This is a genomic window from Mucilaginibacter aquatilis (assembly GCF_009755275.1).
GTDB classification, from domain to species: domain Bacteria; phylum Bacteroidota; class Bacteroidia; order Sphingobacteriales; family Sphingobacteriaceae; genus Mucilaginibacter; species Mucilaginibacter aquatilis.
This window is the reverse complement of the sequence record NZ_WQLA01000002.1, coordinates 288,357-519,042: the sequence shown is the minus strand read 5'-3', so window position 1 is coordinate 519,042 and position 230,686 is coordinate 288,357. Positions and strand designations below refer to the sequence as shown.

196 protein-coding genes, 2 tRNA genes and 1 pseudogene (2 of these 199 only partly in view) are annotated in these 230,686 nt (G+C 41.5%); 94 read left to right on the top strand and 105 right to left on the bottom strand.

Annotated elements, in window-relative coordinates; genetic code table 11:
• The 8 genes from GO816_RS06745 to GO816_RS06710 form a co-directional block, all read left to right on the top strand.
• Positions 1-387 carry the 3' portion of a rhomboid family intramembrane serine protease gene (locus tag GO816_RS06745; RefSeq protein WP_157540588.1) on the top strand. The gene continues 300 nt to the left of window position 1, outside the view, so 387 of the gene's 687 nt are visible here — the last part of the coding sequence; the start codon falls outside the window, past its left edge; the stop codon is at positions 385-387.
• 42 nt (positions 388-429) lie between these two features.
• On the top strand, positions 430-1,290 hold the full coding sequence (locus GO816_RS06740; protein WP_157540587.1) for a rhomboid family protein: 861 nt from the start codon (positions 430-432) through the stop codon (positions 1,288-1,290).
• Positions 1,280-2,401 carry an endonuclease/exonuclease/phosphatase family protein gene (locus GO816_RS06735; protein WP_157540586.1) on the top strand — a complete coding sequence of 374 codons (1,122 nt, stop codon included), beginning with the start codon at positions 1,280-1,282 and terminating at the stop codon, positions 2,399-2,401. The genes GO816_RS06740 and GO816_RS06735 overlap by 11 nt, the downstream gene beginning before the upstream one ends.
• 82 nt (positions 2,402-2,483) lie before the next feature.
• Positions 2,484-3,944, top strand: coding sequence for a cysteine--tRNA ligase (gene cysS, locus GO816_RS06730; RefSeq protein WP_157540585.1), 1,461 nt, complete (start codon positions 2,484-2,486; stop codon positions 3,942-3,944).
• A gap of 209 nt (positions 3,945-4,153) precedes the next feature.
• Complete coding sequence (locus GO816_RS06725) at positions 4,154-5,023, top strand: DUF4440 domain-containing protein (protein ID WP_157540584.1); 870 nt, start codon at positions 4,154-4,156, stop codon at positions 5,021-5,023.
• Between the two features lie 133 nt (positions 5,024-5,156).
• Positions 5,157-5,930, top strand: coding sequence for an ABC transporter ATP-binding protein (locus GO816_RS06720; protein ID WP_157540583.1), 774 nt, complete (start codon positions 5,157-5,159; stop codon positions 5,928-5,930).
• 15 nt (positions 5,931-5,945) lie between these two features.
• Positions 5,946-7,652 (top strand): hypothetical protein, encoded by a 1,707-nt coding sequence (locus GO816_RS06715; RefSeq protein WP_157540582.1) that lies wholly within the window; start codon positions 5,946-5,948, stop codon positions 7,650-7,652.
• A gap of 144 nt (positions 7,653-7,796) precedes the next feature.
• Positions 7,797-8,345, top strand: coding sequence for a YciE/YciF ferroxidase family protein (locus GO816_RS06710; protein ID WP_157540581.1), 549 nt, complete (start codon positions 7,797-7,799; stop codon positions 8,343-8,345).
• 89 nt (positions 8,346-8,434) lie between these two features.
• Here GO816_RS06710 and GO816_RS06705 read toward each other — a convergent pair whose 3' ends face one another.
• Entirely contained in the window at positions 8,435-9,367 is a 933-nt protein-coding gene (locus tag GO816_RS06705) for an SPFH domain-containing protein (RefSeq protein ID WP_157540580.1), read from the bottom strand.
• 78 nt (positions 9,368-9,445) lie between these two features.
• Between GO816_RS06705 and GO816_RS06700 the strand changes: the two genes are divergently transcribed.
• Complete coding sequence (locus GO816_RS06700) at positions 9,446-9,631, top strand: hypothetical protein (protein WP_157540579.1); 186 nt, start codon at positions 9,446-9,448, stop codon at positions 9,629-9,631.
• Between the two features lie 112 nt (positions 9,632-9,743).
• On the opposite strand, the gene GO816_RS06695 is transcribed toward GO816_RS06700, so the two are convergent.
• The gene (locus tag GO816_RS06695) at positions 9,744-10,292 is read right to left on the bottom strand and encodes a C40 family peptidase (protein ID WP_157540578.1); all 549 of its coding nucleotides are present in this window, start codon (positions 10,290-10,292) and stop codon (positions 9,744-9,746) included.
• A gap of 273 nt (positions 10,293-10,565) precedes the next feature.
• Here GO816_RS06695 and pdhA point away from each other — a divergent pair, with 273 nt between their 5' ends.
• From pdhA to GO816_RS06680, 3 genes are all read left to right on the top strand, one after another.
• Positions 10,566-11,561, top strand: coding sequence for a pyruvate dehydrogenase (acetyl-transferring) E1 component subunit alpha (pdhA, locus tag GO816_RS06690; RefSeq protein ID WP_157540577.1), 996 nt, complete (start codon positions 10,566-10,568; stop codon positions 11,559-11,561).
• 42 nt (positions 11,562-11,603) lie between these two features.
• Complete coding sequence (locus tag GO816_RS06685; protein ID WP_157540576.1) at positions 11,604-13,277, top strand: dihydrolipoamide acetyltransferase family protein; 1,674 nt, start codon at positions 11,604-11,606, stop codon at positions 13,275-13,277.
• A gap of 79 nt (positions 13,278-13,356) precedes the next feature.
• Positions 13,357-14,040: a hypothetical protein gene (locus GO816_RS06680; RefSeq protein ID WP_157540575.1), complete on the top strand. Its 684-nt coding sequence runs from the start codon at positions 13,357-13,359 to the stop codon at positions 14,038-14,040.
• Positions 14,041-14,048: 8 nt separating this feature from the next.
• Here GO816_RS06680 and GO816_RS06675 read toward each other — a convergent pair whose 3' ends face one another.
• The 10 genes from GO816_RS06675 to GO816_RS06630 all read right to left on the bottom strand — a co-directional run bounded on the left by GO816_RS06675 (position 14,049) and on the right by GO816_RS06630 (position 29,281).
• Entirely contained in the window at positions 14,049-14,894 is an 846-nt protein-coding gene (locus tag GO816_RS06675; protein WP_157540574.1) for a hypothetical protein, read from the bottom strand.
• 82 nt (positions 14,895-14,976) lie between these two features.
• Complete coding sequence (locus tag GO816_RS06670; protein WP_157540573.1) at positions 14,977-18,114, bottom strand: efflux RND transporter permease subunit; 3,138 nt, start codon at positions 18,112-18,114, stop codon at positions 14,977-14,979.
• Positions 18,115-18,184: 70 nt separating this feature from the next.
• Positions 18,185-19,282 carry an efflux RND transporter periplasmic adaptor subunit gene (locus GO816_RS06665; protein ID WP_157540572.1) on the bottom strand — a complete coding sequence of 366 codons (1,098 nt, stop codon included), beginning with the start codon at positions 19,280-19,282 and terminating at the stop codon, positions 18,185-18,187.
• A 53-nt stretch (positions 19,283-19,335) separates the two neighbouring features.
• Positions 19,336-20,610, bottom strand: coding sequence for a TolC family protein (locus GO816_RS06660; RefSeq protein ID WP_157540571.1), 1,275 nt, complete (start codon positions 20,608-20,610; stop codon positions 19,336-19,338).
• A 125-nt stretch (positions 20,611-20,735) separates the two neighbouring features.
• Positions 20,736-22,103: a sensor histidine kinase gene (locus tag GO816_RS06655; RefSeq protein ID WP_157540570.1), complete on the bottom strand. Its 1,368-nt coding sequence runs from the start codon at positions 22,101-22,103 to the stop codon at positions 20,736-20,738.
• 3 nt (positions 22,104-22,106) lie between these two features.
• Positions 22,107-22,790: a response regulator transcription factor gene (locus tag GO816_RS06650; RefSeq protein ID WP_157540569.1), complete on the bottom strand. Its 684-nt coding sequence runs from the start codon at positions 22,788-22,790 to the stop codon at positions 22,107-22,109.
• A 146-nt stretch (positions 22,791-22,936) separates the two neighbouring features.
• Complete coding sequence (locus GO816_RS06645) at positions 22,937-24,379, bottom strand: TolC family protein (protein WP_157540568.1); 1,443 nt, start codon at positions 24,377-24,379, stop codon at positions 22,937-22,939.
• Positions 24,380-24,390: 11 nt separating this feature from the next.
• The gene (locus tag GO816_RS06640; RefSeq protein ID WP_157540830.1) at positions 24,391-27,552 is read right to left on the bottom strand and encodes an efflux RND transporter permease subunit; all 3,162 of its coding nucleotides are present in this window, start codon (positions 27,550-27,552) and stop codon (positions 24,391-24,393) included.
• Positions 27,553-27,638: 86 nt separating this feature from the next.
• Positions 27,639-28,775 carry an efflux RND transporter periplasmic adaptor subunit gene (locus tag GO816_RS06635; protein WP_157540567.1) on the bottom strand — a complete coding sequence of 379 codons (1,137 nt, stop codon included), beginning with the start codon at positions 28,773-28,775 and terminating at the stop codon, positions 27,639-27,641.
• 107 nt (positions 28,776-28,882) lie between these two features.
• Positions 28,883-29,281 (bottom strand): hypothetical protein, encoded by a 399-nt coding sequence (locus tag GO816_RS06630; RefSeq protein ID WP_157540566.1) that lies wholly within the window; start codon positions 29,279-29,281, stop codon positions 28,883-28,885.
• Between the two features lie 392 nt (positions 29,282-29,673).
• Here GO816_RS06630 and GO816_RS06625 point away from each other — a divergent pair, with 392 nt between their 5' ends.
• From GO816_RS06625 to GO816_RS06600, 6 genes are all read left to right on the top strand, one after another.
• A complete protein-coding gene (locus GO816_RS06625) occupies positions 29,674-30,357 on the top strand; it encodes a response regulator transcription factor (RefSeq protein ID WP_157540565.1) in 684 nt (227 codons plus the stop codon).
• Positions 30,358-31,713, top strand: coding sequence for a sensor histidine kinase (locus tag GO816_RS06620; RefSeq protein ID WP_157540564.1), 1,356 nt, complete (start codon positions 30,358-30,360; stop codon positions 31,711-31,713).
• A gap of 101 nt (positions 31,714-31,814) precedes the next feature.
• Positions 31,815-32,300: a hypothetical protein gene (locus tag GO816_RS06615; protein WP_157540563.1), complete on the top strand. Its 486-nt coding sequence runs from the start codon at positions 31,815-31,817 to the stop codon at positions 32,298-32,300.
• Positions 32,301-32,516: 216 nt separating this feature from the next.
• Positions 32,517-33,815, top strand: coding sequence for an amidohydrolase (locus tag GO816_RS06610; RefSeq protein ID WP_157540562.1), 1,299 nt, complete (start codon positions 32,517-32,519; stop codon positions 33,813-33,815).
• A gap of 15 nt (positions 33,816-33,830) precedes the next feature.
• Positions 33,831-34,490 (top strand): hypothetical protein, encoded by a 660-nt coding sequence (locus tag GO816_RS06605; RefSeq protein WP_157540561.1) that lies wholly within the window; start codon positions 33,831-33,833, stop codon positions 34,488-34,490.
• Positions 34,491-34,502: 12 nt separating this feature from the next.
• Complete coding sequence (locus GO816_RS06600; protein ID WP_157540560.1) at positions 34,503-34,835, top strand: low molecular weight protein tyrosine phosphatase family protein; 333 nt, start codon at positions 34,503-34,505, stop codon at positions 34,833-34,835.
• Positions 34,836-34,865: 30 nt separating this feature from the next.
• On the opposite strand, the gene serS is transcribed toward GO816_RS06600, so the two are convergent.
• Entirely contained in the window at positions 34,866-36,137 is a 1,272-nt protein-coding gene (serS, locus tag GO816_RS06595) for a serine--tRNA ligase (protein ID WP_157540559.1), read from the bottom strand.
• A 149-nt stretch (positions 36,138-36,286) separates the two neighbouring features.
• Here serS and rsmI point away from each other — a divergent pair, with 149 nt between their 5' ends.
• Positions 36,287-36,970: a 16S rRNA (cytidine(1402)-2'-O)-methyltransferase gene (gene rsmI / locus GO816_RS06590; RefSeq protein WP_157540558.1), complete on the top strand. Its 684-nt coding sequence runs from the start codon at positions 36,287-36,289 to the stop codon at positions 36,968-36,970.
• 8 nt (positions 36,971-36,978) lie between these two features.
• On the opposite strand, the gene GO816_RS06585 is transcribed toward rsmI, so the two are convergent.
• Positions 36,979-37,503, bottom strand: coding sequence for a DUF922 domain-containing protein (locus tag GO816_RS06585; RefSeq protein ID WP_198171436.1), 525 nt, complete (start codon positions 37,501-37,503; stop codon positions 36,979-36,981).
• Positions 37,504-37,705: 202 nt separating this feature from the next.
• On the opposite strand from GO816_RS06585, the gene pdeM reads away from it, so the two are divergent.
• Positions 37,706-38,365, top strand: a complete 660-nt coding sequence (gene pdeM / locus GO816_RS06580; protein ID WP_157540556.1) for a ligase-associated DNA damage response endonuclease PdeM — start codon at positions 37,706-37,708, stop codon at positions 38,363-38,365.
• Here pdeM and GO816_RS06575 read toward each other — a convergent pair.
• Positions 38,362-39,426 carry a TlpA family protein disulfide reductase gene (locus tag GO816_RS06575; protein WP_198171435.1) on the bottom strand — a complete coding sequence of 355 codons (1,065 nt, stop codon included), beginning with the start codon at positions 39,424-39,426 and terminating at the stop codon, positions 38,362-38,364. The two genes, pdeM and GO816_RS06575, sit on opposite strands and share 4 nt — an antisense overlap.
• A 166-nt stretch (positions 39,427-39,592) precedes the next feature.
• Here GO816_RS06575 and GO816_RS06570 point away from each other — a divergent pair, with 166 nt between their 5' ends.
• From GO816_RS06570 to GO816_RS06545, 6 genes are all read left to right on the top strand, one after another.
• On the top strand, positions 39,593-40,375 hold the full coding sequence (locus GO816_RS06570; RefSeq protein ID WP_157540554.1) for a succinate dehydrogenase cytochrome b subunit: 783 nt from the start codon (positions 39,593-39,595) through the stop codon (positions 40,373-40,375).
• 88 nt (positions 40,376-40,463) lie between these two features.
• On the top strand, positions 40,464-42,398 hold the full coding sequence (locus GO816_RS06565) for a fumarate reductase/succinate dehydrogenase flavoprotein subunit (protein WP_157540553.1): 1,935 nt from the start codon (positions 40,464-40,466) through the stop codon (positions 42,396-42,398).
• A gap of 89 nt (positions 42,399-42,487) precedes the next feature.
• The gene (locus GO816_RS06560) at positions 42,488-43,282 is read left to right on the top strand and encodes a succinate dehydrogenase/fumarate reductase iron-sulfur subunit (RefSeq protein ID WP_157540552.1); all 795 of its coding nucleotides are present in this window, start codon (positions 42,488-42,490) and stop codon (positions 43,280-43,282) included.
• Positions 43,283-43,403: 121 nt separating this feature from the next.
• On the top strand, positions 43,404-43,955 hold the full coding sequence (locus GO816_RS06555) for a hypothetical protein (protein WP_157540551.1): 552 nt from the start codon (positions 43,404-43,406) through the stop codon (positions 43,953-43,955).
• Positions 43,956-43,982: 27 nt separating this feature from the next.
• Positions 43,983-44,531 (top strand): hypothetical protein, encoded by a 549-nt coding sequence (locus tag GO816_RS06550; protein ID WP_157540550.1) that lies wholly within the window; start codon positions 43,983-43,985, stop codon positions 44,529-44,531.
• A 139-nt stretch (positions 44,532-44,670) separates the two neighbouring features.
• Positions 44,671-45,081: a hypothetical protein gene (locus GO816_RS06545; RefSeq protein WP_157540549.1), complete on the top strand. Its 411-nt coding sequence runs from the start codon at positions 44,671-44,673 to the stop codon at positions 45,079-45,081.
• Here the strand turns inward: GO816_RS06545 and cdaA are convergent, their stop codons facing one another.
• From cdaA to GO816_RS06500, 9 genes are all read right to left on the bottom strand, one after another.
• Positions 45,082-45,870: a diadenylate cyclase CdaA gene (gene cdaA, locus GO816_RS06540; protein WP_157540548.1), complete on the bottom strand. Its 789-nt coding sequence runs from the start codon at positions 45,868-45,870 to the stop codon at positions 45,082-45,084. It lies immediately after the preceding gene.
• A 64-nt stretch (positions 45,871-45,934) separates the two neighbouring features.
• The gene (locus GO816_RS06535; RefSeq protein ID WP_157540547.1) at positions 45,935-46,639 is read right to left on the bottom strand and encodes a carboxypeptidase-like regulatory domain-containing protein; all 705 of its coding nucleotides are present in this window, start codon (positions 46,637-46,639) and stop codon (positions 45,935-45,937) included.
• A 118-nt stretch (positions 46,640-46,757) separates the two neighbouring features.
• Entirely contained in the window at positions 46,758-47,774 is a 1,017-nt protein-coding gene (locus GO816_RS06530; RefSeq protein ID WP_198171434.1) for an acyltransferase, read from the bottom strand.
• A gap of 97 nt (positions 47,775-47,871) precedes the next feature.
• Complete coding sequence (locus tag GO816_RS06525; protein WP_157540545.1) at positions 47,872-49,839, bottom strand: M1 family metallopeptidase; 1,968 nt, start codon at positions 49,837-49,839, stop codon at positions 47,872-47,874.
• 97 nt (positions 49,840-49,936) lie between these two features.
• A complete protein-coding gene (locus GO816_RS06520; RefSeq protein WP_157540544.1) occupies positions 49,937-50,284 on the bottom strand; it encodes a Spx/MgsR family RNA polymerase-binding regulatory protein in 348 nt (115 codons plus the stop codon).
• A 13-nt stretch (positions 50,285-50,297) separates the two neighbouring features.
• Positions 50,298-52,733 carry a TonB-dependent receptor domain-containing protein gene (locus GO816_RS06515; protein ID WP_157540543.1) on the bottom strand — a complete coding sequence of 812 codons (2,436 nt, stop codon included), beginning with the start codon at positions 52,731-52,733 and terminating at the stop codon, positions 50,298-50,300.
• 189 nt (positions 52,734-52,922) lie between these two features.
• Positions 52,923-53,483, bottom strand: coding sequence for an aminoacyl-tRNA hydrolase (pth, locus tag GO816_RS06510; protein ID WP_157540542.1), 561 nt, complete (start codon positions 53,481-53,483; stop codon positions 52,923-52,925).
• 74 nt (positions 53,484-53,557) lie between these two features.
• Positions 53,558-54,523 carry an AAA family ATPase gene (locus GO816_RS06505; protein WP_157540541.1) on the bottom strand — a complete coding sequence of 322 codons (966 nt, stop codon included), beginning with the start codon at positions 54,521-54,523 and terminating at the stop codon, positions 53,558-53,560.
• Between the two features lie 5 nt (positions 54,524-54,528).
• A complete protein-coding gene (locus GO816_RS06500; RefSeq protein WP_157540540.1) occupies positions 54,529-55,905 on the bottom strand; it encodes a peptidylprolyl isomerase in 1,377 nt (458 codons plus the stop codon).
• A 188-nt stretch (positions 55,906-56,093) separates the two neighbouring features.
• On the opposite strand from GO816_RS06500, the gene GO816_RS06495 reads away from it, so the two are divergent.
• Both GO816_RS06495 and GO816_RS06490 read left to right on the top strand, forming a co-directional pair.
• On the top strand, positions 56,094-56,702 hold the full coding sequence (locus GO816_RS06495) for a hypothetical protein (RefSeq protein WP_157540539.1): 609 nt from the start codon (positions 56,094-56,096) through the stop codon (positions 56,700-56,702).
• A 3-nt stretch (positions 56,703-56,705) separates the two neighbouring features.
• Positions 56,706-57,293, top strand: a complete 588-nt coding sequence (locus GO816_RS06490; protein WP_157540538.1) for a non-canonical purine NTP diphosphatase — start codon at positions 56,706-56,708, stop codon at positions 57,291-57,293.
• Positions 57,294-57,363: 70 nt separating this feature from the next.
• Here GO816_RS06490 and GO816_RS06485 read toward each other — a convergent pair whose 3' ends face one another.
• The 9 genes and pseudogenes from GO816_RS06485 to GO816_RS06450 all read right to left on the bottom strand — a co-directional run bounded on the left by GO816_RS06485 (position 57,364) and on the right by GO816_RS06450 (position 63,802).
• Positions 57,364-57,819, bottom strand: coding sequence for a tail fiber domain-containing protein (locus tag GO816_RS06485; protein WP_157540537.1), 456 nt, complete (start codon positions 57,817-57,819; stop codon positions 57,364-57,366).
• Positions 57,820-57,908: 89 nt separating this feature from the next.
• Positions 57,909-58,229, bottom strand: coding sequence for a hypothetical protein (locus tag GO816_RS06480; RefSeq protein WP_157540536.1), 321 nt, complete (start codon positions 58,227-58,229; stop codon positions 57,909-57,911).
• Positions 58,230-58,409: 180 nt separating this feature from the next.
• A complete protein-coding gene (locus GO816_RS06475) occupies positions 58,410-59,444 on the bottom strand; it encodes a DUF2157 domain-containing protein (protein ID WP_157540535.1) in 1,035 nt (344 codons plus the stop codon).
• A gap of 120 nt (positions 59,445-59,564) precedes the next feature.
• The gene (locus GO816_RS06470; RefSeq protein WP_157540534.1) at positions 59,565-60,497 is read right to left on the bottom strand and encodes a bifunctional riboflavin kinase/FAD synthetase; all 933 of its coding nucleotides are present in this window, start codon (positions 60,495-60,497) and stop codon (positions 59,565-59,567) included.
• On the bottom strand, positions 60,494-61,036 hold the full coding sequence (locus GO816_RS18690) for an endonuclease domain-containing protein (protein ID WP_198171449.1): 543 nt from the start codon (positions 61,034-61,036) through the stop codon (positions 60,494-60,496). Before GO816_RS18690 ends, GO816_RS06470 begins: the two co-directional genes overlap by 4 nt.
• Positions 61,010-61,705, bottom strand: a pseudogene (gene truB, locus GO816_RS06465) (tRNA pseudouridine(55) synthase TruB); the annotation flags it as partial. The pseudogene truB and the gene GO816_RS18690, both read right to left, overlap by 27 nt.
• A 141-nt stretch (positions 61,706-61,846) precedes the next feature.
• Entirely contained in the window at positions 61,847-62,641 is a 795-nt protein-coding gene (locus GO816_RS06460) for an undecaprenyl-diphosphate phosphatase (protein ID WP_157540533.1), read from the bottom strand.
• Positions 62,642-62,644: 3 nt separating this feature from the next.
• Complete coding sequence (locus tag GO816_RS06455; protein WP_157540532.1) at positions 62,645-62,917, bottom strand: DUF3098 domain-containing protein; 273 nt, start codon at positions 62,915-62,917, stop codon at positions 62,645-62,647.
• Between the two features lie 6 nt (positions 62,918-62,923).
• Entirely contained in the window at positions 62,924-63,802 is an 879-nt protein-coding gene (locus tag GO816_RS06450) for a cell division protein FtsX (RefSeq protein ID WP_157540531.1), read from the bottom strand.
• Between the two features lie 193 nt (positions 63,803-63,995).
• Between GO816_RS06450 and GO816_RS06445 the strand changes: the two genes are divergently transcribed.
• Positions 63,996-64,238 (top strand): hypothetical protein, encoded by a 243-nt coding sequence (locus tag GO816_RS06445; protein ID WP_157540530.1) that lies wholly within the window; start codon positions 63,996-63,998, stop codon positions 64,236-64,238.
• An 80-nt stretch (positions 64,239-64,318) separates the two neighbouring features.
• Here the strand turns inward: GO816_RS06445 and GO816_RS06440 are convergent, their stop codons facing one another.
• The gene (locus GO816_RS06440; protein WP_157540529.1) at positions 64,319-66,121 is read right to left on the bottom strand and encodes an ABC transporter ATP-binding protein; all 1,803 of its coding nucleotides are present in this window, start codon (positions 66,119-66,121) and stop codon (positions 64,319-64,321) included.
• Positions 66,122-66,234: 113 nt separating this feature from the next.
• Entirely contained in the window at positions 66,235-67,035 is an 801-nt protein-coding gene (truA, locus tag GO816_RS06435) for a tRNA pseudouridine(38-40) synthase TruA (protein ID WP_317163605.1), read from the bottom strand.
• An 82-nt stretch (positions 67,036-67,117) separates the two neighbouring features.
• Between truA and GO816_RS06430 the strand changes: the two genes are divergently transcribed.
• Together GO816_RS06430 and GO816_RS06425 are read left to right on the top strand one after the other, a co-directional pair.
• Positions 67,118-67,585 carry a DUF4293 family protein gene (locus GO816_RS06430; RefSeq protein ID WP_157540528.1) on the top strand — a complete coding sequence of 156 codons (468 nt, stop codon included), beginning with the start codon at positions 67,118-67,120 and terminating at the stop codon, positions 67,583-67,585.
• A gap of 164 nt (positions 67,586-67,749) precedes the next feature.
• Positions 67,750-69,564: a DEAD/DEAH box helicase gene (locus GO816_RS06425; RefSeq protein WP_157540527.1), complete on the top strand. Its 1,815-nt coding sequence runs from the start codon at positions 67,750-67,752 to the stop codon at positions 69,562-69,564.
• Between the two features lie 94 nt (positions 69,565-69,658).
• Here GO816_RS06425 and GO816_RS06420 read toward each other — a convergent pair whose 3' ends face one another.
• Genes GO816_RS06420 through GO816_RS06410 form a run of 3 tightly spaced genes read right to left on the bottom strand, consistent with a single transcriptional unit; the run spans position 69,659 to position 71,430 of the window.
• Positions 69,659-69,979 (bottom strand): hypothetical protein, encoded by a 321-nt coding sequence (locus tag GO816_RS06420; RefSeq protein WP_157540526.1) that lies wholly within the window; start codon positions 69,977-69,979, stop codon positions 69,659-69,661.
• A gap of 56 nt (positions 69,980-70,035) precedes the next feature.
• Positions 70,036-70,395 carry a hypothetical protein gene (locus GO816_RS06415; protein WP_157540525.1) on the bottom strand — a complete coding sequence of 120 codons (360 nt, stop codon included), beginning with the start codon at positions 70,393-70,395 and terminating at the stop codon, positions 70,036-70,038.
• A 27-nt stretch (positions 70,396-70,422) separates the two neighbouring features.
• Positions 70,423-71,430, bottom strand: coding sequence for an NAD(P)H-dependent glycerol-3-phosphate dehydrogenase (locus tag GO816_RS06410; protein WP_157540524.1), 1,008 nt, complete (start codon positions 71,428-71,430; stop codon positions 70,423-70,425).
• A 299-nt stretch (positions 71,431-71,729) separates the two neighbouring features.
• On the opposite strand from GO816_RS06410, the gene GO816_RS06405 reads away from it, so the two are divergent.
• Together GO816_RS06405 and GO816_RS06400 are read left to right on the top strand one after the other, a co-directional pair.
• Complete coding sequence (locus GO816_RS06405) at positions 71,730-72,353, top strand: polysaccharide deacetylase family protein (protein ID WP_157540523.1); 624 nt, start codon at positions 71,730-71,732, stop codon at positions 72,351-72,353.
• A 158-nt stretch (positions 72,354-72,511) separates the two neighbouring features.
• The gene (locus GO816_RS06400; protein WP_157540522.1) at positions 72,512-73,915 is read left to right on the top strand and encodes a pectate lyase family protein; all 1,404 of its coding nucleotides are present in this window, start codon (positions 72,512-72,514) and stop codon (positions 73,913-73,915) included.
• Positions 73,916-73,924: 9 nt separating this feature from the next.
• On the opposite strand, the gene GO816_RS06395 is transcribed toward GO816_RS06400, so the two are convergent.
• The 7 genes from GO816_RS06395 to GO816_RS06365 all read right to left on the bottom strand — a co-directional run bounded on the left by GO816_RS06395 (position 73,925) and on the right by GO816_RS06365 (position 80,956).
• Complete coding sequence (locus GO816_RS06395) at positions 73,925-74,557, bottom strand: DUF47 domain-containing protein (RefSeq protein ID WP_157540521.1); 633 nt, start codon at positions 74,555-74,557, stop codon at positions 73,925-73,927.
• A 159-nt stretch (positions 74,558-74,716) separates the two neighbouring features.
• The gene (locus tag GO816_RS06390; RefSeq protein ID WP_157540520.1) at positions 74,717-75,451 is read right to left on the bottom strand and encodes a head GIN domain-containing protein; all 735 of its coding nucleotides are present in this window, start codon (positions 75,449-75,451) and stop codon (positions 74,717-74,719) included.
• Between the two features lie 117 nt (positions 75,452-75,568).
• Positions 75,569-75,919 carry a hypothetical protein gene (locus GO816_RS06385; RefSeq protein WP_157540519.1) on the bottom strand — a complete coding sequence of 117 codons (351 nt, stop codon included), beginning with the start codon at positions 75,917-75,919 and terminating at the stop codon, positions 75,569-75,571.
• A 121-nt stretch (positions 75,920-76,040) separates the two neighbouring features.
• Positions 76,041-77,543, bottom strand: a complete 1,503-nt coding sequence (gene araA / locus GO816_RS06380) for an L-arabinose isomerase (RefSeq protein WP_157540518.1) — start codon at positions 77,541-77,543, stop codon at positions 76,041-76,043.
• A 121-nt stretch (positions 77,544-77,664) separates the two neighbouring features.
• Positions 77,665-78,363: an L-ribulose-5-phosphate 4-epimerase gene (locus tag GO816_RS06375; RefSeq protein ID WP_157540517.1), complete on the bottom strand. Its 699-nt coding sequence runs from the start codon at positions 78,361-78,363 to the stop codon at positions 77,665-77,667.
• A 123-nt stretch (positions 78,364-78,486) separates the two neighbouring features.
• Complete coding sequence (locus tag GO816_RS06370; RefSeq protein ID WP_157540516.1) at positions 78,487-80,160, bottom strand: ribulokinase; 1,674 nt, start codon at positions 80,158-80,160, stop codon at positions 78,487-78,489.
• Positions 80,161-80,248: 88 nt separating this feature from the next.
• Positions 80,249-80,956 carry an NUDIX hydrolase gene (locus GO816_RS06365; protein ID WP_157540515.1) on the bottom strand — a complete coding sequence of 236 codons (708 nt, stop codon included), beginning with the start codon at positions 80,954-80,956 and terminating at the stop codon, positions 80,249-80,251.
• A 223-nt stretch (positions 80,957-81,179) separates the two neighbouring features.
• On the opposite strand from GO816_RS06365, the gene GO816_RS06360 reads away from it, so the two are divergent.
• The 9 genes from GO816_RS06360 (at position 81,180) to GO816_RS06320 (ending at position 90,743) form a co-directional block, all read left to right on the top strand.
• The gene (locus GO816_RS06360) at positions 81,180-82,046 is read left to right on the top strand and encodes a beta-1,6-N-acetylglucosaminyltransferase (protein WP_157540514.1); all 867 of its coding nucleotides are present in this window, start codon (positions 81,180-81,182) and stop codon (positions 82,044-82,046) included.
• Positions 82,046-82,429, top strand: a complete 384-nt coding sequence (locus GO816_RS06355; protein ID WP_157540513.1) for a sugar 3,4-ketoisomerase — start codon at positions 82,046-82,048, stop codon at positions 82,427-82,429. The genes GO816_RS06360 and GO816_RS06355 overlap by 1 nt, the downstream gene beginning before the upstream one ends.
• Complete coding sequence (locus GO816_RS06350) at positions 82,426-83,514, top strand: DegT/DnrJ/EryC1/StrS family aminotransferase (protein ID WP_157540512.1); 1,089 nt, start codon at positions 82,426-82,428, stop codon at positions 83,512-83,514. Before GO816_RS06355 ends, GO816_RS06350 begins: the two co-directional genes overlap by 4 nt.
• Before the next feature lie 170 nt (positions 83,515-83,684).
• Entirely contained in the window at positions 83,685-84,416 is a 732-nt protein-coding gene (locus GO816_RS06345; protein ID WP_157540511.1) for a TolC family protein, read from the top strand.
• Positions 84,416-86,584, top strand: a complete 2,169-nt coding sequence (locus GO816_RS06340; protein ID WP_157540510.1) for an exopolysaccharide transport family protein — start codon at positions 84,416-84,418, stop codon at positions 86,582-86,584. The genes GO816_RS06345 and GO816_RS06340 overlap by 1 nt, the downstream gene beginning before the upstream one ends.
• Positions 86,585-86,595: 11 nt before the next feature.
• Positions 86,596-87,777 carry a glycosyltransferase gene (locus GO816_RS06335; RefSeq protein ID WP_157540509.1) on the top strand — a complete coding sequence of 394 codons (1,182 nt, stop codon included), beginning with the start codon at positions 86,596-86,598 and terminating at the stop codon, positions 87,775-87,777.
• The gene (locus tag GO816_RS06330; RefSeq protein ID WP_157540508.1) at positions 87,774-87,923 is read left to right on the top strand and encodes a hypothetical protein; all 150 of its coding nucleotides are present in this window, start codon (positions 87,774-87,776) and stop codon (positions 87,921-87,923) included. Before GO816_RS06335 ends, GO816_RS06330 begins: the two co-directional genes overlap by 4 nt.
• A 57-nt stretch (positions 87,924-87,980) precedes the next feature.
• The gene (locus GO816_RS06325) at positions 87,981-89,507 is read left to right on the top strand and encodes an O-antigen ligase family protein (RefSeq protein WP_157540507.1); all 1,527 of its coding nucleotides are present in this window, start codon (positions 87,981-87,983) and stop codon (positions 89,505-89,507) included.
• Between the two features lie 15 nt (positions 89,508-89,522).
• Entirely contained in the window at positions 89,523-90,743 is a 1,221-nt protein-coding gene (locus GO816_RS06320) for a glycosyltransferase (RefSeq protein ID WP_157540506.1), read from the top strand.
• Here GO816_RS06320 and GO816_RS06315 read toward each other — a convergent pair.
• From GO816_RS06315 to GO816_RS06305, 3 genes are all read right to left on the bottom strand, one after another.
• Complete coding sequence (locus GO816_RS06315; RefSeq protein WP_157540505.1) at positions 90,715-91,476, bottom strand: glycosyltransferase; 762 nt, start codon at positions 91,474-91,476, stop codon at positions 90,715-90,717. The genes GO816_RS06320 and GO816_RS06315 overlap by 29 nt on opposite strands.
• Before the next feature lie 78 nt (positions 91,477-91,554).
• On the bottom strand, positions 91,555-92,724 hold the full coding sequence (locus GO816_RS06310) for a glycosyltransferase family 2 protein (RefSeq protein ID WP_157540504.1): 1,170 nt from the start codon (positions 92,722-92,724) through the stop codon (positions 91,555-91,557).
• A 3-nt stretch (positions 92,725-92,727) separates the two neighbouring features.
• Positions 92,728-93,651, bottom strand: a complete 924-nt coding sequence (locus GO816_RS06305; RefSeq protein WP_157540503.1) for a glycosyltransferase family 2 protein — start codon at positions 93,649-93,651, stop codon at positions 92,728-92,730.
• 57 nt (positions 93,652-93,708) lie between these two features.
• On the opposite strand from GO816_RS06305, the gene GO816_RS06300 reads away from it, so the two are divergent.
• From GO816_RS06300 to GO816_RS06285, 4 genes are read left to right on the top strand one after another with little or no spacing between them, the layout of a single operon-like run.
• On the top strand, positions 93,709-94,257 hold the full coding sequence (locus tag GO816_RS06300; RefSeq protein WP_157540502.1) for a hypothetical protein: 549 nt from the start codon (positions 93,709-93,711) through the stop codon (positions 94,255-94,257).
• A complete protein-coding gene (locus tag GO816_RS06295; RefSeq protein WP_157540501.1) occupies positions 94,257-95,399 on the top strand; it encodes a fused response regulator/phosphatase in 1,143 nt (380 codons plus the stop codon). The genes GO816_RS06300 and GO816_RS06295 overlap by 1 nt, the downstream gene beginning before the upstream one ends.
• The gene (locus tag GO816_RS06290) at positions 95,392-95,730 is read left to right on the top strand and encodes an STAS domain-containing protein (RefSeq protein WP_157540500.1); all 339 of its coding nucleotides are present in this window, start codon (positions 95,392-95,394) and stop codon (positions 95,728-95,730) included. The genes GO816_RS06295 and GO816_RS06290 overlap by 8 nt, the downstream gene beginning before the upstream one ends.
• Before the next feature lie 8 nt (positions 95,731-95,738).
• Entirely contained in the window at positions 95,739-96,251 is a 513-nt protein-coding gene (locus GO816_RS06285; RefSeq protein WP_157540499.1) for an ATP-binding protein, read from the top strand.
• Here the strand turns inward: GO816_RS06285 and GO816_RS06280 are convergent.
• Both GO816_RS06280 and GO816_RS06275 read right to left on the bottom strand, forming a co-directional pair.
• Positions 96,243-97,118, bottom strand: a complete 876-nt coding sequence (locus tag GO816_RS06280; RefSeq protein WP_157540498.1) for a beta-1,6-N-acetylglucosaminyltransferase — start codon at positions 97,116-97,118, stop codon at positions 96,243-96,245. The genes GO816_RS06285 and GO816_RS06280 overlap by 9 nt on opposite strands.
• A gap of 60 nt (positions 97,119-97,178) precedes the next feature.
• Positions 97,179-98,528 carry an oligosaccharide flippase family protein gene (locus GO816_RS06275; protein WP_157540497.1) on the bottom strand — a complete coding sequence of 450 codons (1,350 nt, stop codon included), beginning with the start codon at positions 98,526-98,528 and terminating at the stop codon, positions 97,179-97,181.
• Positions 98,529-98,604: 76 nt separating this feature from the next.
• Here GO816_RS06275 and GO816_RS06270 point away from each other — a divergent pair, with 76 nt between their 5' ends.
• Complete coding sequence (locus tag GO816_RS06270) at positions 98,605-99,396, top strand: glycosyltransferase (RefSeq protein ID WP_157540496.1); 792 nt, start codon at positions 98,605-98,607, stop codon at positions 99,394-99,396.
• Positions 99,397-99,442: 46 nt separating this feature from the next.
• Positions 99,443-100,060 (top strand): acyltransferase, encoded by a 618-nt coding sequence (locus tag GO816_RS06265; protein ID WP_157540495.1) that lies wholly within the window; start codon positions 99,443-99,445, stop codon positions 100,058-100,060.
• Between the two features lie 40 nt (positions 100,061-100,100).
• Here the strand turns inward: GO816_RS06265 and GO816_RS06260 are convergent, their stop codons facing one another.
• Positions 100,101-102,473: an OstA-like protein gene (locus GO816_RS06260; protein WP_157540494.1), complete on the bottom strand. Its 2,373-nt coding sequence runs from the start codon at positions 102,471-102,473 to the stop codon at positions 100,101-100,103.
• 17 nt (positions 102,474-102,490) lie between these two features.
• Here GO816_RS06260 and tilS point away from each other — a divergent pair, with 17 nt between their 5' ends.
• From tilS to GO816_RS06205, 11 genes are all read left to right on the top strand, one after another.
• Positions 102,491-103,852: a tRNA lysidine(34) synthetase TilS gene (tilS, locus tag GO816_RS06255; protein ID WP_232336506.1), complete on the top strand. Its 1,362-nt coding sequence runs from the start codon at positions 102,491-102,493 to the stop codon at positions 103,850-103,852.
• 6 nt (positions 103,853-103,858) lie between these two features.
• Complete coding sequence (locus GO816_RS06250) at positions 103,859-104,356, top strand: hypothetical protein (RefSeq protein WP_157540493.1); 498 nt, start codon at positions 103,859-103,861, stop codon at positions 104,354-104,356.
• Positions 104,357-104,363: 7 nt separating this feature from the next.
• A complete protein-coding gene (gene crtD, locus GO816_RS06245; RefSeq protein ID WP_157540492.1) occupies positions 104,364-105,836 on the top strand; it encodes a 1-hydroxycarotenoid 3,4-desaturase CrtD in 1,473 nt (490 codons plus the stop codon).
• A gap of 91 nt (positions 105,837-105,927) precedes the next feature.
• Complete coding sequence (locus tag GO816_RS06240; protein ID WP_157540491.1) at positions 105,928-106,746, top strand: alpha/beta fold hydrolase; 819 nt, start codon at positions 105,928-105,930, stop codon at positions 106,744-106,746.
• Positions 106,743-107,366: a lysophospholipid acyltransferase family protein gene (locus GO816_RS06235; protein WP_157540490.1), complete on the top strand. Its 624-nt coding sequence runs from the start codon at positions 106,743-106,745 to the stop codon at positions 107,364-107,366. Before GO816_RS06240 ends, GO816_RS06235 begins: the two co-directional genes overlap by 4 nt.
• A 75-nt stretch (positions 107,367-107,441) precedes the next feature.
• Positions 107,442-108,062, top strand: coding sequence for a 1-acyl-sn-glycerol-3-phosphate acyltransferase (locus tag GO816_RS06230; protein ID WP_157540489.1), 621 nt, complete (start codon positions 107,442-107,444; stop codon positions 108,060-108,062).
• Between the two features lies 1 nt (position 108,063).
• Positions 108,064-109,152, top strand: a complete 1,089-nt coding sequence (locus GO816_RS06225; protein WP_317163598.1) for a glycosyltransferase — start codon at positions 108,064-108,066, stop codon at positions 109,150-109,152.
• Entirely contained in the window at positions 109,149-109,784 is a 636-nt protein-coding gene (locus GO816_RS06220; protein WP_157540488.1) for a carotenoid biosynthesis protein, read from the top strand. The genes GO816_RS06225 and GO816_RS06220 overlap by 4 nt, the downstream gene beginning before the upstream one ends.
• Before the next feature lie 76 nt (positions 109,785-109,860).
• A complete protein-coding gene (locus GO816_RS06215; protein WP_157540487.1) occupies positions 109,861-110,937 on the top strand; it encodes a ligase-associated DNA damage response exonuclease in 1,077 nt (358 codons plus the stop codon).
• A complete protein-coding gene (locus tag GO816_RS06210) occupies positions 110,934-112,556 on the top strand; it encodes an ATP-dependent DNA ligase (RefSeq protein WP_157540486.1) in 1,623 nt (540 codons plus the stop codon). The genes GO816_RS06215 and GO816_RS06210 overlap by 4 nt, the downstream gene beginning before the upstream one ends.
• Positions 112,557-112,683: 127 nt before the next feature.
• Entirely contained in the window at positions 112,684-113,499 is an 816-nt protein-coding gene (locus GO816_RS06205) for a TerC family protein (protein ID WP_157540485.1), read from the top strand.
• A gap of 124 nt (positions 113,500-113,623) precedes the next feature.
• On the opposite strand, the gene GO816_RS06200 is transcribed toward GO816_RS06205, so the two are convergent.
• Entirely contained in the window at positions 113,624-113,761 is a 138-nt protein-coding gene (locus GO816_RS06200) for a hypothetical protein (RefSeq protein WP_198171433.1), read from the bottom strand.
• Between the two features lie 73 nt (positions 113,762-113,834).
• Entirely contained in the window at positions 113,835-114,941 is a 1,107-nt protein-coding gene (locus tag GO816_RS06195) for a glycoside hydrolase family 88/105 protein (RefSeq protein WP_157540484.1), read from the bottom strand.
• 261 nt (positions 114,942-115,202) lie between these two features.
• On the opposite strand from GO816_RS06195, the gene GO816_RS06190 reads away from it, so the two are divergent.
• Positions 115,203-116,672, top strand: a complete 1,470-nt coding sequence (locus tag GO816_RS06190) for a S41 family peptidase (protein WP_157540483.1) — start codon at positions 115,203-115,205, stop codon at positions 116,670-116,672.
• Positions 116,673-117,022: 350 nt separating this feature from the next.
• Here the strand turns inward: GO816_RS06190 and GO816_RS06185 are convergent, their stop codons facing one another.
• The 4 genes from GO816_RS06185 to metG all read right to left on the bottom strand — a co-directional run bounded on the left by GO816_RS06185 (position 117,023) and on the right by metG (position 121,173).
• Positions 117,023-117,952, bottom strand: coding sequence for a glycosyltransferase family protein (locus GO816_RS06185; protein ID WP_157540482.1), 930 nt, complete (start codon positions 117,950-117,952; stop codon positions 117,023-117,025).
• A 76-nt stretch (positions 117,953-118,028) separates the two neighbouring features.
• A tRNA-Arg gene (locus tag GO816_RS06180) sits at positions 118,029-118,100 on the bottom strand.
• Between the two features lie 72 nt (positions 118,101-118,172).
• Positions 118,173-119,021: a hypothetical protein gene (locus tag GO816_RS06175; protein WP_157540481.1), complete on the bottom strand. Its 849-nt coding sequence runs from the start codon at positions 119,019-119,021 to the stop codon at positions 118,173-118,175.
• Between the two features lie 82 nt (positions 119,022-119,103).
• On the bottom strand, positions 119,104-121,173 hold the full coding sequence (metG, locus tag GO816_RS06170; RefSeq protein ID WP_157540480.1) for a methionine--tRNA ligase: 2,070 nt from the start codon (positions 121,171-121,173) through the stop codon (positions 119,104-119,106).
• 39 nt (positions 121,174-121,212) lie between these two features.
• On the opposite strand from metG, the gene GO816_RS06165 reads away from it, so the two are divergent.
• A complete protein-coding gene (locus GO816_RS06165; protein WP_157540479.1) occupies positions 121,213-122,112 on the top strand; it encodes a S66 peptidase family protein in 900 nt (299 codons plus the stop codon).
• A 75-nt stretch (positions 122,113-122,187) separates the two neighbouring features.
• On the opposite strand, the gene GO816_RS06160 is transcribed toward GO816_RS06165, so the two are convergent.
• From GO816_RS06160 to GO816_RS06150, 3 genes are all read right to left on the bottom strand, one after another.
• Positions 122,188-123,831: a RagB/SusD family nutrient uptake outer membrane protein gene (locus tag GO816_RS06160; RefSeq protein ID WP_157540478.1), complete on the bottom strand. Its 1,644-nt coding sequence runs from the start codon at positions 123,829-123,831 to the stop codon at positions 122,188-122,190.
• Between the two features lie 69 nt (positions 123,832-123,900).
• A complete protein-coding gene (locus tag GO816_RS06155; RefSeq protein WP_157540477.1) occupies positions 123,901-127,011 on the bottom strand; it encodes a SusC/RagA family TonB-linked outer membrane protein in 3,111 nt (1,036 codons plus the stop codon).
• 322 nt (positions 127,012-127,333) lie between these two features.
• Positions 127,334-127,900: a thiamine pyrophosphokinase gene (locus GO816_RS06150; protein WP_157540476.1), complete on the bottom strand. Its 567-nt coding sequence runs from the start codon at positions 127,898-127,900 to the stop codon at positions 127,334-127,336.
• Positions 127,901-127,964: 64 nt separating this feature from the next.
• On the opposite strand from GO816_RS06150, the gene GO816_RS06145 reads away from it, so the two are divergent.
• The 7 genes from GO816_RS06145 to GO816_RS06115 all read left to right on the top strand — a co-directional run bounded on the left by GO816_RS06145 (position 127,965) and on the right by GO816_RS06115 (position 133,100).
• Positions 127,965-128,816, top strand: coding sequence for a hypothetical protein (locus tag GO816_RS06145; RefSeq protein ID WP_157540475.1), 852 nt, complete (start codon positions 127,965-127,967; stop codon positions 128,814-128,816).
• A 26-nt stretch (positions 128,817-128,842) separates the two neighbouring features.
• A complete protein-coding gene (locus GO816_RS06140; RefSeq protein ID WP_157540474.1) occupies positions 128,843-129,478 on the top strand; it encodes an MBL fold metallo-hydrolase in 636 nt (211 codons plus the stop codon).
• 121 nt (positions 129,479-129,599) lie between these two features.
• On the top strand, positions 129,600-130,775 hold the full coding sequence (locus tag GO816_RS06135; protein ID WP_232336505.1) for an FtsX-like permease family protein: 1,176 nt from the start codon (positions 129,600-129,602) through the stop codon (positions 130,773-130,775).
• 9 nt (positions 130,776-130,784) lie between these two features.
• Positions 130,785-131,156 carry a hypothetical protein gene (locus tag GO816_RS06130; protein ID WP_157540472.1) on the top strand — a complete coding sequence of 124 codons (372 nt, stop codon included), beginning with the start codon at positions 130,785-130,787 and terminating at the stop codon, positions 131,154-131,156.
• Positions 131,157-131,276: 120 nt separating this feature from the next.
• Positions 131,277-131,654: a 30S ribosome-binding factor RbfA gene (rbfA, locus tag GO816_RS06125; RefSeq protein ID WP_157540471.1), complete on the top strand. Its 378-nt coding sequence runs from the start codon at positions 131,277-131,279 to the stop codon at positions 131,652-131,654.
• Positions 131,655-131,676: 22 nt separating this feature from the next.
• A complete protein-coding gene (locus GO816_RS06120; RefSeq protein WP_157540470.1) occupies positions 131,677-132,384 on the top strand; it encodes a peptidoglycan DD-metalloendopeptidase family protein in 708 nt (235 codons plus the stop codon).
• 38 nt (positions 132,385-132,422) lie between these two features.
• Positions 132,423-133,100: an energy transducer TonB family protein gene (locus GO816_RS06115; RefSeq protein WP_157540469.1), complete on the top strand. Its 678-nt coding sequence runs from the start codon at positions 132,423-132,425 to the stop codon at positions 133,098-133,100.
• 3 nt (positions 133,101-133,103) lie between these two features.
• On the opposite strand, the gene GO816_RS06110 is transcribed toward GO816_RS06115, so the two are convergent.
• From GO816_RS06110 to GO816_RS06075, 8 genes are all read right to left on the bottom strand, one after another.
• On the bottom strand, positions 133,104-135,467 hold the full coding sequence (locus GO816_RS06110) for a hypothetical protein (protein ID WP_157540468.1): 2,364 nt from the start codon (positions 135,465-135,467) through the stop codon (positions 133,104-133,106).
• A gap of 15 nt (positions 135,468-135,482) precedes the next feature.
• The gene (locus GO816_RS06105; protein ID WP_157540467.1) at positions 135,483-136,643 is read right to left on the bottom strand and encodes a DUF4249 domain-containing protein; all 1,161 of its coding nucleotides are present in this window, start codon (positions 136,641-136,643) and stop codon (positions 135,483-135,485) included.
• A gap of 28 nt (positions 136,644-136,671) precedes the next feature.
• Positions 136,672-139,452: a TonB-dependent receptor gene (locus GO816_RS06100; protein WP_157540466.1), complete on the bottom strand. Its 2,781-nt coding sequence runs from the start codon at positions 139,450-139,452 to the stop codon at positions 136,672-136,674.
• Position 139,453: 1 nt separating this feature from the next.
• On the bottom strand, positions 139,454-140,188 hold the full coding sequence (locus GO816_RS06095) for a hypothetical protein (RefSeq protein WP_157540465.1): 735 nt from the start codon (positions 140,186-140,188) through the stop codon (positions 139,454-139,456).
• A 142-nt stretch (positions 140,189-140,330) separates the two neighbouring features.
• Entirely contained in the window at positions 140,331-143,360 is a 3,030-nt protein-coding gene (infB, locus tag GO816_RS06090; RefSeq protein WP_157540464.1) for a translation initiation factor IF-2, read from the bottom strand.
• Positions 143,361-143,422: 62 nt separating this feature from the next.
• The gene (nusA, locus tag GO816_RS06085; RefSeq protein WP_157540463.1) at positions 143,423-144,658 is read right to left on the bottom strand and encodes a transcription termination factor NusA; all 1,236 of its coding nucleotides are present in this window, start codon (positions 144,656-144,658) and stop codon (positions 143,423-143,425) included.
• 1 nt (position 144,659) lies between these two features.
• On the bottom strand, positions 144,660-145,127 hold the full coding sequence (gene rimP, locus GO816_RS06080; protein WP_157540462.1) for a ribosome assembly cofactor RimP: 468 nt from the start codon (positions 145,125-145,127) through the stop codon (positions 144,660-144,662).
• Between the two features lie 196 nt (positions 145,128-145,323).
• The gene (locus GO816_RS06075) at positions 145,324-147,024 is read right to left on the bottom strand and encodes an ArnT family glycosyltransferase (protein WP_157540461.1); all 1,701 of its coding nucleotides are present in this window, start codon (positions 147,022-147,024) and stop codon (positions 145,324-145,326) included.
• A gap of 133 nt (positions 147,025-147,157) precedes the next feature.
• Between GO816_RS06075 and GO816_RS06070 the strand changes: the two genes are divergently transcribed.
• The 10 genes from GO816_RS06070 to pafA all read left to right on the top strand — a co-directional run bounded on the left by GO816_RS06070 (position 147,158) and on the right by pafA (position 160,782).
• On the top strand, positions 147,158-147,382 hold the full coding sequence (locus GO816_RS06070) for a hypothetical protein (protein ID WP_157540460.1): 225 nt from the start codon (positions 147,158-147,160) through the stop codon (positions 147,380-147,382).
• A 12-nt stretch (positions 147,383-147,394) separates the two neighbouring features.
• A complete protein-coding gene (locus GO816_RS06065; protein ID WP_157540459.1) occupies positions 147,395-147,616 on the top strand; it encodes a hypothetical protein in 222 nt (73 codons plus the stop codon).
• Positions 147,617-147,701: 85 nt separating this feature from the next.
• Positions 147,702-148,283: a DNA-3-methyladenine glycosylase I gene (locus GO816_RS06060; RefSeq protein ID WP_157540458.1), complete on the top strand. Its 582-nt coding sequence runs from the start codon at positions 147,702-147,704 to the stop codon at positions 148,281-148,283.
• Positions 148,284-148,436: 153 nt separating this feature from the next.
• Complete coding sequence (polA, locus tag GO816_RS06055) at positions 148,437-151,247, top strand: DNA polymerase I (RefSeq protein ID WP_157540457.1); 2,811 nt, start codon at positions 148,437-148,439, stop codon at positions 151,245-151,247.
• 237 nt (positions 151,248-151,484) lie between these two features.
• Positions 151,485-152,912 carry a glycogen synthase gene (locus tag GO816_RS06050; protein WP_157540456.1) on the top strand — a complete coding sequence of 476 codons (1,428 nt, stop codon included), beginning with the start codon at positions 151,485-151,487 and terminating at the stop codon, positions 152,910-152,912.
• Positions 152,909-154,171, top strand: a complete 1,263-nt coding sequence (locus GO816_RS06045) for a glucose-1-phosphate adenylyltransferase (protein ID WP_157540455.1) — start codon at positions 152,909-152,911, stop codon at positions 154,169-154,171. The genes GO816_RS06050 and GO816_RS06045 overlap by 4 nt, the downstream gene beginning before the upstream one ends.
• A gap of 125 nt (positions 154,172-154,296) precedes the next feature.
• Positions 154,297-155,232: a hydrogen peroxide-inducible genes activator gene (locus GO816_RS06040; protein ID WP_157540454.1), complete on the top strand. Its 936-nt coding sequence runs from the start codon at positions 154,297-154,299 to the stop codon at positions 155,230-155,232.
• A 108-nt stretch (positions 155,233-155,340) separates the two neighbouring features.
• On the top strand, positions 155,341-157,815 hold the full coding sequence (locus GO816_RS06035) for a TonB-dependent receptor (protein ID WP_157540453.1): 2,475 nt from the start codon (positions 155,341-155,343) through the stop codon (positions 157,813-157,815).
• 14 nt (positions 157,816-157,829) lie between these two features.
• The gene (locus GO816_RS06030) at positions 157,830-159,014 is read left to right on the top strand and encodes a PepSY-associated TM helix domain-containing protein (RefSeq protein ID WP_157540452.1); all 1,185 of its coding nucleotides are present in this window, start codon (positions 157,830-157,832) and stop codon (positions 159,012-159,014) included.
• Positions 159,015-159,126: 112 nt separating this feature from the next.
• Positions 159,127-160,782 (top strand): alkaline phosphatase PafA, encoded by a 1,656-nt coding sequence (gene pafA / locus GO816_RS06025; RefSeq protein ID WP_157540451.1) that lies wholly within the window; start codon positions 159,127-159,129, stop codon positions 160,780-160,782.
• A gap of 48 nt (positions 160,783-160,830) precedes the next feature.
• Here pafA and gldD read toward each other — a convergent pair whose 3' ends face one another.
• The 5 genes from gldD to GO816_RS06000 all read right to left on the bottom strand — a co-directional run bounded on the left by gldD (position 160,831) and on the right by GO816_RS06000 (position 164,938).
• Positions 160,831-161,448 carry a gliding motility lipoprotein GldD gene (gene gldD, locus GO816_RS06020; protein WP_157540450.1) on the bottom strand — a complete coding sequence of 206 codons (618 nt, stop codon included), beginning with the start codon at positions 161,446-161,448 and terminating at the stop codon, positions 160,831-160,833.
• A complete protein-coding gene (locus tag GO816_RS06015; protein ID WP_157540449.1) occupies positions 161,412-162,221 on the bottom strand; it encodes a shikimate dehydrogenase family protein in 810 nt (269 codons plus the stop codon). Before GO816_RS06015 ends, gldD begins: the two co-directional genes overlap by 37 nt.
• A 62-nt stretch (positions 162,222-162,283) precedes the next feature.
• Positions 162,284-163,045: a phosphosulfolactate synthase gene (locus GO816_RS06010; protein WP_157540448.1), complete on the bottom strand. Its 762-nt coding sequence runs from the start codon at positions 163,043-163,045 to the stop codon at positions 162,284-162,286.
• Positions 163,046-163,205: 160 nt separating this feature from the next.
• Positions 163,206-163,802 carry an FMN-dependent NADH-azoreductase gene (locus GO816_RS06005; protein ID WP_157540447.1) on the bottom strand — a complete coding sequence of 199 codons (597 nt, stop codon included), beginning with the start codon at positions 163,800-163,802 and terminating at the stop codon, positions 163,206-163,208.
• A 152-nt stretch (positions 163,803-163,954) separates the two neighbouring features.
• The gene (locus GO816_RS06000) at positions 163,955-164,938 is read right to left on the bottom strand and encodes a pyruvate dehydrogenase complex E1 component subunit beta (protein ID WP_157540446.1); all 984 of its coding nucleotides are present in this window, start codon (positions 164,936-164,938) and stop codon (positions 163,955-163,957) included.
• Positions 164,939-165,160: 222 nt separating this feature from the next.
• Here GO816_RS06000 and GO816_RS05995 point away from each other — a divergent pair, with 222 nt between their 5' ends.
• Positions 165,161-167,083 (top strand): DUF4153 domain-containing protein, encoded by a 1,923-nt coding sequence (locus tag GO816_RS05995; protein WP_157540445.1) that lies wholly within the window; start codon positions 165,161-165,163, stop codon positions 167,081-167,083.
• A gap of 66 nt (positions 167,084-167,149) precedes the next feature.
• Here the strand turns inward: GO816_RS05995 and GO816_RS05990 are convergent, their stop codons facing one another.
• Positions 167,150-168,790 (bottom strand): S8 family serine peptidase, encoded by a 1,641-nt coding sequence (locus GO816_RS05990; RefSeq protein ID WP_157540444.1) that lies wholly within the window; start codon positions 168,788-168,790, stop codon positions 167,150-167,152.
• Between the two features lie 381 nt (positions 168,791-169,171).
• Here GO816_RS05990 and GO816_RS05985 point away from each other — a divergent pair, with 381 nt between their 5' ends.
• Positions 169,172-170,575 carry a tetratricopeptide repeat protein gene (locus GO816_RS05985; RefSeq protein WP_157540443.1) on the top strand — a complete coding sequence of 468 codons (1,404 nt, stop codon included), beginning with the start codon at positions 169,172-169,174 and terminating at the stop codon, positions 170,573-170,575.
• A 739-nt stretch (positions 170,576-171,314) separates the two neighbouring features.
• Entirely contained in the window at positions 171,315-171,944 is a 630-nt protein-coding gene (gene pnuC / locus GO816_RS05980) for a nicotinamide riboside transporter PnuC (RefSeq protein WP_157540822.1), read from the top strand.
• Here the strand turns inward: pnuC and GO816_RS05975 are convergent.
• Complete coding sequence (locus tag GO816_RS05975; RefSeq protein WP_157540442.1) at positions 171,941-172,717, bottom strand: SDR family oxidoreductase; 777 nt, start codon at positions 172,715-172,717, stop codon at positions 171,941-171,943. The genes pnuC and GO816_RS05975 overlap by 4 nt on opposite strands.
• A 146-nt stretch (positions 172,718-172,863) precedes the next feature.
• Here GO816_RS05975 and recO point away from each other — a divergent pair, with 146 nt between their 5' ends.
• Positions 172,864-173,589, top strand: coding sequence for a DNA repair protein RecO (gene recO / locus GO816_RS05970; RefSeq protein ID WP_157540441.1), 726 nt, complete (start codon positions 172,864-172,866; stop codon positions 173,587-173,589).
• A 3-nt stretch (positions 173,590-173,592) separates the two neighbouring features.
• Here recO and GO816_RS05965 read toward each other — a convergent pair whose 3' ends face one another.
• Together GO816_RS05965 and GO816_RS05960 are read right to left on the bottom strand one after the other, a co-directional pair.
• On the bottom strand, positions 173,593-174,681 hold the full coding sequence (locus tag GO816_RS05965) for an AI-2E family transporter (protein WP_157540440.1): 1,089 nt from the start codon (positions 174,679-174,681) through the stop codon (positions 173,593-173,595).
• Between the two features lie 67 nt (positions 174,682-174,748).
• Positions 174,749-175,015 carry a hypothetical protein gene (locus GO816_RS05960; RefSeq protein WP_157540439.1) on the bottom strand — a complete coding sequence of 89 codons (267 nt, stop codon included), beginning with the start codon at positions 175,013-175,015 and terminating at the stop codon, positions 174,749-174,751.
• A 196-nt stretch (positions 175,016-175,211) separates the two neighbouring features.
• Here GO816_RS05960 and GO816_RS05955 point away from each other — a divergent pair.
• Positions 175,212-175,289, top strand: a tRNA-Val gene (locus tag GO816_RS05955).
• Between the two features lie 280 nt (positions 175,290-175,569).
• Here the strand turns inward: GO816_RS05955 and GO816_RS05950 are convergent.
• On the bottom strand, positions 175,570-175,995 hold the full coding sequence (locus tag GO816_RS05950) for a hypothetical protein (protein WP_157540438.1): 426 nt from the start codon (positions 175,993-175,995) through the stop codon (positions 175,570-175,572).
• Between the two features lie 294 nt (positions 175,996-176,289).
• Between GO816_RS05950 and GO816_RS05945 the strand changes: the two genes are divergently transcribed.
• Positions 176,290-177,207, top strand: coding sequence for an SRPBCC family protein (locus GO816_RS05945; protein ID WP_157540437.1), 918 nt, complete (start codon positions 176,290-176,292; stop codon positions 177,205-177,207).
• Between the two features lie 32 nt (positions 177,208-177,239).
• Positions 177,240-177,647, top strand: a complete 408-nt coding sequence (locus GO816_RS05940; RefSeq protein WP_157540436.1) for a luciferase domain-containing protein — start codon at positions 177,240-177,242, stop codon at positions 177,645-177,647.
• A 99-nt stretch (positions 177,648-177,746) separates the two neighbouring features.
• On the opposite strand, the gene GO816_RS05935 is transcribed toward GO816_RS05940, so the two are convergent.
• The 6 genes from GO816_RS05935 to GO816_RS05910 form a co-directional block, all read right to left on the bottom strand.
• A complete protein-coding gene (locus tag GO816_RS05935; RefSeq protein ID WP_157540435.1) occupies positions 177,747-181,772 on the bottom strand; it encodes a hybrid sensor histidine kinase/response regulator transcription factor in 4,026 nt (1,341 codons plus the stop codon).
• A 42-nt stretch (positions 181,773-181,814) separates the two neighbouring features.
• Entirely contained in the window at positions 181,815-182,891 is a 1,077-nt protein-coding gene (locus GO816_RS05930) for a cellulase family glycosylhydrolase (protein WP_157540434.1), read from the bottom strand.
• Positions 182,892-182,929: 38 nt separating this feature from the next.
• Positions 182,930-183,931, bottom strand: a complete 1,002-nt coding sequence (locus tag GO816_RS05925) for a glycoside hydrolase family 43 protein (RefSeq protein WP_232336504.1) — start codon at positions 183,929-183,931, stop codon at positions 182,930-182,932.
• A 49-nt stretch (positions 183,932-183,980) separates the two neighbouring features.
• A complete protein-coding gene (locus GO816_RS05920) occupies positions 183,981-185,069 on the bottom strand; it encodes a glycoside hydrolase family 43 protein (RefSeq protein ID WP_157540432.1) in 1,089 nt (362 codons plus the stop codon).
• Positions 185,070-185,150: 81 nt separating this feature from the next.
• The gene (locus tag GO816_RS05915; protein WP_157540431.1) at positions 185,151-186,686 is read right to left on the bottom strand and encodes a RagB/SusD family nutrient uptake outer membrane protein; all 1,536 of its coding nucleotides are present in this window, start codon (positions 186,684-186,686) and stop codon (positions 185,151-185,153) included.
• A 14-nt stretch (positions 186,687-186,700) separates the two neighbouring features.
• Complete coding sequence (locus tag GO816_RS05910; protein ID WP_157540430.1) at positions 186,701-189,868, bottom strand: SusC/RagA family TonB-linked outer membrane protein; 3,168 nt, start codon at positions 189,866-189,868, stop codon at positions 186,701-186,703.
• A gap of 459 nt (positions 189,869-190,327) precedes the next feature.
• Between GO816_RS05910 and GO816_RS05905 the strand changes: the two genes are divergently transcribed.
• Positions 190,328-191,668, top strand: coding sequence for a putative sensor domain DACNV-containing protein (locus GO816_RS05905; protein ID WP_157540429.1), 1,341 nt, complete (start codon positions 190,328-190,330; stop codon positions 191,666-191,668).
• Positions 191,669-191,789: 121 nt separating this feature from the next.
• The gene (locus GO816_RS05900) at positions 191,790-193,610 is read left to right on the top strand and encodes a glycoside hydrolase family 15 protein (RefSeq protein WP_157540428.1); all 1,821 of its coding nucleotides are present in this window, start codon (positions 191,790-191,792) and stop codon (positions 193,608-193,610) included.
• Positions 193,611-193,692: 82 nt separating this feature from the next.
• Here GO816_RS05900 and GO816_RS05895 read toward each other — a convergent pair whose 3' ends face one another.
• The 5 genes from GO816_RS05895 to GO816_RS05880 all read right to left on the bottom strand — a co-directional run bounded on the left by GO816_RS05895 (position 193,693) and on the right by GO816_RS05880 (position 199,197).
• Complete coding sequence (locus GO816_RS05895; RefSeq protein WP_157540427.1) at positions 193,693-195,090, bottom strand: M20/M25/M40 family metallo-hydrolase; 1,398 nt, start codon at positions 195,088-195,090, stop codon at positions 193,693-193,695.
• A gap of 39 nt (positions 195,091-195,129) precedes the next feature.
• Positions 195,130-197,238 carry an ATP-dependent DNA helicase RecG gene (gene recG, locus GO816_RS05890; RefSeq protein ID WP_157540426.1) on the bottom strand — a complete coding sequence of 703 codons (2,109 nt, stop codon included), beginning with the start codon at positions 197,236-197,238 and terminating at the stop codon, positions 195,130-195,132.
• Positions 197,239-197,258: 20 nt separating this feature from the next.
• Positions 197,259-197,639 (bottom strand): RidA family protein, encoded by a 381-nt coding sequence (locus GO816_RS05885; RefSeq protein WP_157540425.1) that lies wholly within the window; start codon positions 197,637-197,639, stop codon positions 197,259-197,261.
• A 1-nt stretch (position 197,640) separates the two neighbouring features.
• The gene (locus GO816_RS18955) at positions 197,641-197,784 is read right to left on the bottom strand and encodes a DUF6728 family protein (RefSeq protein ID WP_317163595.1); all 144 of its coding nucleotides are present in this window, start codon (positions 197,782-197,784) and stop codon (positions 197,641-197,643) included.
• 72 nt (positions 197,785-197,856) lie between these two features.
• Positions 197,857-199,197 (bottom strand): OmpA family protein, encoded by a 1,341-nt coding sequence (locus tag GO816_RS05880; RefSeq protein ID WP_157540424.1) that lies wholly within the window; start codon positions 199,195-199,197, stop codon positions 197,857-197,859.
• A 153-nt stretch (positions 199,198-199,350) separates the two neighbouring features.
• Here GO816_RS05880 and GO816_RS05875 point away from each other — a divergent pair, with 153 nt between their 5' ends.
• Positions 199,351-200,640, top strand: coding sequence for an aminopeptidase P family protein (locus GO816_RS05875; protein ID WP_157540423.1), 1,290 nt, complete (start codon positions 199,351-199,353; stop codon positions 200,638-200,640).
• A gap of 112 nt (positions 200,641-200,752) precedes the next feature.
• Positions 200,753-201,571 carry a glycosyltransferase family 2 protein gene (locus GO816_RS05870; protein ID WP_157540422.1) on the top strand — a complete coding sequence of 273 codons (819 nt, stop codon included), beginning with the start codon at positions 200,753-200,755 and terminating at the stop codon, positions 201,569-201,571.
• On the opposite strand, the gene GO816_RS05865 is transcribed toward GO816_RS05870, so the two are convergent.
• Positions 201,568-202,680, bottom strand: coding sequence for a glycosyltransferase family 2 protein (locus tag GO816_RS05865; RefSeq protein WP_157540421.1), 1,113 nt, complete (start codon positions 202,678-202,680; stop codon positions 201,568-201,570). The genes GO816_RS05870 and GO816_RS05865 overlap by 4 nt on opposite strands.
• Positions 202,681-202,748: 68 nt before the next feature.
• Here GO816_RS05865 and GO816_RS05860 point away from each other — a divergent pair, with 68 nt between their 5' ends.
• Both GO816_RS05860 and GO816_RS05855 read left to right on the top strand, forming a co-directional pair.
• Complete coding sequence (locus GO816_RS05860) at positions 202,749-203,486, top strand: glycosyltransferase family 2 protein (RefSeq protein ID WP_157540420.1); 738 nt, start codon at positions 202,749-202,751, stop codon at positions 203,484-203,486.
• A gap of 6 nt (positions 203,487-203,492) precedes the next feature.
• On the top strand, positions 203,493-204,581 hold the full coding sequence (locus tag GO816_RS05855) for a glycosyltransferase family 4 protein (protein ID WP_157540419.1): 1,089 nt from the start codon (positions 203,493-203,495) through the stop codon (positions 204,579-204,581).
• Here the strand turns inward: GO816_RS05855 and GO816_RS05850 are convergent.
• Positions 204,578-205,528 carry a glycosyl transferase family 90 gene (locus GO816_RS05850; RefSeq protein ID WP_157540418.1) on the bottom strand — a complete coding sequence of 317 codons (951 nt, stop codon included), beginning with the start codon at positions 205,526-205,528 and terminating at the stop codon, positions 204,578-204,580. The two genes, GO816_RS05855 and GO816_RS05850, sit on opposite strands and share 4 nt — an antisense overlap.
• 91 nt (positions 205,529-205,619) lie before the next feature.
• Between GO816_RS05850 and GO816_RS18800 the strand changes: the two genes are divergently transcribed.
• Together GO816_RS18800 and GO816_RS18795 are read left to right on the top strand one after the other, a co-directional pair.
• Positions 205,620-206,186, top strand: coding sequence for a glycosyltransferase family protein (locus GO816_RS18800; protein ID WP_232336503.1), 567 nt, complete (start codon positions 205,620-205,622; stop codon positions 206,184-206,186).
• The gene (locus tag GO816_RS18795; protein ID WP_232336502.1) at positions 206,187-206,498 is read left to right on the top strand and encodes a hypothetical protein; all 312 of its coding nucleotides are present in this window, start codon (positions 206,187-206,189) and stop codon (positions 206,496-206,498) included.
• A 49-nt stretch (positions 206,499-206,547) separates the two neighbouring features.
• Here GO816_RS18795 and hflX read toward each other — a convergent pair whose 3' ends face one another.
• The 4 genes from hflX to GO816_RS05825 all read right to left on the bottom strand — a co-directional run bounded on the left by hflX (position 206,548) and on the right by GO816_RS05825 (position 210,733).
• Positions 206,548-207,732, bottom strand: coding sequence for a GTPase HflX (gene hflX / locus GO816_RS05840; protein WP_157540417.1), 1,185 nt, complete (start codon positions 207,730-207,732; stop codon positions 206,548-206,550).
• Between the two features lie 128 nt (positions 207,733-207,860).
• Positions 207,861-208,643, bottom strand: a complete 783-nt coding sequence (gene trpC / locus GO816_RS05835; RefSeq protein ID WP_157540416.1) for an indole-3-glycerol phosphate synthase TrpC — start codon at positions 208,641-208,643, stop codon at positions 207,861-207,863.
• Between the two features lie 85 nt (positions 208,644-208,728).
• On the bottom strand, positions 208,729-209,310 hold the full coding sequence (locus tag GO816_RS05830; RefSeq protein ID WP_157540415.1) for an anthranilate synthase component II: 582 nt from the start codon (positions 209,308-209,310) through the stop codon (positions 208,729-208,731).
• A 13-nt stretch (positions 209,311-209,323) separates the two neighbouring features.
• Positions 209,324-210,733 (bottom strand): anthranilate synthase component I family protein, encoded by a 1,410-nt coding sequence (locus GO816_RS05825; RefSeq protein WP_157540414.1) that lies wholly within the window; start codon positions 210,731-210,733, stop codon positions 209,324-209,326.
• Positions 210,734-211,208: 475 nt separating this feature from the next.
• On the opposite strand from GO816_RS05825, the gene GO816_RS05820 reads away from it, so the two are divergent.
• On the top strand, positions 211,209-212,276 hold the full coding sequence (locus GO816_RS05820; protein WP_157540413.1) for a glycoside hydrolase family protein: 1,068 nt from the start codon (positions 211,209-211,211) through the stop codon (positions 212,274-212,276).
• 36 nt (positions 212,277-212,312) lie between these two features.
• On the opposite strand, the gene GO816_RS05815 is transcribed toward GO816_RS05820, so the two are convergent.
• The 10 genes from GO816_RS05815 to GO816_RS05770 all read right to left on the bottom strand — a co-directional run.
• On the bottom strand, positions 212,313-213,410 hold the full coding sequence (locus GO816_RS05815; RefSeq protein ID WP_157540412.1) for a TlpA disulfide reductase family protein: 1,098 nt from the start codon (positions 213,408-213,410) through the stop codon (positions 212,313-212,315).
• Between the two features lie 171 nt (positions 213,411-213,581).
• A complete protein-coding gene (locus tag GO816_RS05810) occupies positions 213,582-214,508 on the bottom strand; it encodes a PorP/SprF family type IX secretion system membrane protein (protein WP_157540411.1) in 927 nt (308 codons plus the stop codon).
• Between the two features lie 12 nt (positions 214,509-214,520).
• Positions 214,521-219,311 carry an MBG domain-containing protein gene (locus tag GO816_RS05805; protein WP_198171432.1) on the bottom strand — a complete coding sequence of 1,597 codons (4,791 nt, stop codon included), beginning with the start codon at positions 219,309-219,311 and terminating at the stop codon, positions 214,521-214,523.
• A gap of 586 nt (positions 219,312-219,897) precedes the next feature.
• A complete protein-coding gene (locus GO816_RS05800; protein WP_157540409.1) occupies positions 219,898-222,162 on the bottom strand; it encodes a multicopper oxidase family protein in 2,265 nt (754 codons plus the stop codon).
• 63 nt (positions 222,163-222,225) lie between these two features.
• Positions 222,226-223,080, bottom strand: coding sequence for a DUF3347 domain-containing protein (locus GO816_RS05795; protein WP_157540408.1), 855 nt, complete (start codon positions 223,078-223,080; stop codon positions 222,226-222,228).
• A gap of 92 nt (positions 223,081-223,172) precedes the next feature.
• Positions 223,173-223,403: a hypothetical protein gene (locus GO816_RS05790; protein ID WP_157540407.1), complete on the bottom strand. Its 231-nt coding sequence runs from the start codon at positions 223,401-223,403 to the stop codon at positions 223,173-223,175.
• A 288-nt stretch (positions 223,404-223,691) separates the two neighbouring features.
• On the bottom strand, positions 223,692-224,216 hold the full coding sequence (locus GO816_RS05785) for a DUF3347 domain-containing protein (protein WP_157540406.1): 525 nt from the start codon (positions 224,214-224,216) through the stop codon (positions 223,692-223,694).
• A gap of 10 nt (positions 224,217-224,226) precedes the next feature.
• Positions 224,227-226,674 carry a zinc-dependent metalloprotease gene (locus tag GO816_RS05780; protein WP_157540405.1) on the bottom strand — a complete coding sequence of 816 codons (2,448 nt, stop codon included), beginning with the start codon at positions 226,672-226,674 and terminating at the stop codon, positions 224,227-224,229.
• A 20-nt stretch (positions 226,675-226,694) separates the two neighbouring features.
• Positions 226,695-228,128, bottom strand: a complete 1,434-nt coding sequence (locus GO816_RS05775) for a RagB/SusD family nutrient uptake outer membrane protein (protein WP_157540404.1) — start codon at positions 228,126-228,128, stop codon at positions 226,695-226,697.
• Positions 228,129-228,142: 14 nt separating this feature from the next.
• Positions 228,143-230,686, bottom strand: partial view of a SusC/RagA family TonB-linked outer membrane protein gene (locus GO816_RS05770; protein ID WP_157540403.1) — the 3' portion only. The gene runs 1,062 nt beyond the window's last position; only the last 2,544 of its 3,606 coding nucleotides appear in the window; its start codon lies off the right edge, out of view — the gene reads right to left on this strand; the stop codon is at positions 228,143-228,145.

Here is a 230,686-nt window from a genome sequence, read left to right as displayed (position 1 = left end):
TTGGCCTTGCAATTTGCCGTGCAGGCATATGAGGTGCACCAAATAACCGGCTCGTTTGGTATTCCTGCCGACTATCAGCCTAAAGACATGTCTGAGCCACTCACCCTGCAGAGTATTTACGGCATAGGCATCGTTGGCGCATCAGGTTCTATATTTGGTTTAATGATGGCAATTTTTTTGCTTTACCCCAATTTAGAAGTATATTTATACCTCACGCCCATCAAGATCAAGTACTTTGTTCCGCTTTATCTTCTGCTTGAGGTATTCCAGGGATTAAGGCCAACTCCGGGCGATTCGGTTGCGCACTTTGCACATATAGGTGGTGGGTTATTCGGATTCATTTTAATTAAATTGTGGGGATATAAAAACTCAAACAATTTTTATTAACTAACGTAAGTTATGTAAGTATAAAATAACATCTCTTCGGTTATGAACTCGCTCTGGCAAGATATTCGTATAAAGTTAACCCAATCGGGCAGCCGCATAAACCTGCTCATAGGTATTAACGTACTGGTATTTTTACTCATTAATATACCAAACGTGTTTTTGCACATGATGGGTAATGACATGGTTGGCTACTATGCCAACGAATACCTTGCCCTCCCTGCATCATTAAGCAAATTAGCTACCCGTTTTTGGACACCTGTTAGCTACATGTTTATGCACGATGGCATTTTCCACATTCTATTTAACATGCTTTGGCTGTACTGGATGGGGCAGATTTTTGAAGAATATTTGGGCAATAAACGCATTGTAAACCTCTACCTTATGGGTGGTTTGGTTGGTGCTGTATTCTTTGTGCTTTCATTCAACGTATTCCCCATATTTGCCGGTACTAATGCCGTAGTGGTGGGCGCATCAGCCAGTGTTACTGCCATTGTGATAGCAACCGCTACATTACTGCCTAATTACACCATTTATATGATGTTTATTGGCCCTGTTAAATTAAAGTGGCTGGCCCTGTTTTTTGTGGTGGTTGACTTTTTGAGCATTGCCGGCCCTAACGCTGGCGGAGAAATTGCACATTTAGGCGGTGCGCTTATGGGTTTTATTTATGTTAAACAGCTTAACCGCGGCAACGATTTAAACCGCTCGGTGAACCAAATTTTCAGCCAGCGGCCTAAAGTAAAGGTAGCCTCGGTAAACAAATCATACCAGCAACAAAGCTCCTCTATACCCCGCCAGGAAGAAATAGACCGTATACTTGATAAAATTTCGGCTACCGGATATGACAGCCTGAATAAACAGGAAAAAGATGCATTGAGCCGCGCCAGCAAACATGAGGGCTAAACAGAAAAAAAGAAGGTTATTTTTTCTCGATAAGATATTTTTATGGCTAAGCATAGGCTTTGGCCTTGCACTGCTTGTTTGCTACCTTGCCCCGGTTACTGATCCACGAACGTTTTGGCCTGTTGCCTTTTTTGGTTTAGGATATTTACCCCTGCTGCTTGTAAACTTTTGTTTGTTGCTTTACTGGCTCATCAGGCGCAGCAGGTATATATTGGTGCCGCTGTTATGCATTGGGCTGGGCTGGAACATACTGCGAGACAATGTTGGCCTGCGTACAAAAAAACATCAAAATACAGGCAGTAATGCTATTAAGGTAATGACTTACAATGCCCATAACTTTAAACCGTATGGGCAACAGGTAAATGATCCGGTTACCAAGAAGCGCATGCTACAGCTCATAAGCGCCCAAAACCCTGACATTATTGGCATAGATGAGTTTTACACGCGCAGGCGGGGCGAATATGCCATTAAAGACTCCATGAAAAAGCTTATGCACTCTGATGAGTGCTATGTTGAGCCTTTTAGCTTTAACACAGATCATGAAGCCATGGGGATGGCTATATTTTCAAAGTTCCCGGTTGTAAACAAAGGCATCATCATGCTTTCTACAGAGCCTAACAGCAGCAATCAATGCATTTTTGTTGACGTAAAAAAGGGCGACAAAACTTTCAGGTATTACAACGTTCACCTGCAATCCATAAGGTTTGACCCTATTGACTATGAATACCTAAGCAGGGTTTCAAAAAAAGGAAAACCCGATGTGAGTTCATCCCGCCGGATAGGCAGCAAGCTTAAACGTGCTTTCATTAAACGTAGCGAACAAGTGGTTAAAATTAAGGCCCATGCAGCGCAATGCCCGTACCCTTATATTATAGCCGGAGATTTCAATGATACGCCTGCTTCGTACGCAGTAGCCCAAATGACCAAGGGTTTAAAAAACACCTTCCGCGAAAAAGGCGTTGGCTTTGCACGTACCTATAACGGCTCGTTCCCTAATTTTCAGATTGATTATATACTGGTAAACAGCAGCTTTGATGTAGCTGATTATTACACCTTAAGAAAGAAACTATCTGACCATTACCCGGTTTGCAGCACCCTTTTACTTAAATAAGCGCCATTTTTTTGACTTTGCAATAGCTGTACATTGCAGCAAAAAATTACAAGCCTGAACTAAAAATTGTAAGTTTGCCATCATGAAACAAAATGTATTTGTTTACAATACGTTAACCCGCACTAAAGAAGAGTTTATACCGCTTGATGCTCCGTATATTGGCATGTATGTTTGCGGCCCTACCGTTTACAGTGATGCACACTTGGGCAACGCCCGTACCTATATATCTTTTGATTTAATTTTCCGTTACCTTACTCATCTTGGCTACAAGGTTAGATATGTACGCAACATAACTGATGCCGGGCACCTTGAAGGCGACAGTGATGAGGGTGAAGATAAAATATCAAAAAAGGCAAAGCTATCACAGCTTGAACCTATGGAAATTGTACAAATGTATGCTACAGGTTTTCATGAGGTAATGCGCCAGTTTAACGTGTTACCGCCAAGTATAGAGCCAACTGCAACCGGCCATATTATTGAGCAAATAGAGTTGGTTAAAATTATGCTCGACAGGGGGTTTGCCTATGAAGTTGACGGCTCTGTGTATTTTGATGTTGAAAAGTATAACAGCACACAAGATTACGGCGTTTTAAGCGGCCGTCACCTCGAAGATTTGCTTAACAACACCCGTTCGCTTGGCGGTCAGGACGAAAAACGCGGCAAGCTGGATTTTGCATTATGGATTAAAGCTAAACCCGAACACCTGATGAAGTGGCCATCGCCATGGAGCCTGGGCTTCCCGGGCTGGCACCTGGAGTGCTCGGCTATGAGCCATAAATACTTAGGCGAGCAGTTTGACATCCATGGTGGAGGGTTAGATTTAATACCTACACACCACACCAATGAGGTTGCGCAAAACATGGCATGCTATGGTAAAAATCCGGCTAAATACTGGGTACATACCAACATGCTTACCGTTAATGGGCAAAAGATGTCAAAATCATTGGGCAACAGCTTTTTACCGCATGAATTATTCAGTGGAGACAACAACATCCTCAACAAGGGCTACAGCCCGATGACGGTGCGTTTCTTTATGCTTCAGGCCCATTACCGTAGCACGCTTGACTTTAGCAATGATGCTATGGAGGCATCTGAAAAGGGCTTTAAGCGTTTAATGAACGCCTATACTCTGCTTGATGGTTTAAAATCATCTGCCGAAACAGAAATAGAGATACAGCCCCTGCTTACCCGTTGCTACGAAGCTTTAAACGATGACTTTAACAGCCCGGTGCTAATAGCCGAACTGTTTGAAGCATCGCGTATTATTAATTCGGTACATGATAGTAAGATGAAAATTAACGAAGCTAACCTTGTTGAGCTTAAAAACTTAATGAACACTTTTGTTAACGGCATTTTAGGCTTACAAAATGAACAGGCAGGTACCGATGAACTGCCCCAGCTTATGGAGTTTATAGTAGACTTACGTAGTCAGGCGAAATCAAACCGCGACTATGCCACATCAGATCGTATACGCGATGGCTTACAGCAAATTGGTTTTCAATTAAAAGACAGTAAAGAAGGCACTACCTGGAGCAAAATTTAACTTTTAAATAATTTAAACACCTGATAAATATTATAACCATCAGTATAATTTGCAGGCGGGCACAAACAAATGGTTCACTTTTGTTTTTTGTACACAAGCGATAGCAATATACCCGCATAATAAATTTACTGATTTTAAGTTATCATTCTATACTACCGCAGCTACATCAGCGTGTTAAAGCATGCCGATTGGGTTGCCTCAATCTAACTATGAACATGATTAAAGCTTTTTTAACCGTAGCTGCTGTAAGCATAAGCACCTCAATTTTTGCCCAAACCGCTACGGTACAAACTGTAATTAAAGCCGAAGATGATTTTGCTAAGCTTACTCTTAAAAAGGGAATTAAAGACGCATTTTTAACCGTTGCCGATCAGGAAGGGATTGTATTTAAGCCCGAGGCTGTTAAAATAACCGAATTTTACAGCAAAATTGACAAGCAGCCCGGCACACTTACCTGGACACCAAAGTTTGCCCGCATAGCAACAAACGGCGATCTTGCCGTTACCGCCGGCCCTTACGTTTATCAAAATGGCAAAGCTGATGATGATAAAGTTTATGGCGATTATGTTTCTATATGGAAAATGGATGCTTCAACCAAAAAGCTTAAGTTGTTTACCAATTTGGGTATACAGCATCCGCAAACTGATAAGGTTGAGCTAACCGATATTAAAGATCCGGCATCTGCCAGCAAGGTAGCACCAAGTACAGATCCGTTCAACCCTAAAAAAATTATCATTGATAACGACCGCCAGCTTAACCAGGCGCTGCGTATATCAACCGTTGGCGCGTATAAAGAATTTTTTATGCCTGAGGGACACTATTACTTTCCGGGCTTTAACCCTATGGTTGGGTCAGACAAGGTATTACAGTTTTTTGCAAACCAAGCCATTGTTATATCAGGAGAAACTGTTGATGCCAACCGCTCAACCAGTAATGATTTAGCATACAGCTATGGCAGGGCCCGTATTCAAAAAGGCAATATTGTAAGTAATTACAACTATGTGCGCATTTGGCAGCAGGACGAAAAACACCGCTGGAACATCTTGCTGGAAATATTATCAGCAGTTGAAAACGAATAAACCAAGGTTCGATATTTGAAGACCTGCCCAAACAAGGCAGGTTTTTTTATGCCTATTATTTAAGTTACATTTTAATGCTCTGAGGCGATTTTTTATGATTTGATTGCTATATTACGGTAACTTAATTAATGCAATGAGCAATACTCCGCTAATTCAAATTCGTAATCTGTCAAAATCATACGGCTCAAAACTGGTACTTAAAAACTTGTCGCTTGATATATACCCCGGTCAGGTTATAGGCTATATTGGGCCTAACGGAGCTGGCAAATCAACAACTGTTAAAATACTCACAGGTTTAATTCCGGAGTTCGAGGGCGAAGTTTTGGTGAACGGTATAAGCATGCAAAGCAACCCTCAGGAAATTAAGAAGCTGATAGGTTACGTTCCTGAAAATGCAGAGCTTTATGAAGTACTTACGCCAATGGAGTACTTAGATTTTATTGGCAAGCTGTACAATATGGAAGATGAACAGCTGCACTCGCGGGCCAGCAGGCTGCTAACTGCATTTGGCTTGGGTAACAATAAGGATGACCGTATGGATACCTTTTCGAAGGGCATGCGCCAAAAAGTACTGCTTATTTCAGGCATTATACACAATCCTCAAATAATTATTCTGGATGAACCCCTTTCGGGTTTAGATGCCAATGCGGTGATTATGATTAAAGAGTTAATTATGCGCCTATCACAAGAAGGCAAAACAATTTTCTACTGCTCGCACGTAATGGATGTAGTTGAAAAGGTTTCAGACCGTATACTGTTAATTAACAAAGGCGAAATTATTGCCGACGGAACCTTCGAATCATTAAAGCAAAACCATGCCGATACGCTTGAAAGGGTATTTGCAAAACTAACCGGACGAGACGAGTCAGACAATGAAACAGATGCCATTATAAACGCTTTTAATTAATAAGCCGCTGTTGATATGAATAAATTGCTGCTTAAAATGGTTAGTCCGCTTATGCCCATGCTGCAACGTACAGGTGTTGATACTTATCAGCTTCACCACATACTAAGGGTAAAGCTACTGATGGACGACCGCCGGCCCAATAATACATTTGCACATACGCGTAAAGCCGCAGCTAACGGTAAAACTACAAACCCATGGGCGGTGTCATTATTTACCGTAACTATGGGCCTTTTTATAGGTGCATTTCTGGTTATGTTTGATGCACCGTTTATTGGTCACACTATATACTTCAGCATTTTTATGGTGCTTATATCGCTAACGCTCATTACTGATTTTACTACAGTGCTGTTTGACGTACGCGAACAGTTTATTATTCTGCCACGCCCTGTTAATGACCGCACCCTGGCAGTAGCGCGCATAATGCACATAAGTTTGTACGTTTTTAGGTTAGCCTTTTTGCAAGGCCTGGCCGGAATGGTGATTGTAGGTTACACTGATGGCATACTTGCCGTTCCTGTATTTTTGGTGCAGCTTGTAATGGCTACTTTTTTAAGCATTTTGTTTGTAAACATTGTTTACCTGTTGCTAATGCAGTCAGTATCGCCGCAACGGTTTAAAGACATCATCAGCTACTTTCAAATTGGCTTATCTGTTTTCATTTTTGCTGCTTACCAAATACTGCCACGTGTAATTAATGCAAGCGCTTTAGCAAAAATTGAGTTGTTAAGCCAGTGGTGGGCCTACCTGCTTCCGCCGGTTTGGATTGCAGCATTAAATGAAGTTTTGATGCATCCGGGCCGGTCAAATATATTTACCAGTTTAATGGCCATTATTGGCATTACCTTACCAATTGCTGGCTTATGGCTGGTGGCCAAAGTATTAGCTCCCGGCTTTAACAAGCGTCTTGCCGTAGTCTCAACTTCGGACGCCAATACTGATGCCAAACCCTTAATAGATAAAGCTGAAAAAAAAGGGAGGTTTGACATTGTTGACAAGTTGGCCAATATTATTGCTCGTGATCCTGTTGAAAATGCAGGCTTTAAAATAACCTGGAAATTGGCGGCCCGTATACGTGAGTTTAAAATTAAAGTATACCCGGCGTTTGGCTACGTCCCGGTGTATTTTGTGTTCTTTATACTCAACCGCCAGGGCAGCCTTAATAACCGCATGGAAGATGTGCAATCAGGCTATAGCTACATAGCACTCATTTATATGAGCACATTTGTTTTATCGGCAGTATTGCAGCACATATCCTATTCCGAAAAGTTTAAGCCGGCCTGGGTATATTATGCGCTTCCTATAGACAAGCCCGGTAAAATTCTCTCAGGAATGTATAAAGCCGTAATTAGTCTTTACTATTTGCCTTACTGTGCTGTGTTAGGTATTATTAGTATTGTGGTATGGGGGCCCGATGTAATAAACGATGTTATTTTAGCCACACTGGCCGGAATGAATTACGGTATATTTATGGCGCTGTTTATGGTAAAAGGATTACCATTTTCAAAACCTGTATTAGTTAAACAATCGGGCGGACGTGTTATAATCTCTTTACTAATAACTTTTTTCATTGGCGCCGTTGGCTTTGGGCACTACATGCTGGTAAAAATGAAGTGGAATACCGCTGTAAGCATACTTATTGTACCGGCGTTCTTGCTCTATTTACTCATGATGTATTACTATAAACGTCAGAGTTGGGAAAGCATTGAACAGGAGGAGTTTTAAAAGCTCAATTAAACAGCCGACACTTCAACGAAATATTTGAAACCACAAAAGACCTTCAATAATTTAATACTATTATTTTTTAATAAATAATTAAAACCTAACCATTTGCCGTGTGTTGAATACTTACTTAAAAGAATCTACACTATGGCAACTACGAAATCAAAAAAACAACCGGAGAATACCGAAAACGTTGAAGAGTCGGCATTAAAAGAATTATTTGTTGACGAGTTAAAAGACATTTACTGGGCTGAAAAACATTTGTCAAAAGCACTGGTAAAATTGGCTAAAGCAGCAACATCAGAAGAGTTGCGTTCAGCATTAGAAACTCACAAAGAAGAAACCGACAATCAGGTATCACGCCTTGAGCAGGTTTTTGAAATTATTGGTGAAAAAGCATCAGCTAAAAAATGTGATGCTATGGAAGGCTTAATCAAAGAATCTGAAAGCATTGTAGGTGATACTGAAGACGGTTCAATTACCCGTGATGCCGGTATTATTTCAGCAGCACAAAAATCAGAACATTACGAAATTGCATCATATGGTACATTACGTACCCTTGCCAACACACTTGGCTTTAGTGATGCAGCACAATTGTTAGAGGAAACTTTGGCCGAGGAGAAAAAAACAGATGAGATGTTAACTCAGTTGGCTGAAAACATGATTAACGCTACAGCTAAAACTGAAAAAGCATAATCAAGCAGCCCATTATAAAAAAGGCATCAATGTGCTAACTTAACAGTTGCATATTGATGCCTTTTTAGTTTATATAAGCTTTAAACAGTTTAAGCCTTCTTTACTTCATCTGTTTGCAAAGCATGCATGGCCATCATTTCTTTCATGGTTTTCTGCATGTTATCGGCCGACCCATCCAGGAAAATCACGTTTCCTTTAGAGTTTTCGCTAAAATGCTTGATAGCTTCCGTCCACATGGTAAATAAAATAACTGATGTATCCATGTTGGCTTGGTGCATTTCTTTTGCAGCTACCGACATACCCTTGGCTACCTCTTCTCTGAATAATGCCACGCCCTGTCCCCGCAATTGCGACGCCTGCCTGTCGGCTTCGGCGGCAATTTTTATGGCATTACCTTCGGCTTCTGCAGCTTTAGTTTTGGTAATTAACAAAGCCTGACCTTCATTTTCGGCGGCTGCTTTCAGGTTATTAGATGCTACAACCTGACTCATCGATTTCATAATGATATCATCAAATGTAATATCGTTAAGCTGCAGGTCTTGCAAATGATAGCCCCACCCTTCTAATATGTTGTCAATCTGTTCCTTAACATGTTCAACAATTTCGCGGCGAAGAATAAGTACGTCGCTCTGCCTTTTGGTGGCCACATAAGCACGTATCGAACCTTCAACTGTGCGCACCAAAGCTTGCATCAGGTTACGCTCGTCAACAAATTTAAAGGCAACCGCTTTTATAGCTTCTTCGCTCTGGTCAAAAACCGAATACAGTATCATGGCTTTGAAATACACATTAGCCTGATCAACAGTAACAGCCTGAAATTCTAACTCAACCGAGCGATTTTGAATTGATATGCGTGAGTATAGCACCTCAATCAATGGAATTTTCCAATTAAGGCCAGGTAGTAGAATACGGCGGTATTTTCCAAAAATGGTAACCACGCCTACAGTACCTTGTTTTATGGTAACAAAGGATGTAAATATTACGACAACTAAAATTAATACAATAATCCAAACGGCAATCATAAATTGGTGTTATAAGGAAACGAATATAGAGAAATGATTATTAATGCATTGTATTCTGTTTAACCAAATTTATTACATATGAACTTAAAGCGTACTTTCGGCGCCATACTCACGGTACTGGGTATTATTGGCCTTATTTATACCGGCATTGGTATAATTCAAAAAACATCAACAGTTACCACACTGGTTGTAACCGGCATTATTGCAGTAATATTTTTCTTTGCAGGTATTGGCCTGGTGAAGAATACGAAAGATACCGACTAACATTGGTTTATTTTTAGCAATAAGCATTAAACAAACACAAAACTGTAAAACGAAAAAAGCTCCTGCTTAAAACAGGAGCTTTTCTTATGCAACTTAGTGTTGACAATATATATTAGTTATTTTGAGGGGCATCTGCAAGTAACCGGCCGCCTTTAAAATAGTAGCGGGTCCAGTACGGATCAGCAAGATAACTGATCATTACACCTTTACTGGTTGAGGCGTGGGCAAATTTGCCGTTGCCAATATAAACACCAACGTGAGTAATTGAGCGGCTGTGTATTTTAAAGAAAACCAAATCGCCTTCCTTTAAATCAGTTTTACCAACAGGGTTAACCATGCTAAAAATGTTACGGCTGTTATTACCTATGGCAGTGTTGAACACTTTTGTATAAAGCTGGTAAGCAAACCCCGAGCAGTCAATACCGCGTTTGGTATCACCACCTAAGTGGTAAGGGGTGCCAATCCAATCATAAACAAATTGAAATAATTTCACATTTGACGTAGCAGACATTGCCACACCCATAATTTGCGAAAAGTAATCTTTTGCTAAATTCTTATCTTCATCGGTTTCTTCAACCTGCTGATTTGGAACACTTTTTGTTTGAGCGCTCGACGCTAAAACACTAAAACACAGAGCGAAAGCCAGGAACAATTTCTTCATTTAATCAACAATAATTAGGGAGTATCTGATCTATATGTTTATTAAAATGGACATCAATGTCTACTGTTGTCTACAAAGTTATATAATCCTTTTAATTATGCAAATCCTGAAAACAAATTATTTTAAAATTAATTTTTATACGGATTAAGTTAATCAGAGGTTACTATTGCGGGTCGCAAGATAAAATATTTTTAATATAGGCCTCCCAAAATCTGTTTTTTTCAAGGATATAATTAGATTTGCGAATCCTAAAACAGAAAGATTGTTTAATAAATGAGTTCAATCGAAATAACTAAAGACACCTACCTGAAGTGGTACGAGTTGATGCTGTTGATGAGACGGTTTGAAGAAAAAACCGGCCAGTTATACGGACAGCAAAAGATCAGAGGATTTTGTCACTTATACATCGGGCAGGAGGCTGTTTTAGCCGGAGCCGTTTCGGCATTACGTCATGAAGACAGCATGATTACTACTTATCGTGATCACGCACATGCCTTGGCTAAAGGCACATCACCTAAAGCTATTATGGCCGAAATGTATGGTAAAGCTACAGGCTGTTCAAAAGGCAAAGGTGGCTCTATGCACATGTTCGACAAAGAGAACCATTTTTATGGTGGTCATGGCATTGTTGGCGGTCAAATTCCATTAGGCGCCGGTATTGCTTTTGCCGAAAAATATAAAGGTACTGAGTTTGTTAACGTTTGCTACATGGGCGATGGCGCTGTACGCCAGGGTGCTTTGGGCGAAACCTTTAACATGGCTGCACTATGGAAATTGCCTGTAATTTTTGTTTGCGAAAACAATGGCTACGCCATGGGTACATCAGTTGCACGTACTACTGCCGATGTTGATATTTATAAATTAGGATTACCTTACGGCATACCTTCATCAGCTGTTGATGGTATGGACCCGGTAGCCGTACACAACGCTATGGATGAGGCCGCTCAGCGCGCCCGCGCCGGCGAAGGCCCAACCTTCCTGGAGATGCGTACCTACCGTTATAAAGGTCACTCCATGTCCGATCCTCAAAAATATCGTACTAAAGAAGAAGTTGAAAGCTACAAAGCCAAAGACCCTATCGAGATTGTAAAACAAGAGATAGAGAAAAATGGTTATGCTGATGAAAAATGGTTTGAAGAAGTTGCGGCCCGCATAAAGGCTGAAATTGAAGAGGCTGTTAAATTTGCCGAAGAGTCTCCATGGCCTGAGGCATCTGAGCTTTATACTGATGTGTATGTTCAGAGCGACTACCCTTACATCCGCGACTAATACTATTACTAACAATATTTAACCAAACTATTCATCAACACTATGGCTGAAGTAGTTAAAATGCCCAAAATGAGCGATACCATGACCGAAGGGGTCATCGCTAAATGGCATAAAAAAGTTGGCGACAAGGTAAAATCAGGCGATACATTAGCCGAAGTTGAAACCGATAAAGCCACAATGGATTTTGAATCGTACCAGGAAGGCACCCTGCTTTACATTGGTGTAGAGGAAGGTAGTGCTGTACCGGTTGATGCTGTAATTGCCGTTATTGGTGATGAAGGTGAAGATTATAAACCACTTTTAGAAGGTGGTGACGCTGCGGCAAAAGAAGAAAAACCAGCTGAAGACAAAAAAGCTGACGCTCCTAAGGAAGAAAAACCTAAAGAGGAAAAAGCTGAGGAAGCGGTTGACACTTCTAACATTAAAGCTGCTGTTATTCGCATGCCGCTATTAAGCGACACCATGACCGAAGGAACCATTAATAAATGGAACTTTAAAGTGGGCGATAAAGTAAAGGCTGATGATTCATTAGCTGACGTGGATACCGACAAAGCAACCATGGAAGTGGTTGGCTACGAAGAAGGTACCCTGCTTTACATTGGTGTTGAAGAAGGCGCCGCTGCTAAAGTGAATGATATTATTGCTATTGTTGGCGAGGAAGGTACCGACATTCAGCCTTTATTAAAAGGCGGATCAGGCGCACCAGCTACTAAAAGCGAGGATAAAGGTGAAGCTAAAGAAGAGAAATCTGTTGAGGCCGCTCCTGAAAAATCAGAATCAACATCTGATGATAGCCGCGTAAAAGCATCTCCGCTTGCCCGTAAAATGGCAAAAGATAAAGGCATTAACTTAAACGAAGTTAAAGGCACTGCCGAAAACGGCCGTATAGTTAAAAAAGACATTGAAGGCTTTACACCATCAACCAAAGAGGTTACACAGAAAGCTGCTGCTGAAGAAGCTGCGATAAGTGCAAACGCTAAGGAAGGTGCAGCAAAAGCAGGTCCAACTATTACCTTAGCTCCTTTTATTGGCGAAGAGAAATACACAGAAAAACCGGTTACTCAAATGCGTAAGGTTATTGCCAAACGTTTATCTGAGAGCTTGTTTACTGCGCCTCACTTCTTTGTTACCGTTTCTATTAACATGGATTCGGCAATGGAAGCCCGCACTAAAATGAACGAGGTATCGCCAATCAAAATTTCATTTAATGATATGGTGGTTAAAGCTTGCGCTGCTGCGTTAAAACAGCATCCGGCTATAAACTCATCATGGTTAGGTGATAAAATACGCTTTAACGAGCACGTTAACATTGGTATTGCTGTTGCTGTAGACGAAGGTCTTTTAGTACCTGTTGTACGCTTTGCTGATGGTAAATCATTAAGCCGTATCAGTGCCGAGGTTAAGGAGTTTGCCAAAAAAGCAAAAGACAAAAAACTTCAGCCATCTGATTGGGAAGGTTCAACCTTCACCATTTCAAACTTAGGTATGTTTGGTGTTGATGAATTTACTGCAATCATTAACTCTCCTGACTCATGTATACTTGCCGTTGCAGGTATTCAGCAAGTGCCTGTAGTTAAAAACGGTGCTGTTGTACCAGGCAATGTTATGAAAGTTACTCTGAGCGCTGATCACCGTACGGTTGATGGTGCTACTGCTGCAGCTTTCTTAAACACTGTAAAATCTTTACTGGAGGAACCTGTAAGATTATTAATATAACCATACAAGCTCTTAATACTGAAAGCCCTTTGGTGAAAACCAAGGGGCTTTTATCTTTAACCAACCAATTATAAGAGTTATGAAAAAAGCATGGCTCCTTTTTTTAATACTGCTAACGGCTGCCCTGCTTGCGCAAGCTCAAACTAAGCGGAGTAAGCTCAAGAAGCTGTTGGAGCGCAACATTACCTGCAATATGGAGGGGCGCACCATTTCGCTTACTGACACCGCTTTATATGAGCAAAACCGCAATGTATCATACAGCTACTCGTATATATACCCTAAAAACTTTCGCGAGAGTTGGCCTAAAGAGGAAGTGGTGAGCGAAGTCAGGCAAAATAATGATCCTTATATTGACACGGTTACCTACACAAGCCAGGACAAGAAAGCTGTATTTAAAATTTATGCCGGGAATGTAGTTGTTCTACCATCGGGCAGGGTACGCAAAATAGGCATAGCAGATGTGATGAAGATTGACCAGTTTGCCAACGACCATATTGCCAATATTAAAAAAGGCAAGGATAAAGAGTTAGGACCGGCAAAAATTCAACATATATGTAAAGGTGTAAAAGGCTATAACTATACCATATGCGTAAAAGCCAACAAGGGAGATGAACAACTTTTGTATAAAATAATAATGGTTGAAATGCCCGTATCAGGCGACTTGATATTCTCCCACTTTTTATACCGTTATCCTACTGTAGATAAAGATAAGTATGAAGCATTAGGCATAAGCCTGGCCCGCGAGTTTAAAGCCGACGAATAGCGCCGCACCTAACAACCAGTGATAGTATGCGTGCCGGCGTGCTTGAATAGCTTACCTTTCTCAGCCGGTTTTGACAGGTATAGCGTGGTTGACATGGTATTCTCGCTGCCAGATGTATCTAACAACAAGTCGGGAACGGAATCACCGTCAACGTCGCCTATAAATAAAACTGTACAACCGTAGTCGGGCTTACTATGTGCAACTAACACGTCATTATAGCTTATTCCGTTTTTTTCTACAGAGCAATGTAGCCGGTAATTAGTAAATGGATATACTGCATTTACTTTTAAAGCCTTTTTACCGGTTGCGGCAAGCATATAATCAACATCATTGTATTGATACTTTTGTACTTGTCCCGGCGTTATCTCTCCCGCTGTGGGCAGCAATCGTTCAACCGTGTGGGTTGACAGCGTGTAGCCCGATAACAGGAAGAAACAGGTATCCTGAACATCAGTGGTTACCTCCCAGCCTGTTTTAGCTGCGCCATCATCAACTATATCATCCTTTACCTGTTTTACTTTAATTCGCGCCGGAGAGATAAAATACCTTCCGTGTTTACTTTTAAAAAGCCCATACCATGTTAAAACTTCTAAACCGGCGGTAATCTCATCATGATGAAAAGTACCCGTTGTTAATAATTTAAACTTGGCCTGCGCATCATCCGGAAGCTCTTTCGTTACAGTATCTCTCTCGCTATGTTTAGCCACAAAATCAGGTTGTGCCACCTTTTTTACGGGTTCTTGTTTGATCTTGGGCCTGCAGCCGGTGAAGGATGCTACAATAACAGCTGAAATTAATAACGGCAGTATACGCATGTTTTTTTCTGTTAAGCCAAAATAACTTTTATTTATCATATAGCTTAAAAAGAAAAACGCAGTCCGGCTCGCCCGGGCTGCGTCTCAACAAACACACTCAACCTCAACCGTTACCACACGGCTAAGAACTTATGGCCCCAAGCTTTTTAAGCAGCTTGCGGTTTTCGCGACGGTGTATAAGTTTATACACCATTGCATATATGATTGGCAAAATCAATAAAGTAAGAATAGTAGAGGTAACTAAACCGCCTATAACTACGATGGCTAAAGGCTTTTGCGTTTCAGAACCAATACCGGTTGATATTGCTGCCGGCATCAAACCTATAGCAGCCATTAATGCCGTCATTACTACCGGCCTTACCCTTGATATTACGCCTTTAAGGATAGCATCATCAAGGTGCATGCCCTCTTCAATGTTCTTGCGGAACACCGATATTAGTATCACACCATTTTGTATACACACCCCAAACAAGGCAATAAAACCTATACCGGCTGATATACTGAAATTGATACCCGTAATGTGCAGTGCAAGTATACCCCCTATTAAGGCAAACGGAACATTAAGGATAACCAATATGGCATCTTTAGCATTACCAAACATGCTAAATAGGATGAGGAATATCACCACCAAACAGATAGGAACAACCTGTGACAAGGTTTTTGACGCACGAATTTGATTTTCAAATTCGCCGTTCCAGGTAAAGCTGTAGCCATGGTCAAGCTTTACTACTTTACCTACCTTATGCTGTGCTTCGTCAATGGTGCTGCCCAAATCGCGGCCACGAACTGAGAATTTAACAGCGATATAACGGCTGTTATTATCACGGAATATAAACGCCGGGCCTGTAATTTGCTTAATTTTTGAAATTTCTTTAATTGCTATCTGCGATCCGTTCAATGTAGGCACCATCAGGTTTTCAATTTTGGCCTGCGCATCACGAAACTCCTTTTGATAGCGTATGCGTATATCAAACTTGCGTTCTCCTTCATAAAGTTCTGACGCCGCCTTCCCTCCTATAGCCATTTCAATAACCGAGTTGGCATCGGCAGTTGCCACGCCATAGCGGGCCATTTTCTTTTGGTCAAGTTCAATCCTGAACTCCGGCTGGCCTAAGTTTCGCAATACACCCAAATCTTCAACACCTTTGATATGCTTAAGCACGCCCATTACCTCGTTGGCCTTATGGTCGAGCACTTCAAAATCGGGCCCGAATATTTTCACCGCCATTGATGCCGGTACACCTGCAACAGCTTCGGCCACGTTATCAATAATAGGCTGTGAGTAATTGTAGATAATACCCGGAAACTGGCTCAGCTTTTTATCCATCTGCGCAATGAGCTCTTCCTGGGTAATGTGACGCTTCCATTGCTTTTTAGGCAACAGGTCAACCTGTATTTGTACGTTGAAAAAGCCCTTAGGGTCGGTACCATCATTGGTACGGCCCACCTGCGACAGCGTTTGCTTAACCTCAGGAAACTGCATCAGTATATCGCGCATTTTGTTGGTAAGGTTAACTGAGCTTTCAATTGAGGTACTCATAGGTAATTGTGCAGTAACCCAAAGAGCTCCCTCATTTAGCTGTGGCAAAAATTCAGTACCCAAAAGCTTGGCCGATGCAAAAGTTAATGCCATGAAAACCACCGATACAATCAGACTAAGCTTTTGATTACGGAAGGTAAAGCTAAACATGCGCCTAACTCCGTTTTCAAAAAAGTTAACTACCGGATTATGCTTTTCCTTTACATTTTTACGCAACAATATGCTTGATAGTGCAGGCACCAATGTAAGCGTAAATATGAGTGCTCCTAATAATGCAAAACCTAATGTATAAGCCAGCGGCGAAAACATTTTACCTTCAACCTTTTGGAAGGCAAAAATTGGCACCAAACAGGTAAGGATAATTAATTTAGAAAAGAAGATAGCCTTTCCCATTTCGGCACCTACATTTTTAAACAAACCAAGCTTTGCCAATTTGTTGAAGCGCTGCATACCAACTTCATGCGCTTTGTGGTCGAGCGCTACAAATATGCCTTCAACCATTACCACGGCCCCGTCTATAATAATACCGAAATCAACAGCACCCATTGAAAGCAGGTTGGCCGTCATACCTTTTAACCGCAGGCAAATAAAGGCAAACAGTAATGCCAGCGGAATTATAATGGCAACAGTAAGTGTGGTGCGCCAATCGGCCATAAACAAAAACACAATTACGGTTACCAATACAATACCCTCAACCAGGTTGTGTATTACGGTTTCGGTACAAAACTCAATAAGGTTGGTACGATCATAAAAAGTGGAAATTTTAACGTCTTTAGGCAGTACGTTTTCATTCATGTCTGTAACCTTATCACGAATTCTTTCCAACACATCGGCAGGATTCTCGCCTTTACGCATCACCACAATACCTTCAATAACGTCATCCTTTTTATCCCTGCCAACCTGACCTAAACGCGGCAAGCCACCCTCTTTAATATCGGCAACGTTTTTAACCAGTATAGGAACATTGTTTACGTTTTTAATGATGATATTTTCTATCTCGCCAATGTTGTTAATGAGACCAATACCGCGTACAACAAAGGCCTGGTCATTCTTTTCAATAATGTCACCACCCACATTTATATTACTGCGGTTTACGGCGGTGTAAACATCTAAAGATGTAAGCCCGTATTTGCGAAGCAACAGCGGGTTAACGCTTACTTCGTACGTTTTTTCTTCGCCACCAAAGCTGTTTACGTCGGCAACGCCGGGTATAGCTTTAAATTGGCGGTCTAAAACCCAGTCTTGTATGGCAGTAAGTTCATGTAATGATTTTGTACGGCTCTTAAGCGTGTAGCGAAAAATTTCACCTGTTGGGCCATACGGCGGTTCAATTTCAGGTTTTACCCCATCAGGTAACTCCGCATTCATAATGCGGCTCATTACCTGCTGGCGGGCAAATGAATCATCTACATCGTCATCAAATATGATGCGCACATATGATAAGCCAAAAGATGATGTGGTGCGCAGGTTTGATTTCTTTTGAACGGAATTAAGCACGGTTTCCATGGGTATGGTAACCAGCTTTTCCATTTCCTCGGCACTGTGACCAGGCCACTGCGCTATAATAATGATCTGTGTGTTGGTAACATCAGGAAAAGTCTCGATTGGGGTATTTGTATAGCTCCAAACACCAAGTATAGCCAACACGCCGGTCATAAAAAACACCATGGCGCGGTGACGTAACGAGAAGTATATAATATTTTTGATGAGCTTATTCATTGTGTATGTTGATTACCGGCAAACTGAAGTTGCCTGCCAATTAATAAAAAGGGAAAGGGTAAATGCCGGACTATTCTTCGGTTAAGGCATTGTATAGCAACAACTGATTTTTGGAGATCACCTTATCTCCCGGCTTTAATCCTGATGACAGATAAGCAACATTGTCAAGCGTTTTAATCACATTAACCTCACGCACCTGCAAATCACATTTGCTGTTATACACCACCACATAGTTTTTACCGCTATCAAAAATTACAGCATCGTTTGTAATTGACACCGCCTGTGAAGCTTCGGCATTGGTAACAAGCACATTAGTAAACATCTCGGGCTTTAATAACCTGTCGGGGTTAGGAAGCACAATGCGTACGTTGAGAACCTTGCTGTCAGGATCAAGCACCGAACCAACATTATCAACCTTGCCGGTGAATTGCTTATCAGGATAAGCCAGCGTAGTAACCTGCGCTGCGTAGCCCACTTTAACTTTGGCAATATCAGTTTCAAATACGTTGGCATTTACCCAAACGTCTTTCATATCTGATATGGTAAACATACTGCTGCCGTTATCCGGACGTATGTAATTGCCTGCACTTATATTCTTTTCAACAATGTAACCGCTACGTGGGGCCTTTACAATCAATGTACCGGCAGCGTTGGTATTACCTCCGCCATTAATGGCAATTTGCTCTTGCACCTTACGGTTGGCCGCAACAGCTTTGGTATAGTTCTCTTTGGCCTCAGTATAATCGCGCTCGCTTGATATACCATTTTTATAAAGGTACTCGGCCTGTTGTAAAGCACGCTGACTGATAGCCAAATCGGCTTTGGCCGAAGTAAGGTCAGAATAGTTGCCGGCAACGTCGGCGCTGCGAATTACAGCCAGTGTTTGGCCTTTATTCACCTTATCACCTAATGATACATTCACGTTCATTACCTGCCCGCTGGCAAACGGAAATACTTTTACCACGCTGTTTTCATCGAATGACACCTCTCCGCTAAGCTTCAGCTCGTTTTTCATGGCCGATTCGCGGGCGGTATCAATAGTAATCATGCGGGCAAGTGAATCGCTGATGCAAACCTGCTTGTTCTCCATGGTGCCGGTTTTCTTTTCTTCGCAAGCGGTTAAAACGGTGATTGCCGCCATTGCCACGTATATAATTCTTGAGTTCATTGTTGTATGTTTTAAGGATTTCACCGGTGTTTAAAGTGATTCCGATTGTATGATTATTGTGCTGCTATTACTGTAGAACCTACTGCATAATTTAAATCAGCTATTGATCTTTGTAAGTTCATTTGTAGTTGAAGGATCTTAATTTTAGTCTCTTTATAAGAGTCAAAAAAGTCTATAAATTCAGGCAGACTGATTTGACGTTGCTGAAAGCTTTTCATCATGGCAGCAAAAATCTGATCGTATTTGTCATAAAAATCACTTTCGGTTTTTCCTAAAAGCTGCTGGCTAAGGTTATACTGCTGCACGGCGTTGTAAACCTCATTTTTCACCTGCAATTCGCTGTTTTTAACAACAAATTCCTGGCTTTGGGCAGCCAGTTTAGCCGACTTGATATTGCCCTGATTACGATTGAAGAATGGCAGCGGGGCACTTATTTGCAGCCCAATTACATTGCGCGTATAGCTACTGTTTTGGTCAAAACTGGTTCCTATAGTTATATCGGGTTTTGCAAGAGCTTGCTGCAACTTTAGGTTGCTGTTATTTTGATCTAACGTGTATTGGTTTACCAAATAATCAGCACGTGATGTTTTGGCTTGCTCGGCAAGTGCAACAGGATTAAGTGTAGTACTCTCATGCGGAGGGCTTATCAAAGGTAGAATGGCCTGATCTTCTTTTACACCTAGTAAGGTTTTCAGCTCGGCCTGCAAATCATTTAACTGGCGCTCATTGTCAACCAGTTCATTCTGAAGGTTAAAAAGTAAAGCTTTTAGCCTTACCAAGTCTTTAAGCGATGTATTTCCAGCCTGGTAAGCTTTATCTGTTGCGTTAACCAAACCTGTGGCGGATTTAATTTCGGTTGCGTAAACCTTGCGTTGCGCTATCAAATTGGCTGCTTCAGCAAAATCAAGCTGTAAGTTGTAACGCAGGTTACGCAGCAAATCATCAAATGCAGCCTGTTGAATTCTGGTACCGTCTTCGGCCACTTTAATTTGCTTTCCACGTTTCCCCGCAGTTTGTATAAGCTGGGTTAATTGAACAAATACCTGCCCGCTGCCATTGCGGTGATCAAAAAACTTACCTGAATTGTCTACCACATTCTGATCAGTTGACAAAACAGGGTTATCCCACAAACGGGCCTGTTGTACTAATGCCTGCGCAGCATCAACATTGTATTTTTGAGCAAGCAGGCTCAGGTTATTTTGAAGAAACAGCTTTTCGGCATCTTTAAAGCTTAACCGAAGGCTATCGGTTTGAGCATTAGCATGCCCGGCAAAAAAGGTAATGAGTGGTATAAACAGGAGCTTTACTCCTTTTGATATATTGAACATGTTGTTTTGAACTGTTGATAATTCAAAACTATTGTGGCTGAATTAGACGTGCATTAAACGTGCATTAGAATGACATTAGAAAGCAAAAGCAGGATTATATATTGAATGTAGCCACCCGCAACCGATCACCTACTTTTAATAAAGGTTAAAATAAATGAACTTCCGGATGAACCATCAGATACAACTTTGATTGTACCATTGCAAAGCTGTATAATTTTACCTGCTATGTACAGGCCTATCCCACTACCCTGTACATGGTTACGGGTACCCTCGGCACGGTAGAATGATTTAAAAATCTGGTCAATATCTTCGGCTTTTATACCGGTGCCTTTATCAGTAATTTCAATTTGGATGGTATCCTGGCGTGCATCAAAAGTTACATTTACTGCTGCATCTTTCGAATACTTAAATGCGTTATCAATAATGTTATTGAGTGCTATGGCAAGTAATGATTTATTTGCCATGATGACCAGTGCATTCTCATCTTCAGGAAATTCTTTAAACTGCAAAATGAGTTTATCAGTTCCCTTCTTTTCAATCCAATACTCGTTAAGCTCCCACATCAGCTCATCCATGCGTACCGGCTGCAATACCGTTTGAGTATAATTGAAATCAACCTGGGCAAGTTCCATTAAGCTGGTAATTGTGGCTTGCAAGTGCATGGCATCATTGGATATGGATTGCAGTACGCGATTATACTCCTGCGGACTACGTGCCTTTTCAAGTGCTACGTCGGCCTCGCCCATAATACTGGTTAGCGGGGTACGCAACTCGTGCGATGCATTGGACACAAAACTGCGTTGCAACTCAAAAGCATTCTCCAAACGTTCGAGCAGGTTATTGAAGTTGCTTATTAGTTCGGCTATTTCATCGTTATTTTTAACACCGGCAATACGCAGGTGCAGATTACTTGACCTTATGTGCCGTATTTCGCCTATAATACGTTGTATGGGAGCCAGCGATTTACTGGCAAACCACTGACCTGCAAAGAATAAAATGGCACTGAAACCTAAAAAAAGAATAAGGGTTATGCGTGCCAGCATAGTTACCCTAGGGTTAAAGTTACGGTCAACGGCAGAAGCCAGAATCACAAAATTGCCTTGGTTATCATGAAAGTAACGACCTATAACCTGCCTGTTTTCTTCTTCGTACTCAATCTCTCCTTTACGCCTTACTTCTTCAATGGTTGAATTGCGCCAGTATATACCGTTTGATGATACGAAGGCGGCTTTATTACCATCATTATAAACCCGTATAACTTCGTTAGGTAGCTTTTCAAGATACTTTTGCTGAACCTGAACCAGTGAATCGGCACCAATTTCGTCAGCTTTTAAATAAAGTTGCGCAGCCACGTTTACCCTGTCAGACAGGCGCTTGTTAAAATCTGTTTTAAGAAAGCCAAACACGGCAAAATACAAGGCCAGCAATACCAGCAGTAATGTGCCCGAGCTGATGAGGGTAAAGTATAAAGATAGCCTTGTTCTTATTTTCATTATCTATTGCTGAACCTTCATAATATAGCCCATACCTATAACAGTATGAATTAACTTATTATCAAAACCCTTTTGTACTTTATTGCGCAGATAATTAACATATACATCAACCATGTTGGTGCCGGTATCAAAGTTAAGCCCCCAAACTTTTTCCAGCATAAACTCGCGCGAAAGCAGCTTACCGGGGTTGCGCATAAATAATTCAAGCAAAGCATATTCTTTTGCGGTGAGCGTTATTTTCTTACCGGCACGTTCGGCAGTTTTGTCCCAGGTATCAAGCTTTAAATCGGCAAATGTTAACACGTGCGTGGTGGTTTCGGCCATGTTGCGCCGGCGTAATAAAGCCTCAATACGGGCAAGCAGTTCGTTAAAATGGAAAGGTTTAATTAAATAATCATCGGCACCTGCATGCAAACCGGTTACCTTATCATCAATGGTACCTAAGGCACTTAACATCAATATGGGTACCTGGCTTTGCTTTTGACGAATTTGCTTACAAAGGTCAATACCGTTTATAAGCGGAAGCATTACATCAAGTATAATCAGGTCATAACTATCTTGCAAAACGTTGGTTAAACCGGCAATACCGTCTTTGGCCACATCAACCTGGTAATGGTGTTCCTCTAACCCTTTTTTTATAAAAGAGGACACCTTGTCTTCGTCTTCAACCAGTAAAATTTTAGCCATGGCCTATACTTGTTTTAAAGCAAACATACATAAATAGCCTAATTGTTTTAAATGGCTTACACCGCTTCAATGATGCGAATAAAAAAGCCCCGGCACAAAAGTGCCAGGGCTAAGCAGGGTTGCAGGAAAAAACTAAACACAGAAACTTAACGTTTCCAACCGCCTCCTACAGAACGGTATAAGTTAATGGCTCCAAAAAAGATGTTCTTTTTAGTATGAGCCAGTTCAAGTTCGGCATCAAGCACATTGCGCTGTGCCGTAATTACTTCAAGATAATTTGCACGGCCCACTAGGTACAAATCATTGGCTACCGATACGGCATTGTTAAGCGCTTGCACTTCCTGCTGTTTATTGCGGTAAGCAGTAGTATAGTTTTCAATACTTTTCATGCTGTTGAGCACTTCCTGGTAACTGTTGAGTACTGTTTTTTGATAACTGTACAAAGCTTGTTTACCCTCGGCTATAGTACGTTCGTAGTCGGCCTTTATTTGTTTACGATTAAATATGGGTGCCGTTACCCCGCCTAAAATTCCGTAAGCCAATGAACCCGAATTAAATAATACGGCTGAGCGGAATGCATTAAAACCAACATATGGAGATAAGGTAAGCGTGGGGAAAAACGCAGCATGAACGGCTTTGATATCGGCGTTCATAGCTCTTAGCTCAAAATCAGCCTGTTGAATATCCGGACGGTTCAATAGCAATTGCGATGGTATACCTGCCTTTAAAACAGATGGCACCTTGAGTGTATTGATAGACGTATCGCGCGGAATGCTTTTTGAAAAATTACCAGTAAGGAAATTTAGTTGATTTTCTGTTTCGGTAATTTGTTGCTTAGTCATTGCTTCTAAACCTTGCGTACGCTTAAGCTGTGCCAAAAACTGTTGTACAGCCAACTCCGTTGCACGTCCGCCCAGCTTTTGAACCTTGATAATTTCAAGTGCATTATTTTGCAACTCAATGTTCTTACGTATTACGCGTAGCTCATTATCTAATGCCAGTAACTGGTAATAGGCAGTAGCAATTTGAGAAGTGAGTGAAGTTGTTACCATTTTATAACCACTACGGCTGGCTAAAAAACGGTTAAATGCAGCTTTTTTTCTACTGCGCAGCTTGCCCCATAAATCAAGCTCCCATGAACTTTGAAAACCTAAAAAATACTCGGGCGTAGGGTTAGGTATACGCTGGTTGCCATTAATGTTTGGCGATAAATTGGTATCGTAGTTACCAACGCCATTGAGCGTGTAATCGCCATAACGTTCAACTCCTGCACGGGCGTTTAAGTTTATAGCTGGTGCCCAAAGCAACCCGTTGTACTTCAAATTTGCGTTGGCAGCTTCAACCCGTTGCAAAGCGGCAAGTATATCGGGGTTTGCACCAAACGCCGTGTCAATTAACTGCAGTAAATAGGTATCAGTAAAAAAGCTTGATACCGGTAACGTGGCAATAGTAGTGGTATCGGTTGATCCGTAATAGCTGCCCGGTATTTCATCGGGCAGCGTGGTATCAACCGTTTTTAAAGTGGTGCATGCCGTAAGCAATGCAACACCTACTGTGATAATATATGAATGAACTTTGTATTTAAACATTGTAAAACTAATTAGTGGTAGGTACTGTTTAACTCGGGTTCCAGCACCACGGGAACGGGTTCTTCTTTCTTTTTGGATTTGCTCAGGCTGGAGAATATTACGTACAATCCCGGAATTAAAATTAAACCGAAAATTGTGCCCATTAACATTCCGCCGGCGGCTGCAGTACCAATTGAACGGTTACCCATAGCACCTGCACCGCTTGCAATACAAAGCGGCACCAAGCCTGCAATAAAAGCAAATGAAGTCATCAGAATTGGTCTTAACCTTGATACGGCACCCTCAATGGCAGCCCTCAAAACTGTTGCTCCTTCACGCTCGCGCTGCACGGCAAACTCTACAATAAGAATGGCGTTCTTACCTAATAAGCCAATAAGCATTACCAATGCCACCTGCGCATATATATTGTTCTCCAAACCGGTAATTTTAAGGAAGAAGAATGCCCCCAGAATACCTGTAGGTAGTGATAAGATTACCGCTAAAGGCAGCAACAAGCTTTCGTATTGCGCTGCCAATAGCAGGTAAACAAACACTAAACAAACAATAAAAATATATATGGCCTGGTCACCCGATAGTATCTGCTCGCGCGTCATACCCGACCATTCAAAAGAATAACCTTTAGGCAGTTTTTCCTTAGCAATACGTTGTATTGCCGCAATAGCATCACCACTACTGTAACCCGGTGCGGCATCGCCCGTAACCATTGCCGAGGTGTACATATTGTAACGGGTCAACTGCTCCGGACCGTAAACACGCTCCATCCTGATGAAAGTAGAAAACGGCACCATTTCGCCTTTATCGTTCTTTACATAAAGTTGCAGCACATCCTCAGGTTTTGATCTGAACTCCGGTGATGCCTGAACCATAACCTTATACATTTGCCCAAAGCGAATAAAGTTAGAAGCGTAGTAACTACCCATTAATGTTTGTAGCGTGCTCATGGCCTTATCAATGGTGATGCCTTTTTTGGCCGCCATCGGCTGATCGACCGTGATGAGGTACTGTGGAAAGTTAGGATCGAAGCTGGAAAAAGCGTTATCAATTTCCTTTGAATCATTAAGCGCTTTTATAAACTCGTTTGATACGGTGGCCGTTTTTTGAAGATCGCCTGTACCACTTTTATCCAGCATTCGTATTTCAAAGCCACTCGAGTTACCAAAGCCAGGCACCGTAGGTGGCGGGAAAAACTGAATGGTAGCATCGCCCATGTTTCTTGTGCGGCGACGTAACTCATCAATAATATCCTGTAATGATTCTTCGCGTTCGTCCCAAGGTTTTAAGTTGATCATGGCCATACCGTATGAGGCACCGGCAATTTCATTTACCAAACTGTAACCCGATAGTGTAGATACCGACTCAATAGCTTTGATATCTTTAGTTTGCCGTTGTATGGCAGCAACAACCTCTTCGGTACGTTCAACGGTTGCACCCGGTGGGGTGGTGATGTTTACGTAAATCATACCCTGATCTTCGGTAGGGATGAAGCCAGTAGGTAGAATTTTACTTAAGCCAAATGTGCCTACAAAAAACACGGCCAGCATAACAAAGGTTACTATACGCCTGCCGGCAATTTTGCTGATGAAGCCTGAATATTTGTTTTGAACGGCATCATACCTTTTGTTAAAGCCTGCAAAAAACTTATCAATAAAGCCTTTTTTAGCATCGTGATTGTTTTTAAGCATAATGGCGCATAATGCAGGCGTAAGTGTAACGGCGTTAACACCTGAAATCACAATAGCTATGGCCATGGTTAATGAAAACTGCCTGTAAAACACTCCCACCGGGCCGCTCATAAACGCAACCGGCACAAACACGGCCGACATTACGAGTGTAATAGCCACAATTGCGCCGCTAATTTCTTTCATGGCGCTTACGGTAGCATCCATAGGGCTCATGTGCTCTTCGTGCATTTTCACGTGCACAGCCTCCACCACTACAATAGCATTATCAACCACAATACCTATGGAGAGCACCAGCGCAAAGAGGGTAAGCAGGTTTACCGAGAAGCCAAGCATCTGCATAAAAAACAGCGTACCAATCAAGGCCACAGGTACTGCCAGCGCAGGTATTAATGTTGAGCGGAAATCTTGCAGGAAGATATACACCACAATAAACACTAATATAAACGCCTCAATAAGTGTGTGCAAAACCTCGTCAATGGAGGCATCAAGAAAACGTGATACGTCATAGTTTACGTTATACGTCATTCCGCTTGGGAACGAGGTTTCCTTGAGCTCAGCCATACGGGTTTTGATGTTGTGTATAACATCACGTGCGTTTGAGCCGGGGCGCTGCTTAATCATAATAGAGGCTGATGGCCTACCATCAGTATTTGACACCATGCTGTAAGTAAGCGAGCCGAATTCAATATTGGCTACATCTTTAAGTGCCAAAACAGTACCTGATCCATCGGCACGTATTACAATGTTTTCATACTGCTTAGGCTCAAAAAACTTACCCGGGTAACGCAATACATATTGCAGCATTTGCGGCGACTTATCAGAGCTTTGACCGGTTTTACCAGGCGCAGCTTCAACGTTTTGCGCGCGAATGGCTTCAATTACTTCATCGGTTGACACCTTATAGGCCATCATGCGGTCGGGGTTTAACCATACACGCATAGAATATTCTTTGGCACCCATAATTTCGGCACGGCCCACACCATCAATACGTTTAAGCTCTTGCAGTACGTTGATGTCGGTAAAGTTGTAGATGAACTTCTCGTCCATTGCCTTATCATCACTCATGATGTTGAGGTACATAAGCATACTGTTCACCTCCTTTTCGGTGGTAACACCTGCTTTAATTACCTCTTCGGGCATCTCATCAATAATGGTGGCTACACGGTTTTGAACGTTTACCGCAGCCTGATCAGGATCGGTGCCTACGTTGAAGTAAATTTGTATAACGGTCAAACCATCATTACTACAAACCGACGACATGTAAGTCATGCCGGGCACACCGTTAATAGCACGCTCGAGTGGTGTAGCTACAGCCTTAGCACATACCTCGGCATTAGCGCCCACATAATTCGCAGTAACCGTAACCGACGGCGGAACAATATCAGGGAATTGGGTTACCGGCAATGTAAGCAAAGCCAATACGCCCAATAAGGTTATTATTAGTGAAATTACAAGCGACAGGATGGGCCGCTTTATAAAAGTTTCAAACATTACGTTAGGATTTATATCAGAAAATGGCCATTGCATACCTCAAAGCGAGGCAAGCACAGCAACTCAGAATAAAATGGAAAGCCGGCTTATTTTACAGCCAGCATAGGCGCCTCTTTCATCATGTTAGGCTTTATAACCATACCATCGCGGGCATTTTGCGCACCCTCAAACAGTATTTTATCGCCTGCTTTAAGTCCGTCTTTTACAACATAAAATTGCGAGAAACGGGTTAGGGGCGTAAAGCTGGTCATGTGGAGTTTATTGTTATTGTCCACTTTGTAAACGTAGCTCTTATCCTGTACCTCAAAAACAGACTTTTGCGGAATCATAACCGCGTTATCCATTTCGGTAGTGATATAAATTTTACCGCTTGCACCGTGGCGCAACAACTTGTGCGGATTTGGAAATTTTGCACGTAATGCTATAGAACCGGTAGTTTGTTCGATTTCGCCTTCAATAGTTTCTATCTGGCCTATGTGAGTGTAAATGCTACCGTCAGATAATTTGAGTTTTACTTTTCCGTCGCCCTGCTCTTCGCCACTATTTAGTGAGCGTTGATATTTTAGATATTCATTCTCGGGGAAGCTGAAGTAAGCGTATATGGAGCTTAAGTCTGATATACTGGTTAATAAAGTTCCCTCATCAATTAAACTACCACCTTTAAGTGGTATACGGTCAATAATACCATCAAATGGCGCCCTTATAACCGTATAGGCAATATGATTTTGAGCACTTTGTACATTGGTACGTGCTTCATCAATTGTGGCCTGGTCGGCTTTTAGTTTTGATTGGGCAACTTCAAGTTCTGTTGCAGCAAGCACTTTTTTGTTAACAAGCATTTTAACGCGGTCAACCTCAAGCCTTGAGGCAACAGCGTCGGCCTCTGCATTGCTTAAAGCTGCTTTGGCGCGGGCAAGTGATACCCGGTATTCTTCATCATTAAGCTTAAACAGCACCTGGCCTTTACGTACAGGCATACCTTCGTCAACATATATTTTTTCGAGAAAACCGCGCAAACGTGATCTGAGCTCAACGTTTTTCAGTGCCTGTATATCGGCAACGTAAGCGGTTTGCAAGGTTGTATCTTTGGCTTTAATGGTTAGTACAGGTAGTTCAAGCGTGTCTTGCGCTTGGGCATTTTGCTTGTTTGAAGAACAGCCGGCAGCTACCGATAAAATAACGGCAGCAGCAATCCAGCTATATAAATATTTAACGGAAATCATGGATCTGAGTGTATTCTAAAATGTATTAAACGCATGTGCCAGCGTGGTAACAGAAGGCACGGCCGGTTAAACCAGCTTACAGGTAACGTTAAAAAAAGAATACGAAATCAGAATGGGGAAAGCCGGAATAGGAAGTTATAGTAAGCAGGCAGCTTGGCCATACCTATAAAACTTTTGTTCACTGCATGTAGTACAGTAATTCTTACTGTTTCAAAAGGCAGGTAAAATGCGGTAGTGGGAACAAATACACGGTCGTTTGCCGAGCGGTTTCGCACGTAACGACGCTGATATTTGATTTTATGCGCTTTTTGAGCAGGAGAGTCATCATCATTGGTAACGCTTTCAATCAGGCAATCGGCCCAACTGTTAACGTTAACGTATGATTCCTCACCGTTATCTGCTATATGGCCATGAATAAAACTATCGGCCGGGTTACCCGAGTGTAAAAACGTGACTGAATTAATCAGCCAAACCGATAAAATTATATGTAACCAATTTTTAAGCATCGCTCAATTACAAAATTACAAAAATCAGGTTCATTAATTTAATATTTCAGCAACAAAAATGATACATATGCTCAAATACATGCAAAAACAAAATACGTGGCAACATGCATTTTCATTTATTGAATGCCTTAGATAAGTAACTTACTATTAACAATTTATATGCCGCACTTTAAAACAACCTCATTAAATTGTTAATGATCAATTTGCTGCGATACAGCATAAAAAGATGGCTGACATAGGTAAACGATGTTGTAACTTACTTTATGAACGCAAATTCTTATTAGTTTTTAATTGAATGCTTATATGTTTGTTGATGAGCCTGTAAGCTACCGGTTATACTTATTGCGTTAATCTTTTTTGCATTGCAGTTGTTAAACATTAAACCACCATCAATGGCTTTATTATTAGTTGAAGACGAACCGAATGTAGTATCGGTAATTAAACGCGGACTGGCTGATTTCGGCTTTGATGTAAGTGTTGCCGGAAACGGTTTAACAGGTTTACAAATGGCGCTTAGCCATCCGTTTGATCTTATTATTCTTGACGTTATGCTGCCCGGCATAGATGGGGTTCAGATTTGTAAACGCATTAGGGAAAAGAACACAAGCGTGCCTATTTTGATGCTTACGGCTCTTGACTCCACCGAGAACATTGTAACCGGACTTGACACCGGTGCCGATGATTACATGGTTAAGCCGTTTAAAATTGCGGAGCTTGCGGCAAGATTGCGCACTTTACTACGAAGACGCCAAAATGATAATCAACCAGCAAATACGCTATATAAAATTGCCGACCTGGAAGTAGACGTAGAGGCAAAAACAGTTTACCAGGGCGACGTAGCGCTTAACCTAACTCCTACTGAATACCGCTTACTGGAGTATTTTGTAAAGAATCAAAAGAAAGTATTATCGCGCATACAGATACTTGAAAACGTTTGGGACATTGATTTTAACCTGGGCACCAACGTGGTTGACGTATATGTAAATTACCTGCGCAAAAAGTTAGAAAAAAACAGCAACCATAAACTTATACATACCGTATTTGGCATGGGTTATATGTTTAAGGATTCGGACTAAATGAAGATACAAACCAAAATAACACTCCTGTTTCTTATTCTCTCAACAGGAATACTTGTTTTGCTGAACACCTTCATTTTGTACTTTGACTATCAATTTAATTACGACGATTTTTTTAAGCGCCTCGAAGCAAGAGTTAATCTTACGGCCGAAACCCGACTTTTTCCCGGAGAACGCAGCCGCGCTTATGAAGAGGTGAGAAACAAGTATCTTGAAAAACTTGACAGCGAAACAGAATACATTATAAAGGCCGATGCAAAAGGTAGCTTTAATACAAAGCAGTTCCCGGCCGAATTTGCAGATGAAATTTTAAGTCAGGGAAAATCGAGGTACAAGCATAGAAACAGGTTTTTGGCAGGTAAGATAGTTGCTGCTATTCCTGATAAGTATATTGTTATTGTTTCGGCGCGCAACCCCTATGGTATGCGCGAGCTGAAAGAGCTGCAAAAAATTATAATAGTAGGGTTTACCGGCTCCCTTATCATCGCTTTTTTTGTCGGCAAGGTATTTTCGTATTACACTTTTGATCCTATACGTAAACTTACCGACCGTATGAAGGTGATCACCTCTGATAACTTGCACCTGCGGCTAAACGACTGGAACGGTAAAGATGAGATATCAGAACTTACACAAACTTTTAATGATATGCTCAACCGGCTCGAAACCGCGTTTGAGACTCAAAATAACTTTGTAAGCAATGCATCGCATGAGTTGCGCACACCGCTTACTATTATAAATGCCGAGGTTGAACTGGCACTCACTAAAGCCGACCTCACCGAAAACCAACGAGCCATATTCAGCACCATTTGCGCCGAAACGGATAAGCTTACGCAAATATTAAGCAGTCTGCTGCTGCTTGCCCAATCAGGCTTTAACGGCCGTAAGCAAAGCTGGCAAACCATTAGGGTTGATGAATTGATTTGGATGTCGGTTGGATCGGTTAAAAAAATACAGGCACAAAGCAATATCGAAGTTGATTTTGAAACCCTGCCCGAAAACGAGGAACTTCTTCAAATATCGGGCAATAGCAATCTGCTTAGGCTGGCTATCACCAACATCATCAGCAATGCCTGCAAATACTCACAAAACCAATTGGTAACCGTTAAGTTAACCGTACAAAATAAGCAAATTGGCATAACAGTTACCGATCAGGGCATTGGCATACCGTCGTCGGAGCTGCCTTACATTTTTGAGCCGTTCTTTAGGGCTTCAAACACACTTAACTTTCAGGGTTATGGCGTAGGTTTACCCTTAACGCTTAATATTATAAGGCTACATAAAGGCACTATTGATATCAGCTCAGAAGTAGGCAAAGGCACCCAGATACTTATTTTGCTTCCTATAGCAACAGCCTGATTATTCTAATTAAATTTTAACATCCTTCTTAGTTGTTGCTAATCAAATAAGCCTACCATTGTAATGTAACCAATGCGGGTTGTGCTTTTAATTAAGGCATTATGCAAAAACTGCTTATTCCAACTGACTTTGATCTACGTACCTTAAAGTACGTACCCGGAATAGCAGAACACTTTGCCCCACAAAAAACAACCATTGTTTTGGTTCACATGATGAAGATTACCGACAACGTAAGCGAGCTTAAAATGCTTGCCAAACGATCTGCCGAGAGAAAGTTTGTACCGCCTGAATTTTATGATGCCTGTAAACTGCTGGTAAAGGATATCCCTGGTTTAGCAAGTATTAAAATTGAGTTTTTTTACGGCAGTACACTTGCATCATTTAAAGCTTCCATAACCGAAAATAAAATAAGCGCCGCCGTATTGCTTAGCGGGTATAATTATAAACTGCTGTTTAAACACAGTATAGAACCTACCTTACTGATAAACCGCAGTGGTATTAATGTAATTAACGCACATTATAAAACTAAGTTAAACCTGCCTGTTACGGCCCTTAACAACTCCGAGCAGCAGCTTTATTTGAAATGAGTTAAGTATTAAGTGTTTAGCCATACTTAAAATGAATATGCCTTGCAGCATGCAGGAAAGGCACAAGCCGCTTAAACGCAATGTTTATATCCTGTAGTTTTTGTTTAGTGTTTGTTTTTTAATGCAAGGGCTGCCCGGTACCACGGTGCAGCCCTTTGCTATTTAAAATGCTTACATTAAAGTTCATTTTAGTATATTAAGCCTAAATTAACGAGCATGAAAAAGCTTTACTTTATCGCAATTTTACTCAACACAACTATATGCTTTGGGCAAACCACACTTAAAACAAAAGCTGCACAACAGGCCGAGCAACTCAAAGATAAAGTAATTGCGTGGCGCCGTGATTTTCACGCAAACCCCGAGCTGGGCAATCATGAAACCCGTACTGCCGGCATTATTGCCAACCATTTAAAAGCCTTGGGTATTGAAGTTAAAACCGGGGTAGCCAAAACCGGCGTTGTTGGCCTGCTTAAAGGCGGCAAACCCGGGCCGGTAGTTGCCTTAAGGGCCGACATGGACGGCTTACCAATTATTGAGCGCACGGCAGTACCATTTGCATCAAAAATAAAATCTACTTATAACAATGCCGAAGTTGGCGTTATGCACGCTTGCGGTCATGATACACATGTAGCCATATTAATGGGCGTGGCCGAAATACTGTCGAGTATAAAAAAAGAGCTTCATGGCACGGTAAAATTTATTTTCCAACCGGCAGAGGAAGGTGCTCCATTTGGTGAGGAAGGCGGCGCCGAGCTTATGATTAAAGAGGGTGTGCTTGCTAACCCTAAGGTTGATGCTATTTTTGGTTTACATATTAACGCGCAAACCGAGGTGGGTAAAATCACTTATCGTCCGGGTGGAACAATGGCAGCCGTTAATGATATGCAGATTGTGGTTAAAGGCAGGCAGGCACATGGCGCTTACCCATGGAGCAGTGTTGACCCTATTGTGGTGTCGGCACAAATTATAAACAGCTTGCAAACCATTGTAAGCCGCAACATTAATGTAACCGAAAACGCCGCTGTAGTAACTATTGGCTCTATCCAAGGCGGCAACCGCTCCAACATTATCCCTGAGCAGGTAACCATGCTGGGCACTTTAAGGGCGTTAAGTACCGAAGACGAAAAAACGCTTATTGAACGCGTAAAAACTATAGCCACTAAAACTGCCGAAGCAGCCGGAGCCACGGCCGAAGTAAAAATACCGCTGAGTGTACGCTACCCTGTAACTTATAACGATCCTAAGCTTACTGAAAAAATGCTCCCTACTTTGCAAGCTACTGCCGGCGCCGCCAACGTACTTTTACGCCCCGCTGTAACCGGTGCCGAAGATTTTAGCTTTTTCCAGGAAAAGATACCTGGCTTGTTCATTTTTTTGGGAGGCATGCCCAAAGGACAGGATCCGCTTAAAACAGCAGCCCACCATACACCCGATTTTTACGTAGATGAAAGCGGATTGACGTTGGGTGTAAAAGCGCTATGTAATTTAACGTTGGACTATATGGCTGGGAAGTAAGCCTACACCTAAACTATGCAAAGTACATTTATTCAATACAGAAAATTTGATGACCCAGCGCTTGCCGAAAATCTGATAGCCTTATTAATTGCAAATAGCGTTACTTACCAATCCGAAGAAAATAAACTGAGCTTCGATCCTTCATTCGGCGCCGTTAGCGAAACCTCCACTGAATATGTAGTAAAAATAGCGCCCGTTGATTTTGAACTTGTGAACCAACTCGTTATGGCTCACGAGGAAGCAACACTAGATCAAATAGAGGAAGATCATTATTTGCACAAATTTACAGACGAGGAATTAACGGATATTCTTATAAAACCTGATGAGTGGAGTTTTACTGACGTTATTTTAGCCGGACGACTTTTAAAAGAAAGGGGGGCTCCTGCTGATGCTGAAACCATAAAAACGCTGAAACAGAAACATTTAGCAGAACTAAGGATGCCTGCTCCGTCCCAAACCAACTGGATAATTGTAGGTTACCTTTTAGCGCCGCTTGGCGGTATTATAAGCGTATTTATTGGTTGGCACTTAATGAGCCATAAAAATATACTACCAAACGGGGAGTACGTATTCCGTTACGTAGAACGCGACAGACAGCACGGACGCATCATATTTATCGTGGGCATTATGTTTATACTAATCATCACCGCTTTCCGCATATGGCGAGAACAGTAATCACTTAACTAATTGCCCAACCTACTTTTTATCTGCAGTAAAAACCAATGGCGCAGCCCCACGGCTGAGCATTTGTTTAAAAATCACCAGGTTTATGAGGCACGTTCGGCTGGTACGAGTGAGAAGGCCCGTATAAAGGTTAGTGCTAAATTACTGGCTTGGGCCGATGTAGTTTTTGTAATGGAGCGTAAACACAAGCAACTATTACAACAACGTTTTAGAGAGGTTATAATTGAAAAAGAGGTCGTTGTACTGGATATTGAAGACAATTACCAGTACAACGACCCCGAATTAATTGCGTATTTAACTAACGCGCTAAAGCCTTATCTTGAAGAGGCGGATTAAATCCGGAATGAGAAATCCGACTTCTGAAATTTAATCAATGTACTCAAAACGGGTATAAGGCACAAGCACCTCAGGTATTTTAATACCGTTTTCGGTTTGGTTATTTTCCAATAGCGTAGCCACAATGCGCGGTAAAGCTAATGCGCTACCGTTTAAAGTATGCGCCAGTTGCGTTTTGCCCTCTGCATTACGGAAACGCAGCTTAAGGCGGTTGGCCTGGTACGTTTCAAAGTTTGATACTGATGATACCTCTAACCAACGCTGTTGTGCAGCACTCCAGGTTTCCATATCATAAGTTAACGAGGCTGTAAAGCTCATGTCGCCGCCGCATAAACGTAAAACCCGGTATGGCAGGCCAAGCTTTTGCAACAAGCCTTGTACATGGCTGCTCATTTCCTCAAGTACACTGTATGACGTATCAGGATGAACAACCTGAACTATCTCTACCTTATCAAACTGGTGTAAGCGGTTTAAACCACGCACATGTGCACCATATGAACCCGCCTCCCTGCGGAAACAAGGTGTATAGCCGGTGTTTTTTACCGGTAATTCGTCTGCTTTTAAAATTACATCACGGTACAGGTTAGTAACCGGCACCTCAGCGGTAGGTATCAGGTACAAGTTATCCTGGCCAACAAAGTACATTTGCCCTTCTTTGTCGGGTAACTGACCGGTACCAAAGCCCGAAGCTTCATTAACCAGCAATGGCAGCATAACTTCGCTGTAACCTGCCTTTTCGGCCTCATCTAAAAAGAAACTGATTAATGCACGTTGCAGCTTGGCACCTTTACCTTTATATACAGGGAAACCTGCACCTGTAATTTTAACGCCTAATTCAAAATCAATCAAATTGTACTTCGCAGCAAGCTCCCAATGAGGTAAGGCATTTTCGGGCAGCGTTGGTTTTTCGCCATGCTCCAGCACTACTTCATTTTCTTCGGGCGTTATACCAACGGGTACGCTGCTGTGCGGCAGGTTAGGCAGCTGCACAAGTTTTTGATGCAATTCCTGCTCAATGTTGGTTAGTTCTTCACCAAAACGTTTAATATCCTCTTTCCAGGTTCCGGTTTGCGATTTTACCTTTTCAGCTTCTTCCTTTTGGCCGGTGCGCATCAGCTCGCCAATACGTTTGGCAGCAGCATTGGCCTCGGCCGATGTACTGTCTAAACGGTTTTGGGTTTGCTTGCGATTATCATCAAGCGCCAAAATTTCGTCAACCAGCTCGGTTTGTTTAAAGTTTTTCACAGCCAAACGAGCCAAAACCTGTTCCTTGTTATCGCGGATATAACTAACTTGCAGCATTATTTTAATTTCTGAACGGCAAAGATAGGATTTTGTGGTTCATTGTTAGTAGTTCATGGTTGATGGTTCATAGTTCTTGGAAAGAGTATATCCGGGAGCATGTATCACCTACATTTATTGCAGCTACCATGAACCGTTAATTATAAACTATGAACAACACTACCGGCAAACTATTTTTAGTACCTACTCCCATTGGTAACCTCGAAGATATGACCTACCGTGCTGTGCGCGTACTAAAAGAGGCCGATTTGATATTGGCCGAAGATACCCGTACGTCGGCCCCTATGCTGAAGCACTTTGGCATCGAAAAACGTGTATTTGCGCACCATCAGCACAACGAGCATCAGTCGAGCAGTGAGATTGTTAAGTTTTTACTGGAAGGGAAAAACATTGCCCTAATATCAGATGCAGGCACGCCTGCCATATCCGATCCTGGTTTTTACCTGGTGCGTGAGGCATTAAAATTTAACTTACCAGTAGAGTGCCTACCAGGGGCTACAGCATTTGTACCTGCGCTGGTAAACTCAGGTTTCCCTACAGATAAGTTTTGTTTTGAAGGATTTTTGCCTTTAAAAAAAGGCCGCCAAACCCGCTACAAGCTTCTAGCCGAAGAAGAGCGTACAATTATACTATACGAATCTCCGCATCGCCTATTAAAAACATTGGACGAAATGGCTACATATTGGGGAGAAGATCGCCTGATATCTGTATCGCGCGAGTTAACCAAAGTGTTTGAAGAAACCGTACGTGGTACGGTTGCCGAGGTAAAAGCATATTACGAAACCCACCCGGTCAAAGGAGAATTTGTTATTTGCGTGGCGGGTAAAGAATAAGATTATAATTACCGCCCCATAACCAGGCTGTTTGATTCGGTAAGCTGCCTGTTTAAGAAATTGGTCCACGCGGCCTGTTGCTTTCTATCTTGCATGTGCATAGTTTCACGGTCGTAATCAGCATTCATGCGGCGGTACTTATCATCAATGCGGTTGAAAATGTTATTGGCCTGGCGCTGATAATCGCCGGTGTAATGAAAAGCGTTAAGCTCGCGTATAAGTTCCTGCTGCATTAAAAACGCAATAACATAATGTCCTTGCTCATGATGAATAACTTCTTTCATCATATCATCATTAGTTATCATTTTACGATTTATCCATGACCTTTCAGGATTGAAATTAAGCGGAATGAAAAAAGTTAAGCGATAGTTACTACGGTAATTTTGAACATTATACCGCATACTCACATTGCAACTGGTATGCGCTACATAAAAACCACTTCCGGCCGGTACCTGTCCTGTAAAATCTTCGGGGGTGAGTTGGCGGTAACTTTGGGCTTTAATTGTAAACGAGCCGCACAACATAACTAACATTAAAACCACTTTCACACATCGCTGCATCATCAATAAATTTAAATTTACAATACTGACATTTATTAAAGCGTTTGGTTTAAAACAAGCTCTTATGGATATTGTGTTATACCATGCTTTGCAATAGCGCTAAAAGTATTTATCATATTTTTAACGCTATCAAAACACTAACATTATTAGCAAATAAATTATATTTGCCGCCGAAATGATGAGTGAAGGATTGAACTTTAATTTACTTGACCAAGACTTGCTGTTGCTGCCCGAGCGTGCAATTTACTGGCTGCAACAAAAAACACTGATTGTAGCCGATGTTCATTTAGGCAAGGCCGGTCATTTTCGCAAAGCCGGCATAGCGGTACCCCGCCAGGTGGGTCTTGATGATCTTGATTGCCTTACCAGATTAATAAAGCAGCATCAACCTCAAAAAATCTGGTTTTTGGGAGATCTTTTTCATAGCGAAATGAACGCCGATTGGCACGATTTTGCAAAATGGCGCCAAGATCATCAGCATATAGTTATGCAGCTGGTTATTGGCAATCATGATATTATTAAAGAACAGCATTATCACGATTTAAACGTATCAACCCACCATCAGCTTACCGAGGGGCCTTTTTTAATGCAACACCACCCTAAAGATGAAGACTGCATTGCCGACGGTACACATTACGTATTTTGCGGCCATATTCACCCCGGGGTTAAACTATCAGGCCGTGGCGGACAATCTGTTACCCTACCCTGCTTCAGTTTTGGTCAAAACCAGGCCATACTGCCCTCATTTGGTAAGTTTACCGGGAAGGTAGCCCTAAGGCACCGTAATGGCGACAAAGTTTTTGGTGTACTTAAAGAAAAGGTAATTGCTGTTTAGTGATGTGCTAAATAATCATTAACCACAAATTCAATTCGGTCATATGTAACGTCACGTTCTATAACCTGCCATTTGCCGTTTAAAATGTAGTAAGTGGGTATACGGGTAATTGCCCAAGCCTCGGCATTGTCAGATTCATCACCTTTTAAATCTGAATACTGGGTCCAGTTCAACTTGTCGTCGGCTATGGCTTTGGTCCACCACTCCTTTTTGTTATCTAATGAAATGCTTATAAAGCCAACTTTCAACGGATTTAAGGATTTAACCATGCCACTTAACATATCCTGATGATTAAGGCGGCTCACTTGGTTACCTGCTTTCCAAAAATCAAGCACATATACCTTTTTATCGAGTGCACTTTTGTCAAACTTTTTTCCATCAGGAGTAGTACCTGCAACTAAAGGAGCATCTTTTCCCGGCAGCAGCTTCATCATGCCCGATAATTTTTTTTGTAAAAACAAGCCCTCTTCTGTTGCCTTAACTCCGGCATTAAGTTTTTGAAATATAGCATAGTACCCTTCCACATCGCGCTCGTAATTCATTTTGAGCATTAAATGTGCTGCAGCATTGCTATTAGGGTTTTTGTCAATAAACTGCTTAAAGGCCTTTAACTTTAAGCCATCAATATCGGCATCGCCTTGCTTTACCTGGCTGGCTACTTTTCCCTGTGCCTTTAAAAAAACCTCGTCTTGAGTGGTATAAAATGCTGTAAGTTCATTTTGAAGGGCAGATGAAGATTTTATTGCAGGATAACGCTCCAAATGTCCGGCATCAGCATTTACAGTGTACTCGCCGGCTTCAAGGTATACATCCGCCTCCTGTGGTTTGTCACCATTTTTATTAATAACGAATACACCATAACCAGGATTTTCAAATACTGTATCAATTTTTACCGCGCCATCCGTAATATTTTGGCCGGCAATACTATTACCACTTATATCAACAATATTAATAACGCCATCTTTTAACCCTTCAACACGGCCGTTAACAGTAATATGGGGTAATTTAGTACAGCTGCCGGTTAAAATGGCAACAGCAAAAAGGTATAGGTATTTTTTCATGAGTAAATGCTGTGAGTGCGAATATATGATTTTAAAATTTTGATAGTAAAGCGGCATTTTAATTTTTAGAATGTTTCTAAATAGACAATAACCTGACAATAACGTAAATCAATCTGTATGATTTGGGTTATATTAAATATTTTTGCTTGATTAAAATTCTGACATAATGAGTGAATTAAAACAGACCTTTAACTCTTCACTGGGGAAAAAGCTGATCATGGCTTTGACAGGCTTGTTTCTGAGTCTTTTCTTGATTGTCCATTTGGGCGGCAATCTTCTATTGTTTAGTAACGATAATGGTTACAGCTTTAACATGTATGCAAACTTCCTTACGCATTTTCCGCCTATTGAAGTAATTGCATGGTTACTATATGCTACCATTATTATACACGCAATTTACGCCTTATTGCTTACCATTAAAAACCGCCAGGCCCGCCCTGTAGGTTATGCAGTTACGCCTAAGGCACCGGCATCATGGTCATCAAAAAACATGGGTTTGCTGGGTAGCATTCTGTTCTTGTTCATTGTTATTCACATGGGCGATTTTTGGTACAAATACAAGTACACACATTCAGTTGGCTTTAAAGAGTACCGCACCAACCTATCAACAGGCGAGCGTACAGTTAATGATTTTACTCCTCAAAAAGAGGACTTTGAACATTCACAAACTTTTGACGGTGATGTTGAAATTGTTAAGGTAAAAGATTTGCATACCAAGGTAGCTGAAAGCTTTAGCATGCCGGTATACGTAATTATCTACGTTATAGCTATGATTGCTTTATCATACCACTTACTGCATGGTTTTCAAAGTGCCTTCCGTACATTGGGTTGGGTACACCGTAAATACCTGCCAATAATTCAATTCATTGGTACATGGTTATTTGCAGTAATTATACCACTTGGTTTTGCAGCCATGCCAATTGTTTATTTTATACAGAGTTTAAAGTAAGGTTGATTGGTTAAGTAGTTGACTGGCCAGGTAGTAACAAAAATCCACGCTAATCAACAACTCACCACTCACTAAAAAATAGGAAAAGATGAGTTTAGATTCTAAAATTCCACAAGGTCCGTTGGCCGAAAAGTGGAGCAAACATAAATTCAATTTAAAGCTTGTAAACCCTGCCAATAAACGTAAATACAACGTTATTGTAGTTGGTACCGGTTTAGCAGGTGCATCAGCAGCGGCATCATTAGCCGAGCTTGGTTATAATGTAACCGCATTCTGTTTTCAGGATAGCCCACGTCGTGCACACTCAATTGCTGCACAAGGTGGTATAAACGCCGCTAAAAACTATCGTAATGATGGTGATAGCATTTACCGCTTGTTTTACGACACCATTAAAGGTGGTGACTACCGTGCCCGCGAAGCTAACGTTTACCGTTTAGCTGAGGTATCAGTAAATATTATAGACCAGTGCGTTGCACAAGGTGTGCCTTTTGCCCGCGAATATGGTGGCTTGTTAGACAACCGCTCATTTGGTGGTGCACAGGTATCACGTACGTTCTACGCCCGCGGTCAAACCGGACAACAATTACTTTTGGGCGCCTATTCTGCCCTTAACCGTCAGATACATGAAGGTAAAGTAAAAATGTATACCCGTACCGAAATGCTTGACGTGGTTGTGGCCGACGGACAAGCTAAAGGTATTGTTACCCGTAATCTTAAAACCGGTGCAATTGAAACGCACTCGGCACATGCGGTACTACTTTGTACCGGTGGTTACAGTAACGTATTCTATCTTTCAACTAATGCAATTGGTTCAAACGTAACTGCAGCATGGCGTGCGCACAAACGCGGTGCTTACTTTGCAAACCCTTGCTATACTCAAATTCACCCTACCTGTATACCTGTATCAGGTGATCATCAGAGCAAGCTTACGTTAATGTCTGAGTCGTTACGTAACGACGGACGCGTTTGGGCACCTAAAACGGCCGAAACTGCACAACGCCTGCGTAAGGGAGAAATTAAAATAGACCAAATTAAAGAAGAAGACCGCGACTATTTCCTGGAGCGTAAATATCCATCATTTGGTAACCTTGTACCACGTGACGTAGCCTCTCGTAACGCTAAAGAAATGGCTGATGAAGGCAAAGGTGTAGGTTCATCGGGCTTAGCGGTATATCTTGATTTTGCTGACGCAATTAAACGTTTAGGCGAAGATGCTGTACGTGCTAAATACGGTAACTTGTTTGACATGTACTTACAAATTACCGATGAGAATCCGTACAAACAGCCAATGCGTATATATCCGGCAGTACACTATACCATGGGTGGCCTTTGGGTTGATTATAACCTGAGCACCAACATACCTGGTTTGTACTGCTTAGGTGAGGCCAACTTCTCTGATCACGGTGCTAACCGCCTTGGTGCATCAGCACTAATGCAAGGACTGGCTGACGGTTACTTTGTAATACCATACACACTAGGTGATTACCTGGCAACCATCGGACCAAAAGCTGTTGATGCCGCTCACCCGGCATTTGCTCAAACCAAAAAGGATGTTGAGGAGCGCATTGCCAAGTTGTTATCACTTAAAGGCAACAAAACCGTTATTGAATATCACCGCGAGCTTGGACACATTATGTGGGAGTACTGCGGCATGGCACGTAGCGAAGAAGGTTTAATTAAAGCACGTGGCTTAATACAAGCATTGAAAGACGATTTCTGGGTAAACGCCATTGTTGTTGGTGAGAATGAAGAAATCAATGCTTCACTTGAGCGTGCGGGCCGTGTAGCCGACTTTATTGAACTGGGTGCGTTGATGGTTGAAGATGCCTTGGCTCGTCGCGAATCATGTGGTGGCCACTTCAGGGTTGAATCACAAACCGAAGAAGGTGAAGCACTTCGTCATGATGATGAATTTGCTTACGTTGCTGCATGGCAGTACACAGGTGAAAACCAGCCCGAAGTTCTTCACAAAGAAGATTTGGTATACGAAAACGTTAAGTTAACACAAAGAAGTTATAAATAAGAGAGAGTACAGATTACAGAATCAGGAATAAAGACTTTTCTTCTCTTGACTCTGTACTCTTGATTCTTGACTCTAATCTGAATAGAAACATGAGTGCAAACGGAAATATGAATCTGACGCTGAAAGTTTGGCGTCAGAAAAATTCTCAAACTGCCGGAAAGTTTGAGACTTATAAGGCGGAAAACATATCTCCTGATATGTCTTTCCTGGAGATGCTGGATGTTGTGAATGAGAGCCTTATTCATGCCAAGCAAGAGCCCATAAACTTTGACCACGACTGCCGTGAGGGTATTTGCGGTATGTGTTCACTGTACATCAATGGTCGTCCGCATGGTCCAAAACGTGCAATTACAACCTGCCAGTTGCATATGCGTAGCTTCAAAGACGGCGAAACCATTACCATTGAACCTTGGCGCGCAGCTGCTTTTCCGGTTATTAAAGACTTAGCGGTTGACCGCTCAGCATTTGACCGTATACAGCAGGCCGGCGGTTACATATCAGTCAACACTGGTGGTGTGCCCGATGCCAACGAAATTCCAATTCCGAAGGTTATTGCCGACGAGGCCTTTAACTCAGCTACCTGTATTGGTTGTGGCGCTTGTGTTGCAGCTTGTAAAAACGGTTCAGCTATGTTATTCACCTCTGCAAAAATTTCACAGTTGGGTATGCTTCCTCAAGGACAGCCTGAACGTTACCGCAGGGTTCAAAGCATGGTATCACAAATGGATGCTGAAGGTTTTGGTAGCTGTACTAATACCGGCGCTTGTGAGGCCGAATGCCCTAAAGAGATCACGCTTACCAACATTGCCCGCATGAACTTTGATTTCTTCAGCGCCAAATTATTCCGCGAAGAAGAAATTGGTGAAGTTAATCACGGCGGATAAAGCTAACACCTATAATTTAAAGGCTTGAAGATTTCCTTCAGGCCTTTTTTGTTACAAAATAATTTTACTAACTATATTAGCACAACAATAAAGTTTGTATATTAGGGCAATAAAAAACGACATGAAAAAAACCTTACTCACAATTGCGATTGCCCTAACGGCATACACGGCATCTGCCCAAAAATTACTTAAACCAGAGGTTGATAAAATTTCAGGTGATACTACTTGGAAAACCTCAGAAGAGGCTTTATACGCAAAGCTTACATTAGTTGGAGCTAATGAGTTAGTTACTATTCAACCGGTGAAGGATCACTCTGTTTGCTTTGTATGGATTTGTATTACCAAGCCCAAAACCGACAATAAGCTTTATTCTATACTTTCGGGAGATAAAACAATTTTGAAGCTTAGCGATAAAAGTCTCATCAATTTGACTGCAGCAAAAAATAATCTTACTGAAATGATGGGATCGAATACAAAAACTTATGGTAGCGTAGGAGAAGGCACCAAAACATTAACTCCATATGCAATCACTAAAGAAGATTTGCAAAAGCTTCAAACTAGTCCAATTGAATTTGTTCGTATCAGCACTACCAATGGAGACCAGGATTACGATGTAAAACCTAAGATGGGCGAAAAAGTCAGAAAAACTTTTGAACTGATTGCAAGCAAATAATTAATTCGTTAAACACCTTATCACGTCATGAAAAACTGGATTTTAATATTCATGTTTATTTGCCCGCTATTGATAAAAGCACAAAGTGCGGCAACTCCTCCTATAGGTAGTATAAAATATCTTGATTACAAGAGAAGTTATAAATCAATTAAATTAGGGAGTGAGATAAGTACGTTAAACAGCAAATATCTTATTAAACAATCTGAAAAAGCAGATGATCAAGGGCGTTATATGTATTCTTATAACAATCCTGAGGCTTTAAACTTTGGCAATAACGTTCAACTTAAGCGTATACAGATAAAAAGCTATCTTGATAAGATCGCAGCTATTTACTTAATTTTTGAACAGGAAGATGGCAATAAGATAAAAGAAGTGCTTACTACAGCTTACGGAAGCGATTATAATCAAAGCGACGAAACAAAGGATACCTACTTGTGGAGAGGTTCATTTGCAGACGTATATTTAACTTATGAGAGAGAATCTTTATCAGCTATGATATATTCTGATGTAATAATAGATAAGTTTATAAAACGCCGAGTAAAAAGCGATGCGAACCAAGCTGCAAGCGATTTATAATATCAGCTTTTTGTTAACATAAAAACGGCTGCCTGATCAAAACAGGCAGCCGTTTTATTTATATGCAATTGTTAAAATGTTAAATGGTTAGGAATACACACTATCATCACCTATATTGCTTTAACCTAACTCTAACACTATGAAAAAGTTGTTTCTATGTATCGCATTAGTTGCCACAGCTACTACATATACTCAAGCACAAACGGCCGATACTACTGCTACAAGGCCCTATCAGAGCAACTCATCACCAAACATCGAGTTTAGCACGAAAGCTTTGGTAAACGGCTTAAAAACCGCCGATGAAGTATGGCGCAAGAAATTGCATAATGATTCTTTAGCAGCAGCCCGGACAGCCTCTAAAGATATTTACTACAGCAACATGCCAACTGCAGTAAAAAGAAATGAAGAACAAGACCATATGCCCGTAGCACGGGCAGGTGATAAAAGCACCAATTATACTATACTTGTTAAGCGAGTGAAAATTAAGCAGGTTTTGCCGGAAGGCCAAATACAGGGCACTTACAACACTGATAAATCAGGTATCAATTAATTAAAAGTCCTTATTTAACAGCTTTTCTAACTCGGCAAAGCTAATGTTCATCTTTACCCGCCCATGCTTGGCGTAAGATATCTCCCCTGTTTCCTCAGATACTATAAGGGCAGTTGCATCGTTAGCTTCGGTCACGCCTATGCCTGCGCGGTGACGCAATCCAAATTGAGCAGGTAAATCACTGTTGTCGGTTAACGGTAATATGCAGCTGGCAGACTTAATTTTGTTTCCTGATATGATAACGGCACCATCATGCAAGGGGCCATTTTTTTGAAAGATAGCCTCAATCAGGCGCTTTGAAATTTTAGCATCAACAACCTCACAACTGGTTTGGTAAATTTGCTCATCATAATCTTTCACAAAAACAATTAACGCACCGGTATGGGTTTGTTTCATGCTTTTACAAGCATCAATAATTGGTTTTATACGTTTATAGTTATCCTTTTCAGCCTCGTTCTTGCCTAAAAAATATCGCCACCAGGCTCGGTTTCTTTGCAGGGAGGCATTGCGCCCAACCAATACCAAGAACCGCCGTATTTCCTGCTGAAACACCACAATTACTGCAATAATACCCACGTTCATAAAATTGCCCAGTATGGTAGTGAGCAACTTCATATCTAAAGCCTTAACTACAAAATAAAGCAGGCATATAAGGGCTAAACCAATGAATATATTGGCGGCAATAGTTCCTCTTATAAGATTATAAAGCTGGTAAAGCAGGAATGCAACCAGCAACACATCTAAGGCACTAAAAAGATTGAAATCAAACAGTTTTAATACTGATTGCATGTATAAAAATAACGGTTTAGCGGTCGTATTTCAAAACGGCCGTTAAAAGATTGTAAATTATTAACTATGGCTTACTTTGCTGCGGCTGAACTTCAGAAGTAAGTTTTGGTACCACGCGCTTTTCAGGCGGAAGCGCCTGATATTTTTTATAAGAATCGTTTATGTAAGCAGCCATTGATGCACCACCATTGCTACGCACGAACTCATATGTAGGCCTGTAAAGACTCATAAAATTATCAAGCTCAACACCCTTAAGCGGAACCAGGCTACCTACGTAAACCTTGGTGAATACCGAGTCAACATGGCGTTCTTCAACTTCTTTTTCAAAGTATTTTTTTAAACGGCGGGCATCTTTAGCTTCCTTACCAAACCATGTGGTGGGCGATAAAACATGAACCTTGCTCTTTTGATAAACCTGTGCGTACTCTACACGAGGATCAAAACGCTGACCACGTACATTTACTGCCCCCAAGGTGATACCCAGCGGAGTCATCTTTACGTTTTTGAATTTCATGTCAGCAACAAACAACGTATCTGATACGTAGCCTGGTGATGATATAATTAATGTATTACCCACCAAGCCTCTTATTTCGAAGTTGCCGCTATCAGTAGTTAACGTAACCTGATTATTGGTAATGTTTTTTACCAGTACGCTAGGCAGCTTAGCATTGGTTGCATCGGTAACTTGTCCTCTTACAACGTTTTGCTGGCCTTTTACCGTTACGGTAAACAGCGTCAGTAAAAAAACTATAATGAATCCTGATCTCATAATTGAAGGTGTATATGTGATTAAACCGCCAATTAAAGGCATGGTTTAGATTAAAGTGTTAAAGTTATTTAATAAAAAATACTTGTGAAAATACCGCACGCCGAAAAGAATGCAAGAGCTAATTAATTGGTTGCTTTTTGGCTGTAAACAATTCCTGCAGACCTATTGAACCATTAATGGTTTTAAACAACCGCTTAAACCATTTCTCGATGGCATTCATCAAAATAAAGCTAATAACAATCGATGCTATTGGATACAGTATTTGAAAGAAAACCGACTTTACATTCATATACGGCTTAATTATATTATAAAAAACAGATATCACCATGGGATGATATAAATAAATAGGTAATGAGTATTTACGTCCATAATCTGATAGTTTACTAGGCAAACCCGTAGAAGTTACTGTATAAATTAATATCCCCATAGCACATAAACGCGTACTAATCCCAAGATGATAACCTAACACTTGAACATGATGATAATAATTTAACATACATATTTCCACAAACTGAAGTAGGTAACCGGCAATTGCAATGCCTACACCTAAGGCGGTCGATAATTTTAACTTTGTCTGTTTTTTGGCTAAATAATAACCTATAGTCATCAAAGGAAAGCCGACCGCGTTACTAGCAAATAAGGTGAATTTAAGTTTTAAAAATAGCGGATATGCCTCTGTAACCAAATTGTAGCCATACATTAAAATCGCCAAAGGAATTAATAATTTTTGCAATCCAAACTTGAATAGTATCCACCACGCTATATATGTACCTATAAGCGAATTCAAAAACCATAAGTGAAAGTTTGCCCCGTAGCTTATGAATGTGTAGACAGAAAATGACGAACGCAATGTGCCTCTAGCGAGATGGAACACAGCGAAAACTACATTTACAACTATAAATATCCCGATAAGATTAATGAGTGTCTTGGAAAATATACCCACCCCGGCTTTTGAGTACTGTAAGAAAAAAAAGTATCCACTCGCCATAAAGAAAAAGGCCACAGCCCAGTGCATTGTTTGCAAGATTATGCGACCTGTCATGGTTCCAGCTCCTATCGTATGGATCATAACTACTGAAAATGCACCTATCAAACGGAAAGCATCTATAGCATAATTACGAGGTAGTGTGTACATGTAATTTTGGGTTTTAAAGTAATATATAATTACAGTATTCGCAAACGCCATTCAATAAAAAAACCCGGCCAAATGTGCCGGGTTTTTTAACAATTTTTTACTGTTTCCAAACGTTGTTGGCCTCGTTGTAGTCCGGTAGTACCTTATCAGGATCATAAGTTACCGATTCAATTTCGGCGGTGGACGGATGTCTGAATGTCCAGCTAACGTTACGTTCCCAAATCTCTACAGGAAGCTTGATGCGCTCACTTTTACCACCTTTATATTTAACCTCTAAAATTACAGGCATAGCCATTTTTTCAAGGTTATCAAGTGTAATAAGTGCACCTTTCGACGGATTATTGTCAACGTATTTTACATCTCTTACAGCTACGTCCAAGCGCCAGTTATTCATAAACCAGCCTCTCCAAAACCATTGAAGGCTTTCACCGGCTGCATTTTCCATGGTACGGAAAAAATCATCAGGTGTTGGGTGTTTGAACGCCCAACGTTCAATGTAAGTACGGAAAGCAAAATCAAAACGCTCGGGACCTAAAATTTGCTCACGCAACATGGTTAAGCCTGCACCTGGTTTTGAATAAAGTAATAAACCGTTATTACGCTCTTTGATACCTGCAGGAGTATTCATGATGGCTTCAACCTCAGGACGAGTATAGAAAGCACCATAACGATGCATGTCCATAGGACGTTCTTTATATTCGCCATTGTTAAAAGCATCGGTAGAAAGACTGTTTATGAAAGTATTAAAGCCTTCGTCCATCCAACCGTATAAACGCTCGTTAGAGCCAACAATCATCGGGAACCAGGTGTGACCAAATTCATGATCATTTACTCCCCATAAGCTGGCACCTTTAGCCCGGTAACCGCAAAATACAATGCCCGGATACTCCATACCACCTACTATACCGGCAACAGTGCTAGCCACAGGATAAGGGAACTCAAACCACTTGGCAGAATAATATTCAATTGATTTTTTAGTATACTCTGTTGAACGGCCCCATGCAGCATTACCATCACTTTCAACCGGATAAGCAGAAACCGACATACACTTTTTACCACTTGGCAGGTTGATTTTTGCTGCATCAAGTATAAAAGAAGGAGATGAAGACCATGCTGCATCACGTGCATTCTTTATTTTGAATTTCCAGGTAAGCTCTTGTTTACCAGCCGGACGAGATGCCGCGCTTGTAACTTCGCCGGCCGAACGGATGATAACTGTTTTATCACTTTGAGCAGCTTGTGCCCAGCGCTTTTGCTGCTCGGCAGTGTATACTTCCTGCGGATTTTGCAACTCGCCACTAGCTAAAACTATATGGTTGGCAGGGGCAGTTATAGCAAGGTCAAAGTCACCATACTCAAGGTAAAACTCACCCGGGCCAGTGTAAGGCACGGTATTCCAGCCCATAACATCATCAAATACGCATACACGTGGATACCATTGAGCTATAGTGAATATTTTACCGTTTTTTGTTTGTAAGATACCTGTGCGGTCTGATCCATAATCGGGCTCAATGAAAGAAAAGTCTATCTTAACCTTAATTTGTCCGCCATTGGCTGCAACCTCCTTTGGAAGGAATATTTGCATGCGGGTATCATTGATGGCATACTTTACGTCAGCATCGCCAACCTTTACAGATTTGATTTTATAACCGGCATCAAACACCTGTCCGCGGCCGCCGTTACGGCTACCAGATGTGGGCACGATGGCCGATCCGCGCGAATCTTGTTTAAAAAGATTCTGATCTAACTGCATCCAAACAAAACCCAGTTTTTGAGGGCTGTTGTTGGTATACGTTAAAACTTCAGAAGCCGTAATTTCATTAGTTTGGTCATTTAAGCGTGCGTTTAACTGGTAATCGGCCCGGTTTTGCCAGTAACGTGGTCCGGGTTCGCCGCTAGCAGCCCTATATTCGCTGCCATTTTTGGTGTACAGCAAGGGGCCAAAAGCATCATGGTAATCATATTTACTTACCGGGGCCGTGCCCGCCGGCTGTTGCTGCGCCTGGGCAAAGCCATTGAAGGCCATCATTGCCAGCGACAAGCAGGTGATTAAAGATTTTTTCATCTCCAGAAATAACAGTAGTAGTAATTAAAAAGCAATTATAATATTATTTACGCTATTGCCCATGAGGTAAGCGCATTGTTACTCAATATTAAACTGCTTATTTACCAAAATGTTGCTGGTATGCCTTCTCGTCGAAACCAAAAAACAGGAAACCGTTATCTTCAATAACCGGCCGCTTTATCATGCTTGTTTTTTCTTTAAGCAAAGGAAGTGCATCGGCGGCTTCATTTACACCGTCCTTGGTTTCGGCATCAAGCCCTTTCCAGGTAAGGCCCTGCTTGTTTAAAAACTTTTCGTACCCGGCTTTTTCATTCCATTCGTTAAGTTTCTCCTCACTTACGCCCAGCTTTTTAAAGTCATGAAACTCGTAACTAATGTTGTTTTGCTTAAGCCAGTCTAACGCTTTTTTAACCGTGTTGCAGTTGGTTATGCCATATACTTTCATGGCAACAAATTTATTAATTTCTTGAACCTCCGCTTACGTCGTCGTTATTAATACCACGCTGGTTTTTCTTAAGCCCGCCATCAAGCTTACCAAATTTATAGTTAAAGCTGATGTTGATAGTACGCGCAAACATTTCGTTAACAGTATATTGGAATGATGTAGGCGTGCGCACTGTATTATCAATTTTACGTATACGCTGGAATGGTGTATTAGCAAAAAGTGAAACGGTAGCCTTTTTATTTAATATTTCTTTAGATGCACTTAAGCCATAGCCCAACCAGTAATTATCACGTCCCTGCAGCATTACGTAACGACTGTCATAATCAAAGTTGGCACCAAAGCGGTAACCATTTTCAAGCTTGTAACTTAAGCCCGAAAATATGTGCCCCTGGTACCCTCTTGCATTATACAGCTGACCGTTAACCGATCCTTTAAGCCATACGTGCATAAGCTGGCTGTTAACGTTTACATTAAGGGCTTTGGTTATAGGATAATTGATACTTAAATCGGCACCGAGGCGTTTGTTTGCACCAACATTTTGATAAGTAGTAATACTGGTAGCAGTGGTGGCGTCAAACACAGTTACATTTTCAACGGTATTGTTGGCAAAGCGATAGTTAACACCAAAGTTTATTGATCCTTTTTTAAACCAGCTGTAGGTTGCCTCAACATTACGGCTTACCACTGGGCGCAAATCGGGGTTACCAACGTAGATGATGTTAGGATTTTGGTTATTCACGAACGGATTAAGCTGCCATATGCCCGGGCGTTGAATACGCTCGGAATAGCCCAGGTTTACACTGCTGCTTTTAAAAGTGCGCTGCAACGATGCCGATGGTATAAGGTTAGAATAGTTTTGATTTACACCAATGTTGGAATTAACCGTTGTATGCTCAAAACGTAAACCACCCTTTGCTACCCATTTATCATTAAACTTATACTGATACGAGTTGTAAATACTGTAAACATTTTGCTGGTAATCAAAATTACTGCCTGGCAGCGGTATGTTTATGTAAGTGTTGCTTGTTCCGTCAAATTGTTCGTTACGGCTATCGCTAAAGTTGTCTCTGAATATAGCCTTGCCGCCTGCTTCAAAATTCAGCTTTTTAAAGGGTTGCACATAGTCCAATTGTAAAGTGTGCTCATTGTTACCCGAGTTATTGAACTGGCGGTAATTAGGATCGTTGAAGTTAATACGATCAAGAAAGCTGATATCATTCAGCTGATCATTTTTTGAAGAGTTGTATTTATATGATGCTGTTAGCAACTGCTCCTTATTGCGTTTAAATCCTAACTGGTAGTTTAAGCCGGCACTAAGTCCGCGGTAGGTATTATCGTTATCATTCAGCGAGCGGTAGCTTCTACTGTTTGCGGCATTTGAGCTTACTAAGTTAGAGTATAAATCGCGGTTGTTGTAGTTGTTACCTCTATAAAATTCGATAGTTCCGGTAAGAAGGTTCAAGCTATCACCCTCATAGGTTAATTCTCCGCTAGTGTAAGTGTTGTTACCTTTTTGTGTATTGCTTCCCAACTGGGTCAAATCTGATGATCGAACTGTACCGTTTGGATCAAGACTTTGGTTAATTGTATTATTTGACGAATTGTTGGTTAACGTATTTCTGCGGTTGTAACCTGCATAACCGCCAAAACCAAATTTACCTTTTTTAACGGTAAGGTTTACGTTTACACCCGGGCCCCACAAGTTGCTGTAACGGGCATTAACGCTGCCATTATAGCCTTGCTCAATATCCTTTTTAGTTATAATGTTAATTATGCCTGCTATACCTTCTGCATCGTATTTTGCGGGTGGAGTAGTAATTACCTCAATTTTTTGTATGTTACTTGCAGGCATTGACTTGAAAATATCGCCCGGATTGCGTGCAATTAAAGCCGACTCTTTACCGTTAATCAAAATTTTGTAATTGGTATTTCCCTGTAGTTTGATCTGGTCAGATGCATCTACAGACAGCAAAGGGACTTTGCGCATTAAATCAAGCACAGTAAGTACCTTGCTTTCCGGGTCGGCCTGTACGTCATAAGCAATGCGGTCAACCTCACGCTTCATCAACGGTTTAACCATAGTTACGTTAACTTCGCCTAACTGGTTTGACACCGGCAACATATATAGCTTTCCTAAATCAGTTGTTGTTTTTGGGGTACCAATGTTGATGTTTTTGGTTCCGTAACCCACATTTACCAAAGCAAGTTTGTAGGGTTTTAAGGCAAGTCCTGTCAATACAAAGCTACCGTCATCTTTAGTAAAAGTACTTTTTACAGGAGCATTTGTAGCGGCATCAACCAAAGCTACGGTGGCATAGCCCAAAGGCTCTTTCTTAGCCGAATCAATAACCACACCCTTTACAGTAGCAGTTGCTGCGGGCTGAGTTTGCCCAAAGGTTAAATTAAAGGTTAAAACAAATAGTACTGCGCTTAGTAAAGCTTTTTTCATTTTGGGTGTGATAAGTTGGTGTCAGTTAATAGAACGTAGCTCAATAACGGTTTAAGCCGTTTCTATCTAATAGATGCTGTTACTTTTAAAATAGTTACAACAATTGATGATTTTTTTTGCAAATTACTAAACATCAACCTATTAAAAACGAGCAACAGCCGGTTTAACCAAAATTTAACATTTTTTAACTTACTTGTTAAACCGGGTCATGGTTAGTTCGGTGCCTATGGTTGCAAAGCTTTTAATCATTTCAATAGAGCGGTCAATCAAAGCAGGGAGTTCGGGTTTTTCATCGTCATCAAATCCGCTCAGTACAAAGTCAACCTGTTTTCCTTTTGGGTAATTATCACCTATGCCAAAACGCAGACGCGGATAGTTATTATGGCCAAGTATCTGCTCAATATTTTTTAACCCGTTATGCCCGGCGGCACTCCCCTTAGGCTTAAGGCGAACGGTACCCAGGGGTAGCGCTAAATCATCAACCAGCACCAACACGCTTTCAACCGGTATTTTAAGCTGCCCCATCCAATAGTTTAAGGCCTTGCCGCTTAAGTTCATGTAAGTGGTTGGCTTAATTAGGTGAAGCGTGCGGCCTTTATAGCCTACCTCGGTATAATAGGCCAGCCGCATGTTATGAAATGATGAGCCTTCCTGTTTGGCAAGCTCATCCAAAATCATAAAGCCAATGTTATGGCGTGTATCGCGATATTCAGGACCTATGTTGCCCAGGCCTACTACAAGGTATTTCATATTTCAAAAAAAGAGGCTATTCAACCTTTGCGAAAACGCTAAGCCGAATAACCTGCATATCAATAATTAAAACTTTAAAAAAGCTGCTCAATAATCTGATCGGTTGATAAACCTTCCGCCTCGGCATGGTAACTGCGCACTATGCGATGCCTTAGTATGGGTTTAGCTACAGCTTGCACATCTTCAATATCGGGCGAGTATTTACCACTTATTACTGCGTGACATTTTGCGCCAAGTACCAAATACTGCGATGCACGCGGACCGGCTCCCCAATTTAAAAACCGCTTAACGTTAGCTGTTGCCAACTCTCCCTGCGGGCGGGTTTTGGCAACCATTTTTACGGCATATTCCAGCACGTTATCGCTTACCGGAATGTTGCGTACCAATTGCTGAAATGCTATAATTTCGGCAGCCCCGATGATTTTACTTAACTCAACCTTGCTGGTACTGGTAGTATTTTTCACAACCTGCAATTCTTCGGCAAAGGTAGGATAGCCTAATGTAACGTTAAACATAAAACGATCTAATTGAGCCTCGGGAAGCGGGTAGGTGCCCTCCTGCTCAATTGGGTTTTGCGTTGCTAGTACAAAAAACGGCTGCTGAAGTTTATGCGTGATACCTGCTGCGGTAACTGCCTTCTCCTGCATGGCTTCCAGCAAGGCTGCCTGCGTTTTGGGTGGTGTACGGTTTATTTCGTCTGCAAGGATGATGTTAGAGAAAACAGGACCCTTTACGAATTTGAAGTGGCGGTCTTCCCCTAATATTTCGGCGCCGATAATGTCTGATGGCATTAAATCGGGCGTAAACTGTACACGGTTAAAATCAAGATCAAGCACTCGGGCAATGGTTTGCACCAACAAAGTTTTTGCAAGGCCGGGAACACCTACCAATAAACAATGACCGTTACTGAATATGGAAATTAAAACAGATTTAACTACTTCATCCTGCCCAACAATTACTTTGGCAATTTCGGTCCTTATATCCTGATAGGCCGTTTTAAGGGCATCAGCAGCTTCTACATCCGAACGGTATAATGACATTGTTTTTATGGCTTAACTTGCGCGCTTGTGGTGGGCGTGCTCCAATCCTTTAATTGCTTGCATGACTGAAACTCCGGGTCAATACGTGTAAATGTGCTTTTGCGCTTTTTCTCAAACCACTCACTTACTGTACGGTTAACTTTATCGCTTTGCGCTAACTCTTTGATTTTTGGCAAATCTTGCGCCAGGTTGGCTTTATGCGCATCAGTCACCGAACGTAAATAAAATACTTTATAAGTTGATTTACCATCCTGGGCAGTTATCAACTGCGGTTTAGATATGGTGTTAACCTTCATGGTATCAACTACAAGTGCCACGGCAGGCTCAAGTTTATCAGTTGGAATTAAGGTTGAACGTGCCTGTACGTTTTCAGCATTCATCAGCATACCACCGTTGTACTTGGTTTCTTTATCATCAGAGTAAACTGATGCGGCGGTTGAAAAATCAAGCTGGTTGTTGGTTTTTAGCAGGGTATAAATACTATCGGCCTTAACCTTAGCCCTGTCTAAACTTGCAGGGGTAATAACCGGAGTAATCAGTATGTGACGGGCATGCACCTGCTCGCCGCGGCGCTCAAGCACCTGCAAAAAGTGAAAACCAAACTCTGATTCAAAAACCGGAGATAACTCGCCTGCTTTAAGTTTAAACGCAGTTGCCGAAAACTCTTTAACCATTCCCTGGCGATCAAAAAAGCCTAAATCGCCACCCTCTTGTGCCGAACCCGGGTCCTGAGAATATAGGCGGGCAATGTTGGCAAAGTCTTCACCGTTTTTGATACGTGTGCGTAAACCTTCGGCCTTGTCTTTATAAAATTGCTTTTCTTCTTTGCTAAGTTTTGGCTGAAAAACAATTTCTCCTACCTCTACCTCTTTGTTGTAAGATGGTAAGCTGTCTTTAGGTATATTTTGGAAAAAACGGGTCACTTCCTGAGGAGTTACACCTACTTTTTCAGTTATTTTTCCCTGCATTCTTTCGGCAATCATTTGCTCCTTAATGTCAGGTCGTATCTCATCTTTATACTGAATTACCGAGCGACCTAAGAACTGCTCCAGACGGTCTTGCCCGCCGGCGCGCTGAATCATTCCGCGCATACGTCTGTCAATCTGGCCGTCCACATCATCTTCAGTCACGGTAACACTATCAATCACCGCTTGCTGAGCCAAAAGCTTTTGTGTGAGCAAACGCCCTAAAATAGTACATTTGATATCGGCATCGGGTTGCCCGCCAGATACCAGGTACTGCGCGTACTGCAACTCAATATCCGACTTTAAAATCACACTGCTACCCACCACACCAGCTACTTTATCAAGCGATATTTTTTGCGCAGATACAGCTGTTGCAATAAGTAAAAAACTTAAAAATATAAATCCAAACTTTCTCATTTACCTTTAATTGAACACCTTACAGTATATACTGCACGGCGTTTTAATAAAACCTCCGAATTTCGCAAAATTTCTGCACTTCGGCGGCATAAATATGTCATTATATGCCTGTGCTATAATATTATGCGAATATGCCCATAAAGCATCACTTGCTTTAGCTATTTTTGTTAAAAATTGTTAAAGTGACAATGGATATGCAGGCAGAACATCTCAGCTATTTTTTACAGGAAGATTTGTTTTTGCTCCAAAGCGACAAATCTTTATATCAAAACATTAATTTAAATGAACAGGCCAACGATGCTGCAAACACTCAACCGGTAGCTCAAAATCCGGTTAATGCGCCTGAAGCAAGCAACGTTACTGTTGCACCACAAACTATTACCTTGCCTGCAACCTCTACTCCTGTAACGCCGGCACTTACATTTAATTACTTAGGCGGTAATCAAAAAAACTTTTTGATACTGGTATGCTATACCGACATTGATCATATGCCTGCCGAACACTTAAATGCACTTACCGGTACCTTAACACGTATAAATTACATGCAGGACGATGTTGCTATTTTAAACATGGCTAAAGCCAATAGCAAGCTGTGGACTGATATAAGCCATTTTTTTAAACCAGAAAAACTCTTAATTTTAGGAAAAAATGCGCTGCCTGCTGCTATGCCTGCGCTCAACCCTAACGAAATACAGCACACCGCACAAGTAAAGACGCTTTATACCTTTGGGTTTGGCAACATGCTGGGCAATAAAGATTACACGCGCATATTCTGGAACTTGATAAAAACCTTTTAATACATGCAGCCAACTTTAGTATTTGCTACACATAACCAACATAAGTTAGAGGAAGTGGCCGCCAAAACCGGCGACAGGTTGCAGCTACAAAGCCTTACCGACATTGGTTGCCATGACGAGATTGATGAAAACGGCACTACCTTTAACGAGAATGCTTCGATTAAAAGCCATTACGTATATAGTAAATATAACCTTAACTGTTTTGGCGATGACAGCGGCTTACAAATAGAAGCACTGAATAATGAACCTGGCGTATACTCGGCACGCTACTCGGGCGAGCATGGCAACCATGAGGCCAACATTGCAAAAGTGTTGCATAACCTTAGAGGCGTAGATAATCGTAAAGCGCGTTTTATTACTGTTATTTCACTTATTTGGAACGGCGAGGAGCATTTTTTTGAGGGCGTAATTAACGGAACAATACGCGATGAAAAAGTTGGCGTTAAGGGCTTTGGTTACGATCCTGTTTTTGAGCCTGAGGGCTACAATATAACTTTTGCCGAAATGAGCATGGAAGAAAAGAATCATATAAGCCACCGGGCTATTGCCATGGAGAAGCTTATTGCTTTTCTTAATGAAAAAACAAAGTAGAGAGAGACAGAAAATAAAATGCCCGGTTACAACACCGGGCATTTTTGCTAAAAAGAAAAAGAAGAATCAATTATTTAATAGCTGCAGAAGTATTGCTTCCACCCTTAGTACGTAAGGCTTGTACCTCGGCCTTAAGGGCGTCAATTTGTTGTTGCTGCTCTTTTATTGCACCTAATAACACTGGCACTAAACTTTGCACATCAACTGTTTTAATATCAACTGACTGTACCGAGCCCTTACGAGGCGCTGCAGGCAACATGCTTTGCGTGCGTACTATGTTTGGTAAAACAGATTGAACGTTATCAGCATTAAAGCCATATTGAGTTCCACCAGGTAGCTTTAAACCATTTAACTGGTTATTATAATTGTAGCTAATGGGCTCAATTTGATTAACGGCACTTAGAGCACCTTTAATGGGCGTAACGTTTTGTTTAAGCTGATTTTCAGAAACTTTACTTTGAGCAAATGATACGGTAGAGAATAATGACAATGCTGATAGCACTGCTATAAAATTTGAAGTTTTCATAACTATATTTATGTAAATTGAGGTAAAAGAATGGTGCGCAGGCAACAAATTATGCCTTACAGCACATGTTTAAACTGTTTGGTTACAGCTTAGCAGTTTGGTGGGGGCGTAGGAACGTCGGGGTAGAAATGGTAGGGAAAATCGGCCCGGTGAAAAACGATATGCTTAACCACTATTACAAACACCGGCTGGCAGAAACGAAATAGATTAACCTCGTGTAAAAAGTCCTTAGCTGATTCTGAACGAATATTTTCAGACTCCTTAACCGGATCTTCGGAAAAGCCTTTATCGCTTTGCTCTGTGGTTTTGCTATAATTTCCCCATACTGATATAACCGGCACCTGGCTGTATTCTAAAATACCGGCTATGAGGCAAACCAGGGTTATATATTTAAACAGTTGAGTTATCATTGCTTTCTTTCAATAAGTTAAGCACATCAAAAGTACAACTTATATAATAAAACAACTACAGTAAAAAGCTTTTGTTTACCTGTATTATATTATTTAAAATATATTAATGGTCACACTTAAGCTATTAAAGATGTGACAACAGCGACGTTAGAGCAATTAAGAATATTTAATAAACGCCATTTACGCGTTCAAATTCCATATTTTTTCGGCACGGCGACCAATGAACCAAAATGACGCCGCCAAAACAGCGAAGAAAACGGTTCCTGGTATATGATTCCATAAATACTCAAAGTATTTGGTGTAGATAAAAATAAGCACGAAGGTTATGCCAAACTCGCGGGCAATGGCATCCTTACTTTTAAGACCGTAAAGCGTAAACCCGCCTGCTATTCCCAATGATATTATTCCCCAGTAATACAAACTTATTTGCTTAACCTGAAGCCAATCATTAAGCTGCCCAAAATTTCCGAAAATACTGAGCAACCATAATGATATAAATAGATACAATAAGGCTACTACGTAAGTTAAATCCCAAAATTGCTGTATAAACGGTTTGTCTTTAAGTAGGTAACATACAACCAATAAAACCATGCTAAATAAAACAAAGCGCAGCGGGTAGTTCATCCCCAAAAAGTAATAAGCCCACTTAGTTTGGTAACCGGTTTCGGTACCAAACCAGCTGCCTAATGATACCAGGGCAAATAGCCATATCATGCGTGAGTTAAACTTCCAGGCCAAAAACCCGTATATGAATACCGAAATAAGGAAGAGAATGGAGTAATGCCCGGAGCCATTATCGAAGGTTTTACCAAAGTAGGCAATGCTACAAGCAGTAAATAATATACCGGTAAATATGGTTGCCTCGTTACTAAAAACCCTTTGCGGAACCAATTTTTCACGACGGCGGCCAACATAAAAACAACCGACAGCAAGTGCTCCCGAACCAATAGCAATGATAATATCGGGCGTATAATAAAGGCTCTTGATCCAGTTAATAACCTGGTCGCTGATTATAAGCGAGCCAACGGCAATTGCCCCGCAAATCAAAGCCACCCAAAATGAATATTGAGCCAGCCTCATCCAGTCAAAGCCTTTCACCTCGGTAGATGCACGCAGCTTTTCAGCCTGCTCCGATGAAAGCAGTTGCTCCTTTTCCCAGTGCGCAATTGCCTTGTTTAAAAACTCGCTTTCCTGCTTATCAAGATTTAGTTTCATTTGTTAGGTTAGCCAATAGCTTGTTTAGTTACTTTTCAACTCTTTAAGTAGCTGCAATTATAAGTTGACTAAACCAATATATGAAGATTACTTTGTAATTGAATGTAGCAGCTAAAAGTATCAGGAATTATTGAGCACGGCCATTACCGCAATTTTGTCTTGCGCTAGTTGTTCTTTTAAGCCCTCAAGCGAAGAAAACTTAACATCGTGCCTGATGAAATGATGAAAGTTCATTTGCACACTTTGATTGTAAATATCACGGTCAAAATCAAATAAGTTCACTTCGATGTTGCGCGTCATACCATTAATGGTTGGCCTGTGACCAATGTATGCCATGCCCTTAAAAGTTTCGGCACCAATTTTTACCGTTGCCGAAAATATACCATCGGCAGGTATCAGCTTATACCCTTCTTCAACAAGCAGGTTAGCGGTAGGGTAGCCCAACTGCCGTCCAATTTGATTGCCACGTATAACTTTACCTGTTAAATAAAATGAGTATCCTAAAAAGGTATTAGCCTGCTCTATATCTCCCCTTAGTAATGCCTCACGTATACGGGTCGAACTTATAGCCACATGGTTGATGTCCTGCTCCGGAATTTCAATTACGTCAAAACCATACTCAGGACCAGCCGCCTGCAAATCCTGCAACCCGCCATGGCGGTCTTTACCAAACCGATGGTCATAACCAATGATAATAGTACGGGTACCAATTTTTTTAACCAGCACATCATAAATGTAAGCTTCAGCCGTTTGGTTAGAAAAATCGCGAGAGAAAGGAGTTATAATCAAATGATCGACACCAAGTTCTTCAAGCAGCGCCGCACGCTCATCAATCGTGCTGATTAACTTCAAACTCTGATCTTCGGGATGAATAATCATTCGTGGATGCGGGAAAAAGGTGAGGATAACAGTTTCGCCACCTGTTTGACGGGCCAGCTCTTTCAAGCGCGCAATAATTTGACGATGCCCCTGGTGTACGCCATCAAATGTACCAATGGTTACCACTGCATTAGGTAGCGGCGTAAAATCGTCTATGTTATGATAGACTCTCATACTTCCCCTCCCGTGTTAACGCTTTCTGTTGCCCCACCCAAACCCTCCCCGGGAGGGAGGGCTTTCTTTCTGTCGGGCATACTATTTATCTTATTTCTAATCTCGTCAAAAACCTTTTGTGGCTGTGCGAGAACCTCGTCATTATCAAACCTGATTACCTCAAAGCCCCAATGATTTAGAGCATCCGTTCTTATACTGTCAGCTTCTTTAATATGTTCATGATATTTGCCATCAACTTCTATTACTAAACCTTTTTGAAGGCATATAAAATCAGCAATATAGTTATCAATAGCGTGCTGCCTTCTTACTTTATATCCAGTACTGTTATTTCGTAGTAGCTGCCACAAAGTGCCTTCCGCCTCTGTAGGCATGTGCCGATTAGAGCGACTATTAGCTTTTAGCTGCTCATAATTTTTTAAGTCGGCTGTTTGCCTGTATTCCCTGATATTGTTAAAATCTATCCCCTCATTAAGCCCTCCCTCCCGGGGAGGGTTTGGGTGGGGCGAATTTTGAGCACGAATTACATCAACCAATTCCATAATCTCCCAAGCATCTTCAACCTTGAAATTACCACTGCGTGTACGCCTTAGTCTTGATAAATAAGCGCCGCTGTTCACGGCTTTACCAAAATCATTTGCCAGCGAGCGGATGTAGGTACCTTTACTGCATACAACTCTAAAGTCGACTTCAGGCAGCTCAATACGGGTTAGCTCAAATTCTGTAATTGTTAATGTGCGTGCTTTAAGTTCAACCTCCTCGCCCCGGCGGGCCTTTTCATAAAGCCGCTCACCATTTACTTTAATAGCCGAGTGCGCCGGTGGGTACTGTTGAATTTCGCCAATAAACTGTGTACAAGCCTCTCTTAAAATCTGCTCAGTAAGGTGAGCCGTTTCAAAGGTTTGATCTACCTCGGTTTCCATATCATAGGATGGCGTAGTGCCACCCAGTGTAAATGTACCGGTGTACTCCTTTTCTTCGGCCTGGAAGGTATCAATTTGCTTGGTCATTTTACCAGTGCAAACAATAAGCAACCCGGTAGCCAGCGGATCAAGGGTACCCGCATGGCCAACTTTCAACTTAAGTGGTTTAAATGCATTACGCACTTTACCTACAATGTCAAAACTAGTCCAGCGGTAAGGTTTGTTAATTAACAATAGTTCGCCTTCAACAAAATTGAAGTCTTTATATTTTGGATGTGCTTCGTTCAAAACTCTTTATAAAGCACAAAGGTAACAAATAACAATCAAGAGTACAGCGTACAGAATCAAGAGGAAAATTATGTAAAAATCAAAAAGCGATCTACCCTTCGATGGACAGACCGCTTTAATATATTGTCTTGAATTATGGCTTTAGATTATCTCCAGGTTATGCCCCGTTGCGTAAAGACCTATAATAACTGCACCAACTAAAATGCGGTACCAACCAAATAGCATAAAGCCTTTTTTCTCTAAAAAGGTGATGAATGTACGTATAGCTAAAAGGGCAACTATAAACGCTACTACATTTCCTATTACCAGTAACTTAATTTCTTCGCCGTTGAAGGTGTGCCCGTCTTTAAAAAAGTCAAGCAGTTTTTTGGCTGTTGCAGCAAACATGGTGGGTACTGCCAAAAAGAATGAAAACTCTGCGGCAGCTTTTCGGCTCAGCTTTTGCGACATACCACCTACAATGGTAGCAGCTGAACGTGAAGTCCCTGGAATCATGGCAATGCATTGAAAAAAACCTATTTTCAATGCCGTAGCATAGTTTATATCCTTTTCGTCTTCTACATCAGTTTTTCCAAACCATTTGTCAACAAACAAAAGGATAACGCCGCCAACAAAAAGCGTTATACCAACGGTAAGGGCGCTTTCCATCAGCTCATCAATTTTTTTGCTGAATAATAAACCAAAAACGGCCGCCGGTATAAAGGCAACTATTAGTTTATAATAAAAATCGAGCGATTTAAAAAAACGTTTGAAGTATAGTACAACTACCGAAAGTATAGCACCTAATTGAATGGCAACAGTAAACAACTTAACAAAATCATTACTGGCAATGCCCATGGCCGATGAAGCAATAATCATGTGCCCGGTTGATGACACTGGCAAAAACTCCGTAAGGCCTTCAATAATGGCCAAAATAATAGCTTGTATTACAGTCATGCGTTAGGCTACAGGCTTTTTCATAATGGCATAAAAAGCAAGGCCGAAACCTGCTAATACAACCAGCGGCGCAATCACAATTTTAGTAGTGCTGTAAATATCAGTAGTGCCCGACATTAGTATAAAGCCTAAAGTTACAATAAGCACGCTAACTGCCAGTATTTGATAATTGGCTTTGCCAAACACAAACTGAACAGGTGCAGCAGCCGGCTTGCTATTACCTAAAATAGAAGGCCTTGTTGGTGTGCCTGCAGGCTTTTCAAATTTTTGAGCCATATTGTACTATCTATATAATTGATAAATTTTTAAACGAAGGAAACGGTTAACCGCCAAAAATGTACTAAAGCCCGATATGAATATGCCAAGCAATACAATGGCAACAAATATAATGGCAAACTCATAGTAGTTTTGCAGCACTATTAAATCAGGAATTTGGTTATAGGCAAGGTACAGCGTACCCACTAAAATAATGGTTGCAATTAATGCACCTAACAGCCCGTGCCATATACCATATAACAAAAATGGCTTACGTATAAAAGCTTTTGTTGCACCCACCAACTGCATTGATTTGATCAAAAACCGCTGTGAGTATATAGCCAAACGGATAGTATTGTTGATAAGCGCTACCGATAAAATAACAAATATGCCTGTAAACGCAAGTATAACCAAGCTGATGTTGGTGATATTTTTATTCATCTGTTCAACTAACGATTGCTGGTATTTAACCTCTTTAACCAAAGGGTTTTGACGCAGTTCATTAGCAAAGCGGGTTAAATCGGCATTGTTGGCATAATCGGCCCGCATGTAAACATCTATAGATTGCGAAAGCGGGTTTACACCCAAAAACTTTACAAAATCTTCGCCTAAATCTTTTTGCAGGTTACGCGCAGCGAGTTCTTTACTTACATACTGCGTGCGTTTCACCAATGGGTTTCCATCCAGCTGACGCTGAAATTGCAACACATCTGTTTCACGCGCACCTTCATCAACAAAAACGTTCACCACCATATTTTCTTTAATATAGCGTGATAAATTGTTGGCATGTACCAGTATCAACCCCAGCATACCCACCATAAGCAACACCATAGCAATACCAAAAACCGTTGATATGTAAATGGTTTTGGTTTTTTTGGCGGCCGTACTTGCTTCAAATTCTTCCATATAGTACCTGTTGGGATGCGAAATTAAAAAATCGCTTGGTTAAAGGTAAAACTTTATTAATTATTAATGCCATTTGCCGGCGTTAAGCGTTGGCTTTTAACAAACTTTAACGCTTAACGTTTGCCTTCTATTTGCGCAAATAAACAAACATTAAGGCCGGCTGTTAAGCTTAATATACCAAAAACTTGATTTTATGATGCACCAACCAGCAAACGAACACGATAAACCATCTCCATCTGATACACCAACCGACAGGCCAAATGATAACGGTGGCAAAGCCGTAAAAAAGTCCGAAGATGAAGATTATGATAAAGACAACGCCAATTTTGGCAACGTAGCCAAAACACGTGAAAACAGCGAAGAGCCGGTTAATCCGATAAAAACTCCGCCCGATGAATTTCAAGACCCGGAGAAGGATAATCCGCCGGTGAAATAATAGAAGCAAAAACCAAGAGCCAAGAGATATTTTTCATTCCATCGATATTCTTGGCTCTTGGGTATTGTCTCCTGGCTCTATTATCCCCTATCTATGCCCGCTGAGTTAAATTGCAGGTCGTATAGTTTACGGTAATAACCATCCTCAATACGTAATAATTCCTGGTGACTGCCCATTTCTTTAATTTCGCCGTGATCAAGCACAATAATTTTATCAGCCTTTTGTATGGTTGACAAACGGTGAGCAATCACAATAGCTGTCCGGTCCTGCATTAGCTTATCAATAGCATTTTGAATGAGTATCTCCGTTTCGGTGTCAACCGATGAGGTAGCTTCATCCAACACCAAAATAGCCGGATCATATACCAGCGCCCGCACAAAAGATATCAACTGTGCCTGGCCCGCTGATAAGGTTGCCCCGCGCTCCATTACATTGTAATCGTACCCGCCTGGCAGGCGTTCAATAAACTCATGTGCGCCTACTTCGGTTGCTGCTTTTACAATTTGCTCGCGTGTAACGGCCGGGTTGTTAAGGCTTATATTGTTGGCAATAGTGTCTGAAAACAAAAACACATCTTGTATTACCGTTGCAATTTGTGAGCGCAAGAATCTCAGTTCATAGTCTTGAATATCTACGCCATCAACCTTCACATTACCCCTCCCAATTTCGTAAAACCGGTTTAGTATGTTTATGGTTGATGATTTACCTGCACCTGTTGCGCCAACCAAAGCAAGCGTTTCGCCGGGCTTAATATTAAAGGTAAGATTCTTGAGCACCCAATTATCATCATTGTAGGCAAACCAAACGTTGTTGAAATCAATTTGCCCTTTTAACTTAACGTTGTTGATTATACCGCTATTGGGCGCTACTTCATCAGTATCAAGAACTTTAAATATCCGATCGGCACCTACCATACCCATTTGCAGGGTGTTAAACTTATCGGCCAGTTGACGTATGGGCCTGAAAAGCAAGTTAAGTAAAGTAATAAATGCTAATATTTTACCCGGTGTAATACCCTGCCCTTCGGCAGTAATGGAGGCCATAGTTTGATCGCTCAAAATACGTTTACAACCATACCATACCAGCAAACCAATTGAGCAGGCCATAAAAATTTCCACTACCGGAAAAAATATAGAGTAATACCAGTTTGACCTGATATTGGCATCGCGGTATTTTTCATTCACCGCATTAAATTTGCGCATTTCCTGCGCCTCGCGCGAGAAGTATTGAATGATGCTGATACCTGAAATATGCTCTTGCAAAAAAGTATTCAGTTGAGCCACATGCGTACGCACATCCTGAAATGAAGATTTAATAGCTTCTTTAAAAATGTAAGTGGCTCCCAGTAAAAAAGGCAATGGAATGAGGGTAATTAACGTCAGCTTCCAATCTTGCACCAGCATGTAAGTAATTATAGATATAACCAAAAGCAAATCGCCTGCTATTGATATCAAACCTTCTGAAAATATATCGGCAATGGTTTCGAGGTCTGATACGGTGCGGGTAATGAGCATGCCAATGGGCGTACGGTCAAAATACTTTAACCTCAGGCTCATTACATGATTGAAAACATCTATACGTAAATCACGGATGACTGATTGCCCTAAGGCGTTTGTTAAATAAGTTTGATAATACTGCGCTATGGTTTGCACAATTAATTGCGCAATCATCAGTGTTACTATAAAAACCAACCCGTTATAATTACCGGCTAAAATATATTTGTCTAACCCAATTTCCATCAGCATGGGTTGAGCCAGGGTAATTACAGCTAAAAATATAGTTAAAAATGCAGCAATGACAAACGTGCGGTTATATGGCTTAACGTAAACCATAATACGTTTAAGCAGCTGTACATCAAGTGCCTTTCCTGTTACTTTAGACATTTTTCTTTAATATCAGATTGCGGATGTTTGATTTTGAATTTGTTGCTTTTTGCAAAAGTTGACACACTCTCGTATGAATTTAAATCCGAAATCGAGTTTCTAAAATCTGCCATTTACAAATACGGATACCTTACTTCTGTTAAGTATAAACCGCAGGCAGGCACTGATGTTCCGGCGTTGCTACGATTTTTACTTTCAATGATGGAACGAATGCCTTCGGGCTCTATTTCGTGGCGGCCAACCATCATACAAGTTCCCACAATAGCGCGTACCATATTGCGCAAAAACCTATCGGCCGATATATGAAACACAAGTCCGTCTTTACTACGCAGCCATTGCGCCCTTACAACTTTACAGTTGTTGGTAAACACCTGTGTGTTTGATTTGCTGAAGCAACTAAAATCAGTATACTCCATTATAATTGCTGCTGCATGGTTCATGGCTTCTACATCTAACTCACCCTTAACCTGCCACGAGTTATTTTGCTTAAACGGATCTTTATCAAAATGCATGTGGTATTCATAAGACCGTTGCGTAGCGTCAAACCTGGCATGTGCATCGGCATGAACCGGTATTATTTGTTTAACAGCAATATCATGAGGAAGTAAAGCATTCAAGCTTTCAAGGCGAAGGCTGTTCCGCCCTTTCGTATTTTGCTTTGAAACTTCTTCTACAGCCGCTTCTGCAGGCAAATCAATAACCGGAACATCTAAATGAGCAAATAACTGTTTTGCATGTACGCCCGTATCGGTACGGCCTGCTCCAATAGTTTCAACCGGCTGGCGCAGTAAAACAGCTAAAGCTTCATTTAATTTTTGCTGAACACTCATGGCATTGGGCTGCACCTGCCACCCATGATAGCGGGTACCATCATAAGCCAGTTCTAAAAAATAGCGTTGTAATTGGGCCACGATGCAAAGGTAGCAAACCTTGCCGCAAGCTTAAGTCATTATTTAAGCAAACAATTTTATATTTGCCTTGCTATAAACACTAATCATGATACAACGCGTACAAAGCATATACTTATTTTTGGCTAGCCTGGCCATATTTGCCCTTTACTTATTTACACTTGCAAACAACGTTTACATCAACAATATACCAACAAGCATAAAGGTTACCGGCCTTATGCAGGACGTTAACCGACAACAGCAACAAATTCAATCATTTGTGGCCTTAACCGCTGCTACTGCTGTGGTTGCCTTACTGCCGTTGGTTACTATATTTTTGTTTCGCAACCGTAAACAGCAAATTGTGCTTGCCTACGTAACTATACTGGCAATTATTGGCCACAGCTTTTGGGTGGCTCAAACGGTTAAAGGAGTAGTTGGAGCGGTAACACTCAACACCAGCAATTTTGGCATTGGGCTTTTTCTTGCACCAATTGCAATTTTGTTAATACTATTGGCTATTAAAGCAATTAAAAGAGACAATGCGTTGGTACGTTCGGCCGACCGTTTACGGTAAGCTACACATGAATTTAAGCTCAAAGCAGTAAATCACTGTCAGTCAAAAAATTATCCGCACACAGTCATCACTGTCTCATTTTAAAATGAGGGCTTGTAAAGGCATTTATTTTTCTTACCTTTGCACCCGATTTGGCGATGTTGCCAAATTCGTTATTTTAATTCATGAACAACCCATTTTTAGAACTGGGAATCCGTCATGATATTGTTAATGCCATTAGTGATTTAGGATTTCAAAGTCCTACGCCTATTCAGGAAGCTTCTATTCCTGTACTATTGTCTGGCAGCAACGATTTTGTCGGATTAGCCCAAACCGGGACCGGAAAAACGGCTGCATTCGGACTACCTCTTTTAGAATTAGTCGATTTTACAGAAAACACACCACAGGCTTTAGTGCTTTGCCCAACTCGCGAGTTGTGTTTGCAAATCACCAACGACCTTAAAAACTTCTCGAAAAACGTTAAAAACGTACACGTTGTGGCCGTTTATGGCGGCGCCAGCATTGGCGATCAGTTGCGCCAGATTAAACGCGGTGTGCAAATTGTGGTGGCTACACCCGGCCGAATGCTTGACATTATTGGCCGCGATGCTATCGACTTCTCAAACATCCGCTACGTGGTGTTAGACGAGGCTGACGAGATGCTGAACATGGGTTTTCAGGAAGACATCAATGAGATTCTTTCTACTACCCCTGATGAGAAAAAAACCTGGCTATTTTCGGCTACCATGCCGCCAGAGGTTAGGCGTATAGCTAAAAACTATATGACCGATCCGCATGAGCTTACCATGGGCAAGCAAAACACAGGTAATGCCAACATTGAGCATGAGTACTATGTTGTACGTGCCCGTGACAAGTATGCGGCATTTAAGCGTATTGTTGATTTTAACCCCGAAATTTTTGGTATTGTATTTTGCCGTACCAAAATTGAAACTCAGGAAATTGCCGAGGCTTTAGTAAAAGACGGATATAATGCCGACTCGCTTCACGGCGACCTTTCGCAACAACAACGCGATAAGGTGATGAAACGTTACCGTGAACGCAGCCTGCAGTTATTAATTGCTACTGACGTTGCTGCACGTGGTATTGACGTTAATGATGTTACTCACGTAATTAACTACTCACTACCAGACGAAATTGAGAACTACACCCACCGTAGCGGCCGTACTGCCCGTGCAGGTAAAACTGGTGTATCAATTGCAATTGTTAACTCAAAAGAAGTTGGCAAAATACGTCAGATTGAGCGCGTAATTGGTAAAAAATTCACCAAAGCTGAAATTCCTACAGGATTTGACGTTTGTGAAAAACAACTGTTTGGTTTAATACATAAAGTACATAATGTGGAGATAAACGAAGGTCAGATTGAGCCTTATTTACCACGCATCATGGATGAGTTTGCCGACATGACCAAAGAGGAAATCATCAAGCGTTTTGCATCTATTGAGTTTAACAGCTTCTTAGAGTATTACAAAAATGCTCCTGATTTGAATGTATCTGAAGAAGTACGTGCAAGTCGTGATAATGGTGAGAAATATCCGCGCACCGGCATGAGAGGCGACTTTACCCGTTTGTTTATCAACCTGGGTTCGGTAGATGGCTTTACCCGTGGCGATTTGCTAGGTTATTTCTGTAATCAAACAAACATTGTTGGCCGCACTATTGGCAAAATTGACATTAAGGGTGTTTATTCATTCCTTGAAGTTGCTAACGGCGATGTTGACCAGGCTTTCAACGCATTTAAATCGGCTGAGTATAAAGGCCGTCAGGTGCGTATTGAGGTATCTGCTGATGGCGACCGCGAACGCGGTGGTGACCGTGGCGGATATGGTGGCGGTGGCTACAAAAAACGTGAGGGTGGCGGCTTTGGCGGCAACCGTCGCGATGGTGGTAACCGCAGCGGTGAGCGTAAAGAGGGTGGCGGTTTCCGCGACTTTTCAGGAAAACGCCGCGAAGACAGAGGTGAACGCCGTAAAAGATACTAGCATTTAGTTTTTTGCTTTGGTTCAGCAAACCTGAACTTAAAGCAGTTAGTTTTAGTTTGACAAAGCCTTTCCTTAATTGGGGAGGCTTTTGTTTTTAGCGTACAAATGCAACTGAAAGTGAATCGGGGTAAAGAAGTTTAAGGTTCTTATTATCCAATTGCTGTATCACAAACTTTGTTGGCGCGCTGCCTTCAAAGGATGTAAATATGGTATCTGCTTTAACAAAGTAGTCTTCTGCAACAGGCTCAGCCTCTTCGCTCAATATAAACTGCTTACCTGTAATTTGAAGCTGTGTTTTGCCATCGGTAGAACGCCACTTACCTTTTAAGCTGCTATTACCCGTTTCAGAGCAAGCAGCAGAAATAAGAACAAGTGCACATATAACGTGAACTAAAATGAGTAGATAGTTTTTCATGCAGGGAAGGTTGCAAAAGCAAGCATGCCCGCAATGCAGGCATGCTGTATTGTATATTAATTATTTGGTTTAGTTACCAAAGCTGATTCTCTTACATAAACATGGCGGCCTTTTTTGTTTACGTAGTAATAAGCCGAATTTTTATCGATGTAAATGGTTTGTCCTTGTGGGCCAACCTTGCCATCGTATTTTTTATCAACCACAGCCGATTTTCCTTTAACGGCTAATTCAGCAGTTTTTTGTCCGGTTTTTTTACCGGCTTTGCCTACAGCTTTGGCACCTTTGCCAACTGCACGGCCTGTTTTGGTTGCACCGCTATCAATGGCTTGGCCTGTTTTTTTTAAGATTTGAGCTTGAGTATCGGCAGCAATAAATATTCCGGCTGCCAATAAAGCAACTTTAAGTACGTTTTTCATGGTATCAATTAAGTTAATTTAATAAAACTAACTCAATTGTTCGGCCAAACGCTTCATTTCCAGTACGGGAGATTGTTTTTTGTATAAAACGCGGTATACAGCCTCACATATAGGCATACTAACTGTATACTGTTTGTTAACCTGGTGTAGGCAATTTACTGCATAGTAACCTTCAGCAACCATGTTCATTTCTAACTGCGCCGATGTTACGGTATAACCCTTACCTATCATATTCCCAAAGGTACGGTTGCGGCTAAACTGCGAGTAAGCTGTTACCAGCAAATCGCCCAGGTAAGCAGTTTCTTTTATATCACGGTCAATAGGGTGAACCGCATCTACAAAGTCTTTCATCTCGCGCAGGGCGTTAGATATAAGCACCGCCTGAAAGTTATCACCATAACCAACACCGTGGCAAATACCACTGGCTACAGCGTAAATGTTTTTAAGCACTGCCGCATACTCGGTACCATATATATCGTCAGACACGATGGTTTTAAGGTAGCGTGTACTAAGCATAGCGGCAAATTCGGCTGCAAGGTTAGTATCGGCAGAGGCTATGGTAAGATAGGAAAGCTTCTCAAGTGCAACTTCCTCAGCATGGCAAGGACCGCTGATTACTAAAAAGCGCTCGTAAGGGATATTATAATATTTATGCAAAAATTCACCTATAATCAGGTTCTCATCGGGCACTATTCCTTTAATAGCCGATATGATGTTTTTACCCTCTAAATCGGCAGGTGTAATGCCCGAAAGTGCATTTTTCAAAAATGCAGCCGGAACGTTAAGCAATATAAAATCGGCTTGCGCAACAAGGCCTTTAAGGTCTGTTGAAATGTTTTGTTCCGGAACCTTAATTTCAACCGAGCTGAGGTAATTAGGATTGTGCTTAATATTCTGCACATGCTCAACAGCCTGCTGATTACGCATCCACCAAAAAATTTCTTTTTTAGTAGTGTTATCAGTAAGCATCTTTACGTTAGCAGTGGCCCAGCTGCCACCACCAACTACCAGAATTTTATTTGGCTTATGTTGCATTCTAAACTTGCGGCGGTTTATATGTTGAATAACCGGAATTTGCAAAGGTATGTTTTTTTGAACGCTGATTTCAAATGTTCATCCTTAAAATTGCTTATCCTCGTCAAAAATAAATTTCGTTTCAACACCTCGGCATCTCAGCTGAGCTGTTAAAGCTTATATTTTTAGCGGTGTTTATATTTTACTTGCTTATAGGAACAGACTATTACATAAAATACTTCCGGGCAAAAGAAGCACAAGCAAACTAGGTTTGCTTATTGAGGTATAACAGCTCTCAATAAAAATAGCTTTATTTGTACATGTACCTGGTAAAAACGCCCTGGCTGCTCAAAAAGTTGTACCCGCAATTATGCTGGAATGCTGCGCGCAATAAACCCGTTATTTACCTTACGTTTGATGACGGCCCTATACCCATAGTTACGCCATTTGTGCTTAAAACACTAAAGGATTTTAACGCCAAGGCTACCTTTTTTTGCATAGGTGATAATGTACGCAAACACCCTGATGTTTTTGAAGAAGTAAAAGCCGGCGGCCATGCAATAGGTAACCATACTTACAATCATCTGAAAGGCTGGAAAACCGACAACGACACGTACATTAACAATTTCTTGCAAGCTAACGAGCAGTTGAAGACAACACTTTTCAGGCCACCCTACGGCCGTATACGCCGCACGCAAATAAGCCGCCTTCAACAGCTTAAACCAGGCATTAAAATCATTATGTGGGATGTGCTTAGCGGAGACTTTGATATGAGTTTAAAGCCCGAAGATTGTTTAAAAGGCGTACTAAAGCACACCGAAAACGGATCAATAGTAGTGTTTCATGACAGTCTTAAAGCATTTAACCGTTTAAAGTATACGCTGCCACGGGCGTTGGAGATATGGCAAAAGCAGGGTTACTCCTTTGAGGCCTTAACCTTGTAATGAACATTTGTGCCAGCAACTTATATTGCTCGGGTTTGATTACGGCTTAGCATTGTTTTCCGTCAGATATTTTTAAGCTATCGTAAGTTTTACAAAGCCGGTTGTTATAATAACTTAAGTTTGTAACTACTTGTAAACGCTAATTAAACCGGCATTTTATGAAATCTCTGATCTTCGCTGCCCTGCTTGCTTCAGGTGCGCTATACCTGTCATCATTTAAAGCAAAGCCTGTTAACGCAAATGTTACTGACAGTGCCTTGGTTGCTTTTCCGGGAGCGGAAGGTTTTGGCAAGTATGCAACAGGGGGCCGCGGTGGTAAAATTGCCGAGGTTACAAACCTGAATGATTCAGGGACCGGTAGTTTCAGGGAAGCACTTAATGCCTACCCCAACGAACCGCTTACTGTTGTGTTTAAAGTAGGTGGAATAATAGATTTAAAGTCGGAGATTAAGGTAAGCCGCTCAAACCTTACCATTGCCGGGCAAACAGCCCCCGGCGATGGCATTTGTTTAAAAGGCAATTCATTTATACTTAACGGAAGGGGTAAAAACGGCAACATCATTATACGTTACCTGCGCTCAAGGCCCGGTGGTAAGGCAGCCTCGGGCTTATACGGTTTAGATATGGAAAACATGAGTAATGTAATTATAGATCATTGCTCGTTTAGCTGGGCTAACGAAGAGTGTGCCGCTATGTACGATATTAAAAACGTTACGGTGCAATGGTGCATTGTAAGTGAAGGTCTTTATAATGCCGGTCATTTAAAAGGAAAACGCAGTTACGGCGGTGTTTGGGGAGGACAATATGTTACCTATCATCACAATCTTATTTCTAACAATTTTAGCCGCACTGTGCGCTTTAACGGCGCCCGTGCCCATGATACCGTTGCCGTAATTGATTACCGCAATAACGTAATTTATAATTGGGGGCGTACCGGATCATGCTACGGCGGCGACATTAAAATACCCGGAGGACGATCGGAGATTAACATGGTTAATAACTATTACAAGCCCGGACCAGCTACGCAGGGTTTCAAAAAAATTTTTTGTGAAGCCCTGTATGAAAAAGGCACCGGTCAGTGGTACATGAACGGCAACACCATGGAAGGCGATGCTACCTTAACCGCTGATAATAACGCTGGTTTGGATCTCAATAGGGTACCACAAGAAAAACGCGCCGCTGTAATTGTAAACGCACCTTTCCCGGTTGAAAAAACAACCACCCAAACTGCGCCTGATGCTTATAAACTAGTTTTACAAAAAGCCGGGGCAATGCTCCCAAAGCGCGATGCCGTTGACGCACGAATAGTAAGTGAGGTAAAAAATAATAATCCTAAAGGAATGGGATCGCTTCAAAAAGCCGGTATAATTGATGATGCCACTAGCGTAGGCGGCTGGCCGGCCTATCAAACGGGCAAAACGTTCACTGATAGCGATCATGATGGCATCCCTGATAACTGGGAGGCAGCAAATGGTCTTGATAAAAACAATGCGGCCGATGGTAATGAGCTTCATAGAAGCGGTTACACTATGTTGGAGGTTTATTTAAACAGCATTAAATAGCACCTTACATCAGGCATTTTTTACAATAATGCTTTCTATAATATCGGTAGTATCTTCACACTTATCAGTTGCTCTTTCGAGTGCGGCTAATATTTCAGTGTATTTGATAAGTTCAATGCAGTTGGTTTCATTATGAATGAGTGAAGAGAGTGCTTTGTTATAAACCTGATCGGCATAGGTTTCCAGCTGGCGTATTTTTTTACAGCATGTGCTTACATCATGTGTTAAAGTCAAATTACCCAGGTTTTGCACACCTTTTTCCAGCTCAATGCTTGCTTCAATAATAAGGCCTGCAATATCTTTCATGGCAGGCTCAACAAATTTTAACTGATAAAGGTTAAGCCTGCGTGCGGCTACATGTATGGTATCACATACCTGGTTTATGCCCGATGCCAAAGCATACATATCATTGCGCTCAAAAGGCGACACCAACGCACGTGAAGAAGCCGTATATACCTGGTGTTTTAATTCATTGCCTGTTGATTTAAGGCGTGCAATTTGATTAAAATGCATTTTTTCATCGTGCGGCGTTTCGCTACTTACGGTTTTGTATAACAGCTCGGCCATGCGTACGTTATTTGTAGCCGATTGATTGAACAGGTTAAAGAAAACAGTATTTTTTGGAACGAAGAACTTAAACATAGGCGTGCATTGGTAAACCGTAAATCTATGGCCGCATTGTTAAGCCTATATTGACAAAAGTTTATGCTTTTGCCTGTGTTATGATGCGTTAGTAAATTGCTAATGCTTAAAAACAATAAAAGGCGCAAGAGCGCCTTTTCATCAATACTTTTAAGCTGTTTAAAACTTGTGAATATCGCCACTACCGGCTTTTGACGTTGATATCTGCTTAACGGCACCGGTATAACGTACATCGCCCGAGCCAGCAACAGAGGCATCAAGTTTTTGACTTACGTTAACCGCAGCATCTCCTGAGCCCACTACCCTAACTGCAGTAACAGCGGTAATCAAAGAGCGACCATTATAATCGCCCGAACCTGATACTTTTACGTTTGATGTTTCGGCATTACCTGTAAGGCTTATATCTCCTGAGCCTACAATAGATACATCAAGCTTTTTAACATCCAGTTTTCCGCTGATATCACCAGATCCGCTAAGGCTTACTACCATATCCTGCGTACGGAAGCCATCCTTAAAAAACACATCGCCAGAACCAGAAAGACCTATTTTATTTAAATCTTTAGCTACGACTCTTACTATACGCTTCTTATTAGTTCCACCCCAGTTCCAGCCCGAGTTGTTATTGCGTTTGGTATATATTTTTAAAACACCGTTTTCAACAACCGTAATAATTTTATCTATTTCATCGGCATCGGCCTCAACTTTAACCGATTCGTTGGCTCCCTGCGTTAAATAAACATCAAAAGAACCTGAAACACTTACCGAAGAAAAGCCTGATAGGTGACGGTCCTGCTCATCGGTAAAATTAGTTATGTTAATGCTTGGCTTAGCATTAGTTTGTGCAACCCCTGTTACAAGGGCAGCAGCTAATAAAATTCTGGCTATAGTTATCATGGTAATAAGTTTGTTGTTCTGAATATAAGATGTTACCAAACGCTAATTGGTTACAGTAAAAGTAAATTATTTACTATAACCATAATATTCAGGGCAAACCCATCACTTTTTACCACACTACTTTTGTCGTAATTGCAGCAACGCGCCGTATTTCTTTTCCTTTATTTCGGTATCAGATAAAATATCAAATTCAAAGGTTTCATTACCCGATTTAACCCTTAACAACGATCCTTTAATTTCATAACGTCCCGGGTAAACTATATCGCCACCAGGCACAACATTGCCGCTACCATCAGGATTAAGCGTAACCTGCCAAGTGCTTATATAGTCCGGAGTGGTGTCTGACGTGATTTTATTATGCATCTGCTCGTAAATTTTAGTTTCGTTTACTTCTATTTTATCCTTCTTACAGGAGTTTAAAAGCATCATGCCAAAAATTGCAAGCAGTATGATTTTCAAATTTTTCATAACAATGATTTATTAAGGTTTAAAGCCATTACGTGTGCTTTAACAGTTATGCTACAAATCATAACAAAAAAAGCCCCTGCATAATTCATATGCAGGGGCTTTATATTTTGCTTGGGCAATTTTAGTATTTACCCATTTTGTAGTAAGCATCGTTCCAGGCAATTTCTTTCTGGAATTCGCGCAGCTTGGTTTCTTTACCAATAAGCAGGTATTCAATGCCCGCCATTTCGGCAAAGGCATGCAAGTGCTCGTCGGTTAAGTTCTGGCTATAGCAGGTATGGTGAGCACCACCGGCATAAATCCAGGCCGCACATCCGTCTTTCATGTTGGGGTATGGTTTCCAAAGTACGCGGGCTACAGGCAGTTTAGGCAAGTCGTTAGTCGGCTCAACAGCTTCAACCTCATTTACTATCATACGGAAACGGTTACCCATGTCTACAATTGAAGCATTTAAGGCAGCACCACCGGCCACGTTGAATACCAAACGTACCGGATCGGCCTTACCGCCAATACCTAATGGATGTACTTCAACCTTTGGCTTACCGGTTGCAATGGCAGGGTCAACCTCCAGCATATGCGAACCTAATACCATTGAGTTAGCACCGTCAAAATGGTAAGTATAATCTTCCATAAAGGCGTTACCACCCGGCAAACCTGCACCCATTACTTTCATGGCACGTACCAGGGCAGCAGTTTTCCAGTCACCTTCGCCGGCAAAACCGTAACCTTCGGCCATTAAACGCTGTGCGCCTATACCTGGTAATTGTACCATGCCGTGCAGGTCTTCAAACGTATCGCTAAAGCCTTTAAAGCCTCCTTGTTTTAAGAAGGTACGTAAACCTACCTCAATTTTAGCAGCCTCAATTAATGACTGATGCTGAGCACCGCCTTTTTGCAGTTCGGCAGCTACATCATATAAGTCGTGGTACTCGGCAATCTGCTGATCGATCAATGAGTAATCAAGCGAGTTAATTACGTTTACCAAATCACCAATACCATAAGAGTTTACCGAGAAACCAAACTGTAGTTCAGCTTCTACTTTATCGCCGTCGGTTACGGCTACAAAGCGCATGTTATCGCCAAAGCGTGCAAACTTAGCGCCTTGCCAATCGTGCCAACCGGCAGCAGCACGAGCCCAAACGCTAATTTGGTTGGCTACTTCTTCCTCTTGCCAGTGACCTACAACCACTTTACGGCGTAAACGCATACGGCTCATCATAAAACCAAACTCACGGTCGCCGTGGGCGCTCTGGTTAAGGTTCATAAAGTCCATATCCATAGTGCTCCAAGGAATTTGGGCATTGAATTGGGTATGTAGGTGAAGCACTGGTTTTTTAAGGATGCTCAAACCGCGAATCCACATTTTAGCGGGCGAGAAAGTGTGCATCCAGGTAATTAAGCCAATACAATTAGGCGTTACGTTGGCCTCCTGAATAAGGCTGTATATTTCGTCGGATGATTTTACAGTTGGTTTAAATACCACTTTTACCGGAACGGTTGCATTGGCATCTAAACCACGTGCAATTTCCTGCGAGTGCTCGGCAACCTGTTTTAGCGTATCCTCGCCGTAAAGGTCCTGGCTGCCGGTTACAAACCAAACTTCAAGTTCTTTTAAGTTTATCATTCTTTTTGTTGAATTGTTAAGTTGTTGATTAGATTATTGAGTTAAGTAGTTTCTAAGAGTGAACGGATGATAAGCCTTGGTAGTATTCAACTACTCACCAATCAACCATTCACCCACTCACTCAACTTTGTCCGTAATATGAATCAGGTCCGTGCTTGCGCTCGTAGTGTTTGCGTATTAACGCATCTTTTAGGCGTGGTGCCTGCGGATTGATTTGCTCGGTTAGCAGGGCCATTTTAGCAATTGCTTCTAACACGGCACTGTTGTGAACTGCCTTAGCAGCAGTTTTACCCCAGCTGAATGGTGCGTGGTTACCCACCAGTACCATTTCAACCTCTTTGTAATCCAAACCTTTATCCTGAAACACGTCCATGATTTGGAAGCCGGTTTTATACTCGTAATCGCCGGCAATGTACTCATCAATCATTGGCGGAGCACAAGGGATGTCAACCGTATTATAGTCGGCATGGGTAGTACCAAAAATTGGTATATCGCGCTGTGATTGTGCCCAGGCGGTGCCGTAGGTAGAGTGCGTGTGGCAAACGCCACCAACCGAACGTCCCCAGTGCTTGTATAATACGGCATGGGTTTTAGTGTCTGATGATGGACGCAGGTCGCCTTCAATGGTATTACCGTCAAAGTCAACAATCACCATTTTCTCGGGCGACAGATCCTCGTAAGGTACACCGCTTGGTTTAATGGCAAAAACGCCTAAGTCATGATCGGCAGCGCTCACGTTACCAAACGTGAAAATAACCAGCCCTAACTTGGGCAGTTCCATATTGGCATCGTAAGCAGCCTTTTTAATGTGATCGTACATTGTTATTTCAGATTTCGGATGATCGATTTCGAATTTATTTGTCTTGAACCGGAATTTGAAGAATTTATCGAATTGACAGAATTCTGTTTTTTTCTAAAAATTCTTCAAATTCCGGTTCTGAAGTTATACTGTTGTTTCAGTAAACTTACCTAGGGTATTATATTGCGCATAACGCTTGTTATAAAACTCTGCGTTTCCAGCCTCAGGGAAGTACTCTACGTCAAAGCCGCCACCCATGGCAGCCATAGCTTCTTCAACTTTAGGATAGATACCTGCAACCGTAGCTGCAAACATGGCTGCACCTAATGCACAGGTATGCTCAAACTGGTGTATGCGAATAGGCATTTGCAGCACGTCGGCCATCATTTGCATAATATAGGGCGATTTTTTAGCCACACCACCAATACCAATAATACCCTCAACCGGTACACCTTCGCTACGGAAACGCTCTACAATGCTACGAGCGCCAAAGCAGGTAGCCTCGGCCAGTGCACGGAATACCCGCGGAGCATCGCTACCCAAACCTAAACCGGTAATGGTACCTTTTAAAAGTTGGTTGGCATCAGGCGTACGACGGCCGTTAAACCAATCGGTTGCCAATTCGGCTTTTTCGTCTAACGGTAATGCTGCAGCTGCTTTGCTCAGCTCAGGAATGATTTTACCAATCATTTCTTCTTTCAAAGCTTCGGCAATTTGAACGTCAACTATTGCTGAGTTATTGAGCAGATTTTGAATTGGCCAGGCCACCAGGTTTTTAAACCAGGCATAGGTATCGCCAAAGGCTGATTGACCGGCCTCTAAGCCTGCCATGCCCGGGATAACCGAGCCATCAACCTGCCCGCAAATACCTTTAACCAGTTTGCCTTCCATATCGCGGTTAGGGGCAACCAAAATATCGCAGGTTGATGTACCCATTACCTTGCTCAGGTGATAAGGCTCAATTTGTCCACCTACGGCACCCATGTGAGCATCAAACGCACCTACGCCAATAACCACATCGGTTGACAGGCCTAAACGCTCTGCCCACTCAGTGCTCAGGTTTCCGGCAGATACATCTGACGTGTAGGTATCTTTATATAAACGCTCAGTAAATCCTTTCAAAAGCGGATCGAGTGACGAGAAGAACTCATCGGGTGGTAAACCGCCAAACTCTTCGGCCCAAAGTGCCTTGTGGCCTGATGAACAACGACCGCGCATAATATCATCGGCATTGGTACCGCCAGTTAACAAAAACGGTATCCAGTCGCAATGCTCAACCCATGAGTAAATATTGTTGCGAACTATCTCATCGGTACGCAGGATGTGCAGCAATTTTGCCCAAAACCATTCCGACGAGTAAATGCCACCCACATATTGCAGGTAGTTGGTATCAAACTTAGTAGCATGCTCGTTAATTTCGGCAGCTTCTTTAACCGAGGTATGGTCTTTCCAAAGCACAAACATGGCAGCCGGGTGGTGCTCAAATTCGGGCAGTAAGGCCAAGGGCACACCGGATTTATTTACCGCAACAGGGGTAGAACCTGTTGTATCAACCGCAATGGCTTTTACTTGGGCAGCAACTTCCGGTCCGGCTTTGATTATACAAGCTTTAATGGTGCTTTCCAGGCCCTCGATATAATCTAATGGGTGCTGGCGAAACTGGTTTTTGGCAGCATCACAATACTGTTGTTTTTGCCAGCGCGGGTAATAAAACACCGAGGTAGCAAGCTCTTTACCGTCGGCAGCGTTAACAATTACAGAGCGCACCGAGTCCGAGCCGTAATCAACGCCAATTACATATTGAGGTTTATCAGTCATGGTTATTTCTTAATTAAACGTAATTTTGACGCTTAATATTTCAGGATGTAAATGTAGGGGTAATCTTGTGCCTCTGCAAAATATTTTATTACAAAAACTGCAGGTGATCGGGGGTAATAATGAGGCTGAAAATCTTGTATAAATTCTCATTGTACTTAGCCTTATCAAGCGTATAATAAAAAGCGCCTTTTTTTGAGCCCAATTTATCTTTTTCGTTCAGTTTTATCAACAAATCAGTGGATAGTAACTTACGGCTAAAGTTGCGTTTATCAAAGTTTACCTCGTAAATGGCATCATACATACTTTGTATTTGCGGGAGCGTGAATTTTTCGGGCAGTAACTCAAATACCACGGGGTGCAAGGCCGCTTTATATTGCAGGCGTTTTTTAGCCATTTCAACCATTTCATTATGATCAAAAATAAGCCTGGGGATGTTGTTCACCGGAAACCATTCGGCATGATAATCGGCACTTAGTTGTTGCTTGTATCTGGCAATATCAATGAGCGCAAAGTATGCAACGCTTATGGTACGTTCATTGGTGTCACGCTTTACGTTGCCAAATGTATGTAGCTGCTCCAAATACACTCCGCGCAAACCCGTCAAGCTTTCCAATATGCGGTTTGAGGCATCGTCAACGCTTTCATCATCGTTAACATATCCGCCCATAAGGCTCCACTTATTACGCTCGGGGTCAAAGCCACGCTGTATAAGCAAAAGCTTCATATCTGAACCATCAAAACCGAAAACAATACAATCAATTGCTACTGTAATGTGCGGTGCTTTCCTTTTAACCATGCAATGTTTAATACAAAGACAGCGAATGTAACATTTTAGTTAATAAAACTAAATACATGGTTGTCAAATGTGTGTTACAACCTGTTTAGAGAAAATCGCTCTAAAGATTAAAGCCAATCCTAATGAATTCTTAATAAAGGATAGATAATTTGGCATGATTTTGCCGTTAACTAGGATAAAGCTGCCCTAATTGCCCCTGTTATTAAGCGGCTATTGATTGAATATGAAAATTGCGCATTTAGTTCTTACCTATACTAACCCCCAATTAACCGAAAGGCTAATTAAAGTATTGAGTCACCCGCAGTTTGATTTTTATATTCATGTTGATAAGAAGTTCCCGATTGAGCCCTACTTGTATTTGCGTAAATACCGTAATGTTTTCTTTATAAACGACAGGGAAGATGTACGTTGGGCTGGCTACAACACCATTAAAGCAACTTTTAAGTGCATAAAGGAAATTGCTGCCTCTAAAATAGACTACGAATATATTAACTTTTTAAGCGGACAAGACTATCCTCTTAAAACCGCCGAATATATGCTTGCCTTTTTTGAAAAAAACAAAGGGAAGCAATTTATTGAATATCAAAGCATTGAACGCGAGTGGGTTGAAGCACAGCCTCGCATAACCAAGTACCACTTCACAAACTTTACCTTTAAGGGCCGCCACCGTGTAGAATGGCTGGTAAATTTACTTACTCCCAAACGCCGCTTACCGTTAGAACTTGAGCCTTATGGAAAAGCAATGTTTTGGATGTTGAACCCCGAACGGGCAATGTATGTGGTGAATTATGTGGAAAGTAATCCTCAGCTTGAGCGCTTCTTTCTACTTACCTGGGGCAGCGACGAATTTATTTTTCAAACTATATTGATGAATTCGCCCTATAAAGATGAACTGGTAAATAATGATTACCGGTATATCGACTGGTCGGCAGGGGGCGCACATCCCAAGATTTTAACTATAAAAGATTTTGATGCTTTACGCAATACCAATGATCTTTTTGCACGCAAACTTAATGCTGAGAAAAGCGGTAAGCTTTTAGATGCACTTGATAAGCTTATTTTACCAGCGGCGGAGGCAACAGCAATTTAATGGCATACCTTATAAACATTCCAACTTTCACCGATGCACGCGGTAACCTTACCGTATTAGACGAAGCTATTCCATTTCAAATTAAACGCCTGTTTTATATTTACGGGGTTGATAACTCGGCCCGGGGCGGTCACCGTCATCATCAAACCATACAGGCTGCCATATGCATACAAGGAAGCTGCACCATTATAAATGACGATGGTGAGCATACCGAGCACATTGAGTTAGATACGCCGCGTAAGTGCCTTATTTTAGAAACTAAAGACTGGCATGTAATGACTAATTTTAGCCCCGATGCAATTTTGCTGGTTTTAGCCAGCACCGCATTTGATGCGGCCGATTATATTTTTGATCCTTACCCACACGAACAACAATCCTCATGATAGCCTACGAAAACTTGCTGGAATTAAACAAACCCTTTACAGCACGTTTTAAAGAACAATTTGATGAGTTTTTAGCAAGTGGCTGGTATATACTGGGCAACTCAGTTAAAAGGTTTGAACAAGAATACGCGGCATGGAACCAATCAGCCTATTGTATTGGATTAGCCAATGGTTTGGATGCACTTACGCTAGCACTTAAGGCTTATAACTTTGAGCCTGGCAGCGAGGTTATTGTTCCTTCAAATACTTACATAGCTACCATTTTAGCCATCCTCAACAACAACTTAAAACCGGTATTAGTTGAGCCTGATATTCGTACCTATAACATCAACCCTCAATTAATTGAGGAGGCCATTACAACGCGTACAAGGGCAATTATGGTTGTGCATCTTTATGGCAAATGCTGTGCAATGGCTGCTATACTTGCAATCAAAAGCAAACACAATTTTGTGCTGATTGAAGACTGTGCACAAGCTCATGGTGCAATGTTCAATGGCACTAAAACAGGCACATTTGGCGAGTTTGGAGCATTTAGCTTTTACCCCACCAAAAACCTGGGCGCACTTGGCGATGCCGGAGCTATAACCACAAATGATAATAAATTAGCCGGCATAATAAGGCAGTTGCGTAATTACGGATCAGACCAAAAGTATTATAACGAACGTATTGGTACTAATTCAAGGCTTGATGAATTGCAGGCAGCCTTTTTAAGCGTTAAACTGCAGGCACTGGATAATATTAATAATCACAAACGCAACCTGGCAAATCTTTACCTGCAAAACCTTAAGAGAGATTATATTTTGCCCGTTGTGGAGGATGGATACTATGATGTTTACCACATTTTTAATGTAAGACATGAGCGGCGCGATGCGCTTAAAGCGTATCTGCTTGAAAATGGTGTAGGCACCGAAATACACTACCCCATTGCGCCACATGAGCAAAAGGCAATGCAGGAGGTATTGAAGGGGCAAACATTCCCTGTTGCAAAGGAGATTCATGACACTACTTTAAGTTTACCATGTTCATACTGGCATACACCACAACAGGTAATGCAGGTGGTTGAAGTGATGAACAAGTTTGTTTGAATAAGCTTCATCCGCTTACAATTTAACACCTCATTAATTTTGCCGATTGCAGATTTTTTGAAGAATGCCACTAAAATTTAAACCACTTTAATAATTTTGACGTATAAAGGTATTTTGAGTACTTTTCCCGTTAGAAAAAATTGGGTAGCATATACCAAAACAGATACTGAATGAGCAAAATATATACTCTTGTTATTGTTTTACTGCTTACTGTTGTTGCGGCTCCCAATAGCGCCATAGCCCAAAATTCTATTATACCCGAAATTTCAGAGCCCTATCTTGAAAAGTTGATTGCTACTGCAAAGGCCAATTATCCGCGGGTAAAATCACTGGATGAACGGCTTAACATTGCTAAAAATAACGTTAGCCGGCAAAGGCTATCCTATCTTGATGCGTTAACGTTTTCGTACGTGTACCAACCCAACACCACCTTAAACTTAAACGCACTGCAGCCCGGCAATACCGATGGTTCGGCCATAGGAAACAATAACCGTACGAGCATATTCAGTGGCACGCAGTTTGGCTTATTTTTCAACCTGGGTTCATATTTGCAAAAGCCGTTTGCTGTTAAGCAATCAAAACGAGAGCTGAACATTGCCAATAACGATGTGCAGGAGTACATGCTTACGCTTACCACACTGGTAAAAAAGAGATATTATACTTACCTGCAACGCTTAGCATCACTTAAATTACAAACACAGGCATCAACCGATGCCGAAAGTGTAATGAAAGACGTAAAATACCGCTTCGAAAAAGGCGAGGTTACCGTGGAGAGCTATAACCAGGCCCGTATAAGTGTAACGCAACAAACACAAGCAAAAATTACCGCCGAAACAGATCTTTTTACAGCTAAAGCTGACCTGGAAGAGCTTGTGGGCGAAAAATTAGAAGATATCAGATAATGGATTTAGGCAGCTTTTTAAAGGTCTTATTGCGGCACAAATACACGCTGATCTTAGTTCCGTTAGTAACTGTAATCATCACCTTTTTCCTGGTACGCAACCAGCCCGACAGTTATCTGTCAGGTACCCAAATTGCCACCGGTATTGTTGACCAAACACAAAAAACGCTTAGCGCAAGTTCTGAATTTTTGCAGGATGCGCAGGTAAGCCAGGAGTTTGGCAACCTTACGGCCGTAATGAGGTCAAAGAAGACGCTAGATCAGGTATCATACCTGCTCATGATACATGACCTTACCACCAACAAGCCATTTAGAAAGCCAAGTAAGGAATTGCAGGGCATGAACGCCAGCGCACGCAAACATGCCGTTGAAATGTTCAGCAGCTTTTATAAGAACCGCCAAACGCTGTCTTTATTTAACCCTGACCAGCGTGGGCTGCACGACTTGCTTAGCTCAATGAAGTATGATGATCAGTCGTTACTGCAAAAGCTAACCATTTACCGCGATGGTAACAGCGATTTTATCGTCGTTCAGTTTGAATCAGAGGATCCAAACCTTTCGGCCAAGGTGGTTAACGACCTGTGCCGTGAGTTTATCAATTATTATAGCCTGCAGGTTAAGCAAAACCAGTTAAAAGCCGTAAACTTTTATGCCGATTTGCTAAAGGCAAAAGAAGACACACTGAACACCCGCCTTGAACGCCTGAAGGATTATAAAATAAGAAACCGTGTACTTAGCCTGAGCGAACAGGCCAAAGCTTTATATGCCCAGTTATCTGACTTTGAAACACGCAGACAACAAGCTTCTAAAGACGCCATAGCTTATAAAGCGGCCATGAATGACATTGATCAGCAGTTTGACCCTGCCGACCGCCGCTATGTGGAGAGTTCTATGATACGCCTTAATCAGCGGCTTATAGCAACGCGTTCGCAGTTGGAGAGTGCAAATAATGATTATATACAAAGCGGTTTCAAGCCCGAATACAAGCAACAGGTAGACTCGTTAACCAATGTATTGAGCACCCAGATCAGCCGGTCGAGCGATAAGTATATTGCTAACCCTATGGTTAGTAAGCAAAACCTTATTGAACAAAAGCTAACCATGCAAATTCAGTATGATTTGGCTAAAAGCAGCAACAAGTCAATTGAAAATGAACTTGCCCGTTTAAACGTGAGGCTTACCGAACTGGTACCGCATGAGGCCATTGTACAGGCCAATGAAAATGCCATACAAATTGCCCAGGACGAATACATGGATATTTTGGGTAAATACAATCAAAAGCAACTGGAGTCGAGCTTTTCGGTATTACTGCGCCAAATTGAAACAGCCATGCCGGGTGCAGCGCAACCTTCTAAAAAAATGCTGCTGGTTATTATAAGCGGCGTGGTAAGCTTTATATTTTGTGTGCTGGTACTCTTTGTCCTCTTCTATATTGATAACACCATTAAAAACCCACGTGAGCTGGCCAATGTTACCAAAATTTCAGTCTTGGGCTACCTTTTTAAATTAAGTGGAGCATCATTTGATTTAGGTCAAATTTGGAACGGCAACAACGTAACTGATGAGCATCGTAAATTCCGCAACCTTATACAGGCTTTACGCTTTGAGGTTGACAACGAAATGAACGGCAGTAAGATATTGCTTATTAATAGTATGGCCCAGGATGAAGGCAAAACCTTTGTAGCACTTAACCTGGCTTATGCTTATGCGCAGGTAAATAAAAAAGTGTTGCTTATTGATGGTGACTTCACCCGTCCTGATATTACAAAAGCGGTTAATTCAACTTACTACCTTGAGGATTTCCTGTCACGTAACATCAACGATTATAACTTTACTCCCATAGGAAAAATAACTACCATGGGTAACTACGGCGGCGATATGTCACTGCTTCAGGTAGATACCGAAGGAGACATAAGACATAAGCTTAATCATTTAAAGTCGGTATTTGATATTATAATAATCGAATCACCGGCGCTTAATTCATTGAATAAAGCAAAAGAATGGGTAGTGGCATCAGATAAGGTGCTTACCGTTATAAAGGCGGGACAATCTTTAAAAGAACACCGCAAATTACACATCAGCTACTTAAAAAGCTTGAACAGCCAGTTTATAGGCGGGGTATTGAATGAGGTAGATAAAAGTCAGCTTACAGCTGAAGAACGGGCATAACAGCAAATTCAATGGTAGTAATTAAGGTGATATGGATAGCATTTCAGATACTTATAGGGTATAACCTTGTATTACCTATACTGCTGTATTTGCTTTACAAGTTAAAAAAGAAACCCCAAATATTAGCGTCGGCCCCGGCGGAGGCAGATTATGCCATCATTGTAACAGCTTATGAGTGGGTCACCGCTATACCTGATGTAGTTGCTTCTATTTTAAAGCTTAACTACAGTAACTACATAATTTATGTTGTTGCCGATAAGTGCGACATCAGTAGCTTACATTTTACAGACGAGCGCGTGGTTATTTTACGCCCCGAGGAGACTTTGGCGGGCAACGTACGCTCACACTTTTACGCAATAAACCGCTTTAAGCGGGCACATGAGCGCCTTACCATTATTGATAGCGACAATCTTGTTGAACCCGAATACCTAAACGAACTTAACAAGCTTTTTAACCAGGGCTTTGACGCAGTGCAAGGCATTCGCGAAGCAAAAAACCTGGACAGCACTTATGCCTGCCTGGATGCTGCGCGTGATATTTACTATCATTTTTATGATGGTAAAATTTTATTTCAGGTAGGTTCGTCGGCTACACTGGCCGGCTCGGGTATGGCATTTACCACGCAGCTTTACCGCCAGGCGCTTGAGCACCGCGATGTAAGCGGAGCCGGGTTTGACAAAGTACTACAGGCAGCAATAATTGGCAGCAACAAACGCATTGCATTTACTGATAAAGCAGTTGTTTGGGACGAGAAAACAACCCACTCCGATCAATTAGTTAAGCAACGCGCCCGGTGGATTAATACCTGGTTTAAATATTTTAAATACGGCTTTACTTTGCTTGGTAAATCGGTAAGCAACTTTAGTTTTAATCAGTTTTTATTTGGATTGATACTGTTACGTCCGCCGTTGTTTATCTTTCTCATTCTGTCGGTATTTTGTATGCTAGCCAACGTATTTATAAGCTGGGTTGCAGTAGCATTATGGTTGCTTGCATTCATGCTTTTTGTACTTGGCTTCTATATATCGCTGGCAAAGTCTGATACTGATAAGCGCATATACCAGTCGTTGGTTAACATCCCTAAGTTTATTTATTTTCAAATACTTTCATTACTTAAAGCACGCCGCGCTAATCAGCATTCGGTAGCTACACGTGGCACAGGTGCCGAACCTGTTAAAAATGAAAAACCATGAGAATAAATCCATCAGAAAAAGCACTGCGCAACGGCAAGGTTGATCCGGCGGTTCAGCAGAAAATAAATGCTGTTACACGTATTGTGGCAATTGTTGTAGCGTTTGTAAGTACCTTTTTTTTATTTATTAAAATACTGTTTTTATAATAACAATGGCCATGCATTGCTGCAACCAAATAGCAGCAACGTAATGATTATTTATACATGAACAACTTACAGGTAACCATAACCGGCAACAATAAAGGCGGCAGCTTTAAACAGCGCCTGGTTAACCTGTTTTTGGTACAAAAATTAAAAACGCCTGCAGGTATAGTTATGCTGCTTGCCGCCGCGGCAGTTATTGCAGCCGGCACAGTTAAAATGGGGTTGCCCTTTGGCATTTTATTAATGCTGGCAATTGGCGTTTTACCATTATTGCACGCCATTACCAGCTATCCAAAATTTGGCATTACGCTGCAGCTTATAATGGCCTACTTCCTTTTTATGCTGGGCCGTATAGGTGTACCGGGGCCAATTGGTACGCTTATGGATGGCATACAGTTTTTACTCTTACTTGGTCTGGCCGTAAGAGTAAAAAACGACGATAATAACTGGGCTTATTTCAAAAGCCCTATTACCACCGTATTATTAGTTTGGCTGGGTTACAATATACTTGAATTTGGAAATCCTTTTGCCGAATCTCGCCTAGCCTGGGTTTACACCATACGTACGGTTGCTATAGTACTGTTGGGCTACTTTGTGCACCTGTACAGCATACGGTCGGTAACATTTATACGCTTTATTTTTAAGCTGTGGTTGCTTATGGCACTAATTGCTGCCTTGTATGCCTATAAGCAGGAATATATCGGGTTTTCAGACGCTGAGGAAGCCTATCTTCATTCTGATCCGGCTATTGCCTCATTGCTTTTTATAGCCGGCCATTGGCGTAAATTCTCCACCTTTTCCGACCCGGTTTCGTTCTCTTACAACATGGTAATGCCTACCATTTTATGTATATGCATTATAGCCGGTAAATTTAAGCTTTGGAAGAAGTTGGTGCTTGTAGCGTGCGCGTTTTTGTACATGTCATCCATGCTGTTTTCGGGCACACGCGGGGCCAACGTACTGTTACCGGCGGCGCTACTGTTGTTTGCCATACTAAATTACAGTCAAAGGGTATTAATTTTTACTTGTGTAGCTGCTGTATTTTTACTGGTGCTTATTAACATACCTACTGGTAACGCCAATATTCAACGTTTTCAAACTGCTTTCAGACCCAATAACGATGATTCGTATAACCTGCGTAAGCAAAATCAAAAGCGTATACAGCCTTACATACTTACCCACCCTATGGGCGGAGGCTTAGGTGCTACCGGCGACTGGGGCAAAAAATTTGCGCCCGGGTCGTTTCTTGCCAGTTTCCCGCCCGATAGTGGTTACATACGCGTAGCTGTTGAAGAGGGATGGATTGGCTTGTTATTATTCTGCCTTATGATGTTTACCATCATGAAAAAGGGTATAAACAACTACTACCAGATGAAAGATCCTGAGCTAAAAACGTACTGTTTGTCCATGACTTTGGTTGTATTTGCCTATAATATCGCTAACTTTCCGCAGGAGGCTTTAGTGCAATACCCGTCAAACGTTTTCTTTTACCTTGAAGTTGCACTTATTGAAGTCACATTCAAACTTGATCAGGCTAAACAAAAAGAAGCGGCAGGCGTATCTTCTCTTGATCCTTTAACTGTATAATACCTTACATTTTATATGAGCAGCGGCGCAATCATCAAAAATAAAGATATCATTATTGTTGGTCAGCAACCATGGGATGTTGAAATTGGCAGCAACTGTAAAAATATTGCGCTTGAATTTGCCAGGCATAACCGCGTGTTATATGTAAACTCACCGCTTGATCGTATTACACTGCTTAAGTATAAGGATAGCCCAAACGTAAAAAAGCGCCGTGAGGTTATCAAAGGCAAAGTAAACGGGCTTATACACCTGCAGGAAAACCTGTGGAATTATTATCCTGATAAAATGATTGAATCGGTAAACTGGATTAAGAACGATTCCGTTTATACCTTTTTAAACAAGATAAACAACAAACGATTTGCCCGCTCAATACAAAGAGCAGTAAAGCAGCTTGGGTTTAAAGATTACATATTGTTTAATGATAACGATATGTTTAGAAGTTATTATTTAAAAGAGCTTTTAAAGCCGGCCGTTAGCATTTACTACTCACGTGATTTTATGCTGGCTGTTGACTACTGGAAGTTGCACGGCACCACAATGGAGCCTGCTCTTATTGCCAAAAGTGATTTGTGCGTAGCCAACTCAACGTACCTGGCCGACTATTGCAAACAGTACAATCCTAACTCGTTTTACGTAGGTCAGGGTTGTGATTTAGATACCTTTACAGGGTATAACCAGGAGAAGCCCGCCCCAAAGGATATATTGCATATACCTAAACCGGTTATTGGTTACGTTGGAGCCTTGCAAAGTATAAGGCTTGACATGGAAATCTTGCGTTACGTAGCCAGGCAACGCCCTCAGTGGAACATAGTGCTGGTTGGCCCTGAAGACGGTGAATTTCAAAAAAGCGATTTACATAAAGTTCCTAACGTACATTTTTTAGGGGCCAAAAACCCCGATATGCTTCCGGCTTACATAAGTGCATTTGATGTATGCCTCAACCCTCAAATTGTAAATCAGGTAACTATTGGTAATTACCCGCGTAAAATTGACGAGTATTTGGCAATGGCCAAACCTACAGTAGCTACCCGTACCGAAGCCATGAGCGCGTTTGACGGCTATGTTTATCTGGCCGACACTAAGGAAGATTATGTACGTTTAATTGACCAGGCCCTTGCTGAAAACAGCGTTGATAAGCAGAATGAGCGTGTACGCTTTGCAGGCTCACACACCTGGGAAAACAACGTAGCCGAAATTTATAAGGCCATTAAAAAAGTACTTCCCAAGTATGCTTAACATTGCGGTATATAGCACGTGCTAATGAAATAAACGGGTTATTGCTTTGGCGCAGGTCGCTGCGTGTCATGGTGCTTGGCTCGTCGCTTGAGTTTACCTGGTTAAACACGCCCTTAAAGTTTTCATAAAACATGGCTTTGCCTTTGTTTTTAATGAAAGACAAATTCATTAAAAACTCCGTTCGGTCACCTTTAATTCCCTCAGCATAACGGCCAAATTTGGCAAAAAACGAGCTTCGGCGCAGGTGCGGATGATCACTGTAAACATGGAATTTTTTATAACCGGGATACCATATTTTGAAAACCATTTCTGAGAAACCGTTGCGGTAAGGCTTCAGGTATGGGTATTTGAAGTAAGCATAAAACCTCACCATATCTACATCAGGCCGCTCATCCATAATACTTAAAGCGTCTGTTAGCCTTGTAGCATAATTAGCAAACGGATCAAAATCTTCCTGTACGTATAACGTATAAGCGGTGGTAACAGCATCCTGACCTTTGTTAATGTTATTGCCTAAACCACCGTTTTTAGGCGTAGTAATTAGTCTGAAATTGTAATGCGAAGCTATCTCTTTCAGTTTATTAAGATGTTCAGGCTTACTACCGTCATCAGAAACAACAATATCTCCAAAAACAATATCTTGCTTTTGAAAGGCAAGCAACAGCCGTTCTAACGATTGGCTACGGTTGTAGTGTGTTATTAAAAGCGTTACAGATGGATATTGATTTGCCATAGCTTTTAGTTGATGCTCTTATATGTAGCTGATTGAAATAGATTCTTAGTTAAGATATCTAAGATTAGTACTTCTAAATTATTTCCGTTTACTTTTTTCCCAGGCAGCGCTTTGCCCACCTGCCATATACCTGAATATTCCCCTGATTACTGCATAATTCATCATGCAAAAATAATAGGGAATGAAAAGTGCTTTAACCTTTATCTCGCGGCGCTCTAACAACCAGCCTGCTAATGATGCACCGTAAAACAGCACCTGCCCGGCAAGTAACAATTGGTAAATGATACCTCCACCTGAAGCCACAATCACGGCGTTAATTATCAATGAAAGCATCATTAAAAAAGGCACTACCGTCCACCTCAAAACGCGGTGACTAACATATTGAAACGACAAAAGCGGCTGCGGAAACGGGTTGAGTAAGCTTTTTAACCAAACAATGGATTGAATACCCCCTGCGGCAATACGTATTTTACGTTTAAGCTCTTCCTTTACGTTTTCTGATGAAGTTTCGGTAGCGTAAGCCTCCGGTTCGTATAGTACACGGTAGCCTTCTTCGGCCACCAGTAATGAAATCATGAAATCATCCAAAATAGCATTGGGAGATATAGGCCGGTACAGTGCTGTACGTATACTGAACAATTCGCCGGCGGCCCCTACAACAGTGAGTAATTCAGAATCCCATGTTTTAAGTTTTGATTCGTACTTCCAGTAAAAACCCTCGCCTGCGGTGGCATCAGCGGTAGCATCAACATGTATGCGCTTTTCGCCGGCAACTGCACCCACTTTAGGGTCGGCGTAGTGGCGGCAAATTTTCAGCAATGCATCGGGGTTTAAAAAAGTATTGGCATCAGTAAACACCACTACATCAGTAGCAATAGTTTCCATAGCACGATGAATGGCAGCAATTTTACCTCTACGCTCGGGCGAGTGCATCAAACGTATTTGTGGGTAGGTGGCTATCAAATCCGGTGTGCGGTCGCTTGAGCCATCAGTTATAAAAACCAGTTCGAGTTTACCAGCAGGATATTGCAGTTCAAGGGTGTTCCTTATTTTTTCAATAATAAACCCCTCCTCGTTGTAAGCTGCAATCACCAAACTACAGGTAGGCATGTTAGCATCGGCAACTATTGGTGCAACGGGTTTTCCACGCAGCGCACGTTTTATTTTAATGATGATGAACAGTAAAATTCCGTACCCAAAAAAGGCATAAAAAACAATAAAGAGGCTAAGCCAAAGTGCAATTTCCATAGGTTAGTTAAGCTTGTAGCCTAAATGGGTACTGTTTTTTGAGTGCGTAAAATTCCACCATATAGCTTTAAGCAGCAGGCTGGTGAAACCTTTATATTCATTGCCTTTACGCATATAGTTAATAATGTTGCGCGGGGTAACCAACAGTATAAAGTATATATAAAATATCATAACCGTTAAGGCGGATGGCGCATTACGTCTGATAAAGAGAATACGGTTGCGGTTCATAAAGTATTCCTTCAAACCGCTAACACGACCTACCGATACAGATTCTTTATGGTAAATTAATGCCCGCGGCTCAACCCATATTTGGTAACCGGCACGTTTGATGTGATCGTTCCAGTCCATCTCCTCATAATACAGGAAGAAGTTTTCGGCCATTAAGCCTGCCTTTTCAATGGCATCGCGGCGTACCATCATGGCTGCGCCATGTATATAACCGGTTGGTCCTGTGGTTTTGTCGTACTGCCCTTTATCTTCTTCAAACTGCCCTATGGTGCTGTTACGCATAAAGTAGTAGTTCATTTGCGTATAGCCTGCATACTGCAGCATAGTTGGCTCATCAAAGTAGCGTATTTTAGGCGATACCATGCCAATTTGAGGTTGCTCATCAAGCAGCTTTACCAGTGTTTCAACCAGGCCGGGAGTAAACTCGGTGTCGTTGTTTACAAAAAAAAGGTAATCTCCTTTGGCTTGTTTTATACCCAAGTTGTTTCCACCGGCAAAACCAAGGTTAACTTCCGAACGTATAAAGCTAACATCAGGATATTGCGGTATCCATGCCGGTACAGGGTTATCTTTGCTGGCATTGTCAACTACAATAATTTCAATAGCCGGATAATTATTATTTGCCGCAATAGAGGCAAGCAATTGCTCGGTGATGTAACTTTGATTGTAATTTACCGTAATGATGGAAACCAATTTCATTATTGCAGTTTACGGTTTTTGAACCGTAAAAGTTTGTGATGAAATTATCACTTTAATTTGAGTAAGCACGAAAATATAAAAAAAGAGGTTGAGCAGCTGCAACAGGCAGCAGGCAACAATGCGGCTATTGATGCCAAGCTCGACGAATTGCTGGCCTTGCTTGCTCAAAGTGATATTGACAGCGAAAAAGCCAAGCAGGTTAAGCAACGTGTAAATGATGCATTACCCGCTACCATAAACTTCAGAGATAATATTGATGCATTTAAGCATATAAGGGTTAACACAGCCAATGACCGCGCTAATATGCTTGATGAATTTAGCGTTATGCTGGCCAGCCACGAGGTTGACAGTACCATGTCAAAAAAATACCTGCGTGGCGAGCGCATTGCCAAAACCGTTTTGTTTTTAATAGGCCTGGTACTTATAACATTAGGCTTTGCCATGATTATAATGCCTGCACCGCCGTATTTTGAAATGTTCACCATTTTTTACTTCAACCCCGATGATGGAGTTACCTTAATGGATGTTATTTCATTATTAATTATTCTTTCGGGCGTATATTTACTGGTCAAATCTATCTATAAAAAACTCAGTACTGATAAGTAATGGCTGCAGGCGCATCAAAATCTGTTTTGTTGGTTGATGATAACCCTTTGTTTTTAAAGCTATTGGTTAAAGCATTTACCAAATCGGGCTTTAACTGCAGCTCGTCTCCTGATGCTCCGCACGCGCTTGATTACCTTAAAGATAAATCGCCAGACGTCATTGTATCTGATTATGAAATGCCGGGTATGAACGGCCTCGAATTCAGACAGCAGGTACTAGCCGATGAGCGACTGCGCGACATTCCGTTTATGTTTTTAACCGGCTTTGAGGGTGATGATGTAATGTACAAAAGCTTTGGCTTACAGGCCATTGATTATGTATCAAAGGGAACACCGGTTGATGTTATTGTTGCTAAGATAAACAACCTGTTACATACCGTAAGCAAGCAGCGCGAACTATCAGAACTTGAAATTAAGAAGACCGTTGCGGCGTTAAACATTAAGGCTGTGCCCGATAAGGCACCTGTTATTAACGGCCTGCACATTGATTTTTGGCACCGCGACTATCAGGATATACCGGGCGGAGACTTTATAGATTTTATCGATACACCCAATTCTTTATTCATCATTTTGGGTGATATTATGGGAAAAAAATGGAAAGCCTGGTTTTACACGTTCACTTACCTTAGTTACATAAGGGCAGCAGTACGCTTTGGCGTATCAGGGCATGATGAAACCGGGGCGGCTATTTTGAATAAGATAAACGAGGTAATTTGCGATGACGACGGCTTGCGCGATATATTATCGGGAGTATCACTCATCAAGGTAGATAAACACACCGGCGTGCTCAATTATTCAGGTGCGGGCGATTTGCCTTTGCTCCACTACCATGCCCAAACCCACAAACTAAGTCAGGTTGGCTCGTCGGGGTTGTTATTAGGCTTAATGCCGCACAACAGCTACTCCAACACCGAAATTATTTTAGCAGAAGGCGATCAGTTATTTGTTTTCACAGATGGGCTGATTGATTTTGCTACTGATGAAAGCAAAAAAAGCGATTATGCGTTATTTGCTAAAGAACTTGAAACCTTGCTTAACAACGGCAAGTCTTTCGGCGATTTGAAAAATCGCTTACAACAATCAACCACATTGGTTGATGATAGCAGCATTATACAAATAAGTAAACCTACCATATATGTTTAACATTGTTAAAGAAGAGCCAGGCCATGTATTGGTACAGCTTAACCTTACCGAAGCCAACCTTAGCCATGCCGATGATTTTAAAGATGAGTTGATAACACTCCTGAACCTCAAAAAAAAGAGCATATGGTTTGATTTAGGAAAGGTTACTTATGTTGATAGTTCATTTTTGGGTGCATTGGTTGCGGGCCTTAAGCATGCCATTGCCATGCAGTGTGATGTGGTATTAATTGCCTTGCAAAAAGATATTGAAGATTTATTAAAACTCATTAGACTCGACAAGGTTTTTAAGTTATATAACAACGAGCAGGAAGCCAAAGCTTCACTATTGTAAACCTTTTTATGACAGCCTCGCAGTCGTTCATATTTAATAATCAGGCATCGGGTATAAGCGCTTGCTCAAAGCAAATGCTTGATTACCTTGACAGCCTGCTTGCTACGCACGGTTTATCAAGAGCTGTAAAACTGAGGGCTAAATTTATAATAGCCGAATTACTCAACAACGCAGTAAAGCATTCAGGTACTGAGGAAAGCGCCTTAGAGGTTGGTTTAAAAGACAATCACTTATACATCAGCAAAAAAGATGATGGCAAGCCATTTGATTTGGTGACGGAGATTGAAAAGAAGAACACGCAACTTATGGTAAGTTCTGATGCTATGCACTTACTTTATGCCGTAAAAAAAGAGGACCACACTGTAAGTTTTTATTGCAAAGAAAACTTAACATTTCAACTGGATGTAAACCAGCTTGCAGAGCATTTGGGTTTGCTTATAATTACAAAAGCAGCCGATGAGTTTACTTACCATTACCATAAACCTACCAACTTATTTTGTGCCCGTATTAAGCTAAGCTGATATCACAGATAGTTGCTCGCCCTTATTGTCTAACTGATCATCAATTGCCTGTATAACGTTGCTGTGGTTTGCTGCATCAAACTTACGGGCAAACAGCTTATCACAGCAAAGCAGCTTTTCCTTATCAGCAATAGTAAAAGTTTTAGGGCTTGGCTTCCCTTCAGACCAATCAATGTAACGCAAATTATCATTTACCATTTGCGCACGGTATGGTGAGTTGTATAAAATAGTTTGAAATACAAACTCATCTGGTGCCCAGGTATGTTCAATAAAGCGCTTAAAGCCCGGGGTGCTATCCATAAAATCAACTAAGTATTTAATACACTCAGCCGGAGCGGTGAACCATTGTGACCTACCCACAGGCACCATATTACCAGGCAGGCGGCGCTTAGGTAAAATTCTATTCAATATATTTTGGAGCGCATACTTACCCTTAAACTCGTAGTTGGTTAAATGATAACGTTCTATACGGCACAATGCTTCCTTCCAGTTAGAATGCATCAGCTCAAACTCCATAAAAATTTTACCCTTATTGCTTTGCAAAAACTGGTGGTAAAGTTGGGGCGTCTTTAACGGATAATCACAACCGCTAAGCAAATTAACCACATCAAAGTTTAAGTTGGCAGCCAGAATTTCTTTAAATCCACTTAAAGTAGCTTCAACAATGCTGTAAGCTCCCCACCCCACCTTAACACGGTTTTTAACAAAAACTACATTAGGGTATGCTTCAAGATGTTTAAAGGCAATTAAATCGACCTTTTTATCAATATGAATAAAAATAGCATCCTCACCATAGCTCAACCGCTTAACAAGCAGCTCAAGATGCTGTGGATTGTTATGAGCCAATATCAGATGCGCTATTCTCATGGAACTTTCTGTCCGTTGGTTTATATGTCTTACAAACACGATGTATGGGAGTTCAATTAATTATAACAATTGTATTGATCGCTTACTTCCTGTAATTAAACTAATCCAGCTTTTAACCTGCCGGTAACCTGCAGAATAAACACTCCATATATTAAACGGGCAATATTTGTTCAGGGATTTATAGCCAATTACAGTTCCTACAAGTACAGGCACCACTGTTGCTATAGCAATACCGTATATGCTGCCTAAAAGCTTTACGCCCAACCAGTCGAAAATTAAGTTGGCTGCCAGCATTACCAACACCTTATAAAAGTTAACTTTAGGCAAATGAATAACGTCAAGTGTAAGCGCAAAAAAGCGATCTAACGGGTACAACAACGCAAACGTTAAAAAGATTCGGAATACATTTGCAGCGTCGGTACCCATGTACTTATGGCCGCCAATAAGGTTTATAGGCCAATCGGCCACCAAACAACCGGCAATAACCAGTGGTACAAGTACCACGCTTATAGTTCCGGTATATTTCTTCATAGTGCTTATTACGGAAATTGGATTGTTTTGGTTATAAGCAACTGATAATTCGGGCATTGCGGTAGCTGCAAAACTTCGAAGCGGAATTTCAACCAATTGCATAAGCGTTTGGCCAAGGTTATAAATAGCCACCGCCTGCTTGTTCAGCAAAAAGTTAATTACAAAGGTATCTGACGTTCTAAAGAGGTTTGAACTAAGCGTTGTACCTAAACTGTATTTTCCAAAATTGATTATTTGCGAAATTATGGTGCTTGTGCGGTGAGTAATACTGCGCAGGCGTGTCCACCCCATAGCCAGTACGTAAATGCTGGTAATGATGTTAGATGCCAGATAAGCATACAACACCCCTGTTACGCTGATGGTATGGTTAAAGTAAATAAATAGTATACCGCCCATAAACGTGAGCTGGTTTACCAGGCGCACGTATAACAACTGATCAAACCGTTGCTCGCCCTGTAAAATGCAGGTAGCCATAAACCAGGGTAATGATAACAGGTAACTTATACCAAACCACTTGCAAAATAAAACAAGGCTGTAATCATCTATGTAAGGGGCTGCAAAATATGCCGGTATGTTGGCGAGTAATAATATCCCTGTAATGAGTATCCCAATCCACCATGCCGAACCCGCCACCTCTACCTTGCGGCCAGGTGTGGCACCTGCATAAAATTTAATGAATGCAGTAGTAAGGAACCCCGAACGAAAGGTATCGACCAATATTAACACTGACTGAAAAAACACCCAAATACCTGCATCAGTTACAGATAGCGCATGGTAGATGAGCACCATGGTAACGAGCGCAAGGCCCGACATGATGACATTACCCGCCAGCGACAGGAAGTGTTTGTTTTTAATCAGGGTAATAACTTTTAGCCACATATAACGTACAATGCACTAAGCAAAGCAAACAAAGTGCCTGTAACAACAGAACATTATTAGCATATTAGCTTAATTTATGGATGTAAACGTAAAACACTTCGCAGAAGTTACCTTAATGATTACACATTACAGCCGAAGCCAATCACTTGAGCGGCTGCTCGGCACTTTCCGCAAGCAGCAAATAAGCTTTGGAGGCATAGTGGTATCTGACGATTGCAGCAAGCCCGAACATTTGGAGCGCTTACATCAAATGCAAGCCGAGTATGGTTACAACTTAGTAACTACGCCCGTAAACAAAGGACTGGGTAATAATATTAATAAGGGGCAAGACGCCGTTACTACACCATATACCCTTTACGTTCAGGAAGATTTTGAACCAAAGCCCGGCTTTGCCGACCATTTACGGGATGCATTTAACTATATGGAAGCCGACAAGGGCTTGGATATAGCCCGCTTTTACGCTTACTTTAGTTACCCATACACCAAGCCATATGGTAAGGGATTTGTTGAAATGTTATTTAAACCTCAATTATGGTTTAATAATCACCTCAAGTTTTACGTTTACAGTGACCACCCGCATTTGCGGCGGAGTAGCTTCTTTGAAAAGTTTGGTCGCTATGCTGAAGGTGTTAAAGGTGATATAACAGAATATCGTATGGCTAAGTCGTTTATTCAAAACAAGGGAAGAGGCTTGTTTTTTGAAAAGTTCAACGACTTATTTTACCAGAAAAACTCGGCCGATGAGCCAAGCACCATGAACAGGGCCAGCTGGCGTGAAAGCAAAAATCCGGTGGCACTTGCGCTACGTTACGTATACCTGCAGGTTAAACTTGCCCGGTGGACTTACGATGTACTTTATAAAAAATAGCCTACCCGTTCATTAAATTAACGCTGATATAAAACGTAAAAAGCGTATGTCGCTTAAAGATAAAATAAAAGACAATCCATCGCTTAAAAAAGCGGTACACCGCATGCTTATACCTAAAGGAGAAGCCGCACCCAGGTTATGGGTTAAGTGGTTTTTGAATCCGTTTTTGCATAAAAAAGGAAGCGGCTCCAAAATAAGGCGACGTACCCGTATTGATGTATTGCCGTTTAACAAGTTTGTAATGGGCAAAAACTCAACCATTGAAGACTTTTGCACCATCAACAACGGCGTAGGCGATGTAATTATTGGCGATAACAGCCTTATAGGCATGAGCAACGTAATAATTGGCCCGGTAAACATTGGCAACAATGTAATTATGGCTCAAAACATAGTTGTAAGCGCACTAAACCACGAGTATAGGGACGTAACCATACCTATACACGCTCAAAAAATACTAACCAACCCCATTGTTATAGAAGACGACTGCTGGATAGCAGCCAATGCCGTAATTACATCAGGAGTAACCATTGGAAAGCACAGTGTGGTTGCGGCCAACGCGGTGATTACTAAAAATGTTCCTCCGTTTTCGGTTGCAGCAGGTAATCCTGCTAAAATCATTAAACAATACGACTTTGAAAAGCAAGACTGGATAAGGGTACCGTAGTTGATACGGCGGCCCTTTCATTCCATCATCGGTTGTTCTATTACTGCCGTTTAGGCTTGTTTAATATAGCCGACGTATCTCTTAGCAATTTTTTCCTTGTACTATCTGCCGGCGGATTTACCGGTTGAGTTACAGCAGGCTTGCCTTTAATTACCGTATCACGCACCGATGGCGTGTTTGACGTATCTGCACGCATTGGCCTGCCATTTACTACAGAAGAATCCGGTGTAACTCTTTGCTTTGCAGATGAATCAGGTGGAGTTGCCTTTTTAGTGGTAACTGCCGATGCTGGTTTCTTACCGGCAGTTGGTGCTTTTGCAGCACTCTTTTTAACAGGCAAAACAGCCTTTACTTTGGGTGGCGATATAATGGCCTCTTTGCTTGCTGGCCGCTCCTTTGGTTTCCATAAAAAGCCTTTTAAAATCTTGTCGTCTTCTGTGGCTTTTTCAATTGGGTAAATATCCTGGCCAACTTTGGTAAACAGCGTAACGTTTTGCGCTTTATTATCTTTAAAATTAACCCTTATACGGCTGCTTACCGAGCGCATCATTTCGGTAACCTGTTTGGTACTGTCGCGGTTAAAATAAATAGTTTCGGCGTTACCATCAACAAACAGCCGCTGCAGTTTATTGCTTACAAAAAAGCCCCTCATTTTCTTCCCGGCCACCTGGTTAAAGTACGCCGAATCAGTGCCCTCCACATTTACGGTAAGTGCACGTGGCCAAACGTCCATATTGTCGAGCTTTTTATTTTTAAGCTGAAAATATATAGTGTCGCCCGAAATTTGGGAACCCTGCGTCCATATAATAGGCTCAACAAACATGCGCATGGTTGAGTCGGCATAACTATAAAACATGGAGTCGGCTTTGGCCTGCAAATCAGACTTAAATATTTTTGCGTTATGATGCGCGGTAAGAATGCGTATACGTGCGGTATCTTTCAAATCAAACTTGCGTTGCAGGTAAACCGAATCGGGGCGTACAACCTTTGGCGGCGAAGCAACCTTTTTTGCGCTGGTATCTTTAGCGGCTTTCTTTGATAATGAATCGGCTAGGGCTTTTTTTAGTTTAGCACTGTCAACGCGCGGCACTTTAGGCTTTCCAAAATAGTTAGACTTAAAGAAGCTGGTATCCATCTTCAAACCCGCCGGAGGCATAGGAATAAGATTTTTTACGGTTGATAACTTAAGCGGAGCTTTCCTTACAGTTGCCGGCTTATCTGCCGTGGATGTATCTTTAATTCCGGCCAAACGCATTTTTTCCTGCAACTGCCGCAAAGTTTTATAAGTTACAATACGTGTTTCCAGGGTATCTGCTCCCCAATAAAGTGTATCCCGTTTAATTTTGGGTGCAGGCTTTACAGTTACTGAGTCAACAGCAGCGGTTGCGGCAGCACTTCCATTCTCGGCTTTGGCATCAACAGGTTTGGTTTTCGAAACAACCGTGTCTTTTTTCACAACTGCGGTTTTATCCTTCTTGGCTACAACGGCCTGCGGGGCAACGGTATCAGTTTTAGAAGTGTCTTTATCTTCCGTAACCATCATTACGTACGGGTTTTGCGTAACTACTGCCCTGTCTTCGGAACGGTAAAAAGTACCCAACTGGCCTTTTATGGTTACTTTTTGCTCATTATCATTAAATGTTACCCTGCGTACTGCACGCCCGTAACCTTTCAATCTATCATAAAACAAGCTATCGCCTTTTAAATACTTGGATGTTTGGGTATAGATGTTGTTTTTACTGAAAAAGGCCTGTTCGGTAATGGTGTGGTACTCGCCTCGCTCGGTGTACAAAGTATCTTTATCTTTACCGTAAATGTGCGTTGGCCCGTAAAAATAGGATATACGGGTACCCGAGTTATAGCGTAGCGTATCCGTTTTTATCAGCGCATCAACCGTGGTAAGCACCACATCGTACCTAAAATAAGCATCACGCGAACCTGAAAAATAATAGCCGTTTTTACTGGTAAGCGTATTGTCTTTGTTAACCAGTTTTCCTCCGCCTGTATAGGTGCCTATTTTTGTGGCGGTATTATAAGTAAGATAATTAGTGGTAAGGGTAGCATCACGGTCTACCATACGAACGTTGTTGGTAACCAAGGCAACGTGCGTATTACCATTGTAATACAGTTTATCTCCATAAACATTGAGCGTATCACCCTGGTTAATGTTTACATTACCAAAAGCATCAAACGAGTTACGGGTTTTGTACAGGTAAGAACTATCTGACCTGAGCGTGGTACCTTCATGTAAAAAAACGCCGTTATATATCTTTACTACATCCTCACCATTGATTTTCACACCAACGGTTCCGGTTGAACTTAATATTCTGACAATTGAAGGTTTAGCTCTTCGCTGTGCAGTTGCGGCAACAGCCAGCAATAAGAGGACGTATGTAAAGAGATATTTTCTCACGCTACAAAATTAGCTGTTTGGATGCGCTTATTAAATTAATAATTTTGGCTATGCTGCCGGTACAACGTTTATGTGCTTTTATTGATCAAAACCAGCTTTTTACCGCCAATAGCCGTATACTGGCTGCTGTAAGCGGCGGTATGGACTCGGTGCTGCTTGTACATATGCTTAAGCAGGCCGGCTTTATGTTTGCTATTGCACATTGCAATTTTCAACTGCGCGGAGGCGAGGCCGATGCCGATCAGCAATTTTGCAGGCAGCTGGCGTTAAACCTCGGTGTGCAATTTCATACCGTAAACTTTGACACACAAGCTTACGCCAACAGTCAAAAGCTGTCTATTCAAATGGCAGCCCGCGAGCTTCGTTATCAATGGTTTGAGCAAGTGCGTCAACAGTTTGGCTATGATGCCATTGCGCTGGCACATCACCAAAACGATACAATTGAAACTATATTGTTGAACCTTACACGCGGTACCGGTATTGCCGGCCTGCATGGAATTTTACCACGCAATAATTACCTGGTAAGGCCTATGTTATTCCTCAACCGGGCCGAAATAGCTGCCCTTGTTGAGCAAAATAAACTTCATTATGTTGAAGACAGTTCAAACGCATCAACCAAGTATGCACGCAATAAAATAAGGCATGAGGTTGTGCCCAAACTGCTGGAACTTAACCCAGGCCTCGAACAAACCTTTGAGCGCAATGTGGCTTATTTTCGTGAATTAGAACAGCTGCTTATTCAGCAGGTTGAAAGTTTCAAAAAGCAACACTGCAAACTAAATGGTGCAGATACTCATATCTCTATTGATGCTGTAAAGCAACTATTTCCTCAAAAGCTTCTGCTATCGGCTTTGTTAAAAGATTACAATTTTAACGACACCGCCGTTGACAACATCATCAGTTCTTTGGATAAACACAGCGGGCGCATTTTTGAATCGACTTCTCACTTTGTTATTTTAAACCGTAATGAACTTATTATATCGCCTCAAAAAAAGGTGGGGCATGATTTAGTTTCAATTCATGAAGAAGATCATGAAGTGAGTTATAATACAAGCACCGTAAAAATCACCTACGATACTTATCAAACTCCGTTCCCGTCAAGTAAAACTATTACACTTACAGATGCCGGGCTCCTTGTTTATCCGCTTACCCTAAGGCACTGGCATGAAGGAGATTATTTTTATCCGCTGGGCATGAAAGGGCGCAAAAAGCTCAGTGATTTTTTCATCAACCAAAAAGTGCCGCTACATCAAAAGCAGTCTATACCCGTTTTAATTAACGGCAACGGCGAACTGATATGGATAGCCGGTTACAGGCTTGACGACCGTTATAAAGTAACGCCTCAAACTAAAAAAGTTGCTATCTTCGAACTATTATAAAGTAAAATGACAGAAGTAAAACCGGTTTATATTGAAAAGCAATACCTGGGGCGCGAATGGATACCGGTAAGCATAAGACTGGTACTGGCTATGCTGTGCTTTGCTATTTTCTTTTTCACCGATACCAATGAGCGTAACGCCGATTTACTGGTTGTGGTTGGGTTTGCCATTGTAATTATATCAGTAATTTTAGGCTTTGTTGTACACTTTACCACAAGGGTACAAAACGGCAGCATATTGCTTAACGGCTTGTGGACCACCAAACTTGTAAAAATAGACCTCAACAGTATAGTTAAGGCCGAAAAGGGCCAATACAGTCGCTACCTGGTTAACAACCCGGTTTACAACCTGCACAGCAAAGGAACTATCCGCTTTTACACAGCAGGCAGCGAGGCCATCCATTTAACCGACCGTGATGGGCTTATATACATAATAGGCTCGCAGCATAGCAATGATTTTTTGCGTGCTATTGATAACGAAATGGCCCAAACAAGGGTAAGGTAAACGGCGCATGCAGAAATCTGACGCTTTAGTTATCGGTGCGGGCATTGCCGGTATTGGCACGGCTATAAGGCTGGCTTTAAAAGGATTTAACGTAAAGGTGTTTGAAGGCAATGCCTATGCTGGTGGCAAGCTATCGGAGTTTGAGCAACATGGCTACCGCTTTGATGCCGGGCCAAGCTTGTTTACCATGCCGCAATATGTTGATGAGCTTTTTAAACTGGCAGGTAAAAACCCGGCCGATTATTTTACATACCAAAAGCTTGATGTTGTTTGCCGTTACTTTTACCCCGATGGTACACATATTAACGCATATGCCGATCAGGATAAATTTGCTGCCGAGGTAAATCAAAAAACCGGTGAGCCTAAGGGAGCCGTGTATAGCTATAACCGTAACAGTGCGCGTATATACAAGGTTACTAATCATGTTTTTCTCGAACAGTCGTTGCACCGTTTGCAAACCTATCTAAACAGCAAAACACTTCAGTCTATTTTAAGGCTGTTTCAAATAGATGCGCTGCGCAGCATGAGCAAGGCCAACGAGCATTTTTTTAATGACGAGCGGCTGGTGCAGTTTTATAACCGCTATGCAACTTATAACGGTTCAAACCCTTACGATGCCCCCGCTACGCTAAACGTAATTCCACATTTAGAACAGCATTTTGGTGCCTACTTTCCAAAGGGTGGCATGTACAGTATTACGGCAAGCCTGGTGAATTTGGCTCAGGACCTTGGTGTTCAATTCAACTACAATTCTCCTGTTGATGAGATTGTGCTTAAAAACAACAAAGCAACGGGCGTAATTGTAAATAGCAGCTTTGTTGCAGCAGATATAGTGATATCAAACATGGATGTTTGGTTTACTTACCGTAAGTTGCTCAAACAGCACCCTCAGCTGTTTCCATCAAATATTTTAAGCCAGGAGCGCAGCAGCTCAGCCTTGATTTTCTATTGGGGAATTCAAAAAAAATTTGAGCAGCTTGATTTGCATAACATTTTTTTCAGTGCCAATTACAAGGCAGAATTTGATGCCATATGGAAGCAACAAACCATTTTTAATGATCCTACAGTTTACGTTAACATTAGTTCAAAGTATGAAGAAGCTGATGCACCGGGCGGCTGCGAAAACTGGTTTGTGATGATCAACGTACCGGCTAATACGGGCCAAAATTGGGACAAGCTTATTGCTGAGGCGCGCATCTACATCATACAAAAACTATCAGCACAATTGGGCGATAATATTGAAGAGTTTATTGCTACTGAAAGCATTCTTGATCCACGGCTTATTGAAAGCCGTACATCTTCTTACCAAGGCTCACTGTATGGCACCAGCTCTAATAACCGCTTTGCTGCATTTTTGCGTCATGCCAATCGTTCATCAAAAATAAGCAACCTGTATTTTTGCGGGGGCAGCGTGCACCCGGGTGGTGGTATACCCCTGGCCTTGCTATCGGCAAAAATTGTAAGTGAATGGGTAGATTAAGGCTCACTTACCATTCATTAAATTGCTTTAACCAGTAACCGAAAGACAAACAACCAGCAAAATCCAAAATTATATTTAATATTGCCTGTTTATGGCATTTTTAAATCTACCCGGATTAGGGCAAGTTCATTACCACGAGTACGGCACCGGTGCCAAACCAATGCTGGCTTTTCATGGCTATGGCATGACCGGACGGCAGTTTGAAGTGTTGCAAAAATCAATTTTAACCGACTATAGGGTTTATAGCTTCGATCATTTTTTTCATGGTAAAACCCAAATAAGCGGTTGGAGCGAACAGCAAATTTTGGCGGGTATGCCCAAAAACATGATGCGCGCCTATCTTGAGGAGTGGTTTAAACAACATGGCCACCAGCGCATAAGCCTTATGGCCTACTCCATAGGCGCTAATTTGGCACTGGTGCTTATTGAAGAATTTGCAGAATGGATTGATGAAGTAATACTGATGGCTCCTGATGGACTTTCGGTATACAAAGGATTTAATTTTTTAATGCATAACGCGGCAGGGAAGCTCCTGTTTAAAACGGTGACTAAAAGCAACTGGCTGGCACCGGGAGTACTTAAAGGTTTGCGCAGGGTACGTTTTATAGATGACAGCCTTTATAAAATAGCCTATAGTGAAATGGATACACCCCAAAAAAGGCTTGATGTATATTACACGCTAAACCTTATAAAACAGTTGCAGCCTAACATAGTTAAAGTTACAGATGAAATTAACCGGCATAATATAAAGTGCCACCTGATATTTGGCAAGCATGATATGTTGTTTCCTAAAAGCTCGGCGGCTGATTTTATACAACGGCTAAACAACCCTTTAGTACATGAGGTGCCGTTGGGGCATTGGCTGGTTACCTCTCAATTGGACGAACACCTGGTAAATTACAAATTATGATACCTGCAAGGCGCGTAAATTTATTCAGCAACTGGTTTGCCAGGTATATGCGCTACCGCATGTACAAGGCATTTAACCGGGTGGTGGTTTTACCGTTTGAGCCTAAGCCCGGCCACTCCGTTTTACTGCTATGCAACCACTTTAGCTGGTGGGATGGCTTCTTTGGCAACTACCTGGCGTACTATCACTTAAAACGTAAGCTGTACATTATGATGCAGCATGATCATTTAGAAAAGCGGATGCTCTTTAATCTTTTTGGTGGTTTTTCCATTGAGAAAGGCACCCGTGAAATGCTCAAATCATTACACTATGCTGCCGATTTACTGAATACGCCCGAAAACCTGGTGGTAGTATTTCCGCAAGGCGAGCTTGTATCCAATCATGCCACAAGCATATCAATTGAAAAGGGGATTGAACGTTTGATAAAACACGTTAAAGGCCCATGTCAAATTGTATACTCATGCGTGCTTATTGATTATTTTGAGAGTTTAAAACCATCAGCCTTCATACACCTGTTTGATTGTGGCGTTGCCGGCGAAATACCATTCAATCAATTGGTTGAAAATATTAATACTTTTCATAAACAAGCATTAGCTAACCAGGTAAACGTTGAGCATTAGTACAGCAATCATATCACTTATAAATACCATGCATAAATTTGATATGCTAACTGGCGTTGCTATATTGCCGCAACCATGATATATCCTAAAAAAAACAAATTAATAACCGGTTTCTTTCACCGTTATATTGGGTATATCATTAGCCGCAACTTTAAGGCATTCAACTTTAACGAAGTTAGTATTGATGCCAATAAATCGGTGCTTTTACTTGCCAATCACTTTGGTTGGTGGGACGGTTTTTTACTGTACTGGCTTAATCACCTCCTCATCAAAAAAAAGTTTCATATCATGATACTGGAGGATACTGTAAGAAAGGTTTTCTTTTTAAAGTATATGGGTGCATTTTCAGTTGTTAAGAATTCCAGGTCAATGCTGGAGTCGCTGCAGTTTACAGCCGAGCTGCTAAATGATCCAAGCAATCTTGTGCTGGTATTTCCGCAGGCAAGGCTTTACTCCAACTTTATAGACGATATTCACTTTGAACGGGGTTTAGGCCGAGTGATAAAGCAGGCAGCAGGTAAGTTTCAGTATGTATTTGCTGCAACATTTATTGAATATTTTTCGCACAAAAAGCCATCTGTAAACGTTTATGTTCAACGCCATGACGAAGGTATTGACCATGTTGACGACTTAAAACCAGTATTTCAACAACATTATCAACAGGCAAAAGCGCAACAAACTCAAATTATAGTATAAAGTGATTATTGTTCTTTCTATCATCTTCATCTTCCTGATACTGCGCTTTGTTGTCACCTTGTTCAATTTTATTTCCGACCCTAAAATAAGGCGCATAAACCGTTTACAAACCGATTTGGTTTCCATACTTATACCTGCCCGAAACGAAGAAAACAACATTATTACGCTGTTAAAATCAATTGCGCAGCAGGAGTATACCAACTACGAAGTAATTGTTTTGGATGATGACTCTACCGACCGCACTTTTGAGTTGTGCGAGCAGTTTGCAGCCAATTACCCGCAATTCAGGGTAGTAAAAGGGCAAGCTTTACTAAAGGGTTGGTTAGGAAAAAACTTTGCATGCCACCAGTTAGCCAAATTGGCCCGCGGCCGCTTCTTGCTTTTTTTAGATGCTGATGAAAAGGTATATGACGACTTAATAAACAGCGCCGTTCACAGGATAAAAGCTAAGAACCTTGCCCTGTTCAGCCTATTTACTAACCAGGAGATGCTATCACTTGGTGAATATTGCACGGTTCCGTTAATGCATTATTTGCTGCTCAACCTGTTGCCGGTTCGTTTGATTTATATATCAAAAAACCCGTCGTTTGCAGCTGCAAGCGGGCAATTTATGATGTTTGATGCTGATATATACCGCCAAAACCAATGGCATGAAGTTGTAAAAGACCGTGTAGTAGAAGACGTTGAATTAATGAAATACATTAAGGCTGCCAAATATAAGGGCGAGAGTTTGCTGGCAAACGGCCTGATTACCTGCCGTATGTATACCAATTATACTGATGCGGTTAAAGGCTTTAGCAAAAACTTCCTGGCTCCGTTTAATTACAGTATCATAGGTTTTATATTCTATCTGCTTTTTGTAATTGGTGGTCCTTTGGTAATAATATCAACCCTTAACCTGCCATTAATTATTTTCATGTGCGGCTTAATCATTTTGAGCCGCATGATGATCTCTTTATCATCCGGTCAGAATGCCCTTTACAACATATTGCTTCACCCTGTACAAATGTTAACCCTGCTCATCATAGGCATTAATGCCATACAAACTCATTTAACCCGAAAAACAGTTTGGAAAGGCCGCAATGTATGAAAATGAGTAAAAGCTCGGCGTCGGTTGCTGTAATCATATTATTTCATGCGGTAGGCTTACTTGGTTTTTTCATTACTCCGTTCAGGTCTATGTTTTTGCGGCTTGTGCCGTTCCATTTGCTACTTATGCTGGCCGTAGTAATTATTAACCATGAAAACTGGCGAGAGGGCAAATTCTGGGCTTTTGCCGCGCTTATATTTACAGGGGGCTTTACTGCCGAATGGATTGGCGTACACACCAATATTATTTTCGGAGATTATGATTATGGACACACCTTAGGCACCAAGGTTTTCGACATACCGTTAATGATTGGCGTGAACTGGTTTTTACTGGTTTATGCAACCGGAGTTCTACTAAAGTATTTAAAAATTCCTACCGTTGCGTTACGTATGCTCGTTGGTGCAATAGTACTTGTATGTTTAGACCTGCTCATTGAACCCGTAGCTATTAAATTTGATTACTGGAGTTGGGTAGATCTTAACCCGCCATTAAAAAACTATTTAGGGTGGTTTGGAGTAAGCGCCTTATTCCTGGGTATATTTGAGCTTTTCAAATTTAAACATCAGAACATTACGGCTCCAGCCTTATTAGTTGTGCAATTTATTTTCTTTGCCTTGCTACAGCTTGCATAGCTTTTTTGATAACAACAGCATCTTGCCTAAACACCTGCATCAAACTAACTCAAAGGTAACGTGTTGTATTTAGGCTATGCCATTACTTGAGTTTACAGATAAAGGTATTTACTGCGCTGCCGGAAAGTTCTATGTTGATCCGTGGCTGCCTGTAGACGATGCTGTAATTACCCACGCCCACGCAGACCATGCTTACACCGGGCATAAGCGTTACCTTGCACATCACCTGTCGCGCGAGGTGCTTTTATATCGCCTGGGCGATATTACGCTGCAAACAGTTGAGTACGGAGAAACCGTATTTAAAAACGGCGTAGCAATCACCTTATTTCCGGCCGGGCATGTCATCGGTTCGGCCCAGATAAAAATTGAGCATAAAGGTGAAGTTTGGGTAGTATCGGGTGATTATAAGGTAGAAGATGATGGCGTATGCACACCTTTTGAACCTGTGCAATGTCATCACTTCATTTCTGAGTGTACCTTTGGTATGCCTGTTTACAAGTGGAAGCCTCAGCCGGAAGTATTTGCCGAAGTAAACTCATGGTGGCAAAATAATGTTCAAAACAACCTTGCTACTGTTATTGTGGGCTACTCGTTAGGTAAAGCGCAGCGCATACTCCAAAATCTTAACCTTGATATTGGCAATGTTTATACTCATGGCGTTATTGAAAACACCAATGAGGCTTTACGCCGGAACGGAATTGTGCTTAACCCAACGCACCGTATTACCCAGGAATCGGTAAAAGACGAGGTAAGGAAGGGTATCATCATCGCCCCGCCGTCATCAGTAGGTACGCCATGGATGCGTAAGTTTGCTCCATACAGCTTTGGGTATTGCTCGGGCTGGATGACTATAAGGGGGGCTAAACGCCGCCGGGCTGCCGACCGCGGCTTTGTACTATCAGACCACGCCGACTGGACAGGGCTGATAAGTGCTATAGATGCTACACGCTGCGAATCTGTCTACTTAACTCATGGGTCTACGGCCACTTTTTCAAAATACCTAAGCGAAATTGGTTTTGATGCCCATGAGGTACATACATTGTATGGCACCGAAGAAGATGATGCACCAGTACCAACCGCAGAAGCCAAATTAGCTGACAATAACTCACAAGAGCCTGCAAAAAGCGTGGCAAATGAAGGAGGTGAGGTATGAAGTCATTTGCTCAACTTTTCACTTCGTTAGATGAAACTAACAAAACCAATGAAAAGGTTAAGGTTTTAAAAGAATACTTTGCCTGTGTGCCAGACACCGATAAAATGCACATGCTGGCATTATTTACCGGCCGCAGGCCTAAACGGCAAATAAACTCTACCCAGTTCAGGCTTTGGGCTATTGAGGCATCAGGAATACCTGCCTGGCTGTTTGAAGAAAGCTACCATGTGGTAGGGGATCTATCTGAAACCGTTGCATTGCTATTGCCAGATCATAATAATACCAGCAGCAAAACCCTCACCGAATGGATTGCCGACATTAACTCTTTAGGAACTAAAACTGAAGAAGAGAAACATTCCTGGCTGCTACAATCATGGGCTGAACTGAGCGCACAGGAGCGATTTGTGTTTAACAAAATACTAATGGGAAGCTTTAGAGTAGGTGTTTCGCAAAATTTGGTAATAAAGGCCTTGGCCGATGTTGCGGAACTTGATGCAGCTACGCTTACCCATAGGCTTATGGGTAACTGGACGGCCGAAACCTACCAGTTTGCCGAACTTTCACATGCTGATACCGCTTTGGAAGATGTATCGCGCCCTTACCCATTCTTTTTGGCGTATCCGGTACAGGAAACGTCCGAAAAACAAAAAACACCGGATGCTATGCAAGACCTGCTCGGTGATGCCAGTGAGTGGCAGGCCGAGTGGAAATGGGATGGAATAAGAGCTCAACTCATTAAACGCAATGGAGAAATTTTTATATGGAGCCGCGGCGAAGACCTGGCAACAGACAAATTTCCGGAGCTGCATCCTTTTTTAAACGAATTACCCGACGGAACCGTTATCGATGGTGAAATATTATCCTTCAGGAATGGTTTGCCATTACCATTTGCTGTTTTACAAACACGTATTGGCCGCAAAACACTAAGCAAGAAGATACTGGAGGATAGTCCGGTTGCGCTTATAGCTTATGATTGCCTTGAGTTTAACGGCGAGGATATCAGAAGCAAAACGCAAACAGAGCGCCGGCAGCTACTTCAGCAACTACAAGCAGCTTCATCTGTCCAAACTGTCTTCAATATATCGGCACTTATTAATTTTAATAGCTGGCAGGAATTAAGTGAAATACGGGAGCAATCTCGCGCTATGATAGCCGAAGGTATTATGCTCAAACGCAAAGATGCACACTACCAGGTTGGGCGCAGGCGAGGCGATTGGTGGAAATGGAAAATTGACCCGTTATCTGTTGATGCTGTAATGATTTATGCACAAAAAGGGCACGGGCGACGGGCGGATCTATATACCGATTACACGTTTGCCGTTTGGGACGGCGATAAGCTTGTCCCATTTGCTAAAGCATACTCAGGGTTAACTGATGCGGAGATAAATAAGGTTGACGCCTTTGTGAAACGTAACACACTTGAAAAGTTTGGCCCGGTACGTACCGTTAAGCCACAACTGGTATTTGAAATTGGTTTTGAAGGAATTAACAAGTCAACACGGCATAAATCGGGAGTTGCGCTGAGGTTTCCACGTATATTGCGTTGGCGGCATGATAAGCCTAAAGAAGAGGCAGATACCATTGAAACACTCAAGGCCCTGCTTAACGAAAACGAATAAATTTGAATTTATTTGAAAGTGTACTGAACTTAAAAGCCTGTTTATTCATCATAAATCAAAATTGCTTGAGCATATAGTAATATAGATTTTATATTTTTAAGCCGCTTTTAAGCCACTAAACACACATATGGATATACTACACACTCTATTGGGCGATGACATTCAAGCCGGCCTGCTCATTATTTTAAACCTTATTGTTATTGAAAGTTTACTTTCTGTAGATAACGCTGCAGTACTGGCAACCATGGTGCTTGATTTACCCAAAGAGCAACGCGAGAAAGCTTTGCGCTATGGTATTATAGGTGCTTACGTATTTAGGGGTATATGCTTGTTTTTAGCAGCCTGGCTGGTAAAAATTTGGTGGCTTAAACCTTTGGGTGGCTTATACTTGCTTTACCTTGCATTTGATTACTTTAAAGGCAAGGCAAGCAGTAAAGACGAAGAAGATGAATCGGTAAACAAAAATGAGAGCTGGATTTATAAATCAACTGTGGGCCTTGTTGGTAACTTTTGGGCTACTGTTGCCTTAGTTGAGGTAATGGACCTTGCTTTTTCCATTGATAACGTTTTTGCAGCAGTTGCCTTTACCGATCATGTGTTTTTAATTTACGTAGGTGTATTTATAGGCATACTGGCCATGCGCTTTGTTGCACAGGCCTTTGTTAAATTAATGGAAAAATTCACCTTCCTGGAAACCATTGCTTTTATTGTAATTGGCGTTTTAGGTATTAAACTGTCATCATCAGTATACACACATTTTGCACCCGAAAGCGAAATTGCCAGGTTTATTGAAGGTGAGAAAATGGATTTGTTCGTATCCATCTTTACTGTTGCCATTTTCATATTACCAGTGCTTAGCTCGCTGCTGTTTAATTTCCCTAAAAGGCATTTAGTTGAACCTGAAGTTTCAGAAAAAGCAGATGATGTTTTGGATAAGAGTTAAACTCTACTGAAATTAACGACAAAGCCCGACGTAATTACACATCGGGCTTTGTCGATAATATAGACATTATTAAATTTATTTCTTGATAAACAAGGATTTGGCCCAGCCTTCTTTTCCATCTTATTTACTGCTTTCTCTTAAAATCGCTTAATGCATCAGCCAGGCTTTGCAATTCGGGATCGAGCCCTGGTGCAAATTCTTCCGACCGCTCTGGTGCTACCGGGATTGGGTATGGTTCATCAGGCTCTTTTTTGGTTATCAACTCTTTCTATGTTTTACAGAATGATTGCAAACTGTATCGACAAATCTTTACAGCACTAAATTGAACGCTTCCTTTATTTCTCTAGCAATGCAACTGTACACCATAGGTATGGCGCCTGACCATGATAATCTCCCGTATGCCTTGGCCTGTCATAATAGTATTGCTTATCGTTTTTCTTATTGGTTCCAACGCACACTTCACTAACATTGCCACTTTCATTTACATAAGGTACCATAGCCAGCCAGGCTTTACGTGCAACCGGGCCATACTCCTTTTCATTCAACCACCCTTGTTTTACTCCAGTTATCATCGCAAATGCAAACATTGCGGTGCCCGATGTTTCTGGCCAAAAGGTAGGCTCATCAATTAGCTGGTTCCACATGCCCGACTTTGCCTGGTAGTTTTTAAGGCTTTGCATCATGGTACGGTAACCCTTTAAAATTCGCGGACGATATTGGCTGTTTTTAGGCAAATCATGCAAAAGCTCTGTCATACCGGCGGCCATCCAGCCGTTTCCCCGTCCCCAGTAAAATGGAACGTCAGGCGCATGATAGAAAAGTCCATTAGGTTTTTGCAACGAATCAAGATATAAAACCATCTGTTTGGCGGCCCTGTCAATGTATTTCCTATCACCTGTTTGTCTATAGGCTTGTGTTTGCACAATGGTAATCATGTACATATCGTCAATCCACAGGCGGGTTTGCCAGGAATATCCTTTATCGGCCCAGGCTTTCTCCTGCGGCGATGCGCTTTCTGGTACCGACCATTGTGTATCAGCATATGGTAGCGCAAGTTCGAGGTAGCGCTTGTCTTTGGTAATTTTGTAGAGTTCAAATGGTAAACTGCCAAACATATTCACGTCAACATGATTCATGATGGGTAGCAGCTGCTTTTCGGTGGTAAATAGCGGCTCAAATCTATCCTGCAGCTTTTTTATTAATACATCATCTTTGGTAAGTGCTGCAAATTTCAAAGCACCCATCCAGTTAAAAACTTCGGGGTATCCAATCCATTTACCCATATGAAGGGCATGCTTACCCACTACAAAGCGTTCAGCTAGCTTTTTGCCAACCGTTTCGGGTTCGTATCCTTTAGGAAAGTTTTTTAACTCTTTGGTTTGGCTAAACCCAAATTGTGCTGATAATAAAAAAAGTAGAACAACAGCGTTTCTTATAAACATGATGCAGGTGAATTAAACGTTGATATAATGAGACTGTAAGCATGATACGACACACGCCATTTCTTAACACAACTCATCTTATCAACTAATTGGTTATTTAAACCAAAGTAACTCAACCGGCTCTTATTATTTGTATCAATTGATTGTCGTTTTGTATCAGCCTTAAAAATTAAAATCCAGGACAACTCTCATCGTATGTTATAAAAGACTGATGCTGGTACACTAGGTTCGACGTTACCATACTTATATTAACTTTGCTAAATGAAGCAATTTGCTGCCTTTATATTTTTCTGCTTTAATATTTCTGTGACTTGCGCTCAACTATCTAACCCCAGCTTTGAGACCGTTTCTGACACGTTGAATAACCTGCCACTGTTTTGGGACGTTAAGTTGGAGCAGAGTTACAGCGTGAAGGTAACTTCTGAAGAACACAACACCGGCAGCAAATCTTTAAGAATTAGTGGGATAGAAAGCTTACAGGGCAGACAGTCAATTATGCAAAACATCGCTATTGATGCAAATCAATTAAAGCAAATTTTGCTAAGCTGTTATGTTAAAACAAAAGATGTAAGCGGTAGTGTTCAGCTTTTTTGCCAGGTGTGGGATAATAAAAACAGAATAATCAGCACTAGGACCTCACAGATGCAGGATGCGGGCCTAAGTGGTACAAATGATTGGAAACAACTAACTCTTAATTTTTTGGCAGACGCTAACGCAAAGAAAATAACAGTAGGTGCCTATTTAATGGGAAACGGTACGGTTTGGTTGGATGATTTTGCCTTGCAGGCACTACCAAATGTAGTTGGTGAACCATCTAAAGAACTGACCAAATTTTCACAAGAAGTTACCAGCCTTATAAAGAAACGTGCCATTTATGCCGATTCATTAAACTGGCAGGCTGTTAACCAAGGTATTACGTATTTGACTACTAGCGGACTTACTATAAAAGAAAGCCCGCTTATTTTGGACTTTTTAATTTCAAGGCTACGCTTAGCAGGTGACAAACATTCGAATTACAAGACTAAAACCAGTGCACAAAGTTACGCCACACGCAACAATGTTGTTCAGCAGCCGCAAGGCCAACTGCTCAAAGGCGATATTGGTTATATCATTATACCAGGATTTGGATCAATCAATGATACGGCAAGCGTAAACTTTGCCACGCGCATACAAGATATTATTACAGAAATAGATACCAAACATGATATTAAAGGGTGGGTGGTTGATATGCGCAAAAACGGTGGCGGCAATATGGCACCAATGATTGCCGGCTTAGGACCATTGATAGGCGAGGGTACGGTGGGCTACTTTGTGTATCCTGATAGCAAAGCTAGTGCGAAAAATGAATGGACGTATTATAAAGGACGTTTCGATGTTGGCGGTCGTAAACAGGTTGCTGCAAAAAGATCATATACCTTACGTAAACAAGATACTAAAGTTGCAGTATTAATAGGGCCAAACACAGGTAGCAGCGGCGAAATGGCCACACTAAGCTTAATAGGCAAACCCATTACTAAGCTATTTGGCGAGCCTTCAGCCGGCTATATGACGACTAACCAAAGCATCAAGTTATCAACCGGAGCTTATTTATATTTAGCCACTGGCTATGCCGCTGATAGAAACGGAAAGAATTATCTATTGAACATTCAGCCCGATGTAAAGATTGAGGCTGATAAAGACAAGCAGACAGATAAAGTACTTGATGCAGCTGTTGCCTGGCTGAAAAACTAAGGTTCTAACAGTAAGGTTAAACTACTATTATAGAGCGATTGCTTTGCGAATGATGATAAGTCAATTTTAGATTATTGATTACCTATTTATAAGGTCAATTATATCATGCATAGTGTAAGTAACATGAATCCATTTATATCAGAACTTGTCGTTAATTTCTTGATTGAAAACGCAGCTTTCATGTATAAAAACTGCGTTTTTAGGACTCTCGACGAGAATAGAACTCATATCTAAAGTTTGGGAAACCTTTATACTATACGTTCAAATCATCAAATTTCTTAAAACCTACCTACACACCAATCATATATTATGATTAGTATAATTGTAGACATAAGCATCAAGCAAGCGTCTTATTTGATCGCTGATTTTACCATCTTTTTAACGTTACGTACACTATTGCTAATTCTCTCTCTAGTTAAGAATGTATACAGTCTAAATTTCCTTTTAAATTGTCCAAACTTTACTTGATGATAATATTGATCTTCAAAGAATTTTAAGATCGGATAACCAGTCATTTCAGAGATACCTCCACTTTTTTTACCCCCGGCCCAGTGAATTAGCTGATGCAGATTTCCGCTTTTCACATCATCAATATCGATATCAATTGAAGAATTGTTTTTATTACCACCCCATATCATGAAGTCTAGCTTACAGATTGAGAGTTCACCAGTCATCTCTTTTTTTGGAAGTATATAGTTAAGAAGTGACTGATCAACCGTAGGCATCTTGTCCTGATATTTCCAATAGGGGAACTTTTCAAGATCTACAAATTCAGCTATCTCATCCTTAGTTATACTGTTAGTAGTCACTATCATTTGTCCAGTGTTAAAAACATACCCCGGATACTTAAAGTTGGGGTCTTTCGTAAGGATAAAATCTAAATCATAATATGCGTCTCTTACCGAATTAGAATATGGATCATCAATAATATGAGTGCTGACGGCAAATTCTTCGTTCTTTAAATTACTACTGATGTAATCTAATACTCTACCTACAAAAACAATGTCTGAATCAAGAACCATTATGCGTTCACCCGGAAAGAAATTTGATAAAAGAAAGTAAAGTTTTGCTGTTCCCCAGCCAAATTTTGATATTCCAAGATTTATAACTTTTACATCAAAGATTTTTTCCAGCTCGCAGGTATCAAAGTTTCCTCGTAACTGATCTTTTATAATATATATTGCTATGTCCTCGTAATAAAACCTGATACTGGCAATGCATATACGTGTCAGGTATACATCCTTAGCGTTACAACTTATAACAATTTTGCTTATAGCCACTTGGAGTATTTAGTGGTAAATGAATTTGCTTGACTGTGCAAGCCGATAAAGTAAAGCGACTGTTCAAGTCTCTTTGTACCCCCGACGAGAATCGAACTCATATCTAAAGTTTAGGAAACTTCTATTCTATCCGTTGAACTACAGGGGCTGGAATTTGTGCAAATATGCAAAATTTTTCAGGTTCCCTGTAAACTTCGTCAAAATTATTGCACCTGCTTGTTTACTTACCCGAATTACCGGATGTGTAAATAGCCAGCCCGGCAACTGCAATTGCACCTACGGTTATACCACCAACAACACCTTGATATTTGGTAGCCTTTTTATTAAAAAAATAATCGCCGCGCTCATTTTTGAAGAGCAACAGATTTTTGGGATTATCGATGGTAGTATATGTTTTTGACACAAAAAACTCTTGTGAATAAGCTACCGGATGTGCCTCAGTACCATTAACCATATACAGGGTTAAATAGCTTTTGAAGAGTAATGGTGTATTTGCCTTATCAAACGTGGCTGCCTTAATACTTATTTGCTTGTAAAGGTAATTATCTTTATAATCCAGTACTTCCTGAGTGAATTGTTCCTGCGGAATATCTAAAAACGCTTTTGTTAACACTAGCGATGTGTTAGTGCTTTGTGTATGTGGAGGTAAAAAGCTAAGATCTTTAGGCAAATTAGCAACGGCATTAATTTGTCCGGTTGTGTAGCTAGGATTAGAAAATATTAATCCACGATTGCCGTAATTATAGTTATCAGTACGCGCGTCTATAGTTCCGCTTATATCAATTTTACCCGGAGTATAGCTTATAGCTTTATCGCCGATGATTAAAGCAGAACGTTGCCAGTCAACATATATGGGCTTATCAAGCTTGTTATAAACTTTTATAGATACAGGGGCATTGGGACCATAAAAGGAATAGGAAATTTTAACCGAGTCATTTTCAAAGTTAAAAATGCCTGTATCTTCTTCTTTTGTTGTGTTGGTGCTGCTTATTAAATTAATTTGATAACGGCTGCATGAAGAAAATATAACACAAACAGCTAGTACGGCGGGAAGGATAAGACTTTTCATTGGTTAGCTTGGGTTGAAGTTTACGGATTAGTTAAACCTATGACTTATTCAATCGTACAAGGTTTAACTAATCCGCAATCTTTTACCGCACTACCGAACCGTTGTGCATGCCATCGCTTGCAGGCGAAACAAAGCTCAACACACCTTCGGCATTCTCTGCCATCAGAATCATGCCTTGCGATGTAATACCTTTTATTTCCCTTGGTTCAAGGTTTACCAGTATGCTAACTTTTTGACCAATGATGGCCTCCGGCTCAAAGTATTCTGCAATACCCGATACTACAGTGCGTTCATCCAAACCTGTATCAATGGTAAGCTTTAACAACTTTTTGGTTTTCGCAACTTTTTCAGCAGTTAATATGGTGCCTGTACGTATGTCCATAGCAGCAAATTGCTCGTAGTTGATGTTGGACTTAGCAGGCACCAGTGCTGATACCGGCTCAACTGCAGGTTGCTCTATCGACTGCTTTTTGCTGATGAGCTTTTGCACTTGCCTTTCAATAACTTCATCCTCAATTTTCTCAAATAAAAGTGACGCTGCCTGCAACTGGTGGCCGCTTGTGAATGCTATCTCCTCATTAAAGTAAATAGTGTCTGCCGGCCAGTTAAGCATGGTTAATATCTTGCTAGCAGTGCCCGGTAAAAAAGGTTGTATGCATGCTGCAATATGACCAATAAGCACCAAACAATTATTTAAGGCCTCGCGTGCGCCTTCGGGGTTGGTTTTTATGGTTTTCCAAGGCTCTTGCTCTGTAAGGTAACGGTTACCTAAACGGGCAATTTCCATAACCGTTTGCTGCGCCTGGCGGAACTTATAGCTTTCAAAGCTTTGCTCTAAATCATCATACAGCCTACCTAATTCAGTATTTAATGCGTTGTCTTTAAGTGTAATCTGGCCTGATGCATCTCCAATTTTACCATCAAAGAATTTGTGCATCAATATCATCACCCGATTGACCAAGTTACCTAAAATGGCAACAAGTTCATTATTAACACGGGCCTGGTAATCTTTCCAGGTAAACTCGCTATCGGCAGTTTCGGGAGCAATGGCAGTAAGGTAATAGCGCAACTCATCAACCTTGGTAGGGAAATCTTCCAGATAGTCATGCATTTCAATGCTCCAACCACGGCTGGTAGACATTTTATCACCTTCAAGATTCATGAATTCATTGGCCGGTACATTTTCAGGCAATATGTATTCTCCATGAGCCTTAAGCATAGCCGGAAACACAATACAATGGAAAACAATGTTGTCTTTGCCAATAAAGTGCACCAGCTTGGTTTCATCATCCTGCCAGTATAACTTCCAGTCTTTATTATTATCTAATGCCCATTGTTTAGTTGCCGATATGTAGCCAATAGGCGCATCAAACCAAACGTAAAGCACTTTGCCGTCGGCGCCTTCAACCGGAACTTTAATGCCCCAGTCCAAATCGCGTGTTACGGCACGTGGGTGCAGTCCTCCGTCAATCCAGCTTTTACACTGGCCATAAACGTTGGTTTTCCAATCGCTGGCATGGCCTTTCAATATCCACTCGCTTAACCAGCTTTCGTATTTATTTAAGGGCAGATACCAGTGTTTGGTTGGACGCTTAACCGGTTTATCACCGCTTAAGGTTGAACGCGGATCAATTAAATCGTCAGGACTTAACGAGCTCCCACATTTTTCGCACTGATCGCCGTAGGCATTCTCATTAGCGCATACCGGACAAGTTCCTACAATATAGCGATCTGCTAAAAAAGCGCCTGCCTGCTCATCATAGTACTGCTCCGACTCCTTAACTTCAAAGTCGCCGTTATCATTCATCACTTTAAAAAACTCCTGAGCTGTTTCATGATGAATGGGCTCACTCGTACGATGATAGATATCAAAGGATATATTCAGCTTATCAAAGCAATATTTGATCAACTCATGATACTTGTCAATAATAGCACGTGGTGTGGTACCTTCCTTCATGGCCTGGTTGGCAATGGCGGTACCGTGCTCATCTGATCCGCATACAAAAACCACATCGCGCTTTTTAAGGCGCAGGTAGCGGGCATACAAATCGGCCGGAATGTAAGCGCCTGCCAGGTGACCAATATGTTTAGGACCATTAGCATACGGCAATGCCGCAGTAATGGTATAACGTTTATATTTTTGAGCTTCCAAAATTGTAATTCTCTTTCTTTATTTTGCAAAGATAACATTATGAGCATAACTCCCCCATATCTGCAAAAAGGCGACCGTGTAGCCATTATTTGTCCGGCTAAAAAGCTACCAAAGCCAATGTACGATGCCGTAAAACTTTTAAAATCATGGGGGCTGGAAGTGGAGCTGGGCCAAACCATTTCGGCAAGCTATAATCAATTTGCCGGTGATGATGATTTACGCGCTGCCGACCTGCAACAATACATAAACGACACCAGCATTAAAGCCATATTTGCAGCACGCGGAGGCTACGGAACTGTACGCATCATTGACATGGTTGATTTCAGCAAATTGTTAACCCATCCAAAATGGATTATTGGCTTTAGTGACATCACAGTGCTGCACGCTCACTTATCTCGTCAACTGGGCTTGACAACCCTACACGGACAAATGCCCATTAATATTCCTGATGCAACAGCAACATCAGTTGAAACCTTAAGAAAAGCACTTTTTGGTGAAGAGTTAACTTACAATATAAGCGCGCATACGCTTAACCGCATTGGTGAAGGCAAAGGCAAGCTTATAGGCGGTAATTTGGCCATACTTATTTCGGTGCTCGGCTCAGTTTCAGACTATGATTACGATGGTAAGGTATTATTCATCGAAGATGTGGGCGAGTACCTATATTCCATTGACCGCATGATGTATACACTAAAGAGGGCAGATAAACTCAAAAATCTGGCAGGTTTAATAGTAGGCGGGTTTACAGATTTGAAAGACAATGATATCCCATTTGGGCAAACTGCTGCTGAAATAATCCAAGCCGCTGTAAAGGAATATGACTACCCTGTTTGCTTTGACTTTCCGGCAGGGCATGTGAATGACAATTACGCGTTAAAGTTAGGGGCTGATGTTAGCCTTGCAGTGAATTTAACGCAGGTTTCAATCAGGTTTGATTAAACAAAAAAAGTCGGAAATCTTGCACTTCCGACTTGTGTTTTGAAAACGAATTAACTGAACAATTATAGATTCTTCTTAGTTCGCTACTATTGGTGCCGAACTTGGATCAGGTACATTATAGCTGAATTCTGTAACCGGCACATCCCAATAGTCCATATAGTTATACTCAATTAAACACGGTAATAATGTCCAGCCGGCAGCAGGCGTTGTACCTATCACACTATTTGGTACAACCACATTAGCATTAGCGCGGCCACCACCAGCACTTACCGGTGCGGTAATATTCCATCGGCGAGCATCATAAAACGCAAGTCCTCTGTAGGTCAAAGCAATTCTGCGCTCGCTTCTTAATTCCTCCAGTGCCTGCGCCTGGCTCAAATTAGCACCCGCTACAGTTGGTAAGCCAGCACCGTTTGCAGTACGTACCTGATCTATAAGCGCTAAACCACCGCTTAAATCACCGGTGCGTATGTTTGCTTCGGCCAACATCAATGCATTTTCTTCATAAGAACCTGCAAATTGAACCTGCCCGGATCTGTTGTTAGTTGACCAATAGCCACCATTTTCAATTGCAGTTAAGTAGTAACGTGTTCCGTATTGCAAACCACGGGATGAACGGTTTTGAACAACCTCATTAGCTGCAAAGGCTGTTACACCTTTGGTAAACCGTTGATCGCCGGCTTTAAAGTCCTGAATCCAGCGCTCGCTTGGGAAAACCCAACCCGGATTATTTTTATTAGAATTCCATCCGTAAGGGTGTTGTTGTGAGTTTGGTGTCAAATCATTTACACCTCCCGGGTCCATTCCCAAAACAAACGTCCTGTCGCTGGCAATTAATCCAGCACTGGTCAGGGTTTTTACCGTGGTCCAATCAGCAGCCGTCATTTGAGAAACTTTTTTATTTGCCATCAGGTTGCGGGCCTTCAACGTATTTATACCTCTTACCCACATTGCCGGGCTAACCATAGGGTTAGTGCGGTTAAATGTTGGAATAATTATATTCATGGTTGTAGCGTACACTGCATCATTTGCAGCTATTGGCGTTAATGCTGCGGCAGCTTTATCAAAGTTACTGTTAGCTTCATTTATTATAGCATTACGGTCAACATATACCGGGCTGGTTGATCCGTCAGTGCTGTTGGTAATAACACCTGATACATACATTGAGCCTATTCTTGAGTAAGCAAAACCCTTCCACCAGTAAGCCCACGCAGTTAACACCGCCTTTTCGGTTGCAGGCAAGGTAACAACACCTGCATTTAAAGTTTGCAGCAACAAGTTAGCTTGGCCGTTAACATAATAGGCCATGTTCCACTCGTAAACAATGGCGTTGGTTGCCGAGCCGTTAGTTGCAGGCAAGGTATTTAAAGCCTTTAACTGCGCAGGCTGACTTAGCTCCAACGGGTTACGGATTTTGCGGTTGTATGGTGCTGGTATGGTTATATAATCTGTTTGGTTTACATAGCGCCAGCCAAAGTTTCCAACTGATGAAAACTGCTCGTCGCCCATAATGCTATGCATTACTAAAGTATGCGCCAGCAGGTTGTTACCTACATAAAGCTTATTCCACATACCAAGCGCAAAGTTTTCTATTCCCTTTTGTGCCGTTAATGCCTCTGTAGGCGTAGGCGAGTTAGGGTTATTAAGTTGTAGATCTGATTTTTTGCAACTGCTTATGGTTACAGCAGCTAAAGCAAAAAGTGCAACAATTTTTTTCATTTTCCTGAGATTATTATCTGTTGATAGAACAATTCATTGGTTTAGGTGAACCTATGAACACGTCAATGACTAAAATCCTATGTTTAAACTAAATTGATATGACTTTACGTTTGGAGCGCCGTAACGGTCAACACCTCTAAATGAGCCTAACCCATTTACAGCACCGCCCTGATTGTTTTGAGAGCTTGTTGCCTCCGGATCCAGGCCTTTGTAATTGGTCCAGGTAGCAAGGTTGCGGCCGGTTAAAGTTACCACAAGGCTTCTCAGCCATTTTTGCTTTACCAAACTGGTTACATCGTAACTTATAGATAAGTCTCTGAAACGAACGAAGCTACCATCTTCTACAAAGTACGAAAGTGCTGAGTTGGTGTTATAGAAGCTATTGTAGTAAGCTACAAACGCACCCTCCTGACCGTTTATATTCACCGGCTTATCAAAATCGGCATGTAAACGGTCGCGGTATAACCATTGGCGGGTTGAGTTGTAAATACTTGCACCCTTAATCCAGTCAAATTGTAAACCTACGCTCAGGTTTTTATACACAGTAAAGCGGTTAATTAATGAGCTGGTAAAATCGGGGTTAACGTTACCTACTACTTTTTGGTCGTCGGTTGCTGTTAATACCACATTGTAATTAGCCAGGTTAACCACGTTACCATTCACAATAGTATAGTTACCAACATTAGCCGCAGGAATGTAGCGGGTGCCGTCAGGCCTCAACTGGTCAACGCTGGTAAGTGGGGTTTGCATGTACAATTCACCTAAATCTCCGCCTGGTGCAATAGTGAAAAAGCTATTGGTGATAGGTAAGTTATTTGATATTTGGGTGATGTATGTATTGGCATTAGCCCACCTTACACCCAGGTTCCAGGTAAAGTTTTCTGAGCGGTATGCTGTTGCATCTAAAGTAAGGTCAACACCATTACTTTTTAACGAAACCAGGTTGTCAATAACGCCCGATGCTCCCGTTGATGTTGCCGCAGGTGCGTTTTGTATAACATCGTCAGATGTGCGTCTCCAGTAAGTGCCGCTTAAGCTGATGCTGCTCAACCACGGGCTGTCCTTCATTGGTGTTAAAGTTACATCAGTACCAAACTCTAATTCTTTAGTTACCTGAACATTCAAATTTGGGTTAGGCAAGGTAGACCTGTTGTACAGCGCAGAACCTTCTGTTCCAAGCGCTCCGGCAACAAGGGTTGGCTGCCTGTCATAAGCGCCGGGCTGTACACCCGCTTCACCATACGCAGCACGTAATTTCCAGTTAGGCACTAGTGATTTAGAAGAAAAGAACTCAGATGGGTTAATATAAACCGTACCACGAGGGAAGGTGAATGGTTTTGACTGCCCGCCGAAGGCTGAAGAGTAATCAGAACGGAAACCGGCCGATATGCCAAATAAGCTACCGTAGTCTATAGTTTGATTTACCAGGATACCGTATAACAAGGTCTCGCTATAATCATCGCCCGAGGTTTTGGTTGTAGCTACGTTAATATTAGCCGGAGGAAATGGCGGCAATATGCTTCCCTGTGCGTAATAATAGCGGTAATTTGTTTTACGTGCCTCGTAAGTTACCTGGGTTGTGGTTTTGATAGGTAGCTTCGATTTAAAATCATTTTGAAAATCTGTACGGAAAAATAAGCTTGCATTTGCAGTTTGTAGCCTGGTTTGCTCAAACTCATTGGTAATACTACCGTTTATATTTCCGCCAAAAAATACGGTTTGAGGACGTCCGCTTTGATTGTAGTAGTAGTCATAGTAATCACCGTTTCTTTGGTCAATTGAATATTTGGCATCAAGCTCAACAAACTTTGGAAACTTATAATTGATATTGAAGTTTTGCAGCAAGCGAGGTGTTTTAGCATTGCGGGTACGTGCCTCGCGCTCGGCAAGCGGGTTGTTGCCGTCAATAAGCGTACTTGGCTTTACTACGTGCATGCCTGTTGCCGGGTTAATGTAGTTAAAGTCAATCCACTGAAATGAGTTTACCAGGTTAAAACGGTTGCTCGACAATAAATTCTCGTACGTATAAAAGAACTGGGTATTACTTCTTAACGTTAAGCCAGCAACCGGGTTAAAGCCAATATTCATATTCATATTGGTACGGCTAAAATCGTTACTATAAACGTCTTGTTGTTTAAGGTTTGAAAAGCCAAATGCATAATCAACCTTTTCAGAACCTCCACGTATGTTTAAAGCATTACTTAGTGTGGTAGCAACCCTGTTACCCTGGTCAATATGATCATAAGTTGGTAATAAAAAAGGCTTGTTATTTTGAACCGTTTTATCAGTTGCGTATGGCAGCGCAACAGGATCAGGCCAAACGCCTATGGCGTTAGGAGCTAAAACAGCACCACCCGATGCTAATATGGCACCATCAGCGTTGGTAACCCAATGGTGGTTTGACGCTACTAATTCATTCTTTTTGATAACCTGATCTCTGCTGTATCTTGATGATATGTCAATGGTAAACCTTCCATTCTTAGCACCTTTTTTAGTAAACACCTGTATAACACCGTTACCACCTACTGCACCGTAAAGCATACCACCGGCGGCGCCTTTAACTACCTCAATACGATCAATAATATTGGGATCAATAGATGTTAAAATGTTATTATCGGCCTGTACACCATCAATTAATATTAAAGGTGACGTGCTACCCAGGTTGGTAAAACCGCGTAATTGAATAAGCGGACTGGCACCCGGCTGACCGCTGCGCTGAACAATTTGTGCACCGGCAATTTGCCCCTGTAGTGCCTGAGTTGCATTGGTGGTTGCACTTTTGGGAAAGTCTTTTGATGAAAGGGTTGCTACATCAATAGGCACCTGCCTTTTAGACGTTGCAGCACCGACACCGGTAACAACTACCTCATTTAGTTGCCCTGAGCTTTGTACTAACGCAACATCAACCGATCCTTTGCCTGCAATAGGAATGCTTTGTGAAGTAAAGCCGATAAAGGAAAATATTAAAGTAGCATTTTCGGGAACTTTAAGGCTGAATTTGCCATCGCTTCCGGTTTGGGTACCCACCTGGTTGCCTTCAGCTCTGACACTTACGCCTGGAAGAGGCAGGCCATCACTTTTGGCTGTTACCGTTCCGGTTACTGTACGGGTTTGCGCATAGGCTTGGGAACCTACGAATACCAGCAAACCCCACAAAAATCTTTGTAGAATTTTTTTCATCAGTTAATAGTTTAATAGTTGACCGTAAGGTAATCACAAAAAATTTACAAATCAAAATATAATTAGCAATTTTTTACTATCAAAACCATTTCACTATAATTTATTCAATAATTAGGCTAATATTTTAGCTATAATCCACCAATCATCAAATTAAAATTTACTATTTGCTTAATTTTTTATATTAATTATAAAATACATCTGAAATATACATCTAAAACTATGTCAAAACACCAAAAATACAGCCAAACCGAAGTTATTATATGAAGTTCACGAAAATTTCAACACAAATGAATGATAAAGTCGTTCCAGAAGGTTCAAAGCCTCAATACATGTTCTCAGAAATAAAAACAAACTCTTCAGCAAACTTCAAATTGAAGAATCCATCTGCAGCAGTTAGGTATGTGCTTCCGTTTACTTTAGTAAGTCCTGTTAGCTGCACTTCGCTATCAGTTAATAAAGATATTTCTTCGCCGGCAGGCTTCCATTTGGTAAAACCCGATGTAATAGTGTAAATCTTTTTTCGGTTGTGGAATATTACGATATTAATTTGTGATGCGAATTTGAGATATTGCTCTGCATCAAAATCGTCGGTAACAATATTTACGGCAGGGTAAGCATTTTGCACTAAAAAATTCAGCGCAGCTTCAACAACGTTATCATTACCCATTGTAATTAAGCGCGTATTTGCCTGCAAGCTGAAATCATTATTTGCCACCACATAATCTACCTTTATACCATAGGCAATTAATTGTTCGGCTATGTCTGCATCAGCAATAACAGTAGGGCTCCACTCCAGTAGTTGCCCTAATTCATCATCGTTAAAATTATTTAAACCTAGTACAAGCAATGCGGGCTCCTGCTTTTCGCGAACTATATGGTGTGATGACATACTTTTTTAACTAAAGGCCAAAGCTTATGTTTGCAAGGCAAATTTTTGATGCAAAAATATAAAAATGAATAGTGTGCAAACCCAACCCTTAAATGTTGCCCTTGTGGTTCATACTTGCGACCGCTATTCGTTTTTATTTGAAGGTTTTGGCTATTTTTTTAAAAAGTACTGGGACTTCAACATTAATTGCAAGCTATATTTTGCAACAGAAGAGTTGGATGCTGCGGTTCCGGGCTTCACAAATATTAAATCAGGAAAAGGGGAATGGGCCGACCGGCTGCACTATTTATTAACTAACGTGGTGCACGAGGAGTACGTTATATACATGCAGGAAGATATGTGGTTAAACAAAGCCGTAAGCGCTCAGTTTATGAACCAACTGTTTGTACTGGCTAATAAAAACCACTGGAAGCAGGTTAAGTTAACCAGCTCAAATGTTTATAAAACCCATGCTACTGATGTATTTATTGAAGGCTTCCAAATTGCCCGGCTTGATAACAGCGCTTCGGGCTATTTAATGTCGCACCAGGTAACACTTTGGGAGGGAAAGTTTCTGGCCGAACAAATGCGCAAGGGTGAACACCCTTGGCGTAACGAGCGCAAAGGCACTAAACGCCTTAAAAAACTCAACCCCGAGATTTACCAGGTTGACTACTTTGCCGAAAACGGACAACCGGCTGTTAACAACAATTTACCGCAGGCTGCTTACAGTGAGTACCATACGGTATCGGCAAACAGCATGCTTCAGGCTAACACCTTACCATACATTAACGAGTTAAACGAGGGAACTACTGCCGAACGTACTTACGCTAATGAACTACTCAGGCATTATCAACAGCAGCTTACGCATGACGGCAAAGCAAAACCACGCAAAGAAGACTTGTTTAAGAAGATAAAAAAGCTGTTTATTAAATAAAGGCTCAAATCATGTACCTTTGAAGCATGGCTACCATACAAGCATTTGCAAACAATCCATATCAAGAAAACACCTATTTGTTATACGATGATACGGGCGAATGCGCAATTATAGATCCGGGAATGTACACCGCTGCCGAACAAAATGCAGTAGTAAACTTCATTAAGCTTAATAACCTAAAACCTGTTCTGTTACTTAATACACATTGCCATATTGACCATGTACTGGGTAATAAATTTATTTTTGATCAGTATGGTTTAAAGCCGCAGTTTCATGAGGGCGAACTTGTGATACTTGAAGCTATGCCGGTATGGAGTCAGCAATCAGGCATACGGTACGAGCTTTCTCCCATGCCCGATACATTTTTGCCCGAGAGCGGTACGATCACTTTTGGCAACACCACTCTTGAACTCATATTTGCGCCAGGCCATTCTCCGGCTCACTTATGCTTTTACAGTGCAGCAGATAGTTTGCTGGTTGGCGGTGATGTGTTGTTTAGAGGGAGCATTGGCCGCACCGATTTGCCCAGAGGCAATCATGCGCAACTGATTGATAACATAAAAACCAGGTTATTTACATTACCAGATGAGTGCACGGTTTATCCGGGCCACGGACCTGAAACCACAATTGGTTTTGAAAAAGCAACAAATCCTTTCTTTTAGTAAGAATCGGCAGAACTTTTACAACCTGTAAAAGTTTACATTAAACACCCGTAAGTAACTTCACTTAAAATTGAATACATCCATATATATTGCAAAAAGGTATCTCTTCTCCAGAAAGAAGATGCATGCTATCAATATAATTTCGGGCATTTCCATGCTGGGTGTATTTGTTGGCAGTGCAGCATTGATAATTATTTTATCGGTATTTAATGGTTTTGAAAAGGTAATTCTTGCACTATATAACAACTTTACGCCCGAGCTGAAAATTGAGCCGGCAATAGGCAAAACATTTGACCCTAACACGCCGTACCTAAAACAACTTGCACACGACCCTGCATTGTTTTCATACACGCAGGCACTTGAAGAGAAAGCGCTGATAAGATATGGCGACCGCCAGTTTATTGGAACCGTAAGAGGTGTAAGCAATGATTTTTTAAAAAACAAACAGTTAGACAGTACCATACAAAACGGCTCCTTTACCCTGAATGCAGGCACGGTGCCTTATGCTGTAATTGGAGCTACGGTACAAAATAGTCTTGGTGTAAACATTAATGATCAGCTTTCGCATCTTCAAATTTATTCTCCACGCAGGAAAACCGTAAACTCTATTAACCCTGAGGATGAGTTTATAAGGTTACCTATCAGCGTATCAGGCATATTTGCCATTCAGCAGGACTTTGATGGTTTAGTAATTGCGCCCCTGAGCTTTACCCGAGATTTGCTTGATGAACCGGTAGAGATATCTTCACTGGAGCTCAACTTTAAACCGCGGACTAATATTGACAAGCAACAGCAGGAAATACAAAACAAGCTAGGTAAAAACTTTTTGGTTAAAAACCGCTACGAGCAAAATACCGAGTTATACAAAACGCTTAATTACGAGCGTTGGTTCACTTTCCTGATACTTACTTTTGTACTCATAATTGCCATTTTTAACATCATTGGTTCATTAACCATGCTGGTGCTTGATAAAAGAAAAGACATTGCCATACTTACAAGTTTAGGTGCCGGCAAGCCGCTAATACAAGGCATCTTCTTTTTTGAGGGTATGCTTATATCAATTACCGGTTGTATTGCCGGTATAATAGTTGGGCTTGTATTTTGTGTGCTGCAACAGCAATTTGGACTTATAAAAATGGGTAGTGCCTTAATGGTAATTGATGCCTACCCAGTTGATATAAAGTTTACCGACTTTATTTTGGTTTTTTTAACGGTTACAGGTATAGCCGTTATAGCATCGGGCATTAGCGCACGCTTAAGTGTAAAAGGATTAGACGAAATTAAACAGGATTTATAAATTTGCGTTATGCGGTACAAGCTGTTAATATTTGGATTTGTGGCAATGGCAATAGCGGTATTGTGTTCATGCAATGGTAACAAAGGCGGCCAGGGCAAGCTGCATACCTTTAAGGGCTTATATAGCTTTGGTCCTGAAGTAAAATCATTTAAAAACTGCGATGATACCCACGAATATTGGGTAACTGATAGTTCAGCACAATTAGAACTTAAATATTCGCAAATGAACTTTGAAAAGCCTTACGAGCCCGTTTATGTTGAAGTAGAGGGTGTAAGTATAAAATCGGGTAGCGAAGGCATGGGCTCTGATTATGACAGTACGCTTGTGGTAAAAAAGGTTATAAAAATCACTAAAGAAATACCACAGGATTTGTGTAATTGAACGGGCAGGAGTCAAAAACTCACATCCTTTTTAATATCGCTCCGTCAATCCTAGTAAAACTAAATACCTTTTTTTGCCTTTTACTTTTAACCTCTATTCTTTCACCTAAATAAATTTATCATGGAATCAAAACGTCAACAAAAATTTGCCGGAGTTTTACAGCAAGACCTGGCAGCAATATTTCAGCGTGAAGGAATGAACTTTTTACCAAACACGCTGGTAACCATTACCAAAGTGAGGGTAACCCCTGATTTGGCCATAGCACGTGTGTTTTTAAGCTTTTTTAATAACACCAATACACAACAGGCGCTTCAGCTTGTAAAATCTCACTCTTCTGAAATTCGTTATAAGTTGGGGGCACGCATAAAGGACCAGGTAAGGGTAATTCCGCAACTTGAGTTTTTTGTTGATGATACCAATGAGTACGTTGAACGTATGGATAAAATTTTTGAGAAGATAAGCAAAGAGCCTCGCCAACCAGACGACGAACAGCAATAATAAATTTTCATAGTTCAAACCCATGGATAAACATCTGCAATTAGCTGAATATTGCAGCAGGCATCCACATGCCCTATCAAGCGTGGTTGATATTGACTACCTGCACGACCGCCTGTATAAATTCGATTTTACCATAAGCAATAAAGAATTATCACCCGAAACTGTTGCCAATACCAATGAATTTAGCCGGTGGATTGAGCAAACATTAAGCCATAACAATTGCAGGTACGGCATTGGGGGCTACATGGAACACCGCACGCTTTACAGCCGCAGCCCATTGTTTGATACACCCAACCAGGAGCCCCGCCGGCTACATCTGGGTATTGACATATGGGCGCCTGCCGGTACTGCTGTATATGCACCATTGGCCGGAACCGTGCATAGCTTTAAAGACAATAACTCCTTTGGCGATTATGGTGCTACCATTATACTTGAGCACAACCTTGATGGCCTGACTATATATTCATTATACGGGCATTTGAATACCCAAAGCCTTGAAGGGTTGGAAAAAAACAAGTGTGTAAACCAAGGTGAGCGGATTGCATACTTTGGCTCAGCAGCCGAAAATGGCAATTGGCCGCCACACCTGCATTTTCAATTGATGTTTGACATGCAAGGCCTTGAAGGTGACTATCCCGGAGTTTGCAGACTGTCAGACAAGGATAAGTATATGCAAAACGTTCCTGATCCTGAAATAATTTTACAACTCAACAGAGCAACCATAATTTGATTTATGCGTTAGTATTATATAAGTAATTGATTTATATAATGCTTAAATACCTCCTCTTAATAATTTTTATAACTGCTTTAGCACCGGCTAAAGCCCAACCAACTTTTAAAGGCGGACCAGCTGCGCTTGATGCCTTTTTGCAAAGCAAAATTGTATACCCCGAGTTTTCGAGCCAAAATTGTATTGCAGCGGCAGTTCAGGTGAGCTTTATGATTCAAACAGACGGGCAGGTTACCGATGCAATGATACAACAAGGCCCAGGCATCGACCTTGACGATGAAGCTCTAAGGGTTATTAAGTTGACTTCAGGTAAATGGAATATTCCTGCCGATTACAAGCGCGCTGTAAGGGTTGTGCTGCCTATAAGCTTTAAACCTGATTATGTACGTTGTCAGCGTAATAATGGCACCTCGGTACCGCAAATGAGCATGGGCCAGGCCATAGCAGCTTATCAAAAACGGCAGGAGCTGGAAAACGCTATAACTAATTACTACATCAATAAACGAAGTGGCAAGGCCGATGAGCAAAAAGAATCAACCATTGAGCGTTTAAAGCAACAGTTGGGTATAAACGAGGAGCTTTGGAAAGACGTGCTTGATCAGGCTAATGAGAAGTTGAAGCAAGGCGACAAAGACGGTGCTTGTAAAGACTGGAACTTTATAAAAAATACAGGCAGTAGCCTGGCCGATGATTACCTGGCCAGGTACTGCAAGTAAGCTTTATTTTTTCACCTCAAAGACAAATTGTTTACTGCCTGCTTCTCCATCGGCATTTAAACCTTGTATAATAACGGCATATTTACCCGGCTGATCTGACGTGTAAAACGACAAGTTAGCGTTGCCCGCAGCATCTGTATAAACATCCGGAGACCAGTACAGCGCACTCCTGAAATCGGGTGTGCGACTGGCGCGCTGCGCATCGGTGTCATACATCGGCGAATAAAACTTACGCTGAAGCTGCAAGCCCTCATAATCAAGCACAGCAGCGCGCGGATCTATCTCAAAACCGGCTAAATCATCTTTGTAAGTTGTGAAACTTAGCACACCATCAAAGCGTGCGGCACCATATAAATAGCGGTCGGGCATAACTTCAAGTTTTCTTAGCTTTAATGGGTCAAGCGCAAACACTTTATTCATATCAAAAACCGGAATACCATTATAAAGCACCAAAGGATTATCATCCAATAGTTTAGTTTGGTTATACATGGTTACCTTGAATTTACCTCTGCGCTTGGCTACAACAAGCCATGATGTATACTCACGAAATACCTCTTCAACGGTGGTAAAGCGCACATAGCCGTCCAATAAATAAGTTCTGTTAGGTTTACCGTAAAACGCCAGTGTGTCTACATTAGGGCTGTAAAACTCACGCAGTTTTGGTGCATTATAAATATTAAGCACCTGCATATTTAGGTTACTTTCCTCTAAAGCACCACGCATTCCGTTATTTAATGTAAACAAAGGTGTTGGTGTTGATGAATACTGATCAAAAAACGGACTATATATCTGGGCTTTGTATATACTGTCTATCTCTATGTTATTTTGAACCACTATTTCATTATTGCCATAAAAATCTTTAGTGTTAAATAGCAAGCGTCCTGCCGAATCAGATACCGAGGTAAATAACTGTACACGTTTACCCGGAACTGATAGAAACGTGTGAATGTTTTTAGCCGCATTGCCAGCATTGTCGGTAAGTTTACCGGTAATAATATGGCCTGTATATTCAGGTATAAAGGTTATGGAAGGCTTAGCGTTAAGTACTTTATCCCACTCAAAACGACGCCAGCCCTGGGTAAGCAATAAATTATCTAAAGCCTGTGCAGCTTGGGCACTTCCATCAAAATACGATGCAGCCGATTCAATATAGCCTTTAAGCTCAGAGGTAAGCCATAAGTAACTGTTAATATCAAGCGTATTTTTATCTATCAATGAATCGGCCCTAAAAACCGATACCGATAGGTTTGCTGCCGTTGCTTTGCTGCCGCTTAATGTATTTAGTGCAAGCTCAACCTTTTTACGGGTAGTGTATATACCATTATCTGCGCGGGCGTTTACATTTAATTGCTTAGCCGGCATTTGATATACCAAGCGTTCGCATAAGGGCTGCCGCTTACTATTAAACAGTGTAAAGTGAGTAAGGCCATTACCAAGCTTTGATTTATCAATGCTGAAAGTAGCTTCTCCATTATTTAAGATGGCGCTTGCTCCCTGTTTAACAACTTGTCTTGTATGCGCAAAAAGGTAAATGTTTTCGGCATTTGCCATATTGCTTTTTACCGCAATATTCCAGCTTTGGCCATTATCAGTAACCTGCATTACATATCCCTGTGCATCTATAGCGGGCAATTCTTTTACAATTGATTTGTTACTTGCCTTTACAACGGCTTTGTAAGTTGCACCTGGTAAAGGAGTAAAAGTAAAACTCCCGATTCCTGACTTGTAAGGCTGGAAACGTAAAACCGTATCGTTTTTTTGATTTAATATAGCGCCGTAAAAGTTTGCAACACCATTTCCATCAACTCCCGTAACTTTAAAGCCTACCTTACTTGTTAGTCCCCTTACCAGATGGCCGCCCTCCGGAAAGAACTGTACATCGGCCCCTGCTTTATCATCTGTTAATGCCAGCTCGGGCGAACGCTGAGCGTTGACTATTGATAAATTTTTATGGAAAAAATACTCAGCTCCTGAATTTTTCATCCAATTGGTGTAGGCACGTAATTGATAATTTCCGTTACTTATGCCCGAAGGAATGTAAACCGACCCGCTTCCTGTACCATTTGATAACTGAATTTTTGCTTGTATTACCGGGGTATGATCGGCACTAAGCACTTCTATATAAGCAACCTTGCTTAAGTTAACCGGGCGGTTACCTGAGGCATCAACGTTATATACTTTGAACCACAATATCTCGCCTGCCAGGTAGAAGTCTTTGTTGGTATGAACGTAAAGTTTTTCCTGAGCAACCGTTTGCCTGTAATTGTTGAATTTTGCCTCAACATCGGGCAATGCCTGCGCAATTCCTGCATTAGCACTGCCTAAGGCCAAAGCCCCTATAAAAATATGCCTTAACTTTTTATACATTGTGATAGTATAAGTTTATTGCCAAAATGCTGGTTTAATATTAGTACCTCTTACCGTACAATCAACACAAGCCCGCGATGTTGTGGTATACGCAACTGGCTCAGGGGAGCTTGGTTCAAAAACGCCATCAACAGGTATTGCGCCTCCTTCATAAAAAACCTCCTGATACTTTCTTGGAATGATTGTATCTACCCGGCATGGAAGAGGATTACGGAACCTGAAATCTTCCGGAATTTGCAACGCGTCAATAAATATACGTTTGTGCGTTACCGTTCCGGCGGTAATAAAGCCTATTACAATTTCGTTAGGATCATTGACAGCATGAACGTTTCCTTGTAACTGCGATGGCTGCGAATCAAAAATGCTACCCACCTGCTCTGTGTTCTTCTTAAGTATTTCCCAAAAATCAAATGCCTCCTTGGTAAGTACTTGCTGGTTTACCATTATACTATATCTCACGCCAAATCTTTCGTTAGATGCAGGCACTTTAACCAGTGGTGCCTTATTTACCACATCATTTGCCAGTTTAGCGGTAGACGCCAAAATAACATTGGTGGAGCCTACGCTTCGCCAGCAATTAAATATATCTTCTTGAGGAAGGTTACGAAAGCGTATACTGTTTCTATCTACTATATAAGTTGAAAAGTTGTTTGACTTGTACTGGTACGTCTCTACATAATCCCATTTATAATATCTCGAATTGTTACTGTTGTCACGTGTATCAACAGACAGCTGTATGCCTGGCACCCCAACTCTTTGCGCCTCAAATGATACGTTATCTATATTGGGAGAAACTTTGACTTCTACATAATCTGAAGCATATTCCTTGCCCTGCGCAGTACGTATACGTATCCTGTATTTTTTATTGCCATCCAGCGCAAATGGAGCTGAAAAATAAGTACCCGGCTTACTCTCAGTCAAATTACGGTTCACTACATTGTCTGCGCTTTGTATACTTACAGTAGCCCGTGTTTCGGGCTTAAGGGTTGTGCCTGATGTGAGCATAGTAGTACGACTTAATTTTATGATAGTTGAGTCGGTACTACCGGTATTAATCATCCCCTCAACAACAAGGTAGTTAAGGTTACTATTTGTTTCAGGCGGATTAAAGCTTTCTTTACAAGCCGTTGCCGTAAGAATGATAAGTGCTATATATAATTTAAAAAATCTTTTCATGCTTCATACTTTAATAAGCGGTTACTAATTAAAACCTGGTATTGAAGTTTACAAACGGTATAGGCTTGGCAAATATGGAAAGCGAGTATCCGTTTATACGGCCTGCCTCTTGAATAAAATAAGTAGAATAAGCATTTTTTCTACCTGTAATGTTGTATATACCAAACGTCCAAGAGTTATGAAAACGTTGTTTTAGCTTATGATTTCCTTCAATATTCACTGAAAAATCTGTCCGGAAGAAGTCAGGTATACGATACTGGTTTCTGTCTGAGTAAAGCACTCTTTCCGCACCTGCGTAATAAAACTTACCTACCGGCAAAGTTAGCGGCCGGCCTGTACTATATACCGAATTTAATGATACGCTGTACCTGTGCGTAAACCTGTAATTACCTGTTAAATTAAAGCTATGCGGCTTATCATAATTAGCTGGGTAGTAAGCACCGTTGTTAATAAGCTCACCTGCATTTGGGTCGTCTTGCTTTAAAAAAGTACGTGAATAAGTATAGCTCATCCATCCGTTAAGTTTACCTGCCGTTTTCTTAATTAAAAACTCGGCTCCATAGGCTTTGCCCCGGGTTGATAACACATCTGTTTCAATATTTTGATTAAGTACCAGGGTAGCTCCACTGCGGTAATCAAGATAATTACGTAAACGTTTATAGTATACCTCAACAGAGGTTTCAATGGTGTTTGATTTAAAGTTTTTATAGAAACCTAAAGAAACCTGGTCGCCAAGCTGTGGCTTTATATTAGGATCACTCAGCTTCCAAACATCAGTTGGTGATATAGCCGTAGTGTTTGATAGCAGGTGTATGTACTGGCGCAAGGTATTGTAACCTGCCTTAACCGAAAAATCATCACTTAAAATGTAACGGGCAGATAATCTGATTTCGGGGCCACCATAGGTTTTGATGAATTTGTTACTGCCATAAGTGGTACTATCTAACAAGTTTGAAGTTGTACGCGGCAAACCGGGTGCATAACGGTTTACCGTTTGAGGACCCAGATAATTGAACAATGAAAAACGTATACCTGCACTTACCGAAAGATTTTCGGTGATATTGTATTTATCTCCAAGGTATAGTGCACTTTCCAATGCCTGTTCGGCAGGTACCGTTTCGCCAACTACTAATGATTCGTTTCCTACAGGGCTGTTTGAACCCGGGTTAAGCTTATAATAGATACTGTTTAAACCAAATGACAGCGTGTGCTTTGGATTAATAAAGTAACTGAAATCGGTTTTAAAGTTAGTTTGATTAATGTTAAAGTTGAACTTGTATGCATTTATAGGGTTCAGCATACTATTGATGTTAAATTGATAACGATCATAACCACCTGTAATAACGCTATAAAGCTTATTGTTGTAATTATGCTTCCATTTTAACGAGAAGTTACGGTTACCGTAACCGTATGTAGTATCGCTGTTTAACCTAAAGCTGTCATTACTAAAGTAAGAACTCAGGTAAAGGTTATTCTTCTCGTTAATTTGATGACTTATGTTCAGGCTTAAATCATAGAAACTGGCCCGGCTATTTTTGTATTCGTTGGGCAATTGCTTTAGTAACCAGTTTGCGTAGGTTGTACGGCCACCAAAAATAAATGAGGTTCGGTTTGAATCAATAGGGCCTTCAATGTTCAAACGGCTTGTTAATAAACCGATGCCAGCTGAGCCTGTAAATTTCTTTTTGTTTCCCTCACGGTTAGTTACATCTAATATAGATGATAAACGTCCGCCAAACTTCTCAGGTATACTGCTCTTGTAAAGCTCAATATCCTGAACTATATCTGGGTCGAAGGCAGAAAAGAAACCAAAAAAGTGCGATGGATTATAGATTGTAGCATCATTAAGCAATATCAAATTCTGATCGGCAGAGCCACCACGCACGTTGAAACCTGTGCTAGCTTCGCCAACAGTTTGTACGCCCGGCAGCGTTAAAACCACTCGTAATACGTCGGCCTCGCCAAATACGGCGGGTATTTGCTTTATGGTCTTAATATCAATTTTGCTCATGCCCATAGTAGTGCTGCGAACATTGGCTACCTTTTCTGCCGAAATTTTAACTTCCTTCAAGGTGGTTACCTGTTCCTGCATTTCTATGTTCAGCTTTCCATCACTATTTAAAACAATAAGCCTGCGGGTATCACGCATTCCTAATCCTCTTACAAGTACGGTGTGCGAGCCTTGAGGCATTGTGAGTGAATAATAGCCAAATTGGTCTGTAGCTACCCCTGAACGTGTTACCGGGTTATAAATGCTTGCCCCTATCACAGGTTCGCCCGATTTTACATTGCGCACATAGCCTGCCAGGGTTACACTGCCACCCTTAGCTGCACTTTTAAGCCCTATCTCGTATACCTTGTTTTCTGAAGTTGATTCAATTACCCTTTTTTCTGTTAGTGTTGAGGTGTAATCAACCGTATTAGCACTAGTAGGCCTGTTAGCCGGCTGTTGCACTTCCTTTTTATCATTGAAGAACCCGGCTGCAAGTGAGGTTTGTATAACCACACCCTTAGTTAAAAATACCTGTCCTTGCTGAGTAATGGAGTATTTGTAAGTAGTGTTGGCAAAGGCGTCTTCAAGCACCTTTTTAACTGTTGCCTGGTTTAATTTCAGCGTTACTCTGAGGCTGTCAAACTTTGCAGCATCGTAATAAAAGGTATAATTTGTTTTAGACTCAATCTGGGCTACAAACTGTGATATGGTTGCCTGTTGAAAATCAACGTCAATAAGTTTGTCATCTGTTTTTTGTGCACACACAAACACCGGCGAACCCAATAACAAACAAAAAATTAAATAGAGTTTCTTCATATTATCGGGTTAACTGGTCGTAATAAGCACTTAATTTACTTATGGCCAAGGCTTTATTGTCATTGAACTTAATGGCGTTGGCACTCAGGTATGCGTTAAGTTCCTTTTTCTTATCCTTAAACACCTTAAGCACCGATCCTTTTCCGGACACATTATACACAACCTTATCTTTGATGATATAATAGTTTACATGATCTATAAACCGAACCTCAACACCATGTATGTTTGTTGATTCTGACCTTTCTTTTGAATAATGGCTTAACACGCTGGTTTTACCGCTATATAATACATCATAATAAGCGGGCTTAAGCTGTTGCTTTACACTATCAGCCTCATTTACATAAACGAAGTGATGGTCAGCTATTATAAAATCAGACAGTAGGTATTGCTGCAAAATTATGCGGTAGTTGTTCACAGGCTGTACTGTTACAATTTGATTTTTAAATACATCAAACATTAAGGGTACGCCATTATACCAGGTACCGTTATACTTTATTGCACTTGATGTAAATGTATCTTTGTCTTGCCAGTAAGGTGATCCCTGAACTGCCGGAGGTAGGGCTATATATTCGGCACCATTATAAATTTCAGATTGCTGCCCAACTGATTTATTGAAGTAAGCTACAGCATATGAGTTAGCACCAGTAACCAAAGCGCTATCGGCCGGTTTGCTTTGCGCCTGCAATTTGAGTACGCCGCACAATAAAAGAAGTATTGTTGTGACAGGTTTAACCATTTAGTTTAGTTTAAGTCCTTGAATATACAATATTGGTTGTTATTTAATACATATTAGTTAAAAAAATGCTACAAATAAATTCCTTATAACGCAAAAAAGGCCGCTATTCAAAATAACGGCCTTCAAAATATATTCAACTATATTATAGTTTTCTTTTCACTTCTACATTTTCGTAAGCTTCAACTATATCGCCTACTTCAATGTTGTTGAAGTTTTGAATGTTCAAACCACACTCGTAGCCTTGGTTAACTTCTTTAACATCGTCTTTGTAACGTTTTAAAGAGGCAAGCTCACCTGTGTAAATTACCACACCCTCACGTATTACGCGTATTTTGCTGTTACGTGTAATTTTACCATCCAACACCATACAACCGGCAATAGTACCAACCTTGCTGATTTTGAAGGTTTCACGTATCTCAACGTTAGCCACAATCTTCTCTTCAAAGGTTGGCGCAAGCATGCCTTCCATTGCAGTTTTTATCTCATTGATAGCGTCGTAGATAATTGAGTACAGGCGAATATCAATTTGCTCCTGCTCTGCCAGTTTACGTGCACTGCTTGACGGACGAACCTGGAAACCAATAATGATCGCATCAGATGCAGTTGCCAATAACACGTCAGACTCAGATATCTGACCTACGCCTTTAGAGATAATATTTACCTGAATCTGATCAGTAGATTGTTTCAATAACGAGTCTGATAACGCTTCAATTGAACCATCCACGTCACCTTTAACAATGATGTTAAGCTCTTTAAAGTTACCAATTGCCAAACGACGACCGATCTCATCAAGAGTAATATGTTTCTGCGTGCGTAAGCCTTGCTCACGTTGTAATTGCAAACGTTTGTTGGCAATGTCGCGCGCTTCGCTTTCGCTTTCAATAGCGTTGAAACGGTCACCTGCTGTAGGTGCACCCTGCATACCCAGTACTTGTACAGGCGTGCTTGGTCCGGCTTCGTTTACACGCATACCACGCTCGTTGGTTAATGCTTTAACACGGCCGCTGTAGCTACCGGCTAATATAGGATCACCTACGCGCAATGTACCAGCTTGTACTAATACAGTGGTTACAATACCACGGCCTTTATCTAAAGCAGCCTCAATTACGGTACCTACTGCACGTTTTTTAGGATTAGCTTTAAGCTCCAATAACTCGGCTTCAAGCAATACTTTTTCTAATAACAGGTTTACATTTAAACCTGACTTAGCTGAGATTTCCTGTGATTGATATTTACCACCCCAGTCCTCAACCAAAATATTCATACCTGCAAGTTGCTCACGCACCCTATCGGCATTAGCACCAGGCTTATCAATTTTATTGAAGGCAAAAATGATTGGTGCACCGGCAGCCTGCGCGTGGTTTATGGCCTCGCGGGTTTGCGGCATCACAGCATCATCAGCCGCAATTACTATAATAACAATATCTGTTACCTGGGCACCGCGTGCACGCATAGCGGTAAACGCCTCGTGACCCGGAGTATCCAGGAAGGTGATCTTGCCTTTGTCTTCCAGTGTTACCTCGTATGCACCAATGTGCTGGGTAATACCACCTGCTTCGCCTCCAATAACGTTAGTTTTACGTATAAAGTCGAGCAATGAAGTTTTACCGTGGTCAACGTGACCCATAATGGTAACGATTGGCGCACGTGGAATTAAATCAGCTTCCTGATCTTCTTCCTCAAGGTTAATTTCTTCTTCGTCAGGCTTAACAAATTCAATCTGGTAACCAAATTCTTCGGCAACAATGCTTAGTGTTTCTGCATCCAAACGCTGGTTAATGGATACGAACATGCCCAAGCTCATACAGGTAGAGATAATTTGCGTTACCGAAACATCCATCAATGATGCCAGCTCGTTGGCTGTTACAAATTCGGTAACTTTTAATACTCTCGACTGCAGTTCTTGTTCCAGTGCTGCTTCCTCTGCTGATGCAGCTACATCATCACGTTTTTGACGACGGAATTTAGCACGCTGAGCAAACTTACCCGACTTACCTGCACCGCTCAAACGGGCAAGTGTAGCCTTAATCTGGTCTTGTATTTCTTTTTCTGAAGGTTCCTCTTTAGGTGTGCCCGGAGCGGATGCGTTACGGTTGAATCCACCTTGGCGGTTACCACCTTGGTTTGGTCCGCCCGGACGGTTACCAAAGCCCGGACGATTGCCCTGTTGAAAACCACCCTGGCGGTTGCCGCCTTGCTGATTGTTTCCACCCTGACCTTGTTGGCCCTGGCCTTGTTGAGGCCCTTGGTTTGGTCCGTTTTCTTTACGCTTACGCTTGCGCTTATGATCGGCAGAGTTTGCGTTAGATGAAGAGGCAACTGGCCCTCCACGACGGCTGTTATCAACCGGTAACGTAATTTTACCTACCACGTTAGGGCCGGTAAGGCGTTCAGCTTTTGCTCTTATTACCTCGTTCTCACGTGCAGGCTCTTCTGCAGGTGCCGGTGTTGGTGTTGGAACTGCAGGCGTTGAAGCGGCCGGAGTTGCCGGTGTTACAGGTGCAGCTGGCTTTTCGGCCGCTGGTGCAACTGCTGGCTTTTCAGCTACGGGCTCAGGCTTAGCTACAGGCTCTGCCTGGGCAGCCGGTGTTACAGGCGCAGCTGGCTTTTCGGCCGCTGGTGCAACTGCTGGCTTTTCAGCTACGGGCTCAGGCTTAGCTACAGGCTCTGGTTTTGCCACAGGCTCAGGAGCAGGTGCCGGCTTTGCAGGCTCTGCTGCTTTAGCCACAGGCTCTTCCTTAACCTCTGCACGCGGAGCAGGCTTATTCAAGTTATCTAAATCAATTTTACCTACTACTTTCACCCCAGGTAATGAACCCTCAGGTTTTTCGGCTTCTTTTGGTTTAGACGGGGCAGCAAACGTTCCTGCGTTTTTGATCAGAATCTCATCCTTTTCAAATTCGTTCGAACGGCTTTCGGCCGGCTTTTCAGGGGCAGCACCAGGCTCATCACGGCGTATTTTACCAATGTTGATCTGCTTGGCTTCCTCCTTAATAATCTTATCGGCTGCAAACTGCTTTACCAGTGTACTGTACATTTCACCGTTAAGAGCGGTCATAGGGTTACGATCAACTTTATATCCTTTTGATGATAGAAAATCGACAATAGTGCCTATACCAATGTTAAGCTCTTTTGCTGCCTTTATTAACTTTATACTTTTGTCTTCTGACATTTAATAATTCTTTCTCTGCTTATTATATGCAAATTTACTATTTTTTATTGGCATATGGGAGCTTATTCAAACTCGGCCTGCAGAATTGATAAAACTTCTTTAACCGTTTCTTCTTCAAGGTCGGTACGTTTAACTAATTCGCCCACACCCAGTGCCAATATTGATTTTGCGGTATCTAAACCAACACGCTTGAACTCATCAATAATCCAGCTGTCAATTTCGTCCGAAAACTCTTCTATATCCACATCTTCCTCTTCTTCATCAGCTTCGCGGTACACATCAACCTCATAACCGGTTAACTTACCGGCTAGTTTAATGTTATGTCCACCACGGCCAATAGCCAAAGAAACCTGATCGGGCTTCAAGTAAACGGCCGCTGTTTTGCGCTCATCATCAAGCTTAATGGTGGTTATTTTAGCCGGAGACAACGCACGCTGAATGTATAACTGAATATTGTTGGTATAGTTTATAACATCTATATTTTCGTTCTTTAACTCACGCACAATACCGTGAATACGTGAACCTTTCATACCCACACAGGCACCTACAGGGTCAATACGGTCATCATATGATTCTACGGCAACTTTAGCACGCTCGCCTGGTTCACGCACAATTTTCTTAATGGTAATTAAGCCATCAAAAATCTCAGGCACTTCCAGCTCAAACAAACGCTGTAAAAACTCAGGAGCTGTACGCGAAATTATGATTTTAGGGTTGCTATTCATCATATCAACCTTATGTACAACCGCTTTTACGCTATCACCTTTTTTAAAGTAATCGGCAGGTATTTGTTCACTTTTCGGCAGCAATAACTCATTACCCTCATCGTCAAGAACCAAGGTTTCTTTTTTCCAAACCTGGTAAACTTCACCGGTAATCAATTCACCTACACGGTCTTTATACTTTTTAAATATTTCGTCTTTCTCGAGCTCTAAAATTTTAGATACCAGCGTTTGACGGGCAGCTAGTATGGCACGACGACCAAAGCTTTCCAGGGTAATTTGTTCAATAAACTCTTCACCAACTTCCAAATCGGGGTCATGCTTGTGCGCCTCGGCAAGCTCAATCTCCAGGTCATCATCTTCCGAAAAACCGTCTTCCATTACGGTACGTGTGCGCCAAATTTCCAAGTCACCATTATCGGTGTTTACAATGACGTCACAATTCTCGTCGGTGCCATATTTTTTCCGAATCATGCTGCGGAATACATCCTCCAGCACGCTCATCATTGTTGGGCGGTCAATGTTTTTAAAATCCTTGAACTCCTGAAAAGAGTCAATTAAATTAATATTGCTCATGTTATTTAAACGATATTAAAACTTTAGTTTCTGCTATATTCTCAGTCGGGATGGCACTTTCAACCAGCTCCGCCTTTTTTCCTTTTTCTTTGATGGTTTCTTCAATAATTACGCTACCATCAGCATAGGCAAGTAACTTACCTTCACGCTTGGTTCCGTCAGTTGTTTTGACAGCTACACTGCGCCCTATGTTTTTTGTATACTGCCTGGGCAGTTCAAGCGGTGTGTCAATTCCGGGCGATGAAACTTCGAGGTTGTAAGCATCTTCAACCACGTTTTCCTCTTCCAGATGAAAACCTACATGGCGGCTCACATCAACACAATCACTTATACCCAACCCGTTATCGCCATCAATTAAAATAATGAGCTTGCCGTTGCTATGCATCTTTACACTCACTAAAAATATTTCGGGCTTCTCGGCCAGTTTTTCTTCAACCAGTTCTGCCGCCCTCTTTTCAACGTTAGTCATTTGCAAAAAATTGATTGATAATAAAAAGAGGGGACATAAGGCCCCCTCTTCCGATATGCAAATATAAGTGTTTTATTTTGAAAGTCAATAGGGTAGTAAATACATATTGACAAGTGTTAAGATCAAATCAGTAAATCAAACAGTCTGTAAGCGTTATTTAAACGTCCTGTTTTGTCGAACTTAATAAACTGGTTTTCTATTTCACCTTAATCAGGTAATCTCGTCCAAAGGTTGATGCACGAGTGCGAGGGTTGAGAAATGCGGGTGTCAATCTCGAAATCCCATAATCAGCGTCAGAATACACCAAATCAAAACCAATATGATTATCCCTTAATAAATAAAGATAATCTTTGGAGGTAAAAATCCACACAGGTTCGCCATTTGCTCTTTTAGTCTTAATCTCGTTAATCTCAATAAAGGGCGTTAAATTTTGTGTGTAAAAATTAAAGCCTGAGCTATGATCAATGTAGTTGTATATTTTATTTTTAGGAATATTGTTGCGGTTAACTACTTGTGCTAAACCAATACCACCCTGGTAGCGCAACAGCTCCTGGTACACATGCCCATTAAGCAAAATGTTAGTTAGAGACGCCAACAGTACTGATAATGCAACCAGTTTAACAAGCACACCCTGCTCTTTGGCAAATACATATACCATTGCGGCAACAACTATTAGTGACGTTGCAATTACTGCAACCCGGTTAAGTGGGAAACACCAGAAGTTTAACAGTATTAATAATACAGCCACTATAAAAATTACCAGATATTGCACTTTAAGAAAGGCACTTAGCGCTTTAAACTGGTGCATCTCAAACTTCTGCATTAAAAACCCGGCTGTTATAATTGCAAAAATAGGGAACAACACATTTAAATAGTGTGGCAACTGATAGCCTGAGGATGATATGATGGCAAAAATCATAATGATGGTTCCCGTGGTTAAAAGCTCATAGTTTTTAAAGTACTGGAACCTTGTTTTTACAAAGAAGGCAACCCTATCAAAAAATGCAATATAAGTGAGTAAACAAAAAGGCAGAAAAGCCCATAAGGTGGTATGGAAGAAGAAAAAATAATCTTTATTCCCTTTGCCCCAGCTTTTACCTTCCAAACGCTCAAAGTTTTGCTGCCAGAGTATAAACTTAACACCCGATACATTTTTCATTCCACGCACCACCTTCTCGGGGTGTAAATCATATTGTAAGTAGTAGCAGTAAACACATGGGGCAATAAAAATAGCCCAAAACACAAATACGGCCAGCCAGCGCCAGCTGAACATTACCTGCCAGTTACGCTGGTATAGTAAAAAGAAGAACAAAGCAATACAGGGCATAACAAACCCAATCATACCCTTTGTTGTAAAAGCCATGGCCAATCCCAACCCGGCAAGCAAATAATTATACCAGCGTGCCGTAACTGCCGATTCAACCAATTGCCATGTGGCAAAGGCAATACCTGCTGCTAGCAAGGCATCCATTCGTACATCATTATTAGCCAAAAACTGGGCCTGCGCGCTTGCGTAAATGATAGCAGCAAGCATACCCGCATTACAATTATATAGCCTGCTGCCTAATTTAAATGTTGAAAATAATCCTAAAATGGTAGCCAGTAAAGACGGTATCTTGTAAGCTATGGTGTTTACACCAAATATGTTGAATGACAACGCCGCGAGCCAGAAGTGCAGGTGAGGCTTATCTAAATAATCCTTTCCCATATCATCAACCAAATTAACATAGTTATGGTGCTGAACCATGTGTAAAGCTATATTGGCATGATGGGAGGCATCCTCATTCATTAAGGGCACAAAAAGCCCGAACACATAAGCTACCAAAAGTGAAAAGAACAGCCAGAACCAAGTTTGATTATTTATAGGATTTTGCGTCATGAACTGAATATTGAGCATGATGTTGGCGCATACAAACACCACATTAATGGCAAAACTACTGATTTTATATATAAGACAAACTTGAACAGGAAACTATATAAAAACATATGCCCAACCGCAATGTTACCTTTATATAACTAATAGTAAAATCATGAAACTCATTCGCAACATTTTAGGCGTAACGGCAATTGCCCTTTCACTGGCAGCTTGCGGCAACAGCCAGGACAAATCGGTAGGCGGAAGCTCTGACACCACCGAAAATGCATCTGACGTAGGCGCTACCAGCGTTGGCGGTTTAGATTCAACCCGTACCGACTCAACTACCATGGATTCGAGCCAGGCAGAAGGTAACGCTACACCAACAGGCAGACCGTAAAACTGAGAAAACATGCAGCTTTTATTATTTTACATCAACGGCCTGCGCCACCAATCCGTTTTGGGTTTAGAAACTTTAAGCCCACGCGAAGAAGATATGGCTGACGACGACGATGAAGCGTTTGATGACGAAATGCAGGACGAAGAGGACTTGCATCAACTCCGAACAAATGATGACGAACGCGAACTGACGCCGGAAGATGATGATCATTTACCGGATGAAGAGTTACAATAAGTAATTTACAGAGCAATCTTGTTTCAAGATTGCTCTTTTGCATTTGATAAAATTTTTAGCAATTTGCCATGGAAAATCATCAACCATGGCTGTTAAAAAATCAACTGAACCTATACCCGACAACCTCAAAAGATGCTCCTGGTGTGGCACCGATCCTCTTTACACAAAATATCATGATGAGGAATGGGGAAAAACCTTACACAATGATGATGTGCTTTTTGAATTCCTTGTACTTGAATCGGCGCAGGCAGGGTTAAGCTGGATTACTATCCTTTGCCGCCGCCAAAACTACCGTAAGGCCTTTGCCAACTTCGATGTAAAAAAGGTAGCCGCCATGACTACTAATGATATAGAGCGTTTAATGCAAGATGAAGGCATTATCCGTAACCGCTTAAAAATTACCACTACTATTACCAACGCCCAACTCTTTATAGCTGTACAAAAGGAGTTTGGTTCGTTTGATAAATACCTGTACAGCTTTATGCCCAATGGCAAACCTATCAATAACCAACCCGGCACTATCCCGGTAAGCACACCCATATCTGATGCTATTGCCAAAGACATGAAAAAGCGGGGCTTTAAATTCTTTGGCACTACTATATGCTATGCCTATATGCAGGCAGTAGGCATGGTGAACGATCATGTAGCTGACTGTGCGTTTAAATAAATTATTTGAATCAGAGTTTTCTGAATTTAAGAATTTACAGAATAATTTTGGTTGTTATTTGTTTATACCAAGCCATCGATAGGAAATCTTATTTTTGTGGCGATAGGATGCTGTTTTAATTCCGGCAATTCTTAAATTCTGTAAATTCTGATCATGAAGAAGTTATTCCTTTTAGATGGTATGGCCCTGATGTACCGGGCGCATTTTGCGTTGAGTAAGAACCCGCGTTTTACATCAGGCGGCTTAAATACATCGGCAGTAATGGGTTTTACCAATACGCTGCTTGATGTGTTGAGAAAGGAAAAACCTACCCACATGGCCGTAGTATTTGATACCGACGCGCCAACAGAACGCCATAACGACTTTGCAGATTACAAGGGTCACCGTGAGGCCATGCCCGAAGATCTTTCGGCAGCTATGCCCTATGTGATAAAGCTTATTTTAGGTTTCAACATACCGGTTATCACATCAGACGGCTATGAAGCCGATGATATTATAGGCACACTTGCAAAAAAAGCCGAACAAAAAGGCTACCAGGTGTACTGCATGACGCCTGATAAAGACTTTGCGCAATTAGTATCGCCCAACATTTTTATTTACAAACCTGCCCGCATGGGTAATGATATGGAAATATTAGGGGTGGAAGAAGTAAAGAAAAAATGGGAAGTTGATGACGTTTGCCAGGTGATTGACATACTGGGCTTATGGGGCGATGCGGTTGACAATATACCCGGCATACCCGGTATTGGCGAAAAAACGGCAAAGCTGCTTATTAAGCAGTACGGCTCAATGGAAAACATTATTGCGCACAGCCATGAGCTTAAAGGCAAAATGCGCGAAAACGTTGAAAACTTTGCCGAGCAAGGTTTGCTTTCAAAAAAACTGGCTACCATATTATTAAATGTACCGGTTGATTTGGATGAGCAAGGTTTGGAAATTTGTAACCCAAGCAGGGAGCTTTTAGAGCCCTTGTTTGCCGAGCTGGAATTCAGAACCCTTGGTCGCCGTGTATTTGGCGACGACTTTAGTATTACCGAAATTAAGGCAGTTGGCGGCCAGCAAGACTTATTTGGCGATCCTGCCCCGGGCGCAGGCCGTACGCTCACCGTTGAGTTAAAAGACATATCGGAACCCGAGGTACAAATTGCTGCCAAAAACATTAACAACGTTGAGCATACTTACCATTTGGTAACTACTGTAGAAGAGCGTGCAGAATTGATTGCCAACCTGCTTAAAGAGGCTGAAATTACTTTTGATACCGAAACTACCGGACTTGATGCCAACAACTGCGAACTGGTTGGATTATCGTTTGCCATTAAACCAGGCGAGGCCTGGTACATTCCGCTTCCGGCAAATTTTGAGGAAGCCCGGCTTATTGCACACGAATTTAAACCTGTGCTCGAAAACGAGGCTATTAATAAGGTAGGGCAAAACGTTAAGTATGATATACTGGTACTCAAATGGTACGGCATTGAAGTAAAAGGCCAGTTGTTTGATACCCTTTTGGCACATTACGTATTAGACCCTGATACACGCCATAACATGGATATACTGGCCGAAAATTACCTGGGCTACAAAACTGTATCCATCACAGAATTGATTGGCGCTAAAGGCAAAAACCAACTCACCATGCGTGATGTACCTGTGGAAAAGGTAAAGGAATATGCCGGAGAAGATGCCGACGTTACCCTGCAGTTAAAACAGGTTTTTGAGCCAAAACTAAAGCAGGTAGAAGCAGAAGATTTGCTTAATAAAATTGAGCATCCGTTAATATATGTATTAAGCGATGTTGAGTTTGAAGGCGTAAAGGTTGATGAGCAAACGCTTAGCGAATTTTCAAAAGAGCTTACCACAGACTTAAGCCGCCTTGAGCAAACTGTTTACGAAAAGGCGGGGGTGAGGTTCAACATATCATCACCTAAACAGTTGGGTGAGGTATTGTTTGAAAAACTGATGCTTGATCCTAAAGCCAAAAAAACCAAAACCGGCCAATATCAAACCGGCGAGGACGTGTTGCTTGCCCTGGCTACAAAAAGTGATATTGTGCGCGATATATTGGATTTTCGCCAGTTGCTTAAATTGAAATCAACTTATGTGGATGCGCTGCCGTTAATGATCAACTCAAAAACAGGGCGTATACACACTTCATACAACCAGGCTGTGGCAGCAACCGGGCGTTTAAGCTCGCAAAATCCCAACCTGCAAAATATTCCTATACGTACCGAGCGCGGCCGAGAGGTACGTAAGGCATTCATTCCTCGCGATGAAAACCATTTGCTACTTTCTGCCGATTACTCGCAGATTGAACTACGCATTATTGCCGAAATAAGCAAAGACCCTAACATGCTTGATGCTTTTGCAAAAAATCTTGACATTCATACTGCAACCGCGGCAAACGTATATGGTGTAGCCTTAGAGCAAGTAACCAGCGAGCAGCGCCGCAATGCCAAAGCAGTAAACTTTGGCATTATTTACGGGCAATCGGCCTTTGGGTTATCGCAAAGCTTAGGCATACCGCGTAAAGAAGCAGGCGATATCATTGAACAGTACTTTGTTCAGTTTGCCGGCATTAAAAACTATATGAGCGATACCATGAATTTTGCCCGTGAAAACGGCTACGTAAAAACGCTTATGGGTCGCAGGAGATATCTGCGTGATATTAATTCTGCAAATGCTACTGTACGCGGCTTTGCCGAGCGAAACGCCATCAACGCACCAATACAAGGGTCGGCGGCAGATATGATCAAGATTGCCATGATTAATATTCATCAGGAATTTAAAACGCAAAACCTGGCAACACGCATGACCATGCAGGTGCATGACGAGCTAGTGTTTGATGTTCCTAAACATGAAATAGAAATTGTAAAACCTATTATTGCTCACCATATGAAAACCGCCATTAAAACTGAGGTGCCAATCATGGTAGAAATGGGCGTAGGTACAAACTGGCTCGAAGCACATTAATAATTCAATTACCTCCGGGTTATTGTTCAAAGCATACTACTTATAAAAGGGTATTCCATTTAAGTGGTATGCATTCATTGTTAATGATAGGTGTTAAGTCTCATCTATGTATAACTTTCACTATTTATTGCACTTTTTTCATATTAATTAACAGCAACTGCAAACACATTTTATACTTACAGGTTGTAATTTTGTAAGTAAACTTTTGCTTACATTGGAGCCAACATTACCTGTAAAATGAAAGTTTATCACCTTGCCGCCGAATGTTACCCGGTGGCCAAAGTTGGCGGCCTTGCCGATGTGGTTGGCGCCTTGCCCAAATATCAAACCGAGGCTGGTTTGCAGGCCGCTGTTGTATTACCTTTTTATAACCGCAAATTTGTACAGGAAAACGAATTTGATGTAGTTTTTGAAGCGTCGACACTGCTGGGTAAAAAACGTTATGAGTTTGAGATATGGAAAGAACGCGCTGATACGCTTGGCTTTGAACTGTACCTCATATATGTACCCGGCCTGTTAGACCGCCAGGAAGTATACATGTACCCTGATGAACGTGAGCAGTTCATTATCTTTCAACTTGCTTTTTTAGATTGGATAAACTGGTCGCAACAACGGCCTGATGTTATTCATTGTCATGATCATCATGTTGGTTTAATTCCATTCCTGATGAAGCACTCGGCCTTGTACAGCAAAAAATACGCTAAAACAAAGACGGTGTTTACCATCCATAACGGACAGTATCATGGAGCCTTTAACTATGATAAGTTTGATTACCTGCCTGAAGTTGACATGAACTTTGCCGGTTTGTTAGATTGGCAAGGAGCTATAAACCCATTGGCCTGTGCTATCAAATGCGTTGACAAGTATACTGCAGTTTCGCCAAGTTATTTAGAAGAGCTTACCCACAGCTCAAACGGCCTGGAGTATCTATTTTGGCTTGAACATGCAAAAGGTAAAGGTATTATAAATGGCATTGATACGGAGGTTTGGAATCCATTCACAGACCCGATGATTAAGGCTAAAATTTATGCCAAGAAACCCGAAAGTGGCAAACTAGCCAATAAGAAAGCTCTTTGCGAACGCTTTGGCCTCTCGGCCGATCAACCATTGATTGCTTTTATTGGGAGGCTGGTTGGTGAAAAGGGCGCCGATCTACTACCCGAAGCATTTTCGCGCAGTTTGCAAAAGCATGCCGGCAAGGTAAATATCATTATGCTTGGTGCAGGTGATAAAGAAACCGAGACTGCGCTTACAAAGCTCAATGAAATTTATCCTGACAACTATAAAACCTATATAGGTTACAACGAAGAACTCGCGCATCAAATTTATGCCGGTTCGGACTTTTTACTAATGCCATCGCGCGTGGAACCGTGCGGGTTAAATCAATTATACTCATTACGTTACGGAACGCTACCCATAGTACGCCGTACCGGAGGCTTAATTGATACCGTTACTGACTTTGGCGACCCCAATGGTTATGGTATCTGCTTTAACAACAGCAGTGTAAACGATATTTGCTATTCTATTGACCGGGCAGTTACACTTTATAAGAACACCGAGCAGCTTGATTTGTTACGTAAACGTATGATGGCGCTCGATTTCTCGTGGACCAAGTCGGCCAAAGAGTACATAATGTTATATGAAAGCTTAACATCAATTATATGAATTCTAAAGTAATAAGCATTGTACTTGGCGGTGGCCAGGGAACACGGTTATACCCGCTTACAGCAACCCGTTCAAAGCCCGCAGTGCCTGTTGCGGGTAAATATCGTTTAGTTGATATTCCTATTTCAAACTGCTTGCATTCAGGCTTCGAGCGTATTTTTGTACTTACGCAATTTAATTCGGCCTCATTAAACAAGCACATAAAAAACACTTATCACTTCAGCAGCTTCAGCGATTCGTTTGTTGATATACTGGCTGCCGAGCAAACACCATCAAACGTAGGGTGGTTTCAGGGTACTGCCGATGCGGTGCGCCAGAGCTTACACCACCTATCAGTGCATGAATTTGAGTATGTGCTTATACTATCAGGCGACCAGCTTTACCAGCTTGATTTTAAGCACATGGTTGAAGAGCACATTAAAAGTAAAGCCGAAATTTCCATAGCTACCATTCCGGTACATGCTAATGATGTACCTAGCTTTGGTATATTAAAAACCAATGAAGAAAGCCTGATTACCGACTTTATTGAGAAACCTAAAAGCGGTTTTGAAAGCTGGGCTTCTGAGGTTAGTGAAGAGATGGCTGCAAAAGGCCGCTTTTACCTGGCTTCGATGGGTATATACATCTTCAACCGTCAAACTTTGTATGATTTACTGCAGGGCAATGAACATCCTGACTTTGGTAAAGAAATTATCCCGCAGTCAATACAAACTAACCGCGTGGTAAGCTACCAATACGAAGGTTATTGGGAAGATATTGGTACTATACCATCATTCTTTGAGTCGAACCTTGGCCTTACTGATGATATACCTGCATTTAACCTATTTGATAAAAAGCATATATTCACCAGGGCACGCATGTTGCCACCATCAAAAGTATCAGGCACCTTGTTAGAGTGCTCTATTATATCAGATGGCTGCATTATCAATGCAAAACTCATAAAACGTTCGATAATTGGTATACGTACCCGCATAGGTGCTAATACTGAAATAGAGAACTGTTATATAATGGGTGGTGATAATTATCAAACTCTGGAACAAATTGAGCAATCAAAAGCTGATAACACACCAATAATGGGTATTGGCGATCGTTGCAAAATAAAGAATGCAATCATCGATAAAAATGCGTTCATCGGAAACGATGTTTGTATCAACTGCGGAGAAAAACTTGAAGACGGCGACTATGGTGCTTACACCGTACAGGGCGGCATTGTGGTTGTAAAAAAACGCGCAGTAATTCCGCACGGAACCATTATATAAATTCAGATGATATATCAAAAAAGCCCGGATATCCGGGCTTTTTTATTGGCTTGATAGCAATAGCTTTTATTGATATAACATATATTTGTCTATAGCTTTTCATTATAGATGAAGTTTTTCGTTGTATGACCATTACCCAACTTGAATATATTGTAGCTGTTGACACTTACAAAAGCTTTGTGCTTGCGGCCGAAAAATGCTTTGTAACGCAACCTACACTAAGTATGCAGGTACAAAAGCTGGAAGATATTTTAGGCGTTAAAATATTTGACCGCACTAGGCAGCCAATTGCCCCAACTGAAGTAGGCACCGAAATTATTGCACAGGCCAGGCTTATGCTGGCAGAAAGCTATAAGATAAAAGAGATTATATCTGACCGTCAAAAAAATCTTTCAGGCGAGCTAAAGGTGGGAATTATACCAACTATTGCGCCCTACCTGCTTCCAAGGATAATTGCACGCTTTGTTGACCAGCATCCGCAGGTTAAACTAGTTGTATGGGAACAGAACACAGAAAATATAATACAGCAGTTAAAACTTGGCACCATTGACTGCGGCATTTTATCAACCCCGCTGCATGAGCCCGGGCTGAGTGAGATACCTGTTTTTTATGAGAACTTTGTAGCCTATGCATCAAAATCAAGTAAGCTTTACAAAAAGAAAACCATTACACCCGATGATATAGACGTTGAAGAACTTTGGGTGCTTGATGAAGGTCATTGCATGCGCGAACAGGTGCTTAACATATGCCAGCGCCGAAAATCAACCAAAGGGTTCCAGCACTTTGAGTACAACACAGGCAGCGTTGATACGCTCAAACGCATGGTTGATCAAAACAATGGCGCCACTATTTTGCCCGAGCTTGCGCTTGATGATTTGAGCGATAAGCAGCTGGACAGGATACGCTACTTCAAATCGCCTGAACCGGCAAGAGAGGTTAGCATAGTTATACAACGCAACTTTATTAAGCGGCGACTTATTGAAGCTTTAAAAAACGAAATATTGCATTTCATTCCCAAAAAGCTCAAGACCAAAAAGAAGAAAGAGGTTATGGACTTTTAAATAGAGTTTCAACTTTGCAATACCCTTATTTAGAATAATTAAAAATAACTTTTGATTTAAGTAAGATAATCATACTTTTGGACCGTTATTTATACTAAGTCCAAATAAATGAACAAACTTTACCACTTCATCCTATCAATCTGCATCATAACTTTAAGCGCTACCGGCGCATTCGCCCAACAAAACAGGGGAACTGTAAAAGGCAAAGTGCTTACATCTGACAACAAACCTGCTGATTACGTTACTGTAGGCTTAAAAGGCACCAAGCACGGCACCATGACTAATGAAAATGGTGATTATATACTCAGAGCGCCAGCAGGTGATTATACACTTGTAATATCATCGGTTGGCGTACAGCCTACCGAAACAACCGTTACGGTTGTAGCTAATCAAACCGTCACTGTAGGCACGTTAAATATAAACACCAGCATGTCGCAGTTGTCAGAGGTTAACGTAACAGGCAATAAAGCTCGTTTTACACGCAAATCAAGCATTGATGCTGCTAAAATTCCGTTAACTGCACTTGAAAATTCACAAACTTACTCAACCATAACTACCGAGCTCATTAAAGAGCAGCAAGTATTCTCGATTGATGACGCTTTGAGAAATGCGTCAGGCATACAAAAACTTTGGGATGCAACCGGCCGCGGCGGCGATGGCGGCTCTTACTTTACTTTAAGAGGCTTTGTTGTACAAAGCAGCTTACGCAATGGCGTTGCAGGCTTGGTAACCAATACGGTTGATGCCGCTAATACTGAAAAAGTTGAGGTAATTAAAGGCCCGTCGGGTACGTTATACGGCAGTACGCTACCGTCTTTTGGCGGTTTGGTTAACCGTGTTACCAAAAAGCCATTTGAAACCTTTGGCGGCGAAATAACTCAAAGTGTCGGCGGCTTCGACTTTAATAAACTGGGCCTTGTTCGTACATCAATAGATATTAACACACCGGTTACCGAAAGCAAAGATGTACTGTTTCGCCTTAATGCGGCGTTTAACAAGCGCAACAGCTTTCAAAACTATGGTAAAAACAACACCTTTACCTTAGCTCCAAGCTTGTCAATCAAAGCAAATGACAAACTCTCGTTTTTGGTTGAGTCAGAAATATTCTTTGGCCGCAGCTCTTCAATGCGTCCATTCTTCTTTTTCCTGAACACGCCTAACCAGTTAGGTGTAAGCAAAGTGAGCGACCTTAACATCGATTACAACCAGGCTTATGTAAACGATGATATTAGTCAGCGTTCACGCAGCATTAACAACTTTGTACAGGCCAACTATAAAATAAGCGATAAAATTACTTCGCAAACTATACTTACTTCAGCCAATAGTTTTTCTAACGGGGCAAGCCCTTACTTTTACCTGGTTACTGATGAAGCTGCCATAGATGGCACTACGCTGCCTAACCCACCCGGCAATAACAACTTTATTTCGGTAAGAGATCAATCGACTTCAAACAGCAACTTTACTGCTATACAGGTACAACAAAACTTCAATGGTGATTTTAACATCGGGCAGTTCCGCAACCGCTTTGTAGTTGGCCTTGATTACCAGCATGTAAACTCCAATCAAAGATATTACGGGTCAGATTATGGCTATGCGCCAATAAACAGCTCAACATTTAATTATGGCAGCTTTAACAGGGAAGCGCAACTTAAGCAAATACCGTCTGTTTTTACTGATGCCAACACATTCCCGTATATATACAAAACAAGCACTTACAGTGCCTACGTTTCAGACGTATTTAACATTACCGAACAGTTACTGGCATCGGCAGGTGTACGTATTGACCGTTTCGAAAACGGTGGAAGCTACAGCCTTGCAAATACGCAAACAGCTGCACCATTCAAGCAAACCGTATTTTCGCCTAAGTTTGGTTTGGTATACCAAGCTATTAAAGAGCAGCTCTCATTATTTGCAAACTACCAAAACGGCTTTATCAACCCTCAGCCTTTTCAGGATGTTACCGGCACACTTGTTAACCCAAAACCACAAAATGCCAATCAAATTGAGGGCGGTGTAAAAGTGGCTTTGTTTAATGGTAAATTAAATGGTAGCGTAAGTTATTATAATATAAAATTAACCAATATGCTACGCAGTTTACCACCAACCTCAACAGTACCGAACCCTTCGGTACAGGATGGCACACAAAAATCTGAAGGCTTTGAGGCCGAGTTTGTAGCTAGCCCGGTTACCGGCTTAAGCGTAGTAGCAGGCTTTGCTTACAACAATTCAAAAATAACCAAAGCAGCAGCCGATGTAGGTTTTCGCCCAAACACTGCCGGCTCACCTTACCTGGGTAACTTTTATGTAAGCTACCGCTTGCCTCAAACGGCTGTGAAGGGGCTAGGTATAGGCTTCGGTGGCAATTACGCAAGCGAAAACAAGGTTATCAACAGCGAATTTTCAGGCACTTTCTCACTACCGTCATACACTGTATTAAATGCAAATATATTTTATGACCGTGCTAAATACCGTTTGGGTTTAACTGCAAATAACGTAGGTAACAAACGTTATTATACAGGTTACACTACTATTAATCCGCAAGATTTACGTCAACTGGTATTGAGTGCATCGTACAAGTTTTAACTTAACTCCATAATATGACTGCTTTTAAAAAAGCTGTACTATTTATTCACCGCTGGCTCGGATTTACATCCGGGCTTGTGGTTTTTATAGTGAGCATTACCGGCTGCCTCTTTTGCTTTCAGGATGAACTGCAGGACATGATGCATGATTACCGTAAGGTACAAGTAATGCAAAAGCCTGCTTTGAAGCCGTCTGAGTTGCAGGGTATCGTTTTAAAGCAGTTCCCTAAGTCGGCCTATGCGGGTATGGCTTACATTGCGCCAGACAGGGCTGCCCAGGTACGCGTTACTGATAAAGCCGGCTACCACAACGTTTACATTAATCAGTACACGGGCAAAATTCAGGGCGACGATATTATGGAGAAAAACTTCTTTGTAATTGTTGAATTTATTCACTTGTACCTGCTTTTACCTCCCGAAACCGGTAAAGTTGTTGTAGGCGTGGCTGTGCTCATTTTTGTTGCGCTTATGATTACCGGCATCGTACTTTGGTGGCCCAAACGCAAAAGTGACCGCAAACGCAGTTTCACTGTTAAATGGAATGGCCGCTGGCGCCGGATAAATTATGACCTGCACAACGTGCTTGGATTTTACGCTACTTCAGTTGCTATTATATTAGCCATAACCGGGCTTTCTATGAGCTTTCAATGGATGGAGCGGGCCATTTACAATGCGGGAAATATAGGCCGCAACATTAATCATGATGATGAAGAGAAAATAATGCAGTCTGACACGGTAAACATTCCATCAGCTATTACAGTACCAGCAATGGATGTAGCGTATCAAACCATCCGAACAAAATCGCCCGATGCTCCAATGATTGTATTTTACGGCGGTGAGAAGAAAAGCGACGTGCTGAACGCAATGTCATATCCAAAGCCTTTGTATTTCAGTTACAGCGATTCCTATCAGTTTGACAAGCACACCGGAAAGTTACTCAGCTATTTACCCAATACCAAGAAAAGCCCGGGTAGAAAACTAAACGATATGAACTATGATATTCATGTTGGCCAAATTGCTGGCTTGCCGGGCAAAATAATTGCTTTCCTGGCCAGCTTAATCTGTGCCAGCCTGCCGGTTACCGGGTTTATAATTTGGCTTGGGAAACGCAATAAAAAACCAAAAGCCAAAAAAATAAGGGCAATAACGCACAAAAAATCACACCGGCATTTAGTAGCAACAAGTGCCGAAAAAAATTAAACAATTAGGGCCCATTATTGGGCCTTAATTGTTTCAACCCTATTTCATAACAAAAAAATCACACGCTGTTTGGGTATCATTGCTGATATTTGGTGTTTAATTTTTGCCCAAAATGAAGATAAAACATTTGTTTTTGGCCGCATTGGCATCGTTGCCTATGGTTACATCGGCCCAAAAAAATAAAAACACTGCAACACCGGGTACGCTTAGCCGCCCAAAGCTGGTAGTTGGCATTGTGGTTGACCAAATGCGTTGGGACTACTTATACCGCTTTAACGACCGTTACGTAGCAGGAGGTTTTAAACGAATGCTGAGTGAAGGCTTTACCTGTGAAAATACACACATAGATTATTTACCAACCGAAACCGGACCGGGCCATAGCTGCGTTTACACCGGATCGGTTCCGGCCATACATGGCATTGCAGCAAATAATTTTATTATACAAGCTACAGGCAAACCTATGTATTGTGCCGAAGATACTACAGTACGTGGTGTAGGTTCAACATCCGTTGCAGGTAAAATGTCGCCACGTAATTTACAAGCCAGCACAATTACTGATGAGCTTAAACTAGCTACTAATTTCCGCTCAAAAGTTATAGGTATTGCTTTAAAAGACAGGGGCAGCATATTGCCCGCCGGGCACACGCCTAACGGCGCCTATTGGTTTGATGACGCAACAGGCAATTGGATTACCAGCACCTATTACACTAATGATTTACCTGCCTGGGTTAAGCAGTTTAACGATAAAAAGCTACCAACTGCTTACCTTGCTAAAACGTGGGAAACACTTTACCCTATAAATACCTATAAACAGAGTACTACCGATAAAAGTCCTTACGAAGGAGCTTATCGTGGTGAGGCAGCGCCTGTTTTCCCGCACAACTTTCCGGCTATAAAGGGTGCCGATTTTGCCGCAATACGCAGCAATCCGCTTGGCAATACCTTTACGTTAGATTTTGCTAAAACCGCACTTGATGCAGAGCAGTTAGGCAAGGGCGAGCAAACAGATTTTCTTGCGGTAAGCCTATCATCAACAGACTACATTGGGCACCAGTTTGGACCAAACTCTATTGAAGCTGAGGACACCTACCTGCGTTTAGACCGTGATTTGGCAGCCTTTTTTGCTTACCTGGATGCCAGAGTAGGTAAAGGCAATTACACCGCATTTTTAACTGCCGACCACGGCGCCGCTCATAACGCCCAATTCTTAAAAGACAATAATATACCGGGCGGCACTTGGGATGGCTTTGCAGCTGCAACACAGTTAAACAATATGTTTGAAAAAGAACTGAATGTTAAACGCGCCATTTTATCTATTGACAATTATGAGGTTAACTTAAATTATGCCGCTATTAACAACGCTAAAGCCGATGTTGAGAAAATAAAAGATTTAAGCATTGCTTATTTACGTAAACAGCCCGGAGTATTGTATGTGGTTGATATGCAAAAAGTTCAATCAGCAAGCATACCGGCTGATTTACGCGAACGCATTATTAATGGCTATAATGCCGAGCGCAGTGGGGCAATCCAGGTAATATTGAAGCCCGGCTATTTTGCCGGTCATGGCAAAACCGGAACCTCTCACGGTGTAAGCTCTCCTTACGATACACACATTCCGTTGTTGTTTATGGGCTGGGGAATTAAACAGGGCAGCTTAAACCGCGACACGCACATGACCGACATATCGGCAACGCTTGCAGCTTTATTACACATTCAAATGCCAAGCGGCTGTGTGGGTAAAGTGATACCGGAAGCACTTAAGAAATAGATTAAAGCTTAACAGCTGATATACTACTTTAAATGAAAAGCCCTTAAGCTAATTAGCCTGAGGGCTCTTCCATTTAAAGCTTTTAATAAGTACGGCCATATCTTTCTTTACGAAGTCGAGCACAGGTTGTATTGAATCCAGTCGCGGCTGTGTGTTGAAGTATAAAGCTCCCCTTAGGTAATGCTGTGTACTATCGGTTAAAAAAAACTGGGCCGATGATGCAGCGTTACCATCAATTGAGTAGTAAATGCCATATACTTTTTTGTCGGGATATTGTATCACGCCTTCATCAATAGATGTTGCTTTAACGGTATGTTTAAAAGCGAAGGTATGCGCATCCTCAATCAACTCGTTGAATACTTTTCTTGAAGTTACCGGCTGATAGCTTAAATGTAATGTGCCGTTGAATTGCGGCATTTGCAGATTTATCCAACAGGCTTTGGCGCCCGGCGAACGGTCTGGCTCAATAACTGCATAAGTAGGATAAGTGAAGGTATAATTACATCCCTCATTAAACTCAGTATACTTACGCTGAGGGAAATAAATACGGGAATACGCCCTGGGCTTAGGTGAGTAATCAGGCTCATTACTGCAGCCTGAAGCAGCGGCAACCAGCAGCAACAAAGCAATTATTCCTCTTCGCGCTTTATTTCTCTTGAATTCCATATTTCCCATGATTTTTCGGCCTGAAGCAATAACATCTCGTAACCGTTTTTTGTTGCGGCTCCCTGTTCTCGTCCCTTTTGCAAAAACAGTGTTTCTTCAGGATTATAAATCAGGTCATACAGCAAATGTTCGGAGGTTAAGGCCTCGTAGGGTATATCAGGGCATTTATCAACATTGGGCGACATGCCAAGCGGCGTAGTGTTGATTATAAGCTTATACTTGCTAAGCAGCTCGGGAGTTACGTCGGCATAGCTAATGCGATCCGCACTTGCCTCGCGTGAAACAAATTTGGCGTATATATTAAGCTTGTTAAGCACATACTTAACAGCGCGGGATGCACCACCGGTGCCCAATACTAAGGCTTGTGTATGCTGAGCACTTAGCAATGGCTTAAGCGACATTTCAAAACCGTAAACATCGGTATTGAAACCTTCCAGCCTGAATTCATGATCTTTGATACCAACCTCGCCCGAAAAGGCTGCCGCCACCGGACTTTCGGCCGTAATACGGATACAGTTTACAGCGTCTACCTCCTTGGCATCAGGATGCACCCAATCAAGGTAAAACATCACACCAATTTTGTGCGGAACAGTAACGTTAAGTCCGCATAACTTTGGGTTAGCACGTAAAAGCTCAGGAAAATCACTCAGATTTTGAATTTCGTACAGGTCATACTCATGGTCTTTGATCCCTTCACGCTCAAACTTTGCTGTAAAGTACTTTTTTGAAAATGAGTGCGTAAGCGGATAACCTATTAACCCGTACTGTTTCATGGCTTTTGATGATCAATTGTTTGGCTAATTTGCCTAATTATTTACAAACAGGCAACAGCCATTTATTGATTTAAAAAATGATCAAAAGTATCACTCCGTAAACCTAAACGTAAAGTTTCGAGCGGAACCATATCAGCAGGGGCAATATTGCCCAAGTTTACATTGGTACCTATAAGCTTAATAAACCAGGTTTGCTGTGCTTTTTGCGGCGCTTCCCATATAATTGTTTCGGCCGGTATTTGCGTAAGTATTTCATCAACCAACCCCTGGCGCACCTCGCCCGAATCACGATAAATACCCACGTTACCGCTTTCGCGAGCCTCGGCTATGACCTTCCATGATCCTGCTTCAAGCTCAGCTTTCATCAACTGTATCCACTTGTACGGCGCAAAAATCTTTTGAACGTCTTTTGAGCCAACCTCTGATATTACCGTAACCTGCTTGCTGAGTTTGCTTATGTACTCGCATTTCAAAGCATGATCAATAGTTATAGATCCATCAGATACTTCGGCATACTCTAACCCAAAGGTGTCGAGCATGCGGCAGTAATCGTCATATTGGTTACGTATAATAAACGCTTCGAAAAGTGTACCGCCAAAGTAAACAGGTATGCCGGCTTGCTTATATAATGAAAGTTTTTCTTTCAGATTAGGGGTTACATATGAAGTAGCCCATCCCAGCTTTACGATATCTGTATAAGATCCTGCAACTTCCAGAAAATCTTCAACCTGCCGAAGGCTTAAGCCTTTGTCCATAACCATGGTCATGCCACTACTGCGGGGTTTGTCAGTTCTTTGCGGAATATTGTTTAAAGCGTAATTCATAAATTTTACAATTGGTTATAGACTATAACAAAAAGTATTAACGCCGCAAAGATGAAAAAAATCTATTAGCCAATCATCATATCAATCTTAAAAATTGAAACCCCGATTAAACAGCAGAAGCCGGAGTATAATACCTCCGGCTTTTCATAGCAATTTATTATTAAACTTGAATGCTGTCTATTGCCTTTTGCAGGGCATTTTCTTGTAAGGCTGGCATTTTCAACCCTTCGGCACGATAAAACGTTATGTCTGTCATTCCCAAAAAGCCAAGTACAGCGCGCAGGTACGGCTCTATAAAGTCATAAGCTTTCATCGGTCCTTCTGAGTACACGCCACCAGATGATATAGCGACGTAAACTTTCTTTCCTTTAATTAATCCTTCTGGACCATTTTCAGTATACCTGAAAGTTTTACCAGCTCTGGCCATATGATCTATCCAGGCCTTTAAGGTTGATGGTATATTAAAATTATATAGAGGCGCACCAATAACTAAGGCTTCTGCTTCCTCTACCTCGGCAATGGCATCATCAGAATGCTTTATAGCCAGCTTATGCTCTGGTGTGCGACTTTCGAGCGGTGTAAAAAAGGAGTTGAGATGAACCTCTTCAAGGTGAGGGAACGGGGCGTTAGCCAAATCATGTACTTTAACAGTGCTACCGGGGTTTGCGGCTTGCAATTTTTCAACAACAGCATTACCTAATTTCAGGCTGTAAGATTCATTGCCACGCGGACTTGATATTAAATGCAGTATTTTCATGTTCAAACAATTATTTGAAACAAACTTAAATAATGCTGCTATTAAAAAGATACTACTATCCTAAAGGATAGCGGTATCATACAGGATACCAATCCTACTTAAAATAAAAAAGCCCGCTCAGCGAGCAGGCTTCTAATATTTATTAAAGTAAATTACTTTTTAGCGTACATTACGTCTTTCACTGCTTTAACAACGCGATCAGCGTTTGGCAGGTACTCCTGAATTAATGTAGGAGCGTAAGGAAGTGGAACGTCTCCACCGGTAATGCGTAAAATAGGAGCATCAAGGTAATCAAATGCATCTTTTTGCACTTTAAATGCAATTTCGGTAGCAATTGAACCTAAAGGCCAGCTTTCTTCAACAATCACCAAACGGTTTGTTTTCTTAACCGACTCAATGATTGCAGGATAATCGATAGGGCGAACTGAGCGTAAGTCGATAACTTCTGCACTTACACCTTCTTTTTCAAGTTCGGCAGCTGCTGCGTTAACTACTTTCATAATTTTACCAAAACCAACTAAAGTTACATCAGTACCTTCTTTTACTATGTTGGCTTTACCAATTTCAAGGTAATATTCCTCTTCAGGAACCTGGCCTTTATCACCGTACATTAATTCTGATTCCATGAAAATAACCGGATCAGGATCTAATATTGCAGATTTTAATAAGCCTTTGGCATCGTAAGGAGTTGATGGAACAACTACTTTTAAACCCGGGCAGTTTGCATACCAGTTTTCAAAACACTGGCTGTGCTGTGAACTCAACATACCTGCGTTACCGGTAGGACCACGGAACACCGCAGGAACTGAGAACTGGCCACCACTCATGCTCATCATTTTGGCAGCACCGTTAATGATTTGATCTATAGCAACCAGCGAGAAGTTGAACGTCATAAACTCGATGATAGGACGCAAACCATTCATTGCCGAACCAATACCTATACCGGCAAAACCCAGCTCAGAGATAGGAGTATCGATAACACGCTTAGCGCCAAATTCATCTAACATACCCTGGCTTACTTTATAAGCACCGTTATACTCGGCAACTTCTTCACCCATCAGGTATATGTTTTCGTCCTTGCGCATTTCCTCGTTCATAGCTTCACGAAGCGCTTCTCTGAATTGTATTTCTCTCATTATATTATTAAGAATGAAAATTTTCCGTCGCAAATATAGCTAATGGCGCGGTAAAAACAACCTACCGCCGCAAAAGATGAAACGGTAAATTTATTTTTATAAAAATTTGATTTTGCAGCAGGTTAACCGGCCTTTGTTTATAAAATCATTAAACAACAATAACACTCATAATGAGCAAACTTTGCTACCTTTCAGGCTTAACTTAGTCTTATTGCTTAAAACATGAAATTCATATCGTTAAAAAACCTTGTTCAGGGGGCGGCAGCCGTGCTCAAACGTTTCCCGTTGGAGGTTTTATTTGCGCTTACAGGCACAGTTGCGGCAATTGTAAATATAGAGCTTAACTCAATTGATTATGATGGGCAAGGCTTGTGTTGGCGGCTTATAACGGGCGCAAACCTGGGGCTGTTGTTATCACTATCGGCTACGTTGTATAGCGAAAGCCACGGATTAAGTAAAGGCAAATTGTGGTTATTACGATTGTTGGCGGTATTGTTAACATGTGCCATTACCTGGAGTATTAATCCGTTTGAGCAAAAAACTGATATTTTAAGATTCCTGTTGCTCAGTTTTGCCTTTCACCTGCTTGTTGCTTTTGCAGCATTTACAAAAGGCAATACTGTACAAAGCTTTTGGCAATTCAACAAAACACTCTTTTTGCGCTTTTTAACCAGCGCATTGTACAGCGCTGTTTTGTTCATCGGCCTGGCGGCTGCTATAGGTGCAATTAACTTTCTGTTTAACGCTAACTTTGAATGGGATACGTTTGCTACCTTATGGGTATTAATTGTAGGACTTTTTAGCACAACGTTTTTTTTAGCGGGCGTGCCTGCAAGCACCGAAGCACTCAATGAAGACTACAGCTACCCCAAAGGTTTAAAAATTTTCACACAGTACGTTCTAATACCGCTGGCAACGGTTTACGTAATAATTTTATTAGCCTATGAAGGAAAGATTTTAATTAGCTGGCAATTACCCAAAGGGCTGGTATCAAGCCTGATATTAGGCTATGCAGTTTTCGGCATCTTGTCAAACTTACTTGTTTACCCCATCCGCAATCAAGACGATAACAAGTGGATTAAAACTTTCTCCAAAAGCTTTTATTTACTACTTCTTCCGCTTATTGTACTGCTATTTGTAGCTACCGGCACCAGGGTTTTTACGTACGGTGTAACGGAGCTGAGATACTTTTTGGTTGTACTGGCCTTTTGGCTCTTGTTCATCAGCATTTACTTCCTAATTTCAAAAAAGCAAAACATAAAGTTAATTCCCATCTCATTATGTTTACTAACGCTTGTGTCAGTATACGGACCATTAAGTGCTTTTAATGTAGCAAAAATGTCTCAGCTACGTATTTTGAAAGACATATTTATTAAGAATAAAGCGTTCAGCAATTTAAAGTTTAAGCCTGTAAGTAACAGCATATCAAAAAGAGATGGTAACCATGCCGTAGCCGTTATTGACTACCTGGTCAGCCAGCACGACATTACCGTACTACAACCTTACTTTAAAAAAGATCTTAAAAAGGTATCAGATTCACTTATTCATAAAAACAACTCAAACACGGCAAAGCTTCATCGGTACGAAGCTATATCGTTGAAGCTTGAGTGGGTAAAAAAACAATTAAATCTTGAAAAGTATTGGGGTTATTGGCGTGATGAAGATACAGAAGGCAATACTTATGCAGAAGACGAACGCATTGGATTCACTATCGAAGAGATGAGCGTGATTGATATTAAAGGGTATGATTACCTCGTTAATGACCTCACTTTGAACGGATCGCCCGATACATTGAAACCTACAACCATTAGATATAAGATTAACAATACGGAGGTTAAGCACATTGATACTTTCAGGAGCACACAGGTTATACAAATTGGCAATGAGAGCGCCAGTTTTGAGCTTGAAAAGTGGGCAAATGAAATACTTGCAGACACAGCAAGCCTTAAAAAGCTGGAGAACACCGAGGGGTCAAGCTCCTACATTTCGAGCTATACGCTGCCTCAAAGTAAACTTACCATCACCCGGAACTGCGGCAAGCATGTAGTTACATTAAGGCTAACCCAGGTAAACCTTAACAAACCAGCCAAGGGCAAAAGGTTTGAGATAACCTACGCGTTAGGGGCAATACTTATTAAATGGTAATCATAAATAACAAAAAACAGCGGGTTTAATGCCCGCTGTTTCTTTATACAATTAACTAAAGTAAGTTTAGTTTTTACGCTCGCCTTTGGTTTTTGCAGCTATTTGAACAGCCTCGAAAGCGTTAACAACACCTCCTGTTTTACTAAGGGTTGTAAAGTCAACACGCTCATCGCTGCCCGGTTTTTTAACCATAACACCTGTTAAAGGCTTAGCCGACTGCATAATGATTTGCTTAAGCTGACGTGCGCTCAAATTTGGATAGTACTCTAAAAGCAATGCAGCAACACCTGCAGTAATAGGAGAAGCAAAGCTAGTACCATCGGCGGTGTTAAACTCCGCATCTTTATCAACTGATGTTACTTTTACACCCGGTGCAAATACGTCAACGTTGTTTTTACCATAGTTGCTGAAGTCGCCCGGTAGGTTCTCACCTTTTTTTGCTGATGAAGCACCCACGCAAAGCAGGTTGGCAGCATCAGTTACTGAGCCATCCTCAAACTGATCATTAGGGTACGTTGGCTTAGCATCAACATCCTGATGATCGTTACCTGCTGCCTGTACAAGCAAAACATCTTTTTCGGCTGCATACTTAAACGCATCATCAACCCATTTTTTATGCGGCGACAGTTTTTTACCAAAACTCATGTTTATAATTTTGGCGCCGTTATCAACTGCATAACGTATTGCTTTGGCAATGTCTTTATCATACTCATCACCATTTGGAACGGCTTTAATAGCCATAATGCGCACATTATCGGCCACACCGTTAATGCCATATTTATTATCACGCACTGCGCCTATTAAACCGGCAACACCTGTACCATGCGATGCATCATCAAATTTAACAAGATGACTGCCGTAAGGCTTAGAGTCCCAAACATTGGGGTCATCACCCACAATACGGGCACGCGCTTCAAGATCGGGGTTTAAATCATTGTTGAATTTGGCAAGCGCTTCGCTTATTTCTTTCAGCACATCGCTATTAGTTGAGTTTGGTTCTTCGGCAAAAATATAGCCCCAAACTCCTTTGCTTTGTACAACAGTATCATTGGTTGATTTTATTTTTTCCAGATCGGCTGCTTTAAAAGTACCGTTTGCAGGCAACTTAAGCTCACGCTTTATGTAACCGCTGGTTCCCATCAGCACGTTCATCATTTGGCCATACTGCTGGGTTTGTCTTGATGACTGGGCAATGGTAGAGTCATAAGTAACCTTAACCTTTTGCCAGTAATTAAACTCTTTTTTGTCTGTAGCTGTGGCTTCGGTAGCCTGTAGATATTTTCCTTTTAGGCGGTTGTACTCACGTACCTCTTCTGTAGTTTCGGTGAAGTCACACTTTCCGCCCGGGCCGCCTAAAAAGTTCCAGCCGTGTACATCATCAATGTAACCATTACCATCATCATCTTTACCATTACCTGCCTTTTCTTTGGTATTAACCCATAGCACCGGTTTTAAATCAGCCTGGGCAGTATCAATACCGCTATCAATGGTGGCAACAACAACAGTCTTGCTTTTTTTACCTTTTAAGGCCTGGTAAGCTTTGTTCAGGCTTATGCCAAAGTATCCGTCGGCTGTTAAGTCCATAGTATGCCAGTTTTGAGGCGGAGCAGGTACCGGCACAGGTGCGGTTTGGGCATTTACGTTAACCGAAGTAAGTAACGCGCCACATAATGCCAGTGCGGGTATAAAGTTTTTATATGTATTCATCGTGTTTAATAAAGTAGCCAAGTTAAAAATTTGAGCTGTTTAGTTAACGGTTATTTTACGCAATAATTGCCAACTGTGAAGCTAAACCGGTGCAACAACAATTTGAGGGCAAAAAACGTTTATATTAGTGTAATAAATTCCAATTCATACCAGGAGTGCTGACCAACCCCCAGGCGGGTACCATACCCTTTTTAGTAGCATGAATTAACCCGGATTAAGTTTGTGTTAATAATCAATTCTTTAACCAATTAAATATCCACAATAGCTGTATGTTGAAAACTTAATTACCCGGCATCGGCTTATTATAGTAACTTAAACTGAAAGTTATTACCTGCGCAGGCCTGTTTGTGGCCGGTACAGGTAATGTATAAACCAGATAAGATGGAAGATGAATATGAATTTGGTTTTACCGAAGATCCAAAGTTCTCGGTAGAACGCTACGAAGAAATGATTCGTAATCATGACCAGTACTTTTTTGATGCTCAGGCATTTGAGAATATAATTGATTACTACATTGAAAGAAACGACCCTGCAAAGGCCTTACAGGTAGTGGAGTATGCTAAAAGCCAGCACCCTTTTGCAGCAGTATTTTTAATTAAACAAGCACAATTACTGGTAGTAACCAATAAGGTTACAGAGGCCTTTGCCGCACTTGATAAAGCTGCGTTGCTTGAAGCCTCAGACGCCGACATTTATATTATAAGAGGGAACCTTTACGAAAGCATGGACCGCTATACCGAGGCGCTTGAAAACTACGAGAAAGCACTTGGCATGGCCGAAGAAACCGACGATATTTTATTGCATATAGCTTATGTTCATCAAAACATGGGCGATTATGAAATGGCTATTCATTATTTAAAAGAGTGCCTTAAGCAAAACATGGAAAACCAGGATGCGCTTTATGAACTGGCATTTTGTTATGATGTAATAGACAACCAGGAAGAGAGCATTCAATTCTATCAGCAGTACATTGATAATGAACCTTACAGTTATGCTGCATGGTATAATCTTGGTAATGCTTATACAAAATTAGGTTTGTTTGAAAAAGCCATTGATGCCTATGACTATGCTATACTTATAAAAGACAGTTTTGCATCTGCATACTTCAATAAGGGTAATGCATTGGTAAACCTTGAAAAATACGCTGAAGCCATTGAAGTTTACCGGCAAACTTTTGAGTATGAACAACCCAATGCCGATACTTATTGCGCCATAGGTGAATGCTACGAAAAGCTGGAACAAATGGACGAAGCACGCGGTTTTTACAAAAAAGCCGTGCGTATGGACAGCAAACTAGCCGATGCATGGTTTGGGATAGGCGTAACGCTTGATTTTGAAGAGCGGTACTTTGAGGCTCTGCACTTTTACCGTAAAGCTCTTGATCTTGACATTATGAATGCAGACTATTGGTTTGCCATTGCTGATGCGGAATATAAATTAGGCCATTTGCCTGAGGCCGAACTGGCTTATGAAAAGGTTGTAGAGCTAAACCCGCTTGATGTTGATGCCTGGCTCGACTATTCATCAATAATGTATGAGCAGGAAAGACTGATTGATGCTATCGAGGTAATTGCCAATGCTATTAAAAACAACCCCGAGGCAGCGGAGCTTTACTATCGTATGGTTGCTTACCTGTTTGCTAAAGGTGATTATAATGAAGCTTTGGTTAACCTTGAGCTGGCTTTAACCTCAGACCCCGATAAACATTATATTTTATTTGATTACCTGCCGCAGTTACAAAAGAACAAGGTAATTCTTGATATAATAAATCGTTACACTCGCTAATTAATAAGTTCAAACAATAGTTTTAAGTAAGGCTTCGGAATTAAACCTCTGGAGCTTTTTTTATTGGCTTAAAAGTTTGTACATAAAAAAAGAGAGCTACTTTCGAAGCTCCCTTTCCCCTAATTAATTTAAACTATTGATTAAACCCAAAACAAAGAACAAAATCATCTCAACTTGGGTGCCTGAGAATTCTCTTTCATAAATGTTGTAACATAGGTAGATGTTACCTTATTTTGTTTTTCACTTAGATGCAGAGTCGTGATGTTAATTACAAAAGTGAAGCCAAACTTTTTAAAGCACGAAAAAAAGTGAACCATTAATGCGTTTACCTGCTAGTCGTCTGGTTTTTGAAATACACTAACCGTCGTTTAAAATATACTTATAATCAATTGATTTACAGTTTTTTATTGATAGATATCAAGTATCTTTATCAAGTTAAAATTGTATTTGTCGATTATCATTTTTATAATAAAACAGCCGTTTGAAGCATTTTATATTAGGAATTTATAATTTTTAATGGCCTATCAATTTATATTGAGTTCTATCAAAAGTGAATAATTTGATAAATAGGAAATTCAGCTATTTCCGGAAAGTTGTATTAATTAAACTACAATTCCTTTATAACATACACACGCCTTTGAATTGTGTATGATAATTGCTACAAGAATGTTAACAGTTACTAACATTTTATAATAACGCCTGTACTTGCCTTACTTAGTATCGAAAAGTATATTTGACAATGCATCTGCTGGACGAAATTATCAACTGGTTTAAACATCAAAGTATACTCGAACTAATAGGTGTGTGCTGCGGCTTGCTATGTGTATATCTTGCAGCCCGCAACAATATTTGGAACTGGCCCTTTGCCATAGTAACCACCGGCATTTACATCTACATTTTTGCTCAACACGGCCTGTATGCCGATATGCTGCAAAATGCTTACTTGCTTTGTATAAATATTTACGGCTGGTATTACTGGAGCAGACGGCCGGACAAAAGTGCCAAAATGCCTGTGGTGCATATAACTATCAATCAAGTGGAAACAGCACTGCTAATAACGGCTGCAATTACCCCGCTACTGGGCTTTAGCTTGGTTTATTTAAGCAACCTTTTAAACTATAGTTCGGCTAGCTACCCACTCCTGGATAGCTTTTGCACCGTATTAAGCCTTACAGCGCAGGTTTACATGGCTCGTAAGGTGTTAGAAAATTGGTTGATATGGATTTTTGTTGACGTTATATACGTTTTAATATATGCATCAAAAAATCTTGAGCCAACAGCTATCATGTTTGCCATTTACGCCCTCCTTGCGGCTAAAGGTTACTATGACTGGCGCAAGGAGCTGCGTTTACAACAACAGCAACTTTAAAAAATGCTCCGGTTTGCTCCTCCATCAACCTGAATGGTGGTTCCGGTAATATATGAGGCTTGTTCAGATGCCAGGAACGCCACCAAAGCGGCAAATTCTTCGGGCTTACCAATTCGCTTCAATGGTATATTTTCAGCCCTTTGCTTTAAAGCTTCATTTAAATCGATACCCTTAGGTAAGGTATGCTTTATACGGTCTGTTAAAATTAAACCGGGCGCAACGTTATTTACTGTAATGTTATAAGGACCTAACTCATCGGCCAACATTTTAGCCATGCCCACAACTCCCATACGCATACTGGTAGACAGTACAGAATTAGCAAGCACCGATTTAACCGAACCGCTAATAATATTGATAATTCGGCCACTGCCTGTTTGCTTCATATAGGGCAATACCATGCGGCTCATTCTGGCAAAGCTTAATAAATTAAGTTCAAATGCGTTTTGCCAATCCTCGTCATTAAAACTTTCAAAGGAAGCAAATGGTGGCCCTCCTGCATTATTAATTAAAATATCGATACTATTGAACCGGCTTGCAACCTGGCTTATAAGTTGTTCAACTTCATCTGCCTTTGATACATCAGCAGCAATGTAAGTGACCGCACTTCCCGTAAACTCTTCAATTTCTCTGGCCGCAGCTTTAAGTTCATCCATGCTACGGGAGGCTATTATGATACGGCAACCTTCCGCAGCCAATGTTTTTGCAATGGCTTTACCAAGCCCCTTACTTGAGGCAAGTACTAAAGCAACCTTGTCTTTAAGTTTCAAATCCATAATGTTGCAAAATAGCAGGTATAATGGTAAGCTTTACTATTTACATGATAAAATTAACCACCGGGGCAACACAATCGCTTACTTTTGCAGCTTACTAAGAAGGATTAGGATCATATATTTTTTACAAACGCACGGCAATACATTATATGCTTCATAAAACCCGAGCAATAGTTTTAAAAGTTACCGATTATGGTGAGGCAAGTGTTATTGTACAACTCTTTACCGAAAAACTCGGCGTACAATCATACATCATTAACGGAGTAAACAAACCTAAGGCTAAAGTATCGCGCAATATGCTCCAGCCACTTCACCTGCTCGATTTGGTGGTTTACCATAAATCAACAGGCTCTATTCAAAGAATTAAAGAAATTAAGGTTGCGGTAATTTTAAAGCATATACCTTATGATATTGCCAAAAGCAGCATCACCATGTTTCTTAACGAAATATTGTACAAGGCCATAAAACAGCAGGTGCCCGATGAACAAATGTTTGATTACATTTTTGGAAGTATTGAGCTGCTGGATAACCTTGACGCTGGCATTGCTAACTTTCACCTGGTATTTATGATTGGTCTAACGCGCTTTATTGGCTTTTTCCCAAGCGATGTAAACGCCGTTGATACCGCGTATTTTGATTTACATAACGGCGTTTTCAGCAATACCCGACCGGAAAGCAATTTTTATTTATCTCCACCCCATACTGCTCACTTTAAACAATTGCTTATATATGGCTACAATAATCTTGCAGCCATAGTGCTTACCAACACAGAACGCCGCTATTTACTTAGCAGGCTACTGGAGTATTATGCTCTTCACGTTGAAGGCTTTGGCAACATCCGATCGCAAGATGTTTTAGAAGAAGTTTTAAGTTAATCCTTAATTATCATCCTTATCGCCAAAGTATTTTTTAAAGAAGCTTTTATCTTCTTTTGCATTTTGATTACCAATTAAATACCCATATGGTTTAAGCGGCTCAACATGATCGCATAGCACCTTAAACATACCTAAAAGTGGTATAGCAAGCACCATACCCGAAATACCCCACACAGCCTCGCCTATAACTATTATCAAAATAGTAAATAATGGATTTAAGTTTACCTGATTGCCAACAACCAATGGCTCCAGCACATAGGTTTGCGTAAACTGCACAATTGCATAAGTTACCAGTACCCCAATTACCATATCAATGCTTCCGCCCTGGGCAAACGCAATAAGCACTGTAATTGAGGTTCCGGTTATGTTACCTGCGAAAGGCACAATTTCGAGTATACCGCAAAGTATGGCAAAGAATATGGCGTTTTTAATACCTACGATGGAAAACCCTATTCCGTACATAACCCAAAGCATAACAATCATAATTCCTAAGCCGGTAATGTATTGCTGGGTAACACGGCTGGCTTTATGCATAATCTTTAGGGCGGTTGCATGGTTAGGTGTATCAACTAATCGCAGCACGAAGTTTTTGAAGTGCCCACGGAAGTATAAAAACAGGAATACATACACCATTACCAGCACTGAGCTAACCAAAATGCTCATGGTAGATGTTAATGTTCCGATGGCTATGCCTGCAACCTTTTCCATTCCGCCTGATTGCTGCTCCTGAAGTATTTTTTCCTGCTGACGGGTTGTAATGCCAAATTGCGAACGTACATAGTCTTTAATTTGCTCAAACAGTTTCATTAATTGATCTTGCAGCTTCGAAAAGTCTTTGAGCAAATCTCCAATTTGCCAGTTAAGCAAAAGAACCAAGCCGGCAAGCACGGCTGCAAAAACGAAAAGGCTGATAAATGACGAAATGCCGCGGTTTAATCCTATCCGTTCCATCCAGTTACTTAAAGGCATTAATAACATAGCCAGCACACCGCCAAACGTAAGCGGAATAAGCACAGAGCTCGAGTAGTAAAGTATAATTACCGAGAGAATAAAAAGCAGTAGAAGTCGAAGCGTTTTGGATAATTGTAGCATAGGCATAATTTTAAAAAAAAGGCAAGGTTTAAAACCCTGCCTTCACAAAACTTACAGAATAAACAGATTAAAAACCCGATCCGCGTCCCGGATCCATATCGTTTTCAATAACCTGCTTTTTGATGAACTCAACACTTGAAGCAGGCAAATCATCACCCGAGATTTGAACGGCTGAACCATCAGGCTGAAGTTCAATTTCGGCGTTTATGTTATTATCAATATGTACCCGCAAAATATCACCTTCGCGCTGTACGTGACATGTTAACTCTCTTTCTGAGTAATTAATGGTAAATTCGTAATTACCGTCGGTTGTATTTTTGAAGCTATCAGTCATGGTAGTGTGTTTAAGTATATAACACTGCATACATCAAGTATGTTTCAGCTGAGCATATATCTGAATAAAAAATTAATTGTAAGACTTTCAGACACTTCCACTTTTTTTGAAAAATTATTTTGATAATATAAATGAAGTTCCTATGTTTGCAGTCCCAAAACAAAGGAACAAAAATTAAAAAAGTTACTTTGAAAAAGGGAGCATAGCTCAGCTGGTTCAGAGCATCTGCCTTACAAGCAGAGGGTCACAGGTTCGAATCCTGTTGCTCCCACCAAGTAAAACCCTTCAGATTAATTTCTGAGGGGTTTTTTGTTTAGTAGCGTATCTGCGCTTGCCTTCAATTTATTAAAGTTCTTTTTGTGCAAACGGAGTAGCCATAACACAAACTTTCATGGCACCATATCATAAAACCAATAAATTTCTTTACCGCAAGACAGTACTATCAAATTTATTTAGTGCCCAACTTTAAAAGCTTTAACGTTGAGCAAACCTGAGATTTGATAGGTAACCTTATTTAGAGTAATTAAATTGTTCAGCGAATGCATTGACATCAACTATACCTTTTGAATGTATATGTAAATGAGTACTACACCGCCAATATAAAAGAAGAAACGCGCAAAGGATTTAATACTGGAAGCATTATCTAATATTGACTTGAGAGAGCCATTAGCATTAAATTTATTATAAGTTTGATGAAATTGCACCTGTTTATCTGCTATGAGGTTAACTGCGCCATAGGCCCAGTTAAATATGGTCATGCTTGCAAACATCATTAACATTATCTTAAGCCAACGATCTGCGAGGATGTCGCCATAGGCATGTCTGGCATAGTTAAACCACAACTTCATCGGATAGATCATAGCTACAAAAACCAAAAAGTAAAGGATAAAGATCCATTTGGTTGATAGCTTTTTGTTAAGTACGAAATAGCAGTAGGTAAATATGACAATGTATATAAAGTAAGCAACGTGGTCTAGCATGCACAGATAGTTTAATTGTTTAAACTGAACCCAAGGCCATTTGGTGTTGATGGTTTAACAACTGTGTAGCTCAAGAGTTTCTATCACTCACGTCCCTTCATTTATAATTTAAGTTGGTGTGCTAATCAGAAATGAGTTTCCAGAAAATTTGATGAGTAAACCGCATACTGTCATACTATGGGTTTTCACATTGTGCTTGTAGAGGCAGTTGCTGCCTTGAGAACATCAGAGATTATAGGCAAAACATTTAATATCGTCAAAACCAATCTAATTACTATCTTAAACAACTTTATCATGAATAAAATTATTACGCCTAAATTTAACGGTTATGCTGTTTCTAACCTTTTGGCTTTTGTCCTTATTGGGCTCAGCAAATTGCTGTTAGATATGAGAGGGTTAAATGCTGGCATATTTGTATTCTCAGAGTTTGTAATTGTTCCTTTTTTAATGGGCATAATCAGTACCTGGTATTGGAAAAATTTGCAATTAACGGGCCGGCAACTTACAGGCTACTCTTGCATTAACGGACTTATTGCCATAGCGCTTAGCTATATATTTCTTAAAGAAGGCTCCATTTGCCTACTAATCGTTTCGCCATTGTTACTAGCATTTATCATAAGCGGAGCATTTGCAGGCAGAGCAATGTTCAGGCAAGATAATGAAACACTAAACGTAAGCGTGTTATCTTTACTACTACTAGTGTTTGTAGTCGACTCCATTTCTCTTCACGAATATAAAAATGAAGTATCAGATCAAATTATCATCAACGCACCGGTAAGCAAAGTATGGCCGCTGGTTGTAGAGTACGACAGAAATACTGATCCTGATAAGTATTGGTTGTTTAAAGCTGGCATGCCAAGCCCCGTACAATCAACGGTAGATGGGCATTATGTTGGTGCAAACCGTAAATGCATTTTTAGTAACGGATACACATTTGATGAAAAGATAGTAACTTATGACATAAACCAAAACCTCACCTTTGATATAACCCGGCAGCCCCGTGACCCTGAAATTATGGGTCACATCGACATCATTCGTGGTCAGTTTATTTTGAAGGATAATCATAACGGCACTACAACCCTTATTGGCAATAGTTGGTACAAATTGTACGTTTTCCCAACATGGTATTATGACTGGTGGGCCGAAAGTATTACACGTAATGTACATTTAAGGGTAATGGATCATATTAAACATTTAAGTGAGAAGAAGTGATGTTTCTGTTCGTGGTTAAATACCTGAACTTTTTGAAATCAGTACCACTATTACCGCATTTGTTTGATGGACTACTCAGACTACATTTGCTGGTATTTAAACCCTCTGTATTAAGTTTAATTGATGAGATTGAGACAGAAGTAAGTAAATGGAAAGGGGTTAAAATAACTAGTCATAAATACGGAGGTCTACAGTTTAATTATAAGCAAAAAGAGATTGGTCATATTCACGGTAATGGAATGTTAGATGTATTGCTTAATAAAACGAGCAAACAATACATTAGTGATAATAAACGCGTAAGGGAACATCATTCCATAAAATCCAGCGGGTGGATTAGCTTTAGCATAGTTTCTAACAATGATGTACAGATGGCCTTGAAATTATTGGCAATGGCTTACAACCTTCGATATAAAAATCAAAGTGATTTGTATATCCATTGAAAGCGGATCATGATTTTCTAAATCTCCAAGTTTAAGCCTCAGCCTAATTTTCAAATCGTTTAATAGGCGATAATTAACTTTTCAACATCTTACCATATCTCAGGATATACTTGCGTCCTTTTTATGCTTGTCTACAAACTCGCTAGGTGTAAGTTCAAATTGGGTGTAAAAGCATTTACTAAAATATGACGGCGAGTTGAAACCTACCATGTAGCCAATTTCAGCTATGGTGTGCTCTTGTTCCAATAATAGTTTTGCTGCGGTTTTTAACCTAATTATTCTTACAAATTCGTTTGGCACATAGCCTGTTTTAGCTTTAATTTTTTTGTAAAGGCTTGACCGGCTTAAACCTACTTCCCTGCCAAGATCCTCAACTGAAAGCTGCGGGTTAGATATTTTGGCTTCAATAATTTGCGTTATCTTTTCTAAAAACTTCTGATCGCGATTACTATTGATTAATATTTCTGTTCCCTCCAGCGGGCTTTGTGCAAAACGTTGCTTTAAGTTGGATTGTAACTCCAACAAATTCTTGATCACAAGCGAAAGCTGCTTCCATTTAAAGGGTTTTGACAAGTATGCATCTGCTCCGCTTTCTAATCCTTCAATTTCGGCATCACTATTGGTTTTAGCGGTAAGCAGCACAACAGGTAAATGACTATAATCAATATCATTTTTTATCAGCTTGCATAACTCTGTTCCGTCCATCAAAGGCATCATTACGTCTGAAATCACCAGGTCAACCGTATGCTGATCCAATTGCTTTAATGCTTCCTTACCGTGTTTAGCCTTTATAACATGATAACCTTCCTGCTGAAAGCTTTTAGAGAGGAAATCAAGCAACGATGGATCATCTTCTACAACTAATATCGTCTGTTTTCCGTCCGGTTCGTGCGTTTCTTCCGGTTCTGTGTTAACAACGCCGGCATTTGCTTCAAAAGGAATAAGTACATTAAAAATAGTCTTTACACCTTCTTCACTTTTTACCATCAATTGGCCGCCGTGCTTCTCACACAGCGATTTTGCCAACGCCAAACCAATGCCGGTTCCTCCTAAATTGGTGTATTGATGCTCTTCGGTTGAAACCTTGAAAAACTTTTTAAATATAGAATCGAGTTGGTCTTCAGGAATGCCAATGCCATCGTCCTCAACACTTATCGAGAACATTTCCCTGCCACTTTCATCCTTTTTTATAGCGTTAACGTTAATGGCAAGCTGGGTACGGGCAAACTTAAAAGCATTGATCAATAAATTGCTCAATATCTTCATCATCGCTTCCGGATCTGCCACTACATCCAGTTTCTGAAACTCTGTATTTACCTTAAACTCTAACCCCCGTTTTACAGCAATCGGAGAAAAGCGATTATGCAGGCTATTAATCAGGTATACCAACTCCAGCGGCTCAGGGTGTATCTCAAAAATATCGCTCTCAATCCGCCTAAAGTCAAGCAATTGATTTACAAGCGTTAGTAATCTATCTGCATTTTCCTCCATCAGGTGCAATTGCTCCATGCTTTCGGCACTTCTTTTCTTACCCGACAATAGCTTTTCCAATGGTGCAATAATCAGCGCAAGCGGCGTCCTGATTTCATGAGCCATTGCGGTAAAAAAGTCTATCTTTTGCTTATAAAAATCCTGCTCACTTTTGTTTCTAAGCCGCTCGAGTTTTATCTCGTTTTGCTTGCGTGCCTTTTCAACCAGGTAACGGCGTAACCAAATTGCTCCAAGCACAAACACAAGCAAGTAGATTAAGTATGCTGTATACGTTTTATAAAATGGCGGCAATATTTTCACCTTAATGCTCGAAATGCTTCCCAAATCATCACCTGCATCATCTGTAACCTTTACCTGAAAGTTGTATTCACCAGCAGGTAAGTTGGTATAGGTTGCCTTACGCTGACTGCCAACACTGTTCCATCCCTTATCAAAGCCTTCCATTTTAAAGGCATATTGCAGCTTGTTAGGCGCTACGTAACTCAAACACGCATATTCAATACTCAGTACAGATTGATTGTGCCGCAGCGTTATCTCATTTGTATAGCTAACCGACTTTTTAAGCGGACTATTTTTGTCAGTAAAATCAAGGTCTTTGTTAAAAAGCTGAAAGTTGGTAAACGACACTTTAGGTGTTGAACTAACACCTTGTACTGCATCAGGATAAAATGCATTAAATCCGTTTATACCACCAAAGTATAACTTGCCCGATGCATCCTTGTAGTAGGCTTTGTAATTATATTGCTGACTTTGCAAGTTGTCCCACTTACCAAAGCCTCTTTTGGTTTTAGATTGCAGGTCGTACTCAAAAAGCCCATTGTTGGTTGAAAACCACATTTTACCAAACCTGTCCTTAACAATACCATAAACAACGGCGCTTTTTATCCAATCCTCGTCTTCATATGATTTGAAAACTCCTGTCTTTTTATTCAGCACGTTAAGGCCGCTGCCATCTGTTCCCAACCATAAGTTGCCTTCACCATCGTCAAGCATACAAATGACTTTGTTTGAACTTATAGCACCTTCTTTCTTGGAATAAGCATATTGGGTAAGTCTACCATCCGGGTCCATCTTAATTAATCCATTATCGTAGGTAGCAATCCAAAGCACCATATCAGCATCCTGATAAACCTGGTAAATACAGCTTTTGTCAAGATTTTTACCTTTTATACGAATGAACCTGTCATTTTTAGGATCGTAGCAATTTAAGCCCGCTATGGTAGACACCCATATACGACCCTGCCTGTCCTCGTCAATAGAGTATACACTATTATCGCTTAAACTGTAAGGGTCGGCTGCATCGCTCTTATAGCGTTTAATTTTTCCGGTTATAGCATTCAATATATTGAGACCGCCCGTGTACATACCAATCCATACGTTGCCTGATCGGTCTTTGTACAATGCGTGTATGTTGTGATATGATAAACTATCCTGACCCGGTAAAAAAGGGAACCGTTTGAAAGATTTATCACGGGTGTTAAAAAGGTTAAGGCCACCATCCTCGGTGCCAACCCAAAGCTCTCCCGGGCGGTTTTCTAAAAACGCACTAACCGCGTTGCCCGAAAGTGAGTTTTTTACTCCGGATGGATAATAAAACTCGAAGCCCGAACCACTTTCATGATAATAGTTTAGTCCCCCGAAGTAAGTTCCAACCCATATGCCCCCTTCTTTATCTTTAAAAACCTTGTAAACAGCATCGTCATTTATACTAAAAGGATCATTGTTTTTATTTTGATAAACGGTGAACCGGTTAGCATTCTTGTCAAATACGTTCAAGCCCTTTTCGGTTCCTAAAAAAATAAGGCCGGGTTTAGGTTCATAAACCGAGCGCACAATATTATCGCTAATGGAATTACCTGCCGATTTTTGATAGATGGTAATTTGATTAGTTTGCTTGTTCCAATGATTTAAGCCACCAGCCATAGTACCAATCCAAACATCACCGTTTGCATCTTTACACAAATCCAGAATAACATTACTGGAAAGTTTTGGGGTGGTGCCGGTATTATAATGCCTGATATGTTTGGTTTGAGGGTTTAAAACATCTATACCCTTGCCGTAAGTACCAATCCATATTTGTCCGTCATTATCCTGCAAAAGCTTGGGCACTTCATTTGAAGAAAGGCGTTGTGCTGAGGCAGTAGTAAGATGAATAAGTTTTTTGCTTGAGGGCGTGTAACAAAAAACGCCGCGCTCTTTGGTTGCAATCCAAATATCCCCGTTTTTTGAACGGATAAGATCATTTATAAAGTAGTTATGAAGGGCAGTAAAGTGAGTGAACTTTTCTGTTTGTAAATCAAAAATAAAAATACCCTCATCAGTACCTATCCAAAAGGTTTTGGCATCGTACTTGAAAACTTTGCGTATAAAGCTATTGCCTAGCGTACCGGGAATACCTTTTTGGTATTGGAAGCATTTAAACGTGTAGCCATCAAATCTGCTCAGGCCGTACTTGGTTCCAAACCACATATACCCTTGGTCGTCCTGCTGTATATCCCAAATGGTATTAGCACATAAACCATCAGATACGGTATAATGCCGAAAGAAAATTTTTTGTGCAGCAAGCTGCTGAAAAAAAAGGCTAAAAAAAAGCAGCAGGGCCAGGGCCCTGCTTGGTTTTTCAATCTTCATCATACAAATAGGTTTCACAATATAGCTAAATACCCATTCCTTATGCTATTTAATATTATTCAGTTTTTTTATTACTTCAACCTCTTCTTTTTTGTAAGGCGTTCCATCTTTTCTAAACACCTCATGAAACCATTCTTTAGGCTCCTCACCACTTGGAAGCGGGGTATCCCAGGCATACTTGGTATTTGATTTTCCATCCACCAAACCCCAGTTGATAGCACCAATGTTTTCCTTTTTAAGCATAGGCATAATATTCTCAAAACGGCTTCCACGTGTGCGGGCCATATATTCGGTACAAATCATTGGCCTGCCATGTGAACGCAACATGCCAATTACACGCTGATGCCATTGAGGTTCTTCGTAGTCATGATAGGTGATAACATCAGAGTTTAAAGCCTGAAAAGCATTCAGTTTATCATAATCCCATGCCCAAAGCCCTGCGCTGATTGGTTGCTGTGGGTTGACAGCTCTTGCCCAGGTAAAAACGCTTTTTAATAAAGGATATGAAGTAGTTAATTTACCTGAATTCCCAGGTTCATTATATAAATCCCATAGTAAGATGCGTTTATCTGCCTTGAAGCGCGTTAATACATCTTTTACATATTTTTCCAATGCCGGAAAGTTGGCCGGCTGTTTTGAGTTTGGATCACCCGGATCTTGTACCCAGCCTGAATTGTGTATACCTGGCTTTGGTGCAGGTTGCTTTCCAATTTTAGCTTGCTTATTCCAGCAATCATCAAAAAACACAAATATGGTTTTGATGTGGTGACGGTCGGCTATTCCCAAATAACGGTCCATTCTCTTTTTGAATCCGGCAGGGTCCTGTTTCCAGGCTAGGCTATGCAGATAAACCCGTACCGTATTGAAACCAATACCGGCTGCCCAGCCTAATTCTTTATCAATGGTCGCGGCATCAAAGGTGTCTGCCTGCCACATTTCTAATTGGTTAATTGCAGTACTGGGTAAGAAATCAGCACCGTTGATCCATTTGTATTGCTTGTACCAGGCGTTTGCCTTTTCGATCGACCATACTTTACCAACTACCGGAGTGGCTTCCTGCGCATGCAAAGCGACAGTTGTACACAGTATGAGTAGCAGCAAAAAACTAACGTATTTTTTCATAGTTTAAATTATTAGCCAAGGCCAAAGCCTCGCATTTACTATTTATTTTTTTGTGACGGAATAGGCATTTCAACACCTGCTTTTAAAGGAGCGCCAAAGTTTGGAGATCCATCTGCATTCCAGATAAATTTTTGTGCCCTTGGCGAGCGGTTGCCGCCGCAACCCTGTCCCGGCTCCGGATTAGCGTGGTATAAAATCCAGTCTTCCTTTCCATCCGGAGATTTAAAGAATGAGTTGTGCCCCGGTGCATAAACTCCGTTTTCGGGTGATTGCTTAAACACCGGCTGTGTGCTTTTCACCCATGATTCGGCATTAAGCAGGTTTTTACCTTTAAGAGTAAGCATGCCCAAGGCATAAAAATCTGTCCAGCAGCCGCTGGCTGAATAAATGAGGAATACCCTATCTTTATTCATCAATATTTGTGGTCCTTCATTCACATCTACATGCGGCGGATTGTTGGGGTCGTTTAAATCACCATGCTTTTCCCATTCAAACTGCGGACTTGATATCTTATATCTCTTTCCGTCAATAGTCCATGGGTTTTTCATTTTAGCAATGAATATTTCCTGCTTCTGGTTTACATCGCCTTCCCAACCTGCCCAAATCATGTACAGTTGCTTTTTGTAAGTGAATACCGAGCCGTCTATTGCCCATTTATTGGTAGCATCGCCAACTTTACCTTTAAAGGTCCATGTACCTTTAAGCGGATCGGCAGATGCGTTTTCCAACACATACATGCGGTGATTATTGTTGTTGCCGTCATCGGCTGCAAAATACACGTACCACTTTCCGTTAATAAAGTGAATTTCAGGAGCCCATAGGTCTTTAGAGTAAGCTGTATTAGGCGGAGGCGTAAATACGGTTTTACGCTCAGCTGTTTTCAAATTGGCTAAATTCTTAGTTTTCCAAATTACGATCCGGTTTTGCGTGGTATGTGTATAGTAATAGTAGCCATCCTTATAAATGCTCCATGGGTCCGCCCCTGATGGTAGCAACGGATTGGTGAACGTTTGGGCTATGCTCATTTTTGCAATGAACATGATTACAAAAACCAGTTTGAGTTTCAACTGAATGCTTGCTCTATCCATACTATTTCTCGCCAGATGGACTATTAATTTTCAAGCCAGTTGCTACAGGCTGACCAAAGTCGGGGCTGCCATCTGCTTTGAAAGTAAACTTTTGCATTCTGATGTTCCTGCGGTCGGCACATCCCTGGTTAGTTGCCGAGTTGGCATGGTAAATAAGCCAATACTCTTTCCCATCAGGTGATTTAAAGAACGAGTTATGGCCAGGACCATAAGCATTGCTTTGAGGCAGTTTGCTGAATACCGGTTGAGTTGATTTTGTCCAGTCGGCTTTTACCAACGGATTACCACCTGCTTTTAAACTCAGCTGACCTAAAGCATAATCATCGGTACCGCAATAACTGGCCGAGTAAATTAAAAACACTTTATTATCGGGCGATATTAACGCCTGTGGGCCTTCATTTACACCGAAACCATTCTTCTCCCATCCAAATTCAGGCTCAGTTAGCTTGGTAGCGGTTCCTGTTAAGGTATAAGGGTTAGCCATTTTGGCAATGTAAATGTTCTGCGTTAAGTTTTGGTTGGTTACATCGGGGCGGCCGCACCACATAAAGTAGCGGGTTCCGTTCAGTTCCAACACCGAGCCGTCTATAGCCCAAAAATCGGTATCTGTTGTAAATAACCTGCCTTTGTCAACCCAGGTTCCTGTGGTTGGATCGGCACTGCTGTTTTCTAAAACCCAGGTGCGTTGTTTAACATCATTACCATCACCTGCGGTATAATATATGTACCACTTGCTATCAAAATAAAACAGCTCGGGAGCCCATACATTTCGTGAATTAGCTGCACCTGCCGTTGGTGTAAACACGGTTTTAGGAATAGCCGTATTTAACTTTGACATGGATGTGGTGCTCCACAAATTAATAGAGCTTCCATTAGTTTGCGTGTAATAGTAAACGCCATCTTTTTGAAAAACTGATGGGTCTGCACCATTCATTAAAGGGTTAGAAAAGGTACTAACTCCTGTTGTAGGGTCAATAGGTTCAACATTAATTGGCTTATCTGACTTCCCACATGATAGATTGACAGAAATCAATGCTGCCAATAAAATTGAAGCCAGCTTGAAACGATTTCTTATTTGATATTTATTCATAGGTCATGGATTTAAATATAATTACCGACCCAATTAACAATCGCCTTTCCTGACTTGCAGGAAAGACGATTGCCGATTAGCTTAATATTTTGGATTTTGTGTAAGGTTTGAGTTTAAGTCGATATCTAATTGAGGTATCGGGTAGTACTCATGTTTGCCAACAATAAATCCGGTAAATTCAGCATCCCTGCTTGCAAGTGCCGGACTTAAATCGCCCCAGCGTAGCAAGTCTGCCCAACGCCATCCTTCACCTGCAAGTTCGGTAACACGCTCATGCTTAAGCTGGGTTAAAAACTGTGCCTGGTTTAAACTTGGCTTGGCTGTAGAAAGCGGCGCCAAACCGGCACGCTGTCTAACACGATCAACGTAAGGGTAAGCCTCACCTGTTCTGTTCAGTCCGTTTAAACACTCGGCATACATTAACAATACATCGGCGTAACGTATTAAGCGATAGTTGTTTGGTGAGCGGAAGCCCTCTTGGTTCTTCCAGTGGTCGTTAAGTAATTTACGGAACCATACCCCATTGGCATCAGGGCCATTACCATAACGGCTTTGGAAGGTTTGACCGTATACAATAGTTGCTGTTGGACCTGCCGGGTTAGCATTATTGAAAATAAACGATGCAGCCAAACGAGGGTCTTGTGCGTTAGTTGTGGTTCTCTCCTGCAAAAACTCGTCAACAACCCAACGGCGTGCAGCACCATCAGAGAAACCTACACCTGGAGGAGCAAAGAATTGAGAGATAGACGTACCGGTGTTATTGATCCTTGATTCATCCACATCATCATCAGTACTTTCCGACTGATTTTCACTGAATTGAATTTCAAATACCGACTCGCTGTTGTTTTCTCTTGATATAATGAAATTGTCGCGGTAGTCGGCGGTTAAAGAGTATGTTCCGTTACCAGCACCGGTTACCAGGTAAGCAAACGCGTTTAACGCATCCTGATATTTGCGTTGCTGCAAGTATGTTTTACCCAACAATGCATAGGCAGCACCTCTTGTTGCTCTTCCTAAATCTGATGCCGGATAGCTTACCGGCAAATCAACGGCCGCCTCTGTTAAATCCTTAGCCACTTGTGCATAGGCTTGTTCAGTAGTCGCATTAGGTGGGGCGTCGGTAGGTTGTGATGGTTGTAACATAAGTGGCGGGCGACCATAATAGAGCGTAAGATTGAAATAGAACAACGCTCTCAAAAACTTTGCTTCAGCAATAATTCGCTTCTTGGTCGACTCGTCCATGGTAATCCCCGGTACGTTAGCAATAACCTGGTTTGCACGGAATACGCCTACGTATAAATTGGCCCATGTTTGAGCAGTAAGCCCATCATTATAATTGGTTTGATTAAATCGCATGAGGTTATTAAGCCCCCCGTCACCTCCAGAGCCAAAACCTTCATCTGATTTTAATATACCGTGGTAAAATAACCACCGCGAGTATAAGCTTGCCGTACGGTAAAATGTACTATATACGGCATTAATTCCCTTTGTCGCATCTGAACTTGATTTCCAAAAATTGGCAATTGTAAGGGCATTAGGGTTAGGTTCGTTAAAATCTCTTTTGCATCCTGATAATACGATCAATGCTGATGTGAATAGGATTATATATTTTTTCATGTTCTTTTTATTATTTAGAATCCAACACTAAAGCCGAATGAAACAATTCTTGAAGACGGATAATTTCCATTATCTACACCAGGTTCAAGATTGGCATTTGCGCCTACCACGTCGGGATCAAGACCTTTGTACTTAGTAATGGTGAAAATGTTTTGACCGCTCACATATAACCTGGCATTGGTTATACCGGCCTTAGTGAGCCATTTAGATGGAAGATTATAGCCAAGCTCAAGGTTGCGTAATCTCAGGAACGATCCATCTTCTACCCAACGGTCTGAATTACCACGTGCATTTTCGTTTATTCCACGATCATTAGCGGCAAACTGGTAACCTAATCTTGGATAACTGGTGTTGGTATTGGTTGGTGTCCAAGGGTTAATTGCTCTGCGATAGTTTGAATTACCGTAGCTATCTAAATCTCTTATTACATCATTGTACAGTTTTTGACCAAATGCGCCATAAAGCTGTAAAGAGAAGGTGAAGTTTTTGTAACCCGAATTAAATTGCAGCCCCGATGTAAATTTAGGAAAAGGAGATCCGGCAAAAACCCTATCCTTGTCGTTAATATCATCATTGGTTCCACCGTTCACAACATTCACGTAACGTATATCTCCCGGTTTGGCATATGCGCTTTGTGCACGATGTGCGTCAATCTCTGCCTGATTTTGGAATAAACCATCAGTTTTCAATACATAGTACTCACCAATCGAACGGCCAACTTGTGTTCTTGTATTTCCTGATTGCAAGTAATTTTTAGGTTGCCCTGTTTCGGTATCAATACCTAAATTACCGAGTGATAGCACTTTGTTTCTTATTACACTAATGTTTCCGGAAACATCCCAACGGAAATCGCCTGAAGCCTTTGGACGATAAGTCAGATTTAATTCCACACCCTGATTACGTATAGAACCAATATTTGCATATGGATTGTCTATCAAATTTCCTAAATAATACCCTAAAGGTGGTCTGAGTAATACGTCTTTTGAGGTTGATCGGAATATATCGAAGTTCACGATTAACTCGTTGTTAAACATGGCGGCATCGAAACCTAAGTTGATTGTCTTTTTAGATTCCCAACGTAAATCGTCTGCCGCTAGTTTAGCTTGGATTGCTCCTGGATACGTTACCTGGTTTGATCCGAATACTGCATCTGGAGCTTGATTTAACGCTGCATATATATCATAGGCGTTAAGAGTATTTATACCTAAAACGCCGTAAGAACCTCTTATTTTTAAATCAGAAATCCAGTCGACTTTGAAAAAGTCCTCTTTAGACAGTCTCCAGGCAAGTGCCGCTGATGGAAAATAACCTGTTTTGTTTTTAGGCGAAAACCGAGAGTCTTTATCAGCTCTGAAGGTCAATGAAAGAAGGTATTTATCTGAGTAAGTATAATTTAAACGTCCTAAGTAAGAGTCTAATAAATTTCTTGTTAAAAGTCCTGATGAGTTACGACCAGCTCCCGCTGCAGAGCTTAATGTTGTGAAATATTCACCATTAAACTGTGTCATATTGATGGCAGACCCAAACGTATTATCAGTTTGTGTTGTTTGTTGCGTGTAACCAACAACACCGTTTATACTGTGCTTACTGAAATTATAATTGAAGTTTAAAGTGTGTTCTAAAAGATAACTTAGATACTGTGAACGGTTGTCGCTCAACTGGCTAAAGTCAGGAGATTGGTTTTGGTACCACGATCCTTCTTTGCGGATTGACTTATTTTTATCAAAGCTGGATTCTAAACCTACGTTAAATTTATAAGTTAAGCCTTCAATAATCTTGAAATCCATATAAGCATTACCTAATATCTTGGCAAAATTCGATTTGGAAGATGTAATATTTGCTACAGCAACTGAGTTGCGTGAAAAGGTATTAATGTTAGCATTTGAACCGTAGCCCCAACCACCAGGGTTATTGGCGCTTATCAAAGCATCGTCTCGTACAGGTATAAGTGGCACACTGCTAAACATATCATACCAAGGGTTGCCTGCAAATGCACCACCTTGGAAAGGTGAACGAGATATTGAAGAAGACAAGGCAATGTTTTCGCCAAATTTAAAACGCCCCTTGGTTGTCTCGGTATTTACCCTAAACGAAGCACGTTCAAACTCGCGGGCAATAAGTACACCTTTGTCTTTGAAATATCCGGCCGATATCAAGTACTTTGATCCGTTTCCACCGCCTGAGATATTGGCATTGTAATCCTGCACGTACCCAGTACGTAACGTTTCATCTACCCAATCAGTATTTACCCGGCCATTGTAATTAGCTACGCCTGGCTGTATTGCCGCGCCTGAAGCTTGATAAGCTCTTGTATTTGTAGCTGCATATTCTGCAGCGTTCATCATATCATAGGTTTTTGGAACCTTTGATATACTGTAACGAGCGGTTACACTGATTTTGGCTGGTCCTTCTTTACCTTTTTTAGTGGTTATTAAAATAACACCATTACCCGCACGTGAACCGTAAATTGCCGCTGCTGATGCATCTTTAAGTATTTGTACGTCCTCAATGTCATTAGGGTTTATAGTGGTATTAGGATCGCCAATCATACCATCAATCACATAAAGCGGGTTGGCATTACCCAAAGTTCCTAAACCACGGATGTTTACAACAGCTTCCTGTCCTGGTGCACCACCGGTTCTAACCGATACCCCTGGTACCTGGCCCTGCAATGTTTCGGGTAACGAGCGTGAAATCAGCTTTTGTGTGTTTGCGGTATTTACTGAGCCTGCTGCCCCGGTAAGGTCTCTTCTTCTTACCGATTGGTAACCGATAACGACAACATCATCCAAAGAGCTGTTAGACGCTTGCAGTGTGATATTAACTACAGGGTTACTGCCTATAACCATCTCCTGGCTTGTGAAACCAATATAGGTGAATACCAGCGTAGAGTTTTCGGGCGCCAATATGCTGTACTTTCCGTTAGCATCAGTAATGGTAGACTTACCACCACCTTTTACGCTAACTGATACGCCAGGCAAAACTTCTCCCGAAGCATCTTTTACAGTTCCGGTTACCTGAATGTCGGCACGATGGGCTTCGTTGTTCAGCGGGTGACTATCTTTAACAGCTGCATAACCCGGCGATAGCATGGCCGCTAATGCAAGCGGTACCACTATTGCTTTCTTCAGGTTGTCTGCCCGATAATCACGAAGTAAGTGAAGTAAATTTCTTCTTCTCATAATTACATTTGGTTTTGGTATTTATTTAATTGATCAAAGTACTGTACGCGCAGGCGTTAACTCCCGCGTTGGTGTTTACCTTTTCGTCATTTGTTTTTTAAGAATAGTTTATTGGTTAGTGGCCAAATCTTTGGGAGATTTGTTTCAGCAATGTTAGCTTTTTAACCCAATGTGAGGTATAAAATTTGGTTCAAATACTATAAAAAATGTTGACACAAATTTTTACATAGTATCAAAAAGTGCGTTTAAGTATACATAAAGGCACTTTTTAAAAACAAGCACCGAATTACTCTAATTATTGTAGCAACGCAAAAACAGTTTGGGTTTACATTAGCAGTTCTACATTTACTAATGCTTTCTCAACATTATAACCAGTTTGCTGTTGGTATAAAACAGGGCATCGCTTTTAACCAATGGCATTTGCTTGAAGCACTTTTTGAAATTTAACGGCAAGTAACAATGGCTTTAACTAACGCCAAACCCAAAGATCTGGCTTTGCATGTTCTGGAGAAACTGGAACATAGCAAACTTGCATTGCCTATACCGCCGTTAACCGTTTTGGAAAACTTGTTTGAATGCGTGTTTTTTGCCAGCATGCGCACCGAAGAAAGCGACCTGGTTAAGGTTACTGTTACGCTTATTGATCCGCAAAACCCAGATCCAAAGCCACCCCGTAAAATTGTGCCCGAACGCTGGAGTAGCATCAGCTTTGAAAGCCCTATTGATTTCAGTATTAAAGGACTTGTAAAACTTTCAAAAGCTTCTGATCCATCAAGTACATCACTGGCCGTTTATTATGATGCCAATGGCAAACTATTTATATGGGGGTTAATTGACCAGGCTTTACATTATCAAAGCTTTTTAAATTACGAGTCAGAATCGGGGTCAGAGCAGCCGGGCTTGTTCCAGGTATCGGTAAGCGATATAGGCACGCTTGATGTTTTATTTGATTATGAGTTGCTGGCCACTTTGAAGCAAAACATCCTTATTCCACGCTACCTTGATGTGTTTACCATAGGTCCTATATCAAAAATATTGAAGGCAAACGCAACGAGCCTTAAAGCCGATATAAAACTTTTTTTAGCAGAGCAACATCCGGGTGAGGCCTATGATGACTGGGAAACGTTTGTTGACAGTCTTTGGATACAAACACTGTCGAGGCTGTTACTTCGTATACAAAAGTATCACCATGGCGGAGCTATACTCATATCAAACACGCTTACTGATGTTGACGTAAAGTACCTGATTACTTACGACAGGCTTAAGCTGGCTGTAAGTAATTATGCAAAAGAAACTATCAATAATTACGTAGCCGAAACATTGATTGACAATCATATTGCCAGCGGAAAAAAAATGATGTCGAAAGACTGGTATATTGAAGAATCAAGATCATTACTGGCCAAGCAGGGAATAGCTGATGAAATTAAAGGGTGTATATCCTTTTTAGCTTCACACACCTGCGTAGATGGCGTATTATTGTTTGCTCCTGATATGATTTCGCAAGGTTTTGGCGGGGTTTTAAAAGCACGTAAAACACCAAAAAAAATATTTATTTCACCCACAGCTACAGCAACACCCAAATCTCTTTTAACAACCGATCCTACCCATTTTGGCACAAGGCACCGCTCTATGATTGCCTACTGCTGGAACCACCCCGGAAGCCTGGGGCTGGTTATATCACAAGATGGCGACATCCGGGCTTTTTACCGCATTGAAGAAAAGCTTATTATGTGGGAAAACATTAAAACACAGCAATTTATTAAGAGCCGCAAACTGAAGCGCACGGCGCCTAATGTGTGATTAAACTTTTACAGCAGCATCCCTATTTCCTGTAATGTACTTCTCCATCTGTTGTGGCCGGATGTTTAGCGTGCAAACGGTTATAAAACTTAGCAGGTAATCATTTGTTGTGAAGCTGAATATGCAACATCAGCACCGTCCTTACTTGCCCATCGCCAACTACGGTATAATTGGTAATCTTCGTACAGTTGCCCTGGTATCCATGTCGGGGTCAATTGATTTTATGTCGTTTCCACGGTTTGACTCACCTACTGTTTTCACCGCATTACTTGATGCCAACCGCGGCGGATACTTTTCAATTGAGCCGCAAATGGCCGAATTGCAAACCAAGCAACTATATTTACCAGGAACTGCGGTTCTGATTACCCGCTTTTTTTCAGACGATGGTATAGCTGAAATAACCGACTACATGCCCTTAACACCGCATGATGAGCAACCACCGGCAGCTATAGTGCGTAAGGTTAAGGCTATTAGAGGTAAAATCACTTTTAAAATGCATTGCGTACCGCGTTTTAATTATGCCGCTGCGGAGCATACCAGTACACTGCATAATAATGAGATTGTTTTTACGCCGGTGGACAATGGTCATGTCGAGCTTAGGCTTATGGCCGACGTTAATCTTGAACTTAAGGACAATGATGGCTATGCAGAGTTTACACTGGATGAGCTGCAAATGGCTCATGTGGTTTTAGAAGCAGCAGATACTAATCAGCAGGAGACTCGTAAAACCGCGCACGTTAAAGACTATGTTGCCGGCAGTTACCACAAAACGGTTACCGGATGGCGTAAGTGGTTAAGTAAATGCAATTATAAAGGACGTTACGCCGAGCTTATTTTCCGGTCGGCTATAACGCTTAAGCTCATGACTTCTATTGAGTTTGGTTCGGTAGTAGCTGCGCCAACTTTTGGTATACCTGAAACGCTTGGTGGCAACCGTAACTGGGATTATCGCTTTACCTGGATAAGAGACGCCGCTTTTACCATGTATGCATTTTTAGCTTTAGGATTTTATGAAGAAGCTACCCAGTTTATGGAATGGATAAGCAGCTTGTGCCGCGATACAGACTTAAACCTGCTATACGAAATAGATGGGAAAAAGGATGGCGAGGAAAAAGAGCTTGACCATTTAGAGGGTTACAAAGCATCAAAACCTGTGCGTATTGGCAATGCAGCAGCCAATCAGCTTCAAACTGATATTTATGGTGAGTTGATTGATACCATTTATATATACAATAAACTGCACAAGCCCATAACCTATGAGTTTTGGACCCTGATTGAAAAGCAAATTTCATGCGTAATACGCGATTGGAAACTGCCTGACCATGGTATATGGGAAATAAGGGGTGAAAAACGCGAGTTTTTACACTCACGGTTGATGTGCTGGGTGGCTATGGACCGCGCTATTAAAATTGCCGAAGACAGATCGTTTCCTTATCCGCAGGCTGAATGGCAACAGGTACGCGACGAAATTTACAAAGACATCTATCTTAACTTCTGGAATGAGGAGGTACAGGCATGGGTACAACATAAAGAAAGTAAGCATGTTGACGCAAGTGTACTACTAATGCCGCTTACTCATTACATTGCTCCGCTTGAACCCAGATGGCTTGCTACTATGACAGCTATTGAAAAGCAACTAAAATTGGATGTACTTATTTACAGGTACCGCAATAACGTTGAAAAGATTGACGGTTTGGAAGGCGAAGAAGGTACATTTAATATGTGTTCTTTCTGGTATATTGAAGCATTAGCTAAAAGCGGCCGTATTGAGGAGGCGGTTGAAAACTTTGAGAAGATGATAGGGTATGCTAACCACTTAGGCTTATTTAGCGAAGAGTTGAGCAGCAAAGGTGAGTTGCTTGGTAATTTTCCGCAAGCATTCACCCACTTATCGCTTATTAGCGCCGCACTCGAATTAAACAAACAACTGGAACGGCTTTAATTAGGTTTATATCTATTTGATGACAACTGTAATACTGAAAAAAGCCTGATTGCATAACAATCAGGCTTTTTCAGTATTATGTCTAAAAACTCAATCCGTGCTGATCTATCAAATAAACCAGCGATGCTATCGAGGCTGCGCCAAGTTCCAATTCACGCTTGTTAACATTTTCAAATACATCATTAGGGGTGTGATGAATATCAAAATAACGCTGTGAATCGGGTCGGAAACCGATAAGCTGTATCCCCGGATGTGATTCCTTTAACGGACCAATATCTGTTCCTCCTCCACCAGCTACCAAACGGTCGGTTTCATACGGTTCAAGCAGCTTTTTCCATTGCTTGTTAATATTGGTTAAAAATGCCGGTGTAGCGCGTTCAAAGCTGAAACCACGTGGTGTAAATCCACCTTCGTCTGTTTCAATTGCGGCAATATGTTCCTCCTTATCAGCCTTAGCTTGCTCAGCATACTTTATACCACCTTTATGGCCATTTTCTTCATTCATAAAAAACACCGCGCGTATGTTGTTCTTAGGTTTATAGGCAATTGCTTTAAATACGCGCAACACCTCTGCCGATTGCATTACTCCAGTCCCGTCATCATGCGCACCCTCAGCAAGGTCCCATGAATCAAGATGCCCGCCAACGGTTATATACTTGTTGCTGTTGTCTGACCCTTTTATTTCTCCAATTACATTGTAAGAAAGTACATCGGGCAAGGTACGGCAATTGGTTTTCAGGAAAAATTTTACTGGCTGCCCGTTACTTTTCTTGAGCATTGCACTTAGTTTATTTGCGGCTATAGTTGAAATTGCAGCTGCCGGTATCTTAGGATTGTTGCCATAATTCGTTCCTCCTGTATGAGGAAAATCATCAATTGCAGCCGTTAGCGAGCGCACTATAACTGCAACAGCACCATACTTTGCTGCCATACCGGGGCCGGCATTACGCTGATCGCCTGCTGTACCATATGCGCTACCTGTTTCAATAAATCTATTGTCAAACGGGCGGTTAAAAAACACAATCCTACCTTTAATCTTTTCTGCACCTAACGCTTCAAGTTCCTTTAAACTTCGCAGCTCAACTACCGGGGCGGTTATACCTGTTGCAGGGGTGCTAACTGACATGCCCAAAGCAGCCAGGGCAACCGGCACACGCTTATTACCGGTAACTATAAAACCTTGTTCTTTTTGCCCGCGTTCCCAATGCGGAACCATTACTTCCTGCAGGTAAACCTTATCAAAGCCATAACTCTCCATCAACGTTTTACTCCATTGCACTGACTTTGCCGCACCCGCCGAACCACTTAAACGCGGACCTATCTTTTTGCACAGATAGCGCAGATTTTCATAGCACTTACCGTTTACCAAGGCTTCATCAAAAATTTTACGCAGCATAACGGAATCGGTACTTTGAGCAACAGCAGGTAAGTACAGGCCTGACATAGCCAACGCAACTAGTACGGCAATTTTGAGTTTCATGTAGTGTTAGTTAATAGTTTAATGCCGTAATATAATAAATCAGGATATTTTATCCCAACTTAAGCCACCATTTCGGGTTTGGAAAGATAGATGAAGTATCTGATTTTCGGGCAGTGCCAGTTGCGGATCTTTGGCAAAGATATCTTCAACGGTTTTACGGGCCTGCATAAGCAGCTCTTGGTCCAGTGCCAGGTCTGCAAGCTTCAGGTCGAGTACCCCGCTTTGCTGAGTGCCCTCTACATTTCCTGGCCCACGCAATTGAAGGTCAATCTCTGATATTTCGAAACCGTTATTGGTGCGCACCATAGTTTCGAGTCTGATTTTCCCCTCACGGCTTAGCTTGTTACCGCTCATTAACAAGCAGTATGACTGTTCGGCCCCGCGGCCTACACGTCCCCGTAATTGATGTAACTGCGATAAGCCAAAACGCTCGGCATTCTCAATAATCATTACAGATGCATTTGGTACGTTTACACCCACCTCAATTACGGTAGTAGCTACCATAATATGTGTTTCGCCTTTAACAAAGCGCTGCATCTCTTCGTCCTTCTCGGCTGGTTTTAATTTACCATGCACTATGCTTACCTGGTACTGCGGTTTCGGAAACTCATGCGACATGGTTTCAAACCCATCCATCAGGTTTTTGAGGTCTAGTTTTTCGCTTTCCTGTATAAGCGGGTAAACCACATACACCTGTCTGCCTATAGCTATTTCACGTTTAATAAGGCCATACATTTGCAGGCGCTGGCTTTCATAAAAATGAAGCGTTTCAATAGGCTTGCGGCCCGCAGGTAACTCGTCAATAACCGAAACATCCAAATCGCCATACAGCGTCATGGCCAGCGTACGCGGAATGGGCGTAGCTGTCATTACCAATATGTGAGGCGGTACGATATTCTTTTTCCAAAGCTTAGCACGCTGTTCAACACCAAAGCGGTGTTGCTCATCAATTACTACCAAGCCAAGGTTTTGAAACTGCACCGCATCTTCAATTAAGGCATGTGTACCAATAAGGATTTTCAGTTCGCCGTTCAGTAGCTTTTCATGCAATACTTTGCGGTCCTTCTTTTTAGTAGAGCCGGTAAGCAGGGCTACTTCCACAAAGCCGTCTCCTACCAAACTTTGTATAGAAATGAAATGCTGATTGGCCAAAATTTCTGTAGGAGCCATAATGCAGGCCTGAAAGCCATTGTCAATAGCTAGCAGCATGGTCATGAGTGCTACCACAGTTTTACCACTACCTACATCTCCCTGTAGCAGGCGGTTCATTTGTACACCGCGCTGGGTATCCAGCCGTATTTCCTTCAACACTTTTTTTTGAGCGCCGGTAAGCGGAAAGGGTATTTTCTCCTGGTAAAAGGTGTTGAAGTAATGGCCTACCTTATCAAATACATTGCCTTTAAACTTCTGTGTTCTGATAAGTTTATTTTTCAGTAGTTTAAGCTGGATGAAAAACAATTCCTCAAATTTAAGCCGATGTCGTGCCTCATGAAGCTGCCGGGCATTTTCAGGAAAATGAATATATCTGAAAGCCTCGGCCCTGCTCATCAGCTTAAATTTTTGTATAATATAAAGGGGTAGCGTTTCGCTAACATCGCGCAGGCATTGCTCGAGTAAGTTAGCCATTAGCTTTTGCAAGCCTCTGCTATCTAATGAGTAAGATTTCAGCTTTTCGGTGGAGTTATAGCCTGGTTGAAGCGTGAGGTTACTCATTCGCTTTAAAGAATCGGGCGAATATGGCTCTACTTCTGGGTGGGCCATTTGAGTTTTGCCATTAAACTCGGATGGCTTACCAAAAATAATGTAAGCTTTACCAACTATTATAGTTTTTTCGACCCATTTTATGCCTTGAAACCAAGCCAGCTCCATTATACCTGTATCATCCATGGCATGAACAATAAGGCGCTTGGTATGCTTTTCTCCTAAAATTTCTTTGTGGGTAACACGGGCTATAACCTGCACATGAGGCAACTCAGCATTCACATCGCGTACCTTGTAAAAGCGCGTACGGTCAATGTATTTAAAAGGAAAATGCCTTAGCAAATCTCCGTAATTAAAAATGCCCAGCTCCTTCTTCAAAACGTCGGCTCTTGCGGTGCCAACACCTTTTAAATAGTCGATGGGCGTTTGAAATACCTGTTGATTCAAGGCAATATATCTGTTTCTTGTTACGGCCTGTAAGCCACAACTGAAATTTCAACGTTTACATTTTTTGGCAGGGCAGCAACCTGTACAGTTTCGCGGGCAGGAAAATTTGAGGTAAAATACGATCCGTAAATTTCGTTAACAACTGCAAAATCACCCATATCTTTCAAAAAAATACCTGTTTTTACCACATTGCTAAAATCAAGTCCTGCAGCGGTCAAAATCGCTTTTAGGTTCGCCATTACCTGGTGAGTTTCGGTAGGGATATCGGTTAACACCAGTTCGCCACTTTGAGGGTGCAGGGCAATTTGACCTGATACAAATAAGGTATTACCCGCCCATACAGCCTGGTTATAAGGGCCGATAGGAGCAGGTGCATTTGGGGTATTGGTTATAGTGCTCATATTATTTTTTCAAGATAAACCAGTCTATCAACTTCCATATAATACCGCCCAAAAACAAAAGAATGGCAATCGTATTAATAACGTGCATTACCTTTAAATTGAAGTTTTTAGGCCGGTTCGGATCTTTCTTACGGAAGAAGTACATAAAGCAAAAGTAATAAAAAAAGGCTCCGGGTTATCCGGAGCCTTTTCAAAGTATTAAAAAATCTGGTTAAGATTATTTTTGTTTGAACTCAACACGACGGTTCATTACACGTCCTTCTTCAGTTGAGTTGTCAGCAATTGGGTTAGTTTCACCTAAACCTTTTACTTTAACACGTTTTGCTTCAACACCAGAGTTAACTAAGTAAGTTTTAACTGAGTTAGCACGGTCTTTTGATAAACGTAGGTTGTGAGCAGCAGTACCTTCAGATGAAGCGTAACCGTTTAATTCAACCATTTTACCAGAGTTTGAACGCATATCAGCAGAAACTGCATCTAATACTGAGTAAGAAGAAGTTCTTAATACTGAGCTGTCAAAATCAAATTGGATGTTTGAATAAGCTTCTGCAGTGTTAGCAGTGCTGTCAGCAGTAGGCAATTTGATTGGGCAACCAGCACCGTCAACTACTGTACCAGCAGGGGTGTTAGGGCATTTGTCAAATTGATCAGATACACCGTCGCCGTCAGAATCTTTTTTCAAATCGTTAACTGCGTTTTCAACGTTAGTAACACGACCTTTTAAAGCTTCAACTTCTTGACGTAAAGCTGCATCATACAACTCATCATACATCATAGCAACTGGGTTAACCCAATCTAAGTTTGGTTTTGAGCTTGAACCTAAAGTCCACTCTAAACCACCGTAACCGTAAGAGTATTTATCTTTAGTAGGATAAGCTCTTTTTAAAGCGTCTAAGTTATCGTCATCAGTGAAGTTAGCAGTGTAACCTAAGTTCAGAGCCCAAGCGTCTGACAAACGGAATTTAACACCAGCACCTACTGGAATAACTAAGCTTTTTACGTGGTGATCAGAACCATCAGCGTTAGTGTAACGTTGCTCAGTTGAGCTGGCAGCAGTTACATAACGTGGGTTGTACCAGATCATACCACCACCGGCAGTAACGAAGAAGTTAACTGAATTTTTGCGACGTAAGAAGTCGATAGTTGCAACGTTAACAACACCGCTTAAAGTACCTGACCAGAAACGGGTTTGGTAAGAACGCATACCATCACGAACACCACCTGGTGCATCAGCGTTATCACCGCCAATTTTACCACCGTGAGCGTCTAATTGTAAACCAAATGAGTGAGCAAGTTGCCATCTTAATGACGCACCGTAACCCAGGTTGATTTTTTTGTTAGTGTAATCATGTACACCACCGATAGCGATTACTGGTGATAATGCACCTGCATTTAAACCAAAGCTCCAGGTTTTGTACTGACCGCGGCCACCAAATACCTTGGCAGTGCCGGTTGATGTAGTGCTCATGGTTGAATCAGTTTGGGCGTTGGCTACACCAACGGCCAGCAACGATGCAAACGAAAGCGCGACTGTTTTCTTTAATGTAGAATAGTTCATAGTTTTAAGATTAAACAATTTTTAATTGTGATTTACTTTATAAAAATAGTCCTTATGTTTGGCATCGGTGTACCAAACTCCGTTCCACTTTTATAATATTGGTGACAAATAAATGGAAAAAATTGTTTTATAAAAATTAAATAAGCGTAAATCATGAAATATCTACCTATAAACAATCAATTATTTATTTATAATAGAAAAAATTTCGTTTCGCGATTAAAACCTAATTCCATTGCTGTTTTTAACGCAAATGAAGAATATACACGTAGCGGCGACCAGAATTTTGTATTTAAACAAAACCCCGACTTTTTTTACCTGTCAGGTATAGATCAGGAGCAAAGCATACTTGTTTTATACCCGGAGTGTCCTAATCCACTATACAGAGAAGTACTTTTTTTAAGACAAACCAACGAGCACATTGCTATTTGGGAAGGACACAAGTATACTAAAGAGGAGGCCCGCAAAGCGTCGGGCATCGAAGCTATATACTGGCTTCAGGATTTTGACGCCATTTTCCACAGCATTGTTAACTATGCTGAGCATGTATATATAAATACAAATGAAAATGACCGTTACCTACCCGGGGTGCCAAGCCGCGATTTGCGCTTCTTGAATGATCTACGCGTTAAGTACCCTTTACATAAATATGAACGCTCCGCCCCTATACTGCGTGATTTGCGTGTAGTAAAATCTAAAATTGAAATTGAGCTTACACAAAAAGCCTGTGACATAACACATGATGCTTTTGTAAGGGTATTAAAATTTGTAAAGCCAGGCGTTGCCGAATATGAGATAGAAGCAGAAATTACCCATGAGTTTTTACGCCAGCGCGCTACAGGACATGCCTATACGCCTATTATAGCATCGGGATTTAATGCTAATGTGCTGCATTATATTGATAATAACCAGGTTTGTAAAGACGGCGACGTTATTTTATTTGACTGGGCCGCCGAGTATGCTAACTACAATGCCGATATGAGCCGTTCAATACCGGTTAGCGGACGCTTTACCCAGCGCCAGCGCCAGGTTTATGATGCCGTGCTGCGTGTTATGAAGCAAGCAACGCAAATGATTGTTGCCGGTACTATATGGAATGAATACCACGAAGAGGTAGGAAAAATAATGACCGGCGAACTTATTGACCTCGGTTTGCTTGACCGCCACGACGTTGAAAAACAGGACCCTAAAGCACCTATATATAAAAGGTATTTTATGCACGGCACTTCTCACCATTTAGGTTTGGATGTGCATGACTATGCCAGCCGCTACAAGCCATTTGAAGTTGGGAACATTTTAACCTGCGAACCGGGAATTTACATACCAGCCGAAAACTTAGGTATACGTTTGGAGAACGACATTCTTATTACCGAAGGTGGTAACTTTGACCTTATGGGCAACATTCCGTTGGAGGCCGAACATATTGAAGAGATAATGAACAGCTAACAAAGCTGTATAATTATGACGCCCGACTGAGTACCAGTCGGGCGTTTTTATAAAGTGCACCCTGCTACGAACGAGGGCAAAAACTTCTCAATTTGTATCTTTGTGAATTAATATGGCTGACAGCACCAATACAAAGCATAACGAAAAGTTGAGCATAGGGGTTTTAATATCAACTTATAACTGGCCCGAAGCCCTTGAATTGGTGTTATTAAGCTTGTTAAGACAAACCCGTATGCCCAACGAAATCATGATTGCCGATGATGGTTCGCGGGAAGATACCAGGCAGCTTATTGACCGTTACCGTAGCCTTTTTGATATTCCCATACATCATGCCTGGCAAGAAGACAAAGGCTTTCGTAAATGTTTGGCACTTAATAAGGCTGTTAAAATGGGCTCGGCCGATTATATTATTGAAATAGACGGTGATATAATAGTAACACCAAAATTTGTAGCCGATCATGAACGTGCTGCACGTAAAGGCTTTTTTATGCAGGGAAGCCGTGCCATGCTCAATGAAGAGAAAACCACGGAAATACTCCAAAGCAAACAGATAAACTTCAGCTCACTTTCTCCCGGTGTATACAGCCGTTTTAATGCTATACGCATTCCTCTATTTTCTATGTTTTATAAGCCTAATCCGCGCAGCCCCTGGAATGTGAAGGGCTGTAATCTGGCATTTTGGCGCGAAGACTATATTAAGGTAAACGGTTACTATAATAATTTTGAAGGCTGGGGTTGGGAAGATTACGAGTTTGCCGCCCGTTTAATTAACGCAGGCATCCTAAAAAAACGGCTTAAAATGGCAGCTATAAGCTATCACATCTTTCACCGTATACACGACCGCGAAAACTTTTTACCCAACGAACTTATCTATCGTAAAACGGTTGAAGAAAAACTTACCTACTGCCCAAGCGGGTACCACGAAGTTTAATCAACCGCAACACTAAGCAAGGCAAATAGTAAAACAAACAACGCCATCTTTACAATTTTCAAACGGTTAAACCTAAATGCTTGCGGGTATGGCTTTCTAAAGCTTCCATCGGTACGGCGGGCAAAGCTCTTTACATCTGCATTAACCAAGGCGTCCCATAACCTCCCCAATTCCATCGCATTTTTATGCCAAGTTACCTGCCATACTACAGCTGGGTTAAAAGTTTTTTCAATTTTAAATGCCCGGTAAGCATTAGTTAAAACCTCGGCAAATATTTGTGCACCGGCAGCGTACCAAATGTATTTTAAGGGCACACCAACTATGTATAATGGCATTGAAATAAGCAATAACAGCAGAAGCGTTTCGGTAGTAGTGGTGAAATCGTAAAAGTTATACAGTTTAACCGGCCAAAGGCGTGCTACTTCACCAGCCCCTTGTCCGTAAAGAAACATGCGCCGTGTTTGTTGCGCACCATTGTTCCACCATGGATGTGTTACTATGGCCAGCGGGGCAGACTGGTACTGCTTTAATTCGTTTTCAAAAGCATTGCGGAATAGAAACTCCATATCCTCTGTACTTTTGGTAAGTTCGGGTAAAAACCTGCGACTGGCCAGCAGCCCACGGTTAAGCATAAAATTAGAGGTGGCCGACCAGTACATTTCTTCCTCACGTTGCGCCCGCTGAAAATGGGTAGATACTCCTGTAATATGCAGAGCTTGTGTTACCGCATTCATCACAGGAGGAAAGTTTGTTACCCCAACAAAGCCTAATGCATAAGGCTTAATATTTATTTGTTGTGCATAAGCTTCTAAAAGATTGGGGTGCGGTGTTATGTCGTCATCCAGTAACAATATCCAGTCACCTTGCCCGGCATCAATACCTTTATTTCGCGTTTTGGAGAAGCCAAGGTTATGCTCATTGATAATAAGATGCACGTTATTTAGCTGGCTTTGCTGCCAAACAGCATCAGGCACTTTTACTTTTGGGTTATCGGCAACTATGTAATAATTTACAATAACATTTGCAGGTACATCAAGCTTAAGAATAGGCAGCAAATACCGTTCATCTAATCTGAAAGAGGGTATAACTACATCAATGCTAACTGCCATGTGGCAAAATTAAAAGTATATGCTAAATCAGCACCTTAATAAACAATTATATATTTGCCCTCTTAGGCATGGAAAAAGGCAACACACATATTGAACACCCTCGCTTAAGTATAATTATAGCCACCTATAATGCTGCCAATGTATTGCCTGCTTGCATTGATTCAATTGTTGCCCAAATCTATCCGTCTATAGAGCTTATTATTGTAGATGCCCAAAGCACCGACGGAACCACAGCCATACTACAGCAGTATAATAAACACATTGGCAAATGGATTAGCGAACCCGATGAAGGCATTTATGATGCCTTAAATAAAGGTGTAGCTATGGCAACAGGGAAATGGCTATATTTTTTAGGCGCCGATGACCGCTTGTTGCCTGGCTTTAGCCAGATGGCCTTTCAGTTAAAAAAAGCTAACACTATTTACTATGGTAATACTGTTGCCGATGAGCCGCTGTTTACAGGCAAATTTTCTGCGTATCGCATGGCTAAATATGTTATCAATCATCAAAGCATCTTTTACCCGGCGGCAGTTTTCAAAAAATACAAATACAATATCAACTATAAGGTATTTGCCGATTACGCCCTAAACCTGCAATGCTGGGGCGACAAAGACTTTGATAAAAAGTATATAGATATTAACGTGGCCTGGTATAACCTTACCGGATTTTCGGCCGTAGCGCAGGATGAAGCCTTTAAGCGCGACAAGCCCGAAATTATTAAAAAAAGCATGGGTTGGGTAATGTACCTGCGCTTTTTATACAAACGCCGTAAGGAGCAAAGCCGCCCCGGCAGTAACTTTTTTTAAGCCAGCATGAAGATACTGATTGATCATCAAATGTTTTCGATACAAAAGTATGGCGGTATATCACGCTACTTTGCCAACTTGCATAGTGGCCTTAATAAGACTGGCCACCAAAGTACTATTACAGCACTTTATTCGGAAAACGAATACGTTAAACACGAGCCTTTTTTGTTCAATAATAATATAGGTAGAAAGCTATTTGCCGGTAAACAAAAAAAGTACTACGCCTGGAACCGCCGCTACTCACGCTGGAATGTTAAGCGGGGAAATTTTGATGTATTCCATCCAACGTTTGATGATCCTTACTTTATAAAGTACCTTAAAAAGCCCTGCGTAGTTACCATACATGATATGGTACACGAGCTACACCCGCAATATATTAGCAACGCCGCGCACGTTGCTTTGCGCAAAAAAGCGGTAATGGAGAAAGCCGATGCCATTATAGCTATATCCGAGTTTACAAGACAGGATATTATAAAGGTATACCCGCACATGGCCGGTAAAATACAGGTAGTACATCACGGCTACTGGGGCTTAAGCAACACGGCCCAACATAACCATACCCTACCTTCCCGCTTTATATTATACGTAGGTGAACGCTGGCATTATAAAAATTTTAATAGGTTTATTGCCGGTATAGAACCATTGTTAAAACAAGATAAATCATTGAACCTTGTTTGCGCCGGAGGTAAGGCATTTACAAAGGATGAATTGCAAACCTTTAAAGAGCTGAATGTTACCAGCCAGTGCCATCAAATGGATGTAACTGATGAGGTATTGCAGCAACTTTATACACAGGCTTTATGCTTTGCTTTCCCCTCGTTGCATGAAGGCTTTGGCCTACCACTGCTGGAAGCCTTTGCCAACCAATGTCCTGTAATTTGCAGTAACAGCAGTTGCCTGCCCGAAGTGGCGGCCGATGCGGCTGTCTATTTTGATCCGCATGAGCCTAATGATATAGGACAAGCCGTTAAAAAAGTACTGGACAATACATCACTACAGCAAGAGCTAAAGCAAAAAGGTACCGAACGCCTGGGCCATTTTACCATGGATGCTTGCGTGAAAAATACCATCAGGGTTTATCAATCGGTAATTTAAACCGGCTGCCCTGTACATTCAAAATACTTTTGCAATACCAGTAAGCTAATAAGATCTTCCTTGCGTTTATCTTGAAACTGTTTTACCCATGCATTGGCGTTACTTATAATGGTAAGCGCATCCTGCTCATGCGCTATATAGTGGTTTAACCGTTCTTCCAGGTCGGAGTAATCATCTTTTATACAGATATAATGATGGTCGGGAATTAGTCGGCCTTCCATATACCAGGTTTCATATTTAGGTTTAGGCATTACCGCAATGGAGTTTGACGACATGATCCACTTGAGATTGGTAGCCACATCCCAGCCCTCCAAACTCAAAATAAATTTATAATCAAGGTGGGTACTGATGGGAGTTTTAGGTTTTACCCAGTCGGGCTTTCCATTATTGGTGTTTACCTGTCCTAAGTTGCATAACGGGTGGTTAAAGTACATTTCCATGAACCGGACGCGATGCTCCTGGTTTACCGCCGAGCGACCAATGAGCAGATCCTTCTTTTGTATAAATGGTTTCTTATCCTTTACAAACAGGTAATGCCGTTTTTTATCAAGCTTAAGTAACACCGCATTCCTATTATCGCCTGCAACAGGTCGGCTTTTTTGAATGGTTGGCACTTCGGGTGTATTTATCACATCGCCAAACAAAAAGTTTGCATTTAGCCCACCCGGAAAGAACCGTGAGTATTCAAAAGTATCATAACGGTAAGCGCTGGGGCTTTTGAGTTTGAGTATATCTTTTAATGCGGTCGGGTCATCTCCTAACACGCTACCCATAGGAAGTTTATTATAGTAGCCAACCCGGTCGTAAATTTCAGCAGCCCCATAGTTATCTATCTCCCTCAAGCGGTTGGCAAGCGCGCCTGCGGGCAGCATACGCTTCAAAAAGTTACCAATGTAATACGGCAGCTTATTTTTCTGGATGGCGATTTCAAGATCAAACAAGTTCATTATATGCCAAATATACAAGCAGTAAAGGCAAGCTGTTGGCTAAAGCAAACCAACTTTGTTTATTACCTTTACTGCATATCCTTCAAATTAAATGAAAGTTGCCGGCTTTACCTTCATCCGCAATGCGGTTAAAAATGATTACCCCGTTGTTGAGGCCATTACATCCATACTATCCATTTGCGATGAATTTGTAGTTGCTTTGGGAAATAGCGATGACCAAACAGAAGAGCTAATACGGGGCATTAATTCATCTAAAATAAAAGTCATCAATACCGTATGGAATGAAGCGATACGGGAAGGGGGAGCTGTTTTTGCTGCCGAAACCGATAAAGCCTTTGCAGCTATATCATCAGATGTTGACTGGGCGTTTTATATTCAGGGCGATGAGATTGTTCACGAAAAATATCTTTCAATTATTAAAAAGGAAATGGAGGACAATCTTAATGATGCCAAAGTGGAGGGACTTTTATTTAAGTACCAGCATTTTTATGGTTCGTACAGCCACTACGCCCATTCGCGCCGCTGGTACCGCCGCGAGATACGCATTTTACGTAACGATAAACGCATACATGCCTACCGCGATGCACAGGGTTTCAGGCTCGGCGAGCGTAAGATTAATGTTAAACTCATAGATGCTTATATTTATCATTATGGCTGAGTGAAGCCTCCCAAAGGCCTCGAAGGTAAACTGCGTAACTTTAACCAGTTCTATCATGATGACAGCTGGATAGCCGAAAACTTGCCCGAAACATTTGAGTTTGATTTTAAAAATGCAGACCGCTTGCTACCATTTGATGGCACACACCCGGCGGTAATGCAACCGCGTATTAACGCACAAAACTGGAAACTGGAAGTGGACCCAGAAAAATTGAAAAAGAAAATGTCGTTCAGGCGTAAAGCCCTCCAAAAAATTGAAGACTGGACAGGCTGGCGCGTGAGTGAATACAGAAATTATAAAATAGTGAAGTAGTAATTAAATTCAAAAGCCACCTTTAGGGTGGCTTTTGAATTTAAAACAATTAGTATAATAACTGATCGTATGGATATCGCTCGGTATGAATGGCAATTACCTTATCATACAGCAGCTTTCTAAACTCCTCAACGTTTTCTTTCTTGAGGGCCGATATAAATATAGCCGGACTGTTATGACTGGCCATCCAACTGTGCTTAAAGTCTTCAAGGGTAAGCGGCTCTGCCGGATCTTCTGCGTGAATTGGCGTTGGCTGGTAGGCATCTATTTTATTGAAAACAGTAATAACCGGTTTATCCAATGCGCCAAGATCTTTCAACGTTTCATTAACCGTATTTATCTGATCTTCAAAGCTCGGATGCGACACATCAACCACATGGATCAAAATATCGGCTTCACGTACCTCATCAAGCGTTGATTTAAAACACTCTACCAAATGGTGAGGCAACTTACGAATGAATCCAACCGTATCTGACAAAAGGAACGGCAAATTTTCAACCACAACCTTACGCACGGTAGTATCAAGCGTGGCAAACAATTTATTCTCCGCAAACACCTCCGATTTGGAAATCATGTTCATAATGGTTGATTTACCAACGTTGGTATAACCTACCAAAGCAGTGCGCACCAGTTGATGACGGTTTTTCCGCTGCGTTTCGTTTTGTTTGTCTATTTGACGTAAGCGCTCTTTTAATAACGAGATTTTATTCAAGATCAAACGACGGTCAGTCTCAATTTGTGACTCTCCCGGGCCACGCATACCAATACCACCTTTTTGGCGCTCCAAGTGGGTCCATAAACGGGTAAGGCGGGGTAATAAATACTGTAACTGGGCCAGCTCAACCTGCGTTTTAGCCTGTGCGGTTTGCGCACGGCCGGCAAAAATATCAAGGATGAGGTTGCTTCGGTCAAGTATCTTTACTTTTAGTTCAGCCTCAATGTTACGCAGCTGCGACGGCGACAGCTCATCGTCGAAAACCACTAAATCTATTTCTTCTTCAGTTACATATGCTTTTATTTCCTCCAGCTTGCCCGAACCAACAAAAGTTGCACGATCGGGTCTTTGCATACGCTGGGTAAAGGTATTTACAGTTTTACCGCCGGCGGTATCCACCAAAAATTCAAGTTCTTCTAAGTATTCTTTGGTCTGTACGTCGGTTTGGCCAGGTGTAACCACGCCGACCAGTACAGCAGTTTCCTGCTTCACAGCAGTATCATAAAATTTTTGCTTCATTAAATATTATATATCAATTGAAATGCCAGGTTGTAAAATAAGTTAATTTAAAGTTAACAGCAGGTATTTAATGCTATTATGGCAGTTTTAGTATGTAATCACATTGATGCAGCAATTGTTTAAGTAAATTAAAGCTCCTTCACAAACTCAGCCATAGCCGCGCCCGGATTAGGCTGACGCATGAAGTTTTCTCCTATTAAAAAGCCGTTGAACCCTGCGCTTTTCAATTGCCTTATTACCTGAGTATTGCTGATGGCGCTTTCTGAGATTTTCATTACACCATCAGGTATATGCTCGGCCAGTTGAAACGAAGTTTCTACCGACACCGTAAAATCAGCCAGGTTGCGGTTGTTAACACCTATGGCATCAAGGTTATCGCACAGGCTGCGTTCAAGTTCCTCTAAATTATGCACTTCAAGCAGCACACTTAGGCCAATACTTTTGGCTAATGCAGCAAATTGCTTCACTTGCTCAGGCGTAAGTATGGCGGCTATGAGTAATATAATATCGGCACCCAGTGTTTTAGCTTCCACAATCTGGTATTCATCTATCATGAAATCCTTACGCAATAAAGGTATATCATTAAATTTACGAGCCTCGAGCAAGTCCTTCTTAGCACCCATAAAAAAGTGCCGATCGGTTAACACCGATAACGCCGATGCACCTGCAGCTGCGTAAGCCGTAGTTACATCCTTCACAGCCACCTGATCATTTATAATGCCTTTTGACGGCGATTTACGCTTAAACTCTGCAATGATACCCGTACGCGCCGGATCAAGCAAAAACTCACGGAACGATAAAGGCTCGCGCAAGAACATCTCTCGTTCTTCGAGGTGACTATATGGTGTAACGATTTTTGATGCTGTTACTTCTTTATGCTTTTTGGCTACTATCTGATCTAAGATGGTCATATGCCTTAACCCACTCAAGTGGAATTTTTTAAGTTAACTTGTTAATTCTTTTGGTCCTGTTTCTACCTTTTAAAGGGTTAGAAGTTTATACTGATGGTTGGTTTAACCAGTTTCCCATCATCTCCTTACCATATTCTGTTAATACAGATTCGGGGTGAAACTGCACGCCGCGTACATCCAATGTTTTATGACGCAAAGCCATTATCGAATCATCTTTTTCATCAACGGCAGTTATAGTCAGCACTTCAGGAAGATCTTGCTTTGATACTACCCACGAGTGATACCTGCCAACGCTAATGTATTCAGGTAACCCTTTAAACAATTGCTCGTTATTATCAGTCACTTTAACCGGGGTTGAAATTCCGTGCATAGGGCGACTTAAGTTATAAAGGCTGCCACCAAAAACCTCGGCAATGGCCTGCTGACCCAAACATACACCAAAAATACTTTTGGTTGGTGCATATGTGCGTATTACATCCAGCAGCAAACCAGCTTCAGACGGGATGCCCGGACCAGGCGATAGGATGATTTTATCAAATTGATCCACATCCTCCAGCTTAAACTGGTCATTACGCCATACCTCACACTCCAGCCCCAGCTCATTAACCAGGTGTACAAGGTTGTAGGTAAATGAATCGTAATTATCTATTATTAATATTTTGTTCATGGGTAATGGTCTGTTAAATTTCGCCGGCCAGTTCAATGGCGCGGCGCAGGGCTGCAACTTTGTTATTTACTTCATTTAATTCACTTTCGGGTACCGAATCGGCCACAATGCCGGCACCGGCCTGATAGTGCAGCATGTTATTTTTGCTAAGCAGCGAGCGAATCATAATGGCATGGTTAAAATCACCGTTAAAGCCCAGGTAACCAATAGCACCGCTGTAAAAGCTGCGTTTTATATTCTCATTTTCATCAATAATCTCCATGGCCCTGAATTTCGGCGCACCGCTCAATGTACCGGCCGGAAAGGTATCGGCCACAATTTTGAATGACGAAACATCGGGCCTTAGCTTGCCGCTCACATGTGACACCAGGTGAATTAAATGTGAATAATATTGAACCTGTTTAAAAGCTTTAACTTCTACCTGCTCGCAATGGCGGCTTAAATCGTTACGGGCCAAATCAACCAGCATTACATGCTCTGCCGATTCTTTCGGGTCGTTTTGCAATGCACGTGCGGCTTCGGCATCTTTTTCGTCGTTACCGCTGCGCTTAAATGTACCTGCTATGGGGTATATACTTGCCAAACGGTTTTTAATAGTAATTTGCGCTTCGGGCGATGAGCCGAATATCCGGAAATCGCCATAATCAAAGTAGAACAGATAAGGCGATGGATTTATAGAACGCAAAGCGCGGTACACATTGAATTCATCTCCCTGAAATTCCTGCGAAAACGCTCTCGACGGTACAATTTGAAAAACATCGCCCCGGTAAATGTGCTGCTTCATTTTTTCAACAATAGCTATAAAGCCTTCGTTGGTGAGGTTTGATTGCTCTTGTCCCTTGCTTTGGAAGTAATACTCTGGAAAATCTTTGTTTTTTAGGAGGTACTGCATTTTCTCAATACCCTTTTCATCACCCTCATTGCCATATAGATTTTGGAAAATATACAGCTCGTTTTTAAAATGATCTATTGCAATAATATATTTATAAATATGATACTGCATTTCAGTAATGCGACGGGCATCATTATCAACTTTTTTTAACTGTATAGTTTCGTAATGTTCAACGGCCTCATGGGTAAAATAGCCAAACAAACCGTTTGATATTACTTTCAACGGTAACTCATCAGTCTCAAAGCGCTTCAAAAAAGCATCAATCTGTTCAACCAAATTAAATTCACCCGGTGCAAAGGTTTCCTGGCTGCCATCAGGATATTGCTTACTGAGCGTGCCATTTCTTAGCACCATACCGGAAATTGGTTCGCAGCATATAAAGCTTAAACTATTATCGCGGCTGTGATAATCAGAACTCTCGAGCAACAGCGAGTTTGGAAATATATCGCGCAGACGCAGGTAAACACTCACGGGTGTGGTAGTGTCGGCCAGTAGCTTTTTATAAGTTGTAGTAAGTTTAAATTTTTGCATTACCTAAAATTATATAAATGAAAAAACCCGGTCGTGGTTAGCGCCGGGTCTCAAATCAGGTTTATAATTGCTTAATATCTTTAGCTCATTAATAAACAAACCACGCCGCCTTATTGCTAAGGTGCCACCAGGTAAGATTATTTAATTTCGCATTCATTACGTTAGCAAATATAGAAAGAAATATCAGGCTGCAAATTATTTATAAAAATAAATTTAATACACCGTACAATAATTTGCTATAAATATCATTACACCAAATTATATATCCGTACTATTATTTTACTTCTCTTACATTTTCATGTTTGTAATTAAGAAAAATGCAACCATCGTGGCGTTATAATGAGACTTTTCCAAAGCAAATCATTCTCTATAATCAAAAATTTAGCACCATTATTTTTACAGCAACGCCAATAAAACGCAAACCTTACACTAACAACAACATTGTTTTTTAAATTGCCGCAACCAATTTACTATTATGAAAAGACGCCAGTTTATTGAACAAATTGGAATAGCATCTTCTGCATTAGTATTTGCACCCGGCTTTTGCTTAGGTGCCGGAGGTGATGAATCGGATTTTGCACGGCGACTTAAACCCGTTGGCCGCAGGCTTGAAATGGAAGGTTACTATGTTTGGTGCAACAGCCCTATAGAAGGACCGGACGGCCGCATACACCTTTATTTTTCACGTTGGGCAGACAAGAAAAAAATGGGCGGCTGGATAAACGGATCGGAAATTTGCCATGCGGTTGCCGACCACCCGGAGGCTGAGTTTAGATTTACTGATGTGATACTAGCTCCCCGTGGCGCCCGCTTTTGGGATGCTACAACCTGTCACAACCCTTCCATAAAATTTATTGACGGCAAGTACTGCATGTTTTACATGGGCAATGCTAACGGCAAAACCAACACCAAGCGTATTGGGCTTGCCACCGCACCATCCCCCGAGGGGCCCTGGACTCGTCCTGATGCTCCTTTATTGGAAGCCGGCCCTACCGGTGCCTGGGACGACCACTGCACTACCAACCCGGCCTTTATAAAACACCCGAACGGGCAATATTGGTTGTTTTATAAATCATGGAATACGGCCGAATATGATAATGCTAAAGATTTAACAGTAAGGGGCAACCGCAAATACGGTTTGGCCATTGCAGAAACACTGGCAGGACCTTATATTAAATATGATGGCAACCCTGTTGTAGATTTTTCTAAACTCCCAGGCAACGCTCAGTTAGAAGATGCATTTGTTTGGTTAGATAAAGGAAAGTTTAAAATGCTTGCCCGTGATATGGGCATCTTTAATCATGAAAACGGTTTGCTCATGGAATCAAAAAACGGAAAAAAGTGGCAGCAACCCAAGGTAGCTTACTATGGCGCATCGCACTACAATATCATTCAACCTCCACCACCATCTTACTTAAAGAAGTACGGAAGGTTTGAGCGCCCGCAGCTATTATTTCAAAACGGCAAACCAACCTATCTCTTTACCGCATCACAAGGCGGCAAATACATGACGTCGTCATCATTTTTATTCAAGATAACTTAATCGTTCACGCGGCTGGGCTATTTTTAGACTGCTAAATTATATACCTGCTCCTAGTAGCTCTTTTAATTTGTCATCAAGTGCCTTACCGCGCAAATTTTTGGCAACAATAATACCTTTGTCGTTTATTAAATAGTTTGTGGGCACAGCATTAATGCCATACGTTAACGCCGCCCTGTTTTTATCGCCTCGTAAATCACAAAGATTTTCCCAGGTTAGCTTATCATCTTTTACTGCTTTTAGCCATTGCGCCTTATTATCATCTAATGCTATGCCTACTACAGCAAAGCCCTTATCTTTAAAAGCCGCATATGTTTTTACCAGGTTAGGGTTCTCTTCCCGGCATGGACCACACCATGATGCCCAAAAATCGAGCAGGATGTATTTACCTTTCACATCAGAAACTTTAACCAGTTTGCCTGAGGTATTTGCCTGTTCAACATCAACAAAACGGCCACCAATTTTTACATCTTTATTAAGTTTAATATACTCACTTATATCTCGCCCGTAGTGTGAAGCTTTATTAGCAGCGCTGAAATTGTTGTACAAAGAAACAGTAGTGTCTTTACCCCAAGTTGAAGAGTAAACATTAAGTATGTTGGCTGCAACAACTGAGTTTGGATTATTGCGCACATAATTACGCTCTGACTGTTTCTGCTGTTCTTCAAGCGTTTCTATTTGGGTGATGATATTTGCCCGGGCCTCCTTTTCTTTTATTGCTCTTAAAGCTTTGGAAAGACTATCAATTTTCCGGCTAACCGGCTCTTGCGTTTGAGCCAGCATATGATTTTCATCCTGGGTAGATGATCCTTTAATTACTGCCTTTTTAAACTCACCAGCCTTTAAGTTAATATCAATATTGGTGTTTTCGAGCCAAAAACTCACATAATTGGTATAACCAGCTGTGTACAAATAAACCTGTGTAGCCCTTTCTGCAATCTTACCGTTCATGGTAAACTTTCCGTTGTTTACCAAACATGAATCAATTGTTTTATCAGGCTTCGCCAAACGCAGGTACAGCCAGGTATTGTTAGGCAAGCCGGTTACATTGCCTGTTATTTTATAGCCATTTACCGGCTTACTGGTTGTTGCGGCAATTAGCGATACTAAAGCAATAAGGCCAATTATATATTTCATGTGTTAAAGTTTGGTGTTAACCAAATATAAGCCGCAGGCGCACATAAAGCGCATTCTTTTTTAAGAATTTGTTTGATGTGTTCGAAACTGCTTGAGTCAAAAGCAATGTTTCTTCCTAAAATCAAACTTCTTTGATAAGTATGTGTGAGCTGGTTACACTGTAGTGCTATTTTAAAGTACGCTTCGCTTCAGTAAATCGCTGCCAAAGCGGTAGGTAAGGGTAATTTCGTGAGATGCATTGCCCAGCCGCCCGCCAACGTTGTTTGATGCGGTTCCAAACTGATAGCTATAGCCCAATTTCAGCAAATCGGAGTTTACTGATAATATGCCGGCCATCTCATTATTGGTGCGATAGTTAAAGCCAACGCCCACCGTGTTCCTCACATAAACTGACATTGACATATCGGCTATAAACGGCACACCTTTAGTATGGGTAGCTAAAAATGCCGGTTTGGCTCTTACATCGTCTTCCTCTTTACCAAAAAGATAAGCTGCAGCAAAGTTATAGTGGTTTCTAAAAAAATCGGCTGTTTGTACCGAGGCATTGCCCAAATCACGTATGCTCAATTCAGGAACAGAAACGCCAAAGTAATATTGATCAGGCGAATACAGCATAATACCAAAACCAACATTGGGCTTATTATCGCGCACATCGTTGCGAAAAACCGGGTCGTTTGGATCTAAAGATGAATAATTTGCTACATACCGCCTGATACCGGCATTGATAGAAACACCTAAAAACTGCTTATCGCTTAGCTGAATACCTTTGGCAAAAAAGCCGTTTATTTCGGTGAGGTGTTCAACAAAAAACTGATCATTAAGCACCGTTATACCAGCCGCCGCATTCATTGATTCAATAGGCATATTACCATTGAATATGAAGGTTGTTGGCGATCCGTCTTTAATACCATTCCATTGCTTGCGGAGCAAAGCACTTAATGAGGCATTTTTATCGAGTAATGAATAAGCCGAATTAAGTGGCGTAAGGTTATTCATGTACTGGGTATAGCTAAAAAACTGCTGTGCATTAACCTGCATATGCACGCTGCTAAGAATCAGGATATTGATAACTGTAATGTATCTGAAAAAAGTGGTCATTTTAAGCGCTGCTTAATATTTTAAAACAAAGGCTCCGCTTGCACGCCTGCCTGCGTCTCCGGCCATAAATTGTATTACATAAAAGTAGGTACCGGCCTGCTGTAGTTGCCCGTTGATGTTAGACCGTCCGTTGAAAACTTTGCTTACGTTGTCATAGCCATCAACCTCAAATATTTTAACCCCGTTACGGTTGTAAACGGTAACCTTATTGCCCGGATATTTATTAATGCCTTCAATAAAAAACACATCGTTAATGCCATCACCGTTAGGCGACACCGCCTGATGCACTTCAATTTCAATTTTACCGGCTGTATTTTTAACCTCAACATTGCGCACAATAGCAGTTGCCGGCAGGTAGTTATTATTGCCGGCCTGCGTGGCGGTTATAAACGTGCTTCCAATTTGCCTTGCGTTAAGTAACTGCCCTTGTATGGCTACAAGCGATGCATCTGCGGAGGTGAAATTAACCGGCAAGCCCGATGTAGCAGTTACGTCTTGCAGGGAATAATTTTCGCCACGAGACAGTATAGGTATTGCCTTAAAACTGATGGCTTGCTGTGCCTTGTTTACTACTAAAAGCTGCGTTTGAGGCTGCGTTTTTGTATAACCGCTTGCTGGGCCAAAGGCAGCCGTTATAATTGTGGTTCCGGCACCTGTAATGCGTATGCGCCCGTTAACAATAGTTGCTACCGACGGATTGCCTGATGAGTAAACAATACTCTCGCCTACGTTATTTGACGCAGCCGGATCAAAATCAGGGTTTCCGAAGGTTTGTACGGGCAATGCATTGAAAACAATTGTAGCTGCACCACCGCTTATGGTGAGGGTGCCGTTGATATAGCTAAAATCGTAATTGGTTGCTGCACCACCGTTAGGTACTATGGCATAAGTACCAATTGGCGAGTTTACCGTTGCTGACGAAGATGCCGTTGGCTGTACTGTTAAAGCAGCTTGCGTGTCACCATTTACAAAGCCTGTATACACCACCTCGAAAGTCGGGTTATTAAGGCCGTAAGCCCTTGTAGCATTTTTTGCCGTTACGGTAAGCGTTGCTTTACTTACGGTCAGCGTTCCGGCTGTGTAAGCAATATCATAATTATCGGCCGCAGCACCTATTAACGTTATGGGATACGCACCCGCATTGCTGGAGGTAGTGGCACTTGTTGACGCGGTAACCGGTGATTTTAAAACAGATTGATTTTCGTTATTTACAAAACCGCTATAGGCTAAGCTGAACGCCGGATTTGCGCTGCCATACACGCGGCTTTGATTATTAGCCTTTATTGCAAGCATTGCCTTGGTTACCGTAAGTGTTTGCGAAACTGGTAGTGTTTGTGCATAGTTACTACCCGGAAGCAAAGCGGCTGTTATGACTGCGGTGCCCACACCTTTAATTTGTATGCGGTTGTTTACAATGGCAGCAACATCTAAATTATTGGATGTATATACAACTTGCTCGTTAACGTTGCTTACCGCCCCGGCATCAAAAGCAGCGTCGCCGTAGGTTTTTTGAGGAATAGCAGCAAATGAGATAGTAGAGGTGCCCGGTAAAATACTGAGGTTTCCATTTACGTAATTAAGGTTGTAATTAACCGAAGCACCACCAGCAGGCACCAAAGGGTAAGTGCCTAACGGAGAGGTTGGGACAGCCGTGGAAGTTACAACAGGCCTTACCGTTAGCGAAGCTTCACTATCACCATTTACAAAGCCTGCATACTTAATTCTAAAAACAGGGTTAGCAACGCCGTAAAGCCTCGAAGTATCCTTTGCGGTGACAGTTAAATTAACTTTGTTAACCGTGAGTGTACCATTCTCATAAACTACATCATAAGTTTGATTAACGCCTCCGGATGGAACGATGCTGTAAGTGCCTGCATTACTTGATTGAGTTGCCGCTGTAACCGCTTTAGGCAATTCGGTAAATACAGTTTCATTATCGTTACCCACAAAGCCGCTGTAGCTTAATGTGAAAGCCGGGCTGGCTTCCCCATAGTTTCTTAATTGGTTAACTGCCTTCACAATTAACTGGGGCTTGGCTACAGTAAGCGTTCCGTTTTCGTAGCTGATATTATAATTAGGCGACGACGCACCGCCAGCAGTAACAGCATAAGTACCCGGGGCTGAATTTACATTTGCAGTAGTATTAAAAACGGGCAAACTGGTTAAACTGGCGGGCGTATCAAACGTTGAAAGTCCTACATAACTCGCTGTAAATTGCGGGTTAGGCTGTGCATAGCGGCGTGTTGTATCATTTACTTTGATAGTTAAACTGGCCGGTGTAATGGTTAAGCGGCCGGCTATGTAGTTAAAAGTATAATTATCAGCAGTTGCTCCGGCACCTTGCAGGGTATAGGTTCCAACCGGGGATGATGATGTTGCTGCAGTTGTAATAACAGGTTGCTTTGTAATGGCTGCTTCCTGATTATCGTTATTTACAAGGCCCGATATCGTATAATTAAATGCAGGCAGTGGCTGCCCATATACACTGGTTTGATTGGTGGCCCTTACATTAAGCGGAGCTTTGACTATAGTTAGCCTGCCTGCAACGTATTTAATATCATAATAGCCCTCACGTACAGACGCCCCGCCGGTTGTTATATTGTAATTACCCACCTTAGACTCAGCAGTGGCTGTAGTTACCGGTACAGAAGGCAGCGCTTCAAAAACCGATTCATTATCGCCATTTACGTAACCAGTAATAGTGTACCGGAGCCTGGGAATAGCTTGCCCATAAGTTTTGGTTATACTGTTAACCGTTACCGTAAGAAGCGCATTATCTACGGTGAGCGTACCGTTTACAAACTTAATTTCGTAGTTATCGGCACTTAAATCACCATCAATTTCAATAGGATAGGTTCCGGGTACTGATGCTGTTGTTGCCGTTGTAGTAAACTCAGGCCGGCCGGTTAGGATCACTGATGCCCTCTCATTATTAACCAACCCCGTATAGGTTGCTGTTAACGTTGGGTTAGGCTGACCGTATGTTTTTGCCTTATTGGCAGCAGTTACCGTTAAAACACGCTTTTCGATAATAAGCGTACCTGTTTGGTAAACAAGATCATAATTAGATGCAATGGCCCCGGCAGGGGTAATGGTGTAAGTTCCCGCCGGTGACGTTGCCGTTCCGGGCGAGGTAAGCGACGGCCTCCTGGCCAGCACTCCCTGGGTTTCGCTATTTACAAAACCTGTGTAAGTAATTGTAAAAGCAGGGGTTGTGGCGCCGTATAAGCGGGCCACATCATTTGCAGTTATAGTAAGTGTTGCCTTTGTGATAGTAAGTGGAGCGCTGGAATGCGTTATGGCATAGTTTACAGCCGTTGCACCCGAAGGCGTTATTGAATAACGTCCAACAGGCGATTTTGCTGTTGCCGTAGTTTTAATAGTTGGAAGCTGTGTTAATACGGTTTCGTTTTCGCCGTTCACAAAACCGGTGTAGGTAACCGAGAACGGAGGATTCTCACTCCCGTAAGCACGTGTTTCTGCAACTGCTACTATGCGTAGCGGAGCCTTGCTTACCGTAAGCACGGCATTGGTATAGGTTATATTGTAGCTTTCGGCCGCTGCTCCCGTAACTCGTATCGGGTAGTTCCCGGCTTTTGAAGCCGAATCGGCGGTGGTGGTTACAATGGGTTGGGAGGTAAGCACACTGGCCGTTTCGCCCAATACAAAGCCCGAATAGGCTACCGTTAATTCAGGGTTTTGGCTGCCATAAGTTCTTGTCTTATTTTCGGCTCGTATAGCCAAATTAGCCTTGTTTACCCTTAAATTACTTTGTACATACTTGAAGTCATAATTCTCGGCAGCTGCCCCCGAGGCTGTGATAGGGTAAACCCCCACGGGTGATTCCTTTTGTGCAGTTGTATTTATAGCAACCGGGCTGGTAAGTATGGCGGCTGTTTGCCCCTGTGCAAAACCTGTAATAGTATAGGTAAGTGCAGGCAGGTTAGCGCCATAGGTTTTCGTTTTTGCTGTAACGGTTACTGTTAAGGTTGCCCGCCCTACCGTTAGCGTACCATCAACGTAATTAATGTTATAGTTACCACTTGACGCCCCAATAACAGTTATTGGATATACGCCAGGTTCGCTGGCACGCACGGCTGTTGTGGTAATAACCGGGCGTGTAGTAAGCTTGGTTACGTTATCGTTATTTTTAAACCCTGCGTAAGTAACTGTTAGCGTTGGAATGTTAGCACCATATGCCTTTGTTTTGTTGTCGGCCCGTATGGTAAGTGTAGCCGGATTTATTGTAATGGTTCCGTTAACAACGGTGATATTGTAATTTTTATTGGTTGCTGCCCTTATCGTTATTGGGTAAACACCAACCGCCGATTCTATCCTTGCGGTTGTGGAAATAGTTGGCTGCGGTGATAATGCAATTTCGCCGGTACGTAAACCAGCATATGTAAATCTTAGTGCAGCGTTAGCTGCACCATATAAGCGTGTTTGATTCACCGCAGTGACAGTTAAATCGGCTTTGTTAACAATAAGAGCTTTGCTTACGCGTATAGCCCTGTTATATTCAGCATTGCCGGGTTGCTCGGCAGTGATAACTGTTTCGCCCGCACCAACAATACGTATTGTGGTACCGTTGTTTATTACCCTTGCAACAGTAGGATTACTGCTTATATAGGTAACCGGAAGTTGTGAACTTGCAGTGGCGCCGGGAGAAAAGTCGCCATCGGTATAAACCTTTGGAGCAATGTCATTAAATGTAATCGTTTGATCAATTGCCAGACCGCTGCTCCGCGTAAATGCAGCTGTTTTTGCAGGTATATGAGCAAAAGATATGCTTGCATGCAGCAACAATAAAATCCCAATAAATAGCCGCGAAAAATTTAGTAACCTTTTTGTAAACGTTTTTCCCATGTATAAAAACTACATCAAACCCAAACTAATCTTGCCCACGTTTAATAGCCACACAAGCTGCAAAAGCAATATAAAAACCAATTAGGAATATTAAATTTTACGAAATAATATTTCAGTTTGTTTCATACAACTCCAAGCTACGTACATCAGCACGTAAACAGCTGTAAGACATCTCTTAAACAGAGGGCTGCCTAAGTTTATGCAGCATTACTACCGCACAACTTTATTCATTTCAGGTAGGGATAGACGGTGGCTAAAGGAGGTTAAACTAAAGCCGGTATATATAGTTCAATATGTTAAAATGAAAGAAAAACTAGTGTTTAACCTTGTAATACAGCAACTTTCACCATTTAACTTTGAAGTGCAAATATAAGTCTAAGTTTATTTTTTTTACACAAAGTGATATGATTTTATTTTACAGGCAGTTATGGAAACAAAAAAACGCCATATACAGCACTTAAAAGCATATATATGGCGCTTAACAGAATAATGCAAATACTATAAAAGCATTAGTTTATAAATATTAGTAATTAAGCGACAAGCCAATTCCCCAGCCCATATCACTATCATAGTGCGTACGTACGCCCACGTTTTTATTTACTACATAACGTAAATCGGCCATGTATTCACGATCGGTGTTAAGCATAAAGCCGGCACGCAATCTTTTTGAAACCGGAATATCTTCACGCATCAGTGATAGGCGTACTATGCCATCATGGTAAATTTCAGATTGGAAATTGATAAGCATTGGCAAGGTATACATCACACCAACGCTGAAAGCACTACGGTTATCCTTTTTGTTGGTTTGCCCAAATATGTTACTTTCATGCTCGTCCATACCCATACGTCGGTACCTCCAATCAAACCCTATAAATGGCATAAGCCATTGCATTTTGCCAATATAGCGTCCTACATGTGTTTCCACCTCATAACCATGCATGTCATTATAGCCCAGGCGCCATTCCGTACCTACCGACCAACGCGTGTTCTGAAACATGGCCTCACCATCGTTACCGTTGGTAGCAAAATCATTTTGTGCCATAAAATGAGCCATGTTACTTTCCTTTTGCAGCATTTTATATGCTTCGGCTTTATTGGTAAGATATGGGTTTTTATAGTCACCTACTGCAAAAACACGGTCCATTCCGGCCATCATGTGATATAAAATATGGCAATGAAAAAACCAGTCGCCCTCGGTATTGGCTGCAAACTCAATGGTGTCGGTTTCCATTGGCATAATGTCCACAACGTTCTTAAGCGGAGCCTTATCGCCTTTACCGTTCAACAGCCTGAAATCAAACCCGTGCAAATGCATAGGGTGACGCATCATCGAGTTATTATACAACGTTATACGCAGTACCTCACCTTTTTTTACCGGAATTTTATCACTTTCAGATAGTACCCTGTTGTCCATGCTCCATACGTAACGGTTCATGTTTCCCGTTAAGGTAAACTTTAAATTTCTGATAGAGGCATGAGGCGGTAACGTGGTTTTGACCGGTGATTTGAGCAAGGCATAATTAAGCGTAACAATACTTGCAAGTGCATTGGCATTGTAACGGTTTGGATCTTTATCCATATCCAAACCTTTATGGGCTTGTTTTTTGCCTGCCTCTCCGGTTATTTCCGGGTACATTACAACGTTCATGTCCATTTTATTAAGGCTCATGTTCATGCCCATATCATCAAGGTCGCCGTTCATCTTCATCATGTCGTTCATCATCTTCATGCCCTCAAAATATTTAAGGCGCGGAAGCGGTGAAATAAGCTGCCTGATACCATTGCCAATGTAGTAACTGGACGATTGGGTACGATCTTCCGTAGTGGCCAAAAACTCATATGCCAGTCCTTCCTGCGGTATGGTTACTACAACATCATAAGTTTCAGATACGGCAATAATCAAACGGTCAACCTCAATGGGCGCTACATCATTACCATCACTGGCCACAACCGTCATTTTTCCACCTGCATAACGCAACCAGAAGTATGATGAAGCCCCGCCGTTTGAGATACGCAGCCGCACCTTATCGCCAGCCTTAAGGGTTTTTCCTTCAATACTTTTCAAATCGGTAGCATGGTTGCCGTTGATGAGTATTTTATCATAATAAACATCACTCACGTCCATGGCCGTCATGCGTTTCCATTCGTTTTTTACTTTAACACCAAGCTTACCTTCCCGTATAGCCTCTGCGTATGATTGTGTTGCACCTTTTTTGATAGCAGCCCAATCATTAGCATTGTGCAGCATACGGTCAACATTATTGGGGTTGAGATTTGTCCATTCGCTTAAAATTAAAGGCACGGCCGGTAAATCATCTATTCCTTTACGAAAGGTTTTATCATCAGCACGTTTCTTTAAAATAAGGCTGCCGTACATACCAGTCTGCTCCTGCAAGCCCGAATGTGAATGATACCAGTGTGTGCCATTTTGTATGATTGGGAAGCGGTATGTATAAACCGCACCCGGCTTAATAGGATGCTGGGTAAGAAAAGGCACGCCATCCTCTTTGTTTGGAAGAAAGATTCCATGCCAATGCAGTGATGTGTTTTCCTTCAGCTTGTTATGTACCACTATTTCGGCAGTATCTCCCTCTGTAAACGTAAGGGTAGGCATGGGTATTTGCCCGTTAACTGCAATGGCCCGTTTGACCTTACCTGCATAGTTAACCATGGTGTCGGTTACCGTTAAGTCATAACGCACAACCTTTTGAGCATAAATATATGGTGTTACCAACAGCAGAATAACTGCTTGTAACACCACTTTAGTTACTAATTTATATCTGATCATTTTTTGAGTGCTTTGCTGTTGGATGCCTTTTACATCCCTGTACCTTATTGCTGAACGCAAGGCTTACTTACTGCCAATAGTTTCCTTTACCGAACCACAGTTAAGCATCTGCGAGCCGTAGTACGGATTTTTTATTTCCTCTTCTTTACTTAACCAGTTAGCGCCTTTACCACTGTTAAACATAGGACAATGCTGGTAGTATAGTGCCTGGTTGTTTTCGGTTGCCTTGACCAGCTCATAAATATTGTCAGAGAGGTTGATAAATGCCGAACGTTGCTTAGCTATATTTTTGGAAGCAGATATAGCTTCGGCACCGGCGGCAATATTTTTCATTGTTTTCATCCACACCTCGTGTTCTTTAGCACTAAGTTTGCTCATATCCACAGCCTTTATTGAAGCACTCATTGCTGTGGCTTTTTGAGCGGCCGAAACAGCATCCGTACTCACCAAAGCATCTTTTAAAGCAAAATAGTTATCAAACAGCCCTTGTAACTGCCCCTTTTGCTGAGCTGTATTACTACCTGCATTATGATTTGCATGTACGTCAGCAGTAGTTTTATTTCCGCTGGCAGCAGGCTTTAAATCGCGACTGTACCGGCAGCATTCGGGTAGCTTTGCGTAAACATCATCAGGTGCTAAGAACGTTTCGCTGTCGTAACCTGCAAGGGCAATGCGTTTAAGTATATCATCAGCACCGGTTTTTTGGCTATCATAGTTAAGCGTAGCCATTTGGGTATCTTTACTCCAGTTTACGTTGGCAACGTTTTTCTGAGTCCCGGCTTTTTCAATAGCCGATTGACACATTTCACAATTGCCATATACTTTAAAGCTTACGGTTTTTGAATTTTTAATTTGCGCGTTTATAGTTTGGGTAGCCAGCAATACAGCAAGCACTACCAGTTTTGATACTAATTTCATTTTGGGAATTTTAAAGCTGAATAAGAATATAAAGAAGCTGCTTTGCTCCTTACTGTTAAGACACACCTATGGCTGTTAAGCCATAATTCAGCTTATTTTGGGCGGTAACCACACAGAAATGTAGCCCAAAGAGAAATAGAAGGATGTATAACCAAATACTTGCTTTGTAAGGCTTGCAAATGGATTAACTGTACTTTGAGATGCACCGGCCAACAAGCTTGGATGGAAAGCAACAGCATTACTGCAAACGCAACTTTTACACTTGCCATCGCATTTCTTGCTATGCTGCTTTTTGCTTTTGCAGCAATTGTTTTGAGCACCATGCTTACCTGCCTTCATTTTGCATGACTGGCTTTTGCTGTGGGCGCTGTGAGAAGAACAGGCATGAGTTTGCGCAGGCATTAAAAAAAATGCCAGGCTAGCTATAATTAGCATAAACGTATATATACTCCTGCTTTCCAACATTACAAAGTTAACGATTGTTGCCTTTTGAAAGTATGCTCAATGTCTTTTTTAATAAACAAGGCACCCTCTTCAACAAGATGCCTTGATAACTATATAACTAACTCAAAAATAAAGAACGAATGAAGATTGGTAGCGGCTAAAATGTTTTACAGTTGTGCTTTTACCTCGCCGCAGGTAAGCATGTTTTTTGGATAATATGGATTTTTAATTTCTTTGCTGTTACTCACCCACGTTACGCCCGTCATGGGGCATTGTTGATAGTACACTTTGGTCTCTTTAATAAAACGGTATTTACCGGCCAGTTCCCAAAAACCTTTTGATACGTTGGCAAAGTGCTTGCGCTGCTCGTTAATGTCTTTTGTAGCAGCTATGGCTTTGGCTTCGTCAATAATATCGGTACGCAGCTTTTTCAAAGCCATTAAATTTTCCAGCACGTGGGAGCGTAGCCTTACTTTGATCAACTCATCGGCAAATTTTTGCGCAGCGGCCGCAACGCCTACCGAGTCTGACTTAATCAACCCGTCTTTAACCGCCAGGTAGGCTGGCAGAGCCGTATCATTACGGCGAGAAATTGCGGAGTCACGTTGGGCCATTGTACTGTCTTGTTGTGCAAAGGCAGTCTTGCCGGCCAATATCATTATTACAATAGTTAACACTTTTAATATTTTCATAGCCTGTTATTTAAAGTTTACTTTGTTCGTGAAGTATCTTGTTTATTTCGTGCACAATATCATTGTAATGGGTTGCATACTTAGGGCTTTGTGCAGCCATAGTGCGTACTTCGGCACGCAAACGTTTAGTATGCTCAAGTACAATAAGGCGGGTATCATCGCGCTGGGCGTTTGATTTTATCCAGCCTTCTTTAACCTGTTTAGGGTTAATGATAAATTGCAGCTTCTCTACATAAGAGCGCTGTAAACTGCGCCTCATGCTGTTGGCCAGTTCATTTCTACCAAACGGCTTCCATATCTCACGCTTAATATCATTCAGGTACTCTGCAACCGGATAGTTCTTACGCGTGGTAAGCTCCATATTGTGCAAATTGTACAAGTATGTTGGCGCTATAAGCGTGTTAATAAACCTGCTTTGCTGGTCAAGAACATCATCGGCTACTTTGGTACCCAGTTTATCGGTAATGTTATCAGGGTATAACCACAACGGTGCCTCAAATACATTACGGCCTATAAATCTTATAGCTTCTTTAGTACGTTGCTTAGGTATTGCCGTGTAAACCGGCCCGCTTTGCTCCACACTTTTAGAGGTAATGTACCTGCCAACTATGTTTTTAGCAACATGATCAAGGTATCGTGAAAACTGGCCTACTGCAGCTTTATGCAGCTCTTTTAAATTATCATACTGATCGCCTTCCTCGCGCGTCCAATGTGGCAGCATGGCTACTACTCTTTTCAGGTTTCTGATGCCGTACTCATTAGCTCGCATTACGTTATCACTCAAGTCTTCGGCCTGGCTGCGTGGATCTTCATTTTTTCCTTCGCCGCCAAACCACAGGCGCGGGTTACGTCCTAAACTGTCAACCGCCAGCTTGTTTAGCAACTTATGTTCCTGCTCCTCGCTTTGATTGCCCGGGAATACTTTATAGCCCCACTGAATGGCCCACTTATCATAAGCACCTATGCGCGGATATATACCTGCTTTGCTAATATGGTCTTCAGGCTGGGCAACGTAGTTAAAGCGCGCATAATCCATAATTGACACGGTATGGCCATTGGCTTCCACCCATTTCTTGTCGCGCAGTTTTTCAACCGGCGTTTGACTGCTAGCGCCCATATTGTGCCTCAGGCCTATGGTGTGACCAATTTCATGCGATGACACAAACCGGATAAGCTCACCCATTAATTCGTCATCAAACTCCATTTTACGGGCACGCGGATCAATAGCTCCTGCCTGTATCATATACCAGTTGTGCACCAGCTTCATTACATTGTGATACCAAACTACGTGGCTCTCCATAATTTCGCCGCTGCGCGGGTCACTTATACGCGGACCGTATGCATTAGGCGTTTCAGATGCCATATACCTGATTACCGAAAAACGGGCATCCTCTAAACTCATGGTGCTATCACCTTCAGGCCATTCTTTAGCCATTATGGCATTTTTGAAGCCTGCCTTTTCAAAGGCCTTTTGCCAATCATTTACACCAGCAATAAGGTACGGACGCCATTTTTTGGGCGTAGCCGGATCAATGTAATATACAATAGGCTTTTGAGGCTCTACCAAAATCCCTTTGTTGTATTTATCTACATCTTCGGGCTTAGGTTCCAAACGGTAACGCTGGATGTAATCCTGCGTTTGGGTACGCTGGCTGTTCTCATTAAACAGAGTAAAGCGGTTGGCAAAGTAACCTACACGCTCATCAAAAAAGCGTTTTTTCATAGGCACTTTAGGCAACAACACCATTGATACGTTGAAGCTGTAGGTGATGGCACCCGCTACCTGCGCCGCGTAAAGCGACGATGACGTTGACGTGTAAGTCTTAGTCGTACGCGCCTCGATATTAAGCGGATAAGCCGCAATTTTTTCAATGAACGAACGATCATCAGCAATACTGCCTGCTTTAGATATGCCTTTATCTTTTGTACTGATGCTCATTACCGGGTTGTCTTTTTTAAACAAATCGGTTACGTCAATCACCGTGCGTTTATCAGCAGTGTTAACTGCTTTAATATCAAACGCAGCTGCTATTGGGTTTACGTTAGATACCTTTAACGATTTGTAAATAGCCTGTGTACTATCGGCACTATCATTACGGTAAACAACACCCCGCATAAACACTTTATTACCTGGTGCTTTTTCAAAGTAAACCGTTTGCTCGTTAGTTGCCTCACCGCCCATGCTCACATTACCCGATGGGGTGCCTGCATAACGGGTTACAACCAAAAAGTAGCGATTAAACAACGAGTCGGGTATCTCAAAGTAATACTTATTATCATTATAAACCACGGTAAACACGCCATGCTGCTTACGGGCACTTGCCGGCACTATTTTACTGTAAGGCTGCACAGCAACTGGCTTTTTCACTGTATCGGTTTTTGCCGGGGTGGGTACAGCCTTTTGTGCAAAGGCAGCAATACCACACAACAAAAGGCCATACATCATCACATACTTCATATAATATTATAATGGATTACTTATCTGAATGGGATAGTTTCGTTAGTATTTAAAGTAAGCAACGGGTTAAGCTTAAGCACATCCTGCGCAAACGGAATGATGTACATACGCGAGTTTGGCTTGAGGGTGTAAGTAACCTGCGGTACCGTTTTGTTTACAATAGGGAATGTGTGCACCAGGGTTTTAGCATAATCGGGCTCAAGGTTAAAGCGCTTAAGATCGAAGAATCGGTTAACACCAAACATTAACTCCTTACGGCGCTCCTGTATAATAATATCCATGGTGGCTTTTGTGGTGGCTGGCACCGCAAGTTGCGCCTGGGCAGGGTTGGTTATACGTTTTGAACGCAAATTGTTAATAATGTTCATGGCCTCGGTGTAATTACCTTCACGGGCATATATTTCGGCCAGCATTAAGTAAACCTCGGTAGTTTTCATGCCTACTGTAGGGTAAAAAAACTTTGTATAAGGCACATTCCAGTAAGCAGTACCTGAACCTGCATCAATATTGGCGTTCGGACCACTGGTAAAGAATAGATTGTAACGGGAATCGGTAGTGTTAAACAGACTTTTAAGTTCAGGACTCATCAAATTTGTGTAGGCAAAGTTCATTTCGGTTACCCCACTTACATAAGCATAACTAAGTACCTCAGGGTTATCAGCAGCCGGAACCGATAAAACGTTTGGACCACCCTGGGCTGTATATTTAACCAAATCAAATATTTGTCCGTTATAACCTAACGATTTTTGAGCAGCAGCTTTAGCCTGGGCATACTCGCGCTTAAACAAATGCACTTTTGTTTTTAAAGCATAAGCAAATGCCAGCGATGGATGGTATACATCCAAAGGCTTTTCCTGCAAATAAGGCAAGGCCTCATCAAGGTCTTTTTGTATAAATTTATAAACCTCTTCTACGCTCGACTTTGCTTTTTTAGCCTCTAAATCATATTTATCCATGATGATTACGCCGCCATCGGTTGCTGCCGTTGCCGGGTCGTATGATTTTGAGTAAACGTTAATGAGCATGAAATAATCAAAGGCTCTCAAAACCTTGGCTTCGGCTTTGGCAAGGGTTTTCATAGACGCATCGCCATTGGTATCGTCGATCAACGTCAGTACCATATTCCAGCGGTTTATGTAAGCATAGATCTGGTTATAATAGCTGCTTGAGGTTAGATAATCGGGACGGTTGGCTTGCTCATCAAAAGTAAAATTGATGATGTCCATGTTTTTTGGCAAACCAATTACATACGATTCCCTTATCCAAAAATCATCAGACAGATAGGTAAAGTTACCGGTGTAATATCCCCTTGCAGAGAAAGAAACAAGCTTATAGTAATCTTCGGTTGATGCTATTACTGTTTTGGCCTTTGGCACTACATCCAAATATTTATTGCATGCAGGCAGGGTAAATAAACTAATGAAAGCAAGCGTTATGTATGTTTTTAATTTCATGATAATCTGCATTATTAAAATCCGACACTTAAACCAAATAAAAACGATTTAGGAATTGTTAAACTGCGGGTGCCGCTGTTGAGGCTGTATGCTTCAGGATCAATATCATTACCTGCTTTGCTCCAATACCACAGGTTGTTGGCTTGTGCTGTTAAGCGCAGATTAGTCATGTGTATACGTTTTAAAAAATTTGCATGAACAGTATATGATAGCGATATATTACGTAGTTTGATGTAATCGGCACTTAAAATCTGATTATCGCCGTAGCGCCAAAGATCACTTAGCGTACTTGCATAATTTTTGATGGCATTAGGATACTCGAAGTATAAGCGTGGCATATCGGTAAAACCGTTAGTGTATAATTGCCCAATACCTTCGTTGTAAGTGTTTGAAGCAATTGCCGATAAAGGAACTACCTCTTTACGCAGGTTATTACCGCCCGAGTACACAAACAGCATATTTAACTGTAAATTTTTGTACACTATACGCTGAGAAAATGAACCATTGAAGGTTGGTAATAATTTACCAACTGGTACCAATGCCGCAGGTGAATTGATAGATACTACGCTGGTTGGCGTACCGTTTGCATCGAAGGTTACGTTGGGGTTGCCGTTTTGGTCTAAGAAATAAGGGTAACCATTAACCGTACCGCCGTATTTATAAGCATACATAGTTTGAAACGATGTATTGGCAAAATAGAAGTTTGTTGGAGCAGAGATATAGCTGAACGCACTGGTAGTGCTGTAGTTAACATCTATAATAGTATTCTTATTATAGGCATATACAATGGTTGAGCCTAATGTAAGACCCTTGTGTTTAAACCAGTCCGAACTCAAGCTTACCTCAATACCCCGGTTGCGCATGTTACCGTTATTAATAACACGTGTTTTTAAACCTACGGTTGGGTCCAGGTCATTATTGGTTAACAGATCCGAACTGTAACGGTTATACAGGTCAAGGGTACCTTTCAGCAGGTTTTTGAACATCGAAAAATCGAAACCAAGGTTGGTGGTCGTTACTTTTTCCCATCTTAATTTAGGGTTGGGGAACGCCGAAATGTTAGTATAAATCAATGCCGGATACAACACATCATTTTTATAAGTAGCGGTTGCGTAAGGCGACGACGTTAAATCGGAGTTACCATTGATACCATAAGTTACACGGGTTTTCAAATAATCAATCCAATCAGCATCTTTCATAAATTCCTCATTGCTTACGTTCCAGCCACCACCTACAGACCATATGGGCTTCCAGCGATACTCAGGATCTAAACCAAAGAAACTTGCCTGATCTACACGCACGCTACCGGTAAGGTTATACTTATCATTTAAAGTATAAGCGGCGTTGCCGTAAATTGATACGTAACGGTTCAATGGATTTTCGAGCGAAGCATTGTTACCGCTCATAGTACGGCGTCCATATAAATAGCTGGTAATACCGGTTGTGCTCAAGCTCTTAAAATCCATAGGCTGCGACGAAAGCAGTTGAGGATCATAACTGTACCTCACATCAGATAAAAACAGCGGGCTTTCATTTTGACGGGCCTCAAAACCACCAATAGCAACTATGTTATGATTTAAATTACCGGTTTTAAATGTACGGTCGAAGTTAAGTTGCTGCCTGAAAGTGTAATTGTACGAACGTGCGTTTTGTTGTGATAAACGACCGCCGTTTGAGATTACATTGTGTTCGAACTTATTAGTGGCAGTATTAAACGTAGTCATTACGTTATACAAAAAGCGCATTTTGTACGATTCCTGATCGTAAAACTGCTCACGGTTGGTGTTACTGGTTTCATACTGGAACGAAATTTCATAATTAAGTCCTTTCAGTAACTTGGCACGTAAACTGGTAAAGGCACGCAAGTTATATGCCTTGGTGTCGGTAATACCATTTCGCAGTTCGTTTAAAACGTTAAACCTGAATGATTTAAAATCGGGGCTGGTTGAAAGCCTTGATGCTACCTGACCGTTAATGGCACCACCGCCCGAAAAGCCGTCGTTAACATTGGCATAATCCGAATAAACAAGATTTCCGTTTTCATCAACAATGCGCGCATAACGCTCTTGTAAATCATAGTTACTAAAAGTGTTATCAGTAGCATTTGAATTGGTGTACCTGCCATTTAAGCCTACAGATGCCGTTAGCCATTTATTAAAATCAAATGTGTTTTTTAAATACATGGTGAGCGCCTTGCTATTGTTGTGTTTTATTCGCATGGCACTTTCATCATAATTTAAAGACACAAATGTGTTGCTTTTGGCCGAACCCGAGCTTAATGACAAATTATAGCGATTGCGTGTCTCATTTTGCCAAACGTTATTGGCGTAATCTCTGATATAGTCGTTGTTACGCCAACTGTTCAAAGTATTATTTACCTGGTCAGCAGTAAGTTTACCTTCAGACTGTGAGCGGTAAAGCTGGTATAATGGCGAATAGTATTTGATATTACCAACACCTACATCGCCATATGAAGCGAACATGGTTGCCGGATTGGCAAAATTTAGTAATTCGCTCTTGTATTTAGCGGTTTCGTAGTCAATGATCTGGCTGGTACT

Excerpts from the sequence above, each read along its gene's own strand:
- GO816_RS06740 (WP_157540587.1), top strand. The coding sequence starts at position 430 with ATGAACTCGCTCTGGCAAGATATTCGTATAAAGTTAACCCAATCGGGC.
- GO816_RS06735 (WP_157540586.1), top strand. The coding sequence starts at position 1,280 with ATGAGGGCTAAACAGAAAAAAAGAAGGTTATTTTTTCTCGATAAGATA.
- cysS (WP_157540585.1), top strand. The coding sequence starts at position 2,484 with ATGAAACAAAATGTATTTGTTTACAATACGTTAACCCGCACTAAAGAA.
- GO816_RS06725 (WP_157540584.1), top strand. The coding sequence starts at position 4,154 with ATGAACATGATTAAAGCTTTTTTAACCGTAGCTGCTGTAAGCATAAGC.
- GO816_RS06720 (WP_157540583.1), top strand. The coding sequence starts at position 5,157 with ATGAGCAATACTCCGCTAATTCAAATTCGTAATCTGTCAAAATCATAC.
- GO816_RS06715 (WP_157540582.1), top strand. The coding sequence starts at position 5,946 with ATGAATAAATTGCTGCTTAAAATGGTTAGTCCGCTTATGCCCATGCTG.
- GO816_RS06710 (WP_157540581.1), top strand. The coding sequence starts at position 7,797 with ATGGCAACTACGAAATCAAAAAAACAACCGGAGAATACCGAAAACGTT.
- GO816_RS06705 (WP_157540580.1), bottom strand. The coding sequence starts at position 9,367 with ATGATTGCCGTTTGGATTATTGTATTAATTTTAGTTGTCGTAATATTT.
- GO816_RS06700 (WP_157540579.1), top strand. The coding sequence starts at position 9,446 with ATGAACTTAAAGCGTACTTTCGGCGCCATACTCACGGTACTGGGTATT.
- GO816_RS06695 (WP_157540578.1), bottom strand. The coding sequence starts at position 10,292 with ATGAAGAAATTGTTCCTGGCTTTCGCTCTGTGTTTTAGTGTTTTAGCG.
- pdhA (WP_157540577.1), top strand. The coding sequence starts at position 10,566 with ATGAGTTCAATCGAAATAACTAAAGACACCTACCTGAAGTGGTACGAG.
- GO816_RS06685 (WP_157540576.1), top strand. The coding sequence starts at position 11,604 with ATGGCTGAAGTAGTTAAAATGCCCAAAATGAGCGATACCATGACCGAA.
- GO816_RS06680 (WP_157540575.1), top strand. The coding sequence starts at position 13,357 with ATGAAAAAAGCATGGCTCCTTTTTTTAATACTGCTAACGGCTGCCCTG.
- GO816_RS06675 (WP_157540574.1), bottom strand. The coding sequence starts at position 14,894 with ATGATAAATAAAAGTTATTTTGGCTTAACAGAAAAAAACATGCGTATA.
- GO816_RS06670 (WP_157540573.1), bottom strand. The coding sequence starts at position 18,114 with ATGAATAAGCTCATCAAAAATATTATATACTTCTCGTTACGTCACCGC.
- GO816_RS06665 (WP_157540572.1), bottom strand. The coding sequence starts at position 19,282 with ATGAACTCAAGAATTATATACGTGGCAATGGCGGCAATCACCGTTTTA.
- GO816_RS06660 (WP_157540571.1), bottom strand. The coding sequence starts at position 20,610 with ATGTTCAATATATCAAAAGGAGTAAAGCTCCTGTTTATACCACTCATT.
- GO816_RS06655 (WP_157540570.1), bottom strand. The coding sequence starts at position 22,103 with ATGAAAATAAGAACAAGGCTATCTTTATACTTTACCCTCATCAGCTCG.
- GO816_RS06650 (WP_157540569.1), bottom strand. The coding sequence starts at position 22,790 with ATGGCTAAAATTTTACTGGTTGAAGACGAAGACAAGGTGTCCTCTTTT.
- GO816_RS06645 (WP_157540568.1), bottom strand. The coding sequence starts at position 24,379 with ATGTTTAAATACAAAGTTCATTCATATATTATCACAGTAGGTGTTGCA.
- GO816_RS06640 (WP_157540830.1), bottom strand. The coding sequence starts at position 27,552 with ATGTTTGAAACTTTTATAAAGCGGCCCATCCTGTCGCTTGTAATTTCA.
- GO816_RS06635 (WP_157540567.1), bottom strand. The coding sequence starts at position 28,775 with ATGATTTCCGTTAAATATTTATATAGCTGGATTGCTGCTGCCGTTATT.
- GO816_RS06630 (WP_157540566.1), bottom strand. The coding sequence starts at position 29,281 with ATGCTTAAAAATTGGTTACATATAATTTTATCGGTTTGGCTGATTAAT.
- GO816_RS06625 (WP_157540565.1), top strand. The coding sequence starts at position 29,674 with ATGGCTTTATTATTAGTTGAAGACGAACCGAATGTAGTATCGGTAATT.
- GO816_RS06620 (WP_157540564.1), top strand. The coding sequence starts at position 30,358 with ATGAAGATACAAACCAAAATAACACTCCTGTTTCTTATTCTCTCAACA.
- GO816_RS06615 (WP_157540563.1), top strand. The coding sequence starts at position 31,815 with ATGCAAAAACTGCTTATTCCAACTGACTTTGATCTACGTACCTTAAAG.
- GO816_RS06610 (WP_157540562.1), top strand. The coding sequence starts at position 32,517 with ATGAAAAAGCTTTACTTTATCGCAATTTTACTCAACACAACTATATGC.
- GO816_RS06605 (WP_157540561.1), top strand. The coding sequence starts at position 33,831 with ATGCAAAGTACATTTATTCAATACAGAAAATTTGATGACCCAGCGCTT.
- serS (WP_157540559.1), bottom strand. The coding sequence starts at position 36,137 with ATGCTGCAAGTTAGTTATATCCGCGATAACAAGGAACAGGTTTTGGCT.
- rsmI (WP_157540558.1), top strand. The coding sequence starts at position 36,287 with ATGAACAACACTACCGGCAAACTATTTTTAGTACCTACTCCCATTGGT.
- GO816_RS06585 (WP_198171436.1), bottom strand. The coding sequence starts at position 37,503 with ATGTTAGTTATGTTGTGCGGCTCGTTTACAATTAAAGCCCAAAGTTAC.
- pdeM (WP_157540556.1), top strand. The coding sequence starts at position 37,706 with ATGATGAGTGAAGGATTGAACTTTAATTTACTTGACCAAGACTTGCTG.
- GO816_RS06575 (WP_198171435.1), bottom strand. The coding sequence starts at position 39,426 with ATGAAAAAATACCTATACCTTTTTGCTGTTGCCATTTTAACCGGCAGC.
- GO816_RS06570 (WP_157540554.1), top strand. The coding sequence starts at position 39,593 with ATGAGTGAATTAAAACAGACCTTTAACTCTTCACTGGGGAAAAAGCTG.
- GO816_RS06565 (WP_157540553.1), top strand. The coding sequence starts at position 40,464 with ATGAGTTTAGATTCTAAAATTCCACAAGGTCCGTTGGCCGAAAAGTGG.
- GO816_RS06560 (WP_157540552.1), top strand. The coding sequence starts at position 42,488 with ATGAGTGCAAACGGAAATATGAATCTGACGCTGAAAGTTTGGCGTCAG.
- GO816_RS06555 (WP_157540551.1), top strand. The coding sequence starts at position 43,404 with ATGAAAAAAACCTTACTCACAATTGCGATTGCCCTAACGGCATACACG.
- GO816_RS06550 (WP_157540550.1), top strand. The coding sequence starts at position 43,983 with ATGAAAAACTGGATTTTAATATTCATGTTTATTTGCCCGCTATTGATA.
- GO816_RS06545 (WP_157540549.1), top strand. The coding sequence starts at position 44,671 with ATGAAAAAGTTGTTTCTATGTATCGCATTAGTTGCCACAGCTACTACA.
- cdaA (WP_157540548.1), bottom strand. The coding sequence starts at position 45,870 with ATGCAATCAGTATTAAAACTGTTTGATTTCAATCTTTTTAGTGCCTTA.
- GO816_RS06535 (WP_157540547.1), bottom strand. The coding sequence starts at position 46,639 with ATGAGATCAGGATTCATTATAGTTTTTTTACTGACGCTGTTTACCGTA.
- GO816_RS06530 (WP_198171434.1), bottom strand. The coding sequence starts at position 47,774 with ATGTACACACTACCTCGTAATTATGCTATAGATGCTTTCCGTTTGATA.
- GO816_RS06525 (WP_157540545.1), bottom strand. The coding sequence starts at position 49,839 with ATGAAAAAATCTTTAATCACCTGCTTGTCGCTGGCAATGATGGCCTTC.
- GO816_RS06520 (WP_157540544.1), bottom strand. The coding sequence starts at position 50,284 with ATGAAAGTATATGGCATAACCAACTGCAACACGGTTAAAAAAGCGTTA.
- GO816_RS06515 (WP_157540543.1), bottom strand. The coding sequence starts at position 52,733 with ATGAAAAAAGCTTTACTAAGCGCAGTACTATTTGTTTTAACCTTTAAT.
- pth (WP_157540542.1), bottom strand. The coding sequence starts at position 53,483 with ATGAAATACCTTGTAGTAGGCCTGGGCAACATAGGTCCTGAATATCGC.
- GO816_RS06505 (WP_157540541.1), bottom strand. The coding sequence starts at position 54,523 with ATGTCATTATACCGTTCGGATGTAGAAGCTGCTGATGCCCTTAAAACG.
- GO816_RS06500 (WP_157540540.1), bottom strand. The coding sequence starts at position 55,905 with ATGAGAAAGTTTGGATTTATATTTTTAAGTTTTTTACTTATTGCAACA.
- GO816_RS06495 (WP_157540539.1), top strand. The coding sequence starts at position 56,094 with ATGGATATGCAGGCAGAACATCTCAGCTATTTTTTACAGGAAGATTTG.
- GO816_RS06490 (WP_157540538.1), top strand. The coding sequence starts at position 56,706 with ATGCAGCCAACTTTAGTATTTGCTACACATAACCAACATAAGTTAGAG.
- GO816_RS06485 (WP_157540537.1), bottom strand. The coding sequence starts at position 57,819 with ATGAAAACTTCAAATTTTATAGCAGTGCTATCAGCATTGTCATTATTC.
- GO816_RS06480 (WP_157540536.1), bottom strand. The coding sequence starts at position 58,229 with ATGATAACTCAACTGTTTAAATATATAACCCTGGTTTGCCTCATAGCC.
- GO816_RS06475 (WP_157540535.1), bottom strand. The coding sequence starts at position 59,444 with ATGAAACTAAATCTTGATAAGCAGGAAAGCGAGTTTTTAAACAAGGCA.
- GO816_RS06470 (WP_157540534.1), bottom strand. The coding sequence starts at position 60,497 with ATGAGAGTCTATCATAACATAGACGATTTTACGCCGCTACCTAATGCA.
- GO816_RS18690 (WP_198171449.1), bottom strand. The coding sequence starts at position 61,036 with ATGGAATTGGTTGATGTAATTCGTGCTCAAAATTCGCCCCACCCAAAC.
- GO816_RS06460 (WP_157540533.1), bottom strand. The coding sequence starts at position 62,641 with ATGACTGTAATACAAGCTATTATTTTGGCCATTATTGAAGGCCTTACG.
- GO816_RS06455 (WP_157540532.1), bottom strand. The coding sequence starts at position 62,917 with ATGGCTCAAAAATTTGAAAAGCCTGCAGGCACACCAACAAGGCCTTCT.
- GO816_RS06450 (WP_157540531.1), bottom strand. The coding sequence starts at position 63,802 with ATGGAAGAATTTGAAGCAAGTACGGCCGCCAAAAAAACCAAAACCATT.
- GO816_RS06445 (WP_157540530.1), top strand. The coding sequence starts at position 63,996 with ATGATGCACCAACCAGCAAACGAACACGATAAACCATCTCCATCTGAT.
- GO816_RS06440 (WP_157540529.1), bottom strand. The coding sequence starts at position 66,121 with ATGTCTAAAGTAACAGGAAAGGCACTTGATGTACAGCTGCTTAAACGT.
- GO816_RS06430 (WP_157540528.1), top strand. The coding sequence starts at position 67,118 with ATGATACAACGCGTACAAAGCATATACTTATTTTTGGCTAGCCTGGCC.
- GO816_RS06425 (WP_157540527.1), top strand. The coding sequence starts at position 67,750 with ATGAACAACCCATTTTTAGAACTGGGAATCCGTCATGATATTGTTAAT.
- GO816_RS06420 (WP_157540526.1), bottom strand. The coding sequence starts at position 69,979 with ATGAAAAACTATCTACTCATTTTAGTTCACGTTATATGTGCACTTGTT.
- GO816_RS06415 (WP_157540525.1), bottom strand. The coding sequence starts at position 70,395 with ATGAAAAACGTACTTAAAGTTGCTTTATTGGCAGCCGGAATATTTATT.
- GO816_RS06410 (WP_157540524.1), bottom strand. The coding sequence starts at position 71,430 with ATGCAACATAAGCCAAATAAAATTCTGGTAGTTGGTGGTGGCAGCTGG.
- GO816_RS06405 (WP_157540523.1), top strand. The coding sequence starts at position 71,730 with ATGTACCTGGTAAAAACGCCCTGGCTGCTCAAAAAGTTGTACCCGCAA.
- GO816_RS06400 (WP_157540522.1), top strand. The coding sequence starts at position 72,512 with ATGAAATCTCTGATCTTCGCTGCCCTGCTTGCTTCAGGTGCGCTATAC.
- GO816_RS06395 (WP_157540521.1), bottom strand. The coding sequence starts at position 74,557 with ATGTTTAAGTTCTTCGTTCCAAAAAATACTGTTTTCTTTAACCTGTTC.
- GO816_RS06390 (WP_157540520.1), bottom strand. The coding sequence starts at position 75,451 with ATGATAACTATAGCCAGAATTTTATTAGCTGCTGCCCTTGTAACAGGG.
- GO816_RS06385 (WP_157540519.1), bottom strand. The coding sequence starts at position 75,919 with ATGAAAAATTTGAAAATCATACTGCTTGCAATTTTTGGCATGATGCTT.
- araA (WP_157540518.1), bottom strand. The coding sequence starts at position 77,543 with ATGATAAACTTAAAAGAACTTGAAGTTTGGTTTGTAACCGGCAGCCAG.
- GO816_RS06375 (WP_157540517.1), bottom strand. The coding sequence starts at position 78,363 with ATGTACGATCACATTAAAAAGGCTGCTTACGATGCCAATATGGAACTG.
- GO816_RS06370 (WP_157540516.1), bottom strand. The coding sequence starts at position 80,160 with ATGACTGATAAACCTCAATATGTAATTGGCGTTGATTACGGCTCGGAC.
- GO816_RS06365 (WP_157540515.1), bottom strand. The coding sequence starts at position 80,956 with ATGGTTAAAAGGAAAGCACCGCACATTACAGTAGCAATTGATTGTATT.
- GO816_RS06360 (WP_157540514.1), top strand. The coding sequence starts at position 81,180 with ATGAAAATTGCGCATTTAGTTCTTACCTATACTAACCCCCAATTAACC.
- GO816_RS06355 (WP_157540513.1), top strand. The coding sequence starts at position 82,046 with ATGGCATACCTTATAAACATTCCAACTTTCACCGATGCACGCGGTAAC.
- GO816_RS06350 (WP_157540512.1), top strand. The coding sequence starts at position 82,426 with ATGATAGCCTACGAAAACTTGCTGGAATTAAACAAACCCTTTACAGCA.
- GO816_RS06345 (WP_157540511.1), top strand. The coding sequence starts at position 83,685 with ATGAGCAAAATATATACTCTTGTTATTGTTTTACTGCTTACTGTTGTT.
- GO816_RS06340 (WP_157540510.1), top strand. The coding sequence starts at position 84,416 with ATGGATTTAGGCAGCTTTTTAAAGGTCTTATTGCGGCACAAATACACG.
- GO816_RS06335 (WP_157540509.1), top strand. The coding sequence starts at position 86,596 with ATGGTAGTAATTAAGGTGATATGGATAGCATTTCAGATACTTATAGGG.
- GO816_RS06330 (WP_157540508.1), top strand. The coding sequence starts at position 87,774 with ATGAGAATAAATCCATCAGAAAAAGCACTGCGCAACGGCAAGGTTGAT.
- GO816_RS06325 (WP_157540507.1), top strand. The coding sequence starts at position 87,981 with ATGAACAACTTACAGGTAACCATAACCGGCAACAATAAAGGCGGCAGC.
- GO816_RS06320 (WP_157540506.1), top strand. The coding sequence starts at position 89,523 with ATGAGCAGCGGCGCAATCATCAAAAATAAAGATATCATTATTGTTGGT.
- GO816_RS06315 (WP_157540505.1), bottom strand. The coding sequence starts at position 91,476 with ATGGCAAATCAATATCCATCTGTAACGCTTTTAATAACACACTACAAC.
- GO816_RS06310 (WP_157540504.1), bottom strand. The coding sequence starts at position 92,724 with ATGGAAATTGCACTTTGGCTTAGCCTCTTTATTGTTTTTTATGCCTTT.
- GO816_RS06305 (WP_157540503.1), bottom strand. The coding sequence starts at position 93,651 with ATGAAATTGGTTTCCATCATTACGGTAAATTACAATCAAAGTTACATC.
- GO816_RS06295 (WP_157540501.1), top strand. The coding sequence starts at position 94,257 with ATGGCTGCAGGCGCATCAAAATCTGTTTTGTTGGTTGATGATAACCCT.
- GO816_RS06290 (WP_157540500.1), top strand. The coding sequence starts at position 95,392 with ATGTTTAACATTGTTAAAGAAGAGCCAGGCCATGTATTGGTACAGCTT.
- GO816_RS06285 (WP_157540499.1), top strand. The coding sequence starts at position 95,739 with ATGACAGCCTCGCAGTCGTTCATATTTAATAATCAGGCATCGGGTATA.
- GO816_RS06280 (WP_157540498.1), bottom strand. The coding sequence starts at position 97,118 with ATGAGAATAGCGCATCTGATATTGGCTCATAACAATCCACAGCATCTT.
- GO816_RS06275 (WP_157540497.1), bottom strand. The coding sequence starts at position 98,528 with ATGTGGCTAAAAGTTATTACCCTGATTAAAAACAAACACTTCCTGTCG.
- GO816_RS06270 (WP_157540496.1), top strand. The coding sequence starts at position 98,605 with ATGGATGTAAACGTAAAACACTTCGCAGAAGTTACCTTAATGATTACA.
- GO816_RS06265 (WP_157540495.1), top strand. The coding sequence starts at position 99,443 with ATGTCGCTTAAAGATAAAATAAAAGACAATCCATCGCTTAAAAAAGCG.
- GO816_RS06250 (WP_157540493.1), top strand. The coding sequence starts at position 103,859 with ATGACAGAAGTAAAACCGGTTTATATTGAAAAGCAATACCTGGGGCGC.
- crtD (WP_157540492.1), top strand. The coding sequence starts at position 104,364 with ATGCAGAAATCTGACGCTTTAGTTATCGGTGCGGGCATTGCCGGTATT.
- GO816_RS06240 (WP_157540491.1), top strand. The coding sequence starts at position 105,928 with ATGGCATTTTTAAATCTACCCGGATTAGGGCAAGTTCATTACCACGAG.
- GO816_RS06235 (WP_157540490.1), top strand. The coding sequence starts at position 106,743 with ATGATACCTGCAAGGCGCGTAAATTTATTCAGCAACTGGTTTGCCAGG.
- GO816_RS06230 (WP_157540489.1), top strand. The coding sequence starts at position 107,442 with ATGATATATCCTAAAAAAAACAAATTAATAACCGGTTTCTTTCACCGT.
- GO816_RS06220 (WP_157540488.1), top strand. The coding sequence starts at position 109,149 with ATGAAAATGAGTAAAAGCTCGGCGTCGGTTGCTGTAATCATATTATTT.
- GO816_RS06215 (WP_157540487.1), top strand. The coding sequence starts at position 109,861 with ATGCCATTACTTGAGTTTACAGATAAAGGTATTTACTGCGCTGCCGGA.
- GO816_RS06210 (WP_157540486.1), top strand. The coding sequence starts at position 110,934 with ATGAAGTCATTTGCTCAACTTTTCACTTCGTTAGATGAAACTAACAAA.
- GO816_RS06205 (WP_157540485.1), top strand. The coding sequence starts at position 112,684 with ATGGATATACTACACACTCTATTGGGCGATGACATTCAAGCCGGCCTG.
- GO816_RS06195 (WP_157540484.1), bottom strand. The coding sequence starts at position 114,941 with ATGTTTATAAGAAACGCTGTTGTTCTACTTTTTTTATTATCAGCACAA.
- GO816_RS06190 (WP_157540483.1), top strand. The coding sequence starts at position 115,203 with ATGAAGCAATTTGCTGCCTTTATATTTTTCTGCTTTAATATTTCTGTG.
- GO816_RS06175 (WP_157540481.1), bottom strand. The coding sequence starts at position 119,021 with ATGAAAAGTCTTATCCTTCCCGCCGTACTAGCTGTTTGTGTTATATTT.
- GO816_RS06165 (WP_157540479.1), top strand. The coding sequence starts at position 121,213 with ATGAGCATAACTCCCCCATATCTGCAAAAAGGCGACCGTGTAGCCATT.
- GO816_RS06160 (WP_157540478.1), bottom strand. The coding sequence starts at position 123,831 with ATGAAAAAAATTGTTGCACTTTTTGCTTTAGCTGCTGTAACCATAAGC.
- GO816_RS06155 (WP_157540477.1), bottom strand. The coding sequence starts at position 127,011 with ATGAAAAAAATTCTACAAAGATTTTTGTGGGGTTTGCTGGTATTCGTA.
- GO816_RS06150 (WP_157540476.1), bottom strand. The coding sequence starts at position 127,900 with ATGTCATCACACCATATAGTTCGCGAAAAGCAGGAGCCCGCATTGCTT.
- GO816_RS06145 (WP_157540475.1), top strand. The coding sequence starts at position 127,965 with ATGAATAGTGTGCAAACCCAACCCTTAAATGTTGCCCTTGTGGTTCAT.
- GO816_RS06140 (WP_157540474.1), top strand. The coding sequence starts at position 128,843 with ATGGCTACCATACAAGCATTTGCAAACAATCCATATCAAGAAAACACC.
- GO816_RS06135 (WP_232336505.1), top strand. The coding sequence starts at position 129,600 with ATGCATGCTATCAATATAATTTCGGGCATTTCCATGCTGGGTGTATTT.
- GO816_RS06130 (WP_157540472.1), top strand. The coding sequence starts at position 130,785 with ATGCGGTACAAGCTGTTAATATTTGGATTTGTGGCAATGGCAATAGCG.
- rbfA (WP_157540471.1), top strand. The coding sequence starts at position 131,277 with ATGGAATCAAAACGTCAACAAAAATTTGCCGGAGTTTTACAGCAAGAC.
- GO816_RS06120 (WP_157540470.1), top strand. The coding sequence starts at position 131,677 with ATGGATAAACATCTGCAATTAGCTGAATATTGCAGCAGGCATCCACAT.
- GO816_RS06115 (WP_157540469.1), top strand. The coding sequence starts at position 132,423 with ATGCTTAAATACCTCCTCTTAATAATTTTTATAACTGCTTTAGCACCG.
- GO816_RS06110 (WP_157540468.1), bottom strand. The coding sequence starts at position 135,467 with ATGTATAAAAAGTTAAGGCATATTTTTATAGGGGCTTTGGCCTTAGGC.
- GO816_RS06105 (WP_157540467.1), bottom strand. The coding sequence starts at position 136,643 with ATGAAAAGATTTTTTAAATTATATATAGCACTTATCATTCTTACGGCA.
- GO816_RS06100 (WP_157540466.1), bottom strand. The coding sequence starts at position 139,452 with ATGAAGAAACTCTATTTAATTTTTTGTTTGTTATTGGGTTCGCCGGTG.
- GO816_RS06095 (WP_157540465.1), bottom strand. The coding sequence starts at position 140,188 with ATGGTTAAACCTGTCACAACAATACTTCTTTTATTGTGCGGCGTACTC.
- infB (WP_157540464.1), bottom strand. The coding sequence starts at position 143,360 with ATGTCAGAAGACAAAAGTATAAAGTTAATAAAGGCAGCAAAAGAGCTT.
- nusA (WP_157540463.1), bottom strand. The coding sequence starts at position 144,658 with ATGAGCAATATTAATTTAATTGACTCTTTTCAGGAGTTCAAGGATTTT.
- rimP (WP_157540462.1), bottom strand. The coding sequence starts at position 145,127 with ATGACTAACGTTGAAAAGAGGGCGGCAGAACTGGTTGAAGAAAAACTG.
- GO816_RS06075 (WP_157540461.1), bottom strand. The coding sequence starts at position 147,024 with ATGCTCAATATTCAGTTCATGACGCAAAATCCTATAAATAATCAAACT.
- GO816_RS06070 (WP_157540460.1), top strand. The coding sequence starts at position 147,158 with ATGAAACTCATTCGCAACATTTTAGGCGTAACGGCAATTGCCCTTTCA.
- GO816_RS06065 (WP_157540459.1), top strand. The coding sequence starts at position 147,395 with ATGCAGCTTTTATTATTTTACATCAACGGCCTGCGCCACCAATCCGTT.
- GO816_RS06060 (WP_157540458.1), top strand. The coding sequence starts at position 147,702 with ATGGCTGTTAAAAAATCAACTGAACCTATACCCGACAACCTCAAAAGA.
- polA (WP_157540457.1), top strand. The coding sequence starts at position 148,437 with ATGAAGAAGTTATTCCTTTTAGATGGTATGGCCCTGATGTACCGGGCG.
- GO816_RS06050 (WP_157540456.1), top strand. The coding sequence starts at position 151,485 with ATGAAAGTTTATCACCTTGCCGCCGAATGTTACCCGGTGGCCAAAGTT.
- GO816_RS06045 (WP_157540455.1), top strand. The coding sequence starts at position 152,909 with ATGAATTCTAAAGTAATAAGCATTGTACTTGGCGGTGGCCAGGGAACA.
- GO816_RS06040 (WP_157540454.1), top strand. The coding sequence starts at position 154,297 with ATGACCATTACCCAACTTGAATATATTGTAGCTGTTGACACTTACAAA.
- GO816_RS06035 (WP_157540453.1), top strand. The coding sequence starts at position 155,341 with ATGAACAAACTTTACCACTTCATCCTATCAATCTGCATCATAACTTTA.
- GO816_RS06030 (WP_157540452.1), top strand. The coding sequence starts at position 157,830 with ATGACTGCTTTTAAAAAAGCTGTACTATTTATTCACCGCTGGCTCGGA.
- pafA (WP_157540451.1), top strand. The coding sequence starts at position 159,127 with ATGAAGATAAAACATTTGTTTTTGGCCGCATTGGCATCGTTGCCTATG.
- gldD (WP_157540450.1), bottom strand. The coding sequence starts at position 161,448 with ATGGAATTCAAGAGAAATAAAGCGCGAAGAGGAATAATTGCTTTGTTG.
- GO816_RS06015 (WP_157540449.1), bottom strand. The coding sequence starts at position 162,221 with ATGAAACAGTACGGGTTAATAGGTTATCCGCTTACGCACTCATTTTCA.
- GO816_RS06010 (WP_157540448.1), bottom strand. The coding sequence starts at position 163,045 with ATGAATTACGCTTTAAACAATATTCCGCAAAGAACTGACAAACCCCGC.
- GO816_RS06005 (WP_157540447.1), bottom strand. The coding sequence starts at position 163,802 with ATGAAAATACTGCATTTAATATCAAGTCCGCGTGGCAATGAATCTTAC.
- GO816_RS06000 (WP_157540446.1), bottom strand. The coding sequence starts at position 164,938 with ATGAGAGAAATACAATTCAGAGAAGCGCTTCGTGAAGCTATGAACGAG.
- GO816_RS05995 (WP_157540445.1), top strand. The coding sequence starts at position 165,161 with ATGAAATTCATATCGTTAAAAAACCTTGTTCAGGGGGCGGCAGCCGTG.
- GO816_RS05990 (WP_157540444.1), bottom strand. The coding sequence starts at position 168,790 with ATGAATACATATAAAAACTTTATACCCGCACTGGCATTATGTGGCGCG.
- GO816_RS05985 (WP_157540443.1), top strand. The coding sequence starts at position 169,172 with ATGGAAGATGAATATGAATTTGGTTTTACCGAAGATCCAAAGTTCTCG.
- pnuC (WP_157540822.1), top strand. The coding sequence starts at position 171,315 with ATGCATCTGCTGGACGAAATTATCAACTGGTTTAAACATCAAAGTATA.
- GO816_RS05975 (WP_157540442.1), bottom strand. The coding sequence starts at position 172,717 with ATGGATTTGAAACTTAAAGACAAGGTTGCTTTAGTACTTGCCTCAAGT.
- recO (WP_157540441.1), top strand. The coding sequence starts at position 172,864 with ATGCTTCATAAAACCCGAGCAATAGTTTTAAAAGTTACCGATTATGGT.
- GO816_RS05965 (WP_157540440.1), bottom strand. The coding sequence starts at position 174,681 with ATGCTACAATTATCCAAAACGCTTCGACTTCTACTGCTTTTTATTCTC.
- GO816_RS05960 (WP_157540439.1), bottom strand. The coding sequence starts at position 175,015 with ATGACTGATAGCTTCAAAAATACAACCGACGGTAATTACGAATTTACC.
- GO816_RS05950 (WP_157540438.1), bottom strand. The coding sequence starts at position 175,995 with ATGCTAGACCACGTTGCTTACTTTATATACATTGTCATATTTACCTAC.
- GO816_RS05945 (WP_157540437.1), top strand. The coding sequence starts at position 176,290 with ATGAATAAAATTATTACGCCTAAATTTAACGGTTATGCTGTTTCTAAC.
- GO816_RS05935 (WP_157540435.1), bottom strand. The coding sequence starts at position 181,772 with ATGATGAAGATTGAAAAACCAAGCAGGGCCCTGGCCCTGCTGCTTTTT.
- GO816_RS05930 (WP_157540434.1), bottom strand. The coding sequence starts at position 182,891 with ATGAAAAAATACGTTAGTTTTTTGCTGCTACTCATACTGTGTACAACT.
- GO816_RS05925 (WP_232336504.1), bottom strand. The coding sequence starts at position 183,931 with ATGTTCATTGCAAAAATGAGCATAGCCCAAACGTTCACCAATCCGTTG.
- GO816_RS05920 (WP_157540432.1), bottom strand. The coding sequence starts at position 185,069 with ATGAATAAATATCAAATAAGAAATCGTTTCAAGCTGGCTTCAATTTTA.
- GO816_RS05915 (WP_157540431.1), bottom strand. The coding sequence starts at position 186,686 with ATGAAAAAATATATAATCCTATTCACATCAGCATTGATCGTATTATCA.
- GO816_RS05910 (WP_157540430.1), bottom strand. The coding sequence starts at position 189,868 with ATGAGAAGAAGAAATTTACTTCACTTACTTCGTGATTATCGGGCAGAC.
- GO816_RS05905 (WP_157540429.1), top strand. The coding sequence starts at position 190,328 with ATGGCTTTAACTAACGCCAAACCCAAAGATCTGGCTTTGCATGTTCTG.
- GO816_RS05900 (WP_157540428.1), top strand. The coding sequence starts at position 191,790 with ATGCAACATCAGCACCGTCCTTACTTGCCCATCGCCAACTACGGTATA.
- GO816_RS05895 (WP_157540427.1), bottom strand. The coding sequence starts at position 195,090 with ATGAAACTCAAAATTGCCGTACTAGTTGCGTTGGCTATGTCAGGCCTG.
- GO816_RS05885 (WP_157540425.1), bottom strand. The coding sequence starts at position 197,639 with ATGAGCACTATAACCAATACCCCAAATGCACCTGCTCCTATCGGCCCT.
- GO816_RS18955 (WP_317163595.1), bottom strand. The coding sequence starts at position 197,784 with ATGTACTTCTTCCGTAAGAAAGATCCGAACCGGCCTAAAAACTTCAAT.
- GO816_RS05880 (WP_157540424.1), bottom strand. The coding sequence starts at position 199,197 with ATGAACTATTCTACATTAAAGAAAACAGTCGCGCTTTCGTTTGCATCG.
- GO816_RS05875 (WP_157540423.1), top strand. The coding sequence starts at position 199,351 with ATGAAATATCTACCTATAAACAATCAATTATTTATTTATAATAGAAAA.
- GO816_RS05870 (WP_157540422.1), top strand. The coding sequence starts at position 200,753 with ATGGCTGACAGCACCAATACAAAGCATAACGAAAAGTTGAGCATAGGG.
- GO816_RS05865 (WP_157540421.1), bottom strand. The coding sequence starts at position 202,680 with ATGGCAGTTAGCATTGATGTAGTTATACCCTCTTTCAGATTAGATGAA.
- GO816_RS05860 (WP_157540420.1), top strand. The coding sequence starts at position 202,749 with ATGGAAAAAGGCAACACACATATTGAACACCCTCGCTTAAGTATAATT.
- GO816_RS05855 (WP_157540419.1), top strand. The coding sequence starts at position 203,493 with ATGAAGATACTGATTGATCATCAAATGTTTTCGATACAAAAGTATGGC.
- GO816_RS05850 (WP_157540418.1), bottom strand. The coding sequence starts at position 205,528 with ATGAACTTGTTTGATCTTGAAATCGCCATCCAGAAAAATAAGCTGCCG.
- GO816_RS18800 (WP_232336503.1), top strand. The coding sequence starts at position 205,620 with ATGAAAGTTGCCGGCTTTACCTTCATCCGCAATGCGGTTAAAAATGAT.
- hflX (WP_157540417.1), bottom strand. The coding sequence starts at position 207,732 with ATGAAGCAAAAATTTTATGATACTGCTGTGAAGCAGGAAACTGCTGTA.
- trpC (WP_157540416.1), bottom strand. The coding sequence starts at position 208,643 with ATGACCATCTTAGATCAGATAGTAGCCAAAAAGCATAAAGAAGTAACA.
- GO816_RS05830 (WP_157540415.1), bottom strand. The coding sequence starts at position 209,310 with ATGAACAAAATATTAATAATAGATAATTACGATTCATTTACCTACAAC.
- GO816_RS05825 (WP_157540414.1), bottom strand. The coding sequence starts at position 210,733 with ATGCAAAAATTTAAACTTACTACAACTTATAAAAAGCTACTGGCCGAC.
- GO816_RS05820 (WP_157540413.1), top strand. The coding sequence starts at position 211,209 with ATGAAAAGACGCCAGTTTATTGAACAAATTGGAATAGCATCTTCTGCA.
- GO816_RS05815 (WP_157540412.1), bottom strand. The coding sequence starts at position 213,410 with ATGAAATATATAATTGGCCTTATTGCTTTAGTATCGCTAATTGCCGCA.
- GO816_RS05810 (WP_157540411.1), bottom strand. The coding sequence starts at position 214,508 with ATGACCACTTTTTTCAGATACATTACAGTTATCAATATCCTGATTCTT.
- GO816_RS05800 (WP_157540409.1), bottom strand. The coding sequence starts at position 222,162 with ATGATCAGATATAAATTAGTAACTAAAGTGGTGTTACAAGCAGTTATT.
- GO816_RS05795 (WP_157540408.1), bottom strand. The coding sequence starts at position 223,080 with ATGAAATTAGTATCAAAACTGGTAGTGCTTGCTGTATTGCTGGCTACC.
- GO816_RS05790 (WP_157540407.1), bottom strand. The coding sequence starts at position 223,403 with ATGGTGCTCAAAACAATTGCTGCAAAAGCAAAAAGCAGCATAGCAAGA.
- GO816_RS05785 (WP_157540406.1), bottom strand. The coding sequence starts at position 224,216 with ATGAAAATATTAAAAGTGTTAACTATTGTAATAATGATATTGGCCGGC.
- GO816_RS05780 (WP_157540405.1), bottom strand. The coding sequence starts at position 226,674 with ATGAAGTATGTGATGATGTATGGCCTTTTGTTGTGTGGTATTGCTGCC.
- GO816_RS05775 (WP_157540404.1), bottom strand. The coding sequence starts at position 228,128 with ATGAAATTAAAAACATACATAACGCTTGCTTTCATTAGTTTATTTACC.